The following is a 224,010-nucleotide window of genomic DNA, read 5'->3' as shown; positions in this document are numbered from 1 at the left end:
CCGGAATGATCGCCGCGACGAAGAGATCGAAGATGAATGCCTTGGCCGCGATGCAATAGAGGATCATCACGATCGACGGCGGGATCAGCGATTTCAACGTGCCGCCGGCCGCGATCGTGGCGGCGGAAAAGCCTGGGGCATAGCCGCGCCGGATCATTTCCGGCAGGGCCGCCTTGGCGAAGGTCGCCGCTGTTGCAGTCGAGGAGCCGCAGATGGCGCCGAAGGTCGCGCAGCCGCCGATGGTGGCATAAGCGAGGCCACCGCGCCGATGGCCGACGAGGGCCGCTGCGGCGTTATAGACATCGGCGGAAAAGCCGGCGGCGGTGGCGAAGGTGCCCATTAAGAGAAAGAGCGGCACCGAGGCGAGGTCGAGGCTCGACAAGAGGCCGGAGGGTTCGCTCGACAGAAAGGTCAGCGCCGGGGCCCAGCCGGCTTGCAGCGCGAAACCGACGACGCCGACGACGATCATGGCGATGCCGATCGGGATTTGCAGCAGCATCAAGACCAGCAGGGCAGCCAGGCCTGCGGCTCCAATGGCAAGCGGGCTCATAAGATGGCCTCGCTCGAATCTGTTCTGCTGGCCTCACGCGGCTTGCCGATATGATAGATTTCGAGAATGAGCACGATGGCCTGGACGCAGACCGACAGCCACAAGATCGCCGCGACCACGTACCAGAACGGCGCCACCGGAATTTTCAGGACCCAGGTGGTCTCATGGGCCTGCGCCATCTTGCTGGAGAAGAGGGTGAACTGCCAGGCCAGCGCCACATAGACGACGCCGACGACCAGAGCCGCGAAAGCATCGAGAATGCGGCCGATGATAGGCGGTCCGAGAGAGCCCAGAAAATGCAGCGTGATATTGCTGCGCTCCATCAGCCCGACGGGCAGACAGGCGGCGACGCCGATGGCGACCGCCAGTCCGCCCATGTCGCGCACGCCGTCGATCGGCGCATTGGCCAGCCAGCGCAGCAGGCCGTCGGCCAGCGTCATAACCGCGAGGAACATGAGCGCGGTGAGGCCGGCGATCGAAATCACCCGCGTGATGCGCAGGCCAAATTGCTCGATGCGATCGAACAAAGCGATCTCCGCTATTGGCCGGCGCGATAGGCGGCGGTTTCCTTGCGGACGAGGTCGAGCAATTCCTTGTTGCGTGGCTGTTTGGCGACCCAGGCGTCGATCACGGTGTTGTAGATGGGTTGCGCCTGATCGAGTTCCGACTGCGGCGGAATGACGACCGTGCGCTTGGGATCGTCGGCCAGCCGCTTCATCAGCAGATCATTATAGGCGGTAATGCCGTCGTTGAAGCGCTGCGCCGTCCAGTCGCCACTATGTTTGCGAATGGCGTCCTGGGCCGATTTCGGCAGGCTGTCGAACTTGGCGCGATTGAGCAGGATCGCCAGCGGCACGACACCGAGGCGGATGAAATAATGCGCATTGGTGACGCGGGCGATGCCGAAATCGAAGAGCGGCGAGGGATGTGATGTCGTGCCATCGATGGTACGGCGGCTGATGGCCTCCGGAATTTCGACCGTCGTCATGCCGATCGGCACGGCGCCCAGCGCTTTGATGGTTTCGCTCTCGATGGCGCCGGCGGCGCGGATCTTCTTGCCCTTGAGATCGGCGAGCGTGCGGATCGGCTCGCGGGTATGGATCGAATAGGGCGCGGTGCCGAAGACGCCGATCGGGAAGAACTGTTCATAACCTTTGATCTGACCGGAGTTGATCAGCCGGTTCATGACGACAGTCGACTCCTTGAGATCGCGGAACAGGCCCGGCAGTTCGAAAACCTCGTTCTCCTGAAAGCGTCCTGGTGTGTAGGAGGCGACGACCCATGCGATGTCGGCGACACCGTCGAGCACCATTTGGGCTTGCTGTGCCGGATTGCGGCCCAAAGCGCCATTGGGGAAGAGCTCGATTTCGACGCCGGCGTTTTCCTTGTTCACCGCTTCGGCGAACGGTTTGAAGACGGTGAGATAGGTCTGCTCGGTGTCGGGGGAGAAGATGGCGAAGCGGAGTTTGACCGTTTGCGCTTGGGCTAGCGCGGTCATGGCGATCAAGCCGGCGCAGGCTGGAATAAGCGCGCTTAGAGCACGTCGCGTGATGTGCATGGCTCCCCCCTCTTTGACTATCTCGCTGGCACTTGGCTCCCCTCGAGCCATCGGTCAGCGCTATGCCGTCAAAGATAGAGAGGAATCATCGAATGTCAAATAATGATACTGACGAACAAAATTGGCTTGACGATAGCGCCATTAGGGAATGTATTATCAATATATGAGACAACGAAATAAATCGCTTGAGGGAGCGAAAGCTGTTTCCGCGCAACGGGATGAGCGCCCGACGCGGCGCGAGCGGCCATCGAGCAGCCTGTCGCGCACCTTTGCCTTGCTGGATTTGTTCACGCCGCAGCGCATGGTGTGGAGCGCCGAAGCAATGATCGACCATTGCGGTTATTCGCGGCCGACCGGCTATCGCTACATCAGAGAACTGGTCGAGACCGGGCTGCTCGTGCGCTTCGGCGACGGCTTTTATTCGCTCGGGCCCCGCGTCGTCGAACTCGATCTGTTGATCCGTCAGGCCGATCCGCTGTTGTCGGCGGGATTGCCGATCATTCGCGACATCGTTTCGCGCACTGGCGTCGATCTCAATCTGATCCGCCGCTATGACGAACGCATCGTCACGATCCATCAGGAGAGCGGCGGCGATCGTCTGTTGATTTCCTTCGGTCGTGGCCGCCAATTGCCGCTGCTGCGCGGCGCGGGTTCCAAGGTCATCGTCGCGCATCTGCCGCGCGGTCGCTTGAAGCGCATCTACGACAGCGATCCGGAACTGGCGGCGCAGGTCGGCTATGGCGAAAACTGGCTCGAATTCCGCAATACGATGAGTGCCATCCGACGCGCCGGATTCGCCATGTCCTACGGGGAACTCGACGACGGTCTTGCCGGCGTCGCGGCGCCGATCTTCGGCATCGACGGCGTGGTGATCGGCTCCATCGTCGCGGCTTTGACGCAGCAGCGGCTGGCGCTCATTCAGATCGACAAGCTGACCGATGCGATCAAAACGGGCGCGGCGCGCATCAGCGAAGAAGTCGCCATCATCAGCGATCCGGCCCGGCATATCGACGAAACGCAGGGCGCGGAGACATGAACGCGCCGGCGACATCCCCAGCAACCATGGTCGATGTCGCGCTTGTCGGCTATGGCCCCACGGGTGTCGCCCTGGCCAATATGCTCGGGCTCTACGGATTGTCCGTCGCCATATTCGAACGTGAGGCCGAGCCCGCCCATCTGCCGCGCGCCGTCCATTTCGATGGCGAGGTGATGCGCATCTTCCAATCGATGGGACTGGCGGACGCTTTGACGCCGCATGTCCATATCTCGAAAGGCATCAAATATTTCAACACCGCCGGGCAATTGCTGCTGGAGCGCAAGCCGGCGCATGAGATCGGCGTGCATGGCTGGGCCAATAACTTTCTCTTTCATCAGCCCGATCTCGAACATGTGCTGCGCCAAGGCGTCGCTCGCTTCCCGGCGATCCGCACCTCTCTTTGCCAGGATGTGGTGGAGGTGATCGATGCCGGGGATCACGTCGAACTGCGCACGCGCGACACGACCAGCGGCGTCGAAGCGACCCACCACGCCCGTTGGGTCGTCGGCTGCGATGGGGGCCGCTCGATGGTGCGGCAGGCCATCGGTCCGCATTTCGAAGACTTCGGCCTGCATCAGCTTTGGCTCGTCGTCGACGTGCTGTTGTCGCGCGAGATCGATCTGCCCGATGCCACCGTGCAGATTTGCGATCCGGCGCGGCCGATCACCTGTGTGCGCGGCACCGGGCGGCGGCGGCGCTGGGAGATCATGGTCATGCCCGGCGACGATCCGCAAACGATCGATCGACCAGACACTGTGTGGCAGCTGCTGTCGCCTTGGCTCACGCCGCAGGACGGCGAACTGGTGCGGCGCGCGCTCTATACGTTTCATTCGTTGATCGCCGAGAAATGGCGCAAGAACCGCCTGCTGATAGCCGGCGACAGCGCGCATCAGACGCCGCCCTTCCTGGGGCAGGGCCTGTGCGCCGGGATTCGCGATGCCGCCAATCTCGGTTGGAAACTGGCCAGCGTCGTGAACGGCGCATCCGAGGACTTGCTCGACACCTATCAAAGCGAGCGCCATGCGCATGTGCGCGCCTTCATCCAGGAAGCGGTGCGGCTCGGCTCCATCATCCAGACGACCGATCCGCAAGTGGCAGCCGCACGAGACCAGGCCATGTTGCGTGGCGGACCGGAGGAAATGGTCAATCTGTCGCCGCCGCTCGGGCCGGGCCTGCATCAGGGTGGGCGTGTTGCCGGCACCATTCTCGCGCAGCCGCGTCTCAGCACCGGCCAATTGCTCGATGATGCGATCGGCAAGGGTTTTGGATTGATCGGCGCAGCGCCGCTCGATCCGCCTCTGGCCAGATGTGTCGCCGATATCTCCGGTGATCTCGTGTCGATCGTCGACGAGGCTCTCGCGCCCTGGCTCAAGGAGGCGGACGCCCGTTGGATCGTCTTGCGCCCGGATCGTTATGTTTTTGGAACGGCCAATTGTCCTGACGAGCTGGAGGAGCTTCTCAGGTCTTTGTCTGTTGCCCTTGAAACGCGGAGGCAACAGCACGCTTTGGAGGCGTGAAACGCAGACCTTGGAACGCGTGAAACGCAGATCTTGGAGGGAGAAAAGCGATGAACCGTAAGCCACTCAACGATATCAGCGACAGCGATATCAAACAATTCGAGGACGATGGCGTCATCTGCCTGCGCGGCATGTTCGATCAGGATTGGATCGATCGGATGAACGCGGCGGTCAACAGGACCATGGACGCCCATCATCCCGACGCGCGGCAGCGCGAAGTCACCAAAGCCCTGGGCGGGGACAAGGGACGCTTCCATATCAATTCGTTCGTCTGGCGGTGGGATGATGATTTTCGCGCCTTCGCGCTGGAATCGCCCTGTCCGGAGATCGCAGCACGATTGATGAAGCTCGACAAAGTGTCGCTGTTCTATGATCAGGTGTTCGTGAAGGAGCCGGAGACGGCGGAGCGCACCGACTGGCATCACGATCTGCCGTTCTGGCCGCTGCGCGGCGGCAATATTCTCTCTGTCTGGGTGGCGCTGACATCGGTCAACAGCGACAACAGCGCGCTCGAATATATCGCCGGCTCGCACAAATGGGGCAAATTCTACAAGGCGGCGATTCCCGACAACGATCCGCATTTCAAAAGCGACTTCGAGGAATGCCCGGACTTCAGCAAGGAGCGGCGCAACAGCGACTATCGCTTCCTGAGCTGGGAGATGCAGGCCGGTGATTGCTTGGTGCATCATCCGCTGACGGTGCATGGCGCGGAGGGCAATTTCTCGCCGAGCCGGCGGCGGGCAGCCATTTCGGTGCGCTACATGGGCGGCGATGCGGTGTGGGATCCGCGGCCGGCGACCATGCGCATTCCGGGTGACCCGCAATATCCGGCGGGACAGTTTCCCAACATGCCGGATGTCTTTCCGCCGGCCTGGCAGGCCCGTTGACGCAGGAGCGTCATTGCGAGGCGCTAAGCGACGAAGCAATCCAGGACTCATTCTGTAGTCCCTGGCTTGCTTCGCTGCGCTCGCAATGACGGTTGGGGAGTTTTCGATATGCATGTGCAGACCGAACCAGCCGCGAGCGTCTTCGATGACCCGCGCGAAAGCTACGGCATTTTCACGGCGGCCGCCGTACAAGATCCCTATCCGGTCTATCGGCGCCTGCGCGAGGCGGAGCCTGTGCATTGGTCGGAGCGAGCGCAGGCCTGGTACTTCACCCGCTACGAAGATGTCTTCGCGTTGCAAACGCGGGGCGATCTCAGCGTCGATCGACTCGAAACGCTTTATTCTTATCTGCCGCGCGCCGATGCCGAGCGCTTCAGCGCCATCGTCGAACATTATAATCGCTGGCTGCTCTATCGCGACGATGTCTACCATGATCGTCTGAAGGCGCTTTTCATGAAGGCGATGACGCCGCGCGCCGTGGAGCAATTGCGGCCGAAGATCGAGGCGCGCGTCGATGCGCTGCTGGACAGTCTGGGCGCGCAGGGTGGCTTTGATGCCTATCTCGATTTTGCCGCGCGCATCCCCGTGCAAGTGATGCTCGATCTCCTTGGCCTGCCACAGTCGGACGAGGCGATGGTTCGCCATTGGAGCGATCGCTGTTCCAACTTCCTGTTCCAGCCGGTCAATCCGGATTCCGAGGCCCTGGCCGAGGAGCAGCGGCAGATTCTCGATGCGCAGCAGGAATATCTGATGCCGATCATCGCGCAGCGCCGGCAAAAGCCGCGCGCGGATATGATCAGCGCCATGGTTCAGGCGAATGTCGACGGTGAGAGCCTGTCCGATCTCGAAGTTCTCGCCACCTGCAACATGATGTTGACAGCCGGCGGCGGCACATCGCGCAGCGCGATCTCCATGGCGCTGTGGCGCTTGCAGCAATTTCCCGATCAGCTCGCCAAGCTGAAGGCCGATCCCTCGCTGATCAATCTGGCGGCGGAGGAGTTCCTGCGCTATGAGGCGCCGACCCAGCGGGGCATCCGCACCGCGCGTGTCGCTTTCGAGGTCGGCGGTCATCGGATCGAGCCGGGGCAGATCCTGCACCTGATGCTGGGTGCTGCCAACCGCGATCCCTCCCAATTCGAGGCGCCGGACGAATTGCGCATTGCGCGCAATCCCAATCGTCATGTCACGCTCGGCCATGGCGTACACTACTGTCTGGGCGCCAGTCTCGCCCGCATGGAGCTGCGCATCGCCGTCAGCAAGTTCCTGGCGCGCTTTCCGGACTACCGCCTGGTTTCCGACGAAGTGACTTTCATGAACCGAACGGCCAGCCGTCGGCTCGAAGCCCTGCCGATTTTGGTGCATTGAGCGATGTCCAAGCGCGTTCGTATCGAACAGTTCGATCGGGATATCATCGTCGAGGATGGCGAGACCATCCTGCAATCGGCTCTCGATGCAGGGCTCGACTACCCTTTCATGTGCCAGCAGGGCCAATGCGGCGCTTGCAAGGCGCAACTGATCAGCGGCTCCGTCGATCTCGGTTCCTACTACAATCCGCTGGTGCTGACGCAAGAAGATCGGGCGCAGGGACAGATCCTCGCCTGTCAGGCGGAGCCCCAAAGCGATTGCGTCATTTCCATCGGCGTCATGGATGGCGAGGTGAGTCATGTCCAGCGCGATCTCACCTATGAAGTCGTTTCGCTATCCTCCACCGCCGATATCGTGACATTGCGGTTGCAAAGCACTTCTTCGGAACCGTTTCACTTCAGCGCCGGCCAGAGCGCGCGGCTTTCCTGCTCCGGCTCTGTCGTGGAAGCGGGTATGGCCAATCGGCCCGATGATAAGATTCTGGAATTTCATATCGCGATGATCGCTGGCGATGCCTCTCGTGCACGCATAAGTGGACTAAGCACGGGCGCTGTCGTGCGTGTCGAGGGACCGTTTGGAAATGGCTATCTGCGTGATGAACATCTTGGGCCGATTCTGCTGATTGGCTTTGGAGCGGAATGCGGCCGGCTCCTCGCCATCGCCGAGACCGCTCTCAGGAGCGGCATGACGCAACAGATGTCCTTGTTTTTCGATGCACCGGCGCATGACGTTGTAGGTCATCGCCTGTCGGATCTGCAAAGCTCATATCGTAATTTTGATGCCTATCAGATCGATCATGCGAAGGCAGGCTTCGCCGATGCGCAGAGGATGATCAAGGAAATATTCGGCGATCTGGATGGATTTAACGTCTATCTGGGTGGCTCGCCAGAATTTTGCGCCGCGATGCAAGCGATGCTCACCGATGAGGGTCTGTCGCCAGAGGATTGCTATTTCAATTCTACTGAGCCGTCATTGCGAGCGTAGGTCGGCTAACCTGCGCGCGCTGTCTCATATTTCTTCAGCCAATAGGGCACGCACATATATCGGGCTTTGGCGAAGGGATGCAGCGCCAGGCGCAGGCTGGCGATGGCGCCGAATTCGCCGGCGATCCAGATGAAGAAATCGTCCTGCTCGGCCGGGTCGTAATCGCCGATGACGGCTTTCGCCGCTAGCGCGAGGGACGGTTTGCCCTGGCGATGGAGCCAGGTGAGCGACATGCCGGCGGGCATGTCGAGGTCGATCCGCTCGTCCGCGTCAGCGATCTCGACGAAGACATGGCCGGTGCTGTGGCGCGGCAATTCCTCGACGATACGTGCAATGGCTGGCAGCGCCGTTTCGTCGCCGACGAGGAGGTAGCGGCTGGCCGGCTTCACGCTGAGGCCGCATGGGCCCGACACGCCGCAGATATCGCCAGGCTGCGCGCGGCGGGCGAAATCCGAGCCTGGGCCCGGTGCGTCATGCAGGACAAAGTCGATGTCGAGCCAACCGGCCGCCGCATCGATCCGGCGGATGGTGTAGTAGCGCACGGCGAAGCCGCTGCCCGGGCCGGTGTCACGCGGCTGTCCGTCCGCATGGAAGACGAGAGAGCGAATATCTGTTTGTCGGCTTTCGGGAATGTAGAGCCGGACATGGATGTCGTCTGTACTGGCGAAATGGTCGAGGTCTTCGCCGGTCAGACGCAGCCGCTTCATGCGCGGCGTGAGCTGCCATGTTTCGACGACCTGCAAGGTGCGGAAGCCCTCGGTTCTGCTGGTGGTCATCGGTGCCGTCCGATCAAGGCGAGGAGAAAAGGTCCGCCAAGCAGCGTGGCGAGCAGGCCGGCCGGCGCCTGGTAGGGAAAGATGATCATGCGCCCCAGCCAATCGGCTGATGTCATGAGGAGCGCGCCGATCAGTCCGGCGAACACCAAGTGCTGGAGTGGACGATGCAGGCCCATCATCCGCGCCATATGCGGCGCGAGCAATCCGACGAAGCTCAGGGGGCCGACGATGAGCGTTGCCGCTGCGGTCAGGAATGCCGCGTGCAACATCAGGAGGAGCCGGCTTGCCGGAACCGCAAGCCCGATCGAGCGGGCGCTCTCGGCACCCAGCGGCAGGATGGCCAGCGGGCGAACGAGGAAAGGCGCTCCCGCCAACAGAACGGCGGCGATGCCGCACAGCATGATCGCCTGGTTGCCATCGACGCGATAGGTCGAACCTGCGAGCCAGGTCAGCAGCATCGCCATGCGGGGGTCGCCGGTGGCCATGGCGACGGCGATGACGGCACCGAAGACGGCGCTTGTCGCGATGCCAGCGAGCAGGAAGCGATCGGGGCTGAATTGCGAGCGCCGGCCGAGCAAAAGAATGGCGGCCAGCACGGCGAAGGCGCCGGCGGCGCCGGCGCTGACCTGCATCAGGCGGCTCGCGGCCTGCACCGAGAAGGCGAGGATGATCACGCCCATCGCCGCGCCTGAACTGATGCCGAGCACTTCCGGCGCCGCCATGGGATTACCGGTCATGCGTTGCATCAAGACACCGGCCACCGCGAGCATGGCGCCGGCGAGCAGCGCCACCGCCATGCGGGGAAAGACGGTGTAATGCATCAGCATCTGGCGCGGCAAATCTATGTTTGGATCGAAAATCGTGCTGATCCAGAGAAACGGTGGCAGCTGCGCCGATAGGCGCGCCACGCCAGCAGAAACGCGCCGATGAAAAACGCCGCGACGAGAAGAGACGGATGGAACCGGATAGAGGCCGGTCGCATCGATAGAGTGCTCTCAACCACGGCCATCACTGTCTTTCGGCAAACGCTCGGCGAGCATGCGGGCGAAGCGTTCCGCGGCGGGCACGCCGCCCGAGAAATGTACGTCCGGCAAGACCGTTAGCCGTGAGGCCCGGATGGCCGGCAAGCTGCCAAGGAAAGGGTGGGTGCGTAACAGACACACGAAATCGGCGCCGCGCGAATTGATGAGAACCAGCCGCGCTTCCGGCACATCGGCCAATTCCTCGATCCCGATGACGGCGTGGCCGTAGACGCTGCTGGGGCCGGTCCAGGCATTGCGCAGCCCGAACCGATCGAGCACATCCTGATAAAGGCCTGTGCTGCCGAAGACGAGCGCCCGGTTCCTGAACATCTCATGGATCAGATAGAGCGGGCCGCCGTGATAGCCCGATGCCTGCACCGCATAAGTGGCCAGGTTGCTTTCGCAGCGCGCGAGATAAGTCTCGCAGGGGGCCTGAAAGCCCAAGCGTGCGGCGAGCCGGCGCATCGCGTCTTGAGAGACCGTGAGCGGGCGACGGCCGGGCGCCCATATGGTGAAGATATCGACAGGCGCGATCTGCTCGAGCCGCGCCCGCGCGCTTGCGCGGGTCGGCGATACTGGAACTGGCCTTGAGGCCTGCGACGCGCAGGAAGGCTTCCTGCGAGAGATCGGCGGCATCGGCGCCATTGCCGAGCCGGCGCCGCAGAAACTGCCGCACCTCGCGTTCATGCCGCTCGAACAACACCTTAAGGTCGATACTCATCCGTCATCCGCCGACTGGCTTTGCAGAGATATGCCGCGCAGGCCGACGACGAATACACCACCGTTGTCACTTTATCTATGTAAATTCAATAGTTTAGAATGGATCAACGGAACGTCCAACGAAGAGAGGACAGGTGATGCCTGTCCTCTCAAATCCCGTGCGGATCCGCTTCCGGTGCCCCGCACCCTTTCGGAAGCCAGGCCTATCTTTTTTTCGGCGGGGCGATCGGGTGGGCCATATGGGGCTGCGTCATCGCCTTGATCTGCAGCAGTTGCTGCAATTCCTCGGCCGTCAGCAGCCCTTCCTCGATGACGACCTCGGCGACCGTGCGGCCCTCGTTGAGCGCGCGCTTGGCGACACGCGAGGAGGCCTCGTAGCCCAGCACCGGGCTCAAGGCCGTGACCAGGCCGATGCTCTGCTCGACCAAGGCAAGGCAACGTTCGCGATCGGCGGTGATGCCGCTGACGCAGCGCTTGGTCAGCGTCGTGATGGCGACGGTGAGCTGGCGCAGCGACGACAGCAGGCAATAGCCGATCGTGGGTTCGAAGGCGTTGAGCTGCAACTGGCCGCCTTCGGCGCACATGGTCACGGTGAGATCGTGGCCGATAACGAGATAGGCGACCTGGTTGACGACTTCGGGAATGACCGGATTGACCTTGCCGGGCATGATCGAGGAGCCGGCCTGGACGGCGGGCAGGCGGATTTCGGCAAAGCCGGCGCGCGGGCCGCTGGAGAGCAGGCGCAGGTCGTTGCAGATCTTCGACAGTTTCACCGCGACGCGCTTGAGCACGCCGGAATAGAGAACGAAGGCGCCCATGTCGGACGTGGCTTCGATCAGATTGGCGGCGGGCACGAGCGGCAGTTTCGTCAGGCGCGAGAGTTCCTCGACGGCGAGCGCACTGTAGCGCGGATCGGAGTTGATGCCGGTGCCGATGGCCGTGGCGCCGAGATTGACTTCGTGGAAGAGGGCAACCGTTTCGCGCAGGCGCGCAACGTCTTCCTTGATGGTGGCGAAGAAAGCTTCGAACTCCTGGCCCAAGGTCATCGGCACGGCATCTTGCAATTGCGTGCGGCCGATCTTGACGACATCGGCGAATTCCACCGCCTTCGATTTGCAGGCAAAGGCCAGTTCGTTCAGCGCTTGGATCAGCGGATCGGTGGCGAAGACGACGGCCAGACGCAGTGCGGTCGGATAAGCATCATTGGTCGATTGCGACATGTTGACGTCGTCGTTGGGATGCAAGGCTTTATAATCGCCCTTGCTTTTGCCCATCTTTTCGAGCGCGATATTGGCGACCACTTCGTTGGTGTTCATATTGGTCGACGTGCCGGCCCCGCCCTGCACGCAGTCGACGACGAATTGATCGTGGAAGAGATTGTTGTCGGCGACATCGATGCAGGCGCTCTCGATGGCTGCCGCTTTTTCGGCCGAAAGATAACCGAGGCGAAGATTGGCGCGTGCCGCTGCCTGCTTGACCAATACGAGCGAGCGCACGAATTCCGGGAAATGGCCGACAGGCACGCCGGTGATCGCGAAATTTTCGACGGCGCGGGCGGTGTGAACGCCCCAATAGGCATCGCGCGGAATTTCAAGATTGCCCAGCATGTCATGTTCGATGCGGACGGGCGGATCGCTTGTTTCCGCTCCTTGGCGCAAAGCGGATGTCGCTGCGCTCGTGTCTGCATCGGATGCACGGTCGTCCATCATGTCCTCCTGATTTTTCACCGTCGAAACGCTTTCGTGATTTGGCATCGACGATGAAATTCATTGTGGTGATAGGGGCGTTCTCTCAGCTTTGCCCCTGGCCTTCGCTTTAGGCTCCAGCGATGACGATTCTAAGGCCAAGCATCCGCAACGCGATTGTTCAAGACTTATGCCCATGGCAGCGGACTGCAAGTCATCTTAACATTCGCGGTTAAGACTGTAAGCAATGCTCGCCGATCAGCGGGCCGCTTTATCAGTGAGCCTTGCGATAAGCGCTGGCAGGTCCGGCACAAACCAGATGGTCTTGCCCTGGTTGGTTTCACGAATGAAATCGCGCAAGGGCAGGCTTGAAGCCGAAGCCTTGCTGATGTCTCCCAGGATGGCGACACGGAGCTGGTAGTTGGTCAGCTTCTGCAGGATGTGACCGGCGATGCCGCTGGAGAGGCGTAGGAAATCCGGGCCAAGCCGTGGCAGGGGAATGGCGACGAGCCCAGCTTCGCTGCCGTAGAGATCGCCGATCAGATCGGAAAGATGGCGGTCGACACTGAGGTCGGGGCCTTGTTCATCGCAGAGGAAGACGCGTTGGCCGGCGATGTCGTCGAGGTGGCCGTTCATGGCATGTCCAGGAGGCCGCGCGAGGGGCGCACGGCACGCGGCCTGCTATGCGCCAGGATCGGCAACAGGGCAAGTCATTGTTCGTCGCTGCGCTCCTCGCAATGACCGTACAGCGCTCGGCGATTCTGTCGAACGCTGAAAGACTTCAATTGACCAGGACGGCATTGCCGCAGCTCACGCCCGTCACCCAGGCGTCGGCGACGCCGATGTTGATGCCGAGCGCGACCAGGATGCTGCTGATGACTGTATCGAGAGAGCTGGTCGCGGCGATGAGCGTGTTCCTCACGAGGCTTTCCGTACCGAGCAGACCGCCGAGGCCGAGGAGATCGAGGTTCAACAGACCGCCAAGCGCCGAGGTCTGCAGATTGAGACTGTTGATCAGGCTGGTCAGCAGAGGCGTTATGAAGCTCGTTGTCGAGGTCGATTTGACCGTGCCGGCCGTGATGTCGGCATAGCTGAACGTCAATGGTGTCTCGGTCATATTGCCGATGCTTGCATGAGCGCTGCCGGTGACCTTCACGACACCGATGGCGTTGACCAAAGTGGCCGACCCGAAGGTGGGGGGCGCCGTGAAGTTTCTCATGGCGGCCATCGACACATCGCCGATCCAGGCATCGATGACACCGGGCTTGACGCCAAGCGTGACGCTGGACGTGCCCAGATTGGAGGGCGAGCAACTGAGAGCGGTCAGGCGGGCATAGGCGTTGGCCACCTCGATGTAGAGCGGAACGTTGATCAAGGAGGCCTTGCCGGAACCGATGAGGCTGATCGTCAGCAGCAGGCGCGTCTGCGCCGTATAGGCGGTCGAGCCAACCCCGCCGACGGTGACGGCGCTCGTGCCGACCGGGCGTTCGCCGATGGTGAGCGCGAGGTTGACGGAGGCAAGGCCAGGCAAGCCAAGAGCCAGCGAAATACTCGCCTGATTGGTGCCGCCGGAAATCTGCGCGACGGTGGACACCAGATTGAGCGCCGAGATGGCTGCGGTGAGGGGCGCGCCTTGTCCCGGCACTCTGCCGCCGTAAACGCCAAGCGACAGCAGCGAGGACAGGCTCATCCTGTCGGTTGAGCCTTGTTTGGCATTGGCGATTTGGGAGAGATTGGCGATGACGGAGGTGCTGTTGGAGGGATTGGCACGCGCGGCCTCCACCACAGCCTGCAACACGTCGGCCGTATAAACGCTGCCGGACAGGATGCTGGAATAGGTCGCGGCGGTCAGGTTGAGACGTGTGGCCAGCTTGTCAGCGAAGGTGAAGAGATTGACCTGAGCATTCGCCAGCGCCTGGTAGTCCATCAGCGTCAGCGAAATGCTGGTGCCGAGCAGGCCGTTGAGGACGCCGTTGATGACGCCGCCGTTGAGGCTCAGCAACCGCGAACCGACGGAAAAGGCGGCCTGGGCGTTGGTGGCCGCCACGGCGGAGGTTTGAACGTTGACACCCGCGCTGTTGGACAGCGAGCCCTGGTTGAAAAGGGACAGCACGCGGCCGAAATAGATCGGCTGCACGGACTTCACGGAGACGCGCGCGGCATTGGTGGTGGAAGATGTGCCGGGTACGAAGCGCGAGGCCGGTGCAATGGCCGGGTTTGGCGTATAGGTGCCGGTCTCGATGACGATATTGGCGGTCGACGGTGTGTTGTTGCGGGTCAGCGTCGCACGGGCGGCGGCGCTGGCCTTGGCCAGGTCGCTGGCCGCGGCGAGCGCGGCAAGATCATTGGCTGTCTGCTGTCGGCGCTTTTCGAAGAACATCGAGCCGAGATCGACGCCCAGCGCCATGAAGCCCATCAGGGCGGCCATGGCGATGCCGGCGAAGATCAGCGTGGCGCCGCGACGATCGCGGACGAAGGCGGAGAGTTTTTGCTTCCAGCGCAGCATCAGTAGTTTCCTTGCTGAATGATGGCCGTACGGGAGATTTGCGAGTTCGGCAGAGGGAGGAGATTGCCGAGGAGATAGGGCAAGGTCCCCGTCATATCGTAGGAGACCGCAACCTGGAACATAGCTATAGGCGCCGCCGAGGCCGTCGTGGTGACGGTCATTTTTGAGCTCTTCAGCAGCACATAGTCGCCCGCATTAGCTGTGACATAGCTGCGGGCCAGGGTATCGCGCTCGGTGTTGGTGGTGCCGGCCACCGAGGCGCGGGCGGCCTCGGAAGCGATCTGCTGAAGCTCGTGGTGAACGCCGAAAATATAGCCAAAGCAGGCTATTCCCAGCAGTAGAAACAACAGCAGCGGAGCCACCAAAGCGAATTCGATGGCGCTCACCGCGCGGATGTCGTTCCGGAAAGAAACTGGCTTGGCCATTGCTGTAACCCCGCCCAACGCCTGTCGCATTATTTCCCGGCATATATCGATATGCCTTGGTATACCGCTGTATTTAATATCGGATTTGTTGATGAAATCTTACTGTTCGCTTATGCGACTTCGGCTCGTTGCGCAGCGAAGGCATTGGGGAGGCCTTATTTGCCAGCGTTCGAGCGTGTTTTCTGGTGTCAACGACCATTTTGGACTGACGTTCTGTATGGCGATTTTTCAGTCCGTTTTCATAGCAATGGATTTGTCCAATGAAGTTGGTGAAGAAGCAGGAAGGCGACGCGGATCTAGCTGAAAATCGAGAGCAGCGGGCCATTGCCGGTCTCAAACGACTGATTAGCGATGGCTCGTTACAACCCGGTAGCCGCATTCCAGAAAATGCCATCGCGCAAACCTTAGGGCTCTCGCGCACGCCGATGCGATCGGCGCTCAAGAGTCTCGAAGCCGAGAATTGGGTGGTACGTAATACGGGGGGCGGTTACTTCGTGCGCGAGTTCACGCTGCGCGATGTGATCGACATGATCAGACTGCGCGGCGCGATGGAGCGATTGGTTCTTCTGTTGGCGGCCGAACGCGGTGCGCGTGCATCAGATCTCGCTGAACTCGAACGGCTCGCACAGGCGATCGACGACACGTGTCATCCCGATATCGACAGTGCCGACAAGCTCGAACTGTTGAAGGAGCTTGATGGCGACTTTCGCAAGCTCGTCCTGCAATTGGCCGACAGTTCTTTGGTGACGAACATTCTGATGCGCACCATGTCGCTGCCGTTCATCGGTTTGTCTGGGCTTGATTACGAGAGCCTGTCAAAAGACATGCGGCAGAACCTCAAGGCCTCCAATGGTTACTATCGCGAGATGATCGCTGCGATCCGGGACAGCAAGGGCATGGTGGGTGCCCAGGCCGTCACCGAACAGATGCATGTCTTCATCGCGACGATGCGCGCGGTGATCGACAGTCAGGGCACCCGACCCCGCTGACTCTGCGCACCAATGCCGAATTGCCAACTTGACAGGGCGGGGCCGCGGTTTTAACCGGCGCTTACCTGCCGGTCTTTATCCATGTTCGATTTCGCCAATTTTCTGCCCTATCTCCTCAACCGCGCCGGCGCGCGGTTGGCGATCGCTTGGGGGCGTGACGCCAAACCCTTGGGCGCGACGCTGCAGGAGTGGCGCGTGCTGGCGGCGCTGTCGACACAGCGGCCGCAGCGCATGTCGGAATTGGCCATCTCGACAACCATCGACCGCACGACCTTGTCGCGTCTGGTGACGCGCATGGAAGAGAGCGCCATGGTGGTGCGTGGCCGCTCTGAAGACGATGGCCGTGAAGTGCAGATCGATCTGACCCCGCACGGCGAGCAGTTGACCCAGCGCATGCTGCCTTTGGCCACCCGCTATGAAACCGTGGCGCTCGACGGTTTTTCGCCGGCGGAAGTGGCCACGTTCAAAGACATGCTGAAGCGCGTCTTCACCAATCTCGACCGGATTTAAGATCGCTCTTGCTGCGTCGCAGCACAGTTTTCGCACCCTGAGGCGTTGATTCCGACTTGCATCCTGTCCCGCTTTGCGGCAAGATGCGTGCAAATGCACATATCGTGCTCGCTGGTGGAAACGGAGAGAGGGCGCCCGACACCTTTGAACGACGGCCAACGGCCCGTGTCGACGACATGACTCATTGACGGACCGGGGACGTCGGCCTGCACCGGCAAGCAAAGCGCTTTCCAGGCCGCCGCGGAACAAAGTCACGAATATCCTGAGCGAATATCTTGAGAAGGAGGGTTTCATGGAATTCGGTTATTTCACTCTGAGCGACAACAACTACGACGATATCAAGCGGACGCCGGAAGAGTTCATTCTGGAAATCCGCGAACAGGCGCTGCACGCCGAAAAGCTCGGCATGCATTCGGCCTGGATCGGCGAGCATCATTTCGACTCGCTCGGCGTCAATTCCTGCCCGCATATGGTGCTGGCCTCGATCGTCGCGCAGACCAAGCGCATCCGCATGGCGCCGGCCGTCGCGGTGCTGCCGATGCACCATCCGCTGCGCGTCGCCGAAGAATGGGCGACCCTCGATCTGTTGTCGGGCGGCCGCGTCGATTTCGCCGTCGGCCGTGGCTACGACCGCAAGGAATACGAGCCCTTCGGCGCCGATTACATGACCTCGCTCGAGCGCATGGAAGAAGGCATCGACATCATCAAGAAGGCCTGGGAGACCAACGGCAAGTGGTCGCATAAGGGCCAGTTCTACACGATCGACGACATGGCGATCACGCCGCGCCCGCTGCAGAAGCATGTGCCGTTCTTCATGGCCTGTTTCTCGAAGGCGAGCATGGAAATCGCCGGCCGCAAGGGCATGGACATCATCTTCGCGCCGTTCGCCGCCGCGCTGACCTTCGGCGATCTGGGCAATGCCGTGCGCTCCTATCGCGAGGAATGCGAGAAACACAACAACAAGCCGGGCAAGGCGATGTGCAGCTATTTCATCCACATCGGCGAAGGCAAGGATGAGGAATATGGCCGCGCCCGCCAGATGGCTTATTTCCGCCGCGCGGTGACGCCGGCGATCACGCAGGATCCGTCGAAGTCGCCGCCGTCGATGATGTATATGAACAAGATCGTCGACCTGCTGAAGGGCGTCAGCGCTGGCGATCTCGGCGAGAAGTCGATTCTGCTCGGTTCGGCGCAGAAGATCACCGACTCGCTGAAGCGCGTCGAGGAATCCGGCATGGAAGAAGTCATTCTGTATTTCAATTGCGGTGGCAAGCCGCATTCCATGGTGGTCGAGCAGATGGATCAGTTCATGAGCGATATCGCGCCGCATTTCGCCGGCTCGCACACCAAGGTGCGGGCGGAAGTTGCCGCGTAAAACGCGCGCTTAACGCCAGATTGAAGCCCCGGTTCCGATCCTCGGAGCCGGGGTTTTCGTTTGATCCGGGATGACACGAAGGCTGCGGCGTATTCAGGTGGCTTGATGACACCAAGGCTTCGGTCTCGCCTCGCAATCACGTTAGACTGGGCGATACCTTACAAAACCGCACCTCGGGAGATCGGAAACATGGCGCTCAAGCGGATGGACAATGTGGGAATCGTCGTCGAAGACCTCGGGGCGACGATCGATTTCTTTCGTGCACTCGGGCTTGAGCTTGAAGGGCGGGCAACGATCGAGGGCGAATGGGCGGGACGTGTCACCGGCCTGGGCAATCAGCATGTCGAGATTGCCATGATGCGTACCCCGGACGGCCACAGCCGGCTCGAGTTGTCCCGCTTTCTCGCGCCACCTGTCGTCGCGGATCACCGGAACGCCCCGGTCAATGCGCTCGGCTATCTCCGCGTCATGTTCACCGTGGATGACATCGACGAGACGCTTGAACGGCTCCGCGCGCGTGGCGCCCAGCTCGTCGGCGAAGTCGTCGACTATCAAGACGTCTATCGGCTCTGCTACATCCGTGGGCCAGAAGGACTGCTCATCGGGCTCGCTCAGGAACTGAGCTGAGAAGCGGCCGTCAAAGACCAAAATTCCGCCGTGCTGCTCTCGTATCTTCCACACGCTTTCATTGCGGCGGGCGTCGCAGAGCGTCGTGGGGGAGGGGGTATCGCGGGATTTTGAGGAACAACCCCATGCAAGGGGCATTTCCAGGCCTTCAGCCGCGATAGCCGTAGAGCCAGTCCATGCGCGCCATGGCCGCATCGACGGTGAGGCGCCGCATGACGAGGTCGCGCGCCAAGGAGAGCGGTTTCGCCATGTGATAGATCGAGCCCTGCCGGCGCGAGGCCAACAGGACATCGGCGGCGCGGCGAATGCGGCGGGCCTGATAGGCGCGGACGAGCGCGCCGATATTGCTGCCATGCTGGCTGGCCATGCGGCCGATTTCGGCGGCGTCCTCGATGGCGAGCGCCGCGCCTTGCGCCAGAAAAGGCAGAACAGGATGGGCGGCATCGCCTAAGAGCACCACCCGATCCAGCGCCCAGCGGTCGACGGTGTTGCGGTCGAACAGCGGCCAGCGCCGCCACTCCTTGACGGCGCCGATCAGGGCCTGCGCGTCGGCATGCCAGTGGGCGAAGCGGTCCTGCACGAACTGCGCATCGCCCTCGGTCTGCCAGAACTGGCGGTCGTCATCTCCGCGCCATTTGTCCTCGACGATGGCGACAATATTGACCACGTCGCCGCCACGCAGCGGATAGTGGACGAGATGGGCGCGCGGACCGAGCCAGAGATTGGAGGCGAGCATCAGCGCGAAGGCCGGCGCATCCTGGGCCGGCAGCAAGGCCCGCCAAGCCGAGCGGCCGGAATAGACCGGCTGGTCGCCAAGGCCGAGACCCAGGCGTTCGCGCACAGTGGAGCGCAGGCCGTCGGCGCCGATCAGAAGGTGCCCATCGTAGCGCACTTGTTCGCCGCCTTGAGTGGCGCCGACCTGGATGCCGCCGGTCAAGGTGGTGAAGCCGAGAATTTCCGTATTGGTCTCGACGGTGATGTCAGGCGAGCGCGCCGCCTCCTCGAGCAGCAGCCGCTGCAGATCGGCGCGATGGACGACGAGATGCGGTGCCCCCCAGCGTGTTTCGGCAAGCGCGCCGAACGGCATGCGCATCAGTTCGGTGCCGTCGGAGGCACGGCGGACATGCAGCACCTCCGGGCTCAGCGCAACCCGCCACAGCCGCTCGAGCAGCCCCAGATCGCGCAGGATGCAGGTGGCATTGGCGGAGAGTTGCAGGCCGGCACCGACGTCGTCGATCAGCGCGGCACGCTCCAGCATGCTGACGCGAAAGCCGGCGCGCGCCAGCGCCAGCGCGGCGGTCAATCCGCCGATGCCGGCGCCAGCGATGATGGCGTGGGTTTTCTCGGTCAAGGGAACGTCCGTTCCCGCCTGATTACGCGGCGCGGGCTTTCACTTCGCATTCGGCCGGGTCGGCATGGCCGTGGAGAGAAGGGTCGTAGAGATAACGCGTCGAGCAATAGGGGCAGATCGCTTCCTGATCGCCGCCCATGTCGATGAAGATATGGGGATGGTCGAACGGCGGCAGGGCGCCAATGCACATGAATTCCTTGGCGCCGACGCGCACCGCCGGAACGCCCGGCTGGTTGTGGAAATGGGGTGTGGCGTGGTCGGCCATGGAAAATTCCTCGATCCTCGGATATTGCGTTGCACCTTAGAGAAGGACGGCTCTCTTGGGTAGAGGGCTAACCGGCGGCCTGGTGCCGCAACGTGGGCGAAATGACCCCACCGGAGACCGTTTTGATGCAGTTTTTTTCGTCCGATGGCGTCCGTATCGCCTATATCGATGTCCCTGCCGTCGGCAACGACCGGAATCAGCCCATTGTCCTGGTGCATGGCTTTGCCTCGAACCATGGGGTGAACTGGGTTTTCCCGCAGTGGGTCAAGACGCTGACCCAGGACGGGCGCCGGGTCATCGCATTCGACAACCGCGGCCATGGCGAAAGCGAGAAGCTTTACGATCCGGCCGCCTACAGCCGCTCGATCATGGCCGGCGACGTGGTCCATCTGATGGATCATCTCGGTCTCCAGCAAGCCGACGTCATGGGCTATTCGATGGGCGCGCGCATCACCGCGCATCTGGCGCATGAACATCCTGAGCGCGTGCGCCGGGCGGTTTTCGGTGGCCTCGGCATCAATCTGGTGAAGGGCGGCGCGCTGCCGCAAGGCATCGCCGATGCGCTGGAAGCGCCCACGGGCGATGGCCTGACCGATCCGATGCAGAAGATGTTCCGGCGCTTCGCCGAAGCGACGAAGAGCGATCTGCTTGCCTTGGCGGCCTGCATGCGCGGCACGCGCCAGAGCATGAGCGAGCAGGATATGGCGGAGATTTCGTGTCCTGTGCTCGTCGCCGTCGGCACCAAGGACGACGTGTCGGGCGACGGGCCGTTGCTGGCGCGGCTGCTGCCGCACGGCCAGTCGCTCGACATTCCCGGGCGCGATCACAACCTGGCGGTTGGTGATCGCACCTATAAGCAGGGCGTGCTCGAGTTTCTGGCTTAGAAAAGCGCTTTGCTCGCCAGCGCCGCACCGTCGCTGAGCGCCTGTAATTTGGCCCAGGCGATCTGCGGATGCGAGCGGCCGCCAAAGCCGCAATCGGCGCCGGCGACCACATTGTGCTTGCCGACGGCGCCGGCATAGCGGCCGATACGCTGGGCGACGAGTTGCGGATGTTCGATCACGTCGGTCGCATGGGTGATGACGCCGGGCATGAGGATTTTGTTCTTCGGCAATTTAACCGTTTCCCACACCTGCCATTCGTGATCGTGACGCGCATTGGCGCCTTCGATCAGATAGGCCTGCGCTTTCACATTGAGCATGATGTCGACGATCTCCTTCAATTCGAGATCGTAGGCATGCGGGCCGTGCCAACTGCCCCAGCACAGGTGATAGCGCACGCGCTCTTCCGGAATGCCTTTCAAAGCATGATTGAGCGCTTCGACGCGGCGCATGCAGCGGCTGCGGAACGCGTCGATCCCCATGCCGATGCCGATGCGATCCCACAAGGCGGGCAGCCAGGCGTCGTCGACTTGAAGAATGAGACCTGAATCCGCGACGGCGCGATATTCGACCGCCAGCGCATCGGCCAGCGCATAGAGATAGGCTTCCTCGCTGCCGTAATGTTCGTTGCGGCGATAGACTTCGAGGCTCGCCGGCGCCGTCGAGGTGAGGAAGGCTTCGGTGCCGGCAGCAGCCTCCTTCATCAGCGCGATTTCGCGCTGCAGTTCAGCCTGGCCGGTATAGGCGATCGGGCCGTTGCAGACCCAGATCGGCCGCGTCTGCTTGATCTGTCCGCCGGGCGTATAGAACAGGGTGCCGCGTTCGCTCGCATATTGATAGAAAGCGGCGAAGTCCTCGCGGTCCTTGCCTTGGGCGAGCAGCGGCTTTTCGCCCGCCGGCGCAGGACGGGCCTCGAAGCCGGAGAAGCGGCTTTCGACGAAGGACAGCCAATCGCCTCCCTTGGTGTATTCGCCCTCGTTGACGACATCGATGCCGATCTGGCGCTGTTTCTTCACCACCGCATCGACGGCGCCGGCGAGTTTTTGCGCATAATCGGGCGCCTTTTCGTCCAGGTCGACGAGCGCCGGCAGGCTGCCGACATGGGTGGTCCTGATTTTCATGGGGCTGCCCAGCATGATCCCTCCGCCTTGCTCCCTGCACCTGTCATGGAAACGCAACACTTTCCGTGCGTTAACGAAAGCTTGACGAGCCGGATCGACGCTCCGCCTTGTCTGCTCATGACCTCGTCAACATATTCGTGGTATAAACGGGCAGACGCAAGACAGGCGGGGCCAAGGCTCTGGCCTGATCGGCGTGCGGGTGGAGAATAGGATGACGATGCATTCCTCAGCCAAGATCATTGGCTTTGCCGATACGGATCCAGTGCTCGCGCGGCTGCGCGCCGAGGCCGAGGAAATGGTGCGCAAGTCACCGGAACTCTCCAATCTGGTGCTGGCCAATGTCCTCAATCACAACACGCTGGCGAGCGCGGTGATTCAGCGCGTCAGCGAGCGGCTCGAGAGCCAGAAAGTGCCGCGCGACATTCTGCGCCAGACCTATACGGAGATCGTCGCGCAAGACCCCTCGATCGCCGAAGCTTTCCAAGCCGACATCATGGCGGTGTTCGATCGCGATCCGGCTTGCACGCGCTTGATCGAGCCGTTGCTGTTCTTCAAGGGCTTTCACGCCATCCAAGCTTATCGGCTCGGCCATGCGTTGTGGAAGGCCGACCGCAAGGACTTCGCTCTGTTCCTGCAAAGCCGCGCCTCGGAAGTGTTTCAGACCGACATTCATCCAGCCGCCAAGATCGGCAAGGGCATATTCCTGGATCACGCCACCGGCCTTGTTGTCGGCATGACGGCCGTCATTGATGATGATGTGTCGATGTTGCAGGACGTGACGCTGGGCGGCACCGGCAAGGAAAGTGGCGATCGCCACCCGAAGATTCGTCACGGCGTGCTGATCGGCGCCGGCGCCAAGATCCTGGGCAATATCGAGATTGGCCATTGCTCGCGCATCGCCGCGGGCTCGGTCGTGCTGCATCCGGTGCCGCCGAAAAAGACGGTGGCCGGGGTGCCGGCCCGGGAGGTTGGAGAAGCGGGCTGCGCCGAACCGGCACGGACCATGGACCAGATTTTGGCTGATAAGGCCGAAGGTTAGTCCTTTCACTGTCACTTATTCCCCGTCCTGTCTTGCCCCTCATGGCCTTTTCTGGCAATGCGGGCGCCGGAAGATGACAGCTGGAGAATGCCTCGTGGAAAAGACCGAAATACGCCAATTGCAGGCCTTCCTGCGGCACGCGTTCGGCAATGAGGATGTTCGCGTCATCGTCGATCCGAAGAATACGGATGCGGCCGCGGTTAATCTCGGCGAACGCAAGATCGCCGAGATCACGGTGGACGATGAGGATGGCGATCGCTCCTTTGCGCTGGCCATGCGCATTCCCGTCGGCCGCGAAGTGCTGCAGGACTATCTGCGCCGGCTGTTCGAGAACGATAAGTTGAAGATCGTCGCGCGCGGCCGCAAGACCGATTCCGTCGAGCTCAATTCGGGCGACGATTTTCTCGGCGTCATCTCGGCCGATGATCCGCGCGGTTCGTCCTACACGTTGCAGATCGCCATTCTCGATTTCGATCTCGAGGACTTCTGAGGTTGCCTAGGCATAATTCGCCCACGCATAATTGATGCGTGGCTTATGGCAGAGGGCGAGTGATAGATTGCCGCCATGTCTGTCGATCTGATCTGTCTCGATGCCGACGATACGCTCTGGCACAATATGCGCCACTTCGATGCGACCGAAGCCGCGCTACTGGCTTTGCTGCGGCCGTTCGCGGAAGCCCATGTGGCGCGCGAGAAACTGAACGCCTGCGAAGCGCGCAATCTCAAACTCTATGGCTATGGCGCCAAGGGGTTCACGCTATCGATGATCGAGACGGCGCTGGAACTTGGCGGCAACGATCTGCCGGCGAAAGTCGTGACGGATATCCTGGAAGCGGGCCGCGCGCTGCTCGCTCATCCGGTGGAATTGTTCGATGGTATCGAGGAGACGCTCGACCAGTTGGCGCGGCGCGGCCGTCTCGTGCTGGTGACGAAGGGCGATCTCCTGCATCAGGAGGCCAAGCTCGCGGCGTCAGGTTTGGGCGATCGGTTTTCCGGCATTGAGATCGTCAGCGACAAGACGGCCGAGACGTTCCGCCGTCTATTCGCGCGCTATGACGTGCGGCCGCAGCGGGTGGTGATGGCGGGCGATTCCATGCGTTCCGATATCCTGCCGGCCTTGGAAGCCGGCGCTTGGGCCGCCTTCATTCCGCAGGCTCTCGTCTGGCATCATGAACGCGCCGATGGTCCAGGCGTGCATCAGCGCTTCCGACAATTGACGAGCCTGGCCGAATTGCCCGGCTGGATCGATGCGATCGATTAAGCTGCTAGCGTCTCTACCAACCGCGCGGCCGTCCCGTCGGACAATGTAAGGCGTGTCCAGCGGCAGAGGCTGGGACGGATCGGCACGATCGTCGAGCCATTCTCGCCGGTCTGAAATTCGACGGGAGCGGCCAGAGCGCTCTCGCGCCAGCCGCCTTGGGTCAGGGCGGTCTCGGCCGCCACCACCTGTTCCGTCGCATAGGGCCAGAGAGAGCGGCCGATGATCTCGACGGGCGCCAAGCCCAGTTCGGCCTGCCGGCTTGGCGAACAGGCGAGCAGACGGTGCGTGAGATCGCAGACCAGATGCATGGCGCGCGGGTTTTCGCGCACCAAGGTCGCCAGCACATGATCGGCAGCGCTGTCGAGACGGGCAGCCAGCAAAGCTTCGATCCGCGCCCGCTCCACCGTTTCGATCTGCTGCGTGCCGGCCTCCCAACGCGAGATGGTGCTCTGGTTGACCCCCAATCTCTCGGCGAGATCGGCCTGTTTGACGCGATGCAGGCGGCGCCAGCGGCGCAACATGGCGCCCAGATGGGGCAAAGGAATATCTTCAGTGATCCTGGTCATGGCCGTACCTTTGAGCTGGCGCGCACTCTACCAGACGACAAGGCGAAATCGTGTCGCCTCTCAGCGCGTCATGCTCAGAACGAGGCCTTCGACACCCGTCACCAGTTTCTCCCAGTCCGGCAGCAGGTCGGGCGAGAAGCGGACGTTGACGTCGATCGCTTCGACGCGCAGGTCGGCGACGCAGGTGTCGGGCAGGCCGTCATGGTTTTGCCGGGGGCGGATGCAGCGCGCGGCGAAGCGGCGGCCTTCCGGCGGCGCGATATACAATTCTTCGCCAGTATAAGGGCCCTTGGACGAAAAACGCCGCATGACGAGACCGCCGGGATGGCTCCAGGTGTCGCTTTCGAGGAAGCGCGCATAAAGCTTCGACGTCCGATCGGCCGGATTGAGTGTTGCATCGGCGGGGCGCAGCAGCAGGATCAAAACATCGGCATCCGCCTGGGTCATGTCTGGCTGCAAGGGCGTGGCCGCAGGCGCCGGCCGAAAGCTATCGAAGCGGGCGGCCAGCATCAATTCGTTCATCGGTCCGCCCGACTTGTCTTCGGCGTGGCGGATGTAGGCTGGATCAAGACGCAGTCGCAACGAGCCCAGCGAAACGTCGACCAAGCGCGGGGCGCCCTGTCCGACACGCGACGTCACGATGGGGTATCCTGCCCACACTAAGGCAGCACAAGCGGCCAGACCGGCCAGGGCGATCGCGGCGAATCGAATGCGCATTGGCGGCAGTCTACGCCATCGTCTTGGCCATCGCTTGGCCATCGTCTTTTTGGCCTGCGCCGAAATAGGCAGAGACATCGGCCAGTGTTGGCGCTACGGAAAGCGCCATGGCATACTGCCAGCCTATGAAAAACGATGAGGGGCAATAAAATGAAATGGGGAGTAGCTCTTGCCGCGTTGACGGCAGCGGCGATGTTCGCCGGGCCGCAGGCTCAGGCGCAGAACGAACCGCCGATCAAGATCGGTATGATCTCGTCGCAAACCGGTCCCTTCGCCGCCGTCGGTAGGCAGATGGAAGCGGGCGTGCGGCTCTACATGCAATTGCACGGCGACACGGTTGCTGGCCGCAAGATCGAGCTGATCGTCAAGGACGACACTGGCGTCGCCGATACGACCCGTCGTCTCGCGCAAGAGCTCGTGGTCAATGACAAGGTGAATTTCCTCGTCGGTTTCACGCTGACCCCAGGTGCGCTCGCCACCGCGCCGATCGCGACGCAAAGCAAGACGCCGATGATCGTCATGCTTGGCGCCACCTCGATCATTCCCGATCGTTCGCCCTATATCGTGCGGTCCATGCTGTCGGTGGCGCAGGTCGGCGTGCCGTTCGGCGAATGGATCCAGCAGCAGGGCGCCAAGTCGATCGTGACCTTGGTGTCCGATTATGGCCCGGGCCAGGACTATGAAAATCTGATCACCCAAGGCTTCGAGAAGCGTGGCGGTCAGGTGTTGGGAAAGCTGCGCGTGCCGCTGGCCAATCCTGAATTCGCGCCCTTCTTGCAGAAGGTCATCGACCTGAAGCCCGATGCCCTGTTCGTCTTCGTGCCGTCGGGTGGTGTCGGCGCGGCCTTCATGAAACAGGCGGCGGAGCGCGGTCTCGCGCAGTCGGGCATCAAGGTTTATACCGAAGGCTCGATCGTCGAGGACGACATCGTCAATGCGGCGGGCGATATCGCGCTCGGCACGATTTCGGCGCATAACTATTCCGCCGCTCATGACAGTGCCGCCAACAAGGCTTTCGTCGCGGCCTTCAAGAAAGCCAACAACCGCCGGCCGAACTTCGTCGCGGTCACCGGCTATGACGGCATGCACATGATCTACGAGGCGCTGAAGAAGACCGGCGGCAAGGGCGACGGCGATGCGCTGGTGAAGGCGATGATCGGCATGGAATTCGAAAGCCCGCGCGGTCCCGTGAAGCTCGACGGCGAGACACGCGATCTGATCCAGAACATTTACGTGCGCCGCACGGAAAAGGGTGCCGATGGCGAACTCTACAATGTCGAATTTGCCACGATCCCGAACGTGAAGGATCCGACGCGCCCGGCGAAATAAGCGGGCCTCGATATGAAAGAGAACGGCGGCCGGGGCCGCCGTTTTTCGTTTGAGGGAGAACTTAGAGCCGAATGCCCGGATCGAAACGTTCGATCGGCAGTTCCTTTAGGAATTCGATGGCGATGCCCTCGGCGAAATGGCGCACCACCACGCCATCCGTGCGGCCGACGGTGACATAGGTGCCGACCGGCGGGCGCAGCGCTGTTTCGAGCGCGGCACCGGAGATCGAAACGTCGATGATGCGGACGATCGCTTCCGTGCCGTCGCCCGGTTTCAGCATGGCGCGCTTGGTCACGGGCTCGATACGCTCATGGCGGCGATCCTCGGGTACGCCGAGCAAGTGCCGATTGGCCATCCAGGTCAATTGATCGGCGAGCTTGTCGCGCTTGAGCGGCGACACGCGCAATTGGGCGGCGAAACCGTTCTCGATGTTGCGCACGAGCTGGCCTTCGAGCCGGCCGATGTGATCGAGATAGATGACGACCCGCGAACCGATGGGGCCGCTGACGGGCGCGATCAGCGCAACGCCGCCTGGCGACATATCCAAGGTCTGGCAGGGATATTCCCGATGATCGGGCAGCATGTATCGTCCGGGAATGCTCACCTTCACCCGTTGGTGACGGCGGCGATCCTGGAAGGCATCGGCTCGGGTGACCCTTTGCAGCGTGGCTCTGGACCACGACATGACGGCGCTACCTTTTTCGTGAAACTCCGTCAGCCTAACGCCCAAACAGTTTCGACGACGTCAAACCGATCTCAGAAACATTCTGTTATTCCCCCGTCGACGTTAATTTTCTGCTTTCGGGGGAGATTAAATTGCGCCTACCGGCTGCCTTCGAACACCAGCAGGTGGCCGTGGCGGCGAACGTGGACTTGGCCTTGGGCGAAGGGCGGATTGAAATCCGTCCCGCCACGGCCAGCGGCCGTCGGCGGGTTGATCTCGTCGACGATGAAGCGGGAGGTGGAAATCCTCAAGGATTCAACGCCAACCAGGCCGAGCCAGGACGGTATGGCCGTCGGTGTCAAGGAGCCGAGCAACCTTGCGTGGGTTTTGCCCTCATGACGCAACGGCAGGAGGAGCATTTCGAGTTCAACGGGCGTGCGCTGCTGGGGCGCGGCGACAACCCCGATCACGGCCGGGAGGGTCTCGTCGAGGATCGTGCTCAGCAGACGCTCGATGGAGGGCCGGTCGTCGCGGTGCCACAGCCCGAGGAAGGTCTCGCCCAGAACCTCGCGGCGGAACAGGGCATGGATGCGCGACCCGGCGATCCGCAGTGGATAGGAGCGGGGCGGGTCGACTTCGAGCATGAACGTGCTGGGCAGAGCCCCACGGATCGCCGTGGGGTCGAGTTCGAGCCGGTCAGGGGCCGACCGCTCCTGTCGCAATTCGTTCCAATACCTAAAGAGCTCGCGCGTGGCGGCCTGTTTCATAAAGTACCCCCGTGAGACGTCAGGCCGGATCTGTTGTTCAGATTTGAGACGTTCCGGCCGTTCGCTTCCCAATTCCCGGAAAGGGAGCGAAGGGCGTGCCAAAAGGGTCGGATAAAGTTGACTAAGTCATTGATCGTAAATGCCGTGGGATACCGTCGGCCTTAAATTAAGGTTAAAAATGCTTGCCGGTTGTCGGCTCCGGGGGCTGAACTCATAATTGTCTCGTCGGGCGATGTGGCCGTTCCGACATATGACGAGATTAACTGTCCAGGTGGCCGCGCGCTCCATTCGGCAATTTGGACCTGGCGTCGATCACCGCATGCTCCGGCGGTGGCAGCGAACCAGGGAGCCCCTTTTGGGGCTCCCTTTTTATTTTCACGGCATTGTCCATTTGTTGACGGGATTTTCGCCCGTCAGTGCGCTATCTGGGAGGTGTTCTTTCAAGCCATGGACGCCGACCGACGTGCAGCGTGAAAAAGTTTTCAATCTTCCCGGCGTCGTGCTTGCTCTCGTCGTCCTGTTTTTCGTCATTCATGCCTTCCGCACATATGGGCTGACGGTCGATGAAGACGGCTGGGTGTTTCGCACCTTCGCTTATGTTGCCGGGCGTATGACGTTCAGCTTCGATCCGGATGCGGTCGCGACGGCGCTTACCGATCTGTCGAATGGTTCGGACGGATCGCAGCTCGCGGTGGCGCGCTATCTCCTCGGTGACGGTAGTTTTCAACCCTGGACTTTGGTGACCTATGGCTTCCTCCATGCGGACTGGATGCATGTGAGCATGAATTCCCTGTGGCTGGTGGCCTTCGGCGCGCCGGTGGCGCAGCGGCTGGCTCCGGTGCGATTTCTGGCATTGTTTCTGGTCGGCACGGCGGCGGGCGCGCTCACCTATTATCTGCTGCATCCAGTGCAGTTCATTCCGCTGGTCGGCGCGTCCGCTGGTGTCTCCGCCGTCATGGGCGCGGCCTGCCGCTTCATTTTTCAGCCTGGCGGGCCTTTGGGGCCGGTCGATACGTTCCAGATGCAAGCCGAAGACGCCATGCGCGTGCCTGCCGTTCCTCTTGCCGATAGCTGGAAGAACCTGCGCATCCTGCAATTCGTCGCCATCTGGTTCGTCATCAATCTGGCGGTTGGTGTGCTGGCCGTGCCGCTTGGCATCACCGAAACCGGTGTCGCCTGGGAAGCGCATATCGGCGGCTTCATCGTCGGCTTTTTCTTCTTTGGCCTGTTCGATCCCTGGTTCTCGCCACGCAGCGAGCAGACGCAGTAATCGCCATGGCGAAAGCAACACGCGCGACCCAGATGCTCGACAAGGCCGGGATAGCCTTCACTTTACATACCTACGATTACGATCCGACCGCCGACCGCATCGGCATGCAGGCGGCGGAGGCCTTGGGCGTGCCGGCCGATCAGGTGTTGAAGACTTTGATGGCGATGATCGACAATCAGCCGGTTTGCGTCATCCTGCCGTCCGACCACGAAGTCTCAATGAAGAAGCTCGCCGCCGCTGTCGGTGGTAAGTCCGGCCAGATGATGAAACCGGCCTATGCGGAGCGTTTGTCGGGCTATAAAGTCGGTGGCATCAGCCCCTTCGGCCAGACGCGCAAGGTGAAGACCGTTCTGGAAGAGCAGGCGCTCGGTCACGAACGCGTCTTCGTCAATGGCGGTCAGCGCGGTTTGCAAATTCGCCTGCGGCCGCAAGACATTCTGACGGCGTTGGGCGCGAGCGCCGCGGCGATCATCGCCTGAGCGGGCGGGAACTTCGCGACCACGAACTTGGCGGCCGATCGTTTTCGCTTTGCCGGTGGGATGACTATATAGTACTCAGAATGACCGCAGGCGTGCGGCGGCCATGCTTGTTGCCTTGTGCGTGAGCACGACGCTCCGCGATCCATACTTCAGCGGTATGATCTTCCTACATCATGATATTTCATCGTCCTCGACGGGCGTGCGTTAATTCGTGCTCTGATCGGCATGAACGGAGGTCGCTTATCTCGCCAAGGGGCCGTTGCGTTTGAAGGGGCTTCCTGGCGTGTGCGTGCGCGACTTTCCGTAGAGAAAAGGGAAAGCATGATGCGGCGGCAAATCAAGATGCTTGTGGTCTCGGCCGCGATGGCATGTCTGCCTCTGATGAGCGTTCGAGCCGAAGATTATCCAAACCGGCCGGTTCGCGTCGTCGTTCCGTTTGCCGCCGGCGGTGCCGTCGATGTGGTGGCGCGCGTGATGGCGCAACACCTCTCCGAAAAGCTTGGTCAGAATTTCTATGTCGAAAACCGGCCGGGGGCATCGGGAAATGTCGGCGCCAATGCCGTTCTCCAAGCGGGGGCCGATGGCTATTCCTTGCTGATCAGCGCATCGACTTTCGTGGTCAATCCGATCGTTGCGATGGAGAAACCGAATTTCGATCCGCTGAAGGATTTTACGCAGATCGCATTGATCGCGAAGGGGCCGCTGCTCTTTATCGTGCATCCGGAAGCGGCCATGTCCGTGAAGGATTTTGTTGATCGGGCCAAGGCCAATCCGAACAAGTATAATCTGTCGACCGGCGGCTATGGATCGGCAGGTCATATGTCGGCTGAATCTTTCAAGATCAAAGCCGGCCTGAACATTCCGGTCGTGCTCTACCGTGGCACGGGCCCCGTTCTGAACGATCTGGTCGGCGGTCATGTCAGCGGTCTTCTCGATCCGCTGGTGACGTCGCTGCCGCTGGCCCAAAGCGGCAAGGTCAAGGCGCTGGCGATTTCGGGGACGCAGCGCAGTCCGTTGGCACCTGATGTTCCTACCTTTGCGGAAGCGGGCTTTGGCAATTTCGAATTCTACACCTGGTACGGGCTATGGGCGCCGGCTGGCTTACCTGCCGATGTTCTGGCCAAGATCGAAGCCACGGTTCAAGATGTGAGAAAGGTGCCGGATACGTTGAAGTGGTTTGGCGCGCAGGGGCTGGAATTCTCCGGCGCGACCGGGGCGGCATTTCAGGATTTCGAGCGCGACGAGCAAACGAAATACGAAGAGATCATGAAAGTTGGCAATATCGCCAAGCAGTAAGCGTCAGTCGAGAGCGATGGCGACGATGAGGTCGGTTTCGATGGGCGCGTTGAAACTCATCTCGTGCTGATAGACGGCGGTGCGCGCGTGGCTGCCGATGTCTTGCCCGAAAGCTGAGATCAAAAGCTGTGAGGCACCATCCAGAACCATAGGCGCCTTGGTGAAGCCTGGGGCAGCGTTCACATAGCCGGTCAGCTTGACGATCCGCTGGACGCGATCAAGGCTGCCGATGAGCGGCTTCAGGGCCGCCAGATGATTGAGTATGCAGAGACGTGCGGATTCCTGTCCCTGTTCGATGGTCAAATCCGATCCAACTTTGCCTTTGAGGGGCAGGTGCCAGCGGTCATTCTCGTAAGCAGTGCCGATGGCGCCGGACAGAAAGATCAGGTTTCCGGTGCGCACCGCCGGTACATAATGACCGCCGGGCTCGGGCAGCGGGGGCAGCTTCAGGTGCAGCTGCTGCAAGCGCACTTCAACGCGATCAGCTTCCTGCGTCGTCACCCCAAAACCTCGGCGATCAATTGCGCCTGCAGGACCTTGCCGTAGTGGGACCGGGGCAGATTGGCGACGAAGTGGACCTTGCGTGGCTTCTTGTAGCTGGCGAGATGAGCCCGGCAATGCTCTTGCAGATCGTTTTCAGAGACGGACTGACCCGTCTTCAAAACGACGAAGGCGGTGACGGCTTCGCCCCATTCCACATCGGCCAGGCCCAAGACCGCCACTTCGCTGACAGCCGGATGCTGGCCGATGACATCCTCGACCTCCTTGGGGATGATGGTGCTGCTGCCGGATCGGATGACATCTTTCAGGCGGCCGACGATGAACAGATTGCCCGATGCATCGAACTGGCCGACGTCGCCGGTGTGCAGCCAGCCGTCTTGCAGGGCGACGCTGGTGGCGATGTCGTTTTGCCAGTAGCCGGCCATGACATTGCCGCCACGGATCAGGACCTCGCCGGACTGCGCGGTATCGTCATCGGCGCCGTCGATTTTGATCTGATAGCCAAACAGCTCCCGGCCGACGGAATCGCTGAGGCGCTGGCGCTCATCGCCGGCCAATTGCTGCGGCTTCAGATAGCAGGTCACCGGCGCTTCGGTGAGACCATAGAGAACGCCGATTTTTGGGCCGAGAACCGTCAGAGCGTGCTCGAAAACCGTTGGCGGAATGCGTGAGCCGCCGACGTGAATGGCCTGCAAGCGTGCGAGCCTGGGATCATTCGGGCTGGCGCGTTCGACGAAGCGCACCAATTGGGTGGGAACGAGCGACGTGCGCGTCGCGCCTGTGCGTTCGATCTGCGCGGCAAAATCCTCCGGATCGAAGCGGCCGCCGAGGACGACGGTCGCGCCGGCCATGAGATAGGACATCATGACGACTTGCGCGATGGGCCAGAGCGGTCGCACGTTGAGGAAGATCGCTTCTGGATAGATCTCGAAACCTTGAATGGTGTTTTGTGTCACGGCCATCAAGTTGCGATGCCGGATCATCGTCGCTTTCGGCGCGCCGGTGGTGCCGCCGCTGAAATTCAGTGCCGCGAGATCATTCTCATCGCCTTCGGGCAAAGCGCTGTCCGATGCTTCGGCGAGAAGCGTTTCGTAGTCGAGCGCACCGTCCACGGCGCCGCCGATCGTGACAACCGAGCCGAGGCTTTCGATCTCGGTATGCAGGCCGGCGAGCTTTTCAGCATAGGAGACGTGAGAAACCACGGCCCGCACGCCGGCATGCCGCATCAGAGCGATCAGCTCATTGCGGGTCAGGCGAGGGTCGAGGGGTACGCGGACCAGCCCGGCCGCCATCGTGCCGTAATCGGCTTCGAGATATTCGCGGATGTCGGGCGCCAGCAGCGCGACGCGGTCGCCAGTGACGAGACCGAGCCGCAACAGAGCATTGCCAAAGCGATTGATCCGAGAGGCGAACTGCCCGTACGACCATTGTCCGGCGTCGTCGACGATGGCGGTTTGGTCCGCATGCCGTCGGGCGAGCTGCGCCCATTTCGTGCCGATATGCATGTTACCAGCCGTTCAGAACGACGCGGCCGACGACGGCTTTCTGCTCCATCAGCGCATGGCCTTGGCCGACTTCCGGGAAGCGCAGAACCTGGCCGATGAAGGGTTTGACGGCACCGATTGAGAGCAGATGCAAGGCGCGATGCACGTCGGCATAGGTGGCATTGCCCGATCCGGCGATCCGGATACGCCGCACGATCACCAAGCCGGGATCGACGGCGACGGGCTGCGTGCCGATATTGCCCAGAACCACCACGATGGCGTTCTGCGCTGTCGAGCGCAGGCTTTCTCCGAACGTTCCGGTGACGACATTTTCAAGAACGATGTCGACGCCTTGTTTCTCGGTCAGCCGCCAGACGTCCTTGCTGAATTTGAGATCGGGGCTGATGATGACGTCATCGGCGCCGGCCTGCTTGATGATGTCGACTTTCTCTTCCGAACTCGTCACCGCGATGACATGCGCCTTGACGCTCTTGGCGACTTGAATCTGGTGCAATCCCAAGCCGCCGCCAGCGCCGGTGATCAGCACTTTATCGCTAGGGCCGGCCTGAGCGACGCCAAGGGTCGCACGCACGCAGGTGCCGATCGGACAGACGGCGAGAGCGGCCGTCGTCATGTCGAGGCCATCGGGAATAGCAATAGTGTTGCGGGCCGGCACGCAGGTGAATTCCGCATAGCCGCCACCGCCATTCTCGCCCAGCACGCGGCTGTTGCGACACAGATCGTGGCGGCCGCCCAGACAATAGCGGCAGGTGCCGCAAGACAGGCGCTGATAGATGACGACGCGTTCGCCGATCCGCTCCGGCGAAACGTCCGAACCGACGGCGGCGATCTCGCCGGCGATTTCGTGGCCGAGAATTTGGCCGGGCTTGTCGCGCGGGATTTTTCCGGCGCGCGACAGCACGTCGTGATAGCAGATGCCGGCCGCATGGATTTTCACCAGAACATCGCTGGGGCCTGGTTCGGGGCGTTGCACTTCGGTGGCCTGCAGCATGTCGGGACCGCCGAAATCGCGGAACGTGACGGCTTTCATCATGGGCATTGTGGTCTCAGCTTTCTGCGGCGCGTGCCGCTGCATCAGATGGTAACGACGCGGCGATCAAGCCTTCTGTTCGAAGGCGGCGGCGCCGTCCTTGTAGTCGTCCTTGGTTTCGATCCAGGCGCGTGCCGCCGCGATCTCGGTGTTCTCCGTGTCGCTGATGCGGCGCGGGAAAGTGGCGAGGCGTTTGGTGGCCTGCACCGCGGCGGGCGAATAGCCGGCGATGGTCGAGGCCCATTTGTCCGCTTCGCCCTGCACGTCCTCGACCACGCTGTTGATCAGGCCGATGCGCTTGCCTTCTTCGGCGGAGATGTTGCGAGCCATCAGCATCATTTCCATGGCGAAGGCATTGGGGATGAGTTGCGGCAGACGCATTGCGCTCACGCCGGAAATCATGCCGTGTTTGACTTCGGGATAGCCGATCACGGCATTGGTCGCGGCGAGCCGCAAATCGCAATGCAGGGCCAGAGTCATACCCATGCCGATGCAATAGCCATGCATGGCGGCAATGACGGGCTTGAACAGAGGGACGCCGGCACTTGGAATGGCACGCATGAGGGTCTCGGTCGAGACCATGCGTCCGGTGCGGTTGATTTCCTTGATGTCCGAACCAGCGCAGAAGGCTTTGTTGCCCGCGCCGGTCAGCACGGCGACGCGCACCTGCTCGTCGTCGGCAATTTCCTGCCAGATTTCGCCGAGGCGTTCCTTGGCGGGAATATCCAGGGCATTAAGGACCTGCGGTCTGTTGATTGTGACCCAGGCAACGCCGTTGGCGCGCTTGTCCAATAGAATCGACATTTCGTCGCCTCATCTGCGTCGGCTGTTTGAAGATGGCTGCCGGCGCAAGAGTGGCAGCAGCCTCATGTCGACAGGATGATAGGGCGCGGGGTGTGATGCGGCGAAATATTATTCCTTCCGAACGTCATGCCTGGACGGTATGGAACCATTCTGGCTGAAAAATATGGTCGTCAGCTTCGGCCAGCCACGCGCGCATCCGCCGACAGCGCTTTAGCTAAATGCTCCATCAGCGCATGAGCGGCCGTGGAGATGATCCGGTGTTCCGGATAGAGCAGGCGAAAGCCGAAATTGACGATGGGGCGGAAGGGCCGTTGTTCGAGTTGGCCGCGCGTGAAGACGGCCGACGTGAACGGATCGACCACCGCGACACCGAGCCCTTCGACGACCATGGCGCAGGCGGCGAACGAGGTCAGCGTCTCCACACGTGGCATAATGTTGAGGCCGGCCTCGCGCAGGATGTGATTGAGCTGTTGCCCGGCCATGCTGCTGGGCGGCAAAGCGATTAGAGGATGGTCTTGCAAATCGGACGGGCGAATGATCTTGCGGGCGCACAGGGGATGGCCTGGCGGCATGACGCAGACCGCATCGGAACGGAACGAGGAATGGATGGCGACGCCCGGATAGGAGGCGGGCACTTGCGCGATGCCGATGTCGGCATATTGGCTGGCGACGCTTTCGATCACCCGTTGCGAGTTCTGCGCCTCGAAGTTGAGGCTAAGAGAATCATGTCGGTCGAGGAAGCTTTTGATGGCCTTGGGAACCGCGCCATAGCAGAGCGCCGGCATGGTCATGATGCGGATGTGACCGCGTCGCATCTGGCGGATTTCTTCCGCGGCTTTGGCGAGACGTTCCAGGCCGGTGAAACTACGGCTCAGTTCTTCGTGGAAAGCCGAGCCCTCCGGCGTGATGAACAACCGTTTCTTGTCGCGCACGAACAGGGTGAAGCCGATCTCACGTTCGAAATCGGCGAGGCTGCGGCTCACCCCGGGTTGTGAAATGTTGAGGAATTTGGCGGCGCCGGTGATGCTGCCGGTCGAGGCGATGGCGCTGAAGATTTCCAATTGATGCGGCTTCAGGCGCCGAGGCGCGTTCTTGGGTGTTTTGATACGGCTCGGCGCTGCGGCTTGGGCCGGTGCCTTGGATTTGTCTTTCACCCGTCACTCCATTTCGCGCACGAAAGCGGACTTTCGCTGCATCGGCTTTGGCGGGTCAAGTTGGGCGGGTGAGGAATGGTGTGGCGGCTCGCTTAGACGGGCGCGCGCATAGCCATTTCTTCGCGGATTTGCGGCAGGGCCTTGCGGGCGGCCTCGCGGCCGAGCGCGATCATTTCATCGGCGCGGTGGAAATCGAAAAAGCCGATGCGGCCGAGTTTGGCGCCGATGGTGGCATCGGGCGGATCGCCGGCAAGCCGTGCGCGGGTGATGCGATCCTGGGTGATGTTGAAGGCGTCGACCACGGCGGTGGCGAGGCCGGGAGCGCCCGTGGCGTTGCGATCGAACTGGCGGCGGAACAGGCCGTAGCGTTTGCGGGCGGGCATCGGCGCGGGCTCTTTGGCGACTGCCTCGACGAAATCGTCGTCGCGGATCATCGTCGGCCGTATCCGCGTGTCGGCGATCAGATTGACCGAGATGACGAAATCGGCGCCCAGCGCTCGGCAAGCGGTCACCGGCACCGGATTGACTAGGGCGCCGTCGAACAGCCAGCGGCCGTTGATCGAGACCGGCTCGAAAATGCCGGGCAGGGCGTAGGACGCGCGCATGGCTTCAACCAGGGAGCCGTGCTGGAGCCAGATTTCATGGCCCGTGCCCATTTCGGTGCAGACGGCGATAAATTTCGTCGCCAGATCTTCGATTTTCACGTCGCCCAGGGCGGCATCGAGCCGGCTCCGCAGCCGGTTGCCCGTGATCAGGCCGGCGCCGGAGAGGGAGACATCGAGCAGGCCGAACACCCGCCGCTTGTTGAGCGAGCGGGCGAATTCTTCCAGTTCGGCCAGCCGGCCGCCGGCCCAGCAACCACCGGCCACGGCGCCGATGGAGGCACCGGCGATGACGTCCGGTTTCAGGCCGTTGGCCTCGAGTTCCTGTAAAACACCAATATGCGACCAGCCCCGGGCGCCGCCGGCACCGAGCGCCAAGCCGAGCTTGCGGCGCGGTTTGACCGGAATCACAGGCGCAACCGGAGTCGGACCGCTCTCGTCGGCGTTTTTCATGGGAATGATGGAACCGAACAGGCGCATGGTACGAACTTCGCTGTTTCAGTCACCCGGCAACGGGTCGCCCCTTTAGCCAAACCTCACCCTAAGGCGAAAATTCGGCTAAACATTTAATGAAGACGGTGAACAGGCTCTGAACCGCTCAAATATGTTCTCTTTAGGTAAATTCCAGTCGCATGTCCGTGCCGGGGAGCACTTTGCGATAGAAGCAGGAGTGGCGGCCGGTGTGGCAGGCATGGCCATCGCCGCCGACTTCAACCTTGAGGAGAAGGGTGTCCTGGTCACAATCGGTGCGCATTTCGACCACGGTCTGCACCTGGCCTGACGTGTCGCCCTTGCGCCACAGGCTCTGGCGCGAACGCGACCAATAGTGAGCGATGGAGGTTTCGAGCGTCAGGCGCAGGGCTTCGGCATTCATCCAGGCGACCATCAGGATTTCGCCGGTCTGCGCTTCCGTGGTCACGCAGGTGATGAGGCCGTCGCGATCAAATTTCGGTGTGAAGGCTGTGCCTTCTTCAATGTCGTGTTTGGATGGGCGTTCGGTCATGATGGCCTCTGTGTACGTCGCGGCTTCTAACATGCGGGGACGGCTGGATGGAAATGGTGGGGCGTGTCGGCTTTTGGGGCGCGATCGCGCTGGCGATGATGTGGTTGGTGCCGGCTGCCTTGGCGCAGGCGCCGGCTGAGCCGCAGGCGGAAGGTTGTCCGCGGCTCGTGTCGCAAGGGCCGGCGCGGATCATGCCGGCGGTCGTCAATGCCGACGAATTGGCGCTGACGTTCGTCGGCCATGCCACCTTCCTCTTGGAAACGCCGGCGGGCCTCACGGTTGCCACCGACTACAACGACTACGTCAAGCCGTCGCTGATCCCGAATGTGGTGACGATGAACCGCGCGCATTCGACCCATTATACCAATCGTCCCGATCCCGGCATTCGCACCGTGCTGCGCGGCTGGAATCCGGAAGGCGGTCCTGCATCTCATGACGTCACCATTGGCGACATGCGCATCCGCAACATCGTCACCAATATCCGCGATTGGCAGGGCGGTACCGATATCGCGGGCAATTCCATTTTCGTCTTCGAAGCCTCGCAAATCTGCGTCGCCCATCTCGGTCATCTGCATCACGAATTGACCGACGAACACATCAAGCAGATTGGCCGCGTCGATGTGGCTTTGGTGCCGGTGGACGGCAGCTATACTTTGTCGACGCCGCAGATGTTCAAAGTGGTACAGCAGATCGCGCCGCAGCTCGTCATCCCGATGCACTACTTCAGCCAATCGACGCTGAGCCGCTTTCTCGATCTGGCACGCGAGCAGTATCCGGTCGAATTCTCGCAAACTCCGACCGTCGTGCTGAGCCGGCCGATGCTGCCGATCCGCACGAAAGTGCTGGTGCTGCCAGGGCGTTAGCCGCCGATGGTGGTCGCGCGTTAGCGCGCGCCACGCACCATGGTGAAGAAGCGCGCCTGTTCGGCGGGGTCGCGGAAGCGGCCGGTGAAACGGCTCGTCACCGTCGAGGCACCCGCCTTGCGCACGCCGCGCAGCGACATGCACATATGTTCCGCATCGACGAGCACAGCGACGCCAAACGGCTTCAGCGCTTGTTCGAGCGCATCGGCGATCTGCGCAGTCATGGTCTCCTGCGTCTGCAAGCGGCGGGCGAAGACATCGACGATGCGGGCCAGTTTCGACAGGCCGACAACGCCGCCATTGGGATAATAGGCGACATGCGCGGTGCCGACGAACGGCACCATGTGATGTTCGCAATGCGAGGAGAAGGGAATGTCCCGCACCAGGACCATGTCGTCATAGCCGTCGACCTCTTCGAAGACCTTGTCGAGGACTTCGTCGGGATCCTGGTTGTAGCCTTGGAAGAATTCTTCATAGGCTTTGACGACGCGTTTAGGCGTATCGATCAAACCTTCACGGCCTGGATTTTCGCCAACCCAGCGCAGCAACGTGCGAACGGCTTCTTCTGCCTCTTCGCGTGTGGGGCGCAGAGTATGCTTGGTCGACGCTTCGGCCTGTGAGGTAGAACGTGCCTCGATTGGCTGATGGGTCGAGGTCTTAACCACGGCGTCCATGGTGCCTCCTAGGGTGTGTTGACGGGCATCCTGAGCGGGATGCCGTATGAGGGACTACTGGCCTTTTCTGCTCGTTTCGTTCCTTTCTATGCGGTAACGAAGGAAGCGACAAGTATTTCAGTATTTTACATTCGTGGCCCGTGCTTCAAGCCTTGAAACGGAGCCACCCGCAGAACTATATAGAAAGCGAAACTCCTATTTTCGATGGCCGTTCCGAGGTTTTTGCCGGGCGCGTCATCCGGACACACCAGCTATGCTCAACGAGATTTACAACAAGCGCATTCTGGAACTGGCTGCTGACATCCCCCGTCAGGGGCGTCTCGATCATCCGCAGGCCAGCGCCACGGCCCATTCCAAACTCTGTGGATCGACGGTGACCATCGATCTTGATCTCAAGGATGGGCACGTGTCCGATTTCGCCCACGATGTGAAAGCCTGCGCCCTCGGTCAGGCGTCTTCGTCGATCATGGCGCGCAACATCATCGGCTCGACGCCGCAAGAATTACGGGTGCTGCGTGAGACCGTGCGCAAGATGCTCAAGGAGAATGGCGAGCCGCCGCGTGACGGCAAGTGGGCCGATATCGCCGTGCTCGAACCGGTGCGCGACTACAAAGCGCGCCATGCCTCGACCATGCTGACCTTCGATGCGGTGGTAAAGGCGCTCGATGCCATCGAAGCGCAACCGACGGGCGCCGCGCCGGCCGCTGCGTTGCAAGGTTGATCGCAAAGCGGAGCAGATCATGCTGCGCTCCACGGCCCATGTTCTGATCCGCACCTATCAGCTCACGCTGTCGTCCTTGGTCGGGCGCACGTGCCGGCATCTGCCGACCTGTTCGCAATTCACCGACGAGGCCATCCAGACCCATGGTTTCTGGGCTGGTGGCTGGATGGGCTTGGCGCGCATCTGCCGCTGCCGGCCGGGCGGCACCGCAGGTTACGATCCGGTGCCCGAAACATTGCCGGAGGGTGCCGATTGGCGCAGGCCCTGGCGCTACGGCCAGTGGCGCGGCCCTTTGCGTTGCGATGAAGTGCGCTCCGAATGAGGATCACACCCGCAGCAGCATGAGGTCGGTGTCTTCCGGCTTGGCGCCGGCCATGGTCAGCATGGCATGCACCTGGCCGCGGTGATGGGTTTCGTGATTGAAGAAATGCGCGATCAGATGCTGTTTCGACATCGACATGTCTTTCTTCAGCAGCCCCGAATACCAGGATAGATCGCCTTTGAGCCAATCGGGATCGAGGGTTTCGGCCCATCGTTCGATCTTCGTATCGGTGGCGCGGCGTACGTCGCTCAGCTCCTCGAAGCTGTCATGCATGGCGAGCCCGTCCTTGGGCGCCATTTGAAAGGCGCCTTCGCTGAGAAAGCGGTCGAGCCAGACGCGATCGGCCCACAAGAGATGGTTGAACGTGGTGTGGATGGAGCCGAAAAAGGCGCCGCGCTGCCGGCGGCGTTCCTCATCGGAGAGGGTCGCGGCGGCGTCATAGAGGCTCTTGTTCTGCCATGAATTGTATTTCGCCATGGTGATCACATAGTTCTTGTCGATCAAGTCGTCTCTCCCCCTTAGACGTTTCTGCGATTGGCTCTAGCTGCGCGCCTGTAATTCGACGGCGAGTGCGTAGACGCGCAGTCTGAGGTCCTCGGGCAGATCGCGCAAGGCCTCAAGAAAGATCCGTCCCGCTCGGCACATGGTGGCATCGGGCAAGGGCGGATCGGGCGTGTGGGCGTCGAGCAAGGATTCGATCTCGGGCGTGTCGAGCCCACGTGCGCGTAGCGCGTCTTCCAGCGTGCGGAAGTCGCTGTCGCTGGGGGCTTCGCGCTTGTCGGTGCTTTTCTGGCCGTCGATCATCGCATCGAGGCTGGCCTGCGCCAGTTTTGCCATCAGCGGGCGATTGGCCTGGGCGAAATCGAAAAAGCCCGCAGCCGCGCCGCCATGCAGGAAATCGGCGCAGACCTGCGGATCGGCCGCTTCCATGGCGCTCAACACGTCGAATTGCCGGTCGAAGACATTCTGCAAGGCGGCGTCGGACGCCTTCGCCGCCAGGATGCCGCGGCTGTGGCGCAGGGATCGCATCGCCTCGGTCAGATAGAAGTCGGGTGTGCCGGTGCGATGACCGCGTGCGGCGCGCTCGGCGAATGTGTCGAACATGCGGGTGTGGTCGGCCGGATAGGCGGCGAGGATGGAGTCGAAATAAGTGGTGAACTCGGGTGTCCGCGCCAAGAGATTGCTGATCGCGGTCCGTTCTTCGGCGAGTTGCGCCGCCGACGGCTGGTCGGCGGCCTGCCTCGTCTCAAGACGCTGGGCCTCGCGGTAGTTCAGCGCGCCATCGAAGAAGCGCCAGCTCAGATAGGCGCTGGCGACCAAGGCGATGGCAAGCAGGACGATACGCAGGATGTGCATGCGCCGGTTCCGCCGGACCGATTCCTAATGAGAGCGGGGCATGAAAAGCGCGTGCCACTTTTCGCACCCCGCTCAGGGGACCCTCAATTCAAGGGCGTAGCGAACCGCCGGGCAATGTCAATATTGCGGCAGCCGCTCGGTTGGGTTGTTGATGGCCGGGGATTACGCGCAGGTTTTAAGCTTGGCGCGGTATCCAGCGGCCCTCCTTGTCGCGGCCGACTTTGCCCGCCAGGCGCAGTTTTTCCAGCGCAAGCACGATTTCCCGGCCGTCGCGGCTGCCGGTGGCGGCCATCAGGTCCTCGAAGAACTTCGGGCCATCCTCGATGGCGGCTTCGACGCTGGGGAAGCGCTTGCCGCCATAGCGAGGCGGCTCGGGGATGATCGGCGGGCCGGCGAGTGTCTGGGCGAAGGGCAGGGTGCAGTCGAAGCCAGCCTTGGCGCCGGTGCGGGCACCATTCAGGGATGGATCGAGCGGGATGGCGCGGAAACCCGACTGGATAACCAGATCGCGATCAGCCTGGAAGCGGGTGGCCATCGCCCAATCGACCTGGCCGTCGGAGCGGATGTCGATATCGGGATCGACCACCCAGACGTGCTTGGCATTGGAGACCGAGCCAAAGACGGCGGCGATGGCATTGCGTGCTTCGCCCGGCACGCGCTGGCGGATCGCCACGCGCACATGCAGGCCGCCGCCCGACGCGGTGAGCACGTTGATGTCGACGGGCTCGCGCACGGCCGTCTGCAATGCTCGCCACAGGGTCACTTCGGCGCGGGTGGCGTTGAGCTGCGAGGTGTCGGTGCAATCCATCGTGCGTCCGCCGATGGTCGAGGTCTGGAACAGAGCGTCGCTGCGCTTGGTGATGGCGGTCAGATGGAAGACCGGATTCATCTTCAGCTCGCCATAGTAGCCGAGGAATTCGCCATAGGGCCCTTCTGGCTCCACATGGCCGCGCTCGTCGATATAGCCTTCCAGGATCATTTCGGCGTCGGCCGGCACCATCAGATCGTTGGTGATGCATTTGACCAACGGCATCGGGCCATCGCGCAGCGAAGCCATGATGCCGACTTCGTCGATCGGCAGGCGCATCACGGCGGAGACATGATCGACCGGATGAGAACCAAGCACGAAGGCGATCGGCAGTTTCTGGCCGCGGCGGGCGCTGGCTTCGTAGATTGCCTTCAAATCGCTAGGCGACAGAAGGTCGACGCCGGCTTCCTGGCGGCCGCGCAGCATCAGGCGGCGCATGCCGACATTGGTGAGGCCGGTGGCGGGATCGCGCACGATGTCGACGCCGGCTGAGATGTAGGGCGCGCCATCGAGGCCATGCTGGAGATGGGCCGGGAGGCGGGTGAGATCGGCGTCATCGCCCGTCAACACCACTTGCTGCACCGGGGCCTCGGCACGGCTGACCTCGATCATCTGCGGCCGGTTGTCGAGGCGGCGCAGAATTTCGTGCAGCAGCTTATCCGGCGTGGTGTTGAAAGCGCGGGCAATACGGGCGCGGCTGGCGGTGACATTACCGATCAGTTCGGCACCCTCGGGGCCTGCCTTGCGGAAATAGACCGCTTTCGGCGAACCTTCGAAATGTTGGGCAAGATCGGCGAGATCGACCGGCTCGTCATGGGTCTCCAGTTCGCCGAGTGCTTCGATTTCCTTGAGAAACCGGCGCAAGCTGTAGCGATCGAGGTCGATCGCGGTGCCGGCTTTCTGCAAAATGGTCATTGTTTCCTCCGACGCGGCTCTGGCCGCTCTTTTTTATGAAAAGATGAAATCCAACGGGACTACATCCGAAACGACGGGCGTTGTGAAGTGGATCGCGGCTGGGTGCAACATATTTCAGGCGTTCCCTGGCTGGTCGCGCGAGAAATTTTGCGGCCGGCCATAGCCATATTCCCATTGCCTGCGCTAGAAGGCGGCAACGGCGGGGGGAACCCGCCCGAAAGATGTGGAGGAAATGGGGATGGTGTTCCGTTATGCGATAGCATTCTGCCTGGCGACGATGGTGGCAGCGCCCGCCCAGGCACAAGACTATCCAACGAAGACGATTTCACTGATCATGGGTTATCCGCCTGGCGGCGGCGTTGATATTCCAGGCCGTTTTTTCGCGGCTAAATTGCAACGGTTGTCGGGACAAACGATCGTCGTCCTCAACAAGCCGGGTGCCAATGGCAATATCGCGGCTCAGGAAGTTGCTCGCGCGACGCCTGACGGCTACACGCTGATGTGGGCGCCCAGTTCGGTCTATTCGGCCAATATGTTTCTCTACAAAAAGCTGAACTACGACGCCCGCCGGGATTTCACGATGATCTCGCCCGGTAGCCAGTATGGCTTCCTGCTGGCGGTCAATCCCAAGAGCACGGTCAAGACCGTGGCCGAACTGACTGATTTGCTGAAAAAGAAGGGCGATAAAGCCCAATACGGATCAGGTAGTTCTACCGGTATGGCGGTGGGTGAACTCTATAAGTCGATGGTGGGGCTCGATACCCTGAACGTGCCCTACAAAACGACACAGGATGCTGCCCGCGAATTGGGCAATGGCGTGCTCGACTTCATGTTTGTCGATGCTCCCTTCGGCATGGGGCAGATCGTCGGAGGCCAGCTCAAGGCTCTCGCCGTCACCCTGCCGCAGCGCATGTCCTTTGCGCCCGACATTCCCACGATGGATGAGGCTGGCGTGAAGGACTATGAACTGACCGGCTGGATGGCCTTGGCGGCGCCGGCCAAGACGCCGAAACCGATCGTCGATAAATTGCGCGGTTGGATGAAACAGGCGGTGGAAGAGCCCGATACCGCCAAATTCCTGGCAACGGCCGCTTCCGTGCCCTTTACTTTGGCACCCGACAAAATCGACGCCTATTGGGATGGACAGATCGAAAAATGGCGTAAGCTGATCGATCTTGCCAAGATCGAGGCACAATAGGTTTGCAAGGCATAGCTGGTGCGGCTTCGCCGGAGGCCGCACCAGAATTCGCGCCCGTGGGCGTCGGCATCAATAGATGGGAGGAAAGTGTGGACGATAAAATGACCCCTGGCGCTGGCCATAACGTTGCGCGGGTCGAGGATCCCAAGGGGCCGCTGGCGCCCAAGGCGAGCTTCGGCAGCGACGTGGTCGCCGAAACGCTACGCGACCTGGACGTGCCCTATATCGCGCTCAACCCGGGCGCCAGCTATCGCGGCCTGCACGATTCCATCGTGAATTATCTCGGCAATACCAAGCCGCAGATGCTGCTGTGCCTGCATGAAGAACATGCCGTTCACATCGCGCAGGGCTGGGCCAAGGTGACTGAAAAGGCGATGGCCGCCGCGGTTCACTCGAATGTCGGCCTGATGCATGCCTCAATGGCGATCTTCAACGCCTGGTGCGATCGCATGCCCGTCCTGATCATGGGTGCGACGGGCTATCTCGATGCTGCCCGCCGCCGGCCGTGGATCGAATGGATTCACACGTCGCGCGATCAAGCGTCGATGATCCGCAATTATGTGAAGTGGGACGATCAGCCGGGTTCGCCGACGGCGGCGCGGGAAGCCATCGTGCGCGCGCGCTGGATCGCCGAGACGACGCCGAAGGGTCCGGTCTACGTCAATCTCGACGTCGGTCTGCAGGAAGATCCGTTGGCGAAAGACCTGCCGCCGATGGATGTCAAGCGCTATGGACCGCCGGTGGTGCTGGGCCCCAGCGAAGACCTGGTGGCGCAAGCCAAGAAGCTGATCGAAGGCGCGAAGAAGCCGGTGATCTTCTATGGTCGCGGTTCGCGCGCGCAGGCAGCCTGGGACAATCGCGTGGCTTTGGCCGAGCGGCTTGGCGCGCCTGTCATCACGGACCTGAAATCCTCGGCGGTTTTCCCGACGGAACATCCGCTGCACGCGGGTTGCGCCCATATGCAGGCGGAGAAGCATATCGCGGCCTTAGTCCGCGAGGCGGATCTGATCCTGGCTTTCGACGCGGTCGATATCGGCGGCTTCTTGCTGTCCTGTGTCGAAGGCGGTGCGCCGACGGGCAAGATCGTCAACGTCTCGATGGACCATCGCATCCACAACGGCTGGAGCATGGATCATCAGGTGTTGCCGCCGGCGGATCTGTTCGTCTCTGCCGACACCGACCTCACCGTGGCGGCGCTGGTGAAGGCGCTGGGCTCGGCGAAGAAGGAAGTCTGGTCGAAGGACGTGCGGCCGAAGCGCGATCTGGCACTGCGCGGCGCCAACGAACAACCGCTGGTGCGCGATCTCGCGCTCGCCCTGCGCAAGGCTCTCGGCAAGCGCGAGGTGTCGCTGCTGCACACGACGATCGCCTGGCACGAGAGCTGGTGGCCGATCGACCATCCGCTGGCTTACTTCGGTGGCGCCGGCGGTGGCGGCCTGGCCGCTGGTCCAGGCATTGCTGTGGGTTCGGCGTTGGCGCTGCGTGGCAGCGGCCGCTTCCCGGTCGCAGTGCTGGGCGACGGCGACTTCCTGATGGGCGCAACGGTGTTGTGGACGGCGGTGCATTACCGCATTCCGCTGCTCATCGTCGTCTCCAACAATTCCTCGTTCTACAACGACGAATTGCATCAGGAGCGCGTGGCCCACACGCGGACGCGCCCGCCGGAAAACAAGTGGATCGGCCAGAAGATGATCGATCCCGACATCGACCTGGCGCAGATCGCCAAGGGTCAGGGCGCGACCGGCATCGGGCCGGTGCGCACCATCGCCGAGCTGGAAGCGGCTCTGCCGGGGGCCATCGCGGCCGTGGAAGCCGGTGGCGTCGCGCTGATCGACGTGCGCGTGGTTCCAGGTTACGCTTGATTGCGTGACAGGCGGGGCGCGCCGGGAGAGGGCGCGCCTCGTTCTAGATAAGAAATGATCGAGGGAGGGAGAAATGACGTCGTGGCTTCGACGGCTTTTTGTCTGCGCGTTTTTTGTTGTCGCATCATCGCCGATGATGGCGCAGGATTATCCATCAAAACCGGTGCGCATTCTCATCGGCCTTCCGGCCGGCGGTGGCGCTGATCTGCTGTGCCGTTATTTTGCCGATCAACTGGCGAAAGCGACCAATCAGACCGTCGTCGTCGAGAACAGGCCGGGCGCCGGCGGCAATCTGGCGACACAGGCGGTGGCTTCGGCCAAGCCAGATGGCTACACGCTGCTGTTTTCGACCAGCAATCCTTTGACCGGCAATTTCTATCTCTACAAGAATCTCGGTTTCAAACTGTCGGACTTCGTGCCGATCACCACGCTGGCGCGCGCGGCTTTCGTGCTTGTCGTTTCCGGCAAGTCTGACATCCACAGCGTCGCTGAGCTGACGAAAAGCCTGAAGGAGAAAGGCACACGGGCACGTTATGGCGCGCCGACGTCGATCTCGCTGGCCTCGGCGGAAATCTACCTCGATGCGATCGGCGTGAACGCGCAACGCGTGCCTTACAAGGCGTCCGCGATGGCAGCGACCGAGCTGGCCGCCGGCGATCTCGATTTCTTCTTCATGGATTCGACGGGAGTGAAAGGTCCGGCGGAGCGCGGCCAGGTGCGCATGCTCGCTGTCACTTCGCCGCAGCGCATCTCGCTGGCGCCGGATGTGCCGACGATGCAGGAGCAGGGCGTCGCCGATTTCGACATGACGCCCTGGTTCGCCATTTTCGCGCCGGTGGGCACGCCGCAGGATATTCGCGACAAGCTGGAAGGCCTGCTCAACGCCATCGTCAAAACGCCGGAGACGGAGGCGTTTCTGCGCAATGCCGCTGCCGACCCTTATCCGGGTAACCCGGACGTGCTGATGGCGACGGTGCGTTCGCAGACCGACAAATACCGTAAGCTGTCGGAAGGCGGAAAGCTGCCGCTCGCGGCGGAGTGAAGGCGGCCAAAATAAAACTCCCGGACGCAGGTCCGGGAGTTTCCATTCTTAGAGAGCGTTGCCGATCAGGCAGCCTGTTCGAGCGCCTGGGCTTCGGCGTCGCCGGCTTCGATGGCGACGGCGACCGATTGCAGGATGGCGGCATAGCGTACCGCCGTCTGCACCGTCACAGCTTCGACGCCATGCTCGCGCAGCACTTTCTCATGGGCATCGATGCACATGCCGCAGCCGTTGATGGCGGAAACCGCCAGCGACCACAGTTCGAAATCGGTCTTCGGAACACCCGGATTGCCGATGACGTTCATGCGCAGCTTTGCCGGCAACGTGCCGTATTCCTTGTTCGAGGCGAGATGAACAAAGCGGTAGTAGACATTGTTCATGGCCATGATCGATGCCGCCGCGCGCGCCGCCTGGGCGGCTTCGGGCGAGAGCTGGCCAGCAGCTTCCGCGCCGATGGCGCTTGCGACTTCCGCATTGCGCGTGGAGATCGCCACCGCCAGCAGCAGGCCCCATTTGGTCTGCTGGCCGAGGCTCTCGTCGCCGGCAAGCGACGAGAGATTGAGGCGGACATCCTTGGCGAAATCGGGAATACGGGCCTTCAGAGCTTCGATGCTCATGATGCTTCCTTCCTGACTTTTTAGGCAGCCTTCAGGGTTTCGCCGCCGACTTCGCGGTTGCAGGCGCACAGTTCGTCGGTCTGCAGGGCGTCGAGAACACGCAGCGTGTCCTTCGGCGCGCGGCCGACGCTCGAAGCCGTCGCATAGACGTGCTGGATGACGTTGTGCGGATCGACGACGAAGGTGTAGCGATGGCAGGTGCCGTCTTCGGCGCGCACGCCAAGACCGTCGACCAGCGAACCCTTGGTATCGGCGAACTGCCAGATCGGCAGGCTCTTCAGGTCCTTGTGGTCACGGCGCCAGGCCAGCTTGACGAATTCGTTGTCGGTCGAGCCGCCGAGGACGACGGCGTCACGGTCGGCGAATTCCGAGTTGAGGCGGGCGAATTCGGCGATTTCCGTCGGGCAGACGAAGGTGAAATCCTTCGGGTAGAAGAAGATGATCTTCCACTTGCCGGCGAAGCTGTCCTGGGTGAGGGTTTCGAAGGCGCTGACGCCCTTTTCCTCATGGTTGTTGAAGCCGGGCTTCACGCCGGTGATGTCAAAAGCAGGCAGTTTCGAGCCGATGCCGAGCATGTATCTCTCTTTCTTTTTTGGGGAGCGGACTTTGCCGCATTGGCGTCAACGGAAGGCCTCTGGATGCGCCTGCGGCGCGCCTTGGCTTCCGGACATGGTCAAGATAGGAATTTGTTTGGGATCGATCCAATCGATTGTGTCTTAAAGATCGATAGAGAATATCTATAATTAGATGTATTCTATTCTAGATCAAAAGCTTACTGTGGTTAAAAAGCACAAGCTTGAGGAAGCGAAAAAGGAGCTGGGGCGTGATCAAGGCAATACGTATTCATGGGCACGGCGGGCCGGAGGTGATGCGTTTCGAGGACATCGAATTGCCGCCGCCGAGGGCGGGCGAAGTGCGGGTGCGCCACACTGCCGTGGCGCTGAATTTTTCCGACATCAACGTGCGGCGCGGCGGTTTTTATCAGAAAGACCCGCTGCCCATGCCGATCATTCTCGGCAATGAGGCGGCGGCGGTTGTGACGGCGCTGGGGCCAGATGTCGATACATGGCGTGTGGGTGACCGGGTCGGTTATGTCGGCATGGGTGCCGGCTTCTTTCAGAACACCGGCTCCTATGCGCAGGAGCGCAATGTCTTCGCCGCGCGGCTGGCGCCGATCCCTGACAATATTTCGGACGTGCAGGCGGCCTCGATCATGCTTAAGGGGCTCACCGCCTCCAACATCATCAACAAGATCTACCGGCCGAAGCCTGGCGACACCGTTTTGATCCATGCCGCCGCCAGCGGCGTCGGCCTCATCCTGGTGCAATGGTGCAAGCATTATGGCGCAACGGTCATCGGCACCGTCGGCAGCGCCGACAAGGCCGAGATCGCCAAGGCGCACGGCTGCGATCACACCATTCTTTATCGGCAGACCGATTTCGTGAAAGCGGTGAAGGCCATCGTGCCGAAGGGCGTGACAGCGGTGCTCGACGGTGTCGGCAAGGATACGTTCATTCCCTCGATGGATTGCACGGCGCCGTTCGGCACTCTGGTGAACTATGGCAATGCTTCGGGGCATGTGCCGCCGATCGACATCATCGATCTGTCCTTGAAGGGAACGTTGAACCTCTGGCGGCCGGGCGTGCATTATTTTCTCGGCGATCCAGAACGTTTCCGCGAGCTAATGAAGGATCTGTTCGAACTGGTCGGGCAAGGCGTGCTCAAGACCGTGGCGACGCGCACTTATCCGCTGGCCGAGGCCGCCAGCGCCCATCGCGATGCGGAAAGTGCTGCCCATGCGGGTCCGGTGGTGCTACTGCCGTAACGGCACCGATGACGTGAGGAGACCGCGATGACATTGCAGCAATTGCGTTTGCTGCGGGCCATTTCCCGAGCCGGCCTGAATATTTCGGCCGCCTCGGGCGCCCTGAACACATCGCAACCCAATGTCAGCCGGCAGATCAAGGCGCTGGAAGCGGAGATCGGCATCGAACTGTTGATGCGCAAGAAGAACCGCATTGTCGGGTTCACCACCGGCGGACGTGCCGTGTTGCAGCAGGCGGAACGCATCCTACGGCAGATCGAGACGATCGGTGATATCGCGCAGGATGCGCGTGGCGGCGGCGAGGGCCGTTTGATCGTGGCCACGAGCCATCTGCATGCGCGCTACACTTTGCTCGACCCTTTCGCGCGTCTGCGTGAAAAGCATCCGAAAGTCGAGCTGTTGCTGATCCAGGCGGATATCAAGGATCTGCCGCGTCTGGTGCAGGATGGGGAGGCCGATCTTGGCATCAGCACGGGCGATGCTCAGGCCACTCGCTCATCGGCCGAGGTCGCGACGCTGAAAGGCGAAGTGATCAAGCGCAGCGCCATCATGCTGCGTCAGCATCCGCTGGCAGCCAAGAAAAGCCTCAGCCTCGCCGATCTGACCCATTATCCCTTCATTGGCTATAATCCGCGTTCCGTCGGCGGGCGCATGATCGCCGATGCGGCGCAGAAAGCTGGCATCGATCTGCGGCCCATCGTGCAGGCGGAGGATTCCGATGTCATTCGCGCCTATGTGGAACATGGGCTGGGGGTCGGCATCGTGCCGACCGTGTGCATCGCCGGCAAGACGCGGTTGCATGCGATCGATGCGACGCATCTGTTCGCGGCGACGACGGTCGACGTGTCCCTGCGCCGCGATCTTTATCTACGGTCTTATATTACCGATTTCATTCAGATGGCCTCGCCGAAATGGTCGGCGAGCGCCATCAAGCGGGCCCTGACGGCACCCGCCGCCAAGGCCCGAAAGAGCTGATTACTTTGCGGCCGCAGTGATTTTCTGGACGACCGGAATCCAGCGATCGAATTCCTTGCGGACGAAAGCATCGGTCTCGGCGGGGCCGAGATACAAAGGCTCCGTGCCGACCTTGCGCATATGGGCCTGAAAGGTTTCGTCGCGCGAAAGCTTTTCAAGGATGCTGCCAAGGTAGGCAACCAATTCCGGCGGGGTCTGCGCCGGTGCGAACAGGCCCGTCCATGAACCGACCGAATAATCGTAGACGCCCTGTTCCTGCACGGTCTTGAGATCGGGCTCGCTGGCGGCGCGATGTTCGGATGAGACGCCGAGATTGAGAATGGTCCCCGCTTTGGCCTGCGCCAGTGCCGACGGCAAAGTCAGCCATGCCAGTTCAATGCGGCCGGTCGTCAGATCATTGAGCGCCTGAGCGCCGCCTTGATAGGGGACGTGGGTGATTTTCATCCCTGTCCGCGCGGCAAACAATTCGCCGGCGAAATGCGGGCTGCTGCCGGTGCCGCTCGAGCCGAAGAACAGCTCCTTCTTGATTTTCAGCAGATCCGTCACCGTTTTGACGCCCAGTCCCGGCCAGGCGCTGAGCACCAAGGGCACGTCGTTGAGAATGCCGATGGCCGCGAAAGAGGTTCTGGGATCGTAGCTCGGATCGGCCTTGGCCAGATAGGCGAAGACATGGCTGGAAGCCGAGCTGATCAGCAAAGTCGATCCATCGGGCTTGGCCCGCGCCACGAAGCCAACGCCGACATTGCCGCCGGCGCCCGGTCTGTTTTCGACCACGACGGAACGGTCGATGGCCTTCGACAGCTCCGGCGCCAGCAGGCGGGCCGTCACGTCATTGGCGCCGCCGGGCGTAAACGGCACGACGATCGTCACCGGGCCGGAGGGCAGGGCAGGTTGTGCTTGAGCCGTCGATGCCGCGAGCGCCACGGTGAGGGCCGCGGAGGCACAGGCCGCGAATAGCCGAAGTTGAACCATCATTGTCTCCCTAGTGTCTTTTAAGCCGCTTATGTGGCGGATCATTGAGCAGAATCGGTGAGGCGCCAGGTCGAGCGCCGGGCATTCATGAATTTCGACCGCATGCGCTCGGTCCAAGGCGTCTTGCGTGCGATCAGCCCTTGTGGGCTTTCGAAGGCGTTGACGTCGGAGAGATCGTAGGCGGTCAGATAGCGTGGCTGCGCATTGACGGCTTCATAGCGGCGTGCGCGCAGAATGCCGGGCACCGACACTAGGCGTGGAAGATGTTCGACATCGTACCACTGGGTATATTCGTCGACGATATCGTCGGGAATGTCGGTCTGCACCAGATAGAGAAAGGACGGGGCCGCGGCACCGCCGTCGCCGACATCGCGGGCGAGCGCGAAGGTGCTGATCTCCTGCGCACCAGGCAGGTCGATGTTCCAAGTTTGAGCGCTTTCGATCCATACGAGCCGCTCGGTCGAATCGACGCTGTCGGCGCTGCGCACGAAGGCGTCAGCGCCGTTGTTGGCACCTGGCATGATCGCATCGCCGCGGATCATGCACAGGTGCTGCCATTGCGATGAAACGATCACGCCGGCGTTCCGCCCTTGAGCATCAGGCGATAGAGGTAGCGCACTTCCGAGACCGGATAATCGCCGTTGGCCTTATGCATCAGGCAGCGATTGTCCCAGATCACCATGTCGCCTTCATGCCACTTGTGGCGATACTGGAAGCGATCCTGGGTCGAATGTTCGAGCAGTTCGTCGAGCAGAGCGCTCGTTTCCTCGCGCTCGAGGCCGATGAGCCGCTCGATGCGGATCGGATTGATATAGATGGCTTTGCGGCCGCTGATCGGATGGGTGCGGACCAGCGGATGAATGACTTCCGTCGTTGCTTTCGTCTTGGTTTCGTCCTTCAGCGCCATCAGTTTGCGGGTGCTGAGCGAGCTTTGATAGACGTGGACCGCCTGCAGGTTGTCGATCCGGGCCTTCATGGCTTGCGACAGGGCGTCATATGCTTCGTACATGTTGACGAATTGCGTGTCGCCGCCGGTCTTCGGCAGTTTCACCGCGTGCAGCACCGTCGCCTTGGGCGGCTGCGCATCGTTGGAATGGTCGGTGTGATAGCCCTCGCCGGGAATATAGACCTTGCCATCCTCGAATGTGTCCTGGTTCGAGATGTAATGGATCTCCGGGCATTCGGGCACGGAAAAGCGGCTGTTGTGCTGCGGAAAGATCGTGCCAAACAGTTTCGCGGCGGCGAGGAATTGATGCGGGTCGAGTTTTTGGCCGCGAATGGCCAGCACGGTGTGCTTGATGAAGGCGTCGTTCAGCTTCTGGCGCAGCGGCGCATCGACAGGGCGGCTCAGGTCGACGTTGAGGATTTCTGCGCCGGTATGGGCGGATAGGGGATTGATGGCAATGTCTATTGTGTCGGACATTTCAGGAGGCCTCATGGAGATAGGTGAAGCGGTATGAGGCGAAACTAGAGACGGTCTGATATGCTTTCAAAGACCTAATTGCGATAGAATTATGCCTTAAACGCATAGTGGAGGGGCAGGATTTTCGAGGCTTTTTCATCGCAATTCCTTGCCTCGTCGTCCTGTTCTGTCTATATCCGGGCTCCCGCATCGCTTACGCCGGCTCGTTTCGGCGATTGAGCTTAAGGAGACGACATGATTTCCGTCACTTTCCCTGACGGCGCGCAGCGCCAATTCGCCCCCGGCACAACAGGTCTCGATATCGCCAAGGGCATTTCGCCCTCGCTGGCCAAGCGCACCGTGGCGATGGCCGTCGATGGCGTGCTCGCCGACCTCGCCGATCCTTTGACCAAGGATGCGAAACTCGAATTCATCAACCGCGACGATCCACGCGCGCTGGAGCTGATCCGGCACGATTGCGCGCACGTGCTTGCCGAAGCGGTGCAGAGCCTGTGGCCGGGCACGCAGGTGACCATCGGCCCGGTCATCGAAAACGGCTTCTATTACGATTTCAGCCGCAACCAGCCGTTCACGCCGGAAGATTTCGCCGCCATCGAAAAGAAGATGCGCGAGATCATCGCCCGGGATGCGCCTTTCACCAAGGAAGTGTGGAGCCGTGACAAGGCGATCAGCTTCTTCGAGGAGAAGGGCGAGGCGTTCAAGGTGGAACTGGTCGAAGCCATTCCGGCCGACCAAGATCTGAAAATCTATAAGCAGGGCGATTGGCTCGATCTGTGCCGCGGCCCGCACATGACCTCGACCGGCAAGATCGGCAGCGCCTTCAAATTGATGAAGGTGGCCGGCGCCTATTGGCGTGGCGATTCCAACAAGCCGATGCTGAGCCGTATTTACGGCACGGCCTTCGCCAAGCAGGACGATCTCGACGCCTATCTGCATCAGCTCGAGGAAGCGGAACGCCGCGACCATCGCCGTCTGGCGCGCGAGATGGACCTGTTCCACTTCCAGGAGGAAGGGCCGGGCGCGATCTTCTGGCATCCGAAGGGCTGGACCCTGTTCCAGACCCTGATGGCCTATATGCGGCGGCGTCTGGCCGGCGATTATGCGGAAGTGAATGCGCCGCAGGTGCTCGACAAGTCGCTGTGGGAAACCTCCGGCCACTGGGGCTGGTATCGCGAAGCCATGTTCATGGCCAAGCCCGCCGGCGATGAAGCGGACGAAGAGCGCATTTATGCGCTGAAGCCGATGAACTGCCCGGGCCATGTGCAGATTTTCAAGCACGGCCTGCGGTCTTATCGCGAACTGCCGATGCGTCTGGCTGAATTCGGCATCGTGCATCGCTACGAGCCGTCAGGTGCCTTGCATGGCGTGATGCGCGTGCGCGCCTTCACCCAGGACGATGCGCATATCTTCTGCACGGAAGAGCAGCTCGCCGAAGAGTGCCTGAAGATCAACGATCTGATCCTGTCGGTCTATCGCGACTTCGGCTTCGACAAGATCGTGGTGAAACTGTCGACCCGGCCGGAGAAACGCGTCGGCACCGATGCCATGTGGGATCATGCCGAAAGCGTGATGATGCGCGTGCTCGACGAGATCAAGGCGCGTCACGGTAACATCGTCACTGTTGCCCTGAACCCGGGCGAAGGCGCGTTCTACGGGCCGAAGTTCGAATATGTGCTGCGTGACGCCATCGGTCGTGACTGGCAGTGCGGTACGACCCAGGTCGACTTCAACCTGCCGGAGCGTTTCGGCGCTTTCTATATCGCCGCCAACGGCGAGAAGACGCCGCCGGTCATGGTGCATCGGGCAATCTGTGGTTCGCTTGAGCGTTTTACGGGCATTCTGATCGAGCATCACGCCGGCCATCTGCCGCTGTGGCTGTCGCCGACGCAGATCGTCGTGGCGACGATCACGCAGGAAGCCGACGACTATGCCATGGAAGTGACGGCGCTGGCGCGTAAGCGCGGCCTGCGCGTCGATCCTGATCTGCGCAACGAAAAGATCAACTACAAGGTGCGCGAGCATTCGCTGGCGAAAATTCCGGTGATGCTCGTCGCCGGTCGCAAGGAAGCGGCGGAACGCACCGTGTCGATCCGCCGGCTCGGCTCGCAGCAGCAAGTGTCGATGTCGCTCGACGAAGCGCTGGCGATGCTCGCCGACGAAGCCATTCCGCCGGATGTGCGTCGCGGCGAGTAATAAGCTCGTCGATCAATTAGCCATGGCGCGATCGAGCGCCATGCGCTGCGCCGGGGTTGGTGCACCGAAATAGCGGGGGCGTTGGCCCTCGCTGGTCAGGGAACCGACGGCGCTCGACGCATCGAGACTGAAGAAGATATGCAGTTCGTTGCCGGCGCAGTCATGCGGCTTGCAGACGTTGGACGCCTGCATCTTGCGTCCGTCGACGGTGACGGTTTTCAGCGGGCCGGCGACGCCGGGGCCGCCTTTGCCGAAAGCAATCAGCCAGCCGGGAATATTCTTCTCGCCCGCCAGCATGGCGGTCCAGGCTTTGCGATAGGCGGGTTTCTTCAGCGCATCGAACAGATATTCATCATCCGCATGCGCGACGCCGGCTCCCAGCACCGCCGCGAGACCAACAGCGAGAGCAAAACGAACAAGCGATTGAGGCATGACGGCCCCGTAGAGAGGTTCAGAAGGCCTTGAAGGTGATGATCGTGCGGGTGTCGACGATGCCCGGGATGGGCTGGACTTTTTCCCCGACGAAGTGACCGATGTCGACATCCTTATCGACATAGAATTTGGCCAGAATGTCGTAATTGCCGGCGATCGAATAGATTTCCGAGGCGATTTCGGCCTCGGCCAGCGCGCTCGCGACCATATAGGTCTTGCCCAGTGCGCATTTGATCTCAACGAAAAAGGTCTGCATTCCTGTCTCCAGCACCGCTGGGGGCTTTCTATAACTATTTCGCCAGCACTTCCACATCCCGGTCGCGCGCCGAGCGCACCTCGAACGTGCTTTGATAGGTCTTGCCGTCGCGACGGGCGATCGCCGCATATTCGCCCTCAGCCAGAACGAGGGAGGGGAAAGCGCCGATCATTTCGCGCAGCACGTCGCCACCCGGCGTCAGCACGGTGAAACTGGTATTGGCCAAAGCCTCGCCGCCCGGCGCATTGACCAGTTTCAGGGTGATCAGCGCGGCGCGATGTTTGAGCGTCGTGACGGTGACCTTGCCCGGCTGAATGCGCAGATCGGCTTCGACGACCGAATTGGTGGCGTTGGCGCTACCGGCGGAGCCGCCGGCTGCGGGGCCTTCCAGATAAGTGGAGACGATGTGATAGGTGCCTTCGGGCAGGCGCACGGTCTGGCCCGGTTTCACGTCGCGGGCGACCAGTTTGGCCTGGGGATTACCGCCATCGGGCACGAAGATCGACAAGGTCAGCCGATCCGGCGGTATTCTCGTGTCGCCGAGCATGCCGACGACACGCAGTCCCCCGGCGTTCAACTGCAACCGTTCACTGACATTGCGCCCATTGATCGTCACCCGGCGGGTGGCGCTGGCGAGCCCCCAGGCGACATGGACGATGTAGTCGCCATTGGGCAGGCTGAAGGTCGGGTTTTCTTCGCGGGCGCTCGCCTGTTCCGGGCGGCTGCCATCATCCTCGGCCCGTTCCCGGAACACCCGCCAAACCAGTCCGGTCGGGGCGGTCTTGGCGTCGCCGGCGAAGCCCGCGGACAGGCTGAGAGAGCCGCCGGACGCGGGCGACTGGCCGCTCGGCAGGCCGGTGCTGGGCGTGGTCTGCGCCGCAACCAATGTCGCCGACGTCAAAAGCGCCAAAAGCGCCAGCCAACGTCGCGTCAGCAAACGTTTTGCACCTTTCATTCGCCTGCGGTCTCCAAAATCGCCCGATATGGGCATTCCCCAATCCGGCCCCGGCGTCAACTCGCGCTCAATTGCGGCCCGGACATGGCGAGGCGTCCATCCGCTGCCCTGGCGCAAGTTGCTCTTTCTGGCCGCCCGGTCCTCCTGTAGAAGGCGTCCAGCCTTTGCAATTTTCACCGGAAACTTTGGAATCGTTATGAATTCGACGATCGATATGCTGAAAAGCCGCCGGTCGGTGCCGCCGCTGGCGATGACTGGCGTTGGACCGGACGGGGGTCAGCTTCAGACCTTGCTGACCGTCGCGTCGCGGGTGCCCGACCATGGCAAGCTCGCGCCCTGGCGCTTCATTATCTATGAGGGCGAGGGGCGGACCCGCGCCGGCGCGGCCATATTGGCGGCCTTCGATGCGGCCAATCCAGGTGTCGACGAGAGCCGGCGGACGCTCGAGCGCCAGCGCTTCAGCTATGCCGCCGTCGTCGTCGGCGTCGTCTCGAAGCCGGTCGTCCATGCCAAAATCCCGGAATGGGAGCAGGTGCTGTCGGCGGGCGCGGTCTGCATGAATCTGACCGTCGCCGCCAATGCCATGGGCTTTGCGACGTCCTGGCTGACGCAGTGGTATTGCTATGACCCGGCGGCATCCGCGGCGCTCGGTCTGCGCGATGGTGAGAAATTCGCCGGTTTCGTGCATATCGGCAGCAGCAATGGCGTGCCGGAGGATCGGCCGCGGCCGGCACTCGACACCATCGTCAGCCGTTTTTGAGCGGAGCCTTTCATGTTTTTCGAGCCGCATAAGCGCGACAAGTCGATCTTCCCGCATGATCCGTTCAAGGCGATGATCGCGCCGCGTCCGGTGGGCTGGATTTCGACGATGAACAAAGCGGGCCAAGTCAATCTGGCGCCCTATTCCTTCTTCAACGCCTTCTGCGATCGGCCTCCCATCGTTGGTTTTTGCAGCGATGGCGAGAAGGATTCGAAAACCTTCGCGGCCGAAAGCGGCGAGTTCGTCTGGAACATGGCGACCTATGCATTGAAGGATCAGGTGAATGCTTCGTCGGCGCCGCTGCCGCGTGGCGAGAGCGAGTTCGTTCATGCGGGGTTGGAAACGGCGCCGTCACAGATCGTCAAGGCGCCGCGCGTCGCGGCGAGCCCCTGCGCGCTCGAATGCAAGGTGACGCAGATTTTCCAGCTGACGAATACGGAAGGCCAAGGCACCGACCGCTGGATGGTGATGGGCCAGGTGGTCGGCATGCATGTCGATGACGATTATATCGGCAATGGCCGCATCGACGTGCTGCGCATGAAGCCCATCGCCCGCTGCGGCTACATGGACTATTCGGCGATCGAAAGCTTCTTCCAGATGCAACGGCCGCCCGGCGCTGGCAATGCGGGCGGTGGCGGTTAGTCACCTCCGTGCCATCCCGGACACGCGCAGCGCGATCCGGGATGACATCGGGGCTCAGCCCCGCCGCCGCAGGGCGCCTTCGATCTCCGTGAAAATCGCTGGGTCGTCGATGGTCGCAGGCATCGACCAGGGATCACCGTCAGCGATCTTCTTCATCGTGCCGCGCAGGATCTTGCCCGAGCGCGTCTTGGGCAGGCGGTCGACGGCAAGCGCGGTGCGAAAAGCGGCGACAGGGCCGATCTTTTCACGCACCAGATTGACCACTTCCTTCTCGATCTCCGCCTTGTCGCGGGCAACGCCTGCCTTCAACACGATGAAGCCGAGGGGCGTCTCGCCCTTGAGATCGTCCTTGGCGCCGATGACGGCGCATTCGGCGACGTCGGGATGGGAGGCGACCACTTCCTCCATGCCACCGGTCGAAAGACGATGGCCAGCGACGTTGATGATGTCGTCGGTGCGGCCCATGACATAGAGATAGCCATCCTCGTCGCGATAGCCCGCATCCGAGGTCTTGTAGAAACCAGGATAGTCCGAGAGATAGCTCTCGCGCATACGTTGATCGTTCTGCCACAAAGTCGGCAGGGCGCCGGGGGCGAGCGGCAGGCGAATGACGATAGAGCCCATCTCGCCATCGGGCACGGGCTTGCTCGCTTCATCGACCACTTGCACGTCCCAGCCGGGCATGGCCACGGTCGGCGAGCCGTATTTCACAGGCAGGAGACCAAGGCCGACCGGATCGGCGGCGATCGGCCAGCCTGTTTCTGTCTGCCACCAGTGATCGATCACCGGCAGATTGAGGATCTTCTCCGCCCATTGCAGGGTTGGCGGATCGGCCCGTTCGCCGGCCAGAAACAGCGTGCGGAATTTCGACAGCTTGTATTTCTTCAAATGCTCGGCGTTCGGATCGTCCTTCTTGATCGCGCGGAAGGCGGTCGGCGCGGTAAAGAGAGCGGCCACGTCATGTTCGGCGATGACGCGCCAATAGGCGCTGGCATCGGGTGTGCCGACGGGCTTGCCTTCGTAGCAGACCGAAGTCGCGCCGTAGATCAGCGGTGCATAGACGATGTAGCTGTGGCCGACGACCCAGCCGACATCGGACGCGGCCCAGAACACTTCGCCTGGCGCGATGCCATAGATGTTCTTCATCGACCAGTTGAGCGCCACCATATGGCCGCCGTTGTCGCGCACCACGCCCTTGGGAATGCCGGTCGTGCCTGAGGTATAGAGAATATAAAGCGGATCGGTGGCGGCTAACTCGACGCAATCGGCCTTTTTGCCGGCGCGCTTGGCTGCTTCGACAGCTTGCGCCCAGTCATGATCGCGACCCGCGATCATCACGGCCTGTTCCTGCGGCCGCTGCAGCATGAGGACGGCATCGGGCTTGTGGCTGGCGAGCTTGATCGCTTCGTCGAGCAGGGGTTTGTATTTGACGATACGGCCAGGCTCGATGCCGCAGGAAGCGGCAAGGATCAGCGTCGGCTGCGCATCGTCGATACGCGTCGCCAGTTCCTTGGCGGCAAAACCGCCAAAGACGACGGAATGAATGGCGCCGATGCGGGCGCAGGCCAACATGGCGATCACCGCTTCCGGTATGGTCGGCATGTAGATGATGACGCGATCGCCTTTGCCCGTGCCGAGATCGGCGATGACAGCGGCGAGCGTGGCGATTTCGTCGCGCAATTCGCGATAGGTATAGGCGCGCTTCGTATTGGTGACGGGACTGTCGTAGATCAGCGCGTTCTGATCGGCGCGGCCACGCTCGACGTGGCGATCGACGGCATTGTAGCAAGTGTTGCACGTGGCGTCGGGAAACCAGCGGCCATAGATGCCGGCCTGCGGATCGAAAATGCGCGTCGGGGGAATGATCCAATCGATGCCGCGCGCCGCTTCGGCCCAAAAGCCTTCCGGATCGTCTTGCCACTCGGCGTAGACTGCGCCGTATCGGCTGGCCATGTTTTCCCTCCGTGTTGTTTGCCGCGTTCCCGCCACACGTTTGCATACCGGGTAACATAGGGCGTTGACCATTGAAATCTCGGCAACAATGGCGAGCGCTGGAGGATGCGCCACCCGTCAACAAAATCTTAGGCAAAACGGTGCAGTTTCGGCTGTCGGCGGTGCCGGCGCCGGACCCGGATCATGCTCGAACATCTGCGCACGGGCGACTGGCTGACCCGGGAACGGGTCCGCATCATCGCTTTCACCTTATTGGCGTTTTACGTCGCCGCGATGGCTTTTCTGTTCGCAACCTCGAACGGGCGTGTGGATCGTTTCGATCGCCCGCTGGGCACTGATTATTCGCAGGTCTGGACGGCGGGGCGTTTCGTGCTCGAAGGCCATCCGGAAAAGCCGTTTGACAACGCGGCGCATGAACGTCGCCAGCAACAGTATTTTTCGCCGACATCGGGTTTCTTTCACTGGGGCTATCCGCCCTATTTCCTCGTCGTCGCGGCGGTCTTCGCTTTGCTGCCCTATGCCTTGTCGCTGCTGCTGTGGCAGGCCTCGACCTTTCTTTTATATCTTCTGGCGATACGGCGCATCGCGCCACTCCAGGACGGCTTGTTGCTGGCGGCGGCTTTTCCCGCCGTGTTCGTCAATGTCAGTCATGGACACAACGGCTTTCTCAGTGCCGGCTTGATGGCCCTGGCCTTGTTGGCGTTGGAGCGGCGGCCGCTCGTTGCCGGCATCCTGTTCGGTCTGCTCGCCTATAAGCCGCAATTTGGTCTGCTCATTCCGGTGGCGCTTCTCGCCGGCGGTCATTGGCGGGCGGTCGTTGCCGCGGGCGTAACGATCGTCGTGATGACGCTGGGCACGCTGTGGGCTTTCGGCTGGGAGACCTGGCGCGGCTTCTTCGACATGATGCATTTCTCGCGCGTCGTCGTGTCCGAACAGGGCGCGACGGGCTGGTATAAAATTCAGACGATCTTCTCGGCGGCGCGCATGTGGGGCGGTTCGATTCCGCTCGCCTATGGTGCGCAAGCGCTCTCCACTTTGGGGTGTGCCGCCATCGTCGCCTGGATGTGGTTCACCCAAGTCGATCGCCGGCTGGCGGCGGCGGCCTTGCTGACCGGCGCGCTGCTCTCGACACCTTACGCACTCGACTATGACATGGTTCTGCTGGGCCCGGCGCTGGCTTTCGTCGTCGCCTATGGGCTCGAAAAGGGGTTCCGGCCTTGGGAGAAAACCGCGCTCGCCGTGGTTTGGGCCATCCCCTTGCTGGCGCGCACGTTGACCTTGGCGACGTTCGTTCCCGTCGGGCAGATCGTGATGATCGCTTTCATGGCGATGATCTTCAGCCGTGCGTGGGCGGAACGGGATGCTGAACGGAGTGTCGAAAAGCAGCGTCTCGTTGCCGAGATCGGTGCATTCTCGATCGTCGGCGCGATCGGCTTTGCCGTCGATGCGGGACTGACCTTGCTCTTTGCCAAAGGGCTTGGTTTCTCCGGTTATGCGGCGCGCGTGCCGGCGATGATGATCGCCGTCGCGGTGACCTGGTGGCTCAATCGAATCTGGACGTTTCGATCACGTGATCCGCGCCTGCTGCGCGAATTCCTGCGCTACGTGCTGGCCAATCTGTTCACGGCCGCCTGCAATCTGGGCATTTACGCGGTGGTGCTGTGGGGCGCGAGCCGGATGGGTTTCGAACAATCGGGCGGTGCGATTTTCGCTGCGCTGGTGGTCGGTTCTGGTGCGGCGGCGGTCGCCAATTTCATTCTCTCGAAATATTTCTCTTTCGCCAAAGATGGCGATCCCGCTCAAGAGGCGAAGCCCCGGATGGCGCCGTCGCCCGATCCGTTGCGCTGACCCTGTTCAGCCGCGGACATTCTTTCTATAAAGACACAGGCATTTTCGGCGGTGACGGCGCTGAATCCCACAGCGATCGAGGCGTCGCATCGAATGATCACGGACTGGCATTTTTATGCGGCGGCCATACCGGGCACGATCCTGCTCGGTCTCGGCAAAGGCGGTTTCGCCGGGATCGGCATGCTCGCTCTGCCTCTGCTGTCGCTGGTGATGCCGCCGCTGCAGGCCGCTGCGATCTTGCTGCCTATCCTGATGGTGCAGGATATCGTCGGCGTCTGGGCCTTCCGGCGTGATGTTTCCGCCGCGCATCTGAAGCAGCTCTTTCCGGGTGGCATGTTCGGCATGCTGATCGGCTATTTCACCGCATCGTGGGTGTCGACGGGGTTCGTTCTCTTGCTGGTGGGTTTGATCGGCGCGGTGTTCGCGCTCTATCAGTTCCTGCGTTCGCCGCCGGCCGGTGCCGCGCCGCAGCAGCCCGGCGTGGTCGTGACATCGTTCTGGTCGCTCATCTGCGGTTTCACCAGTTTCATCGCCAATGCTGGCGGACCACCCTTCCAAGTGGTGATGCTGCCGCAGAAGCTGCCGCCGCGACTTTATGCCGGCACCCAGGCGGTTTTCTTCGCCGTCATCAATTATGTGAAATTCGTCGGCTTCATTCACCTCGGCCAAGTGTCGATGGCCAATTTGACGACCTCGGCGGTGCTGTTTCCGTTGGCGATCCTGGCGACCTTGGGCGGCGTCTGGCTGGTCAAGCGTGTATCGGCCGATAGTTTCTATCGCGTCGTCGTCACATTGACCTTTGTCGTCGGTTTGAAGTTGACCTGGGACGGCCTGCGACAGCTCGGTCTTTTCTAGAAGCTTACACCGTTTCACTTATCTGGCGTATCCGTCTCGACGCCGGCTTCCGACAATTCGCTGAGCAGGCGATCGGCGATTGCGCTTTGCATGCCCATGCGTTCGAAGCCACTGCGCAAATCGCCGGCGAACAATGGAAAGGATCTTTCCAGCGCGTTTTTCAATTCCTGTTTGGCGGCGATGTCGCCACGCCGATGCGCGGCGAGAATGCTGGCAAGCAGGGCATAGGGATGGCGCGATGTCGCCGAAGCGCGGCCCCAAGTCTGCATTTCGTTGCGATCATCGTTCATCAATGCGGCGACGAAGAAATAAAAGGAATAGTCGTCTCGCAGCAGTTCGTTCTGCGCAATGGCGGCGTTGAGAAGGGACAGGCCTTCGCTGATCTGGCCCATCAGGATGTGCACGGCGCCTCTCTGCGCCAGGGCGTAGGCTGCGATGGGGTTGAGGTCGATGGCTTTCTGAATGCTTTCCTCAAAACCCTGCTGGTTGCCCATGAGGAATTGCACAAGGGCCATGGCGACATGGGGACGGGTGTGCTGCGAGTCGCTGGCGACGGCGCGACGGGCCGAGACCATCGCATCGGCCAGAGTGTAGCTGCTGTCGGGCCCATTGACCTTGGTGACATAATCGTCGGCGATCAGCATCGCGCGTAGCGCGGCGCCGGTGGCGAAGTCCGGCCGGGTGACGAGCGCGATGTCGAGACAGCTCAGTGTGTCGCGGAAATTCGTTTGCGTCCGGTCCTGAAAATATTCGAAGGCCTTGATGACGCAATAGAACGGACGTCGTGCGCCGCTGTCGGGGCGGGTCCGGTTGCGGTAGTCGGAGAAGATCAATCCATAGGGGCGGGAAATCGCCAGTCCGATATCGGAAGGGCGTCGCTCGCCATCGAAGGATTTTGGATCGAGCGCGAAATCGCGCAGATTACGCGACCAGATCAGTTCGCCGCTGGCAACATGGGTGACGCGAACCCGCAGCGTCGCGACGCTGCTGTTGCTGGCCTCTACCGCCAGATCGACCCGGTAGTCGACGCGGGTGGCGCCATTGCCGATCCGTTCGATGATGGAAATATCGTCGGCGCGTTCGAATTCGTGCTCGATGGAATCTTTGATGCGCTGCCCCAGGCGCGCCAGCCCGGGATCGGTGGTTTCGCGCAAGGCGACCGCGATGGTCGGCTCGACCGGGCGGAAACTGTCGGTGGATTCCGGGAGATCAGTGTCGGCGAAGCGCGGCAGGCTGGGGGCGTTTGCTTCGGGCGCACGGTCCAACTGCTGCCAGACGACGAAAACCGCGAGACCCGTCAGCAGGATGGCGGCGGCTGCGAGGGTGGACCACAGGCCGATCGAACGGCGGGGTACGGGCGGGAAGCTGCGCCGCAGGGATGCGGGATCGTTTCCGCTCGGTCGACCGTCGGAGGCGCGATTGTCGGGCCGGAAATCGTCCAGACCAGCGCGGGACGGGGCGGGGTCGGGCGGTTCGCGGCGGATGAATTCCGGGACATAGCGCCCCTTCGGGATCCGGATTTCGATCGGCGCGTCGCGGCCGTTCTCGCGAAAATAGCGCTCGAGCATCCGGCGCAGGCGGGTGGCTTCGACACGGACGATGGAATTGGCCTGCGGGTCGAACGTATCGTCCCGGCCATAGACGGTGACGGCGATGCTGAACGCTTTGAGCCGGTCGGCCCGCCCCTCCAGGGTCTCGGTGACGATGAACTTGAGGAAGGCGCTCAAACGGCCCGACGCCTTAAAATCATCCTGCGCCAAGATATCGCGCAGCGAAGATTCGATCTGCTGCTGCTCGATCTCGGAGAAAGGAGGGCGCTGAGGGGAACTTTCCGACATTCTAATCTAATGTAGCACGTTAGTTCATCGTATAGCGTAGCATGGGGTAAACCAAAGCAAAATGAGCCTTTTAATTTAGCGCCATGTAACGTCCGCCACCGTTTCGCCGCCACTAGCAGGTGAATAACGTCATGGGCTTAGGTAAACTCCTGATATTATAGCACACTTTCTCCAGTTAGCGCGGACGATCCGCGTCGGGAGACGACTTATGCTGCAGAGCTGCTCCAAGGCCATCGACATGGCCAGCGATCATCTGGATCGCGCCGCGCAGGAAATGGCGCATGCGGTGGCCGCTCTGAAAAGCGTCACCGAGGCTGCCAGCGGGGATCACCGCGACCAGGCGCGGATGATTGGCGAAATGGCCAATGCTCAGGTCGAGATGGCGGCCGGTCTGGCCCTGCTCGTGCGGCACCTGCCGGCAGGGAAGGTCGACTATCTGCTCAGCAAGCTGGCGCTGCCGACGCTCACTCAGGAACATCAGCACTAAATCAGTCCCTCGAGGCCAATCGTTGCCTGGAACCGGCTTCGTGCCGGGTGAGCCGAGCGCGTGGGCGCTCGGCTTTGAGCCGTTTGGCCAACCTGCCGACATCGACATTCACCCGCCCGGTCAACCTAGGGGTTGGCCGGGTTCGCTCATCTGATGGCAGGTGAATATTTCTGTCGGAGGGGTTAGTGAACGGCGATGCGGCCTTGGGCGCGCAGTTTCTCGATTTCGTCCCGGAGCTTTAGTTTTTTGCGTTTCAGTTCCGCGGTTTTAAGAGGGTCGGAGGCTGGGCTTAGGCGGGAGGTCTCGATCTGTCTTTCGAGCGCCGAGTGGCGGCGTTCCAATTCAGCGATGTGACTTGCCACTGTCATCCTGCATCTCCTTTCGGTGTTGCGGACATAAAAGTGTGCCACAAAACGGAGAAGCCTCAAGCGGATTTCTGTCGTCTATCCTTCACATTTGGTGAAAGGCGCGACGAAACCCACCAGGTAAACGAATGCGCGCATTGCAAGCCTTGTATAGGTCAATATCATTGAACTGTTTGTCGGCTAAGCGTGCAATGTCGGCGATTCGTGTTCCCGCGGGTGTTGAAAAGAAATGTCGATCAGACTGAGTGAAGAAGAGCGCGCCGCATTTATGGCAGAGCTTGAGCGACTGCGGGAAGAACATCGCGATCTGGATGCAGCCATTGCCGCGTTGCAGGCGGTTGGGACGGTCGATCAATTGCAGGTGCAGCGTTTGAAGAAGCGCAAATTGCTGCTGCGCGATCGCATTCAGGTGGTCGAGGATCAGTTGACGCCTGATATCATCGCCTGATGCCTTTGGCCGGCGTGGCTTGCGAGGCCGCGCCGCTTCGTCTATCTCCGCCAACTTTGCTTATGTTCGCCAGCCTTGCCCGATAAGGGGAAATCCAGTGAGTCAGACCTCCGCTCCGGTCGCCATCATCATGGGAAGCCAGTCCGACTGGGAAACCATGCGTCACGCTGCCGAGACGCTGGAGGCGCTGGGTATTGGCTTCGAAGCCCGTATCGTTTCAGCGCATCGCACCCCCGATCGGCTGGTGGCCTTCGCCAAAGGCGCGCGCGAGGCTGGATTCAAGGTGATTATCGCGGGAGCGGGCGGCGCGGCGCATCTGCCGGGGATGGCCGCCTCGATGACGCCGCTGCCGGTTTTCGGCGTGCCTGTGGAATCGAAGGCCCTTTCCGGCATGGATTCTCTTCTGTCGATCGTGCAAATGCCGGCCGGTATCCCGGTCGGAACCCTGGCGATCGGCCGGGCTGGCGCCGTCAATGCGGCGCTGCTGGCCGCCGCCGTTCTCAGCCTGCAGGACAAGGCCCTCGCTGGCCGCCTCGATGCCTGGCGCGCGGCCCAGAGCAGCAGCGTAGCGGAAAAGCCGAGCGGAAACTGATTGGATGGCCATTTCACACACGCCGCTTCCGCCTGTCGCACCGGGCGCTACCGTTGGAATTCTGGGATCGGGCCAGCTTGGACGCATGCTGGCGCTGGCGGCGGCCAATCTCGGGCTGAAAACCCATATTTTCGCGCCGGATCGCGGTCCGGCCTGCGACGTCTCGACCTTCATGACCATCGCCCCTTATGAGGACGAGCAGGCTCTCGCAGCCTTCGCCGAAGCGGTCGCGGTGGTGACCTATGAATTCGAGAACGTACCGGCGGCGACCGCTGCTTTCCTGTCGGCGCGGTTGCCGGTTCTGCCCGATGCCTTGGCACTCGCCACCACCCAGGATCGGCTGGTGGAGAAGGATTTCCTGAACAAGATCGGTATTGCGACGGCGCCCTATAAGGCGGTCGACGATGCCGGCAGCCTGGCGCGCGCCGTGGCACAAATCGGGCGTCCTTCGATTCTGAAAACCCGCCGTTTCGGCTATGACGGCAAGGGCCAGGCGGTGGTGCGCGAGGGCGCGGACCTCGCCAGCGTGTTCCGTGGCTTGGGCGGCCACGCCTGCATTCTCGAGGGCACGGTGCCGTTTGTGCGCGAAGTCTCTGTGATCGCCGCGCGCGGCCGGGATGGCTCGTTCGCGGCCTGGGACGTCTGCGAAAACGAGCACGAGCATCATATTCTGTCGCGCACTCTGGTGCCGGCGCGGATCGCCGCCACCACTGCCCATCAGGCGACCGAAATCACCCGCCGTATCGTCGATGCGCTGGGCTATGTCGGGGTAATCGCGGTCGAAATGTTCGTGGTCGAGGACAAGCGTTCGGGCACGGAAGGCCTGATCGTCAATGAAATCGCGCCGCGTGTGCACAATTCCGGCCATTGGACGATCGATGGTGCGGTGACGTCGCAGTTCGCGCAGCATATCCGGGCGATCTGCGGCTGGCCGCTGGGCTCGCCACGCCGGCACGGGCGCATCGAAATGCGCAATCTGATCGGTGAGGATATCCACCTGTGGCGCGATATTCTGGGCGATGGGGCGGCGGGCTTGCATATTTACGGCAAGCACGAAGCGCGCAGCGGCCGCAAAATGGGCCATGTGACCCGGGTTTTGCCGGAGGAATCGGCGGAATAGGCCTTGAAAGGCTACGTCCAAGCTCTTGAGGCTGAAAAATCTGCGATTTTGCGGAGGTTCAGCCTGGATGTGCTGGACAGGGCAGGTCGATTCTGCTACTTCGCGGCCCACGGTACGGCGCCTTCGTCGCGCCGACAAAGATTTTTTCCCATTTTCCGGGGCGGAAGCACAGTCTGCCGTCCCATAGAACAGGATCGACGCGTGCAAGTTCTCGTTCGCGACAACAATGTTGACCAAGCCCTCAAGGCGCTGAAGAAGAAGATGCAGCGCGAGGGTATTTTCCGTGAGATGAAGCTCCGCGGCCACTATGAAAAGCCGTCGGAAAAGCGCGCTCGCGAAAAGGCTGAGGCCGTTCGTCGCGCCCGTAAGCTCGCCCGCAAGAAAATGCAGCGTGAAGGCCTCATTCCGATGAAGCCGAAGCCCGCGATGGGCATGCGCTGATACGGTTAGCGGCGCGTTAAGAATTTTCGCGTTTTTGTAGCAGGCGCCCGTGGGAACTCCCCTTCGGGCGCCGCCGCATTTAAAGGTTAATTTTGCCGGGCTCCGTCGCTATTTTGCTGGTGTGCCCAGGTTGAGTGCGCCACGCCGCTGAAAGAATGCGGCCGGCAAAGACGTGAGTGCCAAATATGAATCTTCGCGCCGTTTCGCTGGACCGCCTGCCCGGGGTGGGTTTTGTCATGATCGCCTCGGTTCTGTCGTTGGCCCTTGCCGGATGCGAAAGCGTTGGCGGATTCGGGTCTCGCGGCGGCGTGTCGCCTTCGACCGAGATCAGTGAAGATTGCGCCGCGATCCAGACCAATGTCGCCTCGCTGACCGACGTGGTGCAGCGCAATCCCAACGATGCGCAGGCTTACAACACGCGCGGCGCGGCTTATGCCAAGTGCGGTCGCTACCAGGAAGCGATCAACGATTTCAGCAGCGCCATCAAGGTCGATCCGCAAAACGCTCCGGCCTATACCAATCGCGGCCTGGCTTATCAGCGCATCGGCCGCAACGACCAGGCGCAGCAGGATTTCACCCGCGCCATCGAAGCCAATCCGCGCCATGCGCCAGCTTATCTCGCCCGCGCCAATCTGCTGCGCTCGCAGAATCAGCTCGATCAAGCGATGAGCGATCTCAACCAGGCGATTCGCCTCAATCCGGAACAGGCGCAGGCTTTCCATGCGCGCGGCCTGATCTATCAGCGCAACGGCGATCATGCCCGCGCCATCACCGATTTCGACAATGCGATCGATCGCGATCCATTCAACGCGCCGCCGTATCAGGCGCGCGGCCAGAGCCTGACCGTCGTCGGCAAATACGACGCGGCGATCGAGGATTTCAACGCGGCGCTCAACATCAACAACAGCAATGCCGATGCCTGGGCCGGCCTCGGCCTCGCTTACGAGCGCAAGGGCGATCGCACCAAGGCGCAGGAAAGCTATGCGCGCGCTCTCGCGGTCAATCCGAACAATCAGTTCGCCAGGGAAGGTCAGTCGCGCGTCGGTCGCGGTTGATCCGAGCGGGCTGCTGGTAATTTCGCGCCGTCGTATAAAATTTTAGCGATCGCTTTTATCTGAATTGCGCGACGTTCGACGATCCTGCGCGTATGTCTTTTAATCTCAATCAGATGCGTGCGCGTGTCATCGTCGCGCCCTCATTCCATACGTCGTTCGGTCCGTTCCGAATGCTTGAGGCTGTGCCCTGGTTGATGCTCGCTTCGAGCATGCGCTTTGTTGCCTATGGCATGCCGGGCATTCTAGCCCTGATAGCGCTTTTCATTGCAAATGTTGCACTCTGTCTGGCGTTGCTTGTTGCAGCGCAGCGGATGATCGAACTTTCCAATGGGACAATAGATATCGATCGCTTGTCGTTTCGCGAACGCAGCAAGCTGGCGCTCGCTGTCGTTATACGCGTCATAGGTCTGTCGATCGTTGCCGCCGTCGCCGCCTTTCTCGTCAAGTTCGGTCCTTTTGCCGTGCAGATGATTGGCGGATTCGATGGTATCGCGTTCGATCAACCGACCAAGATGGGCATGGTGTGGAGCAGCTTCCTTGCCTGCCTTGTCTTGGTGATGGTGGTTTGCGCGCGTCGCGACGGTGGCAAACCGTCCCTGCGTGGAGCGCTCCTAGAATTGTTGCAGCGTGCCGTCTGGCTGGTTCCTGCGATTGTCGTCACCGCGCTTCTGCAGATAGGCCTATCATCCGTTCAAGGCGTAGTGCGCGTAACGATCCTGCAGTTGTATTTCGATCCGTCGATTCCGCCGAGTATGTGGCAGCGACTTGGATATTTCGGTTTCGTATTCGGCTTCGCGACCCTCAGACTGTGGGTCACGTTGGCCGTTCTGATTTTTGCGCTTCGCGAATCCTATCGAAGGTCCGTTCGCGCTTGAGGATTCACTAGTGATCGTGGATCAGGCGCCGATTTTACACTTGCGATAAAGCTCAAGCCTACAGGACCGTGCCGTCTGGCCGCCACGACTTGCTGGAATGACCCAGCGATGGCGTGAGTTCTGCGCCGCATAAATGGCGAAGACATCCGCGTAGCATTCAGCTTTCTCGGCGAAATGGCCACGTCGCATGGCGTTCGCCGACCTCTCGCGCCGTCAGTGCATTGGCGGGCGCAGTCAGAGCCAGCAGCGTTGCCATAAAGGTGGGTGTCAGAACCGAGCGCATGAGGCCCTCTCCCTCTGCTGTCGAGGGCGCAGGCTAACACCGGCTCACAGGCGCTACAATTTATCGACCTACGACCTGATCGATCCACGCCAGCGTGCGCGCCATGACATCGGGTATCGCCAGAACCAGATGGCCGCGCCCCGGCACGCGTATGAATTCTTTCGGTTCAGGCGCTAAAGCAAAGAGTTTTTCGCCAAAGCGGATCGGCACGACGCGGTCCTGGTCGCCGTGCATGACGAGCAAAGGGACTTTGATTTTGCCGATCAGCAGATCCGAACGGAATGGATCTACCAGCAGCAGGGACACTGGAAACATCCAGTAGCGATCTGCGGCCACGTCGCGGATCGACGAATAGGGCGCGTCGAGAATCAATCCCGCGGCGGCCTGTCGTGTGGCGAGCATGATGGCGGGGCCGGTGCCAAGGGATTCACCGATGATGATGAGCCGCTGCGGTGAACCGGCGAGCGCCAAGGCCGAGGCATAGGCGGCTTCCGCATCGCGCATCAGTCCGTCTTCGCTGGGTTCACCCGTCGAGCCGCCATAACCGCGCCAATCGATGGCGAGCAAGCCGTTACCGTTGGCCGTCAGGGCGGCGAAACGCGCGACACGGCCCGTGAGATTGCCGGCATTGCCGTGCAGGTAGAGCAGGACCCGTTTGCCCTCCGCCGGCGGGACGACCCAGGCGTTCAGGGTTTCGCGATCGGCGGTGAGGATCTGCTGGCTGACGGCGCGGGGCAAAGCTGCGGGCACTTCGGCGATCGTCACGTCGGGCCGATAGAGCAATTGCCGTTGGTTGAAATAAAGAACGGCGGCCGCCCCGAGATAGGCGACCGCCGCGAGATAGCAAAGATATCGGAGCCAACGCATCATCGGTCGGCTCGCTTATGCTTAGTGCCCGAGGGCCTTGACGATGTTTTCGACCATCTTCTTCGCGTCGGCGAAAAGCATCATCGTATTGTCCTTGAAGAACAGCTCGTTCTCGACGCCGGCATAGCCCGAGCCCATGCCACGCTTGATGAACAGAACGGTCTTTGCCTTTTCCACGTCGAGGATCGGCATGCCGAAGATCGGCGACTTCGGATCGGTCTTGGCCGACGGGTTGGTCACGTCATTGGCGCCGATGACGAAGGCGACGTCGGCCTGGGCGAATTCCGAGTTGATGTCTTCCAGCTCGAACACTTCGTCGTAAGGCACGTTGGCTTCGGCCAAGAGCACGTTCATGTGGCCCGGCATGCGGCCGGCGACCGGATGGATGGCGTAGGACACATCGACGCCTTCCTTCTTCAGAAGGTCGGCCATTTCGCGCAGAGCGTGTTGTGCCTGCGCCACCGCCATGCCGTAGCCCGGCACGATGATGACCTTGCCGGCATTCTTCATGATGTAAGCAGCATCTTCCGCCGAGCCCTGCTTGACGGGCCGGGTTTCGACCGCGCCAGCGGCGGCGGCATCCGTCTCGCCACCGAAGCCGCCGAGGATGACGGAGATGAACGAGCGGTTCATGCCCTTGCACATGATGTAGGACAGGATGGCACCCGAAGAGCCGACCAGCGCGCCGGTGATGATCAGCGCCAGATTGCCCAGCGTGAAGCCGATGCCCGCGGCCGCCCAGCCGGAATAAGAGTTGAGCATCGACACGACGACGGGCATGTCGGCGCCGCCGATCGGGATGATCAGCAGCACGCCGAGGGCGAAGGCGGCGAGCACGATCAGCCAGAAGGCGGTGTGGCTCTCGGTCGCCATGAAAATGCCGATCAGGATGATCGTCGCGGCGGCCAGCGCAATGTTGATCACATGGCGCTGCGGCAACATGATCGGCTTGCCCGACATGCGGCCGTCGAGCTTGGCGAAGGCGATGATCGAACCGGTGAAGGTGATCGCACCGATGGCCGCGCCCAGCGACATTTCAACGAGGCTGGCGCCGTGAATGGAGCCGACCGAACCGATGCCGAAAGCCTGCGGCGCATAGAGGGCGCCGGCGGCGACGAGCACGGCGGCGAGGCCGACGAGCGCGTGGAAGAAGGCGACCAACTGCGGCATGTCGGTCATCTTCACGGTGCGGGCGCGCCAGGCGCCGATGCCACCGCCGATGGCGATGCCGAGGATGACCAGCACCCAGGCCGACAGGCCCGAGGGGATCTTGTAGGCGAGCGTCGTCACGACCGCGAGGCCCATGCCGATCATGCCGAAGAGATTGCCCTGGCGCGAGGTGGCGGGTGACGACAGGCCGCGCAGCGACAGGATGAAGAGGATGCCAGAGATCAGATAAAGAAGCGTGGCGAGGTTGGCGTTCATAACCGGCTCACCCCTTCTTCTTGTACATGGACAGCATGCGCTCGGTGACGAGGAAGCCGCCGAAGATGTTCACGCAGGCAAGGATCAGCGCGACGAAGCCGAAGACGCGGGCCCAGAGCGGGCCGTCGTCGCCGGGGGTCGAAGCATCGACGCCGACCGAGAGCAGGGCGCCGACGACGATGACCGAGGAAATGGCGTTGGTCACCGACATCAAAGGCGTGTGCAGTGCCGGCGTCACCGACCAGACGACATAATAGCCGACGAAGACGGCCATGACGAAGACGGCGAGACGGAACACGAAGGGATCGATGGCGCCACCCGAGGCTGCATGGGCGGCACTGCCGGCAGCGGCGGAGAGGGTGTCGGCATAATTCTGCGCGGCGGCGGTGACGGCGTCGATGAACTGCTTGCTTGCTTCGTTGGCCATGATTCAGTCCTCACGCCTTCGGCTGGAAATTCGGATGAACGACGGCGCCGTCCCGCGTCAGCAGGGTCGCCTTGACGAGTTCGTCGTCCCAATTGATCGCCAGGGTCTTCTTCTCCTTGTCGATCATGGTTTCGACGAAGGCGAAGAGGTTCTTGGCATAGAGGCTCGACGCGGTGGCAGCGAGGCGGCCTGGCACATTGAGATGGCCGACGATCTTGACGCCGTTGTCGGTGATGTAAACCTCACCGGGCTTCGCCAGTTCGCAATTGCCGCCACGCTCGACCGCAAGATCGACGATCACGGAGCCGGGACGCATGGAGCGCACCATGTCGGCTGTGATCAGTTTCGGCGCGGGCCGGCCGGGAATGAGTGCCGTGGTGATGACGATGTCCTGTTTGGCGATATGGCTGGCGGTGAGCGCTGCCTGTTTCGCCTGGTATTCCTTGGACATTTCCTTGGCGTAGCCGCCGGCCGTCTGGGCCTGCTGGAATTCCTCGTCCTCGACGGCGAGGAATTTCGCACCGAGCGATTCCACCTGCTCCTTCGTCGCCGGCCGCACGTCGGTGGCGGTGACGATGGCGCCGAGGCGTCGGGCGGTGGCGATGGCCTGCAGACCGGCGACGCCGACGCCCATGATGAAGATGCGCGCCGCCGGCACGGTGCCGGCCGCCGTCATCATCATCGGCAGGGCGCGGCCATATTCGCCAGCGCCGTCGATGACGGCGCGATAGCCGGCGAGGTTGGCTTGCGACGACAGCACGTCCATGACCTGCGCGCGGGTGATGCGCGGCATGAATTCCATGGCGAAAGCATCGACACCGGCATCGGCCATGCTCTTCAGCGCGGCTTCATTGCCGTAAGGGTCCATGGTGGCGATGACTACGGCACCCTTCGGCATCTGCGCCAGCACCTCAGCCGACGGGCGACGCACGCCGAGCACGATTTCGGCGCCGCTCAGCGTGTCGGCCAGGGACGTGGCGATCTTGGCGCCGGCTGTCTCGAATTCGCTGTCGGGAATGCCGGCTTTGGTGCCCGCTCCACTCTGCACGGTTACCGTGGCGCCGAGGGCGATGAATTTTTTCACCGTTTCCGGCGTGGCCGCGACACGCGTCTCATTGCCTTCGGTTTCGATTGGAACAGCAATGCGCATGCAACGCTCCAGGGTTCGTGACGATCAGGCAGCCGCGCTCATGGTTTTGGAACGGCGGGTGCAGGGCGTGGAGAAGGGAGGCGGGCAAACTGCGTGCATCTGCAAACTTTGCCCGCGTCGGAGAGGCGCTTAGAGCAGCGTGACGGCCATGAAAACGAGGACGGCGATGCAGAAGATCGTGCCGACCTTGGCGAGCGTCAGAAACAGCGCATAGGTCTTTTCGTGTTCGGCGTAATCCATGTCCGGATGTCCGGTCGTTTCGACGTTGTTGTTGGCCATCATTTCCTCAATCAAACTGAAAAAGCCCCGTTCGATGTAGCTGAATTGTGGCGGGCGGGCAATTGTCGGAGCCATCATTGGCCGCGACGGATTGTGCGCAACGCCACCGTAAGCTTGTCAGTATAAAGTGCCCATTTTCCTGGGTTTTGGGACTAGCTTTGTATCTGGCCGTTCACGGCGACCGCCACTCGATACAACGACAAACGAAAAGGCCAGCGCTGTAAGCGCTGGCCCGAGATGGAATCGCGAATAAATGAGGCGCGGTGTCAGTGGTGCTGATGGCCTTCGTGACCGCCGCTCATTCCACCGCCTGCGGGCGCTGCCGACGCGCCGATAGGGCTCACCGCCCATTGCAGATTGAGCGTGCCGGCCTTCTCGAACACCAAGGTGCCAGAGACAGGCTTGCCTTCGGCGATCGGTGCCGTCAGTCCGGTGAACATCAGGTGATAGCCGCCGGGCTTCAGTTCGACCGTCGCGCCCGGCGCGATGTCGAGGCCCTTCGGCAGTTGCCGCATGCGCATCATGCCGTTGTCCATGGACATTTCATGCACCTCGACCTTGCCGGCACCCGGGAAGGTGCCGCCAACGAGGCGGTCGGTCTCGGTGCCGGTGTTGGTGATGGTGAGATAGCCGCCGCCCACAGGGGCACCCTTCGGCGTAGCGCGTGTCCAGGGCGTGACCACCTTGATGGCGCCGACGGTGAATTCGCTCTTAGCATCCGTCTGCGCCATCGCCGTGGCGGCGACGCGCACCATGGGCGCGGCTGCGTTCACGCGCTCCGAGCCCTTCGGGATGTCGGTCCAGTTCGCCGTACCGCGCTCGCATTCCTGTACGGCGGGGAAATAGAGCTTGGTGCCGTCGGCGAGATCGGGCGCGACGGTGCCGACGAAGATGAATTCGTCATAGTTGTCGTCGGGCAGTTTGCCGCTCCAGACGATTTCCTTGACGCCTTGCGACACGGGCGTGCCGTGATCCTGGTAGGTCTTGGCATAGGCGCCCTTGGTGGTTGAGAGTTCCCAGCCGGCCTTCGGCATCGGCTTCACCGAATAAAGTCCTTCCGGAATGGTGAGGCGCACTTTCAACGTGGCGGTGCCGTCGCAGCCGTGCGGCACTCTGAGAACGCCGCGATAGCTGGCGCCGGCCTTGGCTTCGCGTTGTTGCAGGGTGGCATGGGCATGCGCGGTGGCGGTGAGGGCGAGCGTGCAGAGTGCGGCCATCGCCGCCTTGGTGTGAAACGTGGTCATCAGATCGATCCTTGCAATGGAAACCATCCGCCGATGCGGACGTGTGAGGTTTCAGGCGATGTGATCGATCAACGGTGGCCCGCGCACAGGCGCGCCTTCGCGCCCGCCCGAGACGGCCAAAAGAAGCGGCAGAGGGTGGCTGACTTCGGCGCCCAAAACGGCCAAGCGACGGGGCGGCTGATAGGCGGGTGCCGGCGGCGGCGAAGCGACGAAGTGAAAACAGGAAACCGGGCAGAGCGACGATGAGTCATGGCCGGTGCGCAAGGGCGGCGGATCGCCCGGGTGGCCTGACCACTCGGACAGGCAGAGCACGCCGACGCCGGAGGGCAGGGTGGAGGCAGCGGCCGAACGCACCACCGCATCGACGAAGCCCATGCTCAGCATCGCATGGACGGCCAGAATGGCCAGTCCAAGGCGCAGGGATGTCAGTTTGAATGCGAAAGCGCGGCGCATGGCGGGCATTCCCGCCACGCTCCCGTCCGCGCGTCAAGCGCGGGCGGGGTCATTTCAAGCAGCTTTGATGTCGCAGCGTGATATTACCGGGCGAATTTCTTATATTTCAGGCGCTTCGGAATGATGCTGTCGGCGCCCAGACGACGCTTTTTGTCTTCCTCGTAGTCCTGGAAATTACCCTCGAACCATTCCACATGGCTGTCGCCCTCGAAGGCCAGCATGTGAGTGGCGATACGGTCGAGAAAGAAGCGATCATGCGAGATGATGACGGCGCAACCGGCGAATTCGGTCAGCGCTTCTTCCAGGGCGCGCAGGGTGTCGACGTCGAGATCGTTGGTCGGTTCGTCGAGCAGCAGGACATTGGCGCCGCTCTTCAGCATTTTGGCGAGATGGACGCGGTTGCGCTCACCGCCCGACAGCATGCCGACCTTCTTCTGCTGATCCGGCCCCTTGAAGTTGAAGGTCGAGCAGTAGCCGCGTGAATTGATCTCGCGCTTGCCGAGATAGATGATGTCGTTGCCGCCGGAGATTTCCTCCCAGACGGTCTTCTTGTCGTCCAAGCTGTCGCGCGACTGGTCGACATAACCGAGCTGCACGCTCTCGCCGATGGTGACCGTGCCGGAATCCGGCTTGTCCTGACCGGTGATCATGCGGAACAGCGTCGTCTTACCGGCGCCGTTCGGGCCGATGACGCCGACGATGCCGCCCGGCGGCAGTTTAAACGATAGATCGTCGATCAACAGCTTGTCGCCAAAACCCTTCGACAGGTTCTGGAAATCGATGACATTGTTGCCGAGGCGTTCGGCCACCGGAATGACGATCTGCGCGGTTGTCGGCGCCTTGTCGTTCTGCTTGGCGAGCAGTTCCTCATAGCGCTGGATACGCGCCTTGCTCTTGGCTTGGCGGGCGCGCGGCGAGGAGGCAATCCACTCGGATTCGGCTTCCAACGCGCGCTGACGTGCCTTGTCTTCGCTGCTCTCCTGCGCCAGACGCTTCTGCTTTTGCTGCAACCAGGCGGAGTAATTGCCTTCGTAGGGAATGCCCTTGCCGCGATCGAGTTCGAGAATCCAGCCCGTCACGTTGTCGAGGAAGTAGCGATCGTGGGTGACGATCAGGATGGCGCCGGGATAGTCGCGCAGATGGCCTTCGAGCCAATTGACGGTTTCGGCGTCGAGATGGTTGGTCGGTTCGTCGAGCAGCAGCAGCTCCGGCTTTTCCAAGAGCAGCCTACACAGTGCGACGCGGCGGCGCTCACCGCCCGAGAGGTTTTCGACGTTCCAGTCGTCCGGCGGGCAGCCGAGCGCGTCCATCGCCTGTTCGACCTGGCTGTCGAGATCCCATAGGCCCTGCGCCTCTATCTCGTCCTGCAACCGCGTCATTTCGTCGGCGGTTTCGTCGGAATAGTTCATCGCCAGTTCGTTGTAGCGATCGAGAATGTCCTTCTTGGCTTTCACGCCGAGCATGACGTTGCCGCGCACGTCGAGCGACGGGTCGAGCTGCGGTTCCTGCGGCAGGTAGCCGACCTTGGCGCCTTCGGCGACCCAGCCGTCGCCGGTGAATTCGGTGTCGATGCCGGCCATGATGCGCAGCAGGGTCGATTTACCGGAGCCGTTGACGCCGAGCACGCCGATCTTGGCGTCCGGGTAGAACGACAGATGGATGTTTTCGAGGACCTTCTTGCCGCCCGGCCACGTCTTATTGAGGCCTTGCATGTGATAGATGAATTGGCGCGCCATGGCGTCACATCCTCATAAAAACTCATGGGAGATTGGGCTGCCTTGTAGCCGCGCGACGTGCCGGGGTCTAGCTATCCTTATCGTCGCGAACGGGCCATATTCGCTGTGTATCGCGACCCGCCCGCTGTGATAGAAACCTGGGGCAGATTTGCGCTTCCCTGGTTCCCGGCTCTGGAGAAAATTCTTGAACGATTCCAGCCAGATTCAGACCCTTACCGGCCGTACCGAGCCCGTTTTCGGATCGCCCGCCCCTGCAAGCGAGGAGCAGGGCATCCCGCATTCCGCCGACAAGCCGCACGGCAGCGATGCGTTGGGCCTCGACAATGCCCTGACCGGCCTCGCCGAGCTCATCGCCCATAAGCGGGCGGAAGGGCCGTTTACGATCGGTATTTTCGGCGGATCGGGCTCGGGCAAGAGTTTTGCGCTCAATCGTCTGCTCGCCATGGTTGAGCAATTGCGCGATGGTGCGGCGGCTGTGGGTGCGTCGAGCCCGTTCCTGTCGCGAATCACCGTGGCGCGGCTCGATGCCGCACGGGCCGATGGCAATCCAGTCAATGCACTCGCCGCCTCGGTCTACGATGCTTTGCGCACGTCACCCGCCGCCGATCAGGCCGGGCTCGCCGATGAAATCGTCGCAAGTTCGCTTGATCCGCGGGCTGCGGCGCGCGCCGCCACCGAGCGGTTGATGGAACTGCGCCGCAAACTTGATGCGGAGCGGCAGGGGTTGCATGAATTGTCCGGCCGCCGGGCGCGGCTGGCTGAGACGGTGCTGTATCAAACGTCGGGTTCGCGCATCGATTCCTACGCCCGCTCCAATCGCGGCAGTATCGACAATCGGCTGCGGGCCTTCGGCTTCGACAACAACGATACGCTCGCGACCTATAAGGATCTCGTCCGCGATGTCGCCGAGCGGCCGAGCATTGTCGGGCGCATTTCGACCTTCGTCCACGCCATGTGGGCCTTCCGTGGCCAGACGAAACTGCTTGTCTATGCGGTAGTCTTCTATCTGTTGGCCTGGGCGTTCAACTATGCGCAATTGAACCTGCCGGCGTGGGAAGGCTGGCTGCGCGGCTTTGGCGATTCATGGCTGCCGGTCATTACTTTCGTGCAGAAGAATGCCTCGTGGCTTGGGACGTTGCGTTCACTCTGCAATTGGCTGGTGCTCGCTTTCCTGGCCCTCAACGTAGTGCGGGCTTTCCGCTTCGTTTCGCCGATCTATCGCGGCGTCAGCCATCTCAATGCCGATATGGATGCACGCCGGCATGAGCTGGATCATCTGGTGTCCAACCAGACGCGTCTCGTCAACGACCTCAGCTCAGATGCGGATGCGCAAGCGCGCCGCGCCGAGGAGGCCGAGCGTCGCGCAGCCGCGCAAGGGGCGCGGGCCGGCGCTGTGCAGGTGGCGTCGCCCTTCGTCAAGAACGGCGCTTCGGCCGATGCCGATGCGCGCGCGTTCTTGGCCGGCATTGCCGCGACGTCGGAAGAGCGTCGGCCGCAACGTATCGTCGTGGCCATCGACAATCTCGATGCGGTGCCGGCACCGCAAGCGCTGGCTCTGCTCGAAGAAGTGACGCCAGCTTTGTCGCATCCGGTCTATGTGACGATCGCCAGCGTCGATGCCGACGCGGTCGGCGCGACGCCGGAGGCGCGGAGCCGCCTGACGAAGCTGCTGCAAACACCATTCAACGTGGCCAATGCCATCAGTCGCGGCTATGGCACCTTCGTCAAAGGCCTGCTGGCACCGGCCAGTTCCGCGCCGCAGCTCACCGTCGACAGCAGCGGTTTGCGCGCGCTGGATGCGGCCGCGTCCGTACTCGATACGCCGATGCGTCCAGGTGAGGCGAGCCTGTTGGAAACCTTGTCGACGCTCGCCGGGCGCTCGCCGCGCCGGGTGCTGCAATTCATCAATCTCTACAAACTGGCGCGTACGCGCAGCACCGCTTTCGCCCCGCTTGCTTTGGCGCTGGCGGTGGAGTGCAGCGGCGATGCGCAGCTTAAGCAGGCGTTGCTGAACGGCGTGGCCGGCAAGGCCGACGATGCCGAGGTGGCCTTCGACAATGCGCCATTGACGAGTGCCTTGAAGGCTGTCGCCCTGATCAACCGCCATGCGGTTTCGGTCGGCCAGATGCGGGAGGGAATGGCCATCGCGTCCGCCTATACGGCGTGATCGGCCCTCATTCGCATTTGTAATCGTTTCAATGTGCCGGTGGCGTAAGCCGCCGGTGTCTGTTCAGCCTTGAATTCGCCGTAACGGGGCGTATCGTTCAGCCATGACCTATCTCGATTATGCCGCCCTGGAGCGGACACCGCTCGAACGAGATCCTTACGATTTCCTGATCGTCGAGGATTTCATCCGTCCCGAGACGTTCGCTGGGGTGAGCACCGATTTTCCCGACGTGCCGGGGCCGGGTTCGCATCCGCCGTCCGAATTGAAGATTGCGGGCGCTTTTGCCGGTTTGATGCAGGAGCTGGAAGGGCCGCAGTTCCGCAAGGCGATCGAGGACAAATTTGGCATCGATCTGAACGGCCGGCCGACCATGTATACGGTGCGTGGCTATGTGCGCGATACCGATGGCGAGATCCATACGGATTCGAAGACGAAGATCATCACTGTTCTGCTTTACATGAATCAGAAATGGGATGCGGACGGCGGCCGTCTGCGTATCTTGCGCAAGGGCGACGATCTCGAGTCCACGGTGGCGGAAGTGCCGCCTTATGGCGGTACGCTTCTGGTATTTCGCCGTTCGGAAAACTCCTGGCATGGCCACAAGCCGTTCGCCGGCCCGCGCCGCGCCATCCAGCTCAACTGGGTGCTCGACCAATCGGTGGTCGATCGTGAGCAGAGCCGCCATCGCTGGTCGACGCGCCTGAAGAAGGTGAAGCAGGCGATTCTGCCGCAATCGGCGTGAGCTGTATTAATCAACAGCAAGCAGAAACGAAGATTTCATCTGAGCGAATGGGCAGCGTTAGTTCGCTTTGTCTGTTGTCGAGAATGTTCGATCCATAAATGCCCAACAATGGCGGGGAGAACATGAAAAAACGAAACTGTGCCCGCTAGGAACAAATCCTCGGCGTACCAAAATTTCGTCATAACTATTTTTGATTGTACAGGAAGGATTGCCAGAGCTAGCGCGTGCATACTCGATATAGAGACGCCGCGTATCTGAAATATGGTAAGCTCCAAATATCGCAACCTTCTTCCCTTTGCATTCTAGCCACATGCTAGTTTCATTTGCTTTCCCTTCTATTTTTTTGAAATTTAGCTGAGTATCACAGTCTAGTTGCGTTCCGAAATAGTCACGGTCACCGAACAAGAATCTCACATATTTCGATCTGCCTTCGCAGGCTCCTTGCGTGATGCGGGGTTGTTGCGAATTTGTCTTGCTTCGAGCGTCGGCCGACCCCAGGGGCAGAAGCGTCATAATAAGCGAAATCATAAAAGTGGGCTGCCGTTGAACGCGCATTCCTTTAACATCCCCTCGGCGATCTGCGCTTGTTGTCAGATGCACGGCCATTGCTGCTACTTGTTCTTACCGTAGAATATCTTGAGCTGGTGCGGTAGCAATACGACCGGGGGCGGGCGTTGTGATCTGTGTCCCCGTCAGCTTGGCCGGGACAGGCTGCGTCTTGCGCTGATGCCATGGGTTCGATTTGAACCAATGCACCGCCAGCGCGGCCAATGTGAGCATGATCAGGCCAAACAGATTGACCAATGTCGTCGCAAAGAAGCCGCGGCCGAGCCAATCCATCAGCATGCCGCAGGCCTGCGCCATGAACAGGCCGGTGAGGAAGACCGCCAAAGTCTGTTGGCCGACGCGGCGCATCAGTTCGGTGAAAGCGCCGGTGAGCCTGCGGCCGCCTTCGCCGACCGCGACCCAGGCGAGATAGGCGGTGGCGAGAAAATGAATGTAACGCAGCGGGCCGTAGCTGGTCTTGTTGTCGAATTGGGCGAGCGCGTCATAGACGCGGTTGAGTCCGATGGTGGAGCCCCAGCCGCTTTCGCAGGCGAACATCATTTGGCAGGACGGCGGGATCAACAGCACGACGAAAACGGCGGCCGCGATGACCAGGCGTCGATCGACCGGCGGCGTCGGCAGCCATCCGCGCATCAGCGCGAAGCCGGTGAAGAAGATCAGCGCCCAGCCGAAGGGGTTGAAGTACCACAGGCGGCCGGTTGTGGGATCGGCGATGAGATTGAGGCCGAAGACATTGGCTGAAAGCCACAGGCCGAGCACGAAGACGGCGACGAGCCATTTGCTGACGATGGCCAGCGCCATGACGATGGGGATCATCGCCAGCAACACGAGATACATCGGCAGGATGTCGAACCAATCGGGCACGTAGGTCAGCGTGGCGAGCCGTGCCAGATTCATCGGCGCGTCGGCAAAGAAGGGATCGAGGCCCAGGCGCTGGCCGGCATAAAGCCTGGTGCCGAGCCAATGATCCATCGCCACCGCGAAGGAGACGACGACCACGAACGAGCCGATATGGGCCCAATACACTTGCCAGACCCGATAGACGATACGCGCCGCGCCCAGCAGCCAGCCGCGCGCGGCGAAGACGCCGCCGAAGGCGATGGCCGATGCCATGCCGGAGCAGAAGACGAAGAGATCGGCGGCGTCGCTGAAACCGAAGCGGGCGGGAATCCACTGCGCCCAGAAATTATCCGGCGTATGGGCGACGAAGATGATGAACATGCCGATGCCACGGAAGAAATCGAGACGCGGATCGCGCACCCGTTTCGCCTGTGGGGTGATGGCGCTGTCCATCGATGAAGTCCCGCTCGTCAACAGGTTAAGGTCATGGCATGCGGGCGTGAGGGCTTCAAGGCGGTGGCGTTCACGTTCGCTTGTTCATGGGTTCGTTCATGGGGATATGTATGGGGATATGAAAGCCAACGCGCCGTGCGCGGGAATGGTTGCGTTTGTCGTGCGGCGTCATAGTCTTTGCGCTAATGGCAGGAGGATCGCGTGATCAGGCCTTGGCTGGTTTTGATGGGAGCGCTCATATCCGGCGTGGCGGGCACTGTCGGGACAGGCGCTGCTTGGGCATGTTCCGATACGACGCCCTGCGTGGTCGAAGGCGGTTCCTATCTAGTGCGACCGCCGGCCCACTGGAATGGCCAATCGGTTTTGCCGGGGGTGTTCTATTTCCATGGCTATGGTGACAGCGCCGCCACCACCATGGCGGACATCTATATGAAGCCGCCGCTCGACAATGCCGGTGTTCTGCTGGTGGCCATGGATGGCGAGGATCGTTCCTGGTCCTTTCCTGGCAAGATCAGCGGCCGTCGCGATGACTTTGCTTATGTGGCGGCTGTTGTCGCCGATGTGAAGAAACGGTTTCCCGTCGATCCAACGCGCACTCTGGCGGCGGGTTTTTCGGTCGGCGGTTCGATGGTCTGGTATGTCGCGTGCCGGATGGGATCGTTGTTTGCCGGCTATGCGCCGACGTCAGGAGCCTATTGGGAGCCGATGCCGAACGACTGTCCCGGCGGTCCCGTGATGTTGCGGCATATCCACGGCCTCGCCGACAAGACCGTGCCGATCGCCGGCCGTAGCTTGCGCAATGGTCTCTACAAGCAAGGCGATGCCGTTGAGAGCTTTCGGCGCTTGCTGGCGCGCAATGGCTGCGCGGCGGAGCCGGAGCATGTGAGCGTGCGGGGTGTGCTGACCTGCCGGAGCTGGAGTGCCGCCACCTGTACAAGCGGCAAGGCGGCGGAATTCTGCTTGCATGACGGGGGCCACACGATCGAGGCACAGTGGATCGTCGACAGTCTGGAGTGGCTCAAGCGGCAAACGGCGGCGACAGCTGCGATACGGCGGTAGTCTTTTTATTTTGATGCGTCTTCATTGCGTTTGATGTGTCCATCAAACGCTGAAACGCTATGCTTATTTCTCCGCCGTCGTGTTGCGACTGACCAGGATGAACACCAGGGTCGAGACAACCAGTAGGCCGACATTGCTCAGAATGCCGCCGGCATGGCCGAAGCCCGAGAGATCGTCAACGAGGCCGACGACCACCGGGCCCGCCACATAGCCGATGTCGCTGATGGTGCGTTGCATGCCCAGGCCGGCGCCATATTGGCGGCGCGGCAGAACAGCGATGGAATAGGCGCCCACGGCCGGTGCGTTGAGGCCGCCGGTGAGGCCATAGAGCACCATGCACAGCCAGAACCAATATTGCTGTGGGCCGATGACGATCACCGCAAGGCCTACCGCCATGCCGAGCATGGAATAGACGACGGCCATGCGCGCGCCGACCTTTTCGATCAGCAACTGGTTGAACGGCATGACGAGCATCATCGTGCCGGCGATGATGCCAATGCCGATGCCGATCTGGCTCACGTCCAGGCCGAAGGTGTCCTGACCCATCAGCGGGATGAGCTGGAACATGCAGGCGGTGCGGGTGAAGAAGGCGACGCAACTGACGAAGGAAATGCCGAGGAAGGAGGCGCTGAACATGCCGCGCTTCTCGGTGGCCAGCGCGCCCGACAGGCTGCGCGACGGCGGCGGCTTGCTGTCGCGGAAGCTGAACAGAGCAACGAGAGCGGTGGCGAGCGAGATCAACAGCATGGCCCAGAAGGGTGCGGTGAGGCCGAACAGTTTTGCCGTGAAGCCACCGAAGACGGAGCCGAGCGTGGCGCCCATCTGCAGGGCGAATTGATAGAGGCCGACGATGCGGGCGCGGGTAGCGGGGGTCGAAATATCGGCCAGCGCGGCGAGCGAGACGGTCAGATACATGCCCGAGCCGACGCCCTGGACGAAGCGCCAGAAGCAGAGTTCGACGAAGCCCGAGGTGAGCGCCGCGCCGAGGCTGCCGGCGGCGACGATGAGCGGGCCAGTGACTAGGAGCGGACGGCGGCCGATATTCTGGCTGAGCCAGCCAGCAGGGAAATTGGCGAGCAGGCGGCCGATGCCGAAAATCGTCACCAGCATGCCGACCAAGGTGCTGGTGACGCCGAAGGTGGCGGCGTAGACCGATAGCATCGGCACGACCATGCCCGTGCCCAGCATCGAGCAGCAGATCATGATCAGGAGCGGCCAGATGTGCCGGTCCTGTTTCAATGTCGTGCCGATGGTCTGGAAGATGGACATGCTGGTGCTGCTTTTCGCAGTCCGCTTGCGTCAGGTCAAACGCCGGATTCCTGTGTCCGATAGGCCTCGACAATCTCCGCGCCCCGGGCAAACCAGACATGGTCGTGGGTCGAAATGTGCCGTAACGCCCGGTCGAGAATGCCAATCCGGGCCGGCGTGCCGATCAGATAGGGATGCAGGGCGATCGCCATGACGCGGCCGCTGCGTTCGCCTTCGCGATAGAGCGTATCGAAGGCGGCGCAGATGCGATGCAGGAATTCGTCGTTGGCAATACTCGGCGTGTTGAACAGCGGCATGTAGTTGAGTTCGAGCGAATAGGGGATCGCATAGAGGCCGTTGTTCATCCGGTAGGGCAGGTCGTCGTTGACCCAATCGGCGACATAGGTGCAGCCGGCCTGTTGCAGCAGATCGAGCGTTTTCCAGGTTTCGCCGAGGCCCGGACCGAGCCAGCCCTGCATGGTCAGGCCGTATTGCTCGATGATGCGTTTGGTCTCGAAAATGGTGGCGCGTTCCGCCTCTTCTTGGAGATCGACAAGCAAAGTCGAATTGGTCAGGCCGTGGCCCATCAGCTCCCAATCGAGCCGGACGAGTTCTTCCACGATGCGCGGATAGTGCAGGCCAATCTCGCCGTTCAGAGCGACCGTGCCTTTGACGCCATATTTCTCCATCACCTCGATCAGGCGCCACAGGCCGACACGATTGCCATAGTCGCGGCGGCCATGATTGCGGATGTCTGGCTGTGGGCCGGGCCGCTCGATGTGGAAATGTTCGACGTTGGGAATGATCCAAACGGCGACGCGCGCGCCGTTCGGCCATGTCACGGGCGGATGATCGACGATGGCGCGATAGGGAAAGTAAGGAAACGGAGTGTCCTGCATCGCGCCGCCTCGTCAATTGGCCTTAGCGGGCTCCATCTGCTTGCCGAGCAGCGCCACTTCCAACTCGTTCAGCGAAACGACGGTGGCATATTTGGCGTTCATGTCGAACAGATTGGCGCAATGGGCGAAGTTCGACCGATCGAAACAGCAATCGTCGACCACGAAGGTCGAGAAGCCGTTGGAGAAAGCATCGACCACCGACGCGCGCACGCAGCCTGAGGTGGAGACGCCGCAGATCATCACACTGTCGATCTGCTGGCGCACCAGATAAGCGGCGAGCGGCGTCTGGAAGAAGGCGCTGGCCTTGGTCTTGTCGAGAATCCATTCGCCGTCGCGCGGCGCGATGTCGGGCGGAAACTCGCTGAACTTGCCATCATATTTCAGGGCCCGCTTGCTCTTGGTGGCATGGCCGGAGAACTGGGTGTCGTAGGCATGGCCGCGCGTGTAGACGACCGGGCGGCCGAGATCGCGGAACATGGCGATGAGCTGCGCGATGCGCGGCATGGCTTCCCAGGAGGCTGGACCGCAGGCGGGGCCGAACTCCTTGATCGCTTCTTGCAGCGTAAGGCCCGGCGAGCCCGTGAAACCATAGGTGACATCGACGACGATGAGCGCCGTACGCTTGCCGATCTCCTGGCTGCCCATGAAGCCACCGGATTCGTAGGCTTTGCGCTCTTCGGCGGGAACGATTTTCATCCATTCCTTCATGCGATCCTCCATTATTTGTTTGTCGTTCTTGCGCTCATCATAGATGGCTCAAGCGATCTGTCTACCTTGTCATGCTTACGTCTACGGGCGACGCGGCGGATTTTCAAAACTGGCGGCGATCGCGGCCTGTTTCGGCAGGATCGTCAGCAGGAAGGCGAGGCTGATCAAAGCGACCAACGCGCCGGCGATCCGCAAGCCAAACAGGCTGGAGATGAAACCGATCAGCAGGGCGCCTGCGGCTGGCATGCCGCGATAGATCACCAGATAAAGCGACATGACGCGCCCGCGCATCGCATCATCAGTGGCAAGCTGCATCAAGGCCTGCGTGCTGGTCGACATGATGTTCAGGAAGAAGCCGATGCCCGCGCAGCCGAGCAGGCCGATCCAGATGTTTTGTGTGGCGACGAAAGCCAGCGCCGCCAGTCCCGAGCCGGCATAGCCGATCATGGTGATACGCGTGAGGCCGGCGAGGCCGCCCCGCCAGGCGATATAGAAGGCGCCGATCATGGCGCCGACGCCAACGCTCGACGACATCCAGGCGAGTTCGCGGGCGCCGCCTTGAAAGACGTCGCCGGCAAAGCCCGGCAGCATGTCCTGCAGCGGGCGGACGCAGACCGAGGCGAAGGTGAGCAGCAGCAGGATGGGGCGCAGGCCGTTGTGGCGGGTCGCGTAAGCCATACTGTCGGCAACCTGTGCCAGGAGATTGCGGCCGCGCGCCTGCGACCGGTCCGGCGGTTTCAGGCGCAGGAGGAGCAAACTGATGAGGCAGATCGCGCTGCCGCCCACATGGGCGATGAACGTGCCTTGCACGTCGTAGAGCGGAATGATCAGGGCGGCGATGGCCGGGCCGATGAAACGGGTGGAATGGAACGAGGCGGAATCGAGCGCCACGGCTGGGGCGAAATCTTCACGCGCGATGGTGGCGGGAATGATCGATTGGCGGGCCGAAGAGTGGAACGGATAGATGCAGCCGACGAAAATCGTCAGCGCCAGCAGAACTTCGATCGACATCCAGCCGACATAGGTGAGGGCTGACATCGCCACCGCTTGCACGACGATCGTGGCTTGCGCCAGCCGGATCAACGGCAATGGATTGACCCGATCGGTCCAGGCGCCAGCCAAGGGCGCGAGGACGAGCATGGGCGCGAGATCGGCGGCAGCGATGACGCCGAGCCAGGCGGGGGATTCGGTCAATTCCCAGGCGAGCCAGCCGGCGCCGACCCGCTGAATCCAGCCGGTCAGATAGTGCGGCAGCAGGCCGGCTTCGAAGATCGCGAAATTGCGATGGGAAAGCGCGCGCCGGATCGACGATCTCTGTCGTGCTCCGTCCATCACGGCCGCTGCTCCGATCCCGCGTCATGTCCTGCGCCTTGCCGGTTGGACATGAGCGCCTACGCGCGCAGGAGGTGACGACAGGACTGAATGAAGTGGCGGGACAGGGGGAACAAGCGGGGCATCGTTTCCTCGAGCTTATTGTTGTCGCGCGACCATGGCACAGCCGCGCTCAGGTTAGAAGCTGGAAACGTCCCGAGGATTGGGGCTCAGGAGGCTCGGTGTTTCAGCCGAAGACGTTATCGTCGTTTGCAGTGCTCTTTTCGGCCTTGCCTTCGCTGAAGGTCTGCAATTTGGCGACGAGGTCGGCGAAACTATGGGGCGGACGATCGAGCACGGCTTGGCGCATGGTGCGCAGGGCCTGCTCCGTATCCTGGCGCGCTTGAGCCGTCAGCCGGCGTGAGCGAAGCCCGAATTTCAATTCGAGCATGCGCAGACGCAGGACCGCCGGGCCCTCGGCCCAGATGTCGTTGGTCCCTTCACTCACTTTGCTGGCGATCCAGGGATCGCCATTAACCATCGGACGCATTGTCGTTGTCCTGTCTGGGCCGTCCGGAGGCTTCCGGGCGCCGCCCTTGGCGTGCCAGATGGCTTGGCTGCAGGGCTGCGAATCATCTGGTTTCAATGGATTAGGCCATTCAAAGCCGGCGAAATATCGTCCAAAGCATTCGAAGATTGTGGCGGGTTGGTTACTGCCCGCCATGCGCGATCGCGCGCGAGGTGGCCGTGTAACGTTGTCATTAACCATCTCTAATCATAGGCACTTCGGAAATGACTCGCGCTGAAATCGGCAATTTCGTAACGAGTCCTTAGCTGCGGGCGTTCATACTGCCGGCATAAATGGGGCTGCGCTGCCGCACGGGGGTAAAGGCGGTGAAATGACAGTTTCGGTGCTGACCATCGTGCGCCAATGGCTGGAGGGGAGTCCTCGGCCAACCGGTAGTCCGTTGCCCCCGGCCACAGCAGGCCGGATCAGGGCCGTACAGATCAATGCGATCGCCAATAATTCGCCGGTGGTCATGCTGGCGGCGATCTTCAACGCCCTGGTGGTGCGCATCGGCCTTGATCGGCTGGCCGATCCATTCCTGAATGTCTGGACGGCGGTGATCATCGGAACCTCCGCCTGGTTCTTCCTGTGGCGGTTGCGGCGGCGTCATAAGGTGCGCCCCGCCAGCGCTTCGCCACGCGGTATCCGTCTCGCCGTCATGCGCGGCCTCTTTTTCGGCCTCGTGTGGGCGGCGATCCCCTTCCTCTATTTCGGCCGCGCCGCGCCGGACGAGCAATTGATCATCACCTGTATTGTCGTGGGGATGATTTTCGGCGGTGCCTTTACGCTGGCGGCGGTGCCGGCCGCGATGCTGGCGTTCATCGTGCCTATTGTCGTCGGCTCGGCGACGGCCATCGCTTCGCTCGGTCATGCCACCAGTCTTTTGCTCGCCGGCCTCCTGGTGGTCTATACCGCCGTTCTTCTGACGACCGGGGCCCGCTTCGCCAGTCAACTGGGTGCGCGCGTCATCAATCATGTGATCGATGAAGAAGCCGCGCGCATGGATTTCCTCACTGGCCTGCCGAACCGGCTGGCGTTCAAGGCGCATTTGTCGGATCGACTGGCCGAGGATCAGGCAGATCCCGCCCGGCTGGCGCTGTTCTATTTCGACCTCGATCATTTCAAGACGATCAACGACCGCATGGGTCATGAGGCGGGCGATGTGATCCTCGTCCAAGCCGCCAAGAGGTTGCGCGAGATCACGCGGCAGACGGATTTCGTCGCGCGGCTTGGTGGGGATGAATTCGTGCTTGTGGTCGAGAGCTTTCCCTCCGACGACATGGTGTTGCATCTGGCGGAGCGCATCAACGAGAGCTTTCGCGAACCGTTTGCGGTTCTGGGAGAAAATGTGTCGAGCACGATCAGCATCGGCATCGCTTTCCTGCCGGAAGCGGGGACCGATTTCGATCTGGTGCTACGCCGCGCCGATGCGGCGCTCTATGCGGCCAAGCGCGATCGCAGTTGCTATGCGGTGTGGCAGAAGGATCTGACGTCGGCGGGTGAGGATCGCATCATGGTGACGCGCGAACTCTCCACCCACATCGCGACGTCACGGCCGCAAAGCCAGCATTGAAGCTTTAGGCCGGCTGGGCCGTGAATTTTCGCTTGAACAATAGGAAGGCGACGATCGCCACGTTGATCAGGTTCCACAACAGGCCGTTGAGGAAGGCGAGGCGATAGGAGCCGGTCCAGTCGAAGATGAGGCCGGAGAACCAGCCGCCGAAGGCCATGCCGAACAAAGTGGCCATGATGACCAGGCCCAGCGTCGCGCCGGCCTTCGAGGCCGGGAAATATTCGCGCACGATGACCGCATACATCGGCACGAGGCCGCCCTGGAATAGGCCGAACAACGCTGAAATGATGTAGAGCGACGCCAGCCCGTCAAAGAACAGGTAGAAGAACAGCGCGACGCCTTGCAGGGTCGAGCTGATGATCAAGGCGGAAAGCCCGCCGATGCGATCGGCGATGAACCCGGCGGCGATGCGGCTGATGATGCCGAAGCCGAGCATGGCGGAGAGCATTTCGGCGCCGCGCGCCGGGCCATAGCCGAGATCGGCGCAATAGGCGACGATATGGACCTGCGGCATCGCCATGGCGACGCAGCAGGCAACGCCGGCGATGATGAGCAATGCCAGAAGCGTGTTTTGCGATAGTTCGAGGTGGCCGAACTTTGAGGCGGGCGCTGTTCCGGTGCGCGCTTCAGCGGAGGGGCGCTGGCGCATCAAGAAGGCCAATGGCAGCAAAGTGACGAGGCAGGCGATGCCGACGGCAAAATGCACGGCACGCCAACCCTGCGTGGCGATGAAGGCCTGCAGCAGCGGTGGCCATAGGGTGCCGGCGAGATAATTGCCGACGGAGGCGAGCGCCACGGCAATGCCGCGCCGGCGTGCGAACCAAAGCGAGATATCGGCCATCAGCGGCGCGAAACTGGCGGAGGCGCCGAAGCCGACGATGACGTGCATCAAAGCGTATAAGGGCAGCGTCGGCATCATTGAGGACGCGACATAGCCGAGCGACAAAGCGAGAGCACCGATCAGCAGCGGCACGAAGACGCCGAAACGGTCGGCGAGGCGACCCATGAAGACGCCACCGAAGGCAAAGCCGACCATGGTCAATGTATAGGGCAGCGAGGCTTGGTTGCGCTGTACGGCGAAATCAGCCTGCACGGCCGGCAAGGCAACGACGAACGACCACATGCCGATCGAACCGATCGTGCCGATGACGATAGCGGCGCAAAGACGCCGCCAGGACGTGGTGGAATCCATCTGTTGCATGAGGTCGCTCTAGGCTTTCCTTTTGACGCGTCTTTATTATGTCTTTGGCGACGTCAAAATGACTAAACGCTTTGGCCGATTTTGCGGGCCGTCGGCAGGAGGGTGGCGAGGCGCGAGTGTGCGCCACGATGCTGCGCATGGCAAATGGCAACGGCGAGCGCATCGGCAGCATCGGGACTGCGCGCGTCAGCTTTTGGCAGCAGCACCTTGATCATCATCGCCACCTGCCGCTTTTCCGCATGGCCCGCGCCAACCACGGTTTTCTTGATCAGATTGGCGGCATATTCGGCCACGGGAATGCCGGCAAGGGCTGGCACCACCAGTGCGATGCCGCGCGCCTGGCCGAGTTTCAGGGCCGATTGCGGGTCGCGGTTGACGAAGGTTTCCTCGACGGCCGCTTCCTCGGGGCTATGCAGTTGCAGAACATCTGCTAGACCGAGATGGAGCTGCCGTAGACGCTCGCCCAGCGTTAGGGCAGCGTCCGAATGGATAGATCCGCACGCGACGAACGTCAGGCGCGAGCCTGCCGATTCGACGATGCCCCAGCCGAGATTGCGCAGGCCGGGGTCGATACCAAGGATGCGAATCGCCTGGGAGGACATAAGGTGTTCATATCAGTCTTCGGCCGCTGGCCGCTAGCAGAGGGGCCGGCCGCCGGGGTGCCGCATGATCGATAGTGCGTGGCTGGCCTCGCTCGGCCATGAAGTCGCGGGGCTTTTGACGCAGCCAACCACCTGGTTCGTCGCCTGTGTCGTGTTCATCTCGGGCATTACGCGTGGCTTTTCCGGCTTCGGTGGGGCGCTGATTTTCATCCCGCTGACGGCGGCGGTGCTGGGGCCGCGCAAGGCGGTGGCGGTGTTCTATCTGTTCGACCTGGTCAGCGCGACGCCCTATGGCTTTTCCTATCTGCCGAAGAGCCGTTGGCGCGAGGTAGCGCCGATGGCGATCGCGGCCATCACCATGCTGCCGGTCGGGGCCTGGGTGCTGAAAACCGCCGACCCCCTGATCCTGCGCTGGTGCATGGCGGTGCTGGTGTCGGCGATGCTGTTGCTCCTGATGACCGGCTGGCGCTATCACGGCCAGCCGACGCCGCTGGCTTCGGCCGTTGCGGGTCTTGGTGCCGGTCTGGCGGGTGGCGCCACGGGCGTTTCGGCGCCGGTCGTCATCGCCTATTGGCTGTCAAGCACCGCGGAGGCTGCGGTGATCCGCGCCAATATCATGGTGTTCTATGCCATCGCCTCGTTTTCGACCGATGTGGTCTATTTCTTCAACGGGCTCTTCACCTTCGATGTGGTGGTCTATGCCTTGATCGCCTGGCCGATCTATTCCCTGGGCCTGGCGCTTGGGGCGCGCTTCTTCAAGGGCTCGTCCGACACTCACTATCGCATCGTCGCTTATGTGCTGATCGTGATTTCGGTGGTGCTCAGCCTGCCGATCTTGGATCGCTTCATCCGCTAGCAACGGCCGTCACAGATCAGTTGGGGCGCTTACACCGGCAGAACAGTCACGGGCGTGCCGGGCGCGACGCGGGCGTAGAGATGTGCGATGTCCTGGTTGATCATCCGAATGCAGCCGGACGACACATTGCTGCCGACGGTTTCCGGCTCCAGGGTGCCGTGAATGCGATAGCCGAGATCGCCTTCGCCGTGCGTGCCGAACAGGTACATGGCGCGCGCGCCCAGCGGGCTGTCCGGCCCGCCGCGCACGCCAAGCCCGCGCGGCGTCATTTCCAGGCGATTCTTGATTTCGGGCTCGCGTTCGACCATTTCGCGCGGCGGCACCCAGTCAGGCCAGTCGCGCTTCATGTTGATCTTCGCTTCGCCTGTCCAGCCAAAGCCTTCGCGCCCGACGCCAACGCCATAACGGGTCGCGACCTTGGCCGATTCCACATAGTAGAGATGATAGGAGCCCGGATCGACAACGATCGAGCCGGCGGGCGCGCCTCCAGTGAATTCGACCGTCTGGCGCAGATAGCGGGGATCTATGGCGCGATAATTGACCGGAAGGATCGGCGCGCGTTCGCCTGGATAGGCGGCATAGACTTCCGCATAATTCGGAACCGACAGTGTGCGGGATAAGGTGCGTCGCTTCGTGGACGATCCTTCGGGTAGCGATAGGTTGCCAATGGAGGAGCAACCGGCAAGACCAGCAGCGGTCGAGCAAAGAGCGGCGAGGGTGAAGGAGCGGCGAGTCAGCATGGGGCAGTTCACAGAGAGGATTGCCCGCAGCATCGTCCGGAATGGTTACGATGGGATGAATTTTGCCTTGAAGCGATTCACTATGTTTCGCCAAAGCCCCTGATGCCAATGACTTAAGTCACTTTCCCAAGAAGGATGCGGTTTTTTAATCTGGGCGCTACTTCGCTGTGGAGCGGGCGAAGGAGCGAATGCGATGTTCAGGAACGAACCCGAAGCCGTTTCAAGGTTGCTGATCTGCGCCACGTTTGGCGTACTGTTTTTCACCGTGGCCTTTATCGGCCACGATGCCTGGGCGAACTGGCACTAGAGGACACGTCGTCATGGCGTTCGGCTAAGCCGAACTATGAAGCGTTGTGGCTCTTCTCGCTGGCGCGCAGTTGCTCCAGTGCTTTGAGTGCCAGGGGATCGAGCCCCGTGCCGCCCTGGTCCATATAGGCGTAGATGTCGCGGCGCATCACCTTGTTCCAGTAGCTGTGGATGTGATCGGCCGTGCCGGCGATGGCCTGTTCCTCCGGCTGCGAGCGGAAGAAGGTGGCGATCTGATTGGCCATGCGCACCAGCGTGGTCTCGTTATTCACCGCGTTGTTTCTCCTGTGACGACCGTGCTGATGATCTTGCCGGCATTGCCGAAGACCATGGCGCCATCCGCGCGCGCGATGGCCACCAAGGTCATGCCATAGGCATTGGCACGTTCGATGGCGAGCGAGGTCGGCGCCGAAATGGCGACGAGCGCCGAAGCGCCGAACACAGCGGTCTTCTCCACCATTTCAAACGAGCAGCGTGAAGTGATCAGCACAAAGCCGTCCGATGGATCGGCCTTCTCGCGCAGGAGATGACCGATCAGCTTGTCGAGCGCGTTGTGGCGGCCGACATCCTCGCGCACGGCGCGGATGGCGCCGTTGGGCGCGCACCAGGCGGCGGCATGGGTCGCCGCGGTCTCGACGCTCAAGGGCTGATGCTTGCGCAACTGGCCGAGCGCCGTCGAAATGGCATCGGCGCGCAAAGCGGCGCCGGGGAACCGGCGCTTGACCTGCGGCAAGGAGGCGAGGTCATCGATGCCGCAGACGCCGCAAGCGGTGACGCCGGCGATCTTGCGGGCCCGTGCCAGATGGCGCTGCAATTTGTCGGCGGCCAGCGAAACGATGAGACGAAGGCCGCGTTCGTCTTCCTCGACGGCAATGTCGCGAATGTCCTCGACACCGTCGATCATGCCTTCGGTGAAACTGAAACCGATGGCGAAATCTTCCAGATCCTGCGGCGTCGCCATCATCACGGCATAGGGCACCGGCGCATAGACGATGTTGACGGCCGTTTCCACCGGCACGCTGCGCATGCCGGCGTCCGAAATCGCGTCGGTATAGTCGAAGGTGCGCGTCCGGCTGCGCATGAAGGCCGGGCGTTTCTGGTCGTCACTCGGCGGCATGGCTCATGCTGCCCTCGATCATGCGCAAGAGATCGGCATTCTCGCGGTCTTCGTTCTGCCAGTCGGAATAGCGATTGGTGCGCTGCACCTGCACCGCCGTCACCTTATATTCCGGACAATTGGTCGCCCAGTCGGAATAGTCGGTGGTGATGACATTAACGCCGCTCTTGGCATGGTGGAACGTGGTGTAGACGACGCCCGGCTGCACCCGGTCGGTGATCAAGGCGCGCAACGATACGTCGCCGGAGCGGCTTTGCAGCGCGACGAGATCGCCATCGCGAATGCCGCGCTCCTCCGCATCGAAGGGATGGATTTCGAGCCGGTCCTCCGAATGCCAGACATTGTTGTGCGAGCGCGAGGTCTGCACGCCGACGTTATACTGCGAGAGAATACGGCCGGTGGTTAGCAGCAGCGGGAAGCGCGGCCCGGTCTTCTCGTCGGTCGGCACATATTCGGTGACCATGAACTTGCCCTTGCCGCGCACGAAGCGATCGACATGCATGATCGGCGTACCTTCTGGTGCCGATTGGTTGCACGGCCATTGGATCGAACCGAGTTCGTCAAGACGCGCATAGGAGACGCCGGTGAAGGTCGGCGTCAGGTGCGCGATCTCGTCCATGATCTGAGAGGGATGATCGTAGGTCATCTCGTAGCCGAGCGCTTCGGCGAAGCGCAAAGTGATTTCCCAATCGGCCAGGCCGGACAGGGACGGCGTCACCTTGCGCACACGGCTGATGCGCCGTTCCGCATTGGTGAACGTGCCGTCCTTCTCCAGGAAGGACGAGCCGGGGAAGAACACATGGGCATATTTGGCGGTCTCGTTCAGAAACAGATCCTGAATGATCACGCATTCCATATTGCGCAGGCCTGATGTCACATGCTTCGTGTTCGGGTCGGACTGGGCGATGTCCTCACCCTGGATGTAGAGCCCCTTGAAACGGCCGCCGACCGCTTCATCGAGCATGTTGGGAATGCGCAGGCCGGGTTCGGCCGACAGTTCGACACCCCAGAGATTCTCAAACATCTCGCGCGTCGCGTCGTCGGAGACGTGGCGATAGCCGGAGAACTCGTGCGGGAACGAGCCCATATCGCAGGAGCCTTGCACGTTGTTCTGGCCGCGCAGGGGATTCACGCCAACGCCGTCGCGGCCGATATTGCCGGTCGCCATGGCGAGATTGGCCATGGCCATCACCGTGGTTGAGCCCTGGCTGTGTTCGGTGACGCCGAGGCCGTAGAAGATCGCGCCATTGCCGCCGGTCGCGTAGAGCCGCGCTGCGGCGCGTACGTCGGCTGCCGGCACGCCGGTCTTGGCTTCGGTCGCTTCTGGCGAATTGATGTCCTGGGCGATGAAGCGCGCCCAGACTTCGAAGTCCTGCCAGTCGCAGCGCTCACGCACGTAGTCTTCTTTCACCAGGCCTTCGGTGACGATGACATGGGCCAAGGCGTTGAGCAGCGCCACATTGGTGCCGGGCATGACCGGCAGGTGATAGGAAGCTTCCACGTGGGGCGTGCGCACCAGATCGATGCGGCGCGGATCGGCGACGATCAGCTTAGCACCTTGGCGCAGGCGCTTTTTCAGGCGCGAACCGAAGACCGGATGGCCGTCGGTCGGATTGGCGCCGATGACTAGAACCACATCGGCTTTTTCGACCGAGCGGAAATCCTGCGTGCCGGCCGATGTGCCGAAGGTGGTCTTCAGGCCATAGCCCGTCGGCGAATGGCAGACGCGGGCGCAGGTGTCGACATTGTTGTTGCCGAAGCCAGCGCGGATCAGCTTCTGCACCAGGAAGGTTTCCTCATTGGTGCAGCGCGACGAGGTGATTCCTCCGATGGAATCGCGACCATATTGCGCCTGGATGCGCTTGAACTCGGAAGCGGCATAGGCGAAGGCCTCCTCCCAGCTCACCTCGCGCCAGGGATCGGTGATCTTGGCGCGGATCATCGGCTTGGTGATGCGATCCTTATGGGTCGCATAGCCCCAGGCGAAACGGCCTTTGACGCAGGAATGGCCTTCGTTGGCCTTGCCGGCCTTGTCGGGCACCATGCGGATCACCTGGTCGCCCTGGGTTTCGGCACGGAACGAGCAGCCGACGCCGCAATAGGCGCAGGTGGTGACGGTTGCCTTGGTTGGCGTGCCCATTTCGATGACGGTCTTTTCGTTCAGCGTCGCCGTCGGGCAAGCTTGCACGCAAGCACCGCAGGAGACGCATTCCGACGTCAGGAAATCAGCGGTGCCGGTCGAGACTTTCGAGGCGAGGCCACGCGCGTCGATGGTCAGCGCGAATGTGCCTTGCACTTCCTCGCAGGCGCGCACGCAGCGCGAGCAGACGATGCATTTTGAGGAATCGAAAGTGAAATAGGGATTGCTCTCGTCCTTGGCGACGGTGCGATGCTTTTCCCCATCCTGGCCATAGCGCACGTCGCGCAGACCGACCACGCCGGCCATATCCTGCAACTCGCAATCGCCGTTGGCGGAGCAGGTCAGGCAGTCGAGTGGATGATCGGAGATGTAAAGCTCCATGACGCCGCGGCGCAGCGTGCTGAGGCGCGGCGTCTGTGTTCGCACGACCATGCCGTTTTCAGCCGGCGTGGTGCAGGAGGCCGGCGTGCCGCGACGGCCCTCGATTTCGACGAGGCAGAGGCGGCAGGAGCCGAAGGCTTCGACCATGTCGGTGGCGCAGAGTTTCGGGATCTGCGTGCCGGCATGCATGGCGGCGGCCATCACCGACGTTCCAGCCGGCACGGTGACGGAAGCGCCATCGATGGTCAGCGTCACGGTGGTGACGCTGGTGCGGGCCGGGGTTCCAAAATCAGGTTCGCGATCGAGCGGCATGATGTTTCTCGGCGATCTCAATTATTCGGCAGCGGCGTGCAAGGCGCTGCGACGGAAGTCGTCAGGGAAATGGGTGAGGGCACTCATCACCGGCATCGGTGTCAGACCGCCGAGCGCGCAGAGCGAGCCGTCGGTCAGCACCGTGCAGAGGTCCTTCACCAGAGCAATGTTGGCTTCGACATTCTGGCCTTGGGTGATCTTGTCGATGGTCTCCACGCCGCGCGTCGAGCCGATACGGCAAGGCGTGCACTTGCCGCAGCTCTCGATGGCACAGAAGTCGAAAGCGAAGCGGGCCTGATGGGCCATATCGACGGTGTCGTCGAAGACGACGATGCCGCCGTGGCCGAGCAGGCCGGCCTTGGCGGCCATGGCTTCATAGTCGAGCGGTGTGTCGAGCAGGCTTTCGGGGAAATAGGCGCCGAGCGGGCCGCCGACCTGGACCGCGCGCAGCGGCCGGCCGCTGGCGGTGCCGCCGCCGATGTCTTCGATCAGGGTGCGCAGGGTCAGACCGAAGGGCGCTTCGAACAAGCCGCCGCGTTTGACATTGCCGGCGATCTGGAACGGCAAGGTGCCGCGCGAACGGCCCATGCCCTGTTCGGCATAGGCCTTGCCGCCTTCCGCCAGAATGGTCGGCGCGGCGGCCAAGGTCAGCACATTGTTGATCACGGTCGGGCAGCTGAACAGGCCCTTGTGCGCAGGCAGCGGCGGCTTGGCGCGCACTTGGCCGCGCTTGCCCTCGATGCTTTCGAGCAGCGAGGTTTCCTCGCCGCAGACATAGGCGCCGGCACCGACACGAATCTCGATATCGAAACGGGCATTCAGGAGGTCGGCGCGCCGGGCGATGGCGATGGCTTCGCGCATCGTCGCGATCGCGTGCGGATATTCGGAACGGATGTAGATGACGCCGCGTGTCGCGCCGGTGGCGAGGCCAGCGATGGCCATGCCTTCGACGAGCAGGAAGGGATCGCCTTCCATCAGCATGCGATCGGCGAAGGTGCCACTGTCGCCCTCGTCCGCATTGCAGACGATGAACTTCTGCGGACCCTGTGCCTCCAGCACCGTGCGCCATTTGATGCCGGCCGGGAAGCCGGCGCCGCCGCGACCACGCAGGCCGGAGGCGACGATTTCCTCGACGATGGCGGCGGGCGCCAAGGCGCGGGCCTTTTCGAGACCGATCAAGCCGCCATGGGCGCGATAATCGTCCAATGAGAGCGGATCAATCACGCCGACGCGGGCGAAGGTGAGCCGCTGTTGGCGCTTGAAATAGTCGTGATCTTCGACACGGCCGATGCACAGCGCGTGGCTTTTGCCATCGAGCAGGCCGGCATCGAAAAGCGAGGCGACGTCGCCCGCCTGCACCAGACCATAGCCGATGCGGCCTCGCGCGGTCTCGATTTCGACCAGCGGTTCAAGCCAGAGCATGCCGCGCGACCCGTTGCGCACGATCGTGGCATCTAGGCCGCGCGCTTTGATTTCGCGGGCGAGAGCGGTGGCCACATCGTCGGCGCCGACCGAGAGAGCGGCCGCATCGCGGGGAACGAAGATGCGCACGGCGCTCATCGGGCAGCCTCCGCCACGAGCGCGTCGAGCCGGGCTTCATCGAGACGACCGACGAGGCGATCGTCGAATAGTGCCGCCGGCGACAAAGCGCAATTGCCAAGGCAATAGACGTTCTCGACCGTCAATCCGCCATCGGCGGAGGTGTTGCCGGCATTGAGGCGATGATGGTGGCGAAGATGATCGGCGAGAGCTTCGACGCCCATGGACTGGCAGGCTTCGGCGCGGCAGAGTTTCAGCACGTGCCGCCCGGCGGGGGCATGGCGATAATCATGATAGAAACTGGTGGTGCCGCGCACCTCGGCCTGAGAAATATTCAGCACGCGGGCGATGATCGGCCAGCTTTGGTCATCGACATAGCCGAACGTGTCCTGCAGCCGATGCAGGATCGGCAGCAGCGCCGCCGAGAGGCCGCAGGCCTCGCCGAAAAAGCTCAGCGCCTTCGCCTGCTCGTCGCGCGCGATCTCCTCTACCAGCGCCGCGTCAAAGGCCTGTGTCGATACCAAGGTCATTCCTGCCATTCACTCCCGATTGACGAGACTATAGCCGTATTTTGTTTATTTTATCACCAAAGCAAGCGCTACCTTACTGAAAAGTCCCTGCGAAAACGGACATTGTGGGCGTGAATCGAGCGCCGGTGCAGTGGGACGCCGCCTATCCAAGATCCATTCACGGGCTCTGTTGGCCGAAAGTCAGGGATTTAATGGTTATGGGCAAAGTACCCGAGGGCAGGCGGATGCGGCCGAGATCGACATAGTCGAAATCACGCAAGACGATGCCGTCGATCACCAGAATGTCGTTGATGACCCCAAGCTCGTCGCGCAGCAGCCCGCCAAGATTGAGGGCGACGTCCCCCTCGCAGATCAGCCAGAGCGGGTTCCCGGTGGCGATCCGGTCGGCGAGCCCGAGGCTCACCCCTCTGGCGAAGGCGCTGAGCCTTGGCCAGGAGGCATCGCCGCGCCAGCGAAAGGCAAAGGCCCGCTCGCTAACGGGATCGTTGTCGCCGAAGGCACGGCGGTGATCCCTGATGCTCTGTGCGAGGGCCTCGGTATCGACCGCGCCGGAGAAATCATAGGGCGGTTGCAGCACCGGCAGATTGCGGCGCGGCAGCAGTTTTGCTGGGGAGGTGATGAAACTGGTGGCGCCGCTCATCTGTACGGTGAATTCGGACGCGCCGAGCACGGTGGCGCCGATACATTCGCCGGATGGCAGCAGCGGCCAGGGAATGCGCCCATCCTCGCAGCGTTGGCGCAGCGCGCGGCCGAGCCGCCAGCCGAGATCGCCGAAATCGCGCTTCTCGCGCTCGTAAATATATTCGGCGACGCCGCCGGAGAATTGCAGGCCGTCGATGCCGTGCAGCGGCGGGAGCGGGGCCGTCAGGAGGTTGTCGCGATCGGGTTCGCCGTTTGCCATCAGGGCACTGGCGATGGTGTCGGCCATCGTTTCGGCCAGGCGTTGCAGGTCGTCGTGCGTGGCGGTGGCACCGCGCCGCAAGTCAAGGCCGATGCGTTCAGCGAAGGCGCGGGCAGCGTCGTCCAGTCTTGTGATGCGATCTTGCCGATCGAGTGCGATGAGGCGGCCGCCGCCGCGCAGCGCCGCCGTGGCGCGGACGCGGCCGGCTTCGATGAGCGCCAGTTTGGTAGTGGCACCGCCAACGTCGACATTGAGCAGGCGCAAGCCATCCCGCCCCGAGGTCTCGGCCGCGCCTGATCCATAAGCTGCGAGGGCTGCTTCCATATGATGGCCGGCGACGGCGGCGATGAGTTCGCCGCTCTCCTCGCTCAGTGTTTGCAGAATGGCCTCGGCATTGTCGCGCTCCGCCGCCGCGCCGGTCAGAATGATGGCGCCGGTTTCGATATCGTCGGCGGTGAGGCCTGCGGCGGCGTAAGCACGATCGATGGTGGCGCGCAGCCGCGCCGCGTCGATCGTGTTGGTGTCCGTGAAGGGCGTCATGGCGATGGGCGAGCGATAGAGCGTTTCGCGGCTCTTGGCATTGCGGCGCATGGCCAGCGGTTCGCCCGGTCCGCGCATCATCAGCCGGGAGAAAATGATCTGCGTGCTCGATGAGCCGATATCGATGCCGAGACTGATGAGTGGCACCAGTTCGAGGGCTTGCGAGCCGGGCTCCAGGACTTCATGGCCGTCATTGTCGTGATCGTGGTCGTGCTCTTCGCCCGGTGCATGGACGTGATCGGCGTCGGCGCCGAAGCGGTGATCGGCCAATGTATGTGGCTTTGGCGGTTTGGGCGGATCAGCAGACATGAGGGCGCCCGTCTCTGCGGCGATCGTCACGCCTTATCATGAAAGAAATCATAGATTAGTTTGGCGGTCGCCGCATTGACGCCGGGCACTTTTTCAAGGTCGGACAGGGCCGCGCGGGCGACGGCTTTGGCGGTGCCGAAAGCCTGCAGCAGAGCGCGTTTGCGGGCAGGGCCGATGCCGGCGATTTCATCGAGCGGGCTGCGCACGAAGTCTTTCTTGCGCCGGGCGCGATGGGTGCCGATGGCGAAACGGTGGGCTTCGTCGCGCAGGCGTTGCACGAAATAAAGCGCCGGGTCGCGCGGCGGCAGTTTGAACGGCTCGCGGCCTTCGACGAAGAAGGTCTCGCGGCCGGCGTTTCGGTCCGGTCCCTTGGCGATGGAGGCGAGTTCGACGCCTTCGATGCCGAGTTCGGTCAGCACCTTGCGCGCCTCCTCGAACTGGCCCTTGCCGCCGTCGATGAGGATGAGATCGGGCCGTGACGGGAAAGCATCGCTCGGCCTGGTGTCGGCTTTCTCCGTTTCGCCTGTCTCCGAGGCAGTTTCTTCTTTTTTCAGCCGGGCGAAGCGGCGCATCAGCACCTCGCGCATCATGCCGTAGTCGTCGCCCGGCGTGATGTCGGTGCTCTTGATGTTGAAGGTGCGGTAATGCGCTTTCATGAAGCCGGCGCGGCCGGCGACGATCATGGCGCCGATAGCATTGGTGCCCATGATGTGCGAGTTGTCGTAGACCTCGATGCGCTGCAAGGTGCGGTTGAAACCGAACGCCTCCGCCAGTGCCGCCAAGAGCTTTTCCTGTGCCGCCGTGTCGGCCAGTTTGCGGCCGAGGGTTTCGCGGGCGTTCTGGGTGGCGTGCTCGACCAATTCGCGGCGTTCGCCCCGTTGCGGGATGGCGACTTCCACTTTGCGCCCGGCGCGCGCGCTCAAGGCTTCGGCCAGGACGTCGCGGTTTTCGATGTCGTGCGACAGCAGGACGAGGCGTGGCGCCGGCTTGTCGGCGTAGAACTGCGCCAGGAAGGCATCGAGCACTTCGCCTGGCGTCAGGCTGCGATCGGCACGCGGATAATAGGTGCGATTGCCCCAGTTCTGATAGGTGCGGAAGAAGAAGACCTCGATGGCGAACTGGCCAGCTTCCTCGATGATGGCGAAGACGTCGGCCTCTTCCACCGTGCGGGGATTGATGCCCTGGGTGCCTTGAATGGTGGAGAGTGCCGCGATCCTGTCGCGCAGACGGGCGGCGGTTTCAAATTCCAGCGCTTCGGCGGCGGCGTTCATGTCCTGCGCCAGATGTTCGCGCACCGTGCGGCTCTTGCCGGAGAGGAAGTCGCGCGCTTCGCCGACGAGCGCGGCATAGTCCTCGTGGTTGATCTCGCCGGTGCAGGGGCCTGAGCAACGCTTGATCTGCCAGAGCAGGCAGGGGCGGGTGCGGTTTTCGTAAAACGAATCGGTGCAGGAGCGCAGGAGAAAGGCACGCTGCAGGGCATTGAGCGTGCGGTTGACCGCCTGGACGCTGGCGAAGGGGCCGAAATAATCGCCCTTCCGGTTGCGGGCGCCGCGATGTTTGGTGAGCTGCGGCGAGACATGATCGCCGGTCAGCACGATATAGGGAAAGGATTTGTCGTCGCGCAGCAGAACGTTGAAGCGCGGCTTCATCTGCTTGATGTAATTGGCTTCGAGCAGCAGCGCCTCGGTCTCGGTCTCCGTCGAGACGAAGACCATGGAGGCGGTGAGCGCGATCATCCGCGCGATGCGATTGGAATGGCCGGCCTCGCGCGCGTAAGAGGCGATGCGCCGGCGGATGCTGCGCGCCTTGCCGACATAGAGCACTTCGCCGTCGGTGGCGATCATGCGGTAGACGCCGGGGCCGAGCGGTGCGTGTTTCAGATTGGCGCGGATGACCTCGACGCCATGCTGGATGGAGCCAGGCTCGGGCGGTGTCGCTTCGTCGGCGACCAGCACCGGCCCCAGATCCTGGCCGAGATACTGTTCGAGATCGTCGTCGCTTTCGGCCTCTTCGTCGGAAAAGTTCGGCGCGTCGACGGATTTTTCTTCCGACGGCACGGCGGCATCCGCTTCGGATGCTGGCATGGATTGGGGTGGGCGGCTGACGACGCGGCTCATGGCTGAGATTTAGGCGCATTGGCGCCGGGTTGGAAGGCGCCTTCCTGCCTTTGCTCCTGTCAGATTGTGGCAAGGTGGATAGGTTGTCCCCAAGCTGGACCGATCGGGCATTTCCCGTTACCAATCTTGGCAAGGCCGCACGGTTCGCTGGAGCAGGCCAATTGGTAACAGGTTCAGGTTGAGTATGATGAAGGCGCGACATTTGCTCGCGGCGTCCGTGCTACTGGCGTTTTCGCCGTGGCTCGGCGGCTGTTCCGACACGGGGGGCGGCTTGGTCGCCAGTGCCACCGACACCCGATCGCCGCGCATCGCCATGCGGCCGGGGGTGCTGCCGTCGAGCGTGACGGTGGCGTTCAAGTCGCTGGATGGGGCACCGCCGGAGGTGGTGAGCCGGTTCGTTGCCGCCATGTCCACCGCTTTGGCCAGCCGCGACATCGTGACTGCCGATTCGGGCAGCGCCAATTTCGTCGTTCAAGGACATATGAGTGCCTATCCGGCCGAAAGCGGCGTCGCCGTGGCCTGGGTTTGGGACGTTTACGACCAAAAACGCGTCCGGCGGCAGCGGATGGACGATTCCATCACCGTGCGTGGGTCGGCTGGCAATCCGTGGGGCGCGGTCGACGAGCAGGTTTTGACCAGTATTGCCGGGCTAACAGCCGAGAATCTGGCTGGTTTCCTTACAAATTCGCCGGAAGCGGTGGCCGCCTCGGGTTCGGCGGCTGGCGCGGCGGTGGCGCAAGCGGCTCGCCCGGCCACCCTGCCGGTCCGCGCCCAGGGGTTCGCGCCCCTCGATTGAGGGCCGATTGAGGGCTTTGCGCCGTCCACAGGGCTGTTGCCAGAACGTCACGCCGCACGATTAACGGTGGAAGATTTACCTCGTCCCGCCCATCGTGTTGTCGGCTCTGCCTCGGCTTGATAAGGAGCGGCGCAACAGATCACGTTTCTTAGAGTTCAAGCGGGATTTCGCGAAAAACGGTCTTTTCGCATTCTGCTTGCGGGCGCGGGGCCTTCTGGCATGGACGAAAAATTTAAAATCCTGGCAGGTAATTCCAACCGCGCCTTGACCGAGGCTATTGCCGCCTATCTCGGCATGCCGCTGGCGAAGTGCCAAGTCCGGCGCTTTGCCGACATGGAGATTTTCGTCGAAATCCAGGAAAACGTCCGCGGTCTCGATGCGTTCGTCATCCAGTCGACGGCCTTTCCCGCCAACGACCATCTGATGGAACTGCTGATCATGATGGATGCGTTGCGCCGCGCGTCGGCCCGCCGCATCACCGCCGTGATCCCCTATTTCGGTTATGCCCGCCAGGATCGTAAACCCGGCCCACGTACGCCGATCTCCGCCAAACTGGTTTCCAACCTGATCACCCGCGCCGGTGCCGACCGCGTTTTGACCGTCGATCTCCATGCCGGCCAGATCCAGGGCTTTTTCGATATTCCGGTCGACAACCTGTTCGCCGCGCCGGTCATGGTGCGCGACATCAAGGAGCGGCTCGATCTCAAGAACACGATGGTGATCTCGCCCGACGTCGGTGGCGTGGTGCGCGCCCGCGCGCTCGCCAAGCGCATCGATGCGCCACTCGCCATCGTCGACAAGCGGCGTGAGCGCGCCGGCGAATCCGAAGTGATGAACATCATCGGCGACGTCCGAGGCAAGAGCTGTATCCTGGTCGACGACATCGTCGATTCCGGTGGAACGCTGTGCAATGCTGCCGACGCGCTGATGGAGCAGGGCGCGCGCGAGGTCTACGCCTACATCACCCACGGCGTGCTGTCGGGGGGCGCGGTGGCGCGCATATCCTCGTCGAGCATCAAGGAACTGGTGCTGACCGATACGATCGAGCCGACGGCGGCGGTGCGGGTGGCTAAGAACATCCGCGTCATTTCCATCGCCCAATTGGTCGGCGAAGCGGTGCGCCGCACCGCCGAAGAGCGCAGCGTATCGAGCCTGTTCGATTCATAATGTGTGCGGCACGCTGTAGCGTGCCGCTTTTTCCAATATTGGATCTCAGAACGAGTTGTCTTGCGTGACGCGGCGATAGAGCGTCGGCAGGACTTCGGCGAGATAGCCCATTTCCTCCACCGCATGCTGATGTAGGCGGCGGGCGAGCTCTTCCGTCACATGTTGGCGACGTATCTCGCGCTGTTGGTCTTGCGTAAACGTCACGGCTGGATCGCGGCTGGCGATGTAGCCAAGCCAGAAGCGGCTGCGCATCTCGCAACCATAGTCCGTATCGCGGATGAAATGGGTCATGCGGCCGAAATTCACCGGGTGTTCGAGATCACCGATGATGGCGGTGATGGCGAACGCGCCCGATTGTTCGAAGCGCTTCGGATCGTAGAATTCTTTCGGATCGCGGATGTTGATGCGCAGCTTGTAGAGCGGGCTGCCTTCGCCGCCAAGATATTCATGCACCAGGTGTGAGCTGCCGATATACTTGCCATCGACACGGTTCTCCCAGTCGCTGAACACGTGATCGCGCGGATGCCAGAAAATATATTGATCGATACCGCCAAGCCAGGAGAACCACCAATCGATCATCTTGGCGCGACAGCCCTGCATGCGCGTTAAGGCTGCGACCAGCCAACGCTCGTCCTTGAGCTGTTTGTAGCCGGACTCGAATGGCAGATAGCCTGGGTTCAGCAGATCATTGATGGATTCAATTTCCATAGAGGTCCTCCTTGTGATGATGGAAGTGGCTCAGAGCAGTTTGAGCGTGCCGCTGACGGGAATGTCCGGATGTCCGGCATTGCTCTTGATGGCGAGATGCAGGGGCGCACCCGCTGCCGCGCGCTCCCACTGGCCCGCGACGATAGGCGTGCGCGAAACATTGGCGACGGGGCCGGATTTCGATTTCCAGTCGACGCGGCCGACGATCGACTCGTAGGAGGTGTCGCGGATCGCCGCGACGATACCATCCGGCGTCACTGTGGGCGCGCGTTTCAGTACGTCGATGCCCACTTCAAAAAGCGCATGGAACAGGCCGAGAATGAAGCCCAGATCACGGCCACCATGAGCGCTTTGGGCGGCGGCAAGCAGCGTGGCACCGCTTTGGCCTGTCAGTCCTGATTTGAACGGAAAGTCGGGTGACCATGGTACTTCGCATGACAGCCCTAGTGCCCGATCGCCAAAGGCACTGACGGCGGCGGGAAACAGAAAAGCTTTGCCGATGGTGGCGATCTTGGGCCGAAAGCCTTGCTGTGCAGCCTGGGTCCAGAAGGTGGCGAAATCCGGTGGGATCATGGTGCCGGTGACGATCTCGGCGCCAGCCGCCTTGAAGGCGCCGATCTGCGCCGTGAAATCGTTCGACATCGGTTGATAGCGGCCAGGTTCGACGACGGTGAAGCCTGCCTTCTTCAATGCGGGCGGAAAATTCTGGCCCCAGGCATTGCCATCGGCATCATTGGCGAAGAGACAAGCGACAACCTTGTTGGTCGGCTGCGGCGCCCACAGGCCAATGAAGGCGCCGAGAATGTCCTCGAGACCGAAACAGAATAGCCACGTATATTCGAAGCCTTTTGCCGGGTCGCCGGAGCGACCGAAGAACCACGGCTGCCAGGGACAAGCGGTGGCGATGCAGGGCACGCCGTCAATCTCGGCGCGATCCGAGACCGCGTTGACCGTATCGGGCGCTCCGCCGGTGAGGATGAGGTCGACCTTGTCGTGCAGGATCAACTCGGCAGTCACTTCAGCGGCGCGGGTCGAATTCGATTGGCTGTCCTTGGTGAGGATGTCGATGCGGTAGCGCGTTCCGCCTTTCGTCAAGCCATCGCGGAGCACCTGCTGAACTTGCGCGATCAAAAACGCATTTGCGCCGCCGAAGGCGGCGAGCGGACCAGTTTGCGGCGTGACGAAGCCGATCTTGATGACATTGTTGGATTGCGGCAGGCCCGTGCCGATCAATGCCGGTGTGGCCAGCGTGGCAGCTCCTGATCGCAGCAGAGTGCGGCGTGTGAACCGCGCGGATATTGACATGATCGTTCCCTCCGGCGCCCCTCCGCGCCGCCGCGTTGATGCGCGTCGTGACCAAAGCGGGCAAGGCATTGGCGTGGGAATGCACGGTGCTGAACGCTTTCATGCGCTGTGTTGAAAAGTGCGTTGCTTTCGGTGTCCCTGGGACTAAGCTTTGCGTGGTTCTTGGCCGTCATTGTGGGGAGGGGCGTCATGATCGGCGCGGAAACGGCGCGGGTCGCTCAAACCGGGCTTGTTTGGAACGGTATCATCAACAATGCCTTCGGCCAGGTGGCCATGCGCACCCGCGAGGATGTGCCGTTCTTCGGTCGCTTCCGCCATGTGTCGATCGCCGGTCTCACTGTCGCCGAAGTGGCGAGTGCGAACGAAGAAGCCGTGCGGACTCATCGACATGTGGCACGCGATGGCGAAGATGCCTTTGCCTTCGCACTGCTGCGCGAAGGAGAGCTGGAGCTTGAACAATATGGCCGCAGCCTGCTGCTTCGCGCGGGCTGTTTCACGCTCTTCGATCTTGGGGCACCTTATCGATTGGCGCATCGGCGCCGGACGGATCTCGTGGCGCTGAAGATTCCCACCGGTCTGCTACGGACCGCCATGGCGGCGCCTGAGCATCGGGTTCTGGAGGCTTTTCCGGCGACCGGTGGGATCGGCCGCATTTCGTCTGCACTCCTGCTGGCGTTGGCGGCGGAAGGGGAGGCGATCCCGGACCAAGCGGCCTCGGCCTATGCCGAGCGGCTGACCGACATGTTCTGCATGTTGGTAAGGCAGTGGCCGGCCAAGAGCCGTGGGCTGACGGTGAGCCAAGACCAGCTTTATGCCCGCTGTTGCGCGGTGATCGACAGCCGGCTGGCTGACGCCGACCTCGATCCAGCCCAGGTGGCGGCGGGTGTTGGGGTATCGCTGCGCGCCCTGCACCAACTTTTCCAAAAGGCAGGTCAGTCGGTTGCCCAACAAATCAAGCTCCGACGGCTTGAGCGCAGCCGTAAAATACTCCTCGATCCGACGAGAAAATCCGAAACAATCAAGATGATAGCGCTGAATTGCGGATTTCGCAGTCAGCAACATTTTTCCACTTTGTTCGGGCAGGCTTACGGCTGTTCGCCCAAAGAGGCCCGTCAGGGCCGGCCGACGGCCAGCGGACAGTGAGCATTGCCATTTCGGGGCCCGGAACGTATATAACGGCATCCCCGTCATGGATGTGTGTATTTGAGGCTTAGCCTCGGCCGGGCCGGAGCCCGGCGCAGCGCGCCCACGTCCTCGCCACGGCTTTCAGGAGTTTACGATGAACAACGCCCCGCTGATGCCCAAAGCGACCGCGGTCTGGCTGGTGGAGAACACCTCGCTGTCCTTCGATCAGATTGCCGATTTCTGCAAACTGCACCCGCTCGAGGTGAAAGGTATTGCCGATGGTGAAGTGGCGGCCGGCATCAAAGGGCATGATCCGATCACCTCCGGTCAGTTGACCCGCGATGAGATCGCCCGGGGCGAAGCCAATCCGGAGCACAAGCTGGTGCTGGCCGCCTCCAAGGTGCGCCTGCCGGAAATCAAGCGTCGTGGTGGCCCGCGCTACACGCCGCTGTCGCGCCGCCAGGATCGTCCGAACGCCATTCTCTGGCTGCTGCGCAACCATCCGGAATTGAAGGACGCGCAGATCATGCGTCTGGTTGGCACGACCAAGACGACGCTGCAGGCGATCCGCGAACGGACCCATTGGAATTCGGCCAATCTGTCGCCGCTCGATCCGGTGACCTTGGGTCTGTGCTCGCAGATCGACCTCGACTTCGAAGTGGCGCGCGCCAACAAGGATCGGCCGCCGGTGCCCGATAGCGGCGCCACCCTGGTCCCGGCCGAGATCACCACCGCGCCGCGCGACCATGACGCCGAGCGCGCCCAGCCGGCGAGCGAGGAAGATGTTTTCGGCGCCCGCCAGGCCGCCCATAAGGACGAAGCCGAAGACGATATCGACGTCGACTCCGTCTTTGCCAAGCTCAAAGGCCTCAAGACCAAAGAATAACCAGGTTACGTCTCGCGATTTTGCCCTAGGCATTTCGCCGAATTGCCGAATGCCGGTGGCGATGCCATCTTGACCTGTGCGGGTTCAATCCGCACAGGCCGCCATCGTGGCGGCCCGCAATCTAACGGTCGCCCGGAGGGAGGGCGTGGGAGAGTAAGATGGACGCCAAAACGGCGCTGAAACCCTGGCTCGCGCATTATCCGGCTGGTGTGCCGGCGGACATCGATGCCACATCGCTTGGCACGTTGGTCGATGTCTTCAATGAGAGTGTGACCAAGTTCGGCGACCATCCGGCGCTCGAGAGTTTTGGCAAACGTATCAATTACAGCCAATTTGGTGAGCTGGCGCAGGCGCTCGGTTCCGGCCTGCAACGCATGGGCCTCAAGAAGGGGGACCGCGTCGCCATCATGATGCCCAATGTGATGGCTTATGCGCCGATCATGTTTGGCATTCTCGCCGGCGGCTTCACCGTGGTGAACGTCAATCCGCTGTATACGCCGCGCGAACTCAGCCACCAGCTCAATGATGCCGGCGTGCGCATTCTCTTCGTGTTGGAGAATTTCTGCCACACGGTCGAGGCGGCGCTGCCTGACTTGAAGACCGTTGAACGCGCGGTCATCGTCGCGCCTGGCGATCTGTTGGGCCTGAAGGGCGCCATCGTCAATTTCGTCTCGCGCTATGTGAAGAAGGGTGTGCCGCGCTATGCGTTGCCGGCGACCATCCGCTTCGGCCGTTTCCTGGCTTTTGGCCGCGAGAAGCCGCTGGCGAAGGTCGATCTGTCGGTCGATGACGTGGCCTTCCTGCAATATACCGGCGGTACGACGGGCGTGGCCAAGGGCGCCACCTTGCTTCACAGCAATATCGTTGCCAACGTCTTGCAGTGCGAGGCGTGGACGCGGCCGTTCATCGGCGATACGGCGCATTATTCGGTGGTGACGGCTCTGCCGCTCTATCACATCCTGTCGCTGACCGGGTGCTGTGTGTTCACTTGCCGCATCGGCGGCTTGCAGATTCTCGTCGCCAACCCGCGTGACATCAGCGGTCTGGTCAAGACCTTGCAGACTTCGAAGCCGAACGAATTGGTGCTGGTCAACACGCTCTACAATGCGCTGGCGCAGCATCGCGATATTTCCAAGGTCGACTTCTCCAACCTGCGCGTGTGCATCGCCGGCGGCATGGCGACACAGGCGCCGGTGGCGCAGCGCTGGAAGGAAATTTCCGGCAAGCCGATCGTCGAAGGTTATGGGCTGTCGGAGACGTCGCCGGTGGTGTGCCTCAACCGCCTCGACATTGAAGAATTCACCGGCATGATCGGCTATCCGGTGCCTTCGACCGATGTGTCGATCCGCTCTCCCGACGGCGACCCCATGCCGATTGGCGAGGCGGGCGAACTCTGCGTCAAAGGTCCGCAGGTGATGGCGGGCTATTGGCAGCGGCCTGATGAGACCGCGAAAGTGATGACGGCCGACGGCTATCTGCGCACCGGCGATGTCGGTATTCTCGATGCTCAGGGCATGATCAAGATCGTCGATCGGATGAAGGACATGATCGTCATGTCCGGCCTGAAAGTCTTCCCCAATGAGGTGGAGGAAGTTCTGGCCAGCCATCCGAAAGTGCTGGAAGCGGCGGTGATCGGCGTGCCCGATCCCCATTCCGGCGAGGCGGTGGCGGCGTTCGTCGTGCCGAAAGATCCTTCGCTGAAGCCGGAAGAGCTGCGCGCTTTCGCCCGCGAGAAACTGACGGCCTATAAGGTGCCCAAGACCGTGGAGTTCCGCGAGACATTGCCGAAGACCAATGTCGGCAAGATCCTGCGCCGGGAATTGCGCGACGACGTGTTGGGCAAGCCTCCCAAGGCGGCGTGACTGGGTCGTGACCTCAAAGGTCATGGCTTGGCTATCAAATGATGTTTAAGCTCGATGATGGCGGGGAGCGGTGTCGCTGCCCGCCATTGGTTTTTGCCGCGAGGATCACCGCCGATGCTCTACGCTGAAGATCTTTCCGAAGGGCAGACTTTTCCGTTCGGCGTCTACACGATTTCCGAGGCCGAGATTCTCCAGTTCGCCGGGCAATACGATCCCGTTCCGATCCATACCGATCCCGTCGCCGCGGCCGCCGGGCCGTTCGAAGGGCTCATCGCGAGTGGCTTCAACACCATGGCGATCTACCAGCGGCTCGTCGTCGAGGCCGTCTGGAACAAGGTCGCGGGTCTGGTCGGGCGCAGCTTCGAAGTGCGTCTCGTGCGCCCGGTTCGTCCGGGCACGGCTTTGACGGGGCAGGCGCTAATCCACAGCGTAACGCTGCGCCCCGAGCGACAAAACGCGGTCGTGGTTCTGAAAAGCGAGCTTATCGACGACGCGCGTCAGCCGGTCCTGACCATCACATTGGATGCGCTCGTGCGGATGCGACCGGCGTAAAAACCTCTCTCGGTTCTGAGCGTGTCAGAACCGAGCTTCTGCGAACGCCGCATCTCTGCAAAACGTTCAAGCGTTGGCGATATATTCGCGCATCGCCCGATGTTCAGATTCGATTTCCTCGACGCGCCATTTCACCACGTCGCCAATGGAGACGAGCCCCAAGAGCCGCCCACCTTCGACAATCGGCATGTGGCGAAAGCGACCTGCGGTCATCTGTTCGGTCAGATGGTCGATGCTGGTCTCGCGCGTTGCCGTGACGACTTTCGGCGTCATGTGCCGGCTGACGGCATCGTTCAAGGCGGCCGCACCATTGCGTGAGAGAACGCGGACGAGGTCGCGCTCGGAGATGATGCCCATGAGCGCGCCGTCGGCGCTGGTGATCACCACGGCGCCGATGCCCTTATCGGCGAGGATGTGAGCGATCTCATGCAAGGTACGGTGCGGTTGGGCGGTAATGACATCATGGCCCTTAGTCTTGAGAATGTTCGAAACTTTCATTTCGCTCCTCCTTCGATCGGGGCTGGGTCCGTCTTAAGCACTCAGTTTTGAGGCTCGGGCGAGAGCGGCCTCAGTCTCGATCAATTCAGCACCGGAGACAGTGGTTCCTTGAGCAGCTCCCGCAGGAGTCTTCGGAACACCCTCTCTTAAGGTGATCTTCTGCGATGGCTGAAGCAAGTCAAGCGCAACTCGACGGCATCGATAATATGCGGGCACCGTATAAATACTGATGTGAACTCTCTTAAATTTTAGAACTCTTACAAACTATTGATTTTAAAAGGAAATCTGTTGACCCTGAGAGGGGGCTGGGTAAGGTCGCGCCGTTCCGTTTTCGCCCGCTTTTCGCGGGCTCGAGGAGAGGCCCATGTTCATCGGCAAACCATCCCTGCTGGCGGTGATGATCGCGGCGGTTGCGCCTGCGATTTATGCCGGCGCCGCGAGCGCCCAAGTGCCGGGCGAAGTGAATGTCTACAGCTATCGCGAAGCCAAACTGATCGCGCCGCTGTTTGAAGGTTTCACCAAAGCGACCGGCATCAAGGTCAATGTGATCTCGGCCAATTCCGGTCTTGAACAGCGCATCGTTTCGGAAGGTGCCAACAGCCCGGCCGACATGCTGCTCACGGTCGACATCGGCCGCGTGCAGGACGCGCTCGATGCGGGCATCGTGCAGCCGTTCAAGTCCGAGGTTTTGGAGAAGGTCGTGCCGGCGCAATATCGCGATCCGGCCGGCAACTGGTACGCCATGTCGATGCGCGCGCGCGTCGTCTATGCGTCGAAGGAACGCGTCAAGCAGGATGCGATCACCTATGAAGACCTCGCCGATCCGAAGTGGAAAGGCAAGATCTGCATTCGCTCCGGCCAGAACATGTACAACACCGCGCTGTTTGCGGCGGTGGTCGCCCATCACGGCGCGGAAAAGGCCGAAGCCTGGCTCAAGGGCGTGAAGGCCAATCTGGCGCAGAAGCCGAGCGGCGGCGACCGCGAAGTGGCGCGCGACATCGCCGCCGGCAAATGCGACATCGGCGTCGGCAATACCTATTACTGGGCGCTGATGCTCAATCGCGAAGCTGATCGCAAGCCCTGGGCCGATGCGACCAAGGTGATCTTGCCGACCTTCGCGGGCGCCGGTACCCATGTGAACGTTTCGGCGGCGATGCTGGTCAAGACCGCGCCGAACCGCGCCAATGCGGTGAAGCTCGCCGAATGGCTGGTCAGCGAAGATGCGCAGCACATCTACGCCGACATCAACTTCGAATATCCGATCCGCGCCGGCGAAAAGCTCAATCCGACCATCGCCAGCTACGGCACGCTGAAGCCGGATGCCATGCCGCTGGTCAAGATCATGGAATTCCGCAAACCGGTTTCGGCGCTTGTCGATAAGGTTGGTTTCGACAACTAAGGCTCATGTTGGAACGCGCGCCAGTCTCTGAGACTTTGGCGGGCGCGGGTGCTGTCGGTGAAACCGGCGCATCCGCGCCTTTGCCTTTGCATGCCGGTCTTCGCGGGCGGGTGCGGGCGTTCCATCCCTTGGCTGCGGCGATCGCTATCGCCGCGGCACTTTTTGCTTTGGCGCCGATCGCCGGCCTCCTGCACCGGGCTCTCACCGGCAAGGCGGAAGTCTGGGCGCATCTGATCGCTTACGTGCTGCCGCATGCTTTGTGGGAAACGACGCTGCTGCTTATGGGCCTGGCGATCGTCTGTGGCATCGTCGGTGTTGGCACGGCCTGGCTGATCGCGTCGTATCGGTTTCCCGGTGCGCGTATCCTCGCCTGGATGCTGGCGCTGCCGCTGGCGTTTCCCACCTATATCGTCGCCTATGTTTATGTCGAAGTGCTGGGGCCGTTCGGTCCGGCGCAGATGGCGTTGCGCGGCGTGACGGGCTGGCGTTCGGCGGCGGACTATTGGTTTCCCGAAGTGCGGTCGCTCGGCGGCGCGGTCTTCGTGCTTGGCTTCGTGCTGTTTCCCTATGTCTATCTGACGGCGCTGGTGATGTTCCGGGCGCAGAATTTCACGCTGGTCGAAAGCGCCCGCGTGTTTGGCGCCAGCACCTGGCGGGTGTTGCGCGACATCGTTCTACCGATGGCGCGGCCGGCGGTGGCGGCGGGTCTGGCGCTGGTTCTGCTCGAAGCGCTCAACGATATTGGCGCCGCCGAATATCTCGGTGTGCAGACCCTGACCTTGTCGGTCTTCACCACCTGGCTCAATCGCGGTGATCTTGCCGGGGCGGCGCAGATCGCCTGTGTGCTTTTGTCGGTGATCGCCATCTTCATCTGGCTCGAACGCTATGGCCGCCGCTTGAGCGGCTTTGTCGGTCATAGCGCCAGCAGCCATGGTACGCGCCGCCCGGTACTGAGAGGCTGGCAGGCGGCGGGGGCGTTTCTGGCCTGTGCTGTGCCGGTGACGCTCGGCTTCCTCGTGCCCTTCGGCTATCTGGCGCGCGAAGCGCTCTGGCGGGTGAGCCGCGACGGCGTCGATCCGGCGTTGCCGGCCCATCTCGTCTCGACCTTCACCTATGCGGCAGCGGCCGTTCTGCTCACTCTGGCGCTCGGCTTTGGCGCGGCGCTGTCGGCGCGACTCATCGGGCGCTCGTGGGCGCGGCTGTGTGCCTCGATCGCCGGGCTTGGTTATGCAGTGCCGGGCACGGTGCTGGCTCTGGGGTTGCTCACGCCCTTCGCCTTGATCGATGGGGCCATCAATGCGGTGGCACGCGGTCTGTCGGGAACGGGCGTCGGCCTCATTATCGCTGGGTCGGGCGGGGCCATGGTTATTGCCTTCGCGCTGCGTTTCCTGGCGGTGGCGACGGGCGTCGCCGATGCGGGGCTTGCCCGCATCCCCCATGATTTTGACGGCGCCGCACGGGTGGCGGGTGCGGGTCCGCTGGCGTTGATACGCACCATTCATCTGCCGCTGCTGCGACCGGCGCTGGCGGCCGCAGCCCTTCTGGTATTCGTCGACAGCCTGAAAGAACTGTCGATGGCCCTCCTGCTGCGGCCGCTGAATGTCGAGACCCTGTCCACCTATGTCTATCAGTTCGCGGTGCGCGGGGTGTTCGAGGACGCGGCCCTGGCGGCGCTTTTGATCGTAGCCCTGGGTATCGGCCCGTCGATTCGCACGGTCATGGTGACCCCGGCCTCGCGCGCTTAAGCGTCGCAGGCGGTCTTCAGAATCGCCCTTGTCCGATTTTTGCCGGGATCGGCCCGCAAAACGCCAAATGTAAAAAGCGTCATAAAATTGCCTGCCCGAGGTTTTGGGCCGGGAGGGCTTGCTTTATGGTCGCGCCCACAGACTTCAATGTTCTTTCCGGCGATTCGCCGGCAAAACAAAGATGGAATCGCAGATGCGGATTTTGATGAGCGCCGTCCTCGCCACATGTTTTCTCGCCGCCGGCGGGCAAATATCGTTTGCGCAGTCGAATGCTCGCAATAAACCGACGGCCGAAAAGACCGATACCAAGAAGCCGGCGACGACCCGGGAAGCCCGTAACGCCCGGGGTAGCAGGCCGGCCGCCGAATCGACGGCCAAGCCCGGCAAACCGGCGCTGGTGGCCTCCTTCGGCGATTGGGGTGCTTATGTCGCCTCGGCCGGTAAAGCCAAGACCTGTTATGCGCTGGCGGAACCGAAGGAGCGGCTGCCGTCAGGGCTCAAGCGCGACAAGGCTTATGTTTTCGTTTCGACCCGCACGGGCGAGGGCGTGAGCAACGAGCTTTCCGTCATCATGGGCTTCGACGTGAAGGGCGACAGCACGCCGCGCGGCGAAATCGGCCCCACCGGCTTCGACATGGTGGCGCAAAAGGATAAGCTGTGGGTGCGCAATGCTGCCGAGGAAGGCCATATGCTCGATGCGATGCGCAAGGGCCAGCGCCTACAGGTCAAGGCGATGTCGTCGCGCGGTACCGCCACGACCGACAATTATTCGCTCGCCGGCCTGAGCCAGGCGCTCGATCGCGTCCGCAAGGAATGCCAATAGGCATCTGCCTGAAAAACCGGCTTTAATCGTCACGCTTGAGCAGTCCGTCGCCGCATCTAGGGCGGCGGATTAAACTATATGCGTGGGCCGAATGTCGCGCGACCAAAGTGGCACGCATGGGTGCTTGTCGCAGGGGGGTGACTGCGCCTAAATGCGCCCCATCAAGGCGGCTGAGCCGCCGTATTTCGTTCTGTTCGGGAGGCTTGCATGTCCGACAAGATTTACCCTGTCGCTCCGGAATGGGCCAAAAGGGCCTATGTCGACGGCGCCGGCTACAAGGAAATGTACGCCCGCTCGATCAAGGATCCGGAAGGGTTTTGGGCCGAACACGGCAAGCGCGTCGACTGGATCAAGCCCTTCACCAAGGTGAAGAACACGACCTTCGGCCCGCCCAATGTCTCGATCAAATGGTTCGAGGACGGGGTGCTGAACGTGTCGGCCAATTGCGTCGATCGCCATCTGCCCAAGCGCGCAAAACAAACGGCGATCATCTGGGAAGGCGACGATCCGTCGAAGTCCAAGAACATTACCTATCAGGAACTCTACGATAACGTCTGCCGCTTCGCCAATGTGCTGAAGGCGCAAGGCGTCAAGAAGGGCGATTGCGTCACCATCTATCTGCCGATGATTCCCGAGGCGGCCTATGCCATGCTCGCCTGCACGCGCATTGGCGCGGTGCATTCGGTGGTTTTTGGCGGCTTCTCGCCGGATTCGCTCGCCGGCCGCATCGAGGATGCGAAGTCCGCCGTTTTGATCACTGCCGATGAAGGCGTGCGCGCAGGCCGGCCGATCCCGCTGAAAGCCAATTCGGACGCCGCGGCGGCGAAGGCGCCGGTCAAGAGCATGATCGTCGTCAAGCATACTGGCGGCAAGGTCGACATGCAGGCGGGCCGTGACGTCTGGTATCACGAGGCGGCCGCCCAAGTGCCGGCCGAATGCGCGCCGGAAGCGATGAATGCGGAAGATCCGCTGTTCATCCTTTATACGTCGGGTTCGACCGGCAAGCCCAAGGGCGTGCTGCACACCACCGGCGGCTATCTCGTCTATACGTCGATGACGCACCAATATGTCTTCGACTATCACGACGGCGACATCTACTGGTGCACGGCCGACGTCGGCTGGGTAACGGGTCACAGCTACATCATCTATGGACCGCTGGCGAACGGCGCGACCACGCTGATGTTCGAAGGCGTGCCCAACTATCCCGACGAGTCGCGTTGCTGGCAGGTGATCGACAAGCACAAGGTCAATATCTTCTACACCGCGCCGACGGCGATCCGCGCGCTGATGCAGAAGGGCGATGGACCGGTGAAGAAGACCAGCCGCGCGTCGCTGCGCCTGCTGGGCTCGGTCGGCGAACCCATTAATCCGGAAGCCTGGGAATGGTATCACCGCGTCGTCGGTGACGATCGCTGCCCGATCGTCGATACGTGGTGGCAGACCGAAACCGGTGGCATTCTCATCACGCCGCTGCCGGGCGCGACGCAGCTCAAGCCGGGCTCGGCGACCAATCCGTTCTTCGGCGTGCAGCCGCAGATCGTCGATGGCGAAGGCAAGGTGCTGGAAGGTGCTACCGAGGGCAATCTGTGCATCACCGATTCCTGGCCGGGCCAGATGCGCACGGTGTTCGGCGATCACGAGCGCTTCGTGCAGACTTATTTCTCGACCTATCCGGGCAAGTATTTCACCGGCGACGGCTGCCGCCGCGATGCCGATGGCTATTACTGGATCACCGGTCGCGTCGATGACGTGATCAACGTGTCGGGTCATCGCATGGGCACGGCGGAAGTGGAAAGCGCTTTGGTCGCTCATGACAAAGTGTCGGAAGCGGCTGTCGTCGGCTATCCGCACGACATCAAGGGCCAAGGCATCTATGCCTATGTGACGTTGATGGCGGGTGAGGCCGCGTCCGACGATCTGCGCAAGGAATTGGTGATGTGGGTGCGCAAGGAGATCGGCCCGATCGCCTCGCCGGATGTCATTCAGTTCGCGCCGGGCTTGCCGAAGACGCGCTCCGGCAAGATCATGCGTCGCATTCTGCGCAAGATCGCCGAGAACGAAATCGGAGCGCTAGGCGATACCTCGACATTAGCCGATCCGTCAGTGGTCGACGATCTCGTCGCCAATCGGGCGAAGTAACGCGTCACACGGCTTATCTATCGAATAAAAAAAAGGCCGCGCTTTTGGGCGCGGCCTTTCGCGTAAGAAGATTACGCGGCGAGCTTCGGCCCGCTCTTGTCTTCGACTTTCTGTTCGACCTGCGCAGCGCCGTCGGTGGTGATGGCAATGCGGCGGGGCTTGGCCGATTCAGGAATCTCGCGGACGAGATCAACGTGCAGCAGACCGTTCTGCAGGATTGCGCCCTGAACATGAACGTGGTCGGCAAGTTGGAAGCGACGCTCGAAGCTGCGAGCGGCAATGCCGCGATACAAGACTTCGTTGCGGGCTTCGTTTTCGTTGGATACTTCGCGGCCGCCACGGATCGTCAGCGCGTTTTCCTTGGTCTCGATCGACAGATCGGCTTCGCCGAAACCGGCGACGGCAACCGTGATCCGATAGGCGTTTTCGCCCGTCCGTTCGATATTATAGGGGGGGTAGGTCGCCACGTTCTCCGCGCCATTCACCTGATCCAGCAGGGAGAACAGACGGTCGAAACCGACGGTGGAGCGATAGAGCGGCGAAAAATCAAAGTGACGCATGTGCATATCCTCTCTTGAGCGACATGATTTGACTGATGACACTGCGACACAGCTTCCTTGGCCAACCATCGGTTGAACCTCTGGCAAAGCGGAGCACAGGGCCATTGTGCGTCCCGTATGGGCCCGCACAGAGAAAAGGTGGGGGCGGAACCTGGGCTTTGCAAGGCCGGAAAGCCGCAAAATCAGGCTTTGGCCGGAAGGGAGGCGGTATTACGATGCCGCGCCAATAGGATCACTGGTGGGAAGCTTATGAGCAATATCTACGATTTCTCCGCGCGCACATTGGCCGGGGAGGATGTGTCTCTCGCCGGTTATCGCGGCAAGGTTCTGCTGATCGTCAATACGGCGAGCCAATGCGGATTCACGCCGCAGTACGAAGGCTTGGAAGCGCTCTATCGCGATTTGCAGGGGCGCGGCCTGATCGTGCTCGGCTTTCCATGCAATCAGTTCGGCGCGCAGGAGCCGGGCGATGCGGCGGAGATCGCCAATTTCTGCAAGCTCACTTACGACGTCAGCTTTCCGATGTTCGCCAAGATCGATGTCAATGGTCCAGCCGCGAGCCCGCTTTACGAATGGCTGAAGAACGAGGCGCCGGGCGTGTTGGGCAGCAAGGCGATCAAATGGAATTTCACCAAGTTCCTGATCAATCGTGACGGTCAGGTCGTCGGCCGTTTCGCGCCCACCACCAAGCCAGAGGCGCTGCGCGCCGATATTGAAGCATTGCTCTAAACGTTGACGCGTTCTGCAAGGCGCGATAGCGGCGAAATGGGCGAGGATACGAACGAGGAGTTTCCGTCATGGCCGACGATACGGTGGGGCAGGCGAAAGGCCCGCTGGTCTGGCTCGACATGGACCAGAAGGCGCTCGATGACGCCTATGATCAGACGGTCTGGGCCTCGAACATGGGCCTGGTGCAGCGACGGCGCGAGGCAGCGGCCAGTGCCGCTTATGCCCGTTTGTCGCCCCGGCGCATGTCTTACGGACAGACGCAGATCGAAGGTTTCGACTTCTATTCCTGCGGCCGTCCGGATGCGCCGATCCTCTGCTTCATTCACGGCGGTGGCTGGCGCTCCGGCGCATCGCGAGACTTCGCCCATCTCGCCGAACCTTATCTCGACGCCGGCGCTCACGTCGCCATCCTCGATTTCATCAGTATCGATGCGGTCCATGGCGAACTGCCTGATGTGGTCGATCAGGTGCGCCGCGCCGTCGCCCATATCCATCGCCACGCGGCGGATTTCGGCGGCGATCCGGCGAAGATTTTCATCGCCGGGCATTCGTCCGGCGGTCATCTGTCGGGCTGTGTCGTCACCACCGATTGGACGCGCTACGGTCTGCCGCCCCGGATCCTGGCGGGTGCCGTGCTGATGTCGGGCATGTACGATCTGGAGCCGGTGCGCCGCTCCAAGCGCTCGCTCTATGTACGCTTTACCGACGAAAATGTGCGGGCGTTGAGCGCCATCCACCATCTGGAGAGACTGCACTGTCCGCTGATCCTGACTTATGGCAGCGAGGAATCGCCGGAATTTCAGCGTCAGGCCTGCGCCTTCTACGAGGCCGTGCAGGCCGCCGGCAAGCCGGTCGAGCTCGTGGTACTCGACGGCGCCAACCATTTCGAAATGCTTGAATCCCTGGCCAATCCCTATGGCTTCGTGGGCCGGGCGGCGTTGGCCCAAGTGCGCCAAACCGGACGTTGACGAAACTTTCGCGGAATCGTCACACATTGTGTATGACTAGGCCGGATGTGACTTGATTGTGAACGATTTTACTGCGCACGGCTTAGGGATGGTTTCGCGCCGATTGGTTCACTGATGGAATTTATTCAGACGTCCGATAATCCTTGCCCTCCCGGGGGCGTGGTCGCCGCCGTGCGGGCGGTCGACGGCAAGGTTTTGCGCGTGGCGCGCTGGCATCCCGCTGGCAGGCCCGTCGGTACCGTGTTGATCTGCACCGGTCGGGCGGAATTCATCGAGAAATATTTCGAGGTCGTCGGCGAACTGCTGCAGCGCCAGCTCGTGGTCGTGGTCTTTGATTGGCGCGGGCAGGGGCTGTCAGGCCGCGATCTCGACAATTCGCGCAAGGGACATATCGACGATTTCTCGCTCTATGGGCGTGATCTGGATGCGCTGCACGAACAGGTGTTGGCGCCGTTCTGTCCCGAGCCCTGGTTCGCGCTCGGCCACTCCATGGGCGGCGCCATTCTCATCGAACAGGCGCGGGCCGGGCGCTCGCCATTCGAGCGCATCGTCGTGACGGCGCCGATGCTCGATCTGCATGGCCTGCGCATGCCGCGCTTCACGCGTGCGCTGGCGAGCGTGCTCGACTTCGCGGGTTTCGGTGGTTCGTTCATTCCAGGTGGCGGCAGCACCACCATTTTGACGCGGCCGTTCGAAGACAATGCTTTGACCTCCGATCCCAAACGCTATGCGCGCAGCGCCAACATCGTTGCCGCTGTCGGTCAGGTCGCCATCGGCGATCCGACGATCGGCTGGGTCGATGCGGCCTTCGAGATGATGCAGCGCTTCGCTGATCCGGAATATCCGCGTCGCACGCTCACCCCCATTCTAGTGGTCTGCGCGGGATCGGATCGGGTGGTGTCGGTCTCGGCCGTCGAGCGTTTCGGCAATCGGTTGAAGGCCGGGCATGTGGTCACCATTCCCCATTCACGGCATGAAATCCTGATGGAGACCGATGCGATCCGGCAGCAGTTCTGGGCTGCCTTCGATGCGTTCATTCCCGGCACGCGCGACGAATTGAGCGCTCTTGTTACGGCGCAGACTGCGATCGAAGACGTGCGCGGCCCCGTCGCGGCAGCTCAATATTAGGGGTTCAATCGCTTCAACGCTTCCGCATGCACGCGCTTGTCGCCGGCGGCGACGATAGCGCCGCCCTTGGTGGCCGGGCTGCCGTCCCATGTGGTGACGATACCGCCGGCGCCTTCGATGATCGGAATCAGCGCAACGATGTCATAGGGCTTGAGGCCGCTCTCGATGATGAGATCAACCTGGCCTGACGCCAGCATGCAGTAGGAATAGCAATCGCCGCCGTAGCGCGACAGGCGCACGTCCTTTTCGACGCGGCGGAACGGTTCTTCCGTGCCCGGCGCGAGCAGGGCGGGATGGGTGGTCATCAACGTGGCCGTAGCGAGGCTTTCGCAGACGCGGGTGCGCAGCTTGCGTTCCGTCGCCTGGCCATTGGCGCCAAGGCCGCGCCACAGCGCGCTCGAACCATCGCCCGAGAAGCGTTCGCGGGTGAAGGGCTGATGCATCAGTCCGTAGCAGGCATGGCCCTTGACCGTGAGGCCGATCAGCGTGCCCCACACGGGCATGCCGGAAATGAAACTCTTGGTGCCGTCGATGGGATCGAGCACCCAGCAATATTCGGCATCGGCACCTTGGCTGCCGAATTCCTCGCCGATGATGCCGTGGCCCGGAAAGTTCTGCGTGATCATGCGCCGCATGACCGCTTCGGCCGCCCGGTCGGCCTCCGTCACAGGATCGAAGACGCCGCCGCCCGACTTGTCGGTGGCATGAATGGCGGTGCGGAAGAAGGGCAGGATGGCCTCGCCGGACAGACGCGCGAGTTCATCGACGAATGCCGCCAGATCGACGGGTTTCATGCCTTCTCCATGGTGCGGCGCTTCAGAAGGGTGGGTTTTACACGGTGTTTGCCGGAAGGAAATACCCCTTTGGCCGATGAATCGATATGGTGAGCGTGAGGTGGGTGCAAATCAAATGACGCAGTCGACATCGGGGGAAACAGACGGATCAGGCGAGGTCCGTTCGGGCGCCATTCTGTTGGTTTGTGTCCTGATCGGCGGCTACGTCATCAGCCAGTTTTTCCGCAATTCGATCACGGTGATCGCACCTGATCTGGCGCGCGAACTGGCGCTGGAAGCCACGACGCTGAGCCTGCTGGCGTCGGTCTATTATCTGTCCTTCGCTCTGGTGCAGATCCCGCTCGGCATGGCGATCGATCGCTATGGCGCGCGCATCGCGATGATCGTCACCTTGCTGGTGCTTATTGTCGGCACGTTCTGGTTCGTCTTCGCGCGTGGCTATGGCGATCTGGTCGCGGCGCGGCTCGTCATCGGGATCGGCTGTTCCAGCCTGCTAATGGCGCCGCTGGCGATCTATGCGCAGCGTTTCGCGCCCCGAAAGTTCGCCACCATGGCCGGCATTCACATCGGCGCCGGCAATATCGGTACGCTGATGGCCACCGCACCGCTGGCGCATGGCGCGGCGACCATCGGCTGGCGCGGCTCTTTCTTTATCGCCGGCCTGTTCGCCTGTCTGATGACCGTGCTGGTCTATTGTTTCGTCACGGAAAATGCCGCCGCGCGGCAGGAGCGGCGCGCCCGCTCCGAATCCCTGTCGCAGCTTCTGGCTGGCATCGGCGCCGTGATGCGCATCCCGCATTTCTGGGCGATCTTGTGCGTGTCGGCGATGACCTATCCGTCCTTCGCCGCCATTCTGGCGCTCTGGGCGGGGCCATGGATGGCGCATGTCTATGATATGCCGCTGGAGACGCGCGGCGGCTATCTCCTGGCGATGGTGGCGGCGCAGATCGTCGGCCTGTTCGCCTGGGGCGGCACGGATCGGCTGTTCCGCAGCTATTCCATTCCAGTGGGGCTCGGCCTGGCGTTGGGCGCCACCGCGCTTGCCGTGCCGGCGCTGATTGCCCTGCCGCGGAGCTGGCTGCTGGCCTATCTGATCCTGTGCGGGCTGGCCTTCGGCTTCTCGCCGGTGCTGACCGCCCATGGCCGGTCGCTTTTTCCACAGGCGCTGATCGGTCGGGGTTTGGCGCTCATCAACATCGGATCGATCGGCGGCGTTTTCGTCCAGCAGATGCTGACCGGGCTGGTCATGGCGCAGTTCGAGACCCAGTTGATCGACGGCGCCCAGGTCTATCCGGAGGCGGCTTACCGCACTGCATTCGGTGTTCTGGCGGCCGAAGTTGGGGTGGCGTTTGTGCTCTATTGGCGGGTCAAGGACACCCATCCTGATAGAACTCATTGATATTTTTATATTCAGGGTCACTGATGCGGCGGGATGTCGCAGGCATGTTAAACCGTGCGTTTACACTTGCTATCCCGCACTGCACAAGGCATATTATTGCAGTGCGGCAACGATGTTGTCGCCTTGCCCTCCTTGGGCGTTTCCTCCCTAGACTTGGGGCCGCCGTGGCGACACAGCGGCCTCCTTTCTTTTTGGGCTGCCGCCGGCTCCCGTCCGCCCGAATATCGCGAGATGAAATATGTTGCATAAAGAGCACATGGCCCGCCTTGTTTAGGCTATGGCGAAGCAGGCTCTTGCTTTTTTGCTGAGAAAGTCCATATGTGAACGTGCAGCGCTTGTCGCTGCAATGCCCTCCTTGGGCGTTTCCTCCCTAGACTTGGGGCCGCCGTGGCGACACAGCGGCCTCCTTTCTTTTTGGGGCGGTCGTTTCTTTTTCGCCGAGGTTCGCCGATTATTCGGCGGCAGCCGCGCCGCTCGAACCGGCGGCCAGGAAAGCGGCAAAGCGTTCCATCACTTTGGCGATGTCGCGTGACAAAGCGTCGAAATTGTCGCTGCGCGCGAGCCGCGCCTCGTCCATGTAAAGCCCGCGGTTGAATTCGATCTGCAGGGCATGCCGGGCCATGGACGGCTCACCATAATATTCGGTGATATAGCCGCCGGCATAGGGCTTGTTGCGCAGCACCCGATAGCCGAGCAGCCGCAATTCGTAATCGATGCAATCGACGAAGCCGGGATCGCAGCTCGTACCGTAACGGTCGCCAAGCACGACATCGGCCTTGCCGCCGTTTTCCGTCGGCAGATTGGTCGAGGGCATGGAATGGCAATCGACCAGCACGGCCATGCCGAAGCGCTTGCGGGTGCGTTCCACCAGGGTTTTAAGAGCTGCGTGATAGGGGCGGTGCAAGGCTTCGATCCGGAGCATGGCTTCCGCGACCGGCAGGCGGCCCCAATAGATTTCCTGCGCTTCACCGACGATGCGGGCGATCGTGCCGAGGCCGCCGGCAACGCGGATCGAGCGCGTATTGGCATGGGAAGGCAGGCGGCCGTCGAACATGCGCGGATCGAGCTCGAAGGGCTCGCGATTGACGTCGAGATAGGCACGCGGAAATCGTGCCCGCAACATGGGCGCGCCAATGCTCAAGGCTGGGATGAACAATTCGTCGACGAAGGCGTCTTCGGAGCGGCGCAGGGTCAGCGGATCGAGCCGGGCCGTCTTGAGGAAGGCCGAGGGATAGATGCTGCCGGAATGGGGGGAGGAGAAAACCACTGGACAGGCTTCGACCTCAGGCTCGATGATATCGAACGGCGGATCCAGCTCCGGCAGGCGCGGGACAGCGCTGCCCAGGCCGGCTCCGTCCAATCCATAACCGTTGTTCCGATCGCTCATCGTCCGTTCAACTGTCCCGGCCGTCAGAGGCTGTCACATATCCCCAATGTGCCAAGGCACAAAAGCCATGTCTATCGGTACGTGTGGATTTAATGCTGATAAGTTCCGTAAATTCGCCACGTTTTAAGGTGTGTTCACTGGCAATTAACCGAACCTGCCTCTTATGGAAGCGGGTTCCTGACGAGGCTGTGATGAACGAGATTCCTGCTGCCGCCACCCGGATTCTTCTGGCGGAAGACGATAACGACATGCGCCGTTTTCTGGTGAAAGCGCTCCAGAATGCCGGTTTCAACGTGTCCTCCTACGACAATGGGCTGTCCGCCTATAACCGGCTGCGCGAGGAGCCGTTTGAACTGCTGTTGACCGATATCGTCATGCCGGAAATGGACGGCATCGAACTGGCCCGCCGGGCGACCGAACTCGACCCGGACATCAAGGTGATGTTCATCACCGGCTTTGCCGCAGTGGCGCTCAACCCGGACAATAATGCCCCCAAGGACGCCAAGGTCCTGTCCAAGCCGTTCCACCTCAAGGATCTCGTCAACGAGGTACAGCGCCTGCTGGCGGCGTGACAATATCGGAATTCGCGCTGGCTGCGGTCGTCGCTCCTGACGACCTTGCCGCCCGCGCCGGACAAGCAATTCTGATCGAAGGCGGCAATGCGTTGGAAGCGGCGGTGGCGACCGCTGCGGTCGCGGCCGTCACCTCTCCCCATCTCAATGCTTTGGGTGGCGATGGCCTCTGGCTGGTGCGACCGCCGAGCGGTCGCGTGCGGGCCATCGAGGCGGTGGGGCCGACGGGCGCCAAGGCGTCGATCCGCGCCTATCGCGATCAAGGACAGGATACGATCCCGCGTCTTGGACCTTTGGCGGCCGCCACCGTGCCGGGGCTGGTCGGTGGCTTGATACAGGCGCTTGATGTCGCGCGGGCGCTCGGCGGCAAGCTGCCCCTCGATCTCTTGCTGTCGGCCGCCATCGCTGCGGCGCGCACCGGCGCGCCGGTCGGCGTCGGCGAAGCGCAAGCGCCGCGGGATGCGCTGCTGGTTGAGCAGCCTGGATTTGCTGCTGCCTTTATGCGCGATGGTAAGCCTTTAGCCACCGGCACGATGCGCACGGCGGAAGCGCTGGCCGCGACATTGGAACAATTGGCTCATGCCGGGCTGAACGACTTCTATCGCGGTGACGTGGCGCGCGAACTGGCGGCCGACATGGAACGGCTTGGCGTGCCGGTGATGCGCGAGGATCTGCGGTCCTTCCAGCCGCGTTGGCGCGAGCCGTTGCAGGTGGCGACGCGGGCCGGCACGCTGTTCGCTCCACCGCCGCCCTCGCAGGGCATGGCAGCTCTGGTGGGCTTCGGTATTGCCGAGCGGCTGAGCATCGATCGTCTCGACAGTTTTGCTTTCTTTCATGGCCTGATCGAAAGCGCCAAACGCGGCATCATCGCGCGCGACAGAGCTTTCGCGGATTTCGACGGTATCGATGTCGATCATGATGAGTTTCTGACGCCGGATGTGCTGCGGGCACAGGCGGAAGCCTTGTCCATGGAGCGCGCCGCGGATATGCCTTTCGAAGTGTCATGGCCCGAACGCGCAGCGACGATTGCCGTCACCGATATGACGGGTCTGACGGTGGTCGTGGCGCAATCCTGCGGTACGGCATTCGGATCGGGCTGCGTCTTGCCGCGCACCGGCGTGTTGCTGGCCAATGGCGCCACGGCTTTCTCCATGGAAGAGCGTTCGCCGTTCGCGCTGGCGCCGGGTCTACGCCCCCGCACGGCCCTAGCGCCGGTGATCGCCATGTTGAAAGGCGGCCGTGTCGTCTCTCTCGGCGCATCTGGCCGTGAAGCCGAGCCGCAGGCAATCGTGCAAATCCTGGCGCGTTTGGCTGCGGGCGCCACAGTGGAAGATGCCTGCAACGCATCGCTTTGTACACTGTTCCGCAGAAGCAAGGACGAGCCCGCTTTCGTTCATATCGATGAGCGTTTCGATGGCGCGATCGCGCGGCGCTTGCGTAGCGCTGGTCATGAGGTGATGGAAACATCCGAGATCGGCGTTACCGATATCGCCGCGCTGGTACGAACAGGCAATCGGATCGAGACCGTGGGCGCCAGCGCCGGGATTTAGATTCGGCTTTAACCCTGGCCGAGGGCGCCGCCAAAGAATAGCGTGATGCCGATTAATAGAACGAGACAGGCGGCGCCGAATTCGAACAGGCGGGCCAGGACGATTGCGCGCGATGATTCCGGATTGGCGAAGCGCATGGCCAGATTCTTGGCGAGCACGGCGACGGCGGCCAGCGCGCCTGTCGTGAGCGCGGTGCCAAGCGACATGGCGAAAGCCGCGGCTATGCCGGCAGTGAAAATGCCCTGTGCTAGAGCGAAAACCAGAACCAGGATCGCGCCGGAGCAGGGCCGCGATCCAGCGGCGAGTACGGTCAGCAATGCGCCGCCCCAGGAGAAATTGTCGCCCAGGGTTTTGGGATCGGGCGCGTGGAAATGGCCACAGTGCTCGTCATGCACATGGTCTGGATGACCATGGGGCGCATGGCCGTGTGCATGCTCATGCGCCGCGTGATCGTGGTGATGATGGGCATGGTCATGATGGTGATGATCATGCATATGCGCCACGGCTGAAGGCTCGCTCGGTTTCGCTTTCGCGCCGAGAACCGAGAAGAGAGCCGAACCCTTTCGCCAGACCAGCCACAGGCCGAGCACGGCAATGCCGGCATAGCTCGCCAGTTCGACGAAATTCGCCGTCTGTCGCATTTGTTGCGAGGTGGCATTGAGGATGAGCGCCAGGATGCCGACGATGGCGATGGCGACAAGGCCTTGCAACACCGCGGCGAAGAAGGAAATGGCGATGCCGCGCCGCAGCGCCCGTTCATTGGCCAGCATGTAGGAGGCGACGACAGCCTTGCCATGGCCTGGGCCGGCCGCATGGAAGACACCGTAGGTGAAACTGATGCCAAGCAGGGTCCAGAGCGCCGAGGTATCGGTCTTGATCGCGCGCACGCTGCCCGAGAGCAGGCGCTCGAACGCCACCTGCTGCGCCATGATCCACCCCATGATGCCGGTGGCGCGGCCGCCGCCTTCGGAAATGCCGACGTTAAAGGGATTGCGTGCCGGCGTTTGGGCAAAGAGATCATGCGCGCTGGCGATCGAGATCAAACCGACGGCGGCGACGAGCGCGCCGGCAAACAGCAGGAGATGACGCAAGCTGACTGTGGAGGAACGACGCAAGAGCGGATCTTTCACGGGCGCATGTTACGGGCAGGCCACGATGGCGCGGCTTGCCAGTTTGAAGCCGAAATCTTGGCCCGGAGAATCATTGGTGCCGGCAACTTCCTCGAGCCGCTTCTGATCGGCGGCGGACAAGCCTTGTGGTTGGTTGATGCTCAGCGAACAGCCGGCCGGCGCGTTTTCCATGGTCACGGCGCGGTCCTTGTCGAAATCGAAGGCGACGAAATAAGTCGGGTCGGTGACCTGCAAAATCAGCGCGCGGCCGGTGGTCGTCGGGTTTTTCAGCGGCACGGTGAAACTCAAGGTGACAATCTTGTCCTTGTCGAGGGAGATGGAATAGTCGGTGGCGGGCGAGAAGTCGGACTGCTTTCTGCCGCCGACGCGCAGGAAGGTGAAGAACGAGGCTTCCTCGAGCTGCTCGACATTCACCTTCGCCAGTTGCTGCAAATCGCTGGCGAGTTTTGCCGGATCGGGGCCCAGCCCCTGGGTGGCGAAGGCCGAATACATGTCGTCGAAGGTCCAGCTATGCCGGATCGCGGCGATTTTGCCGTCCTGGCCGAAAACGACGACGCTTTTGACGACAACGAAAACATGCGGATGGGCGCTGGCGCTGCCGGCCAGGCCGAAAAGCGTTCCAGCGGCAAGAAAACCTGTCATCCAAAGGCGGCACAGGAGGGAGCTGAGGCGCACGCGCATTCCTTTTGGCTTGATGCGGCCGGCTATATTACCTGTTCGACCAAAGGCTTGGTCAAACTTCGGTGATCTACCCTGGCGAATCGCATCATATTGTGGCGACTTCGGGATCGGATCATACCGCCCGTGGGTTGAAAATGCGTGGTATGCGTACCTAGATTCATGGGGTGTCCGACAGCGAAAGCCGCTGTTGGGGCACGGATATCGGCGTAGGGAGAGGTCGATGTCGGGAGCCAAGACGGTTCTTGAACAGGGGCCGGCCAAGCTGGACCAAATCAGCGACACTGCTTCGGGCAGGGTTTCGCTCGACGACAAGTACGACCTCAACCAGAAGCAGATTTTCGTTTCCGGCACGCAGGCCATCGTGCGGCTTTTGCTGCTGCAAAAGCAGCGCGATCTGGCCGCTGGCCTCAACACCGCAGGTTTCGTCACCGGCTATCGCGGCTCGCCGCTGGGCGGCATCGATCAGCAGATGCACCGTGCCGCCAAAGTGCTGAAGCCGCAAAACATCGTTTTCCAGCCGGGCCTCAACGAGGATCTGGCGGCGACCGCCGTCTGGGGTTCCCAGCAGGCGGAAATGCGCGGCGAAGGCAAATATGATGGCGTCTTCGCCATGTGGTACGCTAAGGGGCCGGGAGTCGATCGCTCCGGCGATGTCTTCCGCCACGCCAATCTCGCCGGCACGTCGAAATTCGGCGGCGTTATCGCGCTCATGGGCGACGATCACACGGCGGAATCTTCCACCACCGCGCATCAGTCGGAGTTCCATTTCCTCGACGTGATGATGCCGGTGCTCAATCCCGCCGGCGTGCAGGAGATTCTCGATTACGGCCTCTATGGCTGGGCGCTCAGCCGCTATGCCGGCGTGTGGGTCGGCCTCAAATGCGTCAAGGATACGATTGAATCGACCGCGTCGATCGATGCATCGGCGGAGCGGGTGAAACCGGTCATTCCGACCGATTATCAATTGCCGGAGGGCGGCCTCAACATTCGCCCGCGCGATCCGGTACTGACGCAGGAAGCGCGGCTGCAAGATCACAAGCGTGATGCGATCGTCGCGTGGCTGCGTGCCAACAAGCTCAATAAGATCATCACCAGCGGCGGCCCCAACGCCAAGATCGGCGTCGTCACCACCGGCAAATCCTATCTCGATGTGCGCCAGGCGATGGACGATCTCGGCATCGACGAAACGCGCGCCAATGATCTCGGCCTGCGGCTCTACAAGATTGCCTGTCCCTGGCCGATCGAGCCGGAAGGGCTGAAGGATTTTGCCCGTGGGCTCGATCTCATCATCGTCGTCGAGGAAAAGCGTTCGCTGATCGAAGTGCAGGTGCGCGAGGAGCTTTATGGCTCGGCGAACCAGCCGGTCTGTATCGGCAAACGCGACGAGACCGGCGCCTGGCTCTTCCCGGTGAAGGGCGCGCTCGATCCCAACGATGTCGCCATCACCATCGGCGATCGCCTGCTTAAATATGGCAACGATGCCGATCTTTCTAAACGCGTTGCCGATCTCAAGGCCGCGCAGCGCATGATGGCCGAGACGCCCGATGCGGCGCAGCGCATTCCCTATTTCTGCTCGGGCTGTCCGCATAATTCATCGACTGTCGTGCCCGACGGCATGCGCGCTTATGCCGGTATCGGCTGTCACTACATGGTGCAGTGGATGGATCGCGGCACCGAGGGCTTTACGCAGATGGGCGGCGAGGGCGCCAACTGGATCGGTGAAGCACCGTTCTCGACGCGCAATCACGTGTTCCAGAATTTAGGCGACGGCACCTACAACCATTCCGGCGTCATGGCGCTGCGTTGGGCGGTCGATACCGGCACCAACATCACCTATAAAATCCTGTTCAACGATGCGGTGGCGATGACCGGTGGTCAGGCGCACGAGGGCAATCTTTCTGTGCCGATGATCGCGCGTCAGGTGGCGGCGGAAGGCGTCAAACGCATCGCCATCGTCACCGACGAGCCGGACAAATATCCGCCGGGCGAAGCTTGGCCGGCGGGCACGACGATCCACAACCGGCTCGATCTCGAAACCGTGCAGCGGGAAATGGCGGAAGAGCTGGGCTGCACCGTTTTGATCTTCGATCAGACCTGCGCGGCGGAAAAGCGCCGGCGGCGCAAGCGCGGCACATTCCCCGATCCTGACAAGCGGGTGATGATCAATACGCTGGTCTGCGAAGGCTGCGGCGATTGCGGCGTCAAATCCAATTGCGTGTCGGTGCAGCCGCTCGACACGGAATTCGGTCGCAAGCGCACCATCGATCAGTCCTCGTGCAACAAGGACTTTTCCTGCGTCAACGGCTTCTGCCCGTCTTTCGTAACGGTGCATGGCGCGCGCATGAAGAAGCTGGTGTCGTCGACAGCGCCGCTGCGCCAAGTCGATCCGACCGGTGCGCTGCCTGAACCGCAGTTGCCTGAACTCGGCAAAATTCCCTATGGCATTCTGATCACCGGTGTCGGCGGCACGGGCGTCGTCACCATCGGTGCCATTCTCGGCATGGCGGCGCATATCGAGGGCAAGGGCTGCGGCCTGATCGATATGGCAGGCCTCGCCCAGAAGGGCGGTGCCGTCTACAGCCATGTGAAACTGGCCGCCCATCCCGACGATATCCACGCCATTCGCGTGGCCGCCGGCCATGCCGATCTGGTTTTAGGCTGCGATCTGGTCGTCTCGGGCACCAAGAAGGTGCTGGCCGCCGTGCGCCCGGGCAAGACCGGCGTCGTGGTCAATACGGCCGAAGTCTATCCGGGCGACTTCACCCGCAATGCCGATTATCATCTGCCGACCGAGCGCATCAAACGCGCCATCCGCGATCACGGTGGCGCCGATCTGTCGTTCGTCGATGCGTCGAGCATCGCCACGCGCCTGCTCGGCAATTCCATCGCCGCCAATATGTTCATGCTGGGCTTCGCTTATCAGAAAGGCTTCGTGCCCTTGGCCGCCGCCTCGATCGAACAGGCGATCCGGCTGAACGGCGAGGCGGTCGACATGAACCTCGCGGCCTTCGCGCTTGGCCGCGATTACGCCCATGCGCCGCGCGCCATTGATGCTCTGCTGCCGGCCAAGGCGGATGTACCGGTCGAAGCGGAAACGCTCGACAGCCTGGTCGCGCGTCGCGTCACCTTCCTGAGCGCCTATCAGAACGCCGCCTATGCACGCCGCTATGAGACGGCCGTGCGCACGATCGAAAAGCTCGAGAAAACCAAGACGCCTGGCATGAGCGGGCTTGCCGAGGCCGTGGCCCGCTATCTGTTCAAACTGATGGCGGTGAAGGACGAATATGAAGTGGCGCGGCTCTATACGGACGGCTCGTTCCAGAAGCAGCTCGCGGCGACTTTCGAGGGCAAACTGAGCCTCGAATTCCACCTCGCACCGCCAATCCTTGGGCGTAAGGATGCGGCGGGTCACCCCCGTAAAACCACGTTTGGTCCGTGGATGATGACGGGCTTCCGCTTGCTGGCGGCGCTCAAGGGACTGCGTGGCACGATGTTCGATATTTTCGGCTACAGCGCCGAACGGCGGATGGAGCAGCAGCTCATTACCGATTACGTCGCGCTGCTCGATGAATTTGGTCGTGGCCTGACCCCGGCTAATCATGCCACGGCCTTGGCCCTGGCCAGTTTGCCCGAGAAAATCCGCGGTTTTGGCCACGTGAAGGACCGTCACGTTCTTGTCGCAAAACGTGAACAAGAAGGCCTGTTGCAGCGGTTTCGCGATCCGCAGAAACCGCAGGCGCTGGCCGCCGAATAAACCGCGATTTCAGCCCTCAACCGAAACCGCGTCTGTAACAGACCGATAGATTTTTCTATCGGGTCATTTGTCGTTTGGCGGTTGACGGGTGCGCAATATGCTGGCACGGAGGCGCTGGATTTCGCTCCGTCCGCCTGTGCATCGCGCTCCATCGGGAGATGGCAGATAGAGGGTGTCCTCGCCATAACCTGATACGTAAACCACGGCTCGCTCCGCGCCTGCCGAGAATGGGAAGAGCGGCATGCTGCGTGTCTATACCCGCGACAGCGATCACCTCGTTGCCCACTCCATCAATGTGAATGCCACTGAGCAGCAGCCTTTTCCGGAAGGGACTGTGCCCTGGCTCGATCTCCTCAATCCGACACCGGAAGAGGATCGCTATGTCGAGGCGGCCGTGGGCGTGTCGATCCCGACCCGCGAGGAAATGCAGGAGATCGAGGTCTCCTCCCGTCTCTATAACGAGAACGGCGCGGAATTCATGACGATGACCGCGGTGACGCGGATCGATACCGACGAACCGCAATTGACGCCGATCACCTTCGTCCTCAAGGGCTCGACCCTGGTGACCGTGCGCTATGCGGAACCTCGGCCGTTCATGATGTTCGCCTTGCGCGTCCAGCGCGCCAATGCGGTCTCGTGCGGGACCGGCGAACAGGTGATGTTGAGCCTGATGGAAGCGCTGATCGACCGCATCGCCGATGCCTTGGAAAAGGTCGGTGCCAAGATCGATGCGATCTCGCGGGAAGTATTCAAACACGAGGATCCGCGCAAGAAATCCTCGAAAACAGCGGACTTTCAGAAAATCATCGTCGATATCGGCCGCGAGGGCGATCTTGTCTCGATGGCGCGTGAAAGCCTTTTGTCGATGAACCGGGTGCTCACCTATCACACTGCCGTTGCCGACGACAGCAAGCGGGCGCTGAAGGAAATCCGTTCCCGTGTGCGCAGCTTGCAGCGCGACGTCACGTCGTTGACCGACCATTCGACGTATCTTTCGACGAAGATCAATTTCCTGCTCGACGCGACGCTCGGCCTGATCAATCTCGAGCAGAACCAGATCATCAAAATCTTCTCGATTGCGGCCGTGGCGCTGATGCCGCCGACGCTGATCGCCTCGATCTACGGCATGAACTTCAAGGCCATGCCGGAACTGGCGTTCGAGTACGGCTATCCGATGGCCATCGGGCTGATGATCATCACCGCCATCCTGCCCTTCGTCTTCTTCCGACGGCGCGGCTGGCTGTAGATCAACTCACCGCGAGTTTGGCCAGCCGATCCTGCAGGAAACGGCGCACGGCGGGATCATGTTCCAGGCCGATGGCGCGGCCATAGGCATCGCGCGCCGCCGCCTGATCGCCGACCCGCTGGCACAGGTCGGCGCGGCCGGCCCAATAGGGCTGGTAGGTCGCCAGGCGGCTATCCGTGGCCAGGGCATCGAGTTCCACCAGAGCGACGGCCGGCCCCGACGTTTCGGCCCGTGCCATGGCCCGGTTGATGGCGACGACGGGTGAGCCTGTCATGGCCCACAGCACATCGTAGAGGGCAGCGATGGCCTGCCAGTCGGTTTTTCCGGTGAGACGCCGTGCGGCATGGGCCGATTGAATGGCGGCCTCGGTTTGATAGCGACCGGGGCGGGTCATTTTGGCGGCGCGATACAGCAGGGCCTCGGCCTCATCGATGAGCGCCTGGTCCCAGAGCGCCGTGTCCTGCGCCGACAGCGCGATATAAGCGCCATCGGCGCTACGCCGCGCACCGCGCCGCGCTTCCAGATGCAGCATCAGGGCGAGGAGGCCGAGTGCTTCCGGCTCGCCGGGCATGAGATGGGCAATGAGCCGGCCGAGCCAGACGCCTTCCGCCGCCAGTTCGCTGATGCGCGCATGGGCGCCGGCAGGGTCGCTCCAGCCGCGCGCGAAGGCGGAATAGACCGCTTCCAGCACCGCATCGAGCCGTTCGGGCAAGTCCTCCTTCGGGGGCAGTTCGAATGGAATGCCGGCTTGGGCGATCTTCTGTTTAGCGCGCACCAGCCGCTGCCCCATGGTCGCCGGCTGCACCAGAAAGACCGAGCCGATGGCGACCGCATCGAAACCAAGCAGGGTTTGCAGGATGAGGGCCGAGCGAATGCTTGGATCGAGTGCCGGATGGGCGCAGGCGAACATCAGCCAGAGGCGGCGGTCGGGAATGTCGGCCTCTTGATCGTCGCCGGCTTCCTGCATGAGCAGCACCAGATGATCGCTCGCCTCGTCGCGGGTCTTGCGGCGCCGCGCCCCGTCGATGAGGCGCCGGCGGGCGACGGCCAGCAGCCAGGCTTCCGGATTGTCCGGCACGCCTGACTTTGGCCAGTCGCCGAGCGCCGCGGCGAAGGCTTCGGCCAAAGCATCCTCGGCGGCGGCGATGTCACGGCCGCGGGCCGCCAGAAGGGCGACCAGCTTGCCGTAGCTGCGGCGGGCGGCGGCTTCCGCCGCGCGCCGGGGATCTGCGAGCGCGGCGGTCACTTACATGTTCATCAGCGGGTTCGCCCAGATCGGACGCACTTCCATCGTGCCGCCGCTGGCCGCCGGGCAGCGCGCGGCCCATTCGATGGCTTTGTCGAGATTGTCCACCTCGATCACGTAGTAGCCGGCCAATTGTTCCTTGGTTTCGACATAGGGACCGTCGAGCACGACCGTCTTGCCGTCCTTGACGCGCACGGTGCTGGAGGTGGCGATCGGTTGCAGGCGTTCGCCGCCACGGATGACGCCGGCCGATTTCAGCGCTTCGGTATAGGCGACATAGGCGCTGTGGGAGCGTTCCAGCTCGGCCTTCGGCGCCGTCTTGTAGAAATTCTCGTCGTTATAGATCATCAGCAGGTATTGCATGTTCATCTCCTTGTTTCGGCCGCTGTTCCGGCGGTGTTGACATGGACATGGCGCACCAAGCGTCGACATTTCGACAGGGCGCCCAAAAAAAAAGCGCCAAGAAATTTTCTGGCCTATTTCGCGTCTTCGCGCGGTTTGCAGCCGGGGCCGTTTTCGAGCTGCGGCAGGATGCCCTTGAACATCCGCTGCGCCAGCACGTTCGAGCCCTTTTGGGTGAAGTGAACCGTATCGTAAAAATAATCGCTGTCCCACTGGCCGGCGAGGCCAGGCGTGGTGTCGACGAAGGGGGCGCCCGTGTCCTTGGCCACGTGCTGGACGATGCGGTTGTGCTCGGCCACCGCCGGGATGATCCGGGAAATCGGCATGAAAACTCGGCCGTAGAAATCGATCACGTCACGCGGCGACTGATCGGTGATGACCATGCTGAGATTGGCGAGGACCGGAATGAAATCGGCGCTCTGCCCCAGTTCGACGAAGGCGCGGTAGAGCTTGTCATATTGGTCGGAATAGTGCGCCTGGCTCGCGACATTGAAGGCTTCGACGCGCTTGACGTACCGCAGCGTGTTGAAGCGGAACAGCACTTCGCCGATGAGCGGCGACGCCCGCAATTGCCAGTGTGGCGGTTGCGGCAGTCGGGCGAGCAAGGGATCGATCAAGGCGAGATTGTTGAAGCCGTGATAGCTGATGACCATGTCGGGCTTCAGCGGCACGATGAAGCGGCGCGTGCGCTCCAGGCTTGAGGGAAAGCTATAGCCGACGACGCCGGCATTGATCACCTGCACGGGCCGCTGGCAGACGAGCCGTTCGTCGATCAGGTTCTGTAGCACTTCCGGCCAGGCCTTCTGGCCGTTGGCGGGCAAAGTGCCGAAGGTCGGCGATTCCCCGATGGCGAAGATCCGCCAGTTATTGCCTTTATCGGCGGGGAAATCGGCGCCGCGAAAGCCGAGATTGTTGATGCGAATGTCGCCGTCGAAGAATTTGCTGCGCGCGCCGGGGCGCGGAATGAACGGCAGGGTACCTTCAGGATCGGGCTGCTCGATATCGGCCTTGGCGCCGCGATTGAACTCGTCGGTGAAGCGCGACCACCAGGCTTGGAAGGCGGCGGGATCCGCCTGTGCCTGACGGAAGGAATAGGCGTCGATGGTCGGGCGCGTGATGCCGGTCTGCAAGGTACGCGCATAGATCAAATCAACCAGCGGCAAAGTGAGCGCGAAGAGCGCCATGCCGATGTGCAAGGTGCGGACGACACCATTGCGGCAGAAACGCAAATTATGGGTGGCGACGATCAGCGCGAAGGCGGTGAGGAGGAGCGCGGCATAGAAGACGAGCGTGCGGCCGCTGTGGAAGGACCAATTGCACGCCCAGCCGCCGAGGCCCGCGAGCACGAAAGCGATGAGCCGGGCCGGCAAGGTGCGCAGGGGTTCGAGCGTCGCGCTGACCCAAGCGGGCAAAGCGAGTTGTGGCAGGGGCGCGCGGGCACGCGCCACGTGATCGGGATATTGCGGCCGTGCTGCCAGGATGATGCGTTCGAAGCCGAAGAAGAAGAACGTGCAGAAGACGAACAGAGCGATCAGGTAGAGCGCCATCTGGATTGTCAGATCGAGATGCGTCACATGCGGGCGCAACAGCAGGATCACGATCAGATGGAACAGATAGATCGTGTAGGAAACCTTGCCGAGATAATAGCAGGTGGGCGCGAAAGCCGACCCTTGAAAGGCCTTGCGATGGAAGGTGAGCGCGAAAATCAGCGCGCAGCCGAAGAGAGCGGCGGTGAAGGGATAGAAATGGCGTGCCGGGGTTGAAGTATCGACGCTGGCGAGCCAGCCGATCCAGAAGGCCAGCGCCGCCGTCGCCGCAACGACCAGTGTCGACAGAAGCGCATTGGCGAAACGGCCATACCAGCGCTCAAGCGCATCGAGAACGACATACAGCAGGAAGCCATAAGCAATGGCATCGAGACGGAAGACGGTGACGCGGCGAATGGCGGCGTCCCAATCCTGAATATGACCGGCGAGCGTGCGGGCGACGATGAAGGCTACGGCCAGCACGACGACGGCGACGATAAAGCCGCGTTCGCGGAAGCCGATCAGACGGGCCGCGATCACCAGGACGGCGAAGACCACATAAAACCATTCCTCGACCGACAGGCTCCAGGCAACGGCGAAATAATCGCGTGCTTCGGGCAGGGAGGAGAAGAAATTCTGGACGTAGAAAACGTAGCGAACGAAGGCGTCGTTGAAAATATTGCCGGAGATGACCGTAATCGCGACTAGCGCCACCAGATAAGGCGGGATGGTGCGCATCCAGCGCCGCGCCAGAAAGATGCCGATGTCGGATGAGCGCAGCGCCATCACGCAGGCGAGGATTTGTGGCGCCAGCACGAAACCGCTGAGCACGAAGAACACTTCGACGGCGAGGATCGAAACCACTTGCATGGTTGGCCAATCCTGCGAGCCGAGCATGACATAATGCGGGATGGCGACGGCGAGTGCTGCGACGCCACGCAGGAGATCGAGGGAGGCCAGCCGTCCGACGAGGGCCGAGCTTTGCGATGCTTTTGCCATCCGCCTCAGCCCTGCGGACCGCGATAAAGGAAGGGCACGTCGATCTGGCCGGTGGCAAAGGCGAAGGCGACGATATGAATGACGACGACGAGAACGAGTGCGGGAAGCCAGCGCGACCGCAGGGCGAGGAGAGTTGAGATCAGTTGGCCTTGCAGATGATCGGGCATCAGACGTTCTTGTGGAAACTCAGGACCACCCAGAGGGTTCGGCGTGGGCCTGTCTATATACCGGCCCCCGTCCTCAGGCTACGTTGGCGATCATGTTTCAAACCGTCACTACCGCACTGGATTGGCTGGGCATTGTCGTCTTCGCGGTGACGGGCGCCTTGATGGCCTCGCGCAAGCAGATGGATATCGTCGGTTTCGTCCTGTTGGGGACGGTGACAGGTATCGGCGGCGGTACGTTCCGCGACGTGGTCCTGGGCACATTGCCGGTGTTCTGGGTCAAGGATCCGACCTATCTGCTGGCCTGCGTCATCGTGTCCTGTATGGTGTTCTTCACCGCCCATATTCCGCAGTCGCGCCACCGTTTTCTGTTGTGGATCGATGCGGTGGGCCTGGCGCTGTTTGCCGTCACCGGGGCGGAAAAAGCCCTGGAGGCTCAATCCGGCCCGATCGTTGCCGTGGCCATGGGGGTGGTGACAGCAACCTTCGGTGGCGTCATCCGCGACATTCTCGGCAATGAATCGCCAGTCATCCTGAGCCGTGAAATCTATGTTTCGGCGGCGCTGGCCGGTGCCCTGGTCTTTGTCGGTCTGATCGGCTTGGGCGCGCCGCGCGAGGCGGCTCTGATTGCCGGATTCGCCGTGGCTTTTGGTATTCGCGCCTTGGCCCTCGTCAACGGCTGGTCGCTGCCACGCTATCGACCGCGGGGCTAGGCTCGGACCGCAGTCGGTGGTTAGCTGTCGATCATCCAAAGGCGCCAATCCGGATGGCAATCTGGGTGGATTACGGTGCAGTCGCGAATGGAGGCCGACAATGACCAAAGTTGTCTATGAGGTGGTCGAACACGACGGAGGCTGGGCCTATAAGGTCGGCGATGTCCTGTCGGAGACCTATCCGACCCATAAAATGGCCCATGAAGCGGCTGCTGCGGCCGCCCAGCGGCAACAGGTCGCCGGCAAGACCGATGGCATCGAATATGAGGATTCTCGGGGCAAATGGCACCAGGAGCTGGCGCCGGGAAACGATCGCCCGGAAACCGAGCTGGAGGATTAAAGGCGCGCGAGGGGTTTGCGATCCTCGACCACCAAATAGGCTGTGATCAGCGCGGCGGCAGTGGCCGGGCCGATGAACAGGACGAAAAAGAAGTAGAACGCGAAGTCCGCGACGGAAAAGGGCACGGCGCCGTTCTCCCGAAAGGTTAATTTCGGGGGTGGTGATCGGACAATGGCGGCCTTGGAGAAAGTGCCAAAGGTCATGTGCCCACCGGGGAAGGCGGGGGATCATCGGATTCGTCGACTTGGCGCAGACTTTGGCGTGGCCATAATCAAACTTCGCTCTGCCGCTCGGCGGAGGGAAGTTGAGAATTCCAAATAAATCAAAGTGTTCGTGGTGGGCGATACAGGGATCGAACCTGTGACCCCTTCCATGTCAAGGAAGTGCTCTCCCGCTGAGCTAATCGCCCGTTTCCACGGTTTGGCCGGCGAACCGGCGCGGAATGGCAGGGGTATAGGGGGTTGCCGCGGCGCGCGCAAGGGAGTGATTGCTCCCTTGGATCGCTTCCTGTAGAAAAACGCCCGTTCAGATCTTTGGAGATGCAGCTTTGGCGGACCGGAAGCCGATTAACTGGCAGAACACACTGACCGTGGTTAGCGTTGCGATTCTCGTCGGCACCGAATTGGTCGGGATCACCTGGGCGGCCGGCTGGGCGCTGGGCGGCATGTTCGGCCTGCCGCAGACGCTCCGCTACGGCATCGAGATTGTCGGCGGCCTCATCGGCTTCGTCGGTCTGTATTACTTCATCCGCGCCGCGCTCAAGGTCGAGCCGATCCGCGGCTGAATTAGTCCGTACAGGGCTTCAAAATCACCACATCCGCATGATCGACGGCCGAGGCGACCGGCCGGCAGCTGTCGCTCGTGCACAGCCTCCAGGCTTGTGGGACGGCGTCGGATCGCGACAGGCGCAGTTCGGGCAGCGGCGCGATCGTTGGTTTCCAGCGCCAGAAGCGGCCGTCGAAGACGGCGCCTTCCGGCGGCTCCATGCCGGCGCCTGTGCCTTCGACGCGCGCCTCGACCAATTCCAGCGCTGTTGGTGTGACATGCCAGGTTTCGGTCCATTCGGTTTTCTGCACTGAATGTTGCCAGGACAGTGTGAAGGTCAGCGCGGCGATCTTGGTGAGGGCCGTGCCGCTGACGATGCACAGGTTGAGGCTCATACGGCCGTAACCGTCGTCGGCGTCGGCCGGCGCGCCTTGAACAGGTTCCAGGCGGTCAGCAGCGCCGTCAACGTGAGAGCGAAGGTGTCGCTCCACGGCAGCGGCGAGATGAAGGAAACCGCCGCGATGCCGTGCAGGACGCGTTCGGGCCAGGACGTGCGGGCGAAATAGAAGCCGATGGCGGCGACGCCGGTGACGACGATGGTCAACACCGCTTTCAGGCCGACATAGGCGACCTCGATCCAATAGCCATATTCGGCGGTGAGGCGGCTGCCTTCCTGCAGCATCAAGGCTGGCTCATAGACGGCCATGAAGGGAATGAGGAAGCCGGCGATGGCGATACGGCAAGCCTGCCAGCCGATGGCATCGGGCGACGCTTTGGCGATGGGTGCTGCGGCTAGCGCTGCGAGTGCCACAGGCGGCGTCAGGTCGGCGATGATGCCGTAGTAGAAGACAAACATGTGGCTGACGATCAGCGGCACGCCGAGCTTCAGCAAGGCTGGCGCGGCCAATGATGCGGTGATGATATAGGTCGGGATCGTCGGCAGGCCGGTGCCGAGAACGATCGAGGTGAACATCACCAGCAGGAGACAGATGAACAGCGACTCGCGGCCAAAGGAGACGATGTAATTGCCGAAGGTCGAAGCGGCGCCGGTCAACGTCATCGTACCGATGACCGTGCCGACGATGGCGCAGGCGAGGCCGACAGGCAGGGCCTGGCGCGAACCATCCGCCAAGGCATCGCGGCACATGGCCAGTGTCTCCCGGCCGCCGCGCGTGAGGAAGTTCAGCAGGATCAAGGCGCCAACGAGGGCGACGATGATCCAGACGCCGAATTTGAACAGAGCGGCGGCGATCAGGCCGACAGCGATCCAGAAGGCGAAGCGCAGGCCGGTCTGGGAAATGTTGAGCGCGACGGCGCCGCCCAAGATCATGATCGCGGTCAGCGCCAGGCCGACCGAGCCGGCGAAGAGCGGCGTGAACCCGTCCATCAGGAGAACGACGAGGACGATCAGCGGTAGCGCCAGATGCCATTGCCGTTTCAGGGCTTGCAACGGGCTCGGCAGTTCGGAGCGGGGAATGCCGAGGAGGCCATGCTTGCCGGCTTCCAGATGCACCATCCAGAAGGCGGAAGCGAAATAGAGAATGGCCGGGATGATCGCCGCCTTGACGATCTCCACATAGGGCACGCCGATATTCTCGGCCATGATGAAAGCGACGGCGCCCATGACGGGGGGCATGATCTGGCCGCCCATGGAGGCCGTGGCCTCGACGCCGCCGGCGAAAGAGGGCCGATAGCCGAAGCGCTTCATCAGCGGAATGGTGAACTGGCCGACGGTGACCACATTGGCGACGCCGGAACCGGAGATCGTGCCCATCATCGCCGAGGAAATGACGGCAACTTTCGCGGCGCCACCACGCGCCCAGCCGACGAGGCCCATGGCGACATCGTTGAAAAGCTGGATCATGCCGGCGCGTTCGAGGAAGGCGCCAAACAGCACGAAGAGGAAAATATAGGTGGCGGAAATGCCCGTGGGCGTGGCGTAAATGCCTTCGGTGCCGAAGTTCATCTGATCGATGACCTGTTCGAGGCTGTAGCCACGATGGTCGAGCGGTGCCGGCAGATATTGGCCCCACAATGCATAAGCGAGGAACGCGAGACAGATGAGCGGCAGGGCCGCGCCCATGAGCATCCAGGAAACGACGAACAGGATGACCAAGGTGACGATGCCGACGACAAGGTCGATCGGCAACAGCTCACCGGCACGATTGACGAGATCGGTATAGAAGACCCAGTGATAGAGGCCGCAGGCAAAGGTGATAAGGCCTGCCGCCCAGCCGACATACCAGGTGAGCGGATGTTTCGTCTTGTGATTGGCGATCAGCGCCGCCCCCACAAGCGTGAGAAAGCCGACATGGACCGTGCGCAGAACTTGCGCCGGCAGGAAAGCGTAAAGCGATGTCGCCACCTGAAAGGCGGCGAAGATGAAGGCGATCCAGAATAGGACTTTGCCGGACAGGCCGTCGCCCCAGCCGGGCGGCAGGCCATGCTCGATTTCGAGTTCGGTGAGCGTGTTGCTCGTATGGCTCATGACGGCGCCTGCCTATTTCGTGACGCCACGTTCCTTGAGATATTTTTCGGCGCCGGGATGGACAGGCACCGGCATGCCTTCGAGCGCGCGCTTGATGTCGATGTCCTTGGCCGCCGAATGGGCGGCGCGCAATTCATCGAGATTTTCGAAGATCGACTTGGTCATCTCATAGACGACGTTTTCGGACAGATCGGAACGCGTGACGAGATAATTGACGACGGCGGCCGTCTGCACGTCGCTGTCCTGGCCCGTATAGGTGCCTTTCGGAATGACGCCCTTGATGTAAGGCGCGCCGGTCTTTTCAACGATGGCGGCGGGGATTTCGACGACGTTGATCGGCACCGAGCTTGCCAGATCGCGGATGGCGGCGACACCGAGACCGGCCGATTGCAAGGTGGCATCGAGCTGGCGGTTCTTCATCAGGTCGACGGATTCGCCGAAGGGCAGATATTCGATCTTGCCGAGATCCTTATAGGTAATGCCGGCGGCGGCCAGGATGGCGCGAGCATTGAGTTCTGTGCCGGATTTCGGCGCGCCAACCGACAAGCGTTTGCCTTTCAAGTCAGCCAAGGTCTTGATGCCGCTGTCCTGCGACGCGACGATCTGCACGAAATTGGGATAGATCGCGGCAAGGCCGCGCAGTTTCGTCTGCTTGGTCTTGAAGCCCGCTTCCTCATTGCCCTCCCAGGCAAAGGCAAGGCTGTCGCCGAGGGTGAAGGCGATTTCGCCCTTGCCCTGTTGCAAGAGGACGAGATTTTCAACCGAAGCCTTGGTCGCCTGCACCGAGGGGCGCGATCCTTTGATTTTTTCGGAGAAGATTTTCGAAATGGCGACGCCCATCGGGTAATAGACGCCTGACGTGCCACCGGTGAGGATGCCGATGAAGTCCTGGGCGCGGGCGGGTGTGCCGGTGGCGAAGGCGCCGATCAGACCGGCGAAAAGGGCGGCACGTATCACATGAGTGGGAAAGCTGAACGCCATCTGTTTCTCCCCATATTGTCCGGTCGCGCTTTGTCAGGCGGCCTCGATCGTAGGCCGATTATTCACGCAATCGCGCCACGCTCAAGCCGAGCTCCGTATTTTTTCGGTGGTGTTGGCCCAAAGTCGCAAAGGCCGTAACGCTACTGGACTGTGGCAGCGTCGCCGCTTATGTCCAGCTCATGTCTCTTCCTGGTGACGTCGATGTGATCGTGGTCGGCGCCGGTGCCGCTGGCGTTGCGGCCGGCCGTGCCCTGGCGCGGGCGGGGGTGCGTTTCGTCGTTCTGGAGGCACGGTCGCGGATCGGCGGACGGGCTTGGACCCGGGCTTCGACCAGCGACGGTTTTTCGCCTTATGGCCTCGATCTCGGGTGCGGCTGGCTGCATTCGGCCGATCAGAATCCGTGGGTCGGCATCGCCGGCTCGTTGGGACTGACGGTCGACAAAACCACGCCGCCCTGGCAGCGGGAAATGCCGGAAAGTGGCTTTCCCGTCGAGGCGCAGCGCGGTTTTCGGAACGCGCAAAACAGTTTCTATGAGCGGATGGAAGTGGAGGCGGGCAAAGCGGGCGATCGGCCAGCGGTGGAATTGCTTGAGCCGGGCAATCCGTGGAATCCTCTCATTGATGCGATCAGCACCTATGTGAATGGTGTCGAACTCGACCGCCTGTCGGTGCGCGACTACGACAATTATCACGACACGATGATCAATTATCGCGTCGTCGAAGGCTATGGCACCTTGATCGCGCGCAGCGGTGCGGCACTGCCTATTATCACCGATTGCCCTGTGCAGACGATCGATCATTCGGGAACGCGGATCGAAGTGACGAGCGCCAAAGGGCGCATCAGCGCGCGCGCCGTCATCGTCACCGTGCCGACCAATCTCCTAGCACGCGATGTTATTCGTTTCATGCCCGATCTGCCGCAGAAGCGTGAGGTCGCCGCTGTTCTGCCGTTGGGGCTCGACGACAAACTGTTCCTACGGGTCGAAAAAGCGGAACAGCTGCCGCAGAACAGTCGCCAGTTCGGCGCGCTCGATCGTCGCGCGACTGGCGCCTATCATTTTAGGCCTTTCAATCTGCCAGTGATCGAAGGCTATTTCGGTGGCCAATGCGCGCGCGATCTGGAGAAAGAAGGGCTCGACGGTTTCGCCGCCTTCGCGCGGGAGGAGCTCGTCCGCATGCTGGGCTCGCAATGGCGCGATCGGTTCACGGCCATCGCGGTGAGCACATGGGGATTGGAGCCTTATTCACTCGGTTCTTATTCGCATGCGCTGCCCGGCCATTGGGACAAGCGAGCCGTCTTGGCGCAACCGGTGGATGACCGCCTGTTCTTTGCCGGCGAAGCGACATCGCTGCATTCCTTTTCCACCGCCCATGGCGCGCATGAGAGCGGCGAGCGCGCCGCCGCCGAGGCCATGCAGGCGCTTAGTATTTCGGCAGCAGACCGGAATCGATAAGGCGGCGGTGGAAGGCGAGGACTTCGTCGCGTTTCGGGCAATCGTAATAGCGGCCGCCGCAGACGTTCATCAACCGCAGGCGTTCGCGCCAAGAGGCCGGCATGGGCAGACGCGCTTCTTCAAGTAGGATGGCGCCGAGATAGCCGACATCGACCACATCGATCTGGGGCAAGGGCGGCGGCGTATAATTGACGCCGTCGACACCGTAATAGGTGGTCATCGCGGGTGAATCGGGCGCGAAGGTCATGTCCTTCACGTCGTCCTGGTCCTTATAGCCATAGAGTTCGGCGACCGGCATGGCGTGGTGATCGCCATATTGGACGATGAGGAACTGTTCGTTCGGAAAGCGCTGGGCGAGTTCGGCTTTCAGATGATCATAGTCGATGCGCGCCATGGCGAGGCGGCGCAGATATTCGCTGATTTGCGGTGGCGTGCCTGGTCCGCCACCGGGCACTTCGATCTTCGGTTGGAAGGCGATGTCATAAGGCCAGTGCGCCGACATGGTTTGAATATAGACGAAGAGCGGCTTTTTCGATTGTCCGACATGGCGGCCGATCTCGGCAATGGCATTGTCGAAATAGAAGCGGTCGCTTTCCCAATCGGTCTTGGCGCCCTGCGCCTTGCGGTCAAAAATCTCGTCGAGGCCGATGGTCTCGAAGAATTTGGCGTTGCCGAAAAAGCCTTTGAAGGCTGGATAGAACATGGTCGTGCGATAGCCACAGTCGCGCAAAGCGAAGGGCAAGGTGTCGCGCAAGTGGCCGGCGGTGAAAAATTGGATGAAATGTTTCATGCCGCCGAAGAACTGGCTCGACAGGCCGAGCAGAACGGAGGATTCCGTCAGCCAGGAGCCGCCACCGAAAGTCTCGACACGCATCTTATGCATCTGGCCGTCGAAGGACTTGAACAGGCTGTCGAGCGCCGGATCATATTTGATCTGCGGAAATAATGACGGCGGTCCGACGGATTCTTCGTGAATCAAGATGATATGTGGCGGTTTCGTCGCCGGAGTGCAGGCGCTGCGGACGAACGGATGCGGCGCATTCTGGGGAGCCGCTTCGATCAAGCCGCCGCGACGGATCGCTTCGAAGCTCTCTTCGAAGGAAATCAGAAACGACGACCAGTGCCAATCGGGAAAGTTGAATAGCATGTGCGGGCGCTCGCCACGCGCCTGCGCCGTGTAGACCGTGGCGCCGATCAAGAGGGCGCAGACAGGCAATGACAACGTGCGCGCGATGGTGGCGGGCTCGCGCCGCCACACCAGCCACGTGCCGACAAAGAGAAGGACGAGGCCCGTGATGGCGATCGCCAGCGCCAGCGGACGTCCCGACCACCACGAGGCGATTTCGCCCCACGCGCCGAAGTAATAGACGAAATCCCAGGCGTGCAGAACGAAAGTGGTGGCCTGATATTTGACGTAGGACGTGGCGTAGATCACCGCGATGAACGCGGTGAGACCGACGAGCGGTGCCAGCAGCCGGCGCGTCAATACCGCCAGCCCGGCATAGAGCGCGCCGGTCAAGAAGCAGGTGAAGACGAAATTGGCGAAGGAGCCTTCGGCCTGGCGGAAGCGCCAAACGAGCAGCGCCGCGATCACAGCAACGGCCGCGATACGCACCCAGAGAGGCAGGTATCGCGGCTTTAAAGAGGGCGAACCGTCGTTCGCCATGCGATCAGAATTCGACGACGCTGCGGATCGACGTGCCGGCGTGCATCAGGTCGAAGCCTTCGTTGATGCGCTCCAGCGGCAGCTTGTGCGTGATCAGATCGTCGATGTTGATACGGCCGTCCATGTACCAGTCGACGATGCGGGGCACGTCGGTGCGGCCACGCGCGCCGCCGAAGGCCGTACCCTTCCAGACGCGACCGGTGACGAGCTGGAACGGGCGGGTGGCGATTTCGGCACCGGCCGGTGCGACGCCGACGATGATCGACTGGCCCCAGCCGCGATGGCAGCATTCAAGGGCTTGGCGCATGGTGTTGACGTTGCCGATACACTCGAAGGAATAGTCGGCGCCACCTTTGGTGAGGTCGACGAGATAGGGCACGAGATCGCCGCCGACTTCCTTCGGATTGACGAAATCGGTCATGCCGAATTTGCGAGCGAGATCGTTGCGGGCCGGATTGATGTCGACGCCGACGATCTGCTCGGCACCGATCATGCGCAGGCCCTGGATGACGTTGAGGCCGATGCCGCCGAGGCCGAAGACGACGGCGCGACAGCCGGCTTCCGCCTTCGCCGTCCATATCACCGCGCCGATACCGGTGGTGACGCCGCAGCCGATGTAGCAGACCTTGTCGAAGGGCGCGTCCTCGCGGATTTTCGCCAGCGCGATTTCGGGAACCACGATGTGGTTGGCGAAGGTGGAGGTGCCCATGTAGTGCAGCACCGGCTCACCGTCGCATTTGAAGCGCGAGGTGCCGTCCGGCATCAGGCCCTTGCCCTGGGTGGTCCGTATGGCGGTGCAGAGATTGGTCTTGCGCGACAGGCAGCTTTTGCACTGGCGGCATTCGGGCGTGTAGAGCGGGATGACGTGATCGCCCTTTTTCAAGGTGGTCACGCCGGGGCCGACGTCGACGACGATGCCGGCGCCTTCATGGCCGAGCACGCAAGGGAAAAGACCTTCCGGGTCGGCGCCCGACAGAGTGAAATAGTCGGTGTGACAGATGCCCGTCGCCTTGACTTCGACCAGAACTTCGCCGGCCTTCGGCCCTTCGAGATCGAGTTCAACGATTTCGAGCGGTTTCTTGGCGGCGAACGCGACGGCGGCACGGGTTTTCATTCTGCATCTCCGAATGTCAGATGGCGGCATATTGCCGGTTGTTCGCGCGAGGTAAAGGGGGGCGTGATTTTTGGTGGATACGGCCTCGCCCGCGCGGAATATTTCACACGAATCAATCAACTGGCGTGGCAGTTGGCACGGACGGTGCCCATCGAGCCTCAGCGCCCGTTTTGCGAGCCTGACGTCGCTTTGCGAACCGAACAGTCGCCTTGATTGTCGCGGCCCATCAGGACAGCATGAGCTAGACGCGACTCTGATTGGAATAGACGATGGAAAAAGAACGGCTGGCGGCATTCAGCGATGGCGTGATTGCGATCATCATCACCATCATGGTGCTAGAATTGAAAGTGCCGCACGGGTCCGAATGGACGGATTTGGCGAAGCTGTTGCCGATTTTCGTCGGTTACGTACTGAGCTTCGTTTATGTGGCGATCTACTGGAACAATCATCATCACATGTTCCAGACCGTCCACCATGTGAACGGCGCGGTGCTGTGGGCCAATACGCATTTGTTGTTCTGGCTGTCTTTGGTGCCATTCACGACGGATTGGATGGGCGAGAATCACTTTGATCGCAATCCGGTGATCCTCTATGGCGTGTCGCTGCTGATGCCGGGCATCGCCTATTACATTCTCCAGCGCACGATCATTCGCCTGGAAGGCGAGGATTGCCTGTTGGCGCAGGCGCTCGGCTCGAATTTTAAGGGCAAGATCTCGCCTGTTCTGTATCTGACGGGCATTTTGGCCACGTTCATTCACCCCCTGCTAGGGGCGGCCATGTATGTTTGTGTCGCCATCATGTGGCTGTTGCCTGATCGGCGGATCGAACGGCTGCTGATGGAGAAGACGGCAAGCCCTGCGGACTAAGCGGCGCGCTTCAGCGCGCCGGCGGGTGGGCGAGCATTTTGCGTAACAGACGCATGAGCGTGCCGCGTTCGGTGGTCGAAAGGGGGGAGAGCGTCGTCTCCTCCGACAGCTTAGCCGCATCGGCCAAGGTGGCGACAACGTGTTCGCCCTCCTTCGTCAGGTGAATACGCATGCGGCGGGGATCGGCGGGGTCGCGATCGGCTTCGATCAACTGCTTGGCCTTGAGCCGCGCCACCAGGCCGTGGACGTTGGCCGGCTCCATGGCGATGGCTTCGCCGATCTCGGCCTGGGACAGAGAGCCGCGGCGGCGGATGGAAAAGAGGGCAGCGGCCTGCTGCGGCGTCACGTCGAAGTCGCGATACAGATAAGCCGAAGTCTCGCGCGCCTTGTGATAGACGCGCCGCAACAGATGGCCGACCGGCGCATGGGGCGCGAAATCGGGCTCGGTGTCGACGCCTGAGCGGCGGCTCGGCTTGGCAGTTCTGGCTTGCGGATCTTCGGGTGACATGACCGGCCCATAATACAGAAATGGCGGGCAATTCCGTCAAGAATCGCCCGCCACAGTTTAGTTCAAATTACCAGGTTTTTCTGCTCCCGACCGGCTCAGACCGGGCAGGCCACCGAATCCTCGTAGGCGCCGTGACCAGCCTTATCCTCAGTGAAGATATGACGTTCCTCGACCCAGCGATGGGTGTCTTCGTACATGGCGCGGGAATAGGGTTCGAAGACGATGCGTTCGCCCGGTCCGAAGCGGCGCACGTCCACCAGCTTGGCGTGCCGTTCCGGCAGTTCGTTGCTGTAGAAGTGGGTATATTGCTGGTGCATCAGGTCGATGTCGGCCTGGGCGCGGCGCAGGGCGCGATAGTATTTGCGGACGTCCTCGAGGTCGACGCCGTCCGGGATCATGGCCGCGATCATGAAGGTATTGTCGGCGATCTTACGGAAGCCGAGCTGCTCCATGATGTAGTATTGCATGCCGAAGACGGTCGCCGCCGGGGCGAGGCCGTTCAGGAGCTGATCGACGCGGTCCGACGGGCCACCACCAAACTTGAGCTTGATCTGATCGGCCGGCATGAAGGGCTCGAGCGCCTGGATCGTGGTGTAGTGGCTGCCGGACTGATAGCCGACATGCACATCAACGCCAGCCAGATCTTCCGGCTTGCGGATGGTGGAATCCGGCGGCACGAAAATACCACACGGCGACACCGAATAAGCTTCACCCCAGAGACGACCATGGCTGGCCGAAGCGGCCATGTTGACAGTCCAATGGCAGGCGCAGCTGATCGAGGCGTCGCGGCCCTTTTCGTAGGTCTGGAAGGCACCGTTGAGATTGTCGGCGACCTGGTTGGGCGTGGCGCTGCCGCCGGCTGGGGCCTTGAAATTTTCGGGCGCCTGCTTGGTCAGAAGGTTGTGCTGGGTCAGCTCGTAATCGAGGCCTTCATCGGTGAAGTAGCCTTTGGAGTCAGCGATCCATTCCTGCAGGCGGCTATGCGTATTGACGATGAACTTGCTCATGCGGACCTCCCGATCTTTGCGCGGGATGGAGACAGGCGCGGCGCCCTGGAGCACATCCCATGGCTATAGTTATGATCATAACTATAGCCGGTGTCAAGACGTATCTGAGGTTTGGCCGGCCAAGCTTCTCTTTGTCCGTTGGTTCGCCTTGCCAGCGCCACGGCCCTTGGCGATAAGAGGGGAACCAAATGATTTTGATTTTAATTTAGTTTCAGACGTGTGCAGGCAGATGTGTGCGGTATGAGGCAGTTGGGCGGACGGATGATGGAACGGGGAATGAAGGCGCAGGCTGAACTGGAGACGCAAGCCAGCGTCTCGACCGATCTCGGCGCTCTGCCGGAATGGAATCTCGATGACCTTTATCCTGGCATGTCGTCGCCAGCTTTCGCGGCTGACATGGCGCGTGCCGAGGAGCAGTGCCGGGCTTTCGCCGGCAAATGGAAAGGCGCGCTCGCAGGTATCGCCGCTGGTGAGAATGCCAGCGCCAGCCTGGCGCAGGCGATCCGCGAATTCGAAGGGCTGGAGGATCTGCTCGGCCGCATCATGTCCTATGCGGGCTTGATCTACACGGGCAATACGGGCGACCCAGCGCGCGCCAAATTCTATGGCGATGCGCAAGAGAAGATCACCAATGCGTCCTCGGACCTGGTGTTCTTCTCGCTCGAACTCAATCGCATCGACGATGCGCAGCTCAATGCGGCGATGGCCTCGGGCCCGCTGGCGCATTATCGCCCGTGGTTGGAAGACATCCGTCGCGAGAAGCCCTATCAGCTCGACGACAAGCTTGAACAATTGTTCCACGAAAAGGCGATCAGCGGCCGTTCTGCCTGGAATCGCCTGTTCGACGAGACGATCGCGTCGCTGCGCTTCGACGTCGATGGCCGCGAACTTTCGATCGAGCCGACGCTTGCCTTGATGCAGGACCCGCATGAGGACATGCGTCATAAAGCGGCCGATGCGGTGGCGAAGACCTTGCAGGAAAACCTGCGCACCTTCGCTTTGATCACCAATACGCTCGCCAAGGACAAGGAAATTTCCGACCGTTGGCGCGGCTTTGTCGACGTGGCCGATGCGCGCCATCTCTCCAATCGGGTGGAGCGCGAGGTCGTCGATGCGCTGGTGGCCGCCGTCACTGGCGCTTATCCGCGTTTGTCGCATCGCTACTACAAGCTGAAGGCGAAATGGTTCGGCCGCGAGACTTTGGCGCATTGGAATCGCAATGCGCCGCTGCCCGACGTGCCGACCCGCACTTATAAGTGGGAGGATGCGCGCGCCATCGTCCTCGATGCCTACGGCAATTTCGCGCCACGCATGGCCGATATCGCCCGACGCTTCTTCGACGAGCGTTGGATCGATGCGCCGGTGCGTCCCGGCAAGTCGCCGGGCGCTTTCGCTCATCCGACCGTGCCGTCGGCGCATCCCTATGTGATGCTCAACTACCAGGGCAAGCCGCGCGACGTGATGACGCTCGCGCATGAACTTGGCCATGGCGTGCATCAGGTGCTCGCCGCGCCGAACGGCGCCTTGATGGCGCCGACGCCGCTCACCCTGGCGGAGACCGCTTCGGTCTTCGGCGAAATGCTCACCTTCCGCAAGTTGCTCGACGGCACGTCGGACCCGGTGCAGCGCCGCGCCATGCTCGCGGCGAAGGTCGAGGACATGCTCAACACGGTGGTGCGGCAGATCGCGTTCTATTCCTTCGAGCGCAAGCTGCATCTGGCCCGGCGCGAGGGCGAACTCACCGCCGACCAGATTTCAGAGCTTTGGATGAGCGTGCAGGGCGAGAGCCTGGGGCCGGCGATTGAACTCAAAACCGGCTATGAAGTGTTCTGGGCCTATATCCCGCACTTCATCCATTCGCCGTTCTACGTCTATGCCTATGCCTTCGGCGATTGTTTGGTGAATTCGCTCTATGGCGTCTATCAGAACGCCGAACAGGGGTTTGCCGAGAAATATTTCGCCATGCTGTCGGCCGGCGGCACCAAACATCATTCCGAACTGCTGGCGCCGTTCGGTCTTGATGCGCGCGATCCAGCCTTCTGGCAGATCGGCCTGTCCATGATCGAAAAGATGATCGTGGAACTGGAGGGCATGGAAGCCTGAAGGTTCTGTCGAAAAATGAAAATGGGGAGGATGAGCATGCTGCCCGCCGATGTGGATCCTATATCGCGTTGCCGTCTGCCCCTTGTGAAGCGCGAAGCGCTGGATGAAGAGGGGCAGCGGCAGTTCGATGTGAATGTCGATCCGAATGGCGGCACGTTGCGCGGATTGATCGGGCCGGGTGGCATTCAACTGCATTCGTCGCATCTGGCGGCGCTGGCGCGGCCGGTCAATCGCTACCTGCGCTTCGAGACGGGTTTTAGTCCCTACACGCGGGAAGTGGCGGTGCTGATCACCGCGCGCGAATGCGACAGCGCCTTCGAGTGGGCGGCGCATGAGCCGGAAGCCCTGAAACAAGGTGTGCCGCAGGCGGTAATCGATGTGATCAAGTTCCGCCGCCCGACAGCGAGCCTGCCGGCGGAAGATGCACTGATCATCGCGCTCGGCCGCGAGATTTTCGGCACGCGCAAGGTCTCTTCGCAGACCTATGCGAAAGCCCTGGCGCATTTCGGTCAGAAAGGTCTGGTCGATCTGGTCTCGCTGATGGGCAATTATGCCGCCACAGCGGCGCTGCTCTGTGCCTTCGACATGCAAGTGGATGATGACGCGACGGCGCTGCTGCCGGCGTGAGCCGTTTCAGCTCACGCCGACGAGGCGATGATCAACGCAGCCCGGCCTGAACCACCAGCGGATAGGTCTTTTCCTGGAACTCGCGCATGCCCTCGGCATAGCGGGCCCAGGAGAGCAGCGTGCCGTCGAGGCCGATGTCTGACAGCAATTGCAGCTTATCGACCACCTGTTCCTTGGTGCCGACGATGGGATAGCCGCCCCAGCCGGCGATGAAATGTTCCTTGATCCAGGCGTAGGCTTCCTTCGGCAGGGTTTGGGCATTGAGGCCCATGGTGTCGAGCAGATTGGTGGCGGCCTCCCAATCGCCTTGCTCGTGCACATAGTAATTGTAGAAGTCGCGCGCTTCTTTCTCGGTCTCGCCCTGCACCACATAGGCATAGCCCCAGATCTTGAGCTCGCGGCCGTATTCCTGGCGGGCGAGATCGCGATAGGCGGCGACCTGTTTACGCATTTCGTCCTTGTCATGCGTGGTGAAGACGACGAACGCGACATCGCAATGTTTTGCCGCGTAATGGCGGCCGACTTCCGAGCCGCCGGCATTCATGATCGGCGGATAAGGCTTGTGCAGCGGCTTGGGCGCGCACCAACCGGCCTTGATCTGATAGAATTGGCCCTCGAAGTCGAATTCCTTGTCCTCGGTCCACAGGCGCTTGACGACGTCGAGCCATTCGGCGGCCATCTTGTAACGGTCTTCATGGGCCAGCTGCGCGCGACCGAACATTTCGATCTCCGGCTTGAACCAGCCGGTGACGATGTTGAGCGCGAAACGGCCGTTCGACACGTGATCGATGGTCGTTCCCATTTTCGCGGCGAAGATGGGGTGAATGGTCGGCACATGGGTGGTGGCAAAAACGCCGGCATCCTCGGTTGATGCGGCAATGGCCGAAGCCCATGAAAAGCTTTCGAAGCCTTCGCCGTTGAAATTGGTCGGGCCGCCAAAGCCTTTCCAGCGGCCGACCGGCACCAGCGCTTCGAAGTCCATGGCTTCGGCGAGTTGCGCGAGCTCCAAGGTCTCTGGCCAACGCGCCTTGAGCACACCATCGATCTTGGAAATGGCGCACCCACCGCTGAGATTGGAGCAGAACGTGCCGAACTTCAGTTTGCGGTCGTTGAATAGCGGATGTTTGGTAGCCTGCAGCGATTCCGTGCGCGCTTTCGCGATGACATTCATGCCGATCCTCCCTGGCCGATCCTACCCTCGCGGGTGTAGGTTGCGCCGGCTTGGGAGAAACGGTCAAGCCCTGGTTCGCATCAGTTTTGGTCTTTGGCCTTTGCAGCGCGCATAGCTGGGATACCGTTCGATTCGACGAACGTCGTCGCGTTGCAACACGGGGATAAGCGCGTGGGCTATGCGTTCGGCCCAATGATGCGCATCTTCGCGCGTGGCGATGAGATCCTGTCGCAGTTCGATGAGAATGTGGGCAAGGCCACGGCTGGTGCCGAGGTCATAGAGCGTGTCGCCGATCAAGGCTCCATCATAAGGCTCATTGTCACCGATGGTGAGATCGGGTTGTTTTTCGAGTTCCGTCAGTAAGGGCTGCGCGATGCGATCATCGCCATCCCACAACAGGCCGATCTGCCAGGGGCGTGGTGCACCGCGCCAGACCGGCGTGAACGAATGGATTGAAATCACGGCGGGCGCGCGAGCCCCCGTCATCGTATCGAGATCGGCGGCGATGGCATCGCGATAGGGGCGCCAATAGGCCTGGGTGCGCCGCGCGACTTCCGTATCGTCGATATGGGCATTGCCGGGGATCAGCGCGCCATCGGAAATGCGCATGACCAAGGTGGGATCGTCGGCGCCACGATTGGGATCGATCAAGAGGCGCGAATAACGGCTGAGCACGGCCGGTGCGTGGAAATGGGCGGCCAGCGCGCGGGTCACGTCGGCTGCGCCAATATCCCAGGCAATGTGGCGAGCGAATTGGTCCGGCGGCAGGCCGAGCGAGCCATGGGCCTGGGGCAGGGCGTTTGCGGCATGGTCGCAGATGAACAAAGCGGGGGCATGCGGGGTGCCCGACACGCGCTCGACGGCGGAAGCGGTCCTGTCTGCATCGGAAGGGCTCAAAACGATGTCTCCATGGCCATCTGATCGGCCATCTTGCTGCCAGAATGGGGCTAGAAAGCAAGAAGCGCTTCACCGCCGTTGACAGCCGGCGACGGGGCCGGAAAAACAAGGGGTATGCCGCTTTTACGCGAGCGGAACTGATTCGCCAGGGTCTTCGTCGAAATGCGCCGTCTTCCTTTTCTGCCCATGTTGTATCGATTGCTGCCGGTGATCGCCGCGGCTTTCGTCACGACGGCGATGAGCGGCGAAGCACGAGCCGATTTTCGCCTTTGTAACAATGCCACGAGCCGCGTCAGCGTCGCCCTGTCATATACGGATGGTACGGGCTGGGTCACGGAAGGCTGGTGGAACCTGAAGAGCGGCTCCTGTGAGGTGCTGTTGCGCGGCAATCTGGCCGCACAGTTCTACTATGTCTATGCGATGGATGAGCGCGGCGGCGAATGGAAGGGCAAGGCGTTCATGTGCACCCGCGATCGCGAATTTCGCATCGAAGGGCGCGACAATTGCCTCGTACGCGGTTTCGATCGCACCGGCTTCTTCGAAGTCGATACGGGCAAGGATGCCAAGAACTGGACCGTACAATTGACCGATGCCAATCAGCCGGCATCAAAATAATCGTGCCCTCCGCGTCGCGCGTAAACGCCTGCCAATAGATATACCAGAAGATCGGATCATCGGATGAGACGGCACCGCCGCGTCAAGATTCTCGCTACGCTCGGCCCCGCTTCGCAGGATCCAACCATCGTCGAAAAGTTGTTCCTTGCCGGTGCCGACGTGTTTCGCATCAACATGAGCCATGCCAGCCACGACGGCATGCGCGAGCGCATCGCCACCATTCGCGCCATCGAAAAAAAACACCGCCGGCCGATCGGCATTCTCGTCGATCTGCAAGGACCGAAACTGCGCTGCGGCGAATTCAAGGACGGCGGTGTCACGCTTGAAAAGGGCGACCGCATCGTTTTCGACAGCAAGAAAACGGTGGGCGATGCGTCGCGCGTGAACCTGCCGCATCCGGAAATCCTGCGGGCCTTGAAGCCCGGCGACACGGTTCTCGTCGATGACGGCAAGATGCGCTTGCAGGTGATCGAAGCGGAGCACAATCGCGCCGTGCTCGAGGCGAAGACCGCTGGCCGCCTGTCGAACCGCAAAGGTGTCAGCCTGCCCGATACGGAAATTCCCGTTTCGGCGATGACCGAGAAGGATCGCTCCGATCTCGATGCCGCATTGGCGGCAGGGGTCGACTGGATCGCCGTTTCCTTCGTGCAGCGGGCAGACGATGTGGCGGAAGTGAAGAAGATCGCCCGTGGCCGCGCTCTGGTGCTTGCCAAGATCGAGAAGCCGCAGGCGATCGCGCGGCTGGAAGAGATCGTCGAGACCGCCGATGCAATCATGGTGGCGCGCGGTGATCTCGGTGTCGAAATGCCGGTCGAAAAAGTGCCGGGCCTGCAGAAGCGCATGAACCGCCTGGCGCGCCGCCTTGGCAAGCCGGTGGTTGTGGCGACACAGATGCTGGAATCGATGATCACCGCGCCCGTCCCGACGCGCGCCGAGGTCAGCGACGTGGCGACCGCCGTTTACGAAGGCGCCGATGCGGTGATGCTGTCGGCGGAAAGCGCCGCCGGCCAGTTCCCCATCGAAGCGGTGACGATGATGAACAAGATCGCCACCGAGGTGGAAAGCGACAGCGTGTATCGCGCCATCATCACGGCGCAGCGCAGCGAACCCGAACCGACGGGCGCCGATGCCATCGCCGTCGCGGCCCATGACGTGGCCGAAACGCTCGACATGCGCGCCATCTGCGCCTGGTCGTTTTCAGGCGCTACGGCACTGCGTGTGGCGCGCGAGCGGCCGAAGCCGCCGGTCATTGCCTTGACGCCTAATGTCGACACGGCGCGGCGGCTGGCCCTGGTGTGGGGCGTGCATCCGATCGTCACCAAGGATGCGAGCGATGTCGACGACATGGCGAAGCGCGCCTGTAAATTCGCCAATCGCGAAGGCTTTTCGAAAGAGGGCGACCGCATCATCGTGATCGCTGGCCTGCCGTTCGGCACGCCGGGTGCGACCAATATGTTGCGGATCGCCTTTACGGGCAGCGACAGCTAATCGTCGCCACTGCCGGAATTACCTTTCGCTATCGAGCGAAGCCATTTGCTCGGTTGCATAGCGCTCACCGGCGGCTGCGCCCTTGGGGACAGCCGTTTCGATGGCGGCGAGGTCATCGCGCGTCAGCGAAACGTCGAGGCTGCCGAGGGCTTCAGTGAGACGATCGCGGCGCCGCGCGCCCACCAACGGCACGATGTCCTGGCCCTGCGCCGCGACCCAGGCGATGGCGATCTGCGCGACGCTGATGCCCTTGGCCGCCGCGATCTTTCGCAGAGCTTCGACCAGCGCCAGATTGCGATCGACATTGCCGGCTTGAAAGCGCGGGCTGTGTGCGCGGAAATCGTTGCTCTGCGTATTGGCTTGCCAGTGGCCGCTGATGAGACCGCGCGAGAGAACGCCATAGGCCGTGACGCCGATGCCGAGATCACGACAGGTTTGCAGGATGCCGTTTTCGATGCCGCGCGAGATCAGCGAATATTCGATTTGCAGATCGCTGATCGGGTGAACCGCCGCGGCGCGGCGGATCGTATCGGTGCCGACTTCCGAGAGGCCGATATGCCTGACATATCCGGCTTTCACCATGTCAGCGATGGCGCCGATCGTGTCTTCGACCGGCACGTCCGGATCGATGCGGGAAGGGCGATAGATGTCGATGTGGTCGACGCCGAGCCGGCGCAGGCTGTAGGTGAGAAAGTTCTTCACGGCTTGCGGGCGTGTGTCATAGCCGGCCCAGCCGCCGGCGGGGTCACGCAAGGCACCGAATTTGACGCTGATCAGGGCCTGATCGCGCTGGCTGCCCGCCGCGCTTCTCAGCGCTTCGCCGATCAGCATTTCGTTGTGGCCCATGCCATAGAAATCACCGGTGTCGAGCAAGGTGATGCCGGCTTCCAGCGCCGCGTGGATCGTGGCGATGCTCTCGCCCCGATCAGACGGCCCGTAAAGATCCGACATGCCCATGCAGCCGAGGCCGAGGGCCGAAACGGTGGGGCCAGAATGTCCAAGTTGCCGCTTTTGCATATCCGTTCTCCTGAACGTCGGGAATAACGGGGGCTATATGCATCCGGCCGGATCGTGCGATAATCCATTCATATCTGAATGACCCGTACGAGAGGCCGAACAATGGCCGACCCCGATCTGACCGATCTCCACATTTTCCTGGCCGTTGCGGAAACTCGCTCCTTCCGTCGTGCCGCCGTCCTGCGCGGGGTGGCGGCCTCTTCGCTCAGCGATGGTATTCGCCGGCTGGAGGCGCGATTGGGGGTGCGGCTGCTCAACCGCACCACCCGCAGCGTGACGCCGACGGAGGCGGGCGAACGCCTGCTCGAACGGCTGGTGCCGGCCATGGGTGAAATTGCCAGCGCGCTCGACGCCGTGAACGACTATCGCGACACGCCGACGGGCACGGTTCGGCTCAATGTGCCTTCCGTGGTGGCCCATAAAATTTTACCGGACATGGTCGCGCGCTTTCTGCCGCTCCATCCGGGGATCACGCTCGATATCGTCGCGAACGATACGTTCATCGATGTGCTGGCGGCGGGCTTCGATGCGGGCATTCGCTATGATGAAAGCATCGAACGCGACATGATCGCGGTGCCGATCGGGCCGCGCCGTCAGCGTTTCGTGGCGGCGGCCGCGCCATCCTATCTCGCTGCGCATCCGCCCGTGAAACATCCGCACGATCTCGTGAACCACGCCTGCATCTGCCATCGCTTCGCCAGCGGCAAGGTTTCGACGTGGGAGTTCGAGCGCCAAGGCGAGATCGTGCGCATCGCACCGGAGGGGGCATTGATCGCTACCTCGACGGAACTGCAGCTCGCGGCCGCCCGCGCCGGGCTTGGGATCAAATATACATTCGAGGAATATCTGGCGGACGATCTGCGCAGGGGCACATTGGTCCCGATCTTGAGCGACTGGTGGCAGAGCTTTTCCGGGCCGTATCTCTATTACCCGAGCCGGACTTACATGCCGGCGCCGCTGCGTGCCTTCATCGATTTCATCAAATCCGAGCGCAAGCCTTAGGCGTGGACTGAGCCATTGAACGAGGAGCTTTACATCAAGCTCAATTACGGATAAATATCATCCTTAAGGATATTATATATCCCTATTAAGTCGTTCAGTGTCGTATCAGGAGATTTTCATGCCCCGCCTCAACTATGCCGCGCTTTCGCCGGAGCTGACGAAAAAGTATTCCGAATTTTCGCAAGCCGCCGCGAAAGGGGCGATCGAGCCCAAGCTCGTTCATCTTGTTGAATTCAGGGTTTCGCAGATCAACGGCTGTGCCTTCTGCGTCGACATGCACGTCAAGCAGCTCAAGATCGCTGGCGAAGGTGAATTGCGCCTGCATCACGTGGTCATCTGGCGCGAGTCGCCGCTATTCAGCGCGCGCGAACGGGCTGCTCTTGAATGGGCCGAAGCGCTGACCAAGCTGCCGCCGCACGGAATCTCCGATGAGATTTACGACGCTGCGCGCGCCCAGTTCTCCGATAAGGAATTGGCCGACTTGACCTTCGTTGTGATGGCCATCAATGGTTGGAATCGGGCGAGCATCGCCTTCCAGAACGTGCCGGGGTCGATGGATGCGGCCTACGGACTGACAAAAGCGGGACTGAGCGTTGCAGCTTAGAAACCAGGTCGAATGGGCGCTTCACTGCTGCTCCGTCCTCGCCGGCTTGCCGGCGGGGCGTTATCTGTCGACCAAAGCCTTGGCCGAGTTGCATGGCGTGCCCAAGGAATATCTCTCCAAGGCGCTCCAGGGCCTCTCCCAGGCGGGCCTGGTGGAAAGCACGCTCGGCCCTTCTGGCGGCTATCGCCTGGCCAAAACGCCGGCGCAGATCACCTTTCTCGATATCGTCGAAGCGGTGGAGGGCAAAGCTTCCAGCTTCGTCTGCGACAACATCCGCTACAACAATCCCTGCTTGCGCAAAGGCTATCGCGCCAGCGGCGCTTGCGCCATCGCGCAGGTGATGTGGGATGCCGATCAGGCCTGGCGTGACAAGCTGCGCAGTGTCAGCCTGGCCGATCTTGGCAAGACCCTGCGCAAGACCGTGCCAGCTGACATTCTCGATAAGACCCAGGATTGGGTGCTGGAGCGCAGCTAATGCCCGCGCTTATTTCGCAACTTTCGCGGCAGTTACCTCGATCTCGACCAGCCAGCCGGGATTGACGAGGGCCGCGACACCCATGGTTGAGCGCGCTGGCAGGTTAGGCTGGCTGCCGCCGAAGAACTTGCTGTAGCCCTGGGAGAAACCCTTGAAGTCCATCGCCACCTTGTCGGTGTGGACGAGATAGACCTGCATTTTCACCACATCGCCCATGGTCAGGCCGGAGGATTCGAGGGAAGCCTTGATCTTCTCCAGGATGTTGATGGTCTGGGCTTCGGCATCGCCATAGGCTTGCGGGCTGCGCGGATCGGCATCCTTGTTGATGACTGAGGGAACCATGCCCGACAGATAATAGGTCGTCGCATTGGCGGGCACTTGCACGCTGGAGGCGATCGGCGAATTGGGAACCGTTTTTCTAACCACGTCTTGTGCCGCGAGCGAGCCAGTCAGCATCATGGCGACAGCGGCGCCAAGAGTGAGCCGTACAGCGGATTTCATTTTCAATGGTCCTTTCCTGATGTCTTTGTTTGGATGGATAGCCTGACGGCAGAACCGTCAGGCTTCAAGTCAATTCGCCGACCGCGCCAATTTGACGTCGTCAGCGGTGACGGCATCGGTATAAGTATTGCCGAAATTGGTCCGTATATAGTTGACGACGGTGGCTACCTGTTCATCGTTGAGCATGGCGCGGAAGGGCGGCATGCCGCGCAGTCCGTTGACGACGACGTGAACCGGATAAGCGCCGGCCTCGAGATTCTTGTTGTTGGTCAGCGCCGGATACATGCCAGCACCAACCGCGCCCTTGCCGCCGGGCATGTGGCAGCCCTGGCAGACGGTGGCATAGAGATCGGCGCCGGTCTTTGGTGCGAAAGCAAATCCCGGCGGCCCGATCGTTGGCTTCCCATCTTGCGCCAGTGCCGCCGACAGCGAAAGAGGTAGGACCAGTAGGCCAATGGCTAAAGCGCGGCGCGAGAAAGAGGAATGGATCATCGCAATTTCTCCTGTCACGCTTTGGCTTTGACGATGCGTTCGTGCAAGCGGGTGATGGCATCGAGCGCCGAAAGAATCGCGCCCTCCTGCCACCAGTTCACATAAGAGACGTGTTCGCCGGCCAACACCATGCGGCCGTCGATCTGGCAGATATTGTTGTAGTGCTCCTTGCGTGTCGTGGGATTCCACATGCCGCCGCAGCCGAGCGTAAAGGGCACGCGGTGCCAGGACACAGCGACGCCATTGTCGAATTCTTTTTTGTATTGCGGATGGATCTTGCTGCCGTTTTCAAGCGCGAATGCAATGCGCTCGGGCGCCGACATGGAAGCCAGTGCGAAGGAATTGGCCTGCACGATCTGATAGGCGCCGAGTAGCACGCCCGGACCCTTGCTGCCGAAATTGTCGCTGGGATAAGAGATCGTATTGATCGGCAGATTGGTGGAGCTGATGCCACCATAGATCATCTCGTCCTCTTCCCAGAAGCGGCGCTTGAACTGCAGACCGACCTTCACTGAGGTGACATAGGGCACCGCGTCGATGGCCGCCTTCATCTTCGGGCTGACCGTGGTCGGGATCTGGCTCAGGATGGAAGCGGGAATGGTGCAGACGCACCAGTCGGCCTTCACCTGTTTCGGTGTGCCTTTGGCTTTCTGATCGACATAGGTGACGGTGACGCCGCGTTCGTCCTGTTTGATCTCCGTGACCTTGGCATTGTAACGGATGAGGCCGCCGAGCTGTTTGGCGAAACCCTTGCCGATCATGTCCATGCCACCCACGGGTTGCAGCATGGTGTTCTGGTGCTCGAACTGGAAGAAGTTGTTCAGGTTGCGCCAGAGACCGGACTTGAGAAGGTCTTGCAGCTTCATCGGCTCGCTGGGAGCGGACGGGCCTGCAAGACCGCCGCCGGGATATCGATCGTAACCGCGCAGCGAAGCTGCCGCTGCGCTCTTGGTGTAGCGGTTCTCGTTGTCGAGGCCGCCCCAATTCTTCAGCGCCGCGAGCAGGACTTCCTTGTCCTCCTTCGAAATGCTTTCGTCGAGCTTGTCCTGCTGTGCGCTCTTGGAGAGCAAGTCAGAGACATGGCCGCGCAGATCCGCATCGATCTCGCGAATGCGCTGCGGCTTGCCGCCGAAAGCATTGGTCGAATGGAAATAAGCGTTGTGATTGAGACAGGCGAAAGGCTCGAGCGCGACGCCGAGCTGCCGGCAATAATCGATCACCGCATGATGGTTGTAGGGAATGCGCCAGGGACCAGGGTTGAAATAATGCCCCTTGGCGAAGCCGCAGGTCTGCGTTTCTCCGCCAAGTTCGGTGATTTTATCGCCGCCGCGAATGCTCCAGTTCCGGCCGCCGGGACGCTCGTTAAATTCGAGAATGCTGACTTTGTAGCCGGCTTTGCGCAGCTCATAAGCCGCTGTCAGGCCAGCCAGTCCGGCGCCGAGAATAAGCACCGACGTGCCTTTCGGCGCGCCTGTCAGATTGGGTGATCCACGATAGGTGGATTCTCCGGCGAGACCGAGACTGGTCATCGCCTGATACATGGCGGCGCTGCCGGCAGCCATGCCGACCATGGCCAAAAGATCGCGCCGGCTCATGCCGGATTCGTGTTGGGTTTCACTCCCCATCGTCATCAGCCTCCCACGTCGCTTGTGACTTATGGCTAGGTTTAAGCGGTGCGCTTGCCAGCGCAAGCGTCGTCGCGGCGCGTACCCGTTGCTATTTTGGCATGAGTCCATCGCAGGCAGGCTGAGATGAAAGCGCGCGGATGGAAACGAAAGAGTTTTGTTTCAATATGTCCGCTCGCGGATGAAGTGCGTGTATGCCGCTCTATGAAGACGCAAGTTCTACCTGCAATTCAGCCTGTTCTCGTTCATCGCGGCGAATGCAAGAAGCTGTTGGCCGCTCTTTGGTGGCTAAAGAGCATGGTCCGGCAAAGCCGAGGATCGATCGTTCGCCTTCGATATTCGGCAAATCGGCATTGCCAAAACCTTGAAGCGGTCGCATGGCGCTAAAGGCGCGGCACCTTCATGCGCTCGCTGACCTGCAGGACGGCCTGCACCACTGCGTCCGGATAAGCCCAGTGTGGTGAATGGCCGACGCCGGGAAGGACGGTGAGCGTTGCGCCGGGAATGTCCTTGGCACAACCGGCGCTGTGAATATGCGTATAGACGATGCCATCTTTGTCGCCGGTGACGATGACCGTCGGTACGGCGATGGCGCGATAGCGGGGCGCTTCGCGGGTGACGAAATCCTTGATGACGGCGACGTCCTGCGCATTGGCTTGGAAATTCGTCGGCCGGAGCACGAGATCGACTGCTGTTCGCGCGCGATAGTCGCCCGGTGTCATCTGGGGGTGAAAAACACTGGCCAGGGCTGCGTTGATGCTGGCAAGGGCGATCGGCAATGTCACCGTATGGGCAAAGAGCGGACCGACAACGGGTCGAGCCGCGACCGTGTAATAGAACTCGATGCCGCCCGGCCAAGGATGGCTGACGGGGGCGAGCAGGATGAGGCCCTGAGTGAAGCTGCGGTGATCGAGCGCCAATTGCAGGCAGAGAACACCTGCCAGCGAATGGCCGATGACGATGGCCCGTTGCACACCGATCTTTTCCGCCGCGGCGCGCAGCAACTGTGCCTGGCGCGCGGGGGAGGCATCGTCTCGTCCGCCCAGGCGCGCGCTCCAGCCGAGACCGGGGCGGTCGACGCTGACCACGCGAAAGCCGAGTGCGGCGAGGCGGGCGGCGAGCGGCAAGCGCATGTCGGCTTCATTGCCGCTGGCGCCGTGGATGAGCAGGACGGTGCCTCTGGCGGCGCCGACAGCCGGTGTATCGGTCAGATGAACGCGGCCGCCTTCAATCTCGACGAATTGGCCGCGCGATGGATAGAGCGTGTCGAGGCGTTGCGTGTACCAGCGGGTGAAGAGAAACAGCGCCAGCGCAACGATGAGGAGGGCGGCGATCGCAATCGCGAGTGCGGTCAGCATGTGCGATCAGAGATCGCGGCCGTCGATCTTCTGGCCAAGTTGCTCGACCAGTTTGCGAATGTCTTCCTGCTGCGGATAGATGACGAGCGTTCTGCGCATTACATCCAGCGCGCGCCGGTCGAAGCCGTTGCTGTAGAGAATGTAGCCGAGCGCCGAGAGCGCGCCGAAATGACGGGGCTCAAGCGCCAGCACCTGGCCGAGATCGGCAACCGCGCCTTGCACGTCGTCGGCCCGGAAGCGCGCCGTGGCACGCTGGTTCCAGGCTTCGGCCCATTCCGGCTCGATCACCACCAGTTTGTCGAGCAGTTCATTGGCGAGTTTGAAGTCGCGTTGCCGCACCGAGCTCAAGGCCCGGTTCATCAGGAGGTCGGCGGTGTCGGAACCCGAGCGCAGGAACACCCGTTCGATGGCGCCCGCGACACCCTTGGCTTCGTCCTGGTCGTCGGCCTTGGCGAGGCGTTCGAACAGTTCGTTGAGAATCCGATCGCGGCCCCGCAGATTGGGATCGTTGTGCGAGGGCTGCTCGGCTTGAGGAGCGGCTTGGGGAGCATCGCTCTGCGCCAGCGCAGGGGCTGCCGCGAACAAGGCGGAAACGAGAAGAGCCGAGAGCAGCGCCTGACGCATCTGCGTTAAAGTCTCCGGAATCACTGGTTCGGACTTCTTCCACCCGAAACAGGATAAAATCAGGGCATCAGGCTAAAGCGGAGCCGGGCGGGCGTCAAAGCCCAGCGGCATCACGAAACCGGTATGGGGGCCTGAAAAGCGAAAACCCCGGCCAGAAGCCGGGGTTTCGAAGAATTGCAAAGGCAGAAAAGGGCTTAGCCCTGACGCGCCTTGAAGCGCTTCTGCACCTTATTGATGATATAAACGCGGCCCTTACGGCGCACGAGCTGGTTGGCGCGATGACGGCCACGCAGCGATTTCAAAGAGTTACGGACTTTCATAACGGCCACCAGCGAGAATTTCAAAGAAAAGGCCGGGATGACCCCGGCAATTCGTGCGGGGCTTATGCCCGATTTCCGGCCGGCTATCAACCCGTCTGTCACCAAATCGCGTTGATGACGGGCATATAGCTAAGATCGAGTATCAATTCGCCGGCATTTTGCACAGGGCGGCATATTGGTCGCCATGGGCGGTCAGGACCTTGCCGGTGGTTTTCAGCGCCACTTTGCCGTCGGCCGCCTTTTCCGCCTTCAGAGCATACCAGTCCTGGATCGGATGCTGGTTGGGGCCGAATTTGAACGGGCCGCGGACGGAGGGGATGTCGGCCGAGAGTACGGCCTTGCGGAAGGCGGCCGGATCATCGGCACTGGCCGGGTCCTTGGCGAGGCCGGCGCCGACCAGAAGCGCCGCGTCATAGCCCTGCGCCGCGTAGTAGGTGATCGGCCGGTCGCCATATTTGGCGCGCCAGGCGGCGACGAAGGCCTTGTTGGTCGGATTGTCGAAATCGTCGTTCCAATGGCTGGTGAGATTGACGCCGATGGCGGCATCGCCGATCGCCTGCGCGGTTACCTGATCGAGCGAAGCCGAATGGACGACCATCGGCACGTCTTTCAACAGGCCGGCCTGTTGATATTGCCGCAGGAAGGCAATGCCGAGGCCACCGGGTTCGAATTCAAACACCACTTCGGGCTTGGCGGAGCGGATCTGCGCCATCACCACGGCGAAGTCCGTCTGGTCGAGGCTCGTATAGGTCTCGCCGACGATCTGGCCTTTGAAGTAGCGTTTGAACGCTTCCACCATCTCCTTGCCGGACTGATAGTTCGGCGCGACGAGGAAGGCGCTCTTATAGCCAAGCGACTGCGCCAGGGCGCCGGCGCTCTCTCCCTGGCCGTCGTTCTGCCAGGAACTGACGAAATAATGGGGATGGCATTCCTTGCCGGCGAACGGCGCGGAAGCCGAATTGGCGCTGATATAGACGGCCTTGTTGTCGAGAATGTCGGGCACCGCGGCGGCGGCGACATTGCCGAAGACGATGCCGGTGAAAATCTTGATGCCCTGTTCGGACAGCATCTTGCCGGCGATCAGCTTGGCATTGCCCGGCTTGAGGCCGTCGTCTTCGACGACGACTTGCGCATCGCGGCCGCCCAGCTTGCCGTTGTTCTGATCGATGGCGAGTTGAAAGCCGTCGCGAATGTCTTGGCCGATATAGCCGGCGGGGCCGGACAATGTGGTGATGAGGCCGATCTTCAGGGGTTGTTGGGCGCCGGCCGTGTCGAAGGGCAGCGCTGTCAGAAGCAGGGTGGAGAGTGCGGTCGATAGAATGGCGTTCCAACGCATCGGCCAAGCTCCTTCGCGCAATATGCGGTGGTGTTCTTCGAAGCGGTCCTCTCTGGAAGTCGGCACGAAAAAAGCGGAAGGCGAGGACCACCTTCCGCTTCAATTCCTATCTCTCGCGATGGTTCAATTCGCTGGCGTTTTGCATTGCCCGGAATAGCTGTCGCCGTGGGCGGTCAACACTTTGCTGTCGGTTTTCAGCACCATTTTACCGTCGGCGGCGCGTTCCGCTTTCAGCGCATACCAATCCTGGATCGGATGCTGATTGGGGCCGAATTTGAATGGACCGCGCACGGAGGGGATATCGGCTGAGAGCAAGGCCTTGCGGAAGGCGCCGACATCGGCGCCACCGGAAGCGTCCTTGGCGAGGCCCGCGCCGATCAACAGCGCCGCGTCATAGCCTTGCGCGGCGTAATAGGTGATCGGCCGATCGCCATATTTGGCGCGCCAGGCGGCGACGAAGGCCTTGTTGACCGGATTGTCGAAATCTTCATTCCAGTGGCTGGTGACCTTCACGCCGATGGCGGCGTCGCCAACGGCTTGCGCGATCGCCTGGTCGAGGGACGCCGGATGGACGACCATCGGGATTTCCTTGAGGAGGCCCGACTGCTGATATTGGCGCAGGAAGGCGATGCCGAGGCCGCCGGGCTCGAATTCATAAACGACATCCGGCTTGGCGGCGCGGATCTGCGCCATCACCACGGCGAAGTCGGTTTGATCGAGGCCCGTGTAGGCTTCGCCGACCACGGCGCCCTTGTAAAAGCGCTTGAAGGCTTCCATCGTTTCTTTGCCGGCTTGATAGTTGGGCGCGACGAGGAAAGCGCGCTTATAGCCGAGCGATTGCGCCAATGCGCCGGCGCTTTCGCCCTGGCTGTCGTCTTGCCAGGAGCTGACGAAATAATTGGGATGGCATTCCTTGCCGGCGAACGTCGCGGATGCCGTGTTGGCGCTCACATAGACGGCGTTGTTGTCGAGTATCTCAGGCACGGCCGCGAAGGCCACGTTGGCGAAGACGACACCGGTGAAAATCTTGATCTTCTGTTCGGACAGCATTTTGCTGGCGATCTGCTTGGCGTTGCCAGGCTTCAGGCTGTCGTCTTCGACGACCAGTTGCACGCTTCTGCCGCCGAGCGCGCCCTTGTTGAGATCGATGGCGAGCTGGAAGCCGTCGCGGATGTCCTGGCCAAGGTAGCCGGCGGGTCCCGACAGGGTCGTGATCATGCCGATCTTCAGCGGCGCCTGTTGCGCGCTGGCGGCGCTGACGCCGAGCGCCAACAGGGTGGTTGGGAGAATGCCCTTCAAACGCATTGTTTCTGTCCCCTCTTCGCGTTCCGAGCGCGAAGTCGTCGCGGGCAGATTGGGGGAAGCGAACGGCGGTCCGAAATCGCGGACGCTGCACGCTGTTCCTTCGCAGGTTTGGCCAATCGCAAGACTTCGCATGCAAAGCTTGGCGCAACCGCTGGCCCGGTAAATGGAAAACTCATCCTCCAGACATGAAGGGGAGGAATACCGGCCGCTCGATACCGGGTCTTGGCTCGACAGTCCGGCGGCTGTGTGGCGCAGTGTTTCGACCAACACCTGCGCGGCGGGCGACAGACGGGTGTTGCTGCGCAGGGTGATGCCGATGGGGCTCGCGGTTGCCTGCAAAGTGATCGGCAGGACGACGAGCGCGCCACCTAAAACCTCTCGCCGTGCGACCGAAGCTGGCAGAACGCCGAGATAATCGGCATCCGTGAGCAGCGCGCGATTGGTGAGGAGCGAGACGGATTCGACCGCATGAGCCGGCGGTTCCAGGCCTTCTTCGCGGAAGGAGATATCGATGAGACGGCGCAGGCTGGTTTGAGACGGTGGCAGAATCCAATCCCAACCGATCAAGTCGGCAAGGCCGAGGCTGCGCCGCAGGGTCAACGGATGGCCGCGGCGCACGACGACGCAGGCCAGATCATCCATCAAAACTTCCTGCGTGACGTTCAAGCGATCGCGCAGTTCGGAGAGGCGGCCGACCACCAGATCCACTTCGCCAGCGCGCAGAGCCGGCAACAGAACATCGTCAGTGGCCTCAATAAGTTTGACCACGAGTTTCGGCCGTTCCTTGCGTAATCGCGCGATGGCGGTCGGTAGAAGTTCGGCGGATGCTGACAACAGCGTACCAATGGCGACGCGGCCGCCGGCGCCATCCCGAAGATCGGCGAGATGTTCCTCGGCATGCGCCAGTTGCGCAATGATCAGACGCGCATGATAGGCCAAAGCATCGCCATAAGCGGTTGCGACGACGCCGCGATTGGTTCGGTTGAACAAGCGCGCGCCGGTCAATGCCTCTGTTTCCTGCAAGGCTTTGGTGACGGCCGATTGCGTCATGTGCAATCGTTCGGCCGCGCGGACCAGATTGCCTTCTTCCACAATGGCCACGACCATACGCAGGTGGCGGATGGTGAGGCGGCTAGCGAGGAGTGTCATGGCAGCTCGTTGTTTTGGGCCTGTCCGTCCGGCCTCTCTGCCTCTGATATTCCCGAAGCTCATAGAAATTGCCAGAGAATTCACTTGTCCGAACGACCTCCGACTGAAACCTTGGCAGTCTATCAGGTATGGAAGTGCCTGTCGCAGTGGAGGAAAATGGAACGATGGTGCAGCAATCCGGGAGCGGTCGTCGGGCGGAAATCGCGGGCGCGGGGATTGGCGGGCTGACGGTCGCAGCGGCGCTGGCGCAGCGTGGCTGGTCGGTGACGGTGCATGAGCGCGCGCCCAACCTGCGCACCTTCGGGGCCGGCATTTACATCTGGAGCAATGGCCTGCGTGTTCTGAAGGCCATCGGCGCCTACGACCAGGCGACCATCGGTGCGCATATCGGTCCTGTCTTCCATACGCGCGACCATCATGACACGACCATGGAAGAGATCCCGATCAATCGTCCAGGTGGCGCACGGCTGATCACCATTTTGCGCGAAACCTTGATCAACGCGCTGGTCGATGCCTGCCGGCGCAGCGGCGTCGATATCCTCACGAATTCTGAAGCTGTGGGCGCAACGCCGGAAGGCGAGCTGCTTCTGGCCGATGGTTCGAAGCGACCAGCCGATCTCGTGGTTGGTGCCGATGGCGTCAATTCCCAGGTGCGCGATTCCCTCGACCTCATGATGTATCGCAAGTCGCTGGGTTACGGCGCGATCCGCATGTTGATCGCGCGAGACGACGGCGACGTGTGTGCTGGAGACCGCGATCGCTACATCGAATATTTCACTGGCACGCGTCGCATTCTCTATACGCCGGCGAGTGCCACCGATCTTTATGTCGCATTGTGCTGCGCTTCCGATGATAAACAGGCGTTGCAAGTGCCGGCCGACCGGGCCTTGTGGACGCAATCCTTTCCGCATCTCGCCCCTCTCGTCGCCCGCTTTGGCGATGCCGGTCGCTGGGACGAATTCGAAGTCATCAAGCTGAAAGCGTGGAGTAAGGGGCGTGTGGCGATTCTCGGCGATGCCGCACATGCCATGCCGCCTTATCTCGGCCAAGGCGGCGGCTGCGCCTTGATGAATGGCATTGGCCTTGCCGCGGCCGTCGCCGATGCGCCCGACGTCGCGCAGACCCTGCGTGATTGGGAAGCGCGCGAACGGCCCATGACCGAACATACGCAAGATACGGCCGAACGTCTTGGCGACATGAATTTCTGGCCGGACGACGTGCGCTCGCAGGTTCTTAAGATTACTGGCCAGTGCCGGGAGATCGCCATGGAGCGCATGAAGACCGCGCTGCATGCGCCAACGGCGACGCAAGCGCTCTGACTACAGCAGCGTTTTGCCGCTCTTTCATTTCAACCTGGAGTTCTCCTTATGAAATCCGTCAAACTCGGCGCCAATAGCTTTTCCTATGACGATGCGGGTGAAGGCGATGTCATCCTGTTGCTTTCAGGCTGGTGCCAGGATCATCGTCTGTTCAAGTTCCTGGCGCCGGAACTGGCGAAGACGCATCGTGTCATTCGTCTAGATTGGCGCGGCCATGGTGACCATCGCGACCATGACGGCGATTTCATCACCGGCGATCAGGCGTCCGACGTCATCGCTTTCCTCGATCATATGAAGATCGAGCAAGCCGTGCCTTTGTCCACCTCCCACGGGGGCTGGGCCAATGTCGAAACGGCTGACAGAATGGGCAAGGCGCGTATTCCGCGCGTGGTGGTGATCGATTGGATTCAGACGACGCCACGGGCCGATTTTCTGCGTCAGATCGATGATCTGCAGGATCGCACCAATTGGGAAAACGGGCGCGGCGATCTTTTCAACTATTGGATCGGTGAAACCCAGAACCAGGACATCATCCATCACGTCAATAATGAGATGGCGAGCTATAGTTTCGAAATGTGGGCGCGCTCCGGTCGCGAGATCGCCATTGCCTATCGCAAATGGGGCAATCCGATGCAGCGCATGGCGGCGTTCAAGGAGCTGCGACCGATCACCCACATCTATTCGCAGCCTTTCGAGCCGGAATATGCGCAGGCGCAGCTCGATTTTGCGGCCAAAAACAGTTGGTATCGGCCCAACAAACTGCCGGGCAAAACCCATTTCCCGACCCTGGAGCAGCCGAAGGTGGTGGCCGATACGATTCGGGCCTTCCTGCAATAAGCGATAGCCTCAAATTTTTCTCGGCGTAACGCGGTAAAGGCTTCGTGATCAAAGCGCGCAACGCTTGGAAAGGCGTTGCGGGCGTTTTATGCTGCGCCTGTCGATGCGCGAAGGCCATCGCAACCGAGCGTGCGAGCCGAAGATGACCGGAGTCAGAAAGATCGCCGCCGAACTGGGTCTGTACGCCTTGGGTTTATTCCCTGGCGTCGCCTTCCTCTGCGTCATCTGGTTTGCCGCCATCGAGGACTATCTGTCCGCCGGGATCGCCTTTGTCGTCTTTCTGGCTTTCGCGGCCTTCTTTCTCTACCTCGTGCGCAAAATCGACGAAGGCGAGGACGACTGACGCCGATCCGGCCGCGCTTACAACGGGACGATGACGACACTCGTCAGTAGGGCGTGGCCTTTGATAGCGAGGTGCCATGCGCTGAATGCATGAGATGTCCCCTTGCCGAAGCCCTGAGGCTCGCATACTTGCCCACAACGCTCGGCGGGCAGGCTCGGCTGGTTTGTGTTCTTGGGGGCGCTGCCGAGTATTTGTGCCGGGTATCTGTTCCAAGTATTTGTTTTGAGTGCTTGTCCCGCTGCTCTGGCTCCATCCCATGGATTGTCGATGACCGCCTTGCCTGCACGCCTGGCGCTGCTCGCCGGAAATTTCATCACCGGTCTCGTCGTCATGGCGCCGGCGGCCATGCTGCATCCTTTGGCCGAGGGTTTGAACGTCAGTGTGCGCGATGCCGGGCTTCTGGTGACCTATGGCGCGGTGCTTCTGAGCATCGCTTCGCCGCTGGTCGCTTGGCTGACGAGCCGCGTTGACCGGCGCACGTTGCTGGTTGGCTCCCTGGTGACGGTGGCCTTGGCGCATCTCGCCTCGTCTTTCGTCTCCTCCTATCCGGCGGTGCTGGTGTTGCGCCTCGTCATGCTGTTCTTCGCGGCGGTGTTCACGCCGCAGGCCGCCGGTACCGTCGCGCTGCTCGTGCCCGAGAAGGAACGGCCGGGCGCCATCGCCTTCGTCTTCATCGGTTGGTCTTTGTCGGTTGCGGTCGGCATGCCGTTGATGACCTATCTGGCGACATCCTTCGGCTGGCGGTTTGCTTTCGCGGCCTTGGGCGGTGCGGCGCTCGTCACGGGGCTGTTCGTCTTCGCCACTTTGCCTGGCCGGCTGCGGGGCGCGCCGTTCTCCCTGTCGAGTTGGGGCGAGATCGCGCGTGACCGGGTGATCTTCATTCTGCTAGCGATCACCATTCTGCAGATCGGCGGCCAGCTGGTCGTCTTCACCTTCATGGGCCCCTCGCTTGGGCTCATCGGCGCGGGTGCGAGCATTATCGCTCTGTTCTTCGCTTTGTTCGGTGTCGCGAGTTTCACCGGCAATATTATCGCGTCGCGCATCGTCGAGCGCCTGGGTGCCTTTGTCACATCAGGCATCGCCACCGGCATGGTCGCCACCGGCCTGTTGCTGTGGGCCTTCGGCGGCGGTGCGCTTGTCGTCATGGGCGTGGGCGTCGTCGTCTGGGGATTGGGTTTCGCCGCTGCCAATGCGATGCAGCAGGCGCGGCTTTATGGTGCCGCACCTGCGCTGGCGGCGGTGACCGTGGCGCTCAACACATCGGCCGTCTACATCGGGCAAGCTGCCGGATCTTACGTCAGCGGCGTGATGTTCACGCGCGATCTGGCGCATCTGATGGGTTACGCTGGCGCCGGCATCGTTCTGGTGGCATGGATGCTCTGGTGGGTCACGCGGCCTCGGGCGGCTGTCAAAATCGCCTGAAGCCCGGTTCATGACCGTGCTTGGAGGTTTTGATGACGTTTTTGCCGCTTGCCGACACTTTGCTGGCCGCGTATCGCAGCGCCACTCAGGCGCGCTATGAAGCAGCGCTCGCGCCGGCCGGCGCGGCCGAAGCCTATCGGGTGCAGGCGGAAGTGGCGCGGGGGCTGTCGGCGCAAGCGAGCGGTTGGAAAGTCGGCTTTCGGCCCGACGGCGGTGGCGCCTTCGCCGCGCCCATTCTGTCGACCGGCGTCGTATCGTCCGGCGCGCGCTGGCGGCTTGGTCCAGGTATCGGCGGTGTGAAGATCGAGGCCGAATTGGCGGTTCGTCTGGGTCGCGATCTGCCGTTGCGCTCCGGCCAGCCTTATACGCGCGAAGACCTGCTGGCGGCGATCGACGAGATTTTCGTCGGCATCGAACTTGTCGCTTCGCGTTTCAGCAATGTGGATGACGCGCCGTTCGATGCGCGTGTCGCCGATAATTTCAACAATGGTGCTTATGTGATCAGCGCTGGCACGAAGACCTTTGCCGGGCTCGATCTGTCGCGGATCCGTTGCCGGCTGCTGGTCGATGGCGTGGTGAAGAACGACCGGCTTGGCGGCCATGGCGACGGCGATCCGCTGATCCCCGTCGTGGCCTGGGCCAATGTGCAAGCCGATGCCTTTGGCGGTCTGCGGGCCGGTCAGTTCATCACCACCGGCACGCTGAACGATCCCGTTCCGCTCAATGGCCCAGCGAAGCTCGAAGCGAGCCTTGAGGGCATCGGTACGGTGAATGTGGAGATCGTGTGAGATGAAGCCCGGATGGTGAACGGTACTATGTTAGTACTAGTTTTGCGGTGGGTTCGCGATGCTAATAATGTGTTCGGGCAAAAAGACTACTGATGTGCCATAGGCTAGTTTTCGTTGATCGCCATAACTAAACGGGTGATTAGCGAGTGTGCCGATATAATAGGGGCCGTCTCGACGTTGAAGTCTGACCCACATACGTTCTCCAAAATCTTCTTTCTGACTTCTAATTTTGATACTGAATATCAGCTTCACAAATGTGCCAATCGGTATGTGTCTGCGCTGAGCTTCCGATGGAATCCAAAAACTACGAGGATTTCTGTGATGAGAGGCGACTCCGCTACGGAGTTGCCAGCCATCTAGCTCAATGTTTGGAAGGCGGACGTGTCGAGCTCTTGACGAGTGATCCGAAATAGCTACCGAAATTGTGGGATGTAGGTTCTCCAAAAGCCGTTGAAACGCATTTCGCCTGGAATAGGAGGATCGCATATCTAGCGTAGAAATGCCGGAAAGGTGGATTGGTATGCTGCAGTTATGGCCGTCGAATTGACCGCTCTTCAGTATTGGAATGAATTTATTTCGACGTAATCCCTGCGCGATTTGAGCCGTTATAATCTGTTGTTCGTATCCGACCCCACCGCGTCGTCGATTCGAGCGCCGTGCATAGTTCGGCGTGCAAATGACCAAGACCTTTCTGCAGCGATTGAGGCTTCTCTCCATGAATTGAGTTAAACTTTCGCCGGGCTGCAAATGCAGTTGATCGACGATGACGTCCACTCCGGCTTCCATTAGTTTCAATGCAAGATTTTTCACCCAGCGTTTATGATGTGCCGAGTCCCATGAATACGAAATAAAAACTGATCCTGCTCTCATTTATTTTGCCAGCCAGTCCCGCTGATAAGCCCGCTCACTAGTCTGCAATAGTCCCACATAAAGCGCTAGACTGAATAGTTGTTGCGAGCTGGGAGGCGCTACTTGGCTATTGCCTGCATCTTTTTAGGCTGAGTCTGCCACCGACTCCATCCAATCGACGAACCGCCCATCCTCTCGCGGTTGAATGCTGAGATAACTGAACGGGCTGTCTTCCGCGGCGCCGTGCCAATGTTTCTCGCCCGGCGCGAACCAGATCGCATCGCCGGATCGTAACGTCTCGACCTTGCCGCCATCGCGCTGGGCGCGGCCGAGGCCCGAGAGCACGTAGAGAAACTGACCGCGTGGGTGGCTGTGCCAGTGGGAGATGGCGCCGGGATCGAAATGGGCGCGCATCGCGGTCATCTCGCCGTCGCCACCCTCAAGCAGCATTTCGGCCCAGAACGGCTTGCTGGCCGTTCCTGATGGCGAAGGCTGCACATTGCCGGGGCGGCGGATGGTCATGGATCGCGGATTGGCGTTCATGCCGCACCTCCCCAAGCCAAGGCTTCCCAGCCGGGTTGGCTCATCTGTGCCACGCCATGGCCGAAGGACCATTCGTCCGGCGTCGAGGTGGTGATGAAGACCATGATGTCTTCTGGGCGCAAACCGGGTGACTGACCCAGCAGTTCGACGAGCCGTTTGAAGAAGACCTGGCGCGTTTCGGGCGTACGCGGCTTGCCGACATTGATGGCGATCAGCACGAAATCGTCGGAGCGCGGGCCGGCGAGATAGGTGCGATCGAAGATCAACTCGTGCGGCTCGTGCTGATGGATGATCATGAAGCGGTCGCGCGGCGGCACGTCGAAGGTCTCGACCATGGCGCGCTGCACGTTCTCCGACAGAGCCTGGAGATATTCGGGCGATTTGCCCTTGAGGAGGGAAACACGGACGACGGGCATGGTGGGCTCCTGGGCTGGAAAAACTTGACAGCCAGAGCTTCCCACCGCAGGATTGTTCCAACAATCAGAATATTATGGATCAATGATCCTATTTTTTGGGATTATAAGATGCGCCAGACCACATTCGACATGGACGTGCTGCGCACATTCGCCACCGGCATGGCGCTGGGCAATTTCGCCAAGGCGGCCGACCGGCTCGGCCGCTCGACATCGGCGGTGAGTGCCCAGATGAAGAAGCTGGAAGAGCAGGCCGGCACGCCGATCTTCCGCAAGGCGGGGCGGGGGCTGGCGCTGACCGAGGCGGGCGAGACCATGCTCGCGTATGCGCATCGTTTGCTTGACCTCAACGACGAGGCGGCGGCCGCCGTGCGTGGCGTCGAACTTGAAGGCTGGGTGCGGCTCGGCTTGCAGGAGGATTTCGCCGAAAGCCTGCTGCCTGACGTGCTCGGCCGGTTCGCTCGCGCTCATCCAAAGGTGCGCATCGAAGCGCGTGTTGCCCGCAATGCCGAACTGGTCGAGCGTGTCGGTGCCGGTACGCTCGATCTGGCGCTCGCCTGGAGCGATCGCGCGGTGATCTTGCCGCATCAGCCGATCGCCGAACTGCCGATGTGCTGGATTGGCGCGGCGAGTGAAATCGCAGCGCCAATCCATGACGGCAACGAACCCGTACCTCTCGCATCGCTTGAAGCGCCGTGCATCATGCGCGCGGCGGCGACGAAAGCCCTCGATGCGGCGGGCATTTCCTGGCGCATCGCTTTCGTCAGTCCAAGCCTTGCCGGGCTTTGGGCGGCAGCGGCGGCTGGGCTTGGTGTCACGGTGCGCACGCCGGCTGGTTTGCCGCAGAAGGTGAAACCGCTCGTCGCGGAAGAAGTGGGGTTGCCCGCTTTGCCGCAACTCGGTCTGTCGCTGTTTCACGCGGACGCGGAATTGGGGTCGGCCGCCAATTGGCTCGGCGCGACATTGCGGCAGGCCGCGCGCGATTTCGTCACCACCCCATAAGGAAACGGCGAGGTCACCTCGCCGTTGGTCGTTATGAATATGTTGGATCAATGGTTGCCATACGGGCAGGTGAGTTGTTGCACCCATTGCAGACCGGCGCCAACCACGGGGATTTGCGCGCGCGCGACATAGCATCCATCAGGGACAGGGCGCCGGATGGATGACGGACGAATGATGACATCGTCGGGCTGATAGGCCTGCATGGCGGCGGGAATCTTCGCTGGATGGTTGGGCGCCGCGACGGCGGGCGCAGCCGCAAAGCCCAAGGTGACGACGGCGCCGAAGGCCAAGGCCAAGAGGGGTTTCGATGTTCGCATAGTGGGGCTCCTATCTTGCGATCTGCTCCCCTCCCAGGTCCGATGTGGTGGCCCTGTGTGTCCGATACATGGCCAGCGGATTACAAATTGTTTCACAAAGCCGCGACTTTGAGCTTCGGGTTCAGGATGCAACGGGCGTGCATAACTCCACCACAATGCCGGCGGGGCAGCGAACATAGGACACGACCTGGCCCCAGGGCTTTTGTGCCGGTGCCGAGAGTTCGCTGGCGCCGGCGGCAAGAGCTTTGGCGTGGGCCGCTTCGACAGCGTCGGTGACGAAAGCGATCTCCATGCCGAGCGGGAGTTTGGAGCTGTGCGCCGAGATGTGGCCAGCAGGGAAGTTCATGGTCGCCAGGTCTTCAGAAGCGAAGGCGAGCACCGTTTCGCCGGTTTCGAGTTCGCCGTAAGTGCCGGACTCATGCAGGAAGCGCGTGGGCAGACCGAAAGCCTTGCCGAAGAATGCCAGCGAAGCCGCGACATCGGGAACATAAGCGATCGTGTAACCGAATTTCATGGACTGCTCTCGTCAACGGTGTTGCGGTCGCTCCTGATAGCAAGCGGCGAGAAACGTCATGATGCGACAAAACGGCCGACACGTTTCTGTGCCGGCCGTTTCACGGTTTGACGTGTTGCGAATTGAAGGTCGGTTTCAGCCTGCCTTACGCATGGCATCGCCTTTTTCATAAGCACGCACCACGGCAGGGCGGGCCTTGATGGCTTCAAACCAGCGCTTCAGATTTGGAAAATCTTCGAGCTTTTGGCTCTGCATTTCATAGGGCACCACCCAGGGGTAGGCGGCCATGTCGGCGATCGAATAATCGCCGGCGAGATATTCATGCTTGCCGAGCTGGGTGTTCATCACGCCGTAGAGACGGTTTGTCTCCTTCACATAGCGATCGATGGCGTATGGAATTTTCTCCGGCGCGAAGCGGCCGAAATGATGGTTCTGTCCGGCCATCGGGCCGAGGCCGCCGACCTGCCAGAACAGCCATTCCATTGTTTGCACGCGGCCGCGCAGATCCTGCGGCATGAAGCGGCCGGTCTTTTCGGCGAGGTACATGAGGATGGCACCGGATTCGAACACGCTCACCGGCGCGCCGCCATCGCGCGGGGCGCGGTCGATGATGGCGGGGATGCGGTTATTCGGCGAAAAGGCCAAAAACTCCGGCTTGAACTGATCGTTCTTGCCGATGTTGACGGGATGCGCCTCCCAATGCACGCCCGTCTCCTCCAGGAAGATGGCGATCTTCTGGCCGTTTGGCGTCGGCCAATAATGCAATTCGATCATGACGTTTCCTCAACAGAGATACTCCGGGATCACCCTACAATCGCCACATGCGATCCGACAATGTCCATCAAATTACATTTTCTCTCTGTCTTTCGATGTCGGCTCTTTCGCTTGGACGCTGCGAGGACTACATCGGATGTCTGCGAACCACCGTTTTTCTATGATCCCCCGGAGCATATGTCATGGCCGCAAACCCTTTCTTTCAGAGCTGGGCGACGCCGTTCGAACTGCCGCCTTTCGGCGCCATCAAGACGGAACATTTCGGCGAAGGGTTTGAACGGGGCATGGCGGAACATCGCCAGGAGATGGCGGCGATCGCCGGCGACAGCGCCGCGCCGACCTATGCCAATGTGATCGATGCTTTTGAGCGTTCGGGCCGGCTGCTCGACAAGGTCAGCAGCGTATTCTGGAAACTGGCCTCGGCCGACACCAATGATGAACTGCAGGCGATCGAGCGCGACATCGCGCCGAAACTCGCGGCCCATTATGCGGCAATCTATATGGATGCGGCTTTGTTCAAGCGCGTCGATGCGCTTCATGAAAAGCGCGACAGCCTGGGATTGAACGACGAGCAACGGCGCGTGCTCGAACTCATCCATAAGGATTTTGTGCGCGCCGGTGCGAAACTCACGGGCAAGGAAAGCCAGCGTATGGCCGAGATCGTGCAGCGTCTGGCCGATCTTTCCACCAGTTTCGGCCAGAACGTGTTGAAGGACGAATCGACCTTCGTGCTGCCGATCCATGACAAGGCGGATCTTGCCGGTCTGTCGCCGTCGCTCGTCGACAGTCTGGCAGCGGCGGCCAAGGCGCGCGGTGTCGATGCGCCCTATGCGGTGACGCTGTCGCGTTCGCATGTGGAGCCGTTCCTGGAAACCTCGTCGCGGCGCGATCTGCGCGAACAGGTGTTCAAGGCTTTTATCGCGCGCGGGGCCAATGGCGGGGCGACCGACAATCACGCCATCGTCGAAGAAATCGTTGCTCTGCGTGCGGAACGAGCAAAATTGCTCGGCTATGACACCTTCGCCGACTACAAGCTCGACGACACGATGGCACGCACGCCGCAGGCCGTGCGGCAATTGCTCGATCGCGTCTGGGCCGGTGGCCGGGCACGGGCGCTCGAAGAGCGCGACGACATGCAGAAGATGATCGAGGCGGAGGGGGCCAATTTCAAGCTGGCCGCTCATGACTGGCGCTACTATGCGCAGAAGGTGCGTCACGCCCGCTACGACATCGATGAAGCCAGGCTCAAACCCTATTTCGAACTTAACGCCATCCGGGAAGCGGCATTTTACACGGCGAACCGGCTGTTCGGCCTGACCTTCGAGGAACGCAAAGGGCTCGATCTCTATCATCCTGATTGCGTCGCCTATGAGGTGAAGGACGCGACCGGCAAGCATGTGGCTTTATTCGTCGGCGATTATTTCGCAAGGCCGAGCAAGCGCAGCGGCGCCTGGATGACCTCGATCCGCGATCAGCGCAAGCTCGATGGCGACGAGCGTCCGATCATTCTCAACGTGCTCAACGTCGCCAAGCCGGGCGAGGGCCAGCCGGTGCTGCTCTCGATCGACGAAGCGCGTACGCTGTTCCACGAATTTGGTCATGCGCTGCACGGCATTCTGTCTGACGTCACCTATCCAAGGATTTCCGGCACCAGCGTGCCGACGGATTTCGTCGAACTGCCGTCGCAACTTTACGAACACTGGCTGTTGCAGAAGGACGTGCTGCGCAAATTCGCCAAACATTACCAGACCGGCGAAGTGCTGCCTGACGATCTCCTGGAGCGCCTGCTCGCCATGCGGACGTTCAACCAGGGGTTCGCCACGGTGGAATATTGCTCGTCGGCCTATGTCGATATGGATTTTCACGCGCTGACGCCGCCGGCCAAGGTGGATTCGGCCGCTTTCGAGCGGGATCGGCTGGACGCCATCCACATGCCGGAAGAAATCGTCATGCGTCACCGTACGCCGCATTTCTCGCACGTCTTCTCGGGCGACCATTATGCCGCCGGCTATTATTCCTACCTCTGGTCGGAAGTGCTCGATGCGGACGCATTCAGCGCCTTCGAGGAGACCGGCGACATTTTCAATCCGGCGCTCGCCGAACGATTGAAGACCTACATCTATTCCGCTGGCGGCCGTCGCGAAGCGGCCGATGCCTATACGCATTTCCGTGGCCGCTTGCCGACGCCGGAAGCGCTGATGCGCAAGCGCGGATTGCAGGACGTGGAGGGTTAATCCCTCCGCTTCGCCGCGTCCTTGCGCAGGCGCAGCATGCCGAGCTGGCGAATGTAATCGTCGGTCATGGCGCTGCTGTTGTCGGGATAGCCGTAGTCCTTGCCGTGCCGGAAGCGGCGGAAGAGCTGCAGGCCGATATAGGACAGCGCCCAGACGATGCCGACCGTGAGCAGCATCAGCGCGTAGCTGGTGATGATGGGGGCGGCCTCCGGCCAGTTGGGCGCGAAGGCGAAGAGCAGATGGGGCAGGAGATAGCCGACCGCCGGCGCCGCGAAGACGATCAGCATTTCGACGTGGAATCTCCAGCACAAAAGCTCGAGCGGCAAAAAGATCGCCAGCAACACGGCGAGGCAGATCAGGGAGGCGAGCCCAGCCGAACCCATGCGCTCGAACGCGGCGCCGCTCATAAAAGCCGCGGCCAGGCCGGCGAGAACCACCACTGTGAAAATGAGGCGCCACAAATAGGTCATCGATCGTCTCGACCTATGATCTTGGATGAACGGAAAATACCACGGCTACGCGGACAAGCACAGGTTTTCAAGCTTGCGTCTGATATCCCATGGCGCGAAAGGCGGCATGCATGCGCGGCTTGATGACGGCGATCATGTAGGCCCAGGCGACGAGGCCGACCAGCGCGCCGACGATGGCGGCGGCGAACAGGCCGGTCAGTTCGGTCGTCAACAGGATGGTGAAGGCGGGAATCAGCAGCGCGACGATCAGGCCGATGAAGACGACGGGTTCGCGGGTGATGCGTTTTTGTGTTTCGACGATTAGACGTTTCGCTTCCGTTTCCGGCAGCGCGTCGAGCTCGGGAAAATTACGCATCGGGTCGAAAGACCGCATCGATACTTCCTCTTGAACATTCCGTCGTCGACCTATGGGGTACCAAGTCGGCAAAGCAACATTCGTTCCAGAGTATGGCGCAAAAAAGAAAGCCGGCGCGGAGGCCGGCTTTCCTCAGGATCTTTCCCCGCTGTTCTTCAGTCCGTCGGCTTGAAGCCTGAGGCCTTGATGGGGCCGACCCAGTATTCGTAGTCGCGCTTCTGAATAGCGGCGAGTTCCGCGCCGGGGCGACCGGTCGGCGATTGGCCGAGACGGGTCATGATCTCTTTGCCCTCCGGGCTTTTCACCGCATTGATGAGAATGCCGCCGACTTTGTCGACGATCGCCTGAGGCGTGTGCGCCGGCGCGTGGATAGAATACCAGCCTTCGGCGACGATATCGTAACCTTGCTCTTTATAGGTCGGCACGTCAGGCGTGAACGCTGAGCGCGTGGCGCCGGAGGTGGCGAGAATGCGGATCTGCCCGGCCTTGTGCAGGGCGGCGGCATCTGGCGCAGGTGTTGATCCGAGCGCGATCTGCCCGGCGACGACATCGTTGAGCACGGGGGCGGAACCGCGAAACGGCACGTGGCGCAATTCCACTTTGGCGGCGGTGGCGAAGATCACGCCGGAGAAATGCGGGATCGTGCCGGCGCCAGGCGAACCGAAGGCCGCCTTGTCAGGATTGGCGCGCAGCCACGTTTCCAATTCCTTGAGATTTTTCGCGCCTGTCATCGGCCCGGTCGAAAGCGCGAATTCCTGCGTGCAGATCTGTGCCACCGGCACCAGATCGGTCAGCGGATTATAGGGCAGGTTGGTATAGACGCTTGGGTGAATGACGATCGGCCCGAAGGGCGAGAAGAGAAAGGTGCGCCCGTCCGGCGGTGCTGAGGTGACGGCCCGCACGCCGATGCGTCCATCTGCGCCGACGCGGTTTTCGACGATGACCGTTTCATTCATCGCCTGGCGCATCTGATCGGCGAGATAGCGCACGACGCCGTCACCGCCGCCGCCGGGTGCGAAAGGATAGATGATCTTGATCGGCTGGCCTTGCGCCAGCGCCGGCTTGGCCAGGATGCTCGCCGATGCGGCAGCAGCCGCGCCGGCGATGACTTTTCTTCTATCGATGCTCATGCTTTCCCCTCCAGAAAGCGAGTGGGTGTCCCCTCACACGGTCATGACGATCTTGCCGATGTGCTCGCTGGTTTCCATCCGCGCATGTGCCTTTGCCGCGTCCCTCAGCGGAAAGGTTGAATCGATGAGCGGTTTGCACTTGCCCTTGGCCCACAGCGGACCAACGGCCTCTTCGAGACTGCGCGCGATGGCACCCTTTTGGGCAACCGTGCGCGGCCGCAGCGCCGAACCGGTATAGACGAGCCGCTTGGCCGAGATAGGCCGCAGATCAAACCCGTCGATCTTGTAACCTTGCTGGAAAGCAATCTGCACGATGCGTGCGTCCATGGCGGCGCATTCGAAATTGCGCTGCACATAGCTGCCGCCAACCATGTCGAGAATGACGTTGACGCCTTTGTTTTCGGTGATGCGTTTTACTTCGGCGACGAAGTCCTGCGTGCGATAGTTGATGCCGTGATCGGCACCGAGATCGCGACAGGCTTGCAGCTTGGCATCGCTGCCGGCGGTGACGATCGATTTAGCGCCCAGTGCATGAGCCAGCATGATCGCCGTCGTGCCGATGCCCGACGAGCCGCCATGGATCAAGATCGTTTCGCCTGCGGCGAGCTTGCCCGTCATGAAGGCATTGACCCAGACGGTGAAAAATGTCTCGGGAATGGCGGCCGCCTCGACCATCGAAAAGCCCTGTGGCACAGGCAGCGCATGGCTTTCAGGCACCGTGCAGTATTCTGCATAGCCGCCGCCATGCGCAAGCGCGCAGACTTTATCGCCGATCTTGTAGCGTGAAGCGCCAGGGCCTAAGGCCGCGACGGTACCGGAGATTTCGAGACCTGGTAGATCAGATGCGCCGGCTGGCGGCGGATAGCGGCCAAGACGCTGCGAGACATCGGGACGATTGACGCCGGCAGCGGCGACTTGGACGAGAATCTCGCCATCTTTCGGCTGCGGCACAGGGCGAGTTTCCGGCTGGAGCACTTCCGGCCCGCCAGCGCCGTGAATGGCCATGCAGAGCATGGTCTGCGGCGGAGTGTTCATTTGATGCCCCCACATTTTTCGTCTGTTGTTCGGGGCGGTGGTAGCGTGCCTTATCGGCCATGGCAATCACTGACTGCGCATGTTTGATCGATTCCATTATCGACCGTGCTAGTCAGGTATGAGATGCGAATGCTTGAGCTGCACCCGTTCACAGCGACGTGCGCAATGATGGTGCATCATGCGCTATGGCAATTCACGCCATCGCATCGGCAGGATGCCATTCTCTCGGAAACTGTCGAGGAAGCGGAAACGTGTGCTCTGTGGATTGCGCTGCGCTTCGATGGTCGTACCGAGGATCTGCACGATGTCGTTCTCTCCATAGGCTGGCCAAGGCGGCAGGCCAGGACCGTTGGGATCGCCGCGCGTCGCGAAATTCGCCCAATAGTTCATCATGATTTGCGCCATCGCGCGATCGACCTCGGCGGGTGGCGTGGTGCTGCCGACCACGAATTGCGGCGTCAGCGTGCCAAAGACGAAGGGAATTTCGGTCACGTGAGAGGCGACCGGCGTGTAGGGCGATGTGTAAGAAAATAGATAGCCATAGGTGGGTGCGTGGCCTGTGCGCTGATGCAGACGCAACCACTGCCAAGTCTGTTCGCTGATGACATAGTCGCCAGCAAGCGCTTCGGCAGAGGCCTTGGCCTGCGCGTCGCTGTCGGCGGGATAGGCGTTAAGGAAATCAGCGAGACGATCCTTGCCAAACATGCGCTCGGCGGCCGCGCGAAAAGCTTGTGCCGATGAATGGGGCAGCGCTTGCGAGCGAAACGGCACGTCTTCGGCGGCATTCCAGCCGGCCAGCAGCGGAATGCGCATCTGTTCGCCACGCGCGAAACGTGCCGCCGGCACGTCGGGGACGACATAACGATCGATGTTGGGCGAAAAAGCTTTGACGATCGGATTGACGGCGAAATTCCACAGAGCGGCTGCGTTTACCTGTTCGGCGGGCCGGGCGCGCAGAGCGGCGATCGACATATCGCCTTGCTGTCGCGCGAAAGCCTGGCCGCGGGCGCGGGCTTCCTCAAAGCTTTCGAGGGGACCGTTGCGGCCATCCCAGAAGGCGCCGCTTTCTCCGATGGCTTTGTGAAACAGGCCATGCGCGAGAGGGGAGGCCATCAGGATGCCGATGGCATGAGCGCCAGCGGATTCGCCAAACAAAGTGACGTTATCGGGATCGCCACCGAAACCGGCAATGTTGGCTTTAACCCAGCGCAGCGCCGCAAGCTGATCCTGCAAGCCATAGTTTCCCGATGGTCCCTCCGCATCGAGATCTGGGTGGGCGAAGAAGCCGAGAATACCGAGGCGATAATTGAAACTGACGACGACGACACCTTTCTGCGCCAGCGCTGCGCCGTCGATGGCGGGGCCGGCCGAAGAACCGAATTGAAAGCCACCGCCATGCACCCACACCATGACCGGGCGTTTCTCAGCCGTGCTTTTCGCTGATGTCCAGACATTGAGATAAAGACAGTCCTCGCTGCGTGGTCCTGGCTCGCGATCTTTCTCAAGCGCCGAAAGACAACGGGCGCCATGGGCAGCGGCATCCCGCACGCCACTCCAAGGCGACGGCGGCTGCGGCGCGTGCCAGCGCAGCTTGCCGACGGGTGGCGCGGCATAAGGAATGCCCTTGAAGGCCAACACGTCATTCATATCGCGCGGCGCGCCCCGCACGAGGCCTGCTTCGGTGCGGATGTCCCATGACAAATCTGATGACAAGTCGTTTGCCTTCACCTCTGCCTCCCCCGTGCACGCCGCCAGCGTTATCACGGCCGCATAGAGCCCGTTGCGAAAATGGTCCATCGGCGACCTCCCCAAAGCGAACGCTTCAAGCGTTTCAGCGCTTTCATAGACCGGCTTAGGCACGGTGGGACGATGCTGAAAGGATCGCTGCGATGCCTCCTGGGCATCGGCGAGGGGCCGCCTCGACATGAACCGTCGGAAACCGCTATGACACCGCTCGGTAACAGCGCGGGGAGTAAGCCATGGCCAGGTCCGACGAAGAGGACAATGTGTTCGGCGCGCCGCCACGCAAAAAGATCGTGCATGAGATTGGTGAGAATCTCGACATGCTGTCGGCCGGCGAATTGCGCGAGCGCGTCGAGTTGCTACAGGCCGAAATCGCGCGGCTGGAAACCGCGGCCGCAGCGAAAGACGCTTCGAAAAACGCGGCCGACGCCTTTTTCAAAAAGTCATAGCGCGTTTATCGGAGCAGGACGGCCTTGCTCGGCGCGAGAGTGTCGTATCGCGACTGCGCGCCATTTCGGAGCAGGGGCGGTCGCCCGCTGTTAACTGTCCATTAGGGAGTCTGAAGTATTAAAGGATTGTCCTGAATTTTCGGGATTTCGAGTGGCTCCTGTCCACTCTGTTTGACGCCTCCCTGTTACCACCTTTAGAGCCGCCTCTTGCGGCTCTTTTTTTGTGCCCGGAAAGGGCGACAAATCAGGCCCCATGGCACGTTAAGGTTAACAAATATTAAACGCCCGCACGACGAATTTTGGCGATAGGATCATTCCACGATTAAGGCGCGGTTGGCATGGTGATGCCGGACGCTGGGGCTGGTGGAAATCCTTCGATGTTGAATTCGCGGAACGATGAGCAGCGTAATACGGTGTCCTTCGCCAGCAAGCTGGCCGGCTCGGATGCGTTTAAGGCCCTGTTTCGCGAGGGCATGTTGCTGGTGGAAGAGGCGGCCGCCTACCTCGACGGGCCTGGCCGGCAGGAGTCGCGGGGCCTGAACCGGCCCGACGCTTTGGCCTATGCCTCCGAGAGCATGCGCTTGACCACGCGGTTGATGCAGCTGGCCTCCTGGCTCCTGCTGCAACGGGCGGTCAACGAAGGCGAAATGACCCAGACTCAGGCGGCCAGTGAAAAGCACAAGGTCAAGCTGACCCGTCAGGACATTGCCTCAAGCCCGGACGTTTTCGCCCGCATGCCGGAGCGGCTGCGCGATTTGACGACCCAGTCACTGCGCTTGCAGGCGCGTATCGTCCATCTCGATCAATTGCTCTATTCGGGCGCCCCGGCCTCGGCCGAAAACGAGGCCCGTGCTGGTGTCGCGGCCCAGCTCGAGCGGCTGCGCGCGGCTTTCCAGGGCAGCTAAAACCCGGACGAACTTCGATCTGACTAAAAGAAAAACCCCGGCTCGCGCCGGGGTTTTTCTTTGTTCGAAGAAGCCTAAGCTTACTTCTTGGCGCCGAGCGAACCGAAGCGCGAGTTGAAGCGCGACAGACGGCCGCCGCGGTCGAGCAGCTGGGCCGAACCGCCGGTCCAAGCCGGATGGGTCTTCGGGTCGATGTCGAGGTTCAGCGTGTCGCCCTCTTTGCCGTAGGTCGACCGGGTCTGGTACTCGGTGCCGTCGGTCATGACGACCTTGATCATGTGGTAGTGCGGATGGATATCGGCTTTCATCGGATGTCCTGCGAATATTCTGTCTGAAACGGGACCGGAAGAGAGCCAAGACTTCGAGCCTTGGCATCCCGCGCGCGGCCGGGCCGGCGCAAACCGGATTTCGGGCGCTCCTATACAGGAAGGAAGCCGCCGGAACAAGGTGGCTGTTCAGGGGCTTGCCCTGGCGGTTCGGGGGGATATGTAAGGCGCTCCTCGATGGCTTCCCAAAACGGCAATCCCGAGACGACCTGGCGCAGTTCCAACCATGTCACAAAGCGCGTAAACAGGGCCATGGCCGACATTTTCCGCCCGCAGACCGATCCATCCGAAGATCCGCCAAGGACCTCGCTGAAAGCGCTTTTGCCGCTGATTCCCTATGCTTTACGCTATAAAGGGCAGATTTTCGGTGCCTTGGCCGCCCTGACGGTCGCCTCGGTCGCAACCTTGACCGTGCCCGTGGCGGTCAAGGGCATGATCGACCACGGCTTTTCGGGCGATGGCGGCGCCCTGATCGGCGGCTATTTCCTGGCCATGCTGGCGGTTGTGGCGGTTCTCGCGGTGGCCTCGGGCCTGCGCTATTTTTTTGTGATGATCGTCGGTGAGCGGGTGGTCGCCGATCTGCGACGGGATGTTTTCGCCCATTTGGCCCGGCTGGATGCCTCTTTCTTCGACGGTGCACGCACCGGCGAACTGCTGTCGCGGCTGACGGCCGATACCACCCAGATGAAAGCGGCCTTCGGCGCCTCCGCCTCGGTCGCCTTGCGCAATCTCTTCATGTTCGCGGGCGCGGTGGCGATGATGGTCTACACCAGCCCGAAATTGTCGGGTCTGGTGCTGGTGGCGATCCCGATCATCGTCTTTCCGCTGGTCGCCTCCGGCCGGGGCGTGCGCCGGCGTGCGCGCCGGGCGCAAGACACTTTGGCCGAAGCCTCGGCTTTCGCCGCCGAAAATCTTGGCGCAGTACGCACCATGCAGGCGTTCAACGCGCAGGGCGGCACTCTGCGCCGTTTCGCCCAGGCGGTCGAGGATGCTTATGGCGCGGCGCGCGATACGACGGCAGCGCGCGCGCTGCTCACCGTGGTGGCGATCTTCCTGGCTTTCTCCAGCGTCATCGCCGTGCTGTGGCTTGGCGCGCAGGACGTGCTGGCCGGGCGGATGTCGGCGGGGCAGTTGTCGCAATTCGTGCTCTATGCGGTGTTCGGCGCCAGCTCGCTCGGACAACTGTCGGAAGTGTGGAGCGAGATTTCCCAAGCCGCCGGCGCTGCCGGGCGGCTTGCCGAAATCCTTGCCATTCAGCCGAAGATCGTCGCGCCTGTGCCGAGCCTGGCATTGCCGCAGCCGGCGCAGGGCCGCATCGCCTTCGAAGACGTACATTTCGCTTATCCTTCGCGTCCCGATGCGCAGGCCTTGAAGGGGCTGACATTCTCCATCGCGCCGGGCGAAACGGTGGCGCTTGTCGGGCCGTCGGGCGCTGGCAAATCGACGGTGTTTCAGCTGTTGCTGCGCTTCTACGATCCGCAATCGGGCGTCGTGCGCGTCGATGGTATCGATGTGGCGAAGGCCGATCCCGATGCCGTGCGGGCGCGCATCGCGCTCGTGCCGCAGGAGCCTGTGATCTTCTCGGGAACGATCGCCGACAACATTCGCTATGGTCGTGAAGATGCGCCGCAGGAGGCGATCGTCGATGCGGCGCGTCGCGCGGCGGCGGACGAATTCATTCGCGTGATGCCGCAGGGCTATCAAGCTCGGGTTGGCGAACGCGGCGTGACATTGTCGGGCGGCCAGAAACAGCGGCTCGCCATTGCCCGCGCCATTCTGCGTGATGCGCCCGTGTTGTTGCTCGACGAAGCCACGTCGGCGCTCGACGCGGAGAATGAACGGCTGGTGCAGGCGGCGTTGGAAAACATCATGGGCTCGCGCACGACCATCGTCATCGCGCATCGGCTTGCGACCGTTCTGAAAGCCGATCGCATTCTGGTGATGGAAGACGGACGCATCGTCGAGGAAGGCAGTCATGCTGCTTTGGTGGCGCGCGGCGGCCTCTATGCGCGACTGGCGCGGCTGCAATTCAATCAGCCGGATGTCCGCGCGGCCGAGTGAGTGTTGGCGTGAGCCGCTAACATATTGATCGTGCCAGAATGGGGCAGGGTTCCGCTCTGAAGGCGTGATCACGAAGCCACAGTCTTCGTCAGAAAGTCTCAAATCTTTCGTGATCTATGGATTTTTAAGGCCTTTTTGGTAGAGCTTGGGTCATTCAAGGGCTGCCGATGTTTTCGCACCGAATCATCCTTTCCGGCCTGGCTGCCGGCCTTCTTGCTGCTGTGTCGCCCGCCGCGCTTGCCGCGCCGCGCGCGAAAGTCACGGCGGCGAGCGAGCGGCCGGTGCGGCCCCGCGCGCCCCTCACCATTGTCGTTTCGCTCGATCAGCAGCGCCTGACGCTGTACGAAGGCCTGATGCCGATCGGTGAAACCACCGTCTCCACCGGTGTCGTCGGCCATGAAACGCCGACGGGCGTGTTCAGCATTCTGCAGAAAAACCGTGATCATAAGTCGAACATCTACAGCGATGCGCCGATGCCGTTCATGCAGCGGCTGACATGGTCGGGCATCGCGCTGCATGAAGGGCGCGTGACCGGCGCGCCGGCCTCGCATGGTTGCATCCGTTTGCCGAAGGCCTTCGCCATGCGGCTGTGGGGCATGACCAAGCTCAACGTGCGCGTCATTGTCACCCATCAGGAAGTGTCGCTGGCCGAGATCGAAGCGCCGAGCTTCTTCAAACGGTTGCCGCGCTACGACAGTAATGTGGTGATCCCGACCGCCGAACCGGTGCCCGTCGTGTTTTTGCCGAGCGATGTGCCGCCAAGTGATCGGCGACCAAGTGATCTGCGGCAAAGCGATCCCTCGCCCGTTGCCAGCGTTTCGACCGATGCCAATCTGCGTCAGTCCATCGCGCCGGGCGAGCCGGAGCCGAGCATCGTCGACAGCGAGACCGGCCTTGCGACGCAGGCGCCGGCACCGCTCGATCTCGCCTGGGTCGCGCCGGCCAAGCCCGATGCCGTCTCGTCATCCAAAGACGTCGTGATCGATTTCGATGCGCAAGAGAGCAAGCCGGCGAAGCCCGAACCCGTAACGGCCGCGGTGCCGGTCGCGCCGCGCGTCAAAGTCACCGCCAGCCTCGATGCCGGCGCGTTCGATTTGATGCTGCCGAAGGATTTCCGCGACAAGCGTCCGCCGACCTTCGATCGCAAAGCCGGGCCGCTCTCCGTCTTCATCAGCAAGAAGGACGGCAAGCTCTACGTCCGGCAGGATTTCAAACCGGTGTTCGAGACGGCCATCACCATCGACGATCCGGAACGGCCGATCGGCACTCATGTGATGACGGCGGTTGAAGGCTCAGGCGACAACATGCGCTGGTCGTCCTTAACGGTGCCTTCGGCCATTTCCGTGCAGCGCGAGCGCGATATCGCCGCCCGCAAGCAGCGCCAGGCCGCCGGCCCCAGCACGCCGGTGCGCGTCGCCGCCAACGGCCCGATCTCCTGGTGGAACATGTCAGGGGCTTCGGAAGCGCTGCGGCGCGTCCATGTGCCCGAAGAGATCGGCGATGCCATTGCCCAGGCGCTCACCCCCGGCGCCTCGCTGATCATCTCCGACCTCGGCGCCAGCATCGAAACCGGCAAGGGCACCGATTTCATCCTGCTGGCGAAGTAAAGCCTCCAGCCCTCAAGACCGCGCTTCCATTCCCTAGGCCAGGCTTGCTACCATCCCGGCTTCACCGGCAGGGAGGCGCAGGTGGCTTTCACGCGGATCGATCATGTGGCGCTTGATGTGGCGGACCTTGCCCGTTCGGTTGCCTTTTACGAGCGCACCTTCGGCTTCAAGACCTATAATGACTATGTGACGCCGACCGGCCTCAAGATCGCCTATCTGAAACTGGGCGGCACGGTGCTCGAACTGGTGGGGCACCAGGACGCGCCGATGCAGGGGTTTCACTTCTGCCTGCACAGCGACGATTTCGATGGTGCCGTGCACGACTTGCAGGCGGCCGGCGTCGAATTGGTTCAGGCGCCGCACAAAACGGGGGCACGGGAGCCGGGCGAGGAGACGTGGCGCCGTGTGGTGTTTCGCGGACCTGACGGCGAGCATATCGAAATTCGGGGATGATCGGACTGTGAGGGAGGTGAGATGAACATCAGCGCGCTTCTGGAGCAGACGGCGCAGCGACTGCCGGATCATCAGGCCGTCACGCAGGATGGGCGCAGCCTGACCTATGGGCAGTTCAACGCGGATGTCGCGGCTTTTGCCGGTGCGCTGCGGGGCCATTTCGGTTTGGCGAAGGGCGACCGGGTGGCGCTGGCGATGGACAACAGCATCGAGCTGCTGCTGGCGCTGTTTGCCATCTGGCGGGCCGGCCTCGTCGCCGTGCCGATGAATGCCAAACTGCATGGCCGCGAATTGTTCGACCTGATCGCCGACAGCGATGCCGCGCTCTGCCTCACCTCGCCGAAACAGGCGGCGGCCATCCGCACCGTGCCGGAATTTAGCCAGCATAAGTGTTTCCTGTTCGATGCGAGCGATCCGGCTTTCGTGGCGCTGTGCAAAGGCGATGGCATGCCCGTGACGCCCGCTGCGCCCGACGATCTTGCGTGGCTCTTCTACACCAGCGGCACCACGGGCAAGTCGAAGGGCGCGATGCTGACCCATCGCAACCTGATGTTCTCGACCACGAGCTACCTTGCCGACATCGATCAGCTCGACGAACGCGACACGATCTTTCACGCCGCGCCGCTCACTCATGGTTCGGGCATTTATGCGCTGCCGCATATCGCCAAGGGTTCGCACAATCTCATTCTGTCGGGCTCGTTCGATCCCGATGAAGTGCTGGATGCCTTGGGCCGATATGAGAACGTCAGCATGTTCGCGGCGCCTACCATGGTGAACCGGCTGGTTCGGCAGGTTGGCCGCTGGCGTGGCCACCTTTCGTCGCTGAAATGCATCATCTATGGCGGCGGCCCGATGCATGTGCAGGATTTGAAGAGTGCGCTCGAAGCCTTCGGGCCGAAATTCTATCAGCTCTTCGGCCAGGGCGAGTCGCCGATGACGATCACCGGTCTCGACAAGTATCATCACGAGAAAGCCCTGCGCGATCATCGCGACGATTGGCTGGCCTCCTGCGGCCCCGCGCGTACGGGCGTCGAAGTGAGGGTCGTCGACGATGACGGCAAGCCTTTGCCACCGGGCGAACTGGGCGAAGTGGTGACGCGCAGCGACTGCGTGATGGCTGGCTATTGGAAAAATCCGGAGGCGACAGCGGCCGCGTTGCGAGATGGCTGGCTGCATACGGGCGACAGCGGCAAGCTGGACGAACAAGGCTTTCTCACGCTGCTCGATCGTAAGAAAGACCTGATCATCAGCGGCGGCAGCAATATCTATCCGCGCGAGATCGAGGAAGTTCTGCTCGAACATGACGGCGTGCGCGAAGTGGCTGTCATCGGCGAACCGGATCGCGAGTGGGGCGAATTGGTGGTGGCCTGCGTGGTCGCCAATGCCTCCGACATCACGGCCGATGAACTCGACACGCTGTGTCTCAATCGTTTGGCGCGTTTCAAGCGGCCGCGTCGTTATGTCTTCCTCGAAGATTTGCCTAAGAATAGCTACGGCAAGGTTTTAAAGCGCGAGTTGCGCGGTCGGATTTAGATCGATACGAAGCAGGTCCCATGGCACACGCTCATCACGATCACGTTCCCGCCTGGTCCTGGCTCGTCCCGGTCGGCGCTGGTATTCTCATCGCACTCAAACTCGCCGGCGTCGCTTCGGAGACGTCGGCCATCGTCCTCACCATCGCGGCGCTGTTTCTTGCCGCTGCTGTCTTCGCCTCGGTGCATCATGCGGAGGTGCTGGCGGCGAAGGTCGGCGAGCCTTTCGGATCGATCATTCTGGCTGCGGCCGTGACGATCATCGAAGTGGCGCTGATCGTTTCCATCATGCTGTCGACGGCGGAAGGTGCCGCGACGGTGGCGCGAGATACGGTCTATTCCGCCTTGATGATCGTGCTCAACGGCGTGATCGGCATTTGCCTGGTGGCCGGCGGGCGCCGGCATCACGAACAGACCTTTCAACTGCATGCCGCTTCCTCGGCATTGGCCGTTCTGGGAACTCTGGGCATTCTGGTTCTGGTGTTGCCCAATTTCACGGAAGCGGGCGGCCCGATGCAGTTTTCGGCCGTCCAGTTGGTGGCGGTCGGCTCTGTGTCGCTGGTTCTCTACGGCGCGTTCATTTTCGTGCAGACCATTCGCCACCGCGACTATTTCATGGAAGCCAAATCGGATTCGCTCGACGATGAAATTCCGGCGCCTTCGGGCTCTGTGACGGCGGCAAGCGTCATTCTGCTGCCGATTTCTCTCGTCGCCGTCGTTCTCCTCGCCAAAATCCTGTCCTATCCGCTCGACAACGCCATTGCCGCCGCCGGTCTGCCGAAGGCTTTCGTCGGTGTCGTCATCGCCGCGGTCGTGCTGCTGCCCGAAGGTATCGCCGCGTTCCGTTCGGCGATCGTCAACCGCCTGCAGAACAGCGTGAATCTGAGCCTCGGCTCAGGGCTCGCCAGCATTGGCATGACGATCCCGGTCGTCACGCTGGTGTCTCTTTTCGCGGAAAAGCAGCTCACCCTCGGTCTGTCGCCGGCGCATCTGGTGTTGTTGGTGCTGACATTGTTCGTCAGCACGATCACCTTGGGCACGGGCCGCACCACGGTGCTGCAGGGCGTGGTGCATCTCGGCATTTTCGCCGTGTTCATCGTGCTCTCGGCGATACCTTAAAGAGGCTTGAGGCGCGGGCTTCAAGCCCGCGCTGGCCGGCCGGGATTGCGGTGGCCGCAGGCCTTACAAAGCTGATTGTCCGGATTGCCGTAATAGGCGTCGAAGATCGGCGGCATGTCGCGTTCGAGAATTTCGATCTGCACGGTCTTCTCGAACAGGACGTTGTTGCACTCTTCGCAATACCAGCGGTGGGTGTCGAGCAGTCCGTTCTTGCGGATGCGCTCGATAATGAGGCCCACTGTATTGGGGCCGCGTTGCGGTGCATGCGGCACGTTGGCGGGCAGCAAATAGATCGAGCCCTCCGGCAAGACGAGATCGTAGGGTTTGCCATCGTGCTGGAGGCCGATCTTCACCTCGCCCTGAAGCTGGAAGAAGAATTCCTCCGTCGGATTGACGTGGTAGTCGGTGCGCGCGTTCGGGCCGCCGACCACCGTGACCATGAAATCATCCTCGCGGAAAATCGTCTTGGCGCCCAGCGGCGGTTTCAGCTTGTCAGGGTTTTCGGCGATCCACTTCATCAGGTTGAAGGCTTTGGGGCCATCGATGGTGTCTGACATTGCGACCTCACGCCGGTTCGGTGGATTTGCCGAGATGGTCTTGCGGATTCCAGCCGGTCTTTTCCGCCAGACCGAATTCGGCCGCCCAGTCGAGCGTATGGGCATCGAGATCGGTGTGCAACGTGTCGTTGAGCCGGTTCTGCCAGCCGAAGAGGGCGATGACGGAGACCATCTCGACGATCTGTTCCGATGTGAAGTGCTTCTTCAAGCGGACGAAAATCTCGTCGGTGACCGCATTGGGCACAACCGAGGCAGCGCGGGCGAGATCGAAAGCGGCGCGTTCGCCCTCATTGAATAGCGGGCTCGTTTCATAGTCCCAGATGGCGTTGAGTTTTTCATCGCTGATGCCCCAGCGCGACGCGCTGGAAATGTTGTGCGCCTGACAGAATTGGCAGCCGGCCGTACGGCTCGACATGTAAGCGACGAGAAAGCGGAAACCGCGATCGAGCGTGCCTTCGTCGCGGATGACGGCCTGTGACAGGTCCATCAATGCCTTCAAGATCGGTGGACGGTGCGCGAGCAAGAGATAGCTGTTGGGAATATAGCCATTGGAGCGCTCGATGATGTTGAAGCGTTCATCGAATTCCTGCGGCAGCTTGCTACGGTCGGCGATGTCGATACGGGCCATGGGATGTGTCCTCTAAACGGGTTCGGCGATGGTCGGGGTGGATTGGGTGGTGCGGGCCAGCAGGTCATTGACCGTGGCGTGCCATTTCTCCCAGGGCGCCTCGCGATAATTGTGATTGCGCACGATGAACGACGCGCCGGGGAAGAACTTCTCATATTGCTGGTGACGGCCGGCGAGTTCCGAGCCGACCATATCCCAGGCCAGTTTGAACAGTTTCATCCGGTCGAGTGCCGTCATCTGTGGTGTCCGCCAATAGGTGTGGAAGGTTTCCGCCAATCCCTCGTCGTCGAGCATGGAGAGATCGGCGGGCATTTGCAGTACGCCGCCGCCGCAGAGTTCGCGCACGGTGTCGATGATGGCCGAATAATTCTCGACGCCCCAGTTGAGCGCCGCATACATCATGCGCCGGTTGAACGTGAGATAGCCCGGTGTCGGCCATTCCTCGGCGGCCTGGATCTGGCCGGCGACGGTGGCTTCCAACAGCGCTTCGAGGGCGGCAAGCCGGCCAAGCGTTTCGCGCACGGCAGGCACCTGGTCGGCGCCATTGGCTTGCGCGATGCGGCTGGCGAGGCCCACAAGCATTTGCAGTTTCACTTGCAGCCGCACGTTGGAGTGGTGATTGCCATAAGAATGCGCGGCGGTCTCGATGTAGAGCGCGCGCGATCGTTGCGGATCGTCATGCACGAACACCCGTTCCCAGGGCACTTTCACATTGTCGAACATGACCATGGCGTCGGGCTCGTCGAAACGCCAGGTCAGAGGCGCGTCGAATTCGCTCTGCGCCTGCGATGCGAAGGGTTTGCGCGACCAGAGCGACAGGCCCGGCGCATTGCAGGGCACGGCGAAGGTGATCGACTCCGCCTTAGCTTCCGGTGCCAGCGGCAGGATGTTGCCGATCCAGATTTCGTCGGCGACAGGTGCGCTGGTGGCGAGCATCTTCATGCCATGGACGACGATGCCGTCATCCTCCTCGCGGATCACCCGGCAACTTGGATTGGGGAGGTTCTTCTGCTGATAGAAAGTGGGGTCGCGGGCGCTCTGCGGCGAGACGATCGCATGGGCGGCGAAAATGTCGTTGTCGCGCATGAAGCGATAGTAGTTGCCCACATTGTCCGCATAGGCGCCGAAGAAGTCCGGCTTCAGGCTCATGCCGGTGATGAAGCTGGAGACATAGTCCGGCGATCGGCCGAGCAGCCCATAATTGGCTTCGGCGAGCAGGCGGTGGGCGGTGCTGCGCCGGGCGAGATCGTCCTTGCTGCGCGCCTTGAGGTAATAGAGGCTGTGGCGGTCGCCGTCTTCCTCGTAGGACATGTCCTCGCGCCGGGCCGGATCGGCCTTCATGTCGAAAAAGGCGGCGAAGGAGCGAGCGGCCTGGGCGAAGGCCGGGTGGCTGGTGACGTCGTCGACGCGCTCGCGCCCAATATAGACGGTGCGCCCGTCGCGCAGCCGTTCCAAATAATCCTTGCCGGTCTTGAGCATGGCTCTTCGCTCCTGAAGCCTGGGTCGTTGCCGGCCAGGAGACGGCACGGGCCTGGTTCGGGCTATCCGTAAAGCGCAGGAAACGGCCAAACCCGTTCGGGGTGGGCTTTTTCGGCCTTTGAGGGGCGATCCGCCGGCGCTAAGCTTGTTGAAATTGAACGATGGAGAGGCCCGGTGAATCCGGCGATCCCACAGCTTGATGCCTTGAGCCGGCGCCTGCCGATGACACGCACGGGCGATGCCGGCGTGGCGCGCCGGTGTCTCGACCGGGTTTTCGCCCGGCATGCGCTGGAGGTGCCTGGCGACAGTCTCGATTTCGCTCATCAGCTTTTGAACCTTGGCGAGACCTCGATCAGTCTGCTGCGCTATGGTTCGGAGGCCGAGGTCGTAGCGCCGCCGCTCGATTTCTATCTGCTGCAGATCACGCTCAGCGGCCGCGTCGGCTTGCGGGCGGAAGGTTTTGAGACGGTGTTGGAGGCGGGATCGGCCTTCATCATGAACCCGAACACGGCCTATCGGAAATTGTGGGACCGCGAGGCGCAGCAGATCCTGCTCAAAATTCCGCGCAGCCGTCTGGCTGCGCGTGTGGGTGTCGCTTCGAGCCAAGCTGTGGAATTTGCGCCGGATCGATTGCTGGCGGAATGCTTTGCAACACCGGTGCATCGGTTGCTCGATCGCCTCGACGATTGTTTCAGCGACGGCAGCGGCCATTGCAAACCATCGGCGGCGATCCGCGCCGGGGAGAACGATCTGTTGGATGTGGTGCTGGCGGCGCTGCCGCATCGGCTGATCGAGACAAGAGAGACGGCCGCCGATCATGCCGTGCCCTATTACATCTGGCGGGCCGAGCGCCATCTGCGTGCCAGTCCTGGTGTTACAGTGACAACGGCAACATTGGCGCGGCTTTCAGGCGTCAGCAAGCGCACCTTGCAGGAAGGCTTTCAGCGCTTTCGTGGCCGCACGCCGAGCCAGGTTTCACGCGATCTGCGGCTCGACCGGGCGCGCGCGGTTTTGCTCAAGGATGCGCGCGAGAATGTCACGGCCGTGGCCTTGGAATGCGGCTTCTCTCATCTCGGCCGCTTTGCGCAGAGCTATGCCGAGCGCTTCGGCGAAACGCCGTCGCAAACCCTGCGCCGGAGATCGCCTTCGTGAGTTTCAGTCATGGGCTCGCCAGGGGCCGCCCGCTCGACGCGATCGATCTCGATGGCTTTCGCGCCGGCATGCGCGCCTGGGCTAGTGGCGTGACGGTGTTGACCACAAGCCACGAAGATCAACGTGCTGGTTTGACGGCTACAGCCATGTGCTCGCTCTCGGCGGAGCCGCCGCGGCTTATTGCTTGCGTCAATCAGCGTGGACCAAGCTTCGCGTTGATGCGCGAGAGCGGCCATCTCGTCGTCAACGTATTGGCGGAAGGACAGGCCGACATCGCCGCCAGTTTCGCCAATTCGAACAACCTCGATCGTTTCGCCGTCGGCGCATGGCGTGAGGGCGATTATCGCGGCGCGCCGGTGCTGGGAGCGGCGCTCTGCAGCTTCGAATGCGCCATCGCCGAAATCGTCCATGCGGTCTCGCATGGTTTGATCATCGCCGACATCAAGACGGTGCATGTGAGCGATGGCGCCCGGCCGCTGCTCTATGCCGCCGGGCGATTTTCGAAGCTGGAGGACGAGACGATCGATCCTCGACATAGCTTTTATTTCTGAAGCTCTCAGGCCGCCAAAGCCTTACGCGTTTCCATGATCATCAAAGCGGCGCGTGCGGCTTCGCGGCCTTTCTCGACGAAATGATCGTGGAAGATGCGCTTGTGGTGATCGCCTTCATGGAAATGATGCGGCGTCAACGCGACCGAGAGGATGGGCACGCCCGTATCGAGGCTGACGCGCATCAGCCCTTCCACCACCGTGCGGGCAACGAAGTCGTGCCGGTAGATGCCGCCATCGACGATCAAGGCAGCGGCTGCCACGGCGGCATATTTGCCTGAGAGGGCGAGATCGCGGGCGACGAGAGGCAGTTCGAAGGCACCGGGCACATCGAAGACATCGACTTGGCTTGAAGGAATGAGTTCGAGAAATCCCTCGAGCGCGCGATTGACGATCTCGGCGTGCCAATTGGCTTTCACGAAGGCAAAGCGGGTGTGTGTCATATGATCTCCTTGGTCGACACGTCACCCAAGGCGATCACGCGCGGCCACGACCCACAGGGTCGCCCGCTCGTTCTCTTTCATCCGGACTGTAACCGTCGGCTCAGGCCTCTCACCTGATCTGCTGACCTTTCCGTTTGGAAAGCGCTCGCGGGCTCGCGGCCAAAGCCGCATACCGCCGGTAGGGATTTTCACCCCGCCCTGAGAACAAATGCAGCTTTGCCAAAGAACGTGCGGATGCACAAGCCAGCTAGCGAGCGCCGGCCCGCATGGCTGTGCTGCAATAAAGGGAGACGGCTGATCAGCTCAGCAGCGGACCCCAGGACGGATCGGAGGCGAAGCTCGGCGTCGGCACGGGGAATTCGCCACGGCCGGTCACGTCGGCCATGAAGATTTTTGCACCGGAGCCTGGATCGCGGAAGAACATCACGAACAGGCCGTTGGGGGCGAAGGTCGGGCCTTCGTTGTGATAGCCCTCGGTGATGATGCGTTCGCCCGAGCCATCGGGCCGCATCACGCCGATGCCGAAGGAGCCGGCGCGCTGGCGGGTGAAGGCGATGAGATCGCCCTTCGGCGACCAGACCGGCGTCGAATAGCGTGCGCCCTGGCTGAAGGAGATGCGCCGCGCGTTACCGCCGCCGGCGCCCATGACATAGATCTGCTGGCCGCCGCCGCGATCGCTTTCAAAGGCGATCTGGCTGCCGTCGGGCGAATAGCAAGGCGAGGTGTCGATGCCGCTCGTGTCGGTCAAGCGCGTGGTGGCGCGCGAGCGCAAATCCATCGCGTAGATATTTGTCGACGAGCCCGACGTCAGCGACATGATGATCTTCTGCCCATCGGGCGAGAAGCGCGGTGAGAAGGTCATGCCGGGGAAATTGCCGACCACTTCACGCTGGCTGGTCTCGACGTTGAGCAGCGTGACCTTCGGATCGCCATTGCCGAAGGACATGAAGGCGACGTCCTGGGAAGAGGGCGAGAAGCGCGGCGTCAAAGCCAGATCCTCGCCGCGCGTCAGATAGCGGACATTGGCGCCGTCCTGGTCCATGACGGCCAGGCGCTTGCGACGGCGTTCTTTCGGTCCGGTTTCGTCGACGAAGACGACGCGCGTATCGAAGAAGCCCTTTTCGCCGGTGATGCGCGAGAAGATGGCGTCGGAAATGATATGGGCGACGCGGCGCGAATTGTTCGGATCGGTGACGAATTGCTGGCCGGCCGCCTGCTGGCCGCTGGTCACGTCCCAGAGGCGGAATTCGGTGCGCATGCGGCCATCGGGGCCGCGTCCCGTGCGGCCGGTGACGACATATTGCGCGTTGATGGTGCGCCAGGCGTCCCATTGCGGCGGCTGATCGGGATTGCTGATCTTCTCGCTAAAGCTGCGCGAATCGACCGGTGCCAGATAGACCGAGCGCCGGAAATTATTGGTCATCACCTGGCTCAGTGCCGGCCCCTGCTGGGCGTCGCCGAGGAAATCGGTGACGGCGATGGAGACCGGTTTGAACTGGCCGCCGCGGATTTCAACTTCGCGCGGCGCCTGGGCGAAAGCACCGGCAAGCGGAAGGGTCGAGAGAGCGGTCGTACCTGCGGCGAGGGCGGTAAAGCGCCGGCGGGAAAGGTGAAAATCATGCATCGAATGTCGATTCCGTTTCAGGCGTGGCGTTTACAAAAACAAACGCGGACTTAAGCGAGGGCGTGAAAGTCATCATGACGCGTCAGTCGGAAGGATCGAAACTGAGCGGCATCTCCTTCCACTGGTCGTAAAAAGGCTCGAAACGCGCGGGGATGCGCATCGGATTGCAGCTTGGATGATTGACGGCGCGCAAGGCGCTGTCGGCGAGCGAGCGTTTCGCCGGATCGTTGGAGGGATTGAGCAGGCGAGGCGCCGCTTCAAGCATGCCGTCGCGGGTGAAGCGCACGGTGATCTTGGGGCGATAGCCGAGCGTTTCGGAATTCGGCGGCTTGCTGTCCCAGCACTGGTCGTATTTGTCCTTGAGGAAGCCGAGGAACTGATCCCACATGGCCGGCGACATACGCGCGGCATTCGCCGTCGCCGAGCCGAGCGAAGCGGTGCGGCTGACCTCGCGGCCAGTGGCGGCGCGCTGGCCGGGTTCCTCGCGCGACAGCAGTTTTGAAATTTCGCCAGGGTTGAGCCGTCGCTGCGGCGGCGCATTTTCGTCGCCCGAACGCGGACGCGCCGGCGGCTTCTTAGCGTCCTCGGCCTTCTGATCGCTCAGCAGGCTGGCGATCTTGTCGGGCTGCAGTTTCGGCTCCGGCTTGGTCTCGGTCTTCACCGGTTGCGGCTTGGACGGCACCGGGCGCTTGGGCGGCTCCGGTGTCGGCGCTTCGACCTTTTTCGGCGGTTCGATCTTGGGGCGCACCGGGGGCTTCGGCGGCTCGATCGCTTCCGCGTCCGGCGGCTTAGGCGGTTCGGGTTTGGCCTCGACCTTGGGTTCGGGCGGGCGTGCCGGCGGCGTCGGCGGTTCGGGCTTGGCCTGTTCGGGTTCCGGCGGCGGCAGGGCGGCCTGGCGCTGCGGCGGGGTCGGCACCGGCGGCGTGTCGTCCTGGCCCGGATCGGGCAGGCGGCGCAGGGGCGGTGGTGGTGTCGGAATATCGATCTGGGCTTCGTGCTCGACGGGTTTGGGCGTCGGCTGGACTATTTCGTCGACCTTGTCGGCCCGCGGCGGCGCGGGTTTCACCTCTTTCGCCGTCTTCTCACCTTTCATGATCTCGCTGAGATCATTGTCGGTGATCACTTCGACGGCGATAGCCTCCTGTGCATCGGTATATTTGGGCGCACCGGAAAACGAGACGAGCGCCGCCAACAGCACGGCGCCATGGACGCTGCTGGAGACGATGATGCCTGGTTCCTTGCGCGAAAACGCCAACGCGGCTTATCTCCTGTCGGTGGCGATGGCGGACATCCGCCGCACCGCTACTTCTTCTCCTGTTCGGTCACCAGCGCGACTTTCTTGTAGCCGGCGGCGGTGATCAGCGACATGACCTCGGCGACGCGGCCGTAGTTCACCCCTTTCGCGCCACGCACATAGATACGCTCATCAAACCCGCCTTTCACGGCAGCCTTGAGGCGATCTTCCAGCTCGGAAATGGCAACGGGCTGGTCCATCAAATAGATTTCGCCCTTCTCATCGATGGCGACGGAGAGCGGTTTCTGGTCGATGTTGAGCGCGGCCGCCTTGGTTTCCGGCAGGTCGATGGGCACGCCCGTGGCAAGCAAGGGCGCTGCCACCATGAAAATGATCAGCAACACGAGCATGACGTCGATGAACGGCGTCATGTTGATTTCCGCCATGGCGCCATAGCGCGGCACGCCGCGCCGTCTGCGTCCGCCCTTCCGTCCAGCTGCTCCGACCGACATTCCCATGGTTTGACCTCAGGCGGCGCGATCGCGTTCGCTGGCGACGTGGTGGTCGATCTGGCGCGACAGGATGGAGGAGAATTCGTCGGCGAAGCTTTCCATACGGGCTTGGGCGCGGGCCACGCGACCTTGCAGCATGTTGTAGAAAATCAGCGCCGGGATGGCGGCGAAAAGGCCGATAGCCGTGGCGAACAGCGCCTCGGCGATGCCAGGCGCAACGACCGCCAGCGAGGTGTTCTTGGAGGCGGCGATCGAGCGGAAGGCAGTCATGATGCCCCAGACAGTGCCGAACAGGCCGACGAAGGGGCCGGCGGAGGCGACGGAGGCGAGCACCAGAAGCTGCGACTCGAGTTTTTCCACCTCACGGGCGATGGAAACATCGAGCACTTTCTCGATGCGCGCCTGCAGACCCATGAAGGCGGAGGAGGCATTGGTGAAGGAGCGTTTCCACTCGCGCATGGCGGCGACGAAGAGCGTGGCCATGGCCGTGGTCGGCGTGGTGGAGAGGGATTGGTAGAGTTCTTCCAGCGAATTGCCGGACCAGAACGAGTCTTCGAACCGATCCATGGCCTTTTCCGTGCTGGAAAAGAGCATGGTCTTGTTGATGATGATGGCCCAGCTCCAGATCGAAGCGGCAAGCAGGCCGAGCATCACGAGCTTGACTACAAAATGAGCGCCCCAGAACATCCCCCATAGCGTCACTTCGACCGGGGCGCCGCTGGCGCCCGACGCCAAATCGGCAGGATTCATCTCGTTCGTCCTCAATCATTGCGGGGGAAGCCCCGCTTCTGCGCCGGGAATCCGACGAAACTAGGGCTCGCGGGGGCAGCCCGCGGGCGGCGGCATTAACCGTTTTAGTTAAGACCCGGTCAGGGTTAATACCTCGTTACAATCAGAGGGATGACAAAGAATGTGAAGTGGTTGGCGGCGAACCGCCGCACGGCCGAGCCGCCAATCGCCTGGCTGGGCGTGACAGGGCCAATCGACGCGCTTGCGCCGCAATTGCTGGGAAATCAGCTAAAAAAATCGCGCAGCAGCTTATTGACCGCATCCGGCACCTCGACTTCCGGCAGGTGGCCGATGCCGTCGAGCTTTTCTATGCGGCCGTTCTTCAAGACCTTGATGAGAATATAGGCATTGTCCTTGCCGGGGTTCACTTTGTCTTCCGTGCCCTGGATCAGGAGTACCGGCATCTGAGCCTTGGCCGCCACCTCCGATGGACTGTAGCCGTTCACCAGGCCGAGCTTCACGCCATGCATGAAACCCTGGGGGCGGGTGGCGCGCACCACGCGCTGCACCTCGGCGATGAGTTCGGGAGAGGCGTTCGGGCCGACGAGGGCCGAGACGCGCGCGCCGAAACCATAGCCGCCCTTGGCGATCTGATTTTCGCGGGTGGCGATGATCTTCGCCTTTGCTTCATCCGTCATGTCGACCGGGCCGATGCCGGTGCCGGTCATCGCCAGTTTCATCACGCGCTCCGGGTAATGCACGGTGAAACATTGGGCTACGCGCGAGCCGAAGGAATTGCCGACGATGTTGACACGATCGATCTTCAACGCGCCGAGGAAGTCCCGCACCGCGTCGGCGAAGTCCTGACAGCTCGGCATCTCCTTGCTGAAACCGTCTGTCAGGAAATAGCCGGGTGCGTTCCAGGCGATGACGCGGTAGCGATCGGACAGGCCTGAGAGCTGGAAGCGCCAGTGCATGGAATTGGCGCCAACGCCGTGCAGCAGAAGCACCACCGGCGCATCGGCGCGGCCGGCTTCCATATAGCTGAAGCGATCGCCTTGATAGTGGGCGCGTGTGGCGGCCGGAATCTCGGCGAATTGAATCTCGGGCAAAGCGGGGAGCTTCATGTGAGCGGGCTCGGTTTGGGCATGGGCAGGCAGGAGGGGCAAGGCGATAAGCGCGAGGCGCGCAAGAAGACGGAACGGCATGAACCCTTCTCCGTGGGCTGGTGTGGGCGTCCCGGTGAACGCCTTGCGGATTTGGCTTTTTGGCAAGCTAACACTCGTGATCCGACCGGCAAAGCCGCCCTAATCCCCTGACTTGTCTGGCTTTCGAACGCCTTTGCCGGAGCTGCAATTGACTTGCGCAGGGTGGCTGGAGAAAGATTGCGCCGGAAAATCAGGCAGAAGGCATATGGCCGGGTGCCCTGGAGGAGAGAAGCGTGAGCAATCGTTCGATCAGAAAATGGGCGGGGCGAATCGAGGATGGTCCGCTGCTGCGTGGTGAGGGCCAATATACCGACGATATGCGTCCGGAACGGGTGGTCTTCGCAGCTTTCGTGCGCTCGCCACATGCGCACGCCAAGATCAAGGGCATCGACACCAGCGCCGCCAAAGCGGCGCGCGACGTGCTCGCCGTTTATACGGCGGATGATTTCGCGGATCTGGGTCTTGGTAGCGTCACCGGTTCGATTCCCTTTCCGGGCAAAGGCGGCAGCATGCCGATCAGCCCGTTCCGTCCGGTTCTCGCCAAAGACAAAGTGATGCATGCCGGCGAACTGGTCGCCATGGTGGTCGCCAAGTCGGAAGCCGCCGCGCTCGATGCAGCCGATCTCGTCAATGTCGACTACGAAGCGCTGACCGCGGTGGTGACGCTCGATCAGGCGCGCGAAGGCAAGACGCAGCTGTTCGCCGAGGCAAAGGGCAATGTCGCCTTCGAATGGGCGGCACCGGCCGATCCCGATGGCGCCAAGAAGCGCGCGCTCGACGAGGTGTTCAAATCGGCCGCCCATGTGGTGAAGGTCGATGTTGCCAATCAGCGCATTTGCGCCGTCTCGATGGAGCCGCGTGCGGCCACCGCGAGCTTCGATGCCAAGTCCGGCCAATATACCATGTGGACGGGCACGCAAGGTGGAGCCGGCATAGCCTTCCAGGTGTCGATGACCATGAAGGTCGATCCGCCGAAAGTGCGCGTCCTCAGCAAGGATGTCGGTGGCGGTTTCGGCATGAAAGCCTCGACCTATGCCGAATATCCGGCGCTTCTGGCAGCCGCCCGCAAGCTCGGCAAACCGGTACACTGGACATCGACACGCGCGGAATCCTTCCTCTCGGACAACCATGCGCGCGATCAGTTCTGGCATGTCGAGTTGGCGCTGAGCCCGCGTGGCAAATTCCTGGGTCTGCGCCTCAAAGGCGCGATGAATACCGGCGCCTATCTCACAGGCGTTGCGGTTCTGGTGCCGACCATTCACATCTCCGGCTGCTTGCCGAGCGTCTATGACATTCCGCAGATCTCGGTGGAGTCGGCGGTTTATCTCACCAACACCGTGCCGACCGGTCCTTATCGCGGCGCGGGTCGTCCGGAAGCCAATTATCTTTTGGAGCGCGCCATCGAAGCCGCGGCGCGTGAACTCAATATCGACCCGGCTGAATTGCGCCGGCGCAATTTCATCAAGCCGGAGCGTCTGCCTTATCAGTCGCCCGTTGGTTCCAAATACGACAGCGGCGACTTCCCTGCTGCTTTCGAGAAGGCGCTGGAAGCGGCCGACTACAAGGGCTTTGCCGCCCGCAAGAAGGAATCGAAGGCGCGCGGCAAGCTGCGCGGCGTCGGCATCGGCTGCTATCTGGAAATTTCCGGCGGCCATTACGAAGAGCCGGCGCGCATCACCTTCGAGAATGGTAAGGCGGTGCTCAGCATCGGGCCGGTGCCGCAAGGCCAGGGCCATGTGACCGTCTTCCGAGAACTCGTCGCCGACCAGCTCGGGCTGGCCGATGACGATATCACGGTGACCTTCGGCGATTCCCATCGCGACGTGCCGGGCTTTGGCGCGGTGGCCTCTCGTTCGGCCATGCTGGTCGGCAGCGCCGTGGCTCAGACCGCCGACAAGGTGCTAGTTAAGGCGCAGGCTGTCGCCAAGACCGTGCTGCAGGCCGGCGATGCCGACGTGCAATATCGTCAAGGCGTGTTCGAGATCGCCAAAACCGGGCGGCGCGTGACGCTGTTCGAAGTGGCCGAACATGCCAAGGAGATGAAGCGCCAGGGCACGATCGAGGAAAATCTCGACACCAACGAAATAGCGCATACGGGGCCGTCGTTCCCCAACGGCTGTCACGTGGCGGAAGTCGAGGTCGATCCCGATACGGGTGCTGTGGAAATCGTGCGCTATACGGCGGTCAGCGATTGCGGCGTCATGCTCAACGAGACGATCGTCGAGGGGCAGATCGAGGGGGGTGTGGTGCAGGGTATCGGCCAGGCGCTGGGCGAATATACCCGCTACGATCCAGCGAGCGGCCAACTGCTCGCAGGCTCGTTCATGGACTATATGATGCCGCGCGCTGACACCGTGCCTAATATCAAGGTGCTGCACAATCCGACGCGCTGCACCACCAATCAGGTGGGCGCCAAAGGTGTCGGCGAAGCCGGCACCACGGGCGCGACACCGACCATCGTCAATGCGATCGAAAATGCCATCGGCGCCAAGAAGCCCTTGCCGCTCATCATGCCGATGACACCGCAGACGGTATGGAAGGCGATGCAGGAAGCCTGAGGGTTTCTGCTCCGCGTATCAATGAACGCCCGCACGGCAACGTGCGGGCGTTTTGCATGGAGGGCGAAGAAAAAGGCGCCGGTTTCCCGGCGCCTTCGGCAGTGCAGTCCCTAATCTGCAATCCCTCAGTGGATGTCCCACCAGAAGAAGCCTTGCGCCGTGCCGGTGCCGGCGGCCGAACGATAGCAGGGCACATAGTCGATCTGGTGCATGGAGACCTTCTCGTCTTCGAGGAAGCCGGCGAGGGTGATCCACGATTTCAGTTCCGACGTGCCGGCCTGAAGGGTCTTCAGCGGAATGGAGGTCAGCCAGTCCTTGTCGCGTTCCTTCAAGGCTTTGATGAAGCGCTGGTCGAAATCCTCGTCGATGGTGAAGTGGGTCATGCCGCCGGAGGCGAACACACCAATCTTCTTGTCGGTCTGGAAGCTGTCGACCGCCTTCTTGACCATCCGGCCGAATTCATAAGCGCGCTTGGCGGACGGCTGGTTCGGCGGGAAGAAGGTGTTTTGATAGATCGGCAGGTTCGGCACCACATTGTCGCGCATCACCTGGCGATAGATGTGGCCGAAGGCGTGGCTCACCGGCGACGTGCCTTTGCTGCCCTTCGGCAAAGACTTGGAGGCGGTTACGTCGAATTCATGCTCGCACAGGGTGCGGATGATATGTTCGCCCAGTTTCGGCATGCCGTCATATTCGACATAGCTCGGCGTGGTGTGCCCAGGCGAACTTTCCTTGATGCCCGGCGGCATGCGGTCGAGATGTTCTTGTGTATGCGGGAAGTTGGCGATCTTGTCGCCGTAGTAGATCATGAAGGGCGGGTTCAACTCGTCGCCGTAAATCTCATGCTGGTCGTTGCCGAAGATGATGGCGACGTCGCAGCCTTTCTCTTCCCACTTGTCGGCGAGCTTGTCCATGGCGACGTGGCAACGATCATGCGCCGACGTCATGCTCGCCATGGTGGACTTCTCATCGAGCTTCTCGCCTTTGCGCAGTTCGACGAGCTGATCGTAGGAATACACGCCATCGCGATAGGGATGCATGTTCTTTTTGTCCGCTGGCAGGCGCAGCACCCACTGCTCGGCGGTCGTGTGCAATTGCGGGCCGTGGGTCGTGGCCATCGCCAGATGAATTTTAGCCATGTCTGTTCTCTCCCTCAGATGATGGTCGGTCAGCCGCCGTAGGGCTGACCGTTTTCGTCGAGACCGACTGCGGTGCGGAAGGCATTCATGACTTCCGGCGGCTGGCCATAGTGCCAGGGGAATGATTGCAGCCGGCGCTTCAGATAGCCGTTGGAGGCCCATTCGGCGCGGGGCACGATATGCTTGAACAATTCCGGCTCGGCGATCGGCAGCGCCACGCATTTGGCCTTTTCCGGATCGCGGATCGTGCCCTTGGCATCGGCACCGGCGGCGACCGCATCGAGTTCCTCGAAGAAGCGGTTGCGGATCATGGCGATGCCGCGATCGCTGGCGCCGAGGTTTTCCTTGGTGCGATCGGACAGGGTGCCCTGACCAACCCAGGCGATGATGTCCTGGTTGATGATGTGGCTGGAAATCCAGCGGCCATCGTCTTTCTTGATCGGTCCATGCCAGGTGTGGATTTCCGGCAGCGGCCGGTTCTGGCTCTCAAGCGGCAGCTTTGTGTAGAACCAGGCGAGCGACAGCGTGTTCTCGTCATCGACGGGCACGCGCCATTCGAAATGGCTGCCGAGATAGAAACCGTTCGGCCACAAAGCGACGCGGCCGGTCAACCACATCGGATGGTCCTCGCCCTGGCCGACGCGCTGGCGGCGATAAGTGAAGCCGTAGTCGAATTCGTCGAACGCCACCTTGAGATGCTTCGCCGCATAAGGGCCGGTCTCGCCGCGCTGACGCAGGCTCCAGTTGTCGTGCATCCATTCGAAATGCACCGGATCGCAGGAGTTCTCCTGGCACTGGAACCAGTTGCAGGGAATGTCGGCGGTGACGATTTCGATGAAGCCCTGGTTCCAGGTGAAGGGTTCCCAGACCGGCAGTTCGGGCGCCGGATCCGGACCCATATAGGTGAAGAGCAGGCCGGCGACTTCGCGCACCGGATAGGCTTTGACCTTGCACCGTTCCTTCATCTTGTTGTTGGGATTGGCGGTGTCGTCGTAAGGCTGTTCCAGCACCTGGCCGGTCTCGCTCATCAGCCAGCCGTGGTAGTTGCAGCGGATGCCGTGCTTTTCGACGAAACCGTAGGACAGGTCGGCGCGCCGATGCGGGCAATGGCGGTCGACGAGACCATAGGTGCCGGACTGATCCTTATAGAGGGTCAGGTTTTCGCCGAGCAGGCGGATCGCCTTCACCGGTTCCTTGTCGAGCGAGGCCGCTGGCGCGAACGGATGCCAATAGCGACGCAGGTAGTCGCCCATCGGCGTGCCAGGCCCGACCTGAGAAATCAGTTTGTTTTTTGCTTCGCTGAGCATGGGCGTTCTCCACAAGTTTATTAGGTTTTGTGCTGGTTCGGGACGCTGCGGTCCGTTGGTTTGGGTTTTAAGGCGGCGACTCGTTTGCCTTGCGCGATCGCGCCAGAAGCGCGCCGATGACCTGCTCGAAATGTTCGCGAATGCCGGCGGCGGCGCTGACAGCATCACGCGCGCGGACGGCAGCCAGCGTCTTCCTATGCCGTTCCAGAACGGTGCGTGCTCGGGCCGGCGTGTGGCTGCGCAGAATGGCTTTCGACGACACGTGCCGCAACGCATGGAATTGCGCCAGCAGGGCACGATTGTGCGAAGACCTGATGAGCTGCAGATGGAAGTTCAGGCTTTCGCGCGCGAAGCCTTCTTGATCGTCGACGGCGGCGGCGCAGCGTTCGAATTGCGCATCCAGCGCGGCGAGATCGTCAGCATCGGCATTCTCGGCGGCGAGTTCGGCGGCGCGCATTTCGGCGCCCATCTGCGCATCGAAAACTTCTTTCTCGGTAATGCCAGCCAGCATCAATTGCACGGCGAGCGCATCGGCGAATCGTTCCGGATTGGGTTCGGCGACGCGAACGCCGCCTGACTTGCCAACCTTGACGTAGACAATGCCGTTGGCTTCCAGAATGCGCAGCGCATCACGCAGCGTGATGCGGCTGACGCCGAATTCCTGGCTGAGGCTGCTTTCCGTTCCCAGAAAATCGCCCGGCTTTAATTGGCCGTCGAACAAACGCTGTCTGATTTGACTGACGATTTCCGCCGAAGCCGTCGACGCGCGCACCTGCAGCCAGCGGCCCGAGCCGTAGCTGGGTCGATCATCCGACTGGATAGGAAAAGGTACGCTCATGGTTTTACGGGCCTCCTAGTTCGCGCTGTCTTGCCGGCATCGGATTGTACTGTCGAGTGTGATTCCACCTCAACGGACCTCCTTGCCTGCCCCCACAAACTAGGCTAACTAGATAATCATTAGCTCATAACCTAGCCCATTCGGAACAACCGGGCAAGGTGGACATGCGAGCCGACCGGCGGCGGGACCAAGGGGATGGTCCTGACGGCGCCGGATTGGTGTGTGGTCGAGGGAAGGGAAGGCATGCTGCGTCTTGGGATGAGGAAGCGACAGCCGGAGCGCGCGCCACGTGTCGTGGGCCGCGCACCATGGACCGAACTCTTATGATCAATGCTGACGTTGGATGCGCACAGCCGTGACGCCTGACTGCAATTGCTCTAATTTGAGTTCCAGCTTCGCGACTGACTTCTAAGCGCACTGACAGCCAAGAATGAATAAGCGGTGCATCGCGTGAGGTGCCGCCATCGAAGGAAACGACCGCAATGAAAATGCACAGGAGCGGCGGCCCATGCTGAGGTTTTTTGTGAGGCGCTTGATCATCGCGCTTTGCGTGGCGATCACCGTATCGATCATCGGCTTCAGCCTCTTGCGTCTGTCGGGTGATCTGGCGTCCGTGCTCGCCGGCGAAAATGCCTCGCCCGAAGACATCGCGCGCATTGCCATGAATTATGGCCTCGATCGGCCGTTCTACATTCAATATCTCGATTGGGTGACGAGCGCTTTGCGTGGCGATCTCGGCCGTTCGCTGTTCACCAGCGAGCCGGTGTCCGAACTGATCATGGATCGCATCGGTGTTACCGGCGGGCTTGCGATTTCGGCGCTGATCCTGGCGCTTCTGGTGGCGGTGCCATTGGGCGTTCTGGCGGCGGTGAAGGCCAATACCTGGTGGGATCGTGCTGCGCTGATCTTCTCGGTGGCAGGGCAGGCGACGCCGAACTTCTGGCTGGCGCTGATTTTCATCTTGGTCTTCGCCGTGCAGTTGCGATGGGTGCCGGTGTCGGGATCGGGATCGATCGCTCACTTCATTCTGCCGGTGGTGACGCTCGCCGTCTCGATCATGCCCTCGACCATGCGGCTGACGCGCGCCGGCATGATGGAAGTTCTGTCATCCGATTACGTACGTACGGCCCGCGCCAAAGGGCTGTCGCCGTTCAAGGTGTTGTTCAAGCATGCGCTGCGCAACGCCATCCTGCCGGTGGTGTCGCTGGCGGCGGTGCAGCTCGGCTTCCTGCTCGGTGGGTCGGTCATCGTCGAATCGATCTTCGCCCTGAATGGGATTGGCTATCTGGCCTTCCAATCGATCGTTCGGGTTGATTTCCCGGTCGTACAGTCGATCCTCGTCTTCTTGTCGTGCGCTTATATCGTGCTGACTCTTCTGTCCGACCTGATCAATGCGAAACTCGATCCTCGCGTGCAACTGCGATAGCGGCAATAGAGATAGATAGGCAATAATGATGTCTACAATCGTGACGAGAACTGCCGTGAGTGGTGCGGCTCCCGCAAGCCGGAGCGACGAATTCGATACGCTCGCGCCGTCGCCGAAGGCTTTGATGCGCAAGCGCGCGAGAGGGCATGTCGGCCTCATCATCGGCACCACGATCATCACGGTGATCGTGCTGATGGCCGTGTTCGCGCCGCTGATCGCCCCTTACGATCCCTATGCGCAGGATCTGAGCCGCCGCCTCATCGATCCGGTGTGGGGTGCCAAAGGAACGTGGGATAATATTTTTGGCACTGATGCGCTGGGTCGCGACGTGCTGAGCCGGTTGATCTATGGCGCGCGAATTTCGCTGCTTGTCGGTTTCACCGCGGCGGTGATCGCCGGCATCATCGGCACGGCGCTTGGCATTCTCGGCGGCTATTACGGCGGCAAGGTCGATGCTTTCGTCGTCTATCTGATCAACGTCAAACTGGCGCTGCCGGTCATTCTGGTGGCGCTGTCGGTGTCGTCGATCTCCGGCGGTTCGATCATGGCGCTGATCATTCTGCTCGGCTTCCTGACGTGGGACCGATATGCGGTGGTGACTCGTTCGATGACGCAGCAGATGCGCGAGCGCGAATTCATCATGTCGTCGAAGGCGGCGGGCGCTTCGAACAGCCGCATTCTGTGGCGCGAAATTCTGCCCAATCTGATGAACCAGGTCATCATTATCGCTAGCCTCGACATGGCGCTGATCATCCTGGTCGAGGCGGCTCTGTCCTTCCTCGGTCTTGGCATTCGTCCGCCAACCCCGTCGTGGGGCCTCATGGTGTCGGAAGGCCGCGCCGTGATGTTCTTCAAACCCTATCTGATCATGATCCCTGGCGCCGCCATCTTCCTTTTGGTGATCGCCATCAACATGGCCGGCGACGGCATCCGCGATGTCACGTCACCTGAAGGTCGGGGGTAAGTTAGAGATGAGCGGATTGTCCTCTTCCAGTGACGCGCCGGTTCTCGTCGTCGATGGGATGAATGTCGATATCGCCGTGCCAGCCGGTGCGCTGCATGCGGTGTCCGATGTTTCCTTCTCCGTTCGCCCAAAGGAAACGCTTTGCCTGGTGGGCGAATCGGGCTGCGGCAAGACCATCACGTCTTTGGCGCTGATGCGGCTTCTGCCGCGCACGGCGACATTGACAGCGCGCAAGATCGCCTTCGAAGGTCATGACCTCGCCAAGATCAGCGAGCGCGAGATGGCGCGTCTGCGCGGTTATCGTATCGGCATGATCTTCCAGGATCCGATGACCTCGCTGAACCCGGTCTATACGATCGGCAATCAGCTCGAAGAGGTCTATCTGCGCCATCATCGCGGTGCGTCACGCAAGCAGGCGCGCGAGCGGGCGGAATATCTGTTGAGCCGCGTCGGCATCATCAATGCCGGCCAGCGCCTGGGGCAGTTTCCGCACCAGCTCTCGGGTGGTCTGCGCCAGCGCATGATGATCGCCATGATGCTGATGTGCGAACCGGCTTTGATCATCGCCGATGAGCCGACGACGGCGCTCGACGTGACGGTTCAGGTGCAGATCCTGCAATTGCTGCGTGGCCTGCAGGACGAGTTCAACATGGCGATGATCCTCATCACCCACAATCTTGGTGTCGTTGCGCGCACCGCCGATCAGGTGGCGGTGATGTATGCCGGACGCGTGGTCGAACAGGGCAGTGCCGAAGACGTTTTCCACAATCCGGCGCATCCCTATACGCGGGGCCTGATGGAGTGCATGCCCAAGCACGGCCAGGCGGCCTCCATGGGGCGGCTTGGCTCCATCCCGGGCATCGTGCCGTCGCTGGTCGGTAATCAGCGCGGGTGCAGTTTCCGCAATCGGTGTTCCTTGCAAATGCCCTCCTGTCATGAAGGTCAGATCGATCTGCGCCCGGCGCGCGGCGATCATCTCTATCGTTGCCTGCTTGAGCCGGGCGCGACGAAACCCCGCCCTGTATCCCTTGGGAGTGCGGCATGAGCGCGCTGGCGATGAAAGAACGGCCTCAGGTGGCGACGGCGACCGAGCCTCTGGCGTTTGAAACCCGCGATCTGAGCAAGGTGTTTCACATCGGCCGCAAATGGTATGCGGGCGGCCAGCCGCTGCGCGCCGTCGATGGCGTGTCGCTGTCGCTGCGACGCGGCGAGGTGCTGGCGATCGTCGGCGAATCCGGCTGCGGCAAGACCACGCTGAGCCGCATGATGCTGGGCTTGCAGCCGCCGTCTTCCGGCGAGATTTTCGTCGGTGGCGAGCCGCTGACCAATGTCGATCGCAAGGTCTTCGCGCGGCGCGTGCAGCCGGTCTTTCAGGATCCCTATTCGTCGCTCAATCCGCGCAAGACCATCGGCGAGATCATCCGCGATCCGTTGCTGATTCATAACATCGGCACAGCCAAGGAACAGGTCGCCGAAGTCGAGGCGATGATGGAGCGGGTGGGTCTGGCCCGCCGCTTGATCCATTCCTATCCGAGCCAGCTTTCGGGTGGCCAGCGGCAGCGCGTCGCCATCGCGCGGGCGCTGATCATCAAGCCCGAAATCATCATCTGCGACGAGCCGACCTCGGCGCTCGACGTGTCGGTGCAGGCGCAGATTCTCAATCTGCTCCAATCGCTGCGCGAACAGATGAACCTGACCTATCTGTTCATCAGCCACGATCTTTCGGTCGTCGAATATATGTCCGACTATGTTGCCGTCATGTATCTCGGCCGTATCGTCGAGGCCGGGCCGACCGCCGAAGTGATGAACGCGCCACGCCACCCCTATACGCGGGCGCTGATGAAATCGATCCTAACGCCGGAGCCGGGGCTCGGTCTGCCGGATATCCATCTCGGCCGCGGTTTCCCCGATCCACTGAATCCGCCGTCAGGCTGTCGCTTCCATCCGCGTTGCATCGACGCAATGGACAAGTGCTCGTCGGTGGTGCCCCGCACGTTGACCGACGGCGAAAAGATCATCGAATGCCATCTGCACGATCCGGACATGGCCAAGGCTTGAAGACTGACGCGTGGAAACGCGTCAGTTCTTACCGCGATAAGCGCTCCAGAGTTCTTCCGGAATTTCGCTTTCGTCCCAGACGCCGATGAGAATGCCGCGGCGCATGGAGCGGCTGCGGCCGGCATTGACGCGGCTTTCCGACACGGTGACGCGCTGGGAGATGCGCAGACCCCAGGCATTCAGCGCGGCCATCAGGCGCTGGCGCTCGCTCTCATGGGCGGGGTCGGCGCCGAGATCCTTCAATTCCTGCGGATCGTTCTCACGGTCGAACAGCATGGGGCGGAAGCCTGGCGCGTGCATCAGCTTCCAGCGCGCATCGGCGATCATGAACAGGGACGTATCCTTGAAGGCCACGCCCAGCCGCTGTGCCGCCTGAGTCATCGAATAATCATATTCGCTGATGGTGAATTCGCGCCACGTCTCCGGCTTGCCGCCGCGCAGCAGCGGCATCAGCGAGCGGCCTTCGAGGCGCTGGGCATGGTCGCTGGCCTTGCCACCAGCGGCATCGATGAAGGTCGGTAGCAGATCGATCGCTTCGACCAACGCCGGGCAAGTGGTGCCGCGCGCCACATCGGCTTCACGTGAGGGATCGTAGATGATCAGCGGCACGCGCACGCTGGCGTCATGGAACAGATCCTTCTCGCCCAGCCAATGATCGCCGAGATAATCGCCATGGTCCGAGGTGAGAACGATCAGGGTATTGTCCATCAGACCGCGCTGCTTCAGGAAGGCGAAGAGGCGCCCCATCTGATCGTCGATCTGTTTGATGAGCCCCATATAAACGGGGATGATCTCTTCGCGCACTTCATCGCGGGCAAAGGTCTGCGACACGCGATGCTGCATGAACTCGCGATAAACCGGTTGTGGATCGATCTTTTCGCTGTCGGCGCGCACGACAGGGATGATGTCGTCCTTGCCATACATGGTGTTATACGGCGCCGGGGCGATATAGGGCCAATGCGGTTTGATGAAGGATAGGTGCAGGCACCACGGCGCATCGCCGGCTTCGGTGATGAAGTCCATGGCGCGGCCGACCATATAGGGCGTCTCTGAATCGGCTTCTTCCACGCGTGCTGGCTTGCGGGCGTGGCGCATCGCCCAACCGGAAGCCAACGTGCCGTCCTCGTTCTCGCCGGCATTGGCATAGTCATGCCAGGGATTGTCGCCGCCGTAGCCTTTCTGATTGAGATATTGATTGTAGCGGCACACGCGCTCGTCATAGGCGCCATCGGGGCCGATGGCCCAGAGGCCGTCGTCGCGCTCATAAGGATCGAAGCCGCATTCGGCGGTGCGCACGCCGATGGTCGATTGCGGGTCGATGCCGAGACGCTGCATGGTCTCCTTGTCGGGTGTCATATGGGTCTTGCCGACGAGGGCCGCCTGCATGCCAAGGGGCCGCAGATAGTCGCCCATGGTCATCTCGCCGACACGCAGCGGAAAGCCATTCCAGGAGGCGCCGTGCGATTGCATGTAACGGCCGGTGTAGGTCGACATGCGTGAGGGGCCGCAGACCGGCGATTGTACATAGCAATGGGTGAAGCGGACGCCGCGTGCGGCCAGTGCATCGATATTCGGCGTTTGCAGCTTGGGATGGCCGTAGCAGGACAGATAATCCCAACGGAGCTGGTCGCACATGATGAACAGGATATTCTTCGCTGCGGCCACGCTTGTTTCCCTCCACTGGTTGCACCGACGCGCTACCAGTAGCCCGGCGAGATCGAAACAGAAAGGCTAGTGCGAAGCCGTGGGATCCGGCGTCGTCGTCGGTGCCGGTTCCGAGGCGGGCGTGGTGGGCGCTGGAATGTCGGCCGTGCGCTGGGTCATCAGGCCCCAGAAGGATTCATCGTTGGCATAGCCCTCGATGCGGCCGGTCTCGCGGCCATTCACCGAGACGACGAAGGTCGGCGTGAAAATCACCGGGCCGTTCAACGTCACGCCATAGGCTTTCTTATCGCTGATCTGCACGCGGCGCAGCGGCGCTTTGGCGCCGATATCGGACTTGGGATAGATCGGCCCAATTTCGCGATTCCACTTGGCACAGAAAGGGCAGCCCGGCTGTTCGAACATGATCAGTTCAGCCTCCGCCGCCGCCAGCGGCGCGGGGGCGAGAGCGAGCAATAAGGCTGTGGCTAAAATACGGATCATAACTGGTATATAGGGGCTGGCGCGCCCTTTGGCGAGACGCCCTGCCTAAAAGCAGCCTTCACGATCTGTTGCGCTCAATAACCGAACTGTTCGCGCAGGATGCGCTCGGCCAGGGAATGACCGGGATCGTGCAGAATCACGACGCCGGTGGCGTGATCCATCGCGATTTCGACCCGTGCCACTTCGCGAATCTCGAAATGATCGGCGACGGCGGCGACAGGCCGCTTCTCCGCTTCGAGAATCTCCACCGTGACCTGCGCCCGGTCCGGCAGCAGCGCGCCGCGCCAGCGTCGCGGCCGGAAGGCGGAAATGGGCGTCAATGCCATCAGATTGGTGTCGAGCGGCAGAATCGGGCCGTTGGCGGACAGGTTATAGGCGGTCGATCCGGCGGGGGTCGCGACCAGCACGCCATCGGCGACGAGTTCGGCCAGCCGCTCCTTGCCATCCACCGACAGGCATAGTTTGGCGGCCTGATAGGATTGGCGCAGCAGCGACACTTCATTGATGGCGCGGGCGGTCGCGGTCTTGCCGGCCGTGGTGGTGGCGCGCATCACCAGGGGGTGAATCGTGCTGGCATGGGCGTTGGCAAGGCGTTCGCGCAGATTATCGCCATGGAATTCGTTCATCAGAAAGCCGACGGTGCCGCGATTCATGCCGTAGATCGGCTTTGGCGAATCCATGAAGCGATGCAGGGTTTGCAGCATCATGCCGTCGCCGCCGAGGGCTACGATGACATCGGCGTTTTCCGGCTCGCTGTTGCCGTAGCGCGGCACCAGCAGCGCCAAAGCGGCGTCGGCCTCGGCGGTGCCGGCGGACAGAAAGGCGATCCGTTCGAAACGGCGGTCGGAACCGTCGGCTGTACCCATGACCGTCGCATTCATGATGTTCCTCTGGCGTTCTTCGCAGGAACCGGGTTGTGGGCGCACTCATACAAGCTACGGTTTCGCGGCGAAAGGGGCTGAAACGCACGCTTTTGGGTGGCCGCCATGCGGTTTAAGGGCTTGCGGAATAGTCGTTTGCGGGGTTTTATCGGCGCGCTTAGAGGGCCGGAGACCGCCCCTTTTCCCCAAATCATGTCTGAGGATTGTGTCCCCATGAACGTCCGTGTCGATGAAGAAGCTCTGGCGACGATGAAATTCGGTGTCGGCCAGGCTGTGAAGAGGGCGGAAGACCCTCGACTGGTGCGCGGCGAGGGACAGTATACAGACGACGTCAATCTGAAGGGTCAGGCCTATTGCGCCATGGTGCGCTCGACGCAGGCCCATGGCGTGATCAAGGGCATCGACATTTCTGCCGCCAAGGACATGCCTGGCGTGCTGGCGATCTATACCGGCGAAGACCTGCGGAAGGCCGGCTACAAGCCGATGCCTTATCGCGTCAACATGCAGGGGCGCCCCGGCACGGAAATGATCAAGCCGCAACGCTATGCGCTGGCGATGGACAAGGTGCGCTTCGTCGGTGATGCAGTCGCTTGCGTCATCGCCGAAACGGCGGTGCAGGCGCAGGATGCGGCGGAAGCGGTGGTCGTCGATATCGAAACACTGCCGGCGGTGATCGAAATGCGCGATGCGGTGAAGCCGGGTGCGCCGCAGCTCTATGACGAAGCGCCTAATAACATCGCCTTCGACTATACGTTCGGCGACAGCGCCAAGGTGGCCGAGGCTTTCGCCAAGGCGGCGCATGTCACCAAGATGAGCCTCGTCGACAGCCGCATCGTCATCAATGCGATGGAGCCGCGCGCCTGCGTCGCCGAATATGATCGCAAGAGCGAGCGGTTCACTTTGTACGCCCCGACCCAGGGCGTGATGGGTTCGCGCGCTTCAGCGGCCGAGATGATGAACGTGCCGGCGGAGAAGGTGCATTTCATTGCCACCAATGTCGGCGGTTCCTTCGGCATGAAGGGCGCGATGTTCCCCGAATATGTTTGCTCCATGCACGGCGCGCGCGAACTCGGCCGGCCGGTGAAATGGACCGACAAGCGGTCCGACAGCTTCCTCTCGGACCATCACGGCCGCGCGCAGGAGTTCGATCTCGAACTGGCGCTCGACAAGGACGGGACGTTCCTGGCCGTGCGCGCCACGGGCTTTGGCGATCTCGGCGGCTATATGACGATGATCGGGCCGCTGTTCTCGACCTTCAACATCGCCAAGCATCTCAACTCCTGCTACCGCACGCCGCTGATCGAGGTGAACACGCTCTGCGTCTTCACCAATACGGTGCCGGTCACGGCCTATCGCGGCGCCGGCCGGCCGGAAGGCAACTATTACATGGAGCGGCTGATCGATAATGCGGCCGCTGAAATGGGCATCGATCCGGTGAAGCTGCGGCGCAAGAATCACATTCAGCCGAAGCAGATTCCCTATAAGTCGCCGACGGGCTCCGTCTATGACAGCGGCGATTTCCCGGCCATTCTCGACAAGGCCTTGGTGCTGTCGGATTGGAAGGGCTTCGCGGCGCGCCGTAAGGAAGCGGCGAAGCGCGGCAAGCTGCGCGGCCGCGGCATCGGCCAGTTCCTCGAAGTGACAGCGCCGACGATGAATGAATTGGCCGGCGTGCATTTCGAGAAAGATGGATCGGTGACTTTGCTCACCGGCTCGCACGATCACGGCCAGGGCCATATCACCACCTTCGCACAGGTGCTGACGCAGCATCTCGGCGTGCCGTTCGAGAAGATCAAGGTGATGCAGACCGATTCCGATCGGTTGAAAACCGGCACCGGCACGGGCGGTTCGAAATCGCTGATGTGTTCGGGCACGGCCATCGTCGAGGCCAGCGCCAAGATCGTCGAAACCGGCAAGGCGGTGGCTTCGCACCTGCTCGAAGCCAATGTCGCCGACATCGACTTCAAAGCCGGCCAGTTCTCGATCGCCGGCACCGACCGTTCGATCTCGATCATGGAAATGGCGCAGAAGCTGAACGACGGGGTCAAGCTGCCGGGCGATGCACCCAAGACGCTCGACATCGATCACGTCGGCACGGCGGGTCCCGCGACCTATCCGAACGGTTGTCATATTTGCGAGGTAGAAATCGATCCGGATACGGGCGTCGTTCAGATCGTCAAATATTCCATGGTCGGCGATTTCGGTGTGACCGTGAACCCGATGATCGTCGAGGGTCAGGTGCAGGGCGGCGTCGTGCAGGGCGCCGGGCAGTGCTTGGTCGAGCAGACCGTCTATACGGAGGATGGCCAGCTCGTCACCGGCTCCTTCATGGACTATGCGATGCCGCGCGCCGATATCGCGCCGTTCTTCGTTTACGAGGATGCGTCGATCCCGGCGACGACCAATCCGCTGGGTGTCAAGGGTTGCGGCGAAGCCGGTTGCGCCGGTTCGCTGACCTCGATCATGAATGCGATCCTCGATGCGCTGCGCAGCGAATATGGCATTACCAACATGGACATGCCGGCGACGCCGCATCGGGTGTGGCAGGCGATTCAGGACGCCAAGAAAGCCAAGGCCGCCTGAACCGGCGTCTTCATTGCTGAAACCTGTGAATGCCGGTTGCGGATGACCCTCCGCAGCCGGCATTATGCTGTTCCGCCTATCGCGTCGCCTGGAGGAAATTGAATGGCCATGCTCTCCGACCCCGCCATGTGGGCGGCGCTTCTGACCCTGACGGCGTTGGAGATCGTGCTTGGCATCGACAATCTGATTTTCCTGTCGATCACGGCGGATCGGCTGCCTGTGCATCAACAGGCGTTCGCGCGGCGGCTTGGCCTGTCACTCGCTTTGATCATGCGCCTGGGGCTCTTGGCCTCCATCGCCTGGATCGCCGGGCTCGTGGCGCCGGTTTTTGAAGTCTATGGCAAAGCGTTTTCCTGGCGCGATCTGATCCTGATCGCCGGCGGTCTGTTTCTGCTCTACAAGGGCACGATCGAAATCCACGAACAGATCGAAGGGCCGCACGAGAGTGCGACCGCCGGCCAAGTGGTGCGCACGACCTTTGCCAGCGCGATCCTCTCCATCGTCGTGCTCGACATCGTGTTCTCGCTCGACAGCGTCATCACCGCCGTCGGCATGGCCGACAATTTCTGGGTGATGGCGACGGCCATTGTCATCGCGGTCATCGTGATGCTTGTCGCCAACGGGCCGGTTTCGGCGTTCATCAACAAACATCCCACCGTTAAAATGCTGGCTTTGTCATTCTTGATCCTGATCGGCATGGTGCTGGTGGCGGATGGCTTTGGCATGCACGTGCCCAAGGGCTTCGTCTATGCGGCGATCGGCTTCTCCATTCTGGTGGAGGCGCTCAACATGGCGGCGCGGCGCAATCGTCAGAAGGGATGAGCTTCAACGTTCCTTACGACCGCCGAGATCGCGATAGTGGGCGATTAGTTCGGGCGTGATACGCTCGGCCAGCGCCTTGATCGCGGTTTCGATCGTCTCGCCGGAGAGGGCTTCGCCGGGCGAGAGATCGGCGCGCGCCATATCGCCTAAAAACTCGCGATCGTCGGTCATCGCCATGAAGGCTTCGCGCAGGCTCGCCATCTGTTCGGCGGGAATGCCGGGTGGTCCCACCAGCATCAGGCCGAAACTATCGAGCGCGATCGTCAGGGCGAGGAGATCCTGGTGCGATGGCGGTACCACGTCTTGCAGCAAGGGCAGGCCGGCGATGACGGGGCGGGTTTGCAGCAGCGGAATGATGACGCCCTTGCGCTGCAGGTCGGCGCGACGGGTCACGGAATCCTCGCTGAGGAAAAAACCGGTGGCTTCGCCGGATTCCACCGCGATGAGCATACGTGCCGTCGAGCCGTAGCCCAGCACGGCTTCCACCGGAATGCCGATCTGCGCCAACAAGCGCGGCACCATGGCCGTGGACGTCCCGGCGGCGATGGCAGCGAGCGGCAGCGGCTTGGTGCTGCGCTTCAAGTCCTCGAAGGTCTTGATGCCGCTGTCGGCGCGCACGAACAAGAAGGCCGGCGTGACGCCGCTCGAGCCGATGAAGCTGAAGCGGGTTGGATCGAAAGTAACACCGGGGCTTTTGACGAGGCCTTCGACGAACCAGCTTCGTCCCGGCAGGGCCAGGGTCAGCCCGTCCGGCGGTACGCGCTTTTCGAGATAATTGGCGGCGACGACCCCGCCGGCCCCTTCCATGCTCTGGATGATGATTTCGGGCCAGCCGGGGAGGAACCGCCACAGGTGGCGCTGCATGACCCGAGCTGTGGAATCGATGCCGCCGCCGGCGCCAAAGCCAGCGATGAGCGTGATGGTCTTGCCCTTGTAGAACGGGTCCGCAGCCGATGCTCTGGAGAGGGGAAGAGCCTGCAAGATCAATGGTATGAGGATAAGCGCCAGGACCCGCCATGGCGCGCGCCAGGATGGCAAAAGAATGCCTGGCCAAAACCCCCGCATGCGTTTCTCTCACTACGCCGTCGGCCTACCGGCCGGTCTTATGGCACGCATGATAACGCCAAGCCAATGTTTGAGGCCAGTGGCAGAGATACGGGGTTGGGGATCAACTAACCGACAAGGCGGGCGCCGAGCCAGCGGGCACCGTTCAGCGACAGTTCGATATTGAGCACGAAAGGTGCCTGGCGCTGCCAGTTTTCCTCCGAACCGGCGGAGGCGGCGACGCCGCTCAACGGGCTGCTGCCGGCCGGCTGTTCGGCGAGCCAGCTTTCCACCCGCAGGTCCGGCCCGGTGAAATGGCCGGCGATGGCTTTGGCCAACGAGCCTTCGGTCGGCGGCTGGAAGCTTGCCAGCAATGCGTCGGCCGCGGCGAAGCGCGGCACAAGGTTGGCATCGCGGGTGAAGGAGCGGGTGCGGCGTACCCAAGTGGCTTTATAGGCAAGCGACGAGCGCACGGCGAAAGTCTGGCCGAGGGCGCCGGCCGTATCCGTTCGCTGGAATCGCGCCGATGTTTGCAGATCGGGCGCGACCGTGGCGAAACACTCTTCCGCGCCGCCCAGGCGGGCATGTTCGTCGCAAGGTGCAAGGGCTTGCTGGGCATTCGCGGCCTTGGCGTCGATCGCGGCCAATCCCGTTTCGGCCAGGCGATCGGCATGGGCGAGCAGGCCACGCTCGGCCGTATCGACATGAGCGCGGGCTTTGGCGAAAGCCGCAGTGCCGTCGACGAGTTCGACGCCAGGGATGTTTTCGAGGAACGTCTTGGCGTGGCCGGCGGGAAAATCGTCGAGTTCGAGAATTGCGATACGCTTGGTTTTATTTTGCCCTGCGTTTTGGGCGATGTGCTGGGCAATCAGCAAAGCCGGCTTTGGTGTGGTCTGCACCTGGCCGATCGGCATGACCGAGCCGATCCATTCGGCAACGCGCTTCGACAAGGCGGTGGCGAACAGGGGCGTGCCGGTGGCCGGCACATAAAACAGGCCTTCGTTCCAATAAGGTTGGAAGCCGCTGAGCCAGGCGACGGCGGCGCCTTTGGCGATATTGGTATAGGCGACGAATCCGTCGCAGCCGATGGCCTGCACGGCCTCACGCAGCAAAGCCACACGCGTTTCGAGCGCCGCGCGCGGCAACTCCTGCTCATCCCATGCCATCAGGCCGCGACGCATCTGATCCTCAATCTACTGAACGGAGAAAAGCTGGCGCGGCGTGCCGCACAGAAGTTCATGGCCCCGGTCGCGCACGATCAGGGAATCGCCGAGCACGAGATAGCCGACCGCCGGATGATAGGTGTTGGGATGGACGATGATCGT

General features: G+C 61.8%; 220 protein-coding genes, 1 tRNA gene, 1 pseudogene and 1 riboswitch (2 of these 223 running past the window's edge). Of the genes and pseudogenes, 95 read left to right on the top strand and 127 right to left on the bottom strand.

The genetic code is table 11. The features are described 5' to 3' along the window. The 3 genes in view from OIM99_RS23410 to OIM99_RS23400 are tightly spaced (at most 11 nt apart) and all read right to left on the bottom strand, a layout consistent with a single transcriptional unit that may run on beyond the window. On the bottom strand, positions 1-550 hold the start of the coding sequence (locus tag OIM99_RS23410) for a TRAP transporter large permease (RefSeq protein WP_311852894.1). It extends 755 nt beyond the left edge of the window; 550 of the gene's 1,305 nt are visible here — the first part of the coding sequence; the start codon lies at positions 548-550; its stop codon lies off the left edge, out of view. Further along, on the bottom strand, positions 547-1,077 hold the full coding sequence (locus tag OIM99_RS23405) for a TRAP transporter small permease subunit (protein WP_311852893.1): 531 nt from the start codon (positions 1,075-1,077) through the stop codon (positions 547-549). The genes OIM99_RS23410 and OIM99_RS23405 overlap by 4 nt, the downstream gene beginning before the upstream one ends. Before the next feature lie 11 nt (positions 1,078-1,088). Continuing rightward, on the bottom strand, positions 1,089-2,108 hold the full coding sequence (locus OIM99_RS23400; protein ID WP_311852892.1) for a TRAP transporter substrate-binding protein: 1,020 nt from the start codon (positions 2,106-2,108) through the stop codon (positions 1,089-1,091). 163 nt (positions 2,109-2,271) lie between these two features. Here OIM99_RS23400 and OIM99_RS23395 point away from each other — a divergent pair, with 163 nt between their 5' ends. From OIM99_RS23395 to OIM99_RS23375, 5 genes are all read left to right on the top strand, one after another. After that, positions 2,272-3,144, top strand: coding sequence for an IclR family transcriptional regulator (locus tag OIM99_RS23395; protein ID WP_311852891.1), 873 nt, complete (start codon positions 2,272-2,274; stop codon positions 3,142-3,144). Further along, on the top strand, positions 3,141-4,661 hold the full coding sequence (locus tag OIM99_RS23390; protein WP_311852890.1) for a bifunctional 3-(3-hydroxy-phenyl)propionate/3-hydroxycinnamic acid hydroxylase: 1,521 nt from the start codon (positions 3,141-3,143) through the stop codon (positions 4,659-4,661). The genes OIM99_RS23395 and OIM99_RS23390 overlap by 4 nt, the downstream gene beginning before the upstream one ends. 50 nt (positions 4,662-4,711) lie before the next feature. After that, entirely contained in the window at positions 4,712-5,548 is an 837-nt protein-coding gene (locus tag OIM99_RS23385) for a phytanoyl-CoA dioxygenase family protein (RefSeq protein WP_311852889.1), read from the top strand. A 108-nt stretch (positions 5,549-5,656) separates the two neighbouring features. Next, a complete protein-coding gene (locus OIM99_RS23380) occupies positions 5,657-6,913 on the top strand; it encodes a cytochrome P450 (protein WP_311852888.1) in 1,257 nt (418 codons plus the stop codon). Positions 6,914-6,916: 3 nt separating this feature from the next. Continuing rightward, on the top strand, positions 6,917-7,897 hold the full coding sequence (locus OIM99_RS23375; protein ID WP_311852887.1) for a 2Fe-2S iron-sulfur cluster-binding protein: 981 nt from the start codon (positions 6,917-6,919) through the stop codon (positions 7,895-7,897). A 5-nt stretch (positions 7,898-7,902) separates the two neighbouring features. Here the strand turns inward: OIM99_RS23375 and OIM99_RS23370 are convergent, their stop codons facing one another. From OIM99_RS23370 to OIM99_RS23340, 8 genes are all read right to left on the bottom strand, one after another. Further along, a complete protein-coding gene (locus tag OIM99_RS23370; RefSeq protein WP_311852886.1) occupies positions 7,903-8,673 on the bottom strand; it encodes a siderophore-interacting protein in 771 nt (256 codons plus the stop codon). After that, entirely contained in the window at positions 8,670-9,581 is a 912-nt protein-coding gene (locus OIM99_RS23365) for an iron chelate uptake ABC transporter family permease subunit (RefSeq protein ID WP_311852885.1), read from the bottom strand. The genes OIM99_RS23370 and OIM99_RS23365 overlap by 4 nt, the downstream gene beginning before the upstream one ends. Positions 9,582-9,668: 87 nt before the next feature. Beyond that, complete coding sequence (locus OIM99_RS27895) at positions 9,669-10,073, bottom strand: hypothetical protein (RefSeq protein WP_409371554.1); 405 nt, start codon at positions 10,071-10,073, stop codon at positions 9,669-9,671. Further along, complete coding sequence (locus tag OIM99_RS27890) at positions 10,027-10,416, bottom strand: sigma factor (protein WP_409371553.1); 390 nt, start codon at positions 10,414-10,416, stop codon at positions 10,027-10,029. Before OIM99_RS27890 ends, OIM99_RS27895 begins: the two co-directional genes overlap by 47 nt. Before the next feature lie 202 nt (positions 10,417-10,618). Beyond that, a complete protein-coding gene (locus OIM99_RS23355) occupies positions 10,619-12,121 on the bottom strand; it encodes an aspartate ammonia-lyase (RefSeq protein ID WP_409371552.1) in 1,503 nt (500 codons plus the stop codon). Between the two features lie 237 nt (positions 12,122-12,358). Beyond that, on the bottom strand, positions 12,359-12,736 hold the full coding sequence (locus tag OIM99_RS23350; protein ID WP_311852882.1) for a DUF4180 domain-containing protein: 378 nt from the start codon (positions 12,734-12,736) through the stop codon (positions 12,359-12,361). Positions 12,737-12,881: 145 nt separating this feature from the next. Beyond that, entirely contained in the window at positions 12,882-14,606 is a 1,725-nt protein-coding gene (locus OIM99_RS23345) for a TadG family pilus assembly protein (protein ID WP_311852881.1), read from the bottom strand. Continuing rightward, complete coding sequence (locus OIM99_RS23340; protein WP_311852880.1) at positions 14,606-15,031, bottom strand: TadE/TadG family type IV pilus assembly protein; 426 nt, start codon at positions 15,029-15,031, stop codon at positions 14,606-14,608. The genes OIM99_RS23345 and OIM99_RS23340 overlap by 1 nt, the downstream gene beginning before the upstream one ends. Positions 15,032-15,291: 260 nt before the next feature. On the opposite strand from OIM99_RS23340, the gene OIM99_RS23335 reads away from it, so the two are divergent. The 4 genes from OIM99_RS23335 (at position 15,292) to OIM99_RS23320 (ending at position 18,532) form a co-directional block, all read left to right on the top strand. Further along, positions 15,292-16,020: a GntR family transcriptional regulator gene (locus tag OIM99_RS23335; RefSeq protein WP_311852879.1), complete on the top strand. Its 729-nt coding sequence runs from the start codon at positions 15,292-15,294 to the stop codon at positions 16,018-16,020. 81 nt (positions 16,021-16,101) lie between these two features. After that, positions 16,102-16,530, top strand: a complete 429-nt coding sequence (locus OIM99_RS23330; protein WP_311852878.1) for a MarR family transcriptional regulator — start codon at positions 16,102-16,104, stop codon at positions 16,528-16,530. Positions 16,531-16,822: 292 nt separating this feature from the next. Continuing rightward, positions 16,823-17,905, top strand: a complete 1,083-nt coding sequence (locus tag OIM99_RS23325; RefSeq protein ID WP_311852877.1) for an LLM class flavin-dependent oxidoreductase — start codon at positions 16,823-16,825, stop codon at positions 17,903-17,905. A gap of 189 nt (positions 17,906-18,094) precedes the next feature. After that, a complete protein-coding gene (locus OIM99_RS23320) occupies positions 18,095-18,532 on the top strand; it encodes a VOC family protein (protein WP_311852876.1) in 438 nt (145 codons plus the stop codon). Positions 18,533-18,680: 148 nt separating this feature from the next. Here the strand turns inward: OIM99_RS23320 and OIM99_RS23315 are convergent, their stop codons facing one another. Both OIM99_RS23315 and OIM99_RS23310 read right to left on the bottom strand, forming a co-directional pair. Next, complete coding sequence (locus OIM99_RS23315; RefSeq protein WP_311852875.1) at positions 18,681-19,883, bottom strand: FAD-dependent monooxygenase; 1,203 nt, start codon at positions 19,881-19,883, stop codon at positions 18,681-18,683. 22 nt (positions 19,884-19,905) lie between these two features. Next, positions 19,906-20,148 (bottom strand): zinc-finger domain-containing protein, encoded by a 243-nt coding sequence (locus tag OIM99_RS23310; protein ID WP_311852874.1) that lies wholly within the window; start codon positions 20,146-20,148, stop codon positions 19,906-19,908. A gap of 125 nt (positions 20,149-20,273) precedes the next feature. Between OIM99_RS23310 and OIM99_RS23305 the strand changes: the two genes are divergently transcribed. Further along, positions 20,274-21,032: an alpha/beta hydrolase gene (locus OIM99_RS23305; protein WP_311852873.1), complete on the top strand. Its 759-nt coding sequence runs from the start codon at positions 20,274-20,276 to the stop codon at positions 21,030-21,032. On the opposite strand, the gene OIM99_RS23300 is transcribed toward OIM99_RS23305, so the two are convergent. Beyond that, entirely contained in the window at positions 21,029-22,165 is a 1,137-nt protein-coding gene (locus tag OIM99_RS23300) for a cobalamin-independent methionine synthase II family protein (protein ID WP_311852872.1), read from the bottom strand. The genes OIM99_RS23305 and OIM99_RS23300 overlap by 4 nt on opposite strands. Positions 22,166-22,361: 196 nt before the next feature. Between OIM99_RS23300 and cysE the strand changes: the two genes are divergently transcribed. The 3 genes from cysE to OIM99_RS23285 all read left to right on the top strand — a co-directional run bounded on the left by cysE (position 22,362) and on the right by OIM99_RS23285 (position 24,450). Beyond that, positions 22,362-23,189 carry a serine O-acetyltransferase gene (gene cysE, locus OIM99_RS23295; RefSeq protein ID WP_311852871.1) on the top strand — a complete coding sequence of 276 codons (828 nt, stop codon included), beginning with the start codon at positions 22,362-22,364 and terminating at the stop codon, positions 23,187-23,189. 94 nt (positions 23,190-23,283) lie between these two features. Then, a complete protein-coding gene (locus OIM99_RS23290; RefSeq protein WP_311852870.1) occupies positions 23,284-23,679 on the top strand; it encodes a DUF3126 family protein in 396 nt (131 codons plus the stop codon). Positions 23,680-23,754: 75 nt separating this feature from the next. After that, a complete protein-coding gene (locus OIM99_RS23285) occupies positions 23,755-24,450 on the top strand; it encodes an HAD family hydrolase (protein WP_311852869.1) in 696 nt (231 codons plus the stop codon). On the opposite strand, the gene OIM99_RS23280 is transcribed toward OIM99_RS23285, so the two are convergent. After that, positions 24,447-25,016: a helix-turn-helix transcriptional regulator gene (locus OIM99_RS23280; RefSeq protein WP_311852868.1), complete on the bottom strand. Its 570-nt coding sequence runs from the start codon at positions 25,014-25,016 to the stop codon at positions 24,447-24,449. The two genes, OIM99_RS23285 and OIM99_RS23280, sit on opposite strands and share 4 nt — an antisense overlap. 60 nt (positions 25,017-25,076) lie before the next feature. Continuing rightward, a complete protein-coding gene (locus OIM99_RS23275) occupies positions 25,077-25,655 on the bottom strand; it encodes a hypothetical protein (protein WP_311852867.1) in 579 nt (192 codons plus the stop codon). A gap of 228 nt (positions 25,656-25,883) precedes the next feature. Here OIM99_RS23275 and OIM99_RS23270 point away from each other — a divergent pair, with 228 nt between their 5' ends. After that, entirely contained in the window at positions 25,884-27,062 is a 1,179-nt protein-coding gene (locus OIM99_RS23270) for an ABC transporter substrate-binding protein (protein WP_311852866.1), read from the top strand. A gap of 61 nt (positions 27,063-27,123) precedes the next feature. Here OIM99_RS23270 and OIM99_RS23265 read toward each other — a convergent pair whose 3' ends face one another. Both OIM99_RS23265 and OIM99_RS23260 read right to left on the bottom strand, forming a co-directional pair. Next, positions 27,124-27,747: a PilZ domain-containing protein gene (locus OIM99_RS23265; RefSeq protein ID WP_311852865.1), complete on the bottom strand. Its 624-nt coding sequence runs from the start codon at positions 27,745-27,747 to the stop codon at positions 27,124-27,126. Positions 27,748-27,884: 137 nt separating this feature from the next. Next, entirely contained in the window at positions 27,885-28,493 is a 609-nt protein-coding gene (locus tag OIM99_RS23260) for a PAS domain-containing protein (RefSeq protein ID WP_311852864.1), read from the bottom strand. A gap of 463 nt (positions 28,494-28,956) precedes the next feature. Here OIM99_RS23260 and OIM99_RS23255 point away from each other — a divergent pair, with 463 nt between their 5' ends. From OIM99_RS23255 to OIM99_RS23245, 3 genes are all read left to right on the top strand, one after another. Continuing rightward, a complete protein-coding gene (locus tag OIM99_RS23255; RefSeq protein WP_311852863.1) occupies positions 28,957-29,763 on the top strand; it encodes a rhomboid family intramembrane serine protease in 807 nt (268 codons plus the stop codon). A gap of 5 nt (positions 29,764-29,768) precedes the next feature. After that, positions 29,769-30,242 (top strand): Cys-tRNA(Pro) deacylase, encoded by a 474-nt coding sequence (gene ybaK, locus OIM99_RS23250; protein ID WP_311852862.1) that lies wholly within the window; start codon positions 29,769-29,771, stop codon positions 30,240-30,242. 381 nt (positions 30,243-30,623) lie between these two features. Then, positions 30,624-31,538: a tripartite tricarboxylate transporter substrate binding protein gene (locus OIM99_RS23245; protein WP_311852861.1), complete on the top strand. Its 915-nt coding sequence runs from the start codon at positions 30,624-30,626 to the stop codon at positions 31,536-31,538. 3 nt (positions 31,539-31,541) lie between these two features. Here the strand turns inward: OIM99_RS23245 and OIM99_RS23240 are convergent, their stop codons facing one another. The 7 genes from OIM99_RS23240 to hisI form a co-directional block, all read right to left on the bottom strand. Next, positions 31,542-32,039 carry a RidA family protein gene (locus OIM99_RS23240; RefSeq protein ID WP_311852860.1) on the bottom strand — a complete coding sequence of 166 codons (498 nt, stop codon included), beginning with the start codon at positions 32,037-32,039 and terminating at the stop codon, positions 31,542-31,544. Continuing rightward, positions 32,036-33,544, bottom strand: coding sequence for an AMP-binding protein (locus OIM99_RS23235; protein WP_311852859.1), 1,509 nt, complete (start codon positions 33,542-33,544; stop codon positions 32,036-32,038). The genes OIM99_RS23240 and OIM99_RS23235 overlap by 4 nt, the downstream gene beginning before the upstream one ends. A 1-nt stretch (position 33,545) precedes the next feature. Beyond that, positions 33,546-34,583 carry an alcohol dehydrogenase catalytic domain-containing protein gene (locus OIM99_RS23230; RefSeq protein ID WP_311852858.1) on the bottom strand — a complete coding sequence of 346 codons (1,038 nt, stop codon included), beginning with the start codon at positions 34,581-34,583 and terminating at the stop codon, positions 33,546-33,548. Between the two features lie 57 nt (positions 34,584-34,640). Next, entirely contained in the window at positions 34,641-35,378 is a 738-nt protein-coding gene (locus tag OIM99_RS23225) for an enoyl-CoA hydratase-related protein (protein ID WP_311852857.1), read from the bottom strand. A 170-nt stretch (positions 35,379-35,548) separates the two neighbouring features. Then, the gene (locus OIM99_RS23220; RefSeq protein WP_311852856.1) at positions 35,549-36,532 is read right to left on the bottom strand and encodes a LysR substrate-binding domain-containing protein; all 984 of its coding nucleotides are present in this window, start codon (positions 36,530-36,532) and stop codon (positions 35,549-35,551) included. A 92-nt stretch (positions 36,533-36,624) separates the two neighbouring features. Further along, positions 36,625-37,614: a patatin-like phospholipase family protein gene (locus OIM99_RS23215; RefSeq protein WP_409371551.1), complete on the bottom strand. Its 990-nt coding sequence runs from the start codon at positions 37,612-37,614 to the stop codon at positions 36,625-36,627. A gap of 133 nt (positions 37,615-37,747) precedes the next feature. Further along, on the bottom strand, positions 37,748-38,137 hold the full coding sequence (gene hisI / locus OIM99_RS23210) for a phosphoribosyl-AMP cyclohydrolase (protein ID WP_311852855.1): 390 nt from the start codon (positions 38,135-38,137) through the stop codon (positions 37,748-37,750). A gap of 47 nt (positions 38,138-38,184) precedes the next feature. Between hisI and OIM99_RS23205 the strand changes: the two genes are divergently transcribed. After that, entirely contained in the window at positions 38,185-39,000 is an 816-nt protein-coding gene (locus tag OIM99_RS23205) for an MBL fold metallo-hydrolase (RefSeq protein WP_311852854.1), read from the top strand. Positions 39,001-39,020: 20 nt separating this feature from the next. On the opposite strand, the gene folE is transcribed toward OIM99_RS23205, so the two are convergent. Continuing rightward, complete coding sequence (folE, locus tag OIM99_RS23200; RefSeq protein WP_311852853.1) at positions 39,021-39,674, bottom strand: GTP cyclohydrolase I FolE; 654 nt, start codon at positions 39,672-39,674, stop codon at positions 39,021-39,023. A gap of 253 nt (positions 39,675-39,927) precedes the next feature. Here folE and OIM99_RS23195 point away from each other — a divergent pair, with 253 nt between their 5' ends. Beyond that, the gene (locus tag OIM99_RS23195; protein WP_311852852.1) at positions 39,928-40,395 is read left to right on the top strand and encodes an iron-sulfur cluster assembly scaffold protein; all 468 of its coding nucleotides are present in this window, start codon (positions 39,928-39,930) and stop codon (positions 40,393-40,395) included. Positions 40,396-40,414: 19 nt separating this feature from the next. Beyond that, positions 40,415-40,717, top strand: a complete 303-nt coding sequence (yidD, locus tag OIM99_RS23190) for a membrane protein insertion efficiency factor YidD (protein WP_311852851.1) — start codon at positions 40,415-40,417, stop codon at positions 40,715-40,717. A gap of 3 nt (positions 40,718-40,720) precedes the next feature. Here the strand turns inward: yidD and OIM99_RS23185 are convergent, their stop codons facing one another. From OIM99_RS23185 to OIM99_RS23175, 3 genes are all read right to left on the bottom strand, one after another. Continuing rightward, positions 40,721-41,221, bottom strand: coding sequence for a DinB family protein (locus OIM99_RS23185; protein WP_311852850.1), 501 nt, complete (start codon positions 41,219-41,221; stop codon positions 40,721-40,723). Between the two features lie 36 nt (positions 41,222-41,257). Further along, entirely contained in the window at positions 41,258-42,073 is an 816-nt protein-coding gene (locus OIM99_RS23180; protein ID WP_311852849.1) for a hypothetical protein, read from the bottom strand. 175 nt (positions 42,074-42,248) lie between these two features. Next, the gene (locus tag OIM99_RS23175; RefSeq protein ID WP_311852848.1) at positions 42,249-43,796 is read right to left on the bottom strand and encodes a UbiD family decarboxylase; all 1,548 of its coding nucleotides are present in this window, start codon (positions 43,794-43,796) and stop codon (positions 42,249-42,251) included. Between the two features lie 238 nt (positions 43,797-44,034). Here OIM99_RS23175 and OIM99_RS23170 point away from each other — a divergent pair, with 238 nt between their 5' ends. From OIM99_RS23170 to OIM99_RS23160, 3 genes are all read left to right on the top strand, one after another. Continuing rightward, positions 44,035-44,994 carry a tripartite tricarboxylate transporter substrate binding protein gene (locus tag OIM99_RS23170; RefSeq protein ID WP_311852847.1) on the top strand — a complete coding sequence of 320 codons (960 nt, stop codon included), beginning with the start codon at positions 44,035-44,037 and terminating at the stop codon, positions 44,992-44,994. A gap of 89 nt (positions 44,995-45,083) precedes the next feature. Next, the gene (locus tag OIM99_RS23165; protein WP_311852846.1) at positions 45,084-46,856 is read left to right on the top strand and encodes a thiamine pyrophosphate-dependent enzyme; all 1,773 of its coding nucleotides are present in this window, start codon (positions 45,084-45,086) and stop codon (positions 46,854-46,856) included. A gap of 73 nt (positions 46,857-46,929) precedes the next feature. After that, positions 46,930-47,898, top strand: coding sequence for a tripartite tricarboxylate transporter substrate binding protein (locus tag OIM99_RS23160; protein WP_311852845.1), 969 nt, complete (start codon positions 46,930-46,932; stop codon positions 47,896-47,898). A 65-nt stretch (positions 47,899-47,963) separates the two neighbouring features. Here the strand turns inward: OIM99_RS23160 and OIM99_RS23155 are convergent, their stop codons facing one another. Both OIM99_RS23155 and OIM99_RS23150 read right to left on the bottom strand, forming a co-directional pair. Further along, positions 47,964-48,515, bottom strand: a complete 552-nt coding sequence (locus OIM99_RS23155; protein WP_311852844.1) for a carboxymuconolactone decarboxylase family protein — start codon at positions 48,513-48,515, stop codon at positions 47,964-47,966. 20 nt (positions 48,516-48,535) lie between these two features. Next, the gene (locus OIM99_RS23150; protein ID WP_311852843.1) at positions 48,536-49,090 is read right to left on the bottom strand and encodes a peroxiredoxin; all 555 of its coding nucleotides are present in this window, start codon (positions 49,088-49,090) and stop codon (positions 48,536-48,538) included. A 248-nt stretch (positions 49,091-49,338) separates the two neighbouring features. Here OIM99_RS23150 and OIM99_RS23145 point away from each other — a divergent pair, with 248 nt between their 5' ends. Together OIM99_RS23145 and OIM99_RS23140 are read left to right on the top strand one after the other, a co-directional pair. After that, complete coding sequence (locus OIM99_RS23145) at positions 49,339-50,340, top strand: quinone oxidoreductase (RefSeq protein WP_311852842.1); 1,002 nt, start codon at positions 49,339-49,341, stop codon at positions 50,338-50,340. A gap of 27 nt (positions 50,341-50,367) precedes the next feature. Further along, on the top strand, positions 50,368-51,315 hold the full coding sequence (locus OIM99_RS23140) for a LysR substrate-binding domain-containing protein (RefSeq protein ID WP_311852841.1): 948 nt from the start codon (positions 50,368-50,370) through the stop codon (positions 51,313-51,315). On the opposite strand, the gene OIM99_RS23135 is transcribed toward OIM99_RS23140, so the two are convergent. From OIM99_RS23135 to OIM99_RS23125, 3 genes are read right to left on the bottom strand one after another with little or no spacing between them, the layout of a single operon-like run. Next, positions 51,316-52,287 (bottom strand): tripartite tricarboxylate transporter substrate binding protein, encoded by a 972-nt coding sequence (locus OIM99_RS23135; protein ID WP_311852840.1) that lies wholly within the window; start codon positions 52,285-52,287, stop codon positions 51,316-51,318. It lies immediately after the preceding gene. A 41-nt stretch (positions 52,288-52,328) separates the two neighbouring features. Beyond that, positions 52,329-52,862 (bottom strand): DUF4286 family protein, encoded by a 534-nt coding sequence (locus tag OIM99_RS23130; RefSeq protein ID WP_311852839.1) that lies wholly within the window; start codon positions 52,860-52,862, stop codon positions 52,329-52,331. Beyond that, positions 52,859-53,710, bottom strand: a complete 852-nt coding sequence (locus OIM99_RS23125; RefSeq protein WP_311852838.1) for a TauD/TfdA family dioxygenase — start codon at positions 53,708-53,710, stop codon at positions 52,859-52,861. The genes OIM99_RS23130 and OIM99_RS23125 overlap by 4 nt, the downstream gene beginning before the upstream one ends. A 234-nt stretch (positions 53,711-53,944) precedes the next feature. On the opposite strand from OIM99_RS23125, the gene thrS reads away from it, so the two are divergent. Continuing rightward, positions 53,945-55,903, top strand: a complete 1,959-nt coding sequence (gene thrS, locus OIM99_RS23120; RefSeq protein WP_311852837.1) for a threonine--tRNA ligase — start codon at positions 53,945-53,947, stop codon at positions 55,901-55,903. Positions 55,904-55,915: 12 nt separating this feature from the next. On the opposite strand, the gene OIM99_RS23115 is transcribed toward thrS, so the two are convergent. From OIM99_RS23115 to OIM99_RS23105, 3 genes are read right to left on the bottom strand one after another with little or no spacing between them, the layout of a single operon-like run. Then, entirely contained in the window at positions 55,916-56,335 is a 420-nt protein-coding gene (locus OIM99_RS23115; protein ID WP_311852836.1) for an Ivy family c-type lysozyme inhibitor, read from the bottom strand. 19 nt (positions 56,336-56,354) lie between these two features. Next, positions 56,355-56,591, bottom strand: a complete 237-nt coding sequence (locus tag OIM99_RS23110) for an Lrp/AsnC family transcriptional regulator (RefSeq protein ID WP_090707893.1) — start codon at positions 56,589-56,591, stop codon at positions 56,355-56,357. 34 nt (positions 56,592-56,625) lie between these two features. Beyond that, the gene (locus OIM99_RS23105) at positions 56,626-57,546 is read right to left on the bottom strand and encodes a hypothetical protein (RefSeq protein ID WP_311852835.1); all 921 of its coding nucleotides are present in this window, start codon (positions 57,544-57,546) and stop codon (positions 56,626-56,628) included. Positions 57,547-57,742: 196 nt separating this feature from the next. Between OIM99_RS23105 and OIM99_RS23100 the strand changes: the two genes are divergently transcribed. Together OIM99_RS23100 and OIM99_RS23095 are read left to right on the top strand one after the other, a co-directional pair. Beyond that, the gene (locus OIM99_RS23100; RefSeq protein WP_311852834.1) at positions 57,743-58,306 is read left to right on the top strand and encodes a nitroreductase; all 564 of its coding nucleotides are present in this window, start codon (positions 57,743-57,745) and stop codon (positions 58,304-58,306) included. A 12-nt stretch (positions 58,307-58,318) separates the two neighbouring features. Next, positions 58,319-58,948, top strand: a complete 630-nt coding sequence (locus OIM99_RS23095) for a flavin reductase family protein (protein WP_311852833.1) — start codon at positions 58,319-58,321, stop codon at positions 58,946-58,948. 54 nt (positions 58,949-59,002) lie between these two features. Here OIM99_RS23095 and OIM99_RS23090 read toward each other — a convergent pair whose 3' ends face one another. Further along, positions 59,003-60,901, bottom strand: a complete 1,899-nt coding sequence (locus OIM99_RS23090) for a propionyl-CoA synthetase (protein WP_311852832.1) — start codon at positions 60,899-60,901, stop codon at positions 59,003-59,005. Between the two features lie 183 nt (positions 60,902-61,084). On the opposite strand from OIM99_RS23090, the gene OIM99_RS23085 reads away from it, so the two are divergent. Together OIM99_RS23085 and OIM99_RS23080 are read left to right on the top strand one after the other, a co-directional pair. After that, complete coding sequence (locus OIM99_RS23085; RefSeq protein ID WP_311852831.1) at positions 61,085-62,749, top strand: glycosyltransferase 87 family protein; 1,665 nt, start codon at positions 61,085-61,087, stop codon at positions 62,747-62,749. 93 nt (positions 62,750-62,842) lie between these two features. Then, positions 62,843-63,604, top strand: coding sequence for a sulfite exporter TauE/SafE family protein (locus OIM99_RS23080; protein ID WP_311852830.1), 762 nt, complete (start codon positions 62,843-62,845; stop codon positions 63,602-63,604). Between the two features lie 14 nt (positions 63,605-63,618). Here the strand turns inward: OIM99_RS23080 and OIM99_RS23075 are convergent, their stop codons facing one another. Further along, a complete protein-coding gene (locus OIM99_RS23075; RefSeq protein ID WP_311852829.1) occupies positions 63,619-65,442 on the bottom strand; it encodes a hypothetical protein in 1,824 nt (607 codons plus the stop codon). Between the two features lie 208 nt (positions 65,443-65,650). On the opposite strand from OIM99_RS23075, the gene OIM99_RS23070 reads away from it, so the two are divergent. Continuing rightward, positions 65,651-65,929, top strand: coding sequence for a hypothetical protein (locus OIM99_RS23070; RefSeq protein ID WP_311852828.1), 279 nt, complete (start codon positions 65,651-65,653; stop codon positions 65,927-65,929). A 182-nt stretch (positions 65,930-66,111) separates the two neighbouring features. On the opposite strand, the gene OIM99_RS23065 is transcribed toward OIM99_RS23070, so the two are convergent. Next, positions 66,112-66,297 (bottom strand): YdcH family protein, encoded by a 186-nt coding sequence (locus OIM99_RS23065; protein WP_311852827.1) that lies wholly within the window; start codon positions 66,295-66,297, stop codon positions 66,112-66,114. 226 nt (positions 66,298-66,523) lie between these two features. Between OIM99_RS23065 and OIM99_RS23060 the strand changes: the two genes are divergently transcribed. From OIM99_RS23060 to OIM99_RS23035, 6 genes are all read left to right on the top strand, one after another. Next, a complete protein-coding gene (locus OIM99_RS23060; RefSeq protein ID WP_311852826.1) occupies positions 66,524-66,742 on the top strand; it encodes a DUF465 domain-containing protein in 219 nt (72 codons plus the stop codon). A 130-nt stretch (positions 66,743-66,872) separates the two neighbouring features. Continuing rightward, positions 66,873-67,334: a 5-(carboxyamino)imidazole ribonucleotide mutase gene (gene purE, locus OIM99_RS23055; RefSeq protein WP_311853158.1), complete on the top strand. Its 462-nt coding sequence runs from the start codon at positions 66,873-66,875 to the stop codon at positions 67,332-67,334. A 4-nt stretch (positions 67,335-67,338) separates the two neighbouring features. Beyond that, positions 67,339-68,454 carry a 5-(carboxyamino)imidazole ribonucleotide synthase gene (locus OIM99_RS23050; protein ID WP_311852825.1) on the top strand — a complete coding sequence of 372 codons (1,116 nt, stop codon included), beginning with the start codon at positions 67,339-67,341 and terminating at the stop codon, positions 68,452-68,454. Positions 68,455-68,655: 201 nt separating this feature from the next. Then, positions 68,656-68,895, top strand: a complete 240-nt coding sequence (gene rpsU / locus OIM99_RS23045; protein WP_409371562.1) for a 30S ribosomal protein S21 — start codon at positions 68,656-68,658, stop codon at positions 68,893-68,895. Between the two features lie 185 nt (positions 68,896-69,080). Continuing rightward, complete coding sequence (locus OIM99_RS23040; RefSeq protein WP_311852824.1) at positions 69,081-69,950, top strand: tetratricopeptide repeat protein; 870 nt, start codon at positions 69,081-69,083, stop codon at positions 69,948-69,950. Between the two features lie 92 nt (positions 69,951-70,042). Further along, positions 70,043-70,825, top strand: a complete 783-nt coding sequence (locus OIM99_RS23035) for a hypothetical protein (protein WP_311852823.1) — start codon at positions 70,043-70,045, stop codon at positions 70,823-70,825. Between the two features lie 343 nt (positions 70,826-71,168). Here the strand turns inward: OIM99_RS23035 and OIM99_RS23030 are convergent, their stop codons facing one another. From OIM99_RS23030 to ettA, 8 genes are all read right to left on the bottom strand, one after another. Then, entirely contained in the window at positions 71,169-71,978 is an 810-nt protein-coding gene (locus OIM99_RS23030) for an alpha/beta hydrolase (RefSeq protein WP_311852822.1), read from the bottom strand. 18 nt (positions 71,979-71,996) lie between these two features. After that, positions 71,997-73,400 (bottom strand): NAD(P)(+) transhydrogenase (Re/Si-specific) subunit beta, encoded by a 1,404-nt coding sequence (locus OIM99_RS23025; RefSeq protein WP_311852821.1) that lies wholly within the window; start codon positions 73,398-73,400, stop codon positions 71,997-71,999. Between the two features lie 7 nt (positions 73,401-73,407). Continuing rightward, positions 73,408-73,827, bottom strand: a complete 420-nt coding sequence (locus OIM99_RS23020) for an NAD(P) transhydrogenase subunit alpha (RefSeq protein ID WP_311852820.1) — start codon at positions 73,825-73,827, stop codon at positions 73,408-73,410. 10 nt (positions 73,828-73,837) lie between these two features. Next, positions 73,838-74,977 (bottom strand): Re/Si-specific NAD(P)(+) transhydrogenase subunit alpha, encoded by a 1,140-nt coding sequence (locus tag OIM99_RS23015; protein WP_311852819.1) that lies wholly within the window; start codon positions 74,975-74,977, stop codon positions 73,838-73,840. Positions 74,978-75,106: 129 nt separating this feature from the next. Beyond that, positions 75,107-75,256 (bottom strand): aa3-type cytochrome c oxidase subunit IV, encoded by a 150-nt coding sequence (locus OIM99_RS23010; protein WP_311852818.1) that lies wholly within the window; start codon positions 75,254-75,256, stop codon positions 75,107-75,109. A 266-nt stretch (positions 75,257-75,522) separates the two neighbouring features. Further along, complete coding sequence (locus OIM99_RS23005; protein ID WP_311852817.1) at positions 75,523-76,500, bottom strand: DUF1775 domain-containing protein; 978 nt, start codon at positions 76,498-76,500, stop codon at positions 75,523-75,525. A 51-nt stretch (positions 76,501-76,551) separates the two neighbouring features. Beyond that, positions 76,552-76,953: a hypothetical protein gene (locus OIM99_RS23000; protein WP_311852816.1), complete on the bottom strand. Its 402-nt coding sequence runs from the start codon at positions 76,951-76,953 to the stop codon at positions 76,552-76,554. 83 nt (positions 76,954-77,036) lie between these two features. Further along, positions 77,037-78,689, bottom strand: a complete 1,653-nt coding sequence (gene ettA, locus OIM99_RS22995; RefSeq protein WP_311852815.1) for an energy-dependent translational throttle protein EttA — start codon at positions 78,687-78,689, stop codon at positions 77,037-77,039. 184 nt (positions 78,690-78,873) lie between these two features. Between ettA and OIM99_RS22990 the strand changes: the two genes are divergently transcribed. Then, positions 78,874-80,856 (top strand): hypothetical protein, encoded by a 1,983-nt coding sequence (locus OIM99_RS22990; RefSeq protein ID WP_311852814.1) that lies wholly within the window; start codon positions 78,874-78,876, stop codon positions 80,854-80,856. 103 nt (positions 80,857-80,959) lie between these two features. Further along, entirely contained in the window at positions 80,960-81,598 is a 639-nt protein-coding gene (locus OIM99_RS22985; RefSeq protein WP_311852813.1) for a 2OG-Fe(II) oxygenase, read from the top strand. A gap of 621 nt (positions 81,599-82,219) precedes the next feature. Here OIM99_RS22985 and OIM99_RS22980 read toward each other — a convergent pair. Beyond that, the gene (locus OIM99_RS22980) at positions 82,220-83,458 is read right to left on the bottom strand and encodes an OpgC domain-containing protein (protein WP_311852812.1); all 1,239 of its coding nucleotides are present in this window, start codon (positions 83,456-83,458) and stop codon (positions 82,220-82,222) included. A gap of 201 nt (positions 83,459-83,659) precedes the next feature. On the opposite strand from OIM99_RS22980, the gene OIM99_RS22975 reads away from it, so the two are divergent. After that, the gene (locus tag OIM99_RS22975; protein ID WP_311852811.1) at positions 83,660-84,517 is read left to right on the top strand and encodes a hypothetical protein; all 858 of its coding nucleotides are present in this window, start codon (positions 83,660-83,662) and stop codon (positions 84,515-84,517) included. 63 nt (positions 84,518-84,580) lie between these two features. On the opposite strand, the gene OIM99_RS22970 is transcribed toward OIM99_RS22975, so the two are convergent. The 5 genes from OIM99_RS22970 to OIM99_RS22950 all read right to left on the bottom strand — a co-directional run bounded on the left by OIM99_RS22970 (position 84,581) and on the right by OIM99_RS22950 (position 89,233). Beyond that, positions 84,581-85,786, bottom strand: coding sequence for an MFS transporter (locus OIM99_RS22970; RefSeq protein ID WP_311852810.1), 1,206 nt, complete (start codon positions 85,784-85,786; stop codon positions 84,581-84,583). Between the two features lie 35 nt (positions 85,787-85,821). After that, entirely contained in the window at positions 85,822-86,664 is an 843-nt protein-coding gene (locus OIM99_RS22965) for a polysaccharide deacetylase family protein (protein WP_311852809.1), read from the bottom strand. Positions 86,665-86,676: 12 nt separating this feature from the next. Continuing rightward, positions 86,677-87,372, bottom strand: a complete 696-nt coding sequence (locus OIM99_RS22960; protein WP_311852808.1) for an isochorismatase family protein — start codon at positions 87,370-87,372, stop codon at positions 86,677-86,679. Positions 87,373-87,453: 81 nt separating this feature from the next. Next, positions 87,454-88,704: an MFS transporter gene (locus tag OIM99_RS22955; protein ID WP_311852807.1), complete on the bottom strand. Its 1,251-nt coding sequence runs from the start codon at positions 88,702-88,704 to the stop codon at positions 87,454-87,456. Between the two features lie 226 nt (positions 88,705-88,930). Continuing rightward, entirely contained in the window at positions 88,931-89,233 is a 303-nt protein-coding gene (locus OIM99_RS22950) for a hypothetical protein (RefSeq protein WP_311852806.1), read from the bottom strand. A gap of 349 nt (positions 89,234-89,582) precedes the next feature. Between OIM99_RS22950 and OIM99_RS22945 the strand changes: the two genes are divergently transcribed. After that, a complete protein-coding gene (locus OIM99_RS22945; protein ID WP_311852805.1) occupies positions 89,583-90,824 on the top strand; it encodes a diguanylate cyclase domain-containing protein in 1,242 nt (413 codons plus the stop codon). A gap of 4 nt (positions 90,825-90,828) precedes the next feature. On the opposite strand, the gene OIM99_RS22940 is transcribed toward OIM99_RS22945, so the two are convergent. Beyond that, positions 90,829-92,025, bottom strand: coding sequence for an MFS transporter (locus OIM99_RS22940; protein WP_311852804.1), 1,197 nt, complete (start codon positions 92,023-92,025; stop codon positions 90,829-90,831). A 62-nt stretch (positions 92,026-92,087) separates the two neighbouring features. Further along, complete coding sequence (ruvC, locus tag OIM99_RS22935; RefSeq protein ID WP_311852803.1) at positions 92,088-92,627, bottom strand: crossover junction endodeoxyribonuclease RuvC; 540 nt, start codon at positions 92,625-92,627, stop codon at positions 92,088-92,090. Positions 92,628-92,691: 64 nt separating this feature from the next. Here ruvC and OIM99_RS22930 point away from each other — a divergent pair, with 64 nt between their 5' ends. Then, complete coding sequence (locus tag OIM99_RS22930) at positions 92,692-93,483, top strand: sulfite exporter TauE/SafE family protein (RefSeq protein WP_311852802.1); 792 nt, start codon at positions 92,692-92,694, stop codon at positions 93,481-93,483. Positions 93,484-93,512: 29 nt separating this feature from the next. Here the strand turns inward: OIM99_RS22930 and OIM99_RS22925 are convergent, their stop codons facing one another. From OIM99_RS22925 to uvrC, 8 genes are all read right to left on the bottom strand, one after another. Continuing rightward, the gene (locus OIM99_RS22925) at positions 93,513-94,223 is read right to left on the bottom strand and encodes a L,D-transpeptidase (RefSeq protein WP_311852801.1); all 711 of its coding nucleotides are present in this window, start codon (positions 94,221-94,223) and stop codon (positions 93,513-93,515) included. Positions 94,224-94,564: 341 nt separating this feature from the next. Further along, positions 94,565-94,801: a formate dehydrogenase subunit delta gene (locus OIM99_RS22920; RefSeq protein WP_311852800.1), complete on the bottom strand. Its 237-nt coding sequence runs from the start codon at positions 94,799-94,801 to the stop codon at positions 94,565-94,567. Continuing rightward, positions 94,798-95,646, bottom strand: coding sequence for a formate dehydrogenase accessory sulfurtransferase FdhD (gene fdhD, locus OIM99_RS22915; RefSeq protein WP_311852799.1), 849 nt, complete (start codon positions 95,644-95,646; stop codon positions 94,798-94,800). The genes OIM99_RS22920 and fdhD overlap by 4 nt, the downstream gene beginning before the upstream one ends. Further along, positions 95,633-98,479: a formate dehydrogenase subunit alpha gene (gene fdhF, locus OIM99_RS22910; protein ID WP_311852798.1), complete on the bottom strand. Its 2,847-nt coding sequence runs from the start codon at positions 98,477-98,479 to the stop codon at positions 95,633-95,635. Before fdhF ends, fdhD begins: the two co-directional genes overlap by 14 nt. A gap of 21 nt (positions 98,480-98,500) precedes the next feature. Beyond that, positions 98,501-100,039 (bottom strand): NADH-ubiquinone oxidoreductase-F iron-sulfur binding region domain-containing protein, encoded by a 1,539-nt coding sequence (locus tag OIM99_RS22905; RefSeq protein ID WP_311852797.1) that lies wholly within the window; start codon positions 100,037-100,039, stop codon positions 98,501-98,503. Beyond that, positions 100,036-100,548, bottom strand: coding sequence for an NAD(P)H-dependent oxidoreductase subunit E (locus tag OIM99_RS22900; protein ID WP_311852796.1), 513 nt, complete (start codon positions 100,546-100,548; stop codon positions 100,036-100,038). The genes OIM99_RS22905 and OIM99_RS22900 overlap by 4 nt, the downstream gene beginning before the upstream one ends. A 157-nt stretch (positions 100,549-100,705) precedes the next feature. Continuing rightward, entirely contained in the window at positions 100,706-102,298 is a 1,593-nt protein-coding gene (locus OIM99_RS22895) for an ethanolamine ammonia-lyase reactivating factor EutA (RefSeq protein ID WP_311852795.1), read from the bottom strand. A gap of 26 nt (positions 102,299-102,324) precedes the next feature. Further along, the gene (uvrC, locus tag OIM99_RS22890) at positions 102,325-104,382 is read right to left on the bottom strand and encodes an excinuclease ABC subunit UvrC (RefSeq protein ID WP_409371561.1); all 2,058 of its coding nucleotides are present in this window, start codon (positions 104,380-104,382) and stop codon (positions 102,325-102,327) included. 220 nt (positions 104,383-104,602) lie between these two features. Here uvrC and OIM99_RS22885 point away from each other — a divergent pair, with 220 nt between their 5' ends. Further along, entirely contained in the window at positions 104,603-105,211 is a 609-nt protein-coding gene (locus tag OIM99_RS22885) for a hypothetical protein (RefSeq protein WP_311852793.1), read from the top strand. Between the two features lie 219 nt (positions 105,212-105,430). Next, entirely contained in the window at positions 105,431-106,378 is a 948-nt protein-coding gene (locus OIM99_RS22880; RefSeq protein WP_311852792.1) for a ribose-phosphate pyrophosphokinase, read from the top strand. Between the two features lie 45 nt (positions 106,379-106,423). Here the strand turns inward: OIM99_RS22880 and OIM99_RS22875 are convergent, their stop codons facing one another. Both OIM99_RS22875 and OIM99_RS22870 read right to left on the bottom strand, forming a co-directional pair. Beyond that, the gene (locus OIM99_RS22875; protein WP_311852791.1) at positions 106,424-107,086 is read right to left on the bottom strand and encodes a DAPG hydrolase family protein; all 663 of its coding nucleotides are present in this window, start codon (positions 107,084-107,086) and stop codon (positions 106,424-106,426) included. 30 nt (positions 107,087-107,116) lie between these two features. Continuing rightward, positions 107,117-108,391: an ABC transporter substrate-binding protein gene (locus tag OIM99_RS22870; RefSeq protein WP_311852790.1), complete on the bottom strand. Its 1,275-nt coding sequence runs from the start codon at positions 108,389-108,391 to the stop codon at positions 107,117-107,119. 189 nt (positions 108,392-108,580) lie between these two features. On the opposite strand from OIM99_RS22870, the gene OIM99_RS22865 reads away from it, so the two are divergent. The 4 genes from OIM99_RS22865 (at position 108,581) to OIM99_RS22850 (ending at position 112,816) form a co-directional block, all read left to right on the top strand. Next, positions 108,581-109,534, top strand: coding sequence for a helix-turn-helix domain-containing protein (locus tag OIM99_RS22865; RefSeq protein ID WP_311852789.1), 954 nt, complete (start codon positions 108,581-108,583; stop codon positions 109,532-109,534). Positions 109,535-109,670: 136 nt separating this feature from the next. After that, positions 109,671-110,402 (top strand): cell cycle transcriptional regulator TrcR, encoded by a 732-nt coding sequence (locus tag OIM99_RS22860; RefSeq protein ID WP_311852788.1) that lies wholly within the window; start codon positions 109,671-109,673, stop codon positions 110,400-110,402. 158 nt (positions 110,403-110,560) lie between these two features. After that, a complete protein-coding gene (locus tag OIM99_RS22855; protein WP_311852787.1) occupies positions 110,561-112,264 on the top strand; it encodes an AMP-binding protein in 1,704 nt (567 codons plus the stop codon). Between the two features lie 114 nt (positions 112,265-112,378). Next, on the top strand, positions 112,379-112,816 hold the full coding sequence (locus OIM99_RS22850) for a MaoC/PaaZ C-terminal domain-containing protein (RefSeq protein ID WP_311852786.1): 438 nt from the start codon (positions 112,379-112,381) through the stop codon (positions 112,814-112,816). Between the two features lie 66 nt (positions 112,817-112,882). Here the strand turns inward: OIM99_RS22850 and OIM99_RS22845 are convergent, their stop codons facing one another. After that, the gene (locus tag OIM99_RS22845; protein ID WP_311852785.1) at positions 112,883-113,314 is read right to left on the bottom strand and encodes a CBS domain-containing protein; all 432 of its coding nucleotides are present in this window, start codon (positions 113,312-113,314) and stop codon (positions 112,883-112,885) included. A 397-nt stretch (positions 113,315-113,711) separates the two neighbouring features. On the opposite strand from OIM99_RS22845, the gene OIM99_RS22840 reads away from it, so the two are divergent. The 4 genes from OIM99_RS22840 (at position 113,712) to acs (ending at position 119,420) form a co-directional block, all read left to right on the top strand. Continuing rightward, complete coding sequence (locus OIM99_RS22840; protein WP_311853157.1) at positions 113,712-114,713, top strand: extracellular solute-binding protein; 1,002 nt, start codon at positions 113,712-113,714, stop codon at positions 114,711-114,713. Between the two features lie 5 nt (positions 114,714-114,718). Further along, on the top strand, positions 114,719-116,458 hold the full coding sequence (locus OIM99_RS22835; RefSeq protein ID WP_311852784.1) for an iron ABC transporter permease: 1,740 nt from the start codon (positions 114,719-114,721) through the stop codon (positions 116,456-116,458). A 193-nt stretch (positions 116,459-116,651) separates the two neighbouring features. Then, complete coding sequence (locus OIM99_RS22830; protein ID WP_311852783.1) at positions 116,652-117,281, top strand: invasion associated locus B family protein; 630 nt, start codon at positions 116,652-116,654, stop codon at positions 117,279-117,281. Positions 117,282-117,488: 207 nt separating this feature from the next. Next, positions 117,489-119,420: an acetate--CoA ligase gene (gene acs, locus OIM99_RS22825; RefSeq protein WP_311852782.1), complete on the top strand. Its 1,932-nt coding sequence runs from the start codon at positions 117,489-117,491 to the stop codon at positions 119,418-119,420. A 71-nt stretch (positions 119,421-119,491) separates the two neighbouring features. On the opposite strand, the gene OIM99_RS22820 is transcribed toward acs, so the two are convergent. Further along, positions 119,492-119,980 carry an Hsp20 family protein gene (locus OIM99_RS22820; protein WP_311852781.1) on the bottom strand — a complete coding sequence of 163 codons (489 nt, stop codon included), beginning with the start codon at positions 119,978-119,980 and terminating at the stop codon, positions 119,492-119,494. Between the two features lie 249 nt (positions 119,981-120,229). Between OIM99_RS22820 and OIM99_RS22815 the strand changes: the two genes are divergently transcribed. From OIM99_RS22815 to OIM99_RS22805, 3 genes are all read left to right on the top strand, one after another. Further along, positions 120,230-120,709 carry a glutathione peroxidase gene (locus tag OIM99_RS22815; protein ID WP_311852780.1) on the top strand — a complete coding sequence of 160 codons (480 nt, stop codon included), beginning with the start codon at positions 120,230-120,232 and terminating at the stop codon, positions 120,707-120,709. A gap of 68 nt (positions 120,710-120,777) precedes the next feature. After that, a complete protein-coding gene (locus tag OIM99_RS22810) occupies positions 120,778-121,677 on the top strand; it encodes an alpha/beta hydrolase (RefSeq protein ID WP_311852779.1) in 900 nt (299 codons plus the stop codon). Positions 121,678-121,791: 114 nt separating this feature from the next. Beyond that, complete coding sequence (locus OIM99_RS22805) at positions 121,792-122,805, top strand: alpha/beta hydrolase (RefSeq protein ID WP_311852778.1); 1,014 nt, start codon at positions 121,792-121,794, stop codon at positions 122,803-122,805. Here OIM99_RS22805 and hisN read toward each other — a convergent pair. Continuing rightward, positions 122,802-123,599: a histidinol-phosphatase gene (gene hisN, locus OIM99_RS22800; RefSeq protein ID WP_311852777.1), complete on the bottom strand. Its 798-nt coding sequence runs from the start codon at positions 123,597-123,599 to the stop codon at positions 122,802-122,804. The genes OIM99_RS22805 and hisN overlap by 4 nt on opposite strands. A gap of 115 nt (positions 123,600-123,714) precedes the next feature. Between hisN and OIM99_RS22795 the strand changes: the two genes are divergently transcribed. Next, on the top strand, positions 123,715-124,998 hold the full coding sequence (locus tag OIM99_RS22795; RefSeq protein WP_311852776.1) for an MFS transporter: 1,284 nt from the start codon (positions 123,715-123,717) through the stop codon (positions 124,996-124,998). A 451-nt stretch (positions 124,999-125,449) separates the two neighbouring features. Here the strand turns inward: OIM99_RS22795 and OIM99_RS22790 are convergent, their stop codons facing one another. Beyond that, the gene (locus tag OIM99_RS22790; RefSeq protein ID WP_311852775.1) at positions 125,450-126,385 is read right to left on the bottom strand and encodes an N-formylglutamate amidohydrolase; all 936 of its coding nucleotides are present in this window, start codon (positions 126,383-126,385) and stop codon (positions 125,450-125,452) included. A gap of 191 nt (positions 126,386-126,576) precedes the next feature. Here OIM99_RS22790 and cpdR point away from each other — a divergent pair, with 191 nt between their 5' ends. Continuing rightward, positions 126,577-126,957, top strand: a complete 381-nt coding sequence (gene cpdR / locus OIM99_RS22785) for a cell cycle two-component system response regulator CpdR (protein WP_090708044.1) — start codon at positions 126,577-126,579, stop codon at positions 126,955-126,957. Next, the gene (locus OIM99_RS22780) at positions 126,954-128,507 is read left to right on the top strand and encodes a gamma-glutamyltransferase (RefSeq protein WP_311852774.1); all 1,554 of its coding nucleotides are present in this window, start codon (positions 126,954-126,956) and stop codon (positions 128,505-128,507) included. Before cpdR ends, OIM99_RS22780 begins: the two co-directional genes overlap by 4 nt. Before the next feature lie 8 nt (positions 128,508-128,515). On the opposite strand, the gene OIM99_RS22775 is transcribed toward OIM99_RS22780, so the two are convergent. Both OIM99_RS22775 and OIM99_RS22770 read right to left on the bottom strand, forming a co-directional pair. Next, positions 128,516-129,637 (bottom strand): nickel/cobalt transporter, encoded by a 1,122-nt coding sequence (locus OIM99_RS22775; RefSeq protein ID WP_311852773.1) that lies wholly within the window; start codon positions 129,635-129,637, stop codon positions 128,516-128,518. 9 nt (positions 129,638-129,646) lie between these two features. Continuing rightward, the gene (locus OIM99_RS22770) at positions 129,647-130,279 is read right to left on the bottom strand and encodes a DUF1007 family protein (protein WP_311852772.1); all 633 of its coding nucleotides are present in this window, start codon (positions 130,277-130,279) and stop codon (positions 129,647-129,649) included. Positions 130,280-130,538: 259 nt separating this feature from the next. Here OIM99_RS22770 and OIM99_RS22765 point away from each other — a divergent pair, with 259 nt between their 5' ends. Beyond that, the gene (locus OIM99_RS22765) at positions 130,539-134,072 is read left to right on the top strand and encodes an indolepyruvate ferredoxin oxidoreductase family protein (protein WP_311852771.1); all 3,534 of its coding nucleotides are present in this window, start codon (positions 130,539-130,541) and stop codon (positions 134,070-134,072) included. 241 nt (positions 134,073-134,313) lie between these two features. Then, positions 134,314-135,318, top strand: coding sequence for a magnesium/cobalt transporter CorA (corA, locus tag OIM99_RS22760; RefSeq protein ID WP_311852770.1), 1,005 nt, complete (start codon positions 134,314-134,316; stop codon positions 135,316-135,318). Between the two features lies 1 nt (position 135,319). Here the strand turns inward: corA and OIM99_RS22755 are convergent, their stop codons facing one another. The 4 genes from OIM99_RS22755 to OIM99_RS22740 all read right to left on the bottom strand — a co-directional run bounded on the left by OIM99_RS22755 (position 135,320) and on the right by OIM99_RS22740 (position 139,658). Continuing rightward, positions 135,320-136,564, bottom strand: a complete 1,245-nt coding sequence (locus OIM99_RS22755) for a DUF6596 domain-containing protein (RefSeq protein ID WP_311852769.1) — start codon at positions 136,562-136,564, stop codon at positions 135,320-135,322. Then, a complete protein-coding gene (locus OIM99_RS22750; protein ID WP_311852768.1) occupies positions 136,565-136,927 on the bottom strand; it encodes a YciI family protein in 363 nt (120 codons plus the stop codon). 113 nt (positions 136,928-137,040) lie between these two features. Beyond that, on the bottom strand, positions 137,041-139,491 hold the full coding sequence (locus tag OIM99_RS22745; protein ID WP_311852767.1) for an acyltransferase family protein: 2,451 nt from the start codon (positions 139,489-139,491) through the stop codon (positions 137,041-137,043). Positions 139,492-139,496: 5 nt separating this feature from the next. Then, complete coding sequence (locus OIM99_RS22740; RefSeq protein ID WP_311852766.1) at positions 139,497-139,658, bottom strand: hypothetical protein; 162 nt, start codon at positions 139,656-139,658, stop codon at positions 139,497-139,499. 92 nt (positions 139,659-139,750) lie between these two features. Here OIM99_RS22740 and OIM99_RS22735 point away from each other — a divergent pair, with 92 nt between their 5' ends. Together OIM99_RS22735 and OIM99_RS22730 are read left to right on the top strand one after the other, a co-directional pair. Then, a complete protein-coding gene (locus OIM99_RS22735; RefSeq protein WP_311852765.1) occupies positions 139,751-140,368 on the top strand; it encodes a trimeric intracellular cation channel family protein in 618 nt (205 codons plus the stop codon). A gap of 100 nt (positions 140,369-140,468) precedes the next feature. Further along, positions 140,469-140,708 (top strand): DUF2188 domain-containing protein, encoded by a 240-nt coding sequence (locus OIM99_RS22730; RefSeq protein WP_311852764.1) that lies wholly within the window; start codon positions 140,469-140,471, stop codon positions 140,706-140,708. Here the strand turns inward: OIM99_RS22730 and OIM99_RS22725 are convergent. Together OIM99_RS22725 and OIM99_RS22720 are read right to left on the bottom strand one after the other, a co-directional pair. Further along, the gene (locus OIM99_RS22725) at positions 140,705-140,911 is read right to left on the bottom strand and encodes a hypothetical protein (RefSeq protein ID WP_311852763.1); all 207 of its coding nucleotides are present in this window, start codon (positions 140,909-140,911) and stop codon (positions 140,705-140,707) included. The two genes, OIM99_RS22730 and OIM99_RS22725, sit on opposite strands and share 4 nt — an antisense overlap. Before the next feature lie 131 nt (positions 140,912-141,042). Continuing rightward, positions 141,043-141,117 (bottom strand) — tRNA-Val (locus OIM99_RS22720). Between the two features lie 138 nt (positions 141,118-141,255). Here OIM99_RS22720 and OIM99_RS22715 point away from each other — a divergent pair. Continuing rightward, positions 141,256-141,492 (top strand): hypothetical protein, encoded by a 237-nt coding sequence (locus tag OIM99_RS22715; protein ID WP_311852762.1) that lies wholly within the window; start codon positions 141,256-141,258, stop codon positions 141,490-141,492. Position 141,493: 1 nt separating this feature from the next. On the opposite strand, the gene OIM99_RS22710 is transcribed toward OIM99_RS22715, so the two are convergent. From OIM99_RS22710 to OIM99_RS22700, 3 genes are read right to left on the bottom strand one after another with little or no spacing between them, the layout of a single operon-like run. Then, complete coding sequence (locus tag OIM99_RS22710) at positions 141,494-141,868, bottom strand: DUF1850 domain-containing protein (protein WP_311852761.1); 375 nt, start codon at positions 141,866-141,868, stop codon at positions 141,494-141,496. After that, a complete protein-coding gene (locus OIM99_RS22705) occupies positions 141,865-143,961 on the bottom strand; it encodes a TRAP transporter permease (protein ID WP_311852760.1) in 2,097 nt (698 codons plus the stop codon). Before OIM99_RS22705 ends, OIM99_RS22710 begins: the two co-directional genes overlap by 4 nt. 12 nt (positions 143,962-143,973) lie before the next feature. After that, the gene (locus tag OIM99_RS22700) at positions 143,974-144,942 is read right to left on the bottom strand and encodes a TAXI family TRAP transporter solute-binding subunit (RefSeq protein WP_311852759.1); all 969 of its coding nucleotides are present in this window, start codon (positions 144,940-144,942) and stop codon (positions 143,974-143,976) included. Positions 144,943-145,121: 179 nt separating this feature from the next. Between OIM99_RS22700 and OIM99_RS22695 the strand changes: the two genes are divergently transcribed. Next, positions 145,122-146,396, top strand: coding sequence for an NAD(P)/FAD-dependent oxidoreductase (locus OIM99_RS22695; protein WP_311852758.1), 1,275 nt, complete (start codon positions 145,122-145,124; stop codon positions 146,394-146,396). On the opposite strand, the gene OIM99_RS22690 is transcribed toward OIM99_RS22695, so the two are convergent. Continuing rightward, positions 146,365-148,011, bottom strand: coding sequence for a sulfatase-like hydrolase/transferase (locus OIM99_RS22690; protein ID WP_311852757.1), 1,647 nt, complete (start codon positions 148,009-148,011; stop codon positions 146,365-146,367). The two genes, OIM99_RS22695 and OIM99_RS22690, sit on opposite strands and share 32 nt — an antisense overlap. A gap of 55 nt (positions 148,012-148,066) precedes the next feature. After that, positions 148,067-149,176, bottom strand: a complete 1,110-nt coding sequence (locus tag OIM99_RS22685) for an S-(hydroxymethyl)glutathione dehydrogenase/class III alcohol dehydrogenase (protein WP_311852756.1) — start codon at positions 149,174-149,176, stop codon at positions 148,067-148,069. 269 nt (positions 149,177-149,445) lie between these two features. On the opposite strand from OIM99_RS22685, the gene OIM99_RS22680 reads away from it, so the two are divergent. Beyond that, the gene (locus OIM99_RS22680; protein ID WP_311852755.1) at positions 149,446-150,042 is read left to right on the top strand and encodes a TMEM175 family protein; all 597 of its coding nucleotides are present in this window, start codon (positions 149,446-149,448) and stop codon (positions 150,040-150,042) included. A gap of 10 nt (positions 150,043-150,052) precedes the next feature. On the opposite strand, the gene OIM99_RS22675 is transcribed toward OIM99_RS22680, so the two are convergent. Beyond that, on the bottom strand, positions 150,053-150,550 hold the full coding sequence (locus OIM99_RS22675; RefSeq protein ID WP_311852754.1) for a MarR family transcriptional regulator: 498 nt from the start codon (positions 150,548-150,550) through the stop codon (positions 150,053-150,055). Between the two features lie 95 nt (positions 150,551-150,645). Further along, complete coding sequence (locus tag OIM99_RS22670; RefSeq protein ID WP_311852753.1) at positions 150,646-151,557, bottom strand: hypothetical protein; 912 nt, start codon at positions 151,555-151,557, stop codon at positions 150,646-150,648. 276 nt (positions 151,558-151,833) lie between these two features. Here OIM99_RS22670 and OIM99_RS22665 point away from each other — a divergent pair, with 276 nt between their 5' ends. Together OIM99_RS22665 and OIM99_RS22660 are read left to right on the top strand one after the other, a co-directional pair. Further along, the gene (locus tag OIM99_RS22665; RefSeq protein ID WP_311852752.1) at positions 151,834-153,660 is read left to right on the top strand and encodes a M3 family oligoendopeptidase; all 1,827 of its coding nucleotides are present in this window, start codon (positions 151,834-151,836) and stop codon (positions 153,658-153,660) included. 36 nt (positions 153,661-153,696) lie between these two features. After that, the gene (locus OIM99_RS22660; protein ID WP_311852751.1) at positions 153,697-154,287 is read left to right on the top strand and encodes a hypothetical protein; all 591 of its coding nucleotides are present in this window, start codon (positions 153,697-153,699) and stop codon (positions 154,285-154,287) included. A 31-nt stretch (positions 154,288-154,318) separates the two neighbouring features. On the opposite strand, the gene OIM99_RS22655 is transcribed toward OIM99_RS22660, so the two are convergent. Both OIM99_RS22655 and OIM99_RS22650 read right to left on the bottom strand, forming a co-directional pair. After that, the gene (locus OIM99_RS22655; protein ID WP_311852750.1) at positions 154,319-155,458 is read right to left on the bottom strand and encodes an LLM class flavin-dependent oxidoreductase; all 1,140 of its coding nucleotides are present in this window, start codon (positions 155,456-155,458) and stop codon (positions 154,319-154,321) included. Between the two features lie 63 nt (positions 155,459-155,521). Next, positions 155,522-156,355 (bottom strand): N-formylglutamate amidohydrolase, encoded by an 834-nt coding sequence (locus OIM99_RS22650; RefSeq protein ID WP_311852749.1) that lies wholly within the window; start codon positions 156,353-156,355, stop codon positions 155,522-155,524. 162 nt (positions 156,356-156,517) lie between these two features. Between OIM99_RS22650 and OIM99_RS22645 the strand changes: the two genes are divergently transcribed. Together OIM99_RS22645 and pyk are read left to right on the top strand one after the other, a co-directional pair. After that, entirely contained in the window at positions 156,518-156,970 is a 453-nt protein-coding gene (locus OIM99_RS22645; protein WP_311852748.1) for a DUF1036 domain-containing protein, read from the top strand. Positions 156,971-157,033: 63 nt separating this feature from the next. Continuing rightward, a complete protein-coding gene (gene pyk / locus OIM99_RS22640; protein WP_311852747.1) occupies positions 157,034-158,458 on the top strand; it encodes a pyruvate kinase in 1,425 nt (474 codons plus the stop codon). Positions 158,459-158,476: 18 nt separating this feature from the next. Here pyk and OIM99_RS22635 read toward each other — a convergent pair whose 3' ends face one another. Then, positions 158,477-159,475, bottom strand: coding sequence for an aldo/keto reductase (locus OIM99_RS22635; protein WP_311852746.1), 999 nt, complete (start codon positions 159,473-159,475; stop codon positions 158,477-158,479). Positions 159,476-159,577: 102 nt separating this feature from the next. Here OIM99_RS22635 and OIM99_RS22630 point away from each other — a divergent pair, with 102 nt between their 5' ends. From OIM99_RS22630 to OIM99_RS22620, 3 genes are all read left to right on the top strand, one after another. Further along, the gene (locus OIM99_RS22630; RefSeq protein WP_311852745.1) at positions 159,578-160,477 is read left to right on the top strand and encodes a LysR family transcriptional regulator; all 900 of its coding nucleotides are present in this window, start codon (positions 159,578-159,580) and stop codon (positions 160,475-160,477) included. Positions 160,478-160,595: 118 nt separating this feature from the next. Next, on the top strand, positions 160,596-161,081 hold the full coding sequence (locus OIM99_RS22625; protein ID WP_311852744.1) for a carboxymuconolactone decarboxylase family protein: 486 nt from the start codon (positions 160,596-160,598) through the stop codon (positions 161,079-161,081). Then, a complete protein-coding gene (locus OIM99_RS22620; protein ID WP_311852743.1) occupies positions 161,071-161,556 on the top strand; it encodes an Rrf2 family transcriptional regulator in 486 nt (161 codons plus the stop codon). The genes OIM99_RS22625 and OIM99_RS22620 overlap by 11 nt, the downstream gene beginning before the upstream one ends. A gap of 9 nt (positions 161,557-161,565) precedes the next feature. On the opposite strand, the gene OIM99_RS22615 is transcribed toward OIM99_RS22620, so the two are convergent. From OIM99_RS22615 to OIM99_RS22575, 9 genes and pseudogenes are all read right to left on the bottom strand, one after another. After that, on the bottom strand, positions 161,566-162,057 hold the full coding sequence (locus OIM99_RS22615; RefSeq protein WP_311852742.1) for a RidA family protein: 492 nt from the start codon (positions 162,055-162,057) through the stop codon (positions 161,566-161,568). 69 nt (positions 162,058-162,126) lie between these two features. Then, positions 162,127-162,549: a cytochrome c gene (locus OIM99_RS22610; RefSeq protein WP_311852741.1), complete on the bottom strand. Its 423-nt coding sequence runs from the start codon at positions 162,547-162,549 to the stop codon at positions 162,127-162,129. Between the two features lie 14 nt (positions 162,550-162,563). Further along, positions 162,564-164,174 (bottom strand): flavin monoamine oxidase family protein, encoded by a 1,611-nt coding sequence (locus OIM99_RS22605; RefSeq protein ID WP_311852740.1) that lies wholly within the window; start codon positions 164,172-164,174, stop codon positions 162,564-162,566. A gap of 383 nt (positions 164,175-164,557) precedes the next feature. Next, the gene (locus OIM99_RS22600; protein WP_311852739.1) at positions 164,558-165,532 is read right to left on the bottom strand and encodes an alpha/beta hydrolase; all 975 of its coding nucleotides are present in this window, start codon (positions 165,530-165,532) and stop codon (positions 164,558-164,560) included. A 6-nt stretch (positions 165,533-165,538) separates the two neighbouring features. Continuing rightward, positions 165,539-166,156, bottom strand: a complete 618-nt coding sequence (locus OIM99_RS22595; protein WP_311852738.1) for a hypothetical protein — start codon at positions 166,154-166,156, stop codon at positions 165,539-165,541. A gap of 194 nt (positions 166,157-166,350) precedes the next feature. Further along, the gene (ykgO, locus tag OIM99_RS22590; RefSeq protein ID WP_311852737.1) at positions 166,351-166,476 is read right to left on the bottom strand and encodes a type B 50S ribosomal protein L36; all 126 of its coding nucleotides are present in this window, start codon (positions 166,474-166,476) and stop codon (positions 166,351-166,353) included. A 142-nt stretch (positions 166,477-166,618) separates the two neighbouring features. After that, positions 166,619-167,812, bottom strand: coding sequence for an ABC transporter substrate-binding protein (locus tag OIM99_RS22585; RefSeq protein WP_311852736.1), 1,194 nt, complete (start codon positions 167,810-167,812; stop codon positions 166,619-166,621). A 123-nt stretch (positions 167,813-167,935) separates the two neighbouring features. Beyond that, a complete protein-coding gene (locus OIM99_RS22580) occupies positions 167,936-169,117 on the bottom strand; it encodes an ABC transporter substrate-binding protein (protein ID WP_311853156.1) in 1,182 nt (393 codons plus the stop codon). Positions 169,118-169,372: 255 nt separating this feature from the next. Further along, positions 169,373-170,266: pseudogene (locus tag OIM99_RS22575) on the bottom strand (LysR substrate-binding domain-containing protein); the annotation flags it as partial. Positions 170,267-170,430: 164 nt separating this feature from the next. Between OIM99_RS22575 and OIM99_RS22570 the strand changes: the two are divergent. The 5 genes from OIM99_RS22570 (at position 170,431) to OIM99_RS22550 (ending at position 174,975) form a co-directional block, all read left to right on the top strand. Beyond that, positions 170,431-171,585: an NAD(P)/FAD-dependent oxidoreductase gene (locus OIM99_RS22570; protein ID WP_311852735.1), complete on the top strand. Its 1,155-nt coding sequence runs from the start codon at positions 170,431-170,433 to the stop codon at positions 171,583-171,585. 48 nt (positions 171,586-171,633) lie between these two features. Then, positions 171,634-172,422: an alpha/beta hydrolase gene (locus OIM99_RS22565; protein WP_311852734.1), complete on the top strand. Its 789-nt coding sequence runs from the start codon at positions 171,634-171,636 to the stop codon at positions 172,420-172,422. Between the two features lie 142 nt (positions 172,423-172,564). Further along, on the top strand, positions 172,565-172,765 hold the full coding sequence (locus OIM99_RS22560) for a hypothetical protein (RefSeq protein ID WP_311852733.1): 201 nt from the start codon (positions 172,565-172,567) through the stop codon (positions 172,763-172,765). 267 nt (positions 172,766-173,032) lie between these two features. Continuing rightward, the gene (locus tag OIM99_RS22555; protein ID WP_311852732.1) at positions 173,033-174,187 is read left to right on the top strand and encodes an MFS transporter; all 1,155 of its coding nucleotides are present in this window, start codon (positions 173,033-173,035) and stop codon (positions 174,185-174,187) included. 32 nt (positions 174,188-174,219) lie between these two features. Continuing rightward, positions 174,220-174,975 (top strand): fumarylacetoacetate hydrolase family protein, encoded by a 756-nt coding sequence (locus OIM99_RS22550; protein ID WP_311852731.1) that lies wholly within the window; start codon positions 174,220-174,222, stop codon positions 174,973-174,975. 36 nt (positions 174,976-175,011) lie between these two features. Here OIM99_RS22550 and OIM99_RS27885 read toward each other — a convergent pair whose 3' ends face one another. From OIM99_RS27885 to OIM99_RS22540, 3 genes are all read right to left on the bottom strand, one after another. Further along, the gene (locus tag OIM99_RS27885) at positions 175,012-175,845 is read right to left on the bottom strand and encodes a toll/interleukin-1 receptor domain-containing protein (RefSeq protein WP_409371550.1); all 834 of its coding nucleotides are present in this window, start codon (positions 175,843-175,845) and stop codon (positions 175,012-175,014) included. Positions 175,846-175,968: 123 nt separating this feature from the next. Then, positions 175,969-176,367: a cupin domain-containing protein gene (locus OIM99_RS22545; RefSeq protein ID WP_311852730.1), complete on the bottom strand. Its 399-nt coding sequence runs from the start codon at positions 176,365-176,367 to the stop codon at positions 175,969-175,971. Beyond that, positions 176,364-176,783: a tautomerase family protein gene (locus tag OIM99_RS22540; RefSeq protein WP_311852729.1), complete on the bottom strand. Its 420-nt coding sequence runs from the start codon at positions 176,781-176,783 to the stop codon at positions 176,364-176,366. The genes OIM99_RS22545 and OIM99_RS22540 overlap by 4 nt, the downstream gene beginning before the upstream one ends. 108 nt (positions 176,784-176,891) lie before the next feature. On the opposite strand from OIM99_RS22540, the gene OIM99_RS22535 reads away from it, so the two are divergent. Continuing rightward, positions 176,892-177,782, top strand: coding sequence for a LysR substrate-binding domain-containing protein (locus OIM99_RS22535; RefSeq protein ID WP_311852728.1), 891 nt, complete (start codon positions 176,892-176,894; stop codon positions 177,780-177,782). 47 nt (positions 177,783-177,829) lie between these two features. Here OIM99_RS22535 and OIM99_RS22530 read toward each other — a convergent pair whose 3' ends face one another. The 3 genes from OIM99_RS22530 to OIM99_RS22520 form a co-directional block, all read right to left on the bottom strand. Beyond that, on the bottom strand, positions 177,830-178,099 hold the full coding sequence (locus OIM99_RS22530; RefSeq protein WP_311852727.1) for a hypothetical protein: 270 nt from the start codon (positions 178,097-178,099) through the stop codon (positions 177,830-177,832). Positions 178,100-178,220: 121 nt separating this feature from the next. Beyond that, positions 178,221-178,613, bottom strand: a complete 393-nt coding sequence (locus OIM99_RS22525) for a VOC family protein (protein WP_311852726.1) — start codon at positions 178,611-178,613, stop codon at positions 178,221-178,223. Between the two features lie 135 nt (positions 178,614-178,748). After that, on the bottom strand, positions 178,749-179,387 hold the full coding sequence (locus OIM99_RS22520) for a glutathione binding-like protein (RefSeq protein WP_311852725.1): 639 nt from the start codon (positions 179,385-179,387) through the stop codon (positions 178,749-178,751). Between the two features lie 182 nt (positions 179,388-179,569). Between OIM99_RS22520 and OIM99_RS22515 the strand changes: the two genes are divergently transcribed. Further along, the gene (locus OIM99_RS22515; RefSeq protein ID WP_311852724.1) at positions 179,570-181,621 is read left to right on the top strand and encodes a M3 family metallopeptidase; all 2,052 of its coding nucleotides are present in this window, start codon (positions 179,570-179,572) and stop codon (positions 181,619-181,621) included. On the opposite strand, the gene OIM99_RS22510 is transcribed toward OIM99_RS22515, so the two are convergent. The 5 genes from OIM99_RS22510 to OIM99_RS22490 all read right to left on the bottom strand — a co-directional run bounded on the left by OIM99_RS22510 (position 181,618) and on the right by OIM99_RS22490 (position 186,339). Then, positions 181,618-182,091, bottom strand: a complete 474-nt coding sequence (locus OIM99_RS22510; RefSeq protein ID WP_311852723.1) for a hypothetical protein — start codon at positions 182,089-182,091, stop codon at positions 181,618-181,620. The two genes, OIM99_RS22515 and OIM99_RS22510, sit on opposite strands and share 4 nt — an antisense overlap. A gap of 67 nt (positions 182,092-182,158) precedes the next feature. Next, positions 182,159-182,464: a hypothetical protein gene (locus OIM99_RS22505; RefSeq protein WP_311852722.1), complete on the bottom strand. Its 306-nt coding sequence runs from the start codon at positions 182,462-182,464 to the stop codon at positions 182,159-182,161. Positions 182,465-182,601: 137 nt separating this feature from the next. Further along, positions 182,602-183,576 (bottom strand): tripartite tricarboxylate transporter substrate-binding protein, encoded by a 975-nt coding sequence (locus OIM99_RS22500; RefSeq protein WP_311852721.1) that lies wholly within the window; start codon positions 183,574-183,576, stop codon positions 182,602-182,604. 33 nt (positions 183,577-183,609) lie between these two features. Next, a complete protein-coding gene (locus OIM99_RS22495; protein WP_311852720.1) occupies positions 183,610-184,611 on the bottom strand; it encodes an NAD(P)H-quinone oxidoreductase in 1,002 nt (333 codons plus the stop codon). 183 nt (positions 184,612-184,794) lie between these two features. After that, positions 184,795-186,339, bottom strand: a complete 1,545-nt coding sequence (locus OIM99_RS22490; RefSeq protein ID WP_311852719.1) for a carboxylesterase family protein — start codon at positions 186,337-186,339, stop codon at positions 184,795-184,797. Positions 186,340-186,617: 278 nt separating this feature from the next. On the opposite strand from OIM99_RS22490, the gene OIM99_RS22485 reads away from it, so the two are divergent. Together OIM99_RS22485 and OIM99_RS22480 are read left to right on the top strand one after the other, a co-directional pair. After that, positions 186,618-186,803, top strand: a complete 186-nt coding sequence (locus OIM99_RS22485) for a DUF1192 domain-containing protein (protein ID WP_409371549.1) — start codon at positions 186,618-186,620, stop codon at positions 186,801-186,803. Between the two features lie 377 nt (positions 186,804-187,180). Continuing rightward, positions 187,181-187,708, top strand: a complete 528-nt coding sequence (locus tag OIM99_RS22480) for a DUF1465 family protein (protein ID WP_311852717.1) — start codon at positions 187,181-187,183, stop codon at positions 187,706-187,708. An 80-nt stretch (positions 187,709-187,788) separates the two neighbouring features. Here OIM99_RS22480 and rpmE read toward each other — a convergent pair whose 3' ends face one another. Continuing rightward, on the bottom strand, positions 187,789-188,016 hold the full coding sequence (gene rpmE / locus OIM99_RS22475) for a 50S ribosomal protein L31 (protein ID WP_311852716.1): 228 nt from the start codon (positions 188,014-188,016) through the stop codon (positions 187,789-187,791). 270 nt (positions 188,017-188,286) lie between these two features. Here rpmE and OIM99_RS22470 point away from each other — a divergent pair, with 270 nt between their 5' ends. The 5 genes from OIM99_RS22470 to OIM99_RS22450 all read left to right on the top strand — a co-directional run bounded on the left by OIM99_RS22470 (position 188,287) and on the right by OIM99_RS22450 (position 194,806). Then, positions 188,287-190,095 (top strand): ABC transporter transmembrane domain-containing protein, encoded by a 1,809-nt coding sequence (locus OIM99_RS22470; RefSeq protein ID WP_311853155.1) that lies wholly within the window; start codon positions 188,287-188,289, stop codon positions 190,093-190,095. A 167-nt stretch (positions 190,096-190,262) separates the two neighbouring features. After that, positions 190,263-191,702, top strand: coding sequence for a L,D-transpeptidase (locus tag OIM99_RS22465; RefSeq protein ID WP_311852715.1), 1,440 nt, complete (start codon positions 190,263-190,265; stop codon positions 191,700-191,702). Positions 191,703-191,783: 81 nt separating this feature from the next. Further along, positions 191,784-192,155: a VOC family protein gene (locus OIM99_RS22460; RefSeq protein WP_311852714.1), complete on the top strand. Its 372-nt coding sequence runs from the start codon at positions 191,784-191,786 to the stop codon at positions 192,153-192,155. A gap of 21 nt (positions 192,156-192,176) precedes the next feature. After that, positions 192,177-193,688 carry a long-chain fatty acid--CoA ligase gene (locus tag OIM99_RS22455; protein ID WP_311852713.1) on the top strand — a complete coding sequence of 504 codons (1,512 nt, stop codon included), beginning with the start codon at positions 192,177-192,179 and terminating at the stop codon, positions 193,686-193,688. Positions 193,689-193,708: 20 nt separating this feature from the next. Next, positions 193,709-194,806 carry an ionic transporter y4hA gene (locus OIM99_RS22450; protein ID WP_311852712.1) on the top strand — a complete coding sequence of 366 codons (1,098 nt, stop codon included), beginning with the start codon at positions 193,709-193,711 and terminating at the stop codon, positions 194,804-194,806. A 20-nt stretch (positions 194,807-194,826) separates the two neighbouring features. On the opposite strand, the gene nbaC is transcribed toward OIM99_RS22450, so the two are convergent. Genes nbaC through OIM99_RS22435 form a run of 3 tightly spaced genes read right to left on the bottom strand, consistent with a single transcriptional unit; the run spans position 194,827 to position 197,470 of the window. Next, complete coding sequence (nbaC, locus tag OIM99_RS22445; protein ID WP_311852711.1) at positions 194,827-195,363, bottom strand: 3-hydroxyanthranilate 3,4-dioxygenase; 537 nt, start codon at positions 195,361-195,363, stop codon at positions 194,827-194,829. Positions 195,364-195,370: 7 nt separating this feature from the next. Next, a complete protein-coding gene (locus OIM99_RS22440; protein WP_311852710.1) occupies positions 195,371-195,991 on the bottom strand; it encodes a peroxidase-related enzyme in 621 nt (206 codons plus the stop codon). Between the two features lie 12 nt (positions 195,992-196,003). Beyond that, positions 196,004-197,470 carry a 4-hydroxyphenylacetate 3-hydroxylase N-terminal domain-containing protein gene (locus tag OIM99_RS22435; protein WP_311852709.1) on the bottom strand — a complete coding sequence of 489 codons (1,467 nt, stop codon included), beginning with the start codon at positions 197,468-197,470 and terminating at the stop codon, positions 196,004-196,006. Between the two features lie 174 nt (positions 197,471-197,644). Here OIM99_RS22435 and OIM99_RS22430 point away from each other — a divergent pair, with 174 nt between their 5' ends. Both OIM99_RS22430 and OIM99_RS22425 read left to right on the top strand, forming a co-directional pair. After that, positions 197,645-198,622, top strand: coding sequence for an AraC family transcriptional regulator (locus OIM99_RS22430; RefSeq protein ID WP_311852708.1), 978 nt, complete (start codon positions 197,645-197,647; stop codon positions 198,620-198,622). Beyond that, entirely contained in the window at positions 198,619-199,173 is a 555-nt protein-coding gene (locus tag OIM99_RS22425; RefSeq protein ID WP_311852707.1) for a flavin reductase family protein, read from the top strand. Before OIM99_RS22430 ends, OIM99_RS22425 begins: the two co-directional genes overlap by 4 nt. A gap of 5 nt (positions 199,174-199,178) precedes the next feature. Here OIM99_RS22425 and OIM99_RS22420 read toward each other — a convergent pair whose 3' ends face one another. The 6 genes from OIM99_RS22420 to OIM99_RS22395 form a co-directional block, all read right to left on the bottom strand. Beyond that, positions 199,179-199,613 (bottom strand): 6,7-dimethyl-8-ribityllumazine synthase, encoded by a 435-nt coding sequence (locus OIM99_RS22420; RefSeq protein ID WP_311852706.1) that lies wholly within the window; start codon positions 199,611-199,613, stop codon positions 199,179-199,181. Between the two features lie 65 nt (positions 199,614-199,678). Then, a riboswitch (FMN riboswitch) is annotated at positions 199,679-199,823 on the bottom strand. Between the two features lie 88 nt (positions 199,824-199,911). Continuing rightward, positions 199,912-201,237 (bottom strand): Tol-Pal system beta propeller repeat protein TolB, encoded by a 1,326-nt coding sequence (gene tolB / locus OIM99_RS22415; RefSeq protein ID WP_311852705.1) that lies wholly within the window; start codon positions 201,235-201,237, stop codon positions 199,912-199,914. 82 nt (positions 201,238-201,319) lie between these two features. Then, the gene (locus tag OIM99_RS22410) at positions 201,320-202,492 is read right to left on the bottom strand and encodes a cell envelope biogenesis protein TolA (protein WP_311852704.1); all 1,173 of its coding nucleotides are present in this window, start codon (positions 202,490-202,492) and stop codon (positions 201,320-201,322) included. A 47-nt stretch (positions 202,493-202,539) separates the two neighbouring features. After that, a complete protein-coding gene (locus OIM99_RS22405) occupies positions 202,540-202,989 on the bottom strand; it encodes a biopolymer transporter ExbD (RefSeq protein ID WP_311852703.1) in 450 nt (149 codons plus the stop codon). 9 nt (positions 202,990-202,998) lie between these two features. After that, complete coding sequence (tolQ, locus tag OIM99_RS22400) at positions 202,999-203,733, bottom strand: protein TolQ (protein WP_311852702.1); 735 nt, start codon at positions 203,731-203,733, stop codon at positions 202,999-203,001. Positions 203,734-203,996: 263 nt separating this feature from the next. Further along, positions 203,997-204,920, bottom strand: a complete 924-nt coding sequence (locus OIM99_RS22395; RefSeq protein ID WP_311852701.1) for an alpha/beta hydrolase — start codon at positions 204,918-204,920, stop codon at positions 203,997-203,999. Between the two features lie 233 nt (positions 204,921-205,153). Here OIM99_RS22395 and OIM99_RS22390 point away from each other — a divergent pair, with 233 nt between their 5' ends. Continuing rightward, entirely contained in the window at positions 205,154-207,478 is a 2,325-nt protein-coding gene (locus tag OIM99_RS22390; protein WP_311852700.1) for a xanthine dehydrogenase family protein molybdopterin-binding subunit, read from the top strand. 125 nt (positions 207,479-207,603) lie between these two features. On the opposite strand, the gene OIM99_RS22385 is transcribed toward OIM99_RS22390, so the two are convergent. The 3 genes from OIM99_RS22385 to OIM99_RS22375 all read right to left on the bottom strand — a co-directional run bounded on the left by OIM99_RS22385 (position 207,604) and on the right by OIM99_RS22375 (position 210,762). Further along, complete coding sequence (locus tag OIM99_RS22385; protein ID WP_311852699.1) at positions 207,604-208,617, bottom strand: hypothetical protein; 1,014 nt, start codon at positions 208,615-208,617, stop codon at positions 207,604-207,606. A gap of 29 nt (positions 208,618-208,646) precedes the next feature. Continuing rightward, positions 208,647-209,924, bottom strand: a complete 1,278-nt coding sequence (locus OIM99_RS22380; RefSeq protein ID WP_311852698.1) for an aromatic ring-hydroxylating dioxygenase subunit alpha — start codon at positions 209,922-209,924, stop codon at positions 208,647-208,649. A gap of 67 nt (positions 209,925-209,991) precedes the next feature. After that, complete coding sequence (locus tag OIM99_RS22375) at positions 209,992-210,762, bottom strand: FCD domain-containing protein (protein ID WP_311852697.1); 771 nt, start codon at positions 210,760-210,762, stop codon at positions 209,992-209,994. A 508-nt stretch (positions 210,763-211,270) separates the two neighbouring features. Here OIM99_RS22375 and OIM99_RS22370 point away from each other — a divergent pair. Genes OIM99_RS22370 through OIM99_RS22355 form a run of 4 tightly spaced genes read left to right on the top strand, consistent with a single transcriptional unit; the run spans position 211,271 to position 215,210 of the window. Then, entirely contained in the window at positions 211,271-212,188 is a 918-nt protein-coding gene (locus OIM99_RS22370; RefSeq protein ID WP_311852696.1) for an ABC transporter permease, read from the top strand. Positions 212,189-212,243: 55 nt separating this feature from the next. Next, positions 212,244-213,152 (top strand): ABC transporter permease, encoded by a 909-nt coding sequence (locus tag OIM99_RS22365; RefSeq protein WP_311852695.1) that lies wholly within the window; start codon positions 212,244-212,246, stop codon positions 213,150-213,152. Between the two features lie 7 nt (positions 213,153-213,159). Continuing rightward, a complete protein-coding gene (locus tag OIM99_RS22360; RefSeq protein ID WP_409371548.1) occupies positions 213,160-214,197 on the top strand; it encodes an ABC transporter ATP-binding protein in 1,038 nt (345 codons plus the stop codon). Next, entirely contained in the window at positions 214,194-215,210 is a 1,017-nt protein-coding gene (locus OIM99_RS22355) for an oligopeptide/dipeptide ABC transporter ATP-binding protein (protein ID WP_311852693.1), read from the top strand. The genes OIM99_RS22360 and OIM99_RS22355 overlap by 4 nt, the downstream gene beginning before the upstream one ends. Positions 215,211-215,231: 21 nt before the next feature. Here the strand turns inward: OIM99_RS22355 and OIM99_RS22350 are convergent, their stop codons facing one another. From OIM99_RS22350 to OIM99_RS22340, 3 genes are all read right to left on the bottom strand, one after another. Next, entirely contained in the window at positions 215,232-216,875 is a 1,644-nt protein-coding gene (locus OIM99_RS22350) for an alkaline phosphatase family protein (protein ID WP_311852692.1), read from the bottom strand. A gap of 66 nt (positions 216,876-216,941) precedes the next feature. After that, on the bottom strand, positions 216,942-217,355 hold the full coding sequence (locus OIM99_RS22345; protein WP_311852691.1) for a thioredoxin fold domain-containing protein: 414 nt from the start codon (positions 217,353-217,355) through the stop codon (positions 216,942-216,944). Between the two features lie 74 nt (positions 217,356-217,429). Beyond that, the gene (locus tag OIM99_RS22340; RefSeq protein WP_311852690.1) at positions 217,430-218,236 is read right to left on the bottom strand and encodes an NAD kinase; all 807 of its coding nucleotides are present in this window, start codon (positions 218,234-218,236) and stop codon (positions 217,430-217,432) included. Positions 218,237-218,449: 213 nt separating this feature from the next. Between OIM99_RS22340 and OIM99_RS22335 the strand changes: the two genes are divergently transcribed. Continuing rightward, positions 218,450-220,819, top strand: coding sequence for a xanthine dehydrogenase family protein molybdopterin-binding subunit (locus OIM99_RS22335; protein ID WP_311852689.1), 2,370 nt, complete (start codon positions 218,450-218,452; stop codon positions 220,817-220,819). Positions 220,820-220,921: 102 nt separating this feature from the next. After that, positions 220,922-221,641 carry a TerC family protein gene (locus tag OIM99_RS22330; protein ID WP_311852688.1) on the top strand — a complete coding sequence of 240 codons (720 nt, stop codon included), beginning with the start codon at positions 220,922-220,924 and terminating at the stop codon, positions 221,639-221,641. Positions 221,642-221,644: 3 nt separating this feature from the next. Here the strand turns inward: OIM99_RS22330 and OIM99_RS22325 are convergent, their stop codons facing one another. The 3 genes from OIM99_RS22325 to OIM99_RS22315 form a co-directional block, all read right to left on the bottom strand. Then, positions 221,645-222,706 (bottom strand): hypothetical protein, encoded by a 1,062-nt coding sequence (locus tag OIM99_RS22325; protein ID WP_311852687.1) that lies wholly within the window; start codon positions 222,704-222,706, stop codon positions 221,645-221,647. A gap of 107 nt (positions 222,707-222,813) precedes the next feature. Continuing rightward, the gene (locus OIM99_RS22320) at positions 222,814-223,866 is read right to left on the bottom strand and encodes an aminopeptidase P family N-terminal domain-containing protein (RefSeq protein ID WP_311852686.1); all 1,053 of its coding nucleotides are present in this window, start codon (positions 223,864-223,866) and stop codon (positions 222,814-222,816) included. Between the two features lie 12 nt (positions 223,867-223,878). Further along, positions 223,879-224,010: the 3' end of a Xaa-Pro peptidase family protein gene (locus tag OIM99_RS22315; protein ID WP_311852685.1), read on the bottom strand. It continues 972 nt past the right edge of the window; 132 of the gene's 1,104 nt are visible here — the last part of the coding sequence; its start codon lies off the right edge, out of view — the gene reads right to left on this strand; the stop codon is at positions 223,879-223,881.

This window comes from Methylocella sp. CPCC 101449, assembly GCF_031921685.1.
Classification (GTDB): Bacteria; Pseudomonadota; Alphaproteobacteria; order Rhizobiales; family Beijerinckiaceae; genus Terripilifer.
This window is presented reverse-complemented; position numbering and strand designations above follow the sequence as displayed.

What these genes read in the sequence shown, in the direction of transcription:
- OIM99_RS23400 (WP_311852892.1), bottom strand. Translation starts at nt 2,108, where the DNA reads ATGCACATCACGCGACGTGCTCTAAGCGCGCTTATTCCAGCCTGCGCC.
- OIM99_RS23395 (WP_311852891.1), top strand. Translation starts at nt 2,272, where the DNA reads ATGAGACAACGAAATAAATCGCTTGAGGGAGCGAAAGCTGTTTCCGCG.
- OIM99_RS23390 (WP_311852890.1), top strand. Translation starts at nt 3,141, where the DNA reads ATGAACGCGCCGGCGACATCCCCAGCAACCATGGTCGATGTCGCGCTT.
- OIM99_RS23385 (WP_311852889.1), top strand. Translation starts at nt 4,712, where the DNA reads ATGAACCGTAAGCCACTCAACGATATCAGCGACAGCGATATCAAACAA.
- OIM99_RS23380 (WP_311852888.1), top strand. Translation starts at nt 5,657, where the DNA reads ATGCATGTGCAGACCGAACCAGCCGCGAGCGTCTTCGATGACCCGCGC.
- OIM99_RS23375 (WP_311852887.1), top strand. Translation starts at nt 6,917, where the DNA reads ATGTCCAAGCGCGTTCGTATCGAACAGTTCGATCGGGATATCATCGTC.
- OIM99_RS23370 (WP_311852886.1), bottom strand. Translation starts at nt 8,673, where the DNA reads ATGACCACCAGCAGAACCGAGGGCTTCCGCACCTTGCAGGTCGTCGAA.
- OIM99_RS27890 (WP_409371553.1), bottom strand. Translation starts at nt 10,416, where the DNA reads ATGAGTATCGACCTTAAGGTGTTGTTCGAGCGGCATGAACGCGAGGTG.
- OIM99_RS23355 (WP_409371552.1), bottom strand. Translation starts at nt 12,121, where the DNA reads ATGGACGACCGTGCATCCGATGCAGACACGAGCGCAGCGACATCCGCT.
- OIM99_RS23350 (WP_311852882.1), bottom strand. Translation starts at nt 12,736, where the DNA reads ATGAACGGCCACCTCGACGACATCGCCGGCCAACGCGTCTTCCTCTGC.
- OIM99_RS23345 (WP_311852881.1), bottom strand. Translation starts at nt 14,606, where the DNA reads ATGCTGCGCTGGAAGCAAAAACTCTCCGCCTTCGTCCGCGATCGTCGC.
- OIM99_RS23340 (WP_311852880.1), bottom strand. Translation starts at nt 15,031, where the DNA reads ATGGCCAAGCCAGTTTCTTTCCGGAACGACATCCGCGCGGTGAGCGCC.
- OIM99_RS23335 (WP_311852879.1), top strand. Translation starts at nt 15,292, where the DNA reads ATGAAGTTGGTGAAGAAGCAGGAAGGCGACGCGGATCTAGCTGAAAAT.
- OIM99_RS23330 (WP_311852878.1), top strand. Translation starts at nt 16,102, where the DNA reads ATGTTCGATTTCGCCAATTTTCTGCCCTATCTCCTCAACCGCGCCGGC.
- OIM99_RS23325 (WP_311852877.1), top strand. Translation starts at nt 16,823, where the DNA reads ATGGAATTCGGTTATTTCACTCTGAGCGACAACAACTACGACGATATC.
- OIM99_RS23320 (WP_311852876.1), top strand. Translation starts at nt 18,095, where the DNA reads ATGGCGCTCAAGCGGATGGACAATGTGGGAATCGTCGTCGAAGACCTC.
- OIM99_RS23310 (WP_311852874.1), bottom strand. Translation starts at nt 20,148, where the DNA reads ATGGCCGACCACGCCACACCCCATTTCCACAACCAGCCGGGCGTTCCG.
- OIM99_RS23305 (WP_311852873.1), top strand. Translation starts at nt 20,274, where the DNA reads ATGCAGTTTTTTTCGTCCGATGGCGTCCGTATCGCCTATATCGATGTC.
- OIM99_RS23300 (WP_311852872.1), bottom strand. Translation starts at nt 22,165, where the DNA reads ATGCTGGGCAGCCCCATGAAAATCAGGACCACCCATGTCGGCAGCCTG.
- cysE (WP_311852871.1), top strand. Translation starts at nt 22,362, where the DNA reads ATGACGATGCATTCCTCAGCCAAGATCATTGGCTTTGCCGATACGGAT.
- OIM99_RS23285 (WP_311852869.1), top strand. Translation starts at nt 23,755, where the DNA reads ATGTCTGTCGATCTGATCTGTCTCGATGCCGACGATACGCTCTGGCAC.
- OIM99_RS23280 (WP_311852868.1), bottom strand. Translation starts at nt 25,016, where the DNA reads ATGACCAGGATCACTGAAGATATTCCTTTGCCCCATCTGGGCGCCATG.
- OIM99_RS23270 (WP_311852866.1), top strand. Translation starts at nt 25,884, where the DNA reads ATGAAATGGGGAGTAGCTCTTGCCGCGTTGACGGCAGCGGCGATGTTC.
- OIM99_RS23265 (WP_311852865.1), bottom strand. Translation starts at nt 27,747, where the DNA reads ATGTCGTGGTCCAGAGCCACGCTGCAAAGGGTCACCCGAGCCGATGCC.
- OIM99_RS23260 (WP_311852864.1), bottom strand. Translation starts at nt 28,493, where the DNA reads ATGAAACAGGCCGCCACGCGCGAGCTCTTTAGGTATTGGAACGAATTG.
- ybaK (WP_311852862.1), top strand. Translation starts at nt 29,769, where the DNA reads ATGGCGAAAGCAACACGCGCGACCCAGATGCTCGACAAGGCCGGGATA.
- OIM99_RS23245 (WP_311852861.1), top strand. Translation starts at nt 30,624, where the DNA reads ATGAGCGTTCGAGCCGAAGATTATCCAAACCGGCCGGTTCGCGTCGTC.
- OIM99_RS23235 (WP_311852859.1), bottom strand. Translation starts at nt 33,544, where the DNA reads ATGCATATCGGCACGAAATGGGCGCAGCTCGCCCGACGGCATGCGGAC.
- OIM99_RS23230 (WP_311852858.1), bottom strand. Translation starts at nt 34,583, where the DNA reads ATGCCCATGATGAAAGCCGTCACGTTCCGCGATTTCGGCGGTCCCGAC.
- OIM99_RS23225 (WP_311852857.1), bottom strand. Translation starts at nt 35,378, where the DNA reads ATGTCGATTCTATTGGACAAGCGCGCCAACGGCGTTGCCTGGGTCACA.
- OIM99_RS23215 (WP_409371551.1), bottom strand. Translation starts at nt 37,614, where the DNA reads ATGCGCCTGTTCGGTTCCATCATTCCCATGAAAAACGCCGACGAGAGC.
- hisI (WP_311852855.1), bottom strand. Translation starts at nt 38,137, where the DNA reads ATGACCGAACGCCCATCCAAACACGACATTGAAGAAGGCACAGCCTTC.
- OIM99_RS23205 (WP_311852854.1), top strand. Translation starts at nt 38,185, where the DNA reads ATGGAAATGGTGGGGCGTGTCGGCTTTTGGGGCGCGATCGCGCTGGCG.
- folE (WP_311852853.1), bottom strand. Translation starts at nt 39,674, where the DNA reads ATGGACGCCGTGGTTAAGACCTCGACCCATCAGCCAATCGAGGCACGT.
- OIM99_RS23195 (WP_311852852.1), top strand. Translation starts at nt 39,928, where the DNA reads ATGCTCAACGAGATTTACAACAAGCGCATTCTGGAACTGGCTGCTGAC.
- yidD (WP_311852851.1), top strand. Translation starts at nt 40,415, where the DNA reads ATGCTGCGCTCCACGGCCCATGTTCTGATCCGCACCTATCAGCTCACG.
- OIM99_RS23180 (WP_311852849.1), bottom strand. Translation starts at nt 42,073, where the DNA reads ATGCACATCCTGCGTATCGTCCTGCTTGCCATCGCCTTGGTCGCCAGC.
- OIM99_RS23175 (WP_311852848.1), bottom strand. Translation starts at nt 43,796, where the DNA reads ATGACCATTTTGCAGAAAGCCGGCACCGCGATCGACCTCGATCGCTAC.
- OIM99_RS23170 (WP_311852847.1), top strand. Translation starts at nt 44,035, where the DNA reads ATGGTGTTCCGTTATGCGATAGCATTCTGCCTGGCGACGATGGTGGCA.
- OIM99_RS23160 (WP_311852845.1), top strand. Translation starts at nt 46,930, where the DNA reads ATGACGTCGTGGCTTCGACGGCTTTTTGTCTGCGCGTTTTTTGTTGTC.
- OIM99_RS23155 (WP_311852844.1), bottom strand. Translation starts at nt 48,515, where the DNA reads ATGAGCATCGAAGCTCTGAAGGCCCGTATTCCCGATTTCGCCAAGGAT.
- OIM99_RS23150 (WP_311852843.1), bottom strand. Translation starts at nt 49,090, where the DNA reads ATGCTCGGCATCGGCTCGAAACTGCCTGCTTTTGACATCACCGGCGTG.
- OIM99_RS23140 (WP_311852841.1), top strand. Translation starts at nt 50,368, where the DNA reads ATGACATTGCAGCAATTGCGTTTGCTGCGGGCCATTTCCCGAGCCGGC.
- OIM99_RS23135 (WP_311852840.1), bottom strand. Translation starts at nt 52,287, where the DNA reads ATGGTTCAACTTCGGCTATTCGCGGCCTGTGCCTCCGCGGCCCTCACC.
- OIM99_RS23125 (WP_311852838.1), bottom strand. Translation starts at nt 53,710, where the DNA reads ATGTCCGACACAATAGACATTGCCATCAATCCCCTATCCGCCCATACC.
- thrS (WP_311852837.1), top strand. Translation starts at nt 53,945, where the DNA reads ATGATTTCCGTCACTTTCCCTGACGGCGCGCAGCGCCAATTCGCCCCC.
- OIM99_RS23115 (WP_311852836.1), bottom strand. Translation starts at nt 56,335, where the DNA reads ATGCCTCAATCGCTTGTTCGTTTTGCTCTCGCTGTTGGTCTCGCGGCG.
- OIM99_RS23110 (WP_090707893.1), bottom strand. Translation starts at nt 56,591, where the DNA reads ATGCAGACCTTTTTCGTTGAGATCAAATGCGCACTGGGCAAGACCTAT.
- OIM99_RS23105 (WP_311852835.1), bottom strand. Translation starts at nt 57,546, where the DNA reads ATGAAAGGTGCAAAACGTTTGCTGACGCGACGTTGGCTGGCGCTTTTG.
- OIM99_RS23100 (WP_311852834.1), top strand. Translation starts at nt 57,743, where the DNA reads ATGAATTCGACGATCGATATGCTGAAAAGCCGCCGGTCGGTGCCGCCG.
- OIM99_RS23095 (WP_311852833.1), top strand. Translation starts at nt 58,319, where the DNA reads ATGTTTTTCGAGCCGCATAAGCGCGACAAGTCGATCTTCCCGCATGAT.
- OIM99_RS23090 (WP_311852832.1), bottom strand. Translation starts at nt 60,901, where the DNA reads ATGGCCAGCCGATACGGCGCAGTCTACGCCGAGTGGCAAGACGATCCG.
- OIM99_RS23085 (WP_311852831.1), top strand. Translation starts at nt 61,085, where the DNA reads ATGCTCGAACATCTGCGCACGGGCGACTGGCTGACCCGGGAACGGGTC.
- OIM99_RS23080 (WP_311852830.1), top strand. Translation starts at nt 62,843, where the DNA reads ATGATCACGGACTGGCATTTTTATGCGGCGGCCATACCGGGCACGATC.
- OIM99_RS23075 (WP_311852829.1), bottom strand. Translation starts at nt 65,442, where the DNA reads ATGTCGGAAAGTTCCCCTCAGCGCCCTCCTTTCTCCGAGATCGAGCAG.
- OIM99_RS23070 (WP_311852828.1), top strand. Translation starts at nt 65,651, where the DNA reads ATGCTGCAGAGCTGCTCCAAGGCCATCGACATGGCCAGCGATCATCTG.
- OIM99_RS23065 (WP_311852827.1), bottom strand. Translation starts at nt 66,297, where the DNA reads ATGACAGTGGCAAGTCACATCGCTGAATTGGAACGCCGCCACTCGGCG.
- OIM99_RS23060 (WP_311852826.1), top strand. Translation starts at nt 66,524, where the DNA reads ATGTCGATCAGACTGAGTGAAGAAGAGCGCGCCGCATTTATGGCAGAG.
- purE (WP_311853158.1), top strand. Translation starts at nt 66,873, where the DNA reads ATGGGAAGCCAGTCCGACTGGGAAACCATGCGTCACGCTGCCGAGACG.
- OIM99_RS23050 (WP_311852825.1), top strand. Translation starts at nt 67,339, where the DNA reads ATGGCCATTTCACACACGCCGCTTCCGCCTGTCGCACCGGGCGCTACC.
- OIM99_RS23040 (WP_311852824.1), top strand. Translation starts at nt 69,081, where the DNA reads ATGAATCTTCGCGCCGTTTCGCTGGACCGCCTGCCCGGGGTGGGTTTT.
- OIM99_RS23035 (WP_311852823.1), top strand. Translation starts at nt 70,043, where the DNA reads ATGTCTTTTAATCTCAATCAGATGCGTGCGCGTGTCATCGTCGCGCCC.
- OIM99_RS23030 (WP_311852822.1), bottom strand. Translation starts at nt 71,978, where the DNA reads ATGATGCGTTGGCTCCGATATCTTTGCTATCTCGCGGCGGTCGCCTAT.
- OIM99_RS23025 (WP_311852821.1), bottom strand. Translation starts at nt 73,400, where the DNA reads ATGAACGCCAACCTCGCCACGCTTCTTTATCTGATCTCTGGCATCCTC.
- OIM99_RS23020 (WP_311852820.1), bottom strand. Translation starts at nt 73,827, where the DNA reads ATGGCCAACGAAGCAAGCAAGCAGTTCATCGACGCCGTCACCGCCGCC.
- OIM99_RS23015 (WP_311852819.1), bottom strand. Translation starts at nt 74,977, where the DNA reads ATGCGCATTGCTGTTCCAATCGAAACCGAAGGCAATGAGACGCGTGTC.
- OIM99_RS23010 (WP_311852818.1), bottom strand. Translation starts at nt 75,256, where the DNA reads ATGGCCAACAACAACGTCGAAACGACCGGACATCCGGACATGGATTAC.
- OIM99_RS23005 (WP_311852817.1), bottom strand. Translation starts at nt 76,500, where the DNA reads ATGACCACGTTTCACACCAAGGCGGCGATGGCCGCACTCTGCACGCTC.
- OIM99_RS23000 (WP_311852816.1), bottom strand. Translation starts at nt 76,953, where the DNA reads ATGCGCCGCGCTTTCGCATTCAAACTGACATCCCTGCGCCTTGGACTG.
- ettA (WP_311852815.1), bottom strand. Translation starts at nt 78,689, where the DNA reads ATGGCGCGCCAATTCATCTATCACATGCAAGGCCTCAATAAGACGTGG.
- OIM99_RS22985 (WP_311852813.1), top strand. Translation starts at nt 80,960, where the DNA reads ATGACCTATCTCGATTATGCCGCCCTGGAGCGGACACCGCTCGAACGA.
- OIM99_RS22980 (WP_311852812.1), bottom strand. Translation starts at nt 83,458, where the DNA reads ATGGACAGCGCCATCACCCCACAGGCGAAACGGGTGCGCGATCCGCGT.
- OIM99_RS22970 (WP_311852810.1), bottom strand. Translation starts at nt 85,786, where the DNA reads ATGTCCATCTTCCAGACCATCGGCACGACATTGAAACAGGACCGGCAC.
- OIM99_RS22965 (WP_311852809.1), bottom strand. Translation starts at nt 86,664, where the DNA reads ATGCAGGACACTCCGTTTCCTTACTTTCCCTATCGCGCCATCGTCGAT.
- OIM99_RS22960 (WP_311852808.1), bottom strand. Translation starts at nt 87,372, where the DNA reads ATGAAGGAATGGATGAAAATCGTTCCCGCCGAAGAGCGCAAAGCCTAC.
- OIM99_RS22955 (WP_311852807.1), bottom strand. Translation starts at nt 88,704, where the DNA reads ATGGACGGAGCACGACAGAGATCGTCGATCCGGCGCGCGCTTTCCCAT.
- OIM99_RS22950 (WP_311852806.1), bottom strand. Translation starts at nt 89,233, where the DNA reads ATGCGTCCGATGGTTAATGGCGATCCCTGGATCGCCAGCAAAGTGAGT.
- OIM99_RS22945 (WP_311852805.1), top strand. Translation starts at nt 89,583, where the DNA reads ATGACAGTTTCGGTGCTGACCATCGTGCGCCAATGGCTGGAGGGGAGT.
- OIM99_RS22940 (WP_311852804.1), bottom strand. Translation starts at nt 92,025, where the DNA reads ATGCAACAGATGGATTCCACCACGTCCTGGCGGCGTCTTTGCGCCGCT.
- ruvC (WP_311852803.1), bottom strand. Translation starts at nt 92,627, where the DNA reads ATGTCCTCCCAGGCGATTCGCATCCTTGGTATCGACCCCGGCCTGCGC.
- OIM99_RS22930 (WP_311852802.1), top strand. Translation starts at nt 92,692, where the DNA reads ATGATCGATAGTGCGTGGCTGGCCTCGCTCGGCCATGAAGTCGCGGGG.
- OIM99_RS22925 (WP_311852801.1), bottom strand. Translation starts at nt 94,223, where the DNA reads ATGCTGACTCGCCGCTCCTTCACCCTCGCCGCTCTTTGCTCGACCGCT.
- fdhD (WP_311852799.1), bottom strand. Translation starts at nt 95,646, where the DNA reads ATGCCGCCGAGTGACGACCAGAAACGCCCGGCCTTCATGCGCAGCCGG.
- fdhF (WP_311852798.1), bottom strand. Translation starts at nt 98,479, where the DNA reads ATGCCGCTCGATCGCGAACCTGATTTTGGAACCCCGGCCCGCACCAGC.
- OIM99_RS22905 (WP_311852797.1), bottom strand. Translation starts at nt 100,039, where the DNA reads ATGAGCGCCGTGCGCATCTTCGTTCCCCGCGATGCGGCCGCTCTCTCG.
- OIM99_RS22900 (WP_311852796.1), bottom strand. Translation starts at nt 100,548, where the DNA reads ATGACCTTGGTATCGACACAGGCCTTTGACGCGGCGCTGGTAGAGGAG.
- OIM99_RS22895 (WP_311852795.1), bottom strand. Translation starts at nt 102,298, where the DNA reads ATGTCTGCTGATCCGCCCAAACCGCCAAAGCCACATACATTGGCCGAT.
- uvrC (WP_409371561.1), bottom strand. Translation starts at nt 104,382, where the DNA reads ATGCCAGCATCCGAAGCGGATGCCGCCGTGCCGTCGGAAGAAAAATCC.
- OIM99_RS22885 (WP_311852793.1), top strand. Translation starts at nt 104,603, where the DNA reads ATGAAGGCGCGACATTTGCTCGCGGCGTCCGTGCTACTGGCGTTTTCG.
- OIM99_RS22880 (WP_311852792.1), top strand. Translation starts at nt 105,431, where the DNA reads ATGGACGAAAAATTTAAAATCCTGGCAGGTAATTCCAACCGCGCCTTG.
- OIM99_RS22875 (WP_311852791.1), bottom strand. Translation starts at nt 107,086, where the DNA reads ATGGAAATTGAATCCATCAATGATCTGCTGAACCCAGGCTATCTGCCA.
- OIM99_RS22870 (WP_311852790.1), bottom strand. Translation starts at nt 108,391, where the DNA reads ATGTCAATATCCGCGCGGTTCACACGCCGCACTCTGCTGCGATCAGGA.
- OIM99_RS22865 (WP_311852789.1), top strand. Translation starts at nt 108,581, where the DNA reads ATGATCGGCGCGGAAACGGCGCGGGTCGCTCAAACCGGGCTTGTTTGG.
- OIM99_RS22860 (WP_311852788.1), top strand. Translation starts at nt 109,671, where the DNA reads ATGAACAACGCCCCGCTGATGCCCAAAGCGACCGCGGTCTGGCTGGTG.
- OIM99_RS22855 (WP_311852787.1), top strand. Translation starts at nt 110,561, where the DNA reads ATGGACGCCAAAACGGCGCTGAAACCCTGGCTCGCGCATTATCCGGCT.
- OIM99_RS22850 (WP_311852786.1), top strand. Translation starts at nt 112,379, where the DNA reads ATGCTCTACGCTGAAGATCTTTCCGAAGGGCAGACTTTTCCGTTCGGC.
- OIM99_RS22845 (WP_311852785.1), bottom strand. Translation starts at nt 113,314, where the DNA reads ATGAAAGTTTCGAACATTCTCAAGACTAAGGGCCATGATGTCATTACC.
- OIM99_RS22840 (WP_311853157.1), top strand. Translation starts at nt 113,712, where the DNA reads ATGATCGCGGCGGTTGCGCCTGCGATTTATGCCGGCGCCGCGAGCGCC.
- OIM99_RS22835 (WP_311852784.1), top strand. Translation starts at nt 114,719, where the DNA reads ATGTTGGAACGCGCGCCAGTCTCTGAGACTTTGGCGGGCGCGGGTGCT.
- OIM99_RS22830 (WP_311852783.1), top strand. Translation starts at nt 116,652, where the DNA reads ATGCGGATTTTGATGAGCGCCGTCCTCGCCACATGTTTTCTCGCCGCC.
- acs (WP_311852782.1), top strand. Translation starts at nt 117,489, where the DNA reads ATGTCCGACAAGATTTACCCTGTCGCTCCGGAATGGGCCAAAAGGGCC.
- OIM99_RS22820 (WP_311852781.1), bottom strand. Translation starts at nt 119,980, where the DNA reads ATGCGTCACTTTGATTTTTCGCCGCTCTATCGCTCCACCGTCGGTTTC.
- OIM99_RS22815 (WP_311852780.1), top strand. Translation starts at nt 120,230, where the DNA reads ATGAGCAATATCTACGATTTCTCCGCGCGCACATTGGCCGGGGAGGAT.
- OIM99_RS22810 (WP_311852779.1), top strand. Translation starts at nt 120,778, where the DNA reads ATGGCCGACGATACGGTGGGGCAGGCGAAAGGCCCGCTGGTCTGGCTC.
- OIM99_RS22805 (WP_311852778.1), top strand. Translation starts at nt 121,792, where the DNA reads ATGGAATTTATTCAGACGTCCGATAATCCTTGCCCTCCCGGGGGCGTG.
- hisN (WP_311852777.1), bottom strand. Translation starts at nt 123,599, where the DNA reads ATGAAACCCGTCGATCTGGCGGCATTCGTCGATGAACTCGCGCGTCTG.
- OIM99_RS22795 (WP_311852776.1), top strand. Translation starts at nt 123,715, where the DNA reads ATGACGCAGTCGACATCGGGGGAAACAGACGGATCAGGCGAGGTCCGT.
- OIM99_RS22790 (WP_311852775.1), bottom strand. Translation starts at nt 126,385, where the DNA reads ATGAGCGATCGGAACAACGGTTATGGATTGGACGGAGCCGGCCTGGGC.
- cpdR (WP_090708044.1), top strand. Translation starts at nt 126,577, where the DNA reads ATGAACGAGATTCCTGCTGCCGCCACCCGGATTCTTCTGGCGGAAGAC.
- OIM99_RS22770 (WP_311852772.1), bottom strand. Translation starts at nt 130,279, where the DNA reads ATGACAGGTTTTCTTGCCGCTGGAACGCTTTTCGGCCTGGCCGGCAGC.
- OIM99_RS22765 (WP_311852771.1), top strand. Translation starts at nt 130,539, where the DNA reads ATGTCGGGAGCCAAGACGGTTCTTGAACAGGGGCCGGCCAAGCTGGAC.
- corA (WP_311852770.1), top strand. Translation starts at nt 134,314, where the DNA reads ATGCTGCGTGTCTATACCCGCGACAGCGATCACCTCGTTGCCCACTCC.
- OIM99_RS22750 (WP_311852768.1), bottom strand. Translation starts at nt 136,927, where the DNA reads ATGCAATACCTGCTGATGATCTATAACGACGAGAATTTCTACAAGACG.
- OIM99_RS22745 (WP_311852767.1), bottom strand. Translation starts at nt 139,491, where the DNA reads ATGGCAAAAGCATCGCAAAGCTCGGCCCTCGTCGGACGGCTGGCCTCC.
- OIM99_RS22740 (WP_311852766.1), bottom strand. Translation starts at nt 139,658, where the DNA reads ATGCCCGATCATCTGCAAGGCCAACTGATCTCAACTCTCCTCGCCCTG.
- OIM99_RS22735 (WP_311852765.1), top strand. Translation starts at nt 139,751, where the DNA reads ATGTTTCAAACCGTCACTACCGCACTGGATTGGCTGGGCATTGTCGTC.
- OIM99_RS22730 (WP_311852764.1), top strand. Translation starts at nt 140,469, where the DNA reads ATGACCAAAGTTGTCTATGAGGTGGTCGAACACGACGGAGGCTGGGCC.
- OIM99_RS22725 (WP_311852763.1), bottom strand. Translation starts at nt 140,911, where the DNA reads ATGACCTTTGGCACTTTCTCCAAGGCCGCCATTGTCCGATCACCACCC.
- OIM99_RS22710 (WP_311852761.1), bottom strand. Translation starts at nt 141,868, where the DNA reads ATGAGCCTCAACCTGTGCATCGTCAGCGGCACGGCCCTCACCAAGATC.
- OIM99_RS22705 (WP_311852760.1), bottom strand. Translation starts at nt 143,961, where the DNA reads ATGAGCCATACGAGCAACACGCTCACCGAACTCGAAATCGAGCATGGC.
- OIM99_RS22700 (WP_311852759.1), bottom strand. Translation starts at nt 144,942, where the DNA reads ATGGCGTTCAGCTTTCCCACTCATGTGATACGTGCCGCCCTTTTCGCC.
- OIM99_RS22695 (WP_311852758.1), top strand. Translation starts at nt 145,122, where the DNA reads ATGTCTCTTCCTGGTGACGTCGATGTGATCGTGGTCGGCGCCGGTGCC.
- OIM99_RS22685 (WP_311852756.1), bottom strand. Translation starts at nt 149,176, where the DNA reads ATGAAAACCCGTGCCGCCGTCGCGTTCGCCGCCAAGAAACCGCTCGAA.
- OIM99_RS22680 (WP_311852755.1), top strand. Translation starts at nt 149,446, where the DNA reads ATGGAAAAAGAACGGCTGGCGGCATTCAGCGATGGCGTGATTGCGATC.
- OIM99_RS22675 (WP_311852754.1), bottom strand. Translation starts at nt 150,550, where the DNA reads ATGTCACCCGAAGATCCGCAAGCCAGAACTGCCAAGCCGAGCCGCCGC.
- OIM99_RS22670 (WP_311852753.1), bottom strand. Translation starts at nt 151,557, where the DNA reads ATGAGCAAGTTCATCGTCAATACGCATAGCCGCCTGCAGGAATGGATC.
- OIM99_RS22665 (WP_311852752.1), top strand. Translation starts at nt 151,834, where the DNA reads ATGAAGGCGCAGGCTGAACTGGAGACGCAAGCCAGCGTCTCGACCGAT.
- OIM99_RS22660 (WP_311852751.1), top strand. Translation starts at nt 153,697, where the DNA reads ATGCTGCCCGCCGATGTGGATCCTATATCGCGTTGCCGTCTGCCCCTT.
- OIM99_RS22655 (WP_311852750.1), bottom strand. Translation starts at nt 155,458, where the DNA reads ATGAATGTCATCGCGAAAGCGCGCACGGAATCGCTGCAGGCTACCAAA.
- OIM99_RS22645 (WP_311852748.1), top strand. Translation starts at nt 156,518, where the DNA reads ATGCGCCGTCTTCCTTTTCTGCCCATGTTGTATCGATTGCTGCCGGTG.
- pyk (WP_311852747.1), top strand. Translation starts at nt 157,034, where the DNA reads ATGAGACGGCACCGCCGCGTCAAGATTCTCGCTACGCTCGGCCCCGCT.
- OIM99_RS22635 (WP_311852746.1), bottom strand. Translation starts at nt 159,475, where the DNA reads ATGCAAAAGCGGCAACTTGGACATTCTGGCCCCACCGTTTCGGCCCTC.
- OIM99_RS22630 (WP_311852745.1), top strand. Translation starts at nt 159,578, where the DNA reads ATGGCCGACCCCGATCTGACCGATCTCCACATTTTCCTGGCCGTTGCG.
- OIM99_RS22625 (WP_311852744.1), top strand. Translation starts at nt 160,596, where the DNA reads ATGCCCCGCCTCAACTATGCCGCGCTTTCGCCGGAGCTGACGAAAAAG.
- OIM99_RS22615 (WP_311852742.1), bottom strand. Translation starts at nt 162,057, where the DNA reads ATGAAATCCGCTGTACGGCTCACTCTTGGCGCCGCTGTCGCCATGATG.
- OIM99_RS22610 (WP_311852741.1), bottom strand. Translation starts at nt 162,549, where the DNA reads ATGATCCATTCCTCTTTCTCGCGCCGCGCTTTAGCCATTGGCCTACTG.
- OIM99_RS22605 (WP_311852740.1), bottom strand. Translation starts at nt 164,174, where the DNA reads ATGGGGAGTGAAACCCAACACGAATCCGGCATGAGCCGGCGCGATCTT.
- OIM99_RS22600 (WP_311852739.1), bottom strand. Translation starts at nt 165,532, where the DNA reads ATGCTGACCGCACTCGCGATTGCGATCGCCGCCCTCCTCATCGTTGCG.
- OIM99_RS22595 (WP_311852738.1), bottom strand. Translation starts at nt 166,156, where the DNA reads ATGCGTCAGGCGCTGCTCTCGGCTCTTCTCGTTTCCGCCTTGTTCGCG.
- ykgO (WP_311852737.1), bottom strand. Translation starts at nt 166,476, where the DNA reads ATGAAAGTCCGTAACTCTTTGAAATCGCTGCGTGGCCGTCATCGCGCC.
- OIM99_RS22585 (WP_311852736.1), bottom strand. Translation starts at nt 167,812, where the DNA reads ATGCGTTGGAACGCCATTCTATCGACCGCACTCTCCACCCTGCTTCTG.
- OIM99_RS22580 (WP_311853156.1), bottom strand. Translation starts at nt 169,117, where the DNA reads ATGCGTTTGAAGGGCATTCTCCCAACCACCCTGTTGGCGCTCGGCGTC.
- OIM99_RS22570 (WP_311852735.1), top strand. Translation starts at nt 170,431, where the DNA reads ATGGTGCAGCAATCCGGGAGCGGTCGTCGGGCGGAAATCGCGGGCGCG.
- OIM99_RS22565 (WP_311852734.1), top strand. Translation starts at nt 171,634, where the DNA reads ATGAAATCCGTCAAACTCGGCGCCAATAGCTTTTCCTATGACGATGCG.
- OIM99_RS22560 (WP_311852733.1), top strand. Translation starts at nt 172,565, where the DNA reads ATGACCGGAGTCAGAAAGATCGCCGCCGAACTGGGTCTGTACGCCTTG.
- OIM99_RS22555 (WP_311852732.1), top strand. Translation starts at nt 173,033, where the DNA reads ATGACCGCCTTGCCTGCACGCCTGGCGCTGCTCGCCGGAAATTTCATC.
- OIM99_RS22550 (WP_311852731.1), top strand. Translation starts at nt 174,220, where the DNA reads ATGACGTTTTTGCCGCTTGCCGACACTTTGCTGGCCGCGTATCGCAGC.
- OIM99_RS27885 (WP_409371550.1), bottom strand. Translation starts at nt 175,845, where the DNA reads ATGAGAGCAGGATCAGTTTTTATTTCGTATTCATGGGACTCGGCACAT.
- OIM99_RS22545 (WP_311852730.1), bottom strand. Translation starts at nt 176,367, where the DNA reads ATGAACGCCAATCCGCGATCCATGACCATCCGCCGCCCCGGCAATGTG.
- OIM99_RS22540 (WP_311852729.1), bottom strand. Translation starts at nt 176,783, where the DNA reads ATGCCCGTCGTCCGTGTTTCCCTCCTCAAGGGCAAATCGCCCGAATAT.
- OIM99_RS22535 (WP_311852728.1), top strand. Translation starts at nt 176,892, where the DNA reads ATGCGCCAGACCACATTCGACATGGACGTGCTGCGCACATTCGCCACC.
- OIM99_RS22530 (WP_311852727.1), bottom strand. Translation starts at nt 178,099, where the DNA reads ATGCGAACATCGAAACCCCTCTTGGCCTTGGCCTTCGGCGCCGTCGTC.
- OIM99_RS22525 (WP_311852726.1), bottom strand. Translation starts at nt 178,613, where the DNA reads ATGAAATTCGGTTACACGATCGCTTATGTTCCCGATGTCGCGGCTTCG.
- OIM99_RS22520 (WP_311852725.1), bottom strand. Translation starts at nt 179,387, where the DNA reads ATGATCGAATTGCATTATTGGCCGACGCCAAACGGCCAGAAGATCGCC.
- OIM99_RS22515 (WP_311852724.1), top strand. Translation starts at nt 179,570, where the DNA reads ATGGCCGCAAACCCTTTCTTTCAGAGCTGGGCGACGCCGTTCGAACTG.
- OIM99_RS22510 (WP_311852723.1), bottom strand. Translation starts at nt 182,091, where the DNA reads ATGACCTATTTGTGGCGCCTCATTTTCACAGTGGTGGTTCTCGCCGGC.
- OIM99_RS22505 (WP_311852722.1), bottom strand. Translation starts at nt 182,464, where the DNA reads ATGCGGTCTTTCGACCCGATGCGTAATTTTCCCGAGCTCGACGCGCTG.
- OIM99_RS22500 (WP_311852721.1), bottom strand. Translation starts at nt 183,576, where the DNA reads ATGAGCATCGATAGAAGAAAAGTCATCGCCGGCGCGGCTGCTGCCGCA.
- OIM99_RS22495 (WP_311852720.1), bottom strand. Translation starts at nt 184,611, where the DNA reads ATGAACACTCCGCCGCAGACCATGCTCTGCATGGCCATTCACGGCGCT.
- OIM99_RS22480 (WP_311852717.1), top strand. Translation starts at nt 187,181, where the DNA reads ATGTTGAATTCGCGGAACGATGAGCAGCGTAATACGGTGTCCTTCGCC.
- rpmE (WP_311852716.1), bottom strand. Translation starts at nt 188,016, where the DNA reads ATGAAAGCCGATATCCATCCGCACTACCACATGATCAAGGTCGTCATG.
- OIM99_RS22470 (WP_311853155.1), top strand. Translation starts at nt 188,287, where the DNA reads ATGGCCGACATTTTCCGCCCGCAGACCGATCCATCCGAAGATCCGCCA.
- OIM99_RS22465 (WP_311852715.1), top strand. Translation starts at nt 190,263, where the DNA reads ATGTTTTCGCACCGAATCATCCTTTCCGGCCTGGCTGCCGGCCTTCTT.
- OIM99_RS22455 (WP_311852713.1), top strand. Translation starts at nt 192,177, where the DNA reads ATGAACATCAGCGCGCTTCTGGAGCAGACGGCGCAGCGACTGCCGGAT.
- OIM99_RS22450 (WP_311852712.1), top strand. Translation starts at nt 193,709, where the DNA reads ATGGCACACGCTCATCACGATCACGTTCCCGCCTGGTCCTGGCTCGTC.
- nbaC (WP_311852711.1), bottom strand. Translation starts at nt 195,363, where the DNA reads ATGTCAGACACCATCGATGGCCCCAAAGCCTTCAACCTGATGAAGTGG.
- OIM99_RS22440 (WP_311852710.1), bottom strand. Translation starts at nt 195,991, where the DNA reads ATGGCCCGTATCGACATCGCCGACCGTAGCAAGCTGCCGCAGGAATTC.
- OIM99_RS22435 (WP_311852709.1), bottom strand. Translation starts at nt 197,470, where the DNA reads ATGCTCAAGACCGGCAAGGATTATTTGGAACGGCTGCGCGACGGGCGC.
- OIM99_RS22420 (WP_311852706.1), bottom strand. Translation starts at nt 199,613, where the DNA reads ATGACACACACCCGCTTTGCCTTCGTGAAAGCCAATTGGCACGCCGAG.
- tolB (WP_311852705.1), bottom strand. Translation starts at nt 201,237, where the DNA reads ATGCATGATTTTCACCTTTCCCGCCGGCGCTTTACCGCCCTCGCCGCA.
- OIM99_RS22405 (WP_311852703.1), bottom strand. Translation starts at nt 202,989, where the DNA reads ATGGGAATGTCGGTCGGAGCAGCTGGACGGAAGGGCGGACGCAGACGG.
- tolQ (WP_311852702.1), bottom strand. Translation starts at nt 203,733, where the DNA reads ATGAATCCTGCCGATTTGGCGTCGGGCGCCAGCGGCGCCCCGGTCGAA.
- OIM99_RS22395 (WP_311852701.1), bottom strand. Translation starts at nt 204,920, where the DNA reads ATGCCGTTCCGTCTTCTTGCGCGCCTCGCGCTTATCGCCTTGCCCCTC.
- OIM99_RS22385 (WP_311852699.1), bottom strand. Translation starts at nt 208,617, where the DNA reads ATGGCTAAAATTCATCTGGCGATGGCCACGACCCACGGCCCGCAATTG.
- OIM99_RS22380 (WP_311852698.1), bottom strand. Translation starts at nt 209,924, where the DNA reads ATGCTCAGCGAAGCAAAAAACAAACTGATTTCTCAGGTCGGGCCTGGC.
- OIM99_RS22375 (WP_311852697.1), bottom strand. Translation starts at nt 210,762, where the DNA reads ATGAGCGTACCTTTTCCTATCCAGTCGGATGATCGACCCAGCTACGGC.
- OIM99_RS22370 (WP_311852696.1), top strand. Translation starts at nt 211,271, where the DNA reads ATGCTGAGGTTTTTTGTGAGGCGCTTGATCATCGCGCTTTGCGTGGCG.
- OIM99_RS22360 (WP_409371548.1), top strand. Translation starts at nt 213,160, where the DNA reads ATGAGCGGATTGTCCTCTTCCAGTGACGCGCCGGTTCTCGTCGTCGAT.
- OIM99_RS22355 (WP_311852693.1), top strand. Translation starts at nt 214,194, where the DNA reads ATGAGCGCGCTGGCGATGAAAGAACGGCCTCAGGTGGCGACGGCGACC.
- OIM99_RS22345 (WP_311852691.1), bottom strand. Translation starts at nt 217,355, where the DNA reads ATGATCCGTATTTTAGCCACAGCCTTATTGCTCGCTCTCGCCCCCGCG.
- OIM99_RS22340 (WP_311852690.1), bottom strand. Translation starts at nt 218,236, where the DNA reads ATGAATGCGACGGTCATGGGTACAGCCGACGGTTCCGACCGCCGTTTC.
- OIM99_RS22335 (WP_311852689.1), top strand. Translation starts at nt 218,450, where the DNA reads ATGAACGTCCGTGTCGATGAAGAAGCTCTGGCGACGATGAAATTCGGT.
- OIM99_RS22330 (WP_311852688.1), top strand. Translation starts at nt 220,922, where the DNA reads ATGGCCATGCTCTCCGACCCCGCCATGTGGGCGGCGCTTCTGACCCTG.
- OIM99_RS22325 (WP_311852687.1), bottom strand. Translation starts at nt 222,706, where the DNA reads ATGCGGGGGTTTTGGCCAGGCATTCTTTTGCCATCCTGGCGCGCGCCA.
- OIM99_RS22320 (WP_311852686.1), bottom strand. Translation starts at nt 223,866, where the DNA reads ATGCGTCGCGGCCTGATGGCATGGGATGAGCAGGAGTTGCCGCGCGCG.